This window comes from Pedobacter hiemivivus (assembly GCF_004331685.1).
Taxonomy (GTDB): Bacteria; Bacteroidota; Bacteroidia; order Sphingobacteriales; family Sphingobacteriaceae; genus Pedobacter; species Pedobacter hiemivivus.
This window is the reverse complement of the sequence record NZ_SJSM01000006.1, coordinates 1-230,686: the sequence shown is the minus strand read 5'-3', so window position 1 is coordinate 230,686 and position 230,686 is coordinate 1. Positions and strand designations below refer to the sequence as shown.

Annotated in this window: 185 protein-coding genes and 2 pseudogenes (1 of these 187 cut by a window edge); 137 read left to right on the top strand and 50 right to left on the bottom strand. The window is 39.5% G+C overall.

Going from position 1 to position 230,686, the window contains the following annotated elements:
• The 17 genes in view from EZ444_RS13010 to EZ444_RS12930 are tightly spaced (at most 45 nt apart) and all read left to right on the top strand, a layout consistent with a single transcriptional unit that may run on beyond the window.
• On the top strand, positions 1-696 hold the 3' portion of the coding sequence (locus EZ444_RS13010; RefSeq protein WP_131609515.1) for an NADH-quinone oxidoreductase subunit D. It extends 519 nt beyond the left edge of the window; the window shows 696 of its 1,215 coding nt (coding positions 520-1,215); its start codon lies beyond the left edge, outside the window; the stop codon is at positions 694-696.
• The gene (locus tag EZ444_RS13005) at positions 689-1,201 is read left to right on the top strand and encodes an NADH-quinone oxidoreductase subunit NuoE family protein (RefSeq protein WP_131609471.1); all 513 of its coding nucleotides are present in this window, start codon (positions 689-691) and stop codon (positions 1,199-1,201) included. Before EZ444_RS13010 ends, EZ444_RS13005 begins: the two co-directional genes overlap by 8 nt.
• Positions 1,201-2,565 carry an NADH-quinone oxidoreductase subunit NuoF gene (gene nuoF / locus EZ444_RS13000; protein WP_131609469.1) on the top strand — a complete coding sequence of 455 codons (1,365 nt, stop codon included), beginning with the start codon at positions 1,201-1,203 and terminating at the stop codon, positions 2,563-2,565. The genes EZ444_RS13005 and nuoF overlap by 1 nt, the downstream gene beginning before the upstream one ends.
• Before the next feature lie 26 nt (positions 2,566-2,591).
• Positions 2,592-3,596 (top strand): 2Fe-2S iron-sulfur cluster-binding protein, encoded by a 1,005-nt coding sequence (locus EZ444_RS12995; RefSeq protein WP_131609467.1) that lies wholly within the window; start codon positions 2,592-2,594, stop codon positions 3,594-3,596.
• The gene (nuoH, locus tag EZ444_RS12990; RefSeq protein ID WP_131609466.1) at positions 3,596-4,633 is read left to right on the top strand and encodes an NADH-quinone oxidoreductase subunit NuoH; all 1,038 of its coding nucleotides are present in this window, start codon (positions 3,596-3,598) and stop codon (positions 4,631-4,633) included. The genes EZ444_RS12995 and nuoH overlap by 1 nt, the downstream gene beginning before the upstream one ends.
• Before the next feature lie 32 nt (positions 4,634-4,665).
• Complete coding sequence (locus EZ444_RS12985; RefSeq protein ID WP_131609464.1) at positions 4,666-5,163, top strand: NuoI/complex I 23 kDa subunit family protein; 498 nt, start codon at positions 4,666-4,668, stop codon at positions 5,161-5,163.
• Positions 5,164-5,166: 3 nt separating this feature from the next.
• Positions 5,167-5,664: an NADH-quinone oxidoreductase subunit J family protein gene (locus EZ444_RS12980; RefSeq protein WP_131609462.1), complete on the top strand. Its 498-nt coding sequence runs from the start codon at positions 5,167-5,169 to the stop codon at positions 5,662-5,664.
• On the top strand, positions 5,664-5,993 hold the full coding sequence (nuoK, locus tag EZ444_RS12975) for an NADH-quinone oxidoreductase subunit NuoK (RefSeq protein WP_131609460.1): 330 nt from the start codon (positions 5,664-5,666) through the stop codon (positions 5,991-5,993). Before EZ444_RS12980 ends, nuoK begins: the two co-directional genes overlap by 1 nt.
• Before the next feature lie 21 nt (positions 5,994-6,014).
• Positions 6,015-7,907, top strand: a complete 1,893-nt coding sequence (nuoL, locus tag EZ444_RS12970) for an NADH-quinone oxidoreductase subunit L (protein WP_131609458.1) — start codon at positions 6,015-6,017, stop codon at positions 7,905-7,907.
• A gap of 21 nt (positions 7,908-7,928) precedes the next feature.
• Positions 7,929-9,395 (top strand): complex I subunit 4 family protein, encoded by a 1,467-nt coding sequence (locus tag EZ444_RS12965; protein ID WP_131609456.1) that lies wholly within the window; start codon positions 7,929-7,931, stop codon positions 9,393-9,395.
• Positions 9,396-9,399: 4 nt separating this feature from the next.
• Positions 9,400-10,773: an NADH-quinone oxidoreductase subunit N gene (locus EZ444_RS12960; RefSeq protein WP_131609454.1), complete on the top strand. Its 1,374-nt coding sequence runs from the start codon at positions 9,400-9,402 to the stop codon at positions 10,771-10,773.
• 45 nt (positions 10,774-10,818) lie between these two features.
• Positions 10,819-11,481: a DedA family protein gene (locus EZ444_RS12955; RefSeq protein WP_131609452.1), complete on the top strand. Its 663-nt coding sequence runs from the start codon at positions 10,819-10,821 to the stop codon at positions 11,479-11,481.
• Between the two features lie 2 nt (positions 11,482-11,483).
• Positions 11,484-12,035 carry an inorganic diphosphatase gene (locus EZ444_RS12950; RefSeq protein WP_131609450.1) on the top strand — a complete coding sequence of 184 codons (552 nt, stop codon included), beginning with the start codon at positions 11,484-11,486 and terminating at the stop codon, positions 12,033-12,035.
• Positions 12,036-13,352, top strand: coding sequence for a hemolysin family protein (locus EZ444_RS12945; RefSeq protein ID WP_131609448.1), 1,317 nt, complete (start codon positions 12,036-12,038; stop codon positions 13,350-13,352). It abuts the gene before it with no gap.
• 10 nt (positions 13,353-13,362) lie between these two features.
• Positions 13,363-14,067 carry a 16S rRNA (uracil(1498)-N(3))-methyltransferase gene (locus tag EZ444_RS12940; protein ID WP_131609446.1) on the top strand — a complete coding sequence of 235 codons (705 nt, stop codon included), beginning with the start codon at positions 13,363-13,365 and terminating at the stop codon, positions 14,065-14,067.
• The gene (locus EZ444_RS12935) at positions 14,064-14,717 is read left to right on the top strand and encodes a DUF4159 domain-containing protein (protein ID WP_131609444.1); all 654 of its coding nucleotides are present in this window, start codon (positions 14,064-14,066) and stop codon (positions 14,715-14,717) included. Before EZ444_RS12940 ends, EZ444_RS12935 begins: the two co-directional genes overlap by 4 nt.
• 2 nt (positions 14,718-14,719) lie before the next feature.
• Positions 14,720-15,217, top strand: coding sequence for a biotin/lipoyl-containing protein (locus EZ444_RS12930; protein WP_131609443.1), 498 nt, complete (start codon positions 14,720-14,722; stop codon positions 15,215-15,217).
• Between the two features lie 71 nt (positions 15,218-15,288).
• On the opposite strand, the gene EZ444_RS12925 is transcribed toward EZ444_RS12930, so the two are convergent.
• Positions 15,289-16,869 carry an SUMF1/EgtB/PvdO family nonheme iron enzyme gene (locus EZ444_RS12925; RefSeq protein ID WP_131609441.1) on the bottom strand — a complete coding sequence of 527 codons (1,581 nt, stop codon included), beginning with the start codon at positions 16,867-16,869 and terminating at the stop codon, positions 15,289-15,291.
• Between the two features lie 222 nt (positions 16,870-17,091).
• Between EZ444_RS12925 and porV the strand changes: the two genes are divergently transcribed.
• Both porV and ispF read left to right on the top strand, forming a co-directional pair.
• Complete coding sequence (porV, locus tag EZ444_RS12920) at positions 17,092-18,279, top strand: type IX secretion system outer membrane channel protein PorV (protein ID WP_131609439.1); 1,188 nt, start codon at positions 17,092-17,094, stop codon at positions 18,277-18,279.
• 76 nt (positions 18,280-18,355) lie between these two features.
• Positions 18,356-18,838 carry a 2-C-methyl-D-erythritol 2,4-cyclodiphosphate synthase gene (ispF, locus tag EZ444_RS12915; protein ID WP_131609437.1) on the top strand — a complete coding sequence of 161 codons (483 nt, stop codon included), beginning with the start codon at positions 18,356-18,358 and terminating at the stop codon, positions 18,836-18,838.
• A 323-nt stretch (positions 18,839-19,161) separates the two neighbouring features.
• Here ispF and EZ444_RS12910 read toward each other — a convergent pair whose 3' ends face one another.
• From EZ444_RS12910 to EZ444_RS12880, 6 genes are all read right to left on the bottom strand, one after another.
• Complete coding sequence (locus EZ444_RS12910; protein WP_131609435.1) at positions 19,162-20,040, bottom strand: pirin family protein; 879 nt, start codon at positions 20,038-20,040, stop codon at positions 19,162-19,164.
• 47 nt (positions 20,041-20,087) lie between these two features.
• On the bottom strand, positions 20,088-20,618 hold the full coding sequence (locus EZ444_RS12905) for a YceI family protein (protein WP_131609434.1): 531 nt from the start codon (positions 20,616-20,618) through the stop codon (positions 20,088-20,090).
• Positions 20,619-20,707: 89 nt separating this feature from the next.
• On the bottom strand, positions 20,708-21,298 hold the full coding sequence (locus tag EZ444_RS12900; RefSeq protein ID WP_131609432.1) for a Crp/Fnr family transcriptional regulator: 591 nt from the start codon (positions 21,296-21,298) through the stop codon (positions 20,708-20,710).
• Between the two features lie 226 nt (positions 21,299-21,524).
• A complete protein-coding gene (locus tag EZ444_RS12890; RefSeq protein WP_131609428.1) occupies positions 21,525-22,712 on the bottom strand; it encodes a hypothetical protein in 1,188 nt (395 codons plus the stop codon).
• A gap of 1 nt (position 22,713) precedes the next feature.
• Positions 22,714-23,538 (bottom strand): type 1 glutamine amidotransferase, encoded by an 825-nt coding sequence (locus EZ444_RS12885; RefSeq protein WP_131609426.1) that lies wholly within the window; start codon positions 23,536-23,538, stop codon positions 22,714-22,716.
• A complete protein-coding gene (locus EZ444_RS12880) occupies positions 23,539-24,645 on the bottom strand; it encodes a carboxylate-amine ligase (RefSeq protein WP_131609424.1) in 1,107 nt (368 codons plus the stop codon).
• 197 nt (positions 24,646-24,842) lie between these two features.
• Here EZ444_RS12880 and typA point away from each other — a divergent pair, with 197 nt between their 5' ends.
• Together typA and EZ444_RS12870 are read left to right on the top strand one after the other, a co-directional pair.
• On the top strand, positions 24,843-26,642 hold the full coding sequence (gene typA / locus EZ444_RS12875; protein ID WP_131609422.1) for a translational GTPase TypA: 1,800 nt from the start codon (positions 24,843-24,845) through the stop codon (positions 26,640-26,642).
• An 87-nt stretch (positions 26,643-26,729) separates the two neighbouring features.
• On the top strand, positions 26,730-27,629 hold the full coding sequence (locus tag EZ444_RS12870; RefSeq protein ID WP_131609420.1) for an FkbM family methyltransferase: 900 nt from the start codon (positions 26,730-26,732) through the stop codon (positions 27,627-27,629).
• Here EZ444_RS12870 and EZ444_RS12865 read toward each other — a convergent pair.
• A complete protein-coding gene (locus EZ444_RS12865) occupies positions 27,604-29,085 on the bottom strand; it encodes a polysaccharide biosynthesis C-terminal domain-containing protein (protein ID WP_131609419.1) in 1,482 nt (493 codons plus the stop codon). The two genes, EZ444_RS12870 and EZ444_RS12865, sit on opposite strands and share 26 nt — an antisense overlap.
• A gap of 107 nt (positions 29,086-29,192) precedes the next feature.
• Between EZ444_RS12865 and EZ444_RS12860 the strand changes: the two genes are divergently transcribed.
• The 4 genes from EZ444_RS12860 to EZ444_RS12845 are packed head-to-tail and all read left to right on the top strand — an operon-like array spanning position 29,193 to position 33,140.
• Complete coding sequence (locus EZ444_RS12860) at positions 29,193-30,206, top strand: glycosyltransferase (RefSeq protein ID WP_131609417.1); 1,014 nt, start codon at positions 29,193-29,195, stop codon at positions 30,204-30,206.
• Between the two features lie 8 nt (positions 30,207-30,214).
• Positions 30,215-31,117 (top strand): glycosyltransferase, encoded by a 903-nt coding sequence (locus tag EZ444_RS12855; protein WP_131609415.1) that lies wholly within the window; start codon positions 30,215-30,217, stop codon positions 31,115-31,117.
• Positions 31,117-32,385 carry a glycosyltransferase family 4 protein gene (locus EZ444_RS12850; protein ID WP_131609413.1) on the top strand — a complete coding sequence of 423 codons (1,269 nt, stop codon included), beginning with the start codon at positions 31,117-31,119 and terminating at the stop codon, positions 32,383-32,385. The genes EZ444_RS12855 and EZ444_RS12850 overlap by 1 nt, the downstream gene beginning before the upstream one ends.
• On the top strand, positions 32,382-33,140 hold the full coding sequence (locus EZ444_RS12845; RefSeq protein WP_131609411.1) for a glycosyltransferase family 2 protein: 759 nt from the start codon (positions 32,382-32,384) through the stop codon (positions 33,138-33,140). Before EZ444_RS12850 ends, EZ444_RS12845 begins: the two co-directional genes overlap by 4 nt.
• 18 nt (positions 33,141-33,158) lie before the next feature.
• On the opposite strand, the gene EZ444_RS12840 is transcribed toward EZ444_RS12845, so the two are convergent.
• The 3 genes from EZ444_RS12840 to EZ444_RS12830 are packed head-to-tail and all read right to left on the bottom strand — an operon-like array spanning position 33,159 to position 35,537.
• Positions 33,159-33,848, bottom strand: coding sequence for a YjjG family noncanonical pyrimidine nucleotidase (locus tag EZ444_RS12840; protein WP_131609409.1), 690 nt, complete (start codon positions 33,846-33,848; stop codon positions 33,159-33,161).
• Between the two features lie 29 nt (positions 33,849-33,877).
• Complete coding sequence (gene upp, locus EZ444_RS12835) at positions 33,878-34,522, bottom strand: uracil phosphoribosyltransferase (protein ID WP_131609407.1); 645 nt, start codon at positions 34,520-34,522, stop codon at positions 33,878-33,880.
• Complete coding sequence (locus tag EZ444_RS12830) at positions 34,503-35,537, bottom strand: DUF7033 domain-containing protein (protein WP_131609405.1); 1,035 nt, start codon at positions 35,535-35,537, stop codon at positions 34,503-34,505. The genes upp and EZ444_RS12830 overlap by 20 nt, the downstream gene beginning before the upstream one ends.
• A 59-nt stretch (positions 35,538-35,596) precedes the next feature.
• Between EZ444_RS12830 and EZ444_RS12825 the strand changes: the two genes are divergently transcribed.
• The 27 genes from EZ444_RS12825 (at position 35,597) to EZ444_RS12695 (ending at position 67,533) form a co-directional block, all read left to right on the top strand.
• Positions 35,597-36,217 carry an RNA polymerase sigma factor gene (locus EZ444_RS12825; RefSeq protein WP_131609403.1) on the top strand — a complete coding sequence of 207 codons (621 nt, stop codon included), beginning with the start codon at positions 35,597-35,599 and terminating at the stop codon, positions 36,215-36,217.
• Positions 36,218-36,310: 93 nt separating this feature from the next.
• Complete coding sequence (locus tag EZ444_RS12820; protein ID WP_131609401.1) at positions 36,311-37,531, top strand: FecR family protein; 1,221 nt, start codon at positions 36,311-36,313, stop codon at positions 37,529-37,531.
• A 279-nt stretch (positions 37,532-37,810) separates the two neighbouring features.
• Positions 37,811-41,308: a SusC/RagA family TonB-linked outer membrane protein gene (locus tag EZ444_RS12815; RefSeq protein WP_165503604.1), complete on the top strand. Its 3,498-nt coding sequence runs from the start codon at positions 37,811-37,813 to the stop codon at positions 41,306-41,308.
• An 18-nt stretch (positions 41,309-41,326) separates the two neighbouring features.
• The gene (locus EZ444_RS12810; protein WP_131609397.1) at positions 41,327-42,649 is read left to right on the top strand and encodes a RagB/SusD family nutrient uptake outer membrane protein; all 1,323 of its coding nucleotides are present in this window, start codon (positions 41,327-41,329) and stop codon (positions 42,647-42,649) included.
• Between the two features lie 155 nt (positions 42,650-42,804).
• On the top strand, positions 42,805-44,847 hold the full coding sequence (gene uvrB / locus EZ444_RS12805) for an excinuclease ABC subunit UvrB (protein ID WP_131609395.1): 2,043 nt from the start codon (positions 42,805-42,807) through the stop codon (positions 44,845-44,847).
• Between the two features lie 9 nt (positions 44,848-44,856).
• Positions 44,857-45,057: a YwbE family protein gene (locus EZ444_RS12800; protein WP_090777975.1), complete on the top strand. Its 201-nt coding sequence runs from the start codon at positions 44,857-44,859 to the stop codon at positions 45,055-45,057.
• A gap of 92 nt (positions 45,058-45,149) precedes the next feature.
• A complete protein-coding gene (locus tag EZ444_RS12795) occupies positions 45,150-45,398 on the top strand; it encodes a DUF4834 domain-containing protein (protein ID WP_131609393.1) in 249 nt (82 codons plus the stop codon).
• 107 nt (positions 45,399-45,505) lie between these two features.
• Positions 45,506-48,001 carry a YfhO family protein gene (locus tag EZ444_RS12790; protein WP_131609391.1) on the top strand — a complete coding sequence of 832 codons (2,496 nt, stop codon included), beginning with the start codon at positions 45,506-45,508 and terminating at the stop codon, positions 47,999-48,001.
• Between the two features lie 495 nt (positions 48,002-48,496).
• Complete coding sequence (locus EZ444_RS12785; RefSeq protein WP_131609390.1) at positions 48,497-49,351, top strand: UDP-2,3-diacylglucosamine diphosphatase; 855 nt, start codon at positions 48,497-48,499, stop codon at positions 49,349-49,351.
• 29 nt (positions 49,352-49,380) lie between these two features.
• The gene (locus EZ444_RS12780; protein ID WP_131609388.1) at positions 49,381-50,367 is read left to right on the top strand and encodes a glycosyltransferase family protein; all 987 of its coding nucleotides are present in this window, start codon (positions 49,381-49,383) and stop codon (positions 50,365-50,367) included.
• A gap of 29 nt (positions 50,368-50,396) precedes the next feature.
• Complete coding sequence (locus EZ444_RS12775; protein ID WP_131609386.1) at positions 50,397-51,377, top strand: DUF6427 family protein; 981 nt, start codon at positions 50,397-50,399, stop codon at positions 51,375-51,377.
• A 74-nt stretch (positions 51,378-51,451) separates the two neighbouring features.
• A complete protein-coding gene (locus EZ444_RS12770; RefSeq protein ID WP_131609384.1) occupies positions 51,452-52,204 on the top strand; it encodes a type III pantothenate kinase in 753 nt (250 codons plus the stop codon).
• Positions 52,167-53,486 carry an outer membrane protein transport protein gene (locus EZ444_RS12765; protein ID WP_225874720.1) on the top strand — a complete coding sequence of 440 codons (1,320 nt, stop codon included), beginning with the start codon at positions 52,167-52,169 and terminating at the stop codon, positions 53,484-53,486. Before EZ444_RS12770 ends, EZ444_RS12765 begins: the two co-directional genes overlap by 38 nt.
• Positions 53,487-53,504: 18 nt before the next feature.
• Positions 53,505-54,113, top strand: coding sequence for an LptA/OstA family protein (locus tag EZ444_RS12760; protein ID WP_225874719.1), 609 nt, complete (start codon positions 53,505-53,507; stop codon positions 54,111-54,113).
• A gap of 72 nt (positions 54,114-54,185) precedes the next feature.
• Positions 54,186-56,282, top strand: a complete 2,097-nt coding sequence (locus EZ444_RS12755) for a peptidylprolyl isomerase (protein WP_131609382.1) — start codon at positions 54,186-54,188, stop codon at positions 56,280-56,282.
• A 160-nt stretch (positions 56,283-56,442) separates the two neighbouring features.
• Positions 56,443-56,958 (top strand): DUF2480 family protein, encoded by a 516-nt coding sequence (locus EZ444_RS12750; protein WP_131609381.1) that lies wholly within the window; start codon positions 56,443-56,445, stop codon positions 56,956-56,958.
• Positions 56,959-56,986: 28 nt separating this feature from the next.
• Positions 56,987-57,763, top strand: a complete 777-nt coding sequence (locus EZ444_RS12745; protein ID WP_131609379.1) for a DUF3108 domain-containing protein — start codon at positions 56,987-56,989, stop codon at positions 57,761-57,763.
• 4 nt (positions 57,764-57,767) lie between these two features.
• The gene (locus EZ444_RS12740) at positions 57,768-58,331 is read left to right on the top strand and encodes a DUF3109 family protein (RefSeq protein WP_131609377.1); all 564 of its coding nucleotides are present in this window, start codon (positions 57,768-57,770) and stop codon (positions 58,329-58,331) included.
• 63 nt (positions 58,332-58,394) lie between these two features.
• The gene (gene rfbA / locus EZ444_RS12735) at positions 58,395-59,255 is read left to right on the top strand and encodes a glucose-1-phosphate thymidylyltransferase RfbA (RefSeq protein ID WP_131609375.1); all 861 of its coding nucleotides are present in this window, start codon (positions 58,395-58,397) and stop codon (positions 59,253-59,255) included.
• 429 nt (positions 59,256-59,684) lie between these two features.
• Positions 59,685-60,947, top strand: coding sequence for an L-fucose:H+ symporter permease (gene fucP, locus EZ444_RS12730; protein WP_131609373.1), 1,263 nt, complete (start codon positions 59,685-59,687; stop codon positions 60,945-60,947).
• On the top strand, positions 60,904-61,239 hold the full coding sequence (locus EZ444_RS12725; protein ID WP_131609371.1) for an L-rhamnose mutarotase: 336 nt from the start codon (positions 60,904-60,906) through the stop codon (positions 61,237-61,239). The genes fucP and EZ444_RS12725 overlap by 44 nt, the downstream gene beginning before the upstream one ends.
• Entirely contained in the window at positions 61,239-62,897 is a 1,659-nt protein-coding gene (locus EZ444_RS12720; protein WP_131609369.1) for a UxaA family hydrolase, read from the top strand. Before EZ444_RS12725 ends, EZ444_RS12720 begins: the two co-directional genes overlap by 1 nt.
• A gap of 9 nt (positions 62,898-62,906) precedes the next feature.
• Positions 62,907-63,671 carry an SDR family NAD(P)-dependent oxidoreductase gene (locus EZ444_RS12715; protein WP_131609368.1) on the top strand — a complete coding sequence of 255 codons (765 nt, stop codon included), beginning with the start codon at positions 62,907-62,909 and terminating at the stop codon, positions 63,669-63,671.
• Positions 63,672-63,717: 46 nt separating this feature from the next.
• Entirely contained in the window at positions 63,718-65,046 is a 1,329-nt protein-coding gene (locus EZ444_RS12710) for an alpha-L-fucosidase (protein WP_131609366.1), read from the top strand.
• Between the two features lie 10 nt (positions 65,047-65,056).
• Positions 65,057-65,914, top strand: coding sequence for a fumarylacetoacetate hydrolase family protein (locus tag EZ444_RS12705; protein ID WP_131609364.1), 858 nt, complete (start codon positions 65,057-65,059; stop codon positions 65,912-65,914).
• Complete coding sequence (locus EZ444_RS12700) at positions 65,901-66,731, top strand: amidohydrolase family protein (protein WP_131609362.1); 831 nt, start codon at positions 65,901-65,903, stop codon at positions 66,729-66,731. The genes EZ444_RS12705 and EZ444_RS12700 overlap by 14 nt, the downstream gene beginning before the upstream one ends.
• A gap of 13 nt (positions 66,732-66,744) precedes the next feature.
• Positions 66,745-67,533: an SDR family oxidoreductase gene (locus EZ444_RS12695; protein WP_131609360.1), complete on the top strand. Its 789-nt coding sequence runs from the start codon at positions 66,745-66,747 to the stop codon at positions 67,531-67,533.
• A gap of 290 nt (positions 67,534-67,823) precedes the next feature.
• Here EZ444_RS12695 and EZ444_RS12690 read toward each other — a convergent pair whose 3' ends face one another.
• Positions 67,824-69,599 carry an aminopeptidase family protein P gene (locus EZ444_RS12690; protein WP_131609358.1) on the bottom strand — a complete coding sequence of 592 codons (1,776 nt, stop codon included), beginning with the start codon at positions 69,597-69,599 and terminating at the stop codon, positions 67,824-67,826.
• 356 nt (positions 69,600-69,955) lie between these two features.
• On the opposite strand from EZ444_RS12690, the gene EZ444_RS12685 reads away from it, so the two are divergent.
• The 5 genes and pseudogenes from EZ444_RS12685 to istB all read left to right on the top strand — a co-directional run bounded on the left by EZ444_RS12685 (position 69,956) and on the right by istB (position 75,779).
• The gene (locus EZ444_RS12685) at positions 69,956-71,008 is read left to right on the top strand and encodes a DUF1573 domain-containing protein (RefSeq protein ID WP_131609356.1); all 1,053 of its coding nucleotides are present in this window, start codon (positions 69,956-69,958) and stop codon (positions 71,006-71,008) included.
• A gap of 11 nt (positions 71,009-71,019) precedes the next feature.
• Positions 71,020-71,490: a hypothetical protein gene (locus EZ444_RS12680; protein WP_131609355.1), complete on the top strand. Its 471-nt coding sequence runs from the start codon at positions 71,020-71,022 to the stop codon at positions 71,488-71,490.
• Positions 71,477-72,658: a 6-bladed beta-propeller gene (locus tag EZ444_RS12675; protein WP_131609353.1), complete on the top strand. Its 1,182-nt coding sequence runs from the start codon at positions 71,477-71,479 to the stop codon at positions 72,656-72,658. Before EZ444_RS12680 ends, EZ444_RS12675 begins: the two co-directional genes overlap by 14 nt.
• Positions 72,659-73,479: 821 nt before the next feature.
• Positions 73,480-74,811, top strand: a complete 1,332-nt coding sequence (gene istA / locus EZ444_RS12670) for an IS21 family transposase (protein ID WP_131609351.1) — start codon at positions 73,480-73,482, stop codon at positions 74,809-74,811.
• A gap of 219 nt (positions 74,812-75,030) precedes the next feature.
• A pseudogene (gene istB, locus EZ444_RS27870) lies at positions 75,031-75,779 on the top strand (IS21-like element helper ATPase IstB).
• Positions 75,780-76,570: 791 nt separating this feature from the next.
• Here istB and EZ444_RS12660 read toward each other — a convergent pair.
• A complete protein-coding gene (locus EZ444_RS12660; RefSeq protein WP_131609349.1) occupies positions 76,571-77,455 on the bottom strand; it encodes a hypothetical protein in 885 nt (294 codons plus the stop codon).
• A 112-nt stretch (positions 77,456-77,567) separates the two neighbouring features.
• Entirely contained in the window at positions 77,568-78,626 is a 1,059-nt protein-coding gene (locus EZ444_RS12655) for a DUF1573 domain-containing protein (RefSeq protein ID WP_131609348.1), read from the bottom strand.
• A gap of 348 nt (positions 78,627-78,974) precedes the next feature.
• On the opposite strand from EZ444_RS12655, the gene EZ444_RS27865 reads away from it, so the two are divergent.
• Positions 78,975-79,220, top strand: coding sequence for a DUF4369 domain-containing protein (locus EZ444_RS27865; RefSeq protein WP_131609510.1), 246 nt, complete (start codon positions 78,975-78,977; stop codon positions 79,218-79,220).
• Here EZ444_RS27865 and EZ444_RS12645 read toward each other — a convergent pair.
• Complete coding sequence (locus EZ444_RS12645) at positions 79,190-79,360, bottom strand: hypothetical protein (protein WP_225874718.1); 171 nt, start codon at positions 79,358-79,360, stop codon at positions 79,190-79,192. The genes EZ444_RS27865 and EZ444_RS12645 overlap by 31 nt on opposite strands.
• Before the next feature lie 129 nt (positions 79,361-79,489).
• Between EZ444_RS12645 and EZ444_RS12640 the strand changes: the two genes are divergently transcribed.
• The 11 genes from EZ444_RS12640 to EZ444_RS12590 all read left to right on the top strand — a co-directional run bounded on the left by EZ444_RS12640 (position 79,490) and on the right by EZ444_RS12590 (position 95,777).
• A complete protein-coding gene (locus tag EZ444_RS12640; protein ID WP_131609346.1) occupies positions 79,490-80,071 on the top strand; it encodes an RNA polymerase sigma factor in 582 nt (193 codons plus the stop codon).
• A 129-nt stretch (positions 80,072-80,200) separates the two neighbouring features.
• Complete coding sequence (locus tag EZ444_RS12635) at positions 80,201-81,376, top strand: FecR family protein (RefSeq protein WP_131609344.1); 1,176 nt, start codon at positions 80,201-80,203, stop codon at positions 81,374-81,376.
• A gap of 186 nt (positions 81,377-81,562) precedes the next feature.
• On the top strand, positions 81,563-85,024 hold the full coding sequence (locus tag EZ444_RS12630; RefSeq protein WP_131609342.1) for a SusC/RagA family TonB-linked outer membrane protein: 3,462 nt from the start codon (positions 81,563-81,565) through the stop codon (positions 85,022-85,024).
• Between the two features lie 11 nt (positions 85,025-85,035).
• Positions 85,036-86,544 (top strand): RagB/SusD family nutrient uptake outer membrane protein, encoded by a 1,509-nt coding sequence (locus EZ444_RS12625; protein WP_131609340.1) that lies wholly within the window; start codon positions 85,036-85,038, stop codon positions 86,542-86,544.
• Positions 86,545-86,552: 8 nt separating this feature from the next.
• On the top strand, positions 86,553-87,404 hold the full coding sequence (locus tag EZ444_RS12620) for a DUF4843 domain-containing protein (protein ID WP_131609338.1): 852 nt from the start codon (positions 86,553-86,555) through the stop codon (positions 87,402-87,404).
• Positions 87,405-87,426: 22 nt separating this feature from the next.
• A complete protein-coding gene (locus tag EZ444_RS12615; protein WP_131609336.1) occupies positions 87,427-88,848 on the top strand; it encodes a PKD-like family lipoprotein in 1,422 nt (473 codons plus the stop codon).
• Between the two features lie 36 nt (positions 88,849-88,884).
• The gene (locus EZ444_RS12610; protein ID WP_131609334.1) at positions 88,885-90,027 is read left to right on the top strand and encodes a TlpA disulfide reductase family protein; all 1,143 of its coding nucleotides are present in this window, start codon (positions 88,885-88,887) and stop codon (positions 90,025-90,027) included.
• A gap of 38 nt (positions 90,028-90,065) precedes the next feature.
• A complete protein-coding gene (locus EZ444_RS12605; protein WP_165503603.1) occupies positions 90,066-91,892 on the top strand; it encodes a protein-disulfide reductase DsbD domain-containing protein in 1,827 nt (608 codons plus the stop codon).
• A gap of 20 nt (positions 91,893-91,912) precedes the next feature.
• Positions 91,913-93,325 (top strand): alpha-L-fucosidase, encoded by a 1,413-nt coding sequence (locus EZ444_RS12600; protein WP_131609331.1) that lies wholly within the window; start codon positions 91,913-91,915, stop codon positions 93,323-93,325.
• Between the two features lie 10 nt (positions 93,326-93,335).
• Positions 93,336-95,051, top strand: coding sequence for a trypsin-like peptidase domain-containing protein (locus EZ444_RS12595; RefSeq protein WP_131609329.1), 1,716 nt, complete (start codon positions 93,336-93,338; stop codon positions 95,049-95,051).
• A gap of 144 nt (positions 95,052-95,195) precedes the next feature.
• A complete protein-coding gene (locus tag EZ444_RS12590) occupies positions 95,196-95,777 on the top strand; it encodes an RNA polymerase sigma factor (RefSeq protein ID WP_131609327.1) in 582 nt (193 codons plus the stop codon).
• Positions 95,778-95,824: 47 nt separating this feature from the next.
• Here the strand turns inward: EZ444_RS12590 and EZ444_RS12585 are convergent, their stop codons facing one another.
• The gene (locus EZ444_RS12585) at positions 95,825-96,868 is read right to left on the bottom strand and encodes a Fic family protein (protein WP_131609325.1); all 1,044 of its coding nucleotides are present in this window, start codon (positions 96,866-96,868) and stop codon (positions 95,825-95,827) included.
• A 145-nt stretch (positions 96,869-97,013) separates the two neighbouring features.
• Here EZ444_RS12585 and EZ444_RS12580 point away from each other — a divergent pair, with 145 nt between their 5' ends.
• The 10 genes from EZ444_RS12580 to EZ444_RS12535 all read left to right on the top strand — a co-directional run bounded on the left by EZ444_RS12580 (position 97,014) and on the right by EZ444_RS12535 (position 117,866).
• Positions 97,014-98,018: a FecR family protein gene (locus EZ444_RS12580; RefSeq protein WP_131609323.1), complete on the top strand. Its 1,005-nt coding sequence runs from the start codon at positions 97,014-97,016 to the stop codon at positions 98,016-98,018.
• 231 nt (positions 98,019-98,249) lie between these two features.
• Positions 98,250-101,477, top strand: a complete 3,228-nt coding sequence (locus tag EZ444_RS12575; protein WP_225874717.1) for a TonB-dependent receptor — start codon at positions 98,250-98,252, stop codon at positions 101,475-101,477.
• Positions 101,478-101,489: 12 nt separating this feature from the next.
• Entirely contained in the window at positions 101,490-102,935 is a 1,446-nt protein-coding gene (locus EZ444_RS12570; RefSeq protein WP_131609319.1) for a RagB/SusD family nutrient uptake outer membrane protein, read from the top strand.
• A 29-nt stretch (positions 102,936-102,964) separates the two neighbouring features.
• On the top strand, positions 102,965-104,863 hold the full coding sequence (locus tag EZ444_RS12565; RefSeq protein ID WP_225874716.1) for a TlpA disulfide reductase family protein: 1,899 nt from the start codon (positions 102,965-102,967) through the stop codon (positions 104,861-104,863).
• Positions 104,864-105,052: 189 nt separating this feature from the next.
• Positions 105,053-109,063: a two-component regulator propeller domain-containing protein gene (locus tag EZ444_RS12560; protein WP_262711258.1), complete on the top strand. Its 4,011-nt coding sequence runs from the start codon at positions 105,053-105,055 to the stop codon at positions 109,061-109,063.
• Positions 109,064-109,146: 83 nt separating this feature from the next.
• A complete protein-coding gene (locus EZ444_RS12555; protein ID WP_131609314.1) occupies positions 109,147-112,227 on the top strand; it encodes a SusC/RagA family TonB-linked outer membrane protein in 3,081 nt (1,026 codons plus the stop codon).
• Between the two features lie 23 nt (positions 112,228-112,250).
• Positions 112,251-113,735, top strand: a complete 1,485-nt coding sequence (locus EZ444_RS12550; RefSeq protein ID WP_131609312.1) for a RagB/SusD family nutrient uptake outer membrane protein — start codon at positions 112,251-112,253, stop codon at positions 113,733-113,735.
• Positions 113,736-113,749: 14 nt separating this feature from the next.
• Entirely contained in the window at positions 113,750-114,802 is a 1,053-nt protein-coding gene (locus EZ444_RS12545) for a glycoside hydrolase family 130 protein (protein WP_131609310.1), read from the top strand.
• Complete coding sequence (locus EZ444_RS12540) at positions 114,799-116,094, top strand: MFS transporter (protein ID WP_131609308.1); 1,296 nt, start codon at positions 114,799-114,801, stop codon at positions 116,092-116,094. The genes EZ444_RS12545 and EZ444_RS12540 overlap by 4 nt, the downstream gene beginning before the upstream one ends.
• Positions 116,095-116,141: 47 nt before the next feature.
• Positions 116,142-117,866, top strand: coding sequence for a hypothetical protein (locus tag EZ444_RS12535; RefSeq protein ID WP_225874715.1), 1,725 nt, complete (start codon positions 116,142-116,144; stop codon positions 117,864-117,866).
• Positions 117,867-118,065: 199 nt separating this feature from the next.
• On the opposite strand, the gene EZ444_RS12530 is transcribed toward EZ444_RS12535, so the two are convergent.
• Positions 118,066-118,953 (bottom strand): PorP/SprF family type IX secretion system membrane protein, encoded by an 888-nt coding sequence (locus EZ444_RS12530; RefSeq protein ID WP_131609307.1) that lies wholly within the window; start codon positions 118,951-118,953, stop codon positions 118,066-118,068.
• A gap of 465 nt (positions 118,954-119,418) precedes the next feature.
• Here EZ444_RS12530 and EZ444_RS12525 point away from each other — a divergent pair, with 465 nt between their 5' ends.
• Positions 119,419-120,375 carry a helix-turn-helix domain-containing protein gene (locus EZ444_RS12525; RefSeq protein ID WP_131609305.1) on the top strand — a complete coding sequence of 319 codons (957 nt, stop codon included), beginning with the start codon at positions 119,419-119,421 and terminating at the stop codon, positions 120,373-120,375.
• Between the two features lie 29 nt (positions 120,376-120,404).
• Here EZ444_RS12525 and EZ444_RS12520 read toward each other — a convergent pair whose 3' ends face one another.
• The 3 genes from EZ444_RS12520 to EZ444_RS27805 form a co-directional block, all read right to left on the bottom strand.
• Entirely contained in the window at positions 120,405-121,292 is an 888-nt protein-coding gene (locus EZ444_RS12520; protein WP_131609304.1) for a PorP/SprF family type IX secretion system membrane protein, read from the bottom strand.
• A 156-nt stretch (positions 121,293-121,448) separates the two neighbouring features.
• Entirely contained in the window at positions 121,449-126,308 is a 4,860-nt protein-coding gene (locus EZ444_RS12515; protein WP_131609302.1) for an Ig-like domain-containing protein, read from the bottom strand.
• Between the two features lie 31 nt (positions 126,309-126,339).
• Positions 126,340-127,551 (bottom strand): exosporium glycoprotein BclB-related protein, encoded by a 1,212-nt coding sequence (locus tag EZ444_RS27805; protein WP_131609300.1) that lies wholly within the window; start codon positions 127,549-127,551, stop codon positions 126,340-126,342.
• Between the two features lie 546 nt (positions 127,552-128,097).
• On the opposite strand from EZ444_RS27805, the gene EZ444_RS12505 reads away from it, so the two are divergent.
• The 3 genes from EZ444_RS12505 (at position 128,098) to purU (ending at position 131,451) form a co-directional block, all read left to right on the top strand.
• Entirely contained in the window at positions 128,098-129,372 is a 1,275-nt protein-coding gene (locus tag EZ444_RS12505) for a nucleotide sugar dehydrogenase (protein WP_131609298.1), read from the top strand.
• A 53-nt stretch (positions 129,373-129,425) separates the two neighbouring features.
• Positions 129,426-130,562 carry a GDP-mannose 4,6-dehydratase gene (gene gmd, locus EZ444_RS12500; RefSeq protein ID WP_131609297.1) on the top strand — a complete coding sequence of 379 codons (1,137 nt, stop codon included), beginning with the start codon at positions 129,426-129,428 and terminating at the stop codon, positions 130,560-130,562.
• A gap of 64 nt (positions 130,563-130,626) precedes the next feature.
• On the top strand, positions 130,627-131,451 hold the full coding sequence (purU, locus tag EZ444_RS12495) for a formyltetrahydrofolate deformylase (protein WP_131609295.1): 825 nt from the start codon (positions 130,627-130,629) through the stop codon (positions 131,449-131,451).
• Positions 131,452-131,475: 24 nt separating this feature from the next.
• On the opposite strand, the gene EZ444_RS12490 is transcribed toward purU, so the two are convergent.
• On the bottom strand, positions 131,476-131,814 hold the full coding sequence (locus tag EZ444_RS12490) for a helix-turn-helix domain-containing protein (RefSeq protein ID WP_131609293.1): 339 nt from the start codon (positions 131,812-131,814) through the stop codon (positions 131,476-131,478).
• 198 nt (positions 131,815-132,012) lie between these two features.
• Between EZ444_RS12490 and EZ444_RS12485 the strand changes: the two genes are divergently transcribed.
• From EZ444_RS12485 to EZ444_RS12370, 24 genes are all read left to right on the top strand, one after another.
• Positions 132,013-132,711, top strand: a complete 699-nt coding sequence (locus EZ444_RS12485) for a hypothetical protein (protein WP_131609291.1) — start codon at positions 132,013-132,015, stop codon at positions 132,709-132,711.
• 197 nt (positions 132,712-132,908) lie between these two features.
• Positions 132,909-135,383, top strand: a complete 2,475-nt coding sequence (locus EZ444_RS12480; RefSeq protein WP_131609289.1) for an SLBB domain-containing protein — start codon at positions 132,909-132,911, stop codon at positions 135,381-135,383.
• 15 nt (positions 135,384-135,398) lie between these two features.
• Positions 135,399-136,490: a GumC domain-containing protein gene (locus EZ444_RS12475; RefSeq protein WP_131609287.1), complete on the top strand. Its 1,092-nt coding sequence runs from the start codon at positions 135,399-135,401 to the stop codon at positions 136,488-136,490.
• A 2-nt stretch (positions 136,491-136,492) separates the two neighbouring features.
• A complete protein-coding gene (locus EZ444_RS12470; RefSeq protein WP_131609285.1) occupies positions 136,493-137,524 on the top strand; it encodes a ferredoxin--NADP reductase in 1,032 nt (343 codons plus the stop codon).
• A gap of 4 nt (positions 137,525-137,528) precedes the next feature.
• Positions 137,529-138,305, top strand: a complete 777-nt coding sequence (rfbF, locus tag EZ444_RS12465; RefSeq protein WP_131609283.1) for a glucose-1-phosphate cytidylyltransferase — start codon at positions 137,529-137,531, stop codon at positions 138,303-138,305.
• Position 138,306: 1 nt separating this feature from the next.
• Positions 138,307-139,386, top strand: coding sequence for a CDP-glucose 4,6-dehydratase (gene rfbG, locus EZ444_RS12460; RefSeq protein ID WP_131609506.1), 1,080 nt, complete (start codon positions 138,307-138,309; stop codon positions 139,384-139,386).
• Between the two features lie 5 nt (positions 139,387-139,391).
• Entirely contained in the window at positions 139,392-140,453 is a 1,062-nt protein-coding gene (locus tag EZ444_RS12455) for an NAD-dependent epimerase/dehydratase family protein (protein WP_131609281.1), read from the top strand.
• Positions 140,446-141,183 carry an HpcH/HpaI aldolase family protein gene (locus EZ444_RS12450; RefSeq protein ID WP_165503602.1) on the top strand — a complete coding sequence of 246 codons (738 nt, stop codon included), beginning with the start codon at positions 140,446-140,448 and terminating at the stop codon, positions 141,181-141,183. The genes EZ444_RS12455 and EZ444_RS12450 overlap by 8 nt, the downstream gene beginning before the upstream one ends.
• The gene (locus EZ444_RS12445) at positions 141,176-142,960 is read left to right on the top strand and encodes a thiamine pyrophosphate-binding protein (RefSeq protein ID WP_131609277.1); all 1,785 of its coding nucleotides are present in this window, start codon (positions 141,176-141,178) and stop codon (positions 142,958-142,960) included. Before EZ444_RS12450 ends, EZ444_RS12445 begins: the two co-directional genes overlap by 8 nt.
• Positions 142,961-142,964: 4 nt before the next feature.
• Positions 142,965-143,840: an acetaldehyde dehydrogenase (acetylating) gene (locus EZ444_RS12440; protein ID WP_131609275.1), complete on the top strand. Its 876-nt coding sequence runs from the start codon at positions 142,965-142,967 to the stop codon at positions 143,838-143,840.
• A 10-nt stretch (positions 143,841-143,850) separates the two neighbouring features.
• Positions 143,851-144,861, top strand: a complete 1,011-nt coding sequence (gene dmpG, locus EZ444_RS12435) for a 4-hydroxy-2-oxovalerate aldolase (protein ID WP_131609273.1) — start codon at positions 143,851-143,853, stop codon at positions 144,859-144,861.
• Positions 144,861-145,934, top strand: a complete 1,074-nt coding sequence (locus EZ444_RS12430) for an NAD-dependent epimerase/dehydratase family protein (RefSeq protein WP_131609271.1) — start codon at positions 144,861-144,863, stop codon at positions 145,932-145,934. The genes dmpG and EZ444_RS12430 overlap by 1 nt, the downstream gene beginning before the upstream one ends.
• Positions 145,931-147,235 carry a lipopolysaccharide biosynthesis protein RfbH gene (gene rfbH / locus EZ444_RS12425; RefSeq protein WP_131609269.1) on the top strand — a complete coding sequence of 435 codons (1,305 nt, stop codon included), beginning with the start codon at positions 145,931-145,933 and terminating at the stop codon, positions 147,233-147,235. Before EZ444_RS12430 ends, rfbH begins: the two co-directional genes overlap by 4 nt.
• A 5-nt stretch (positions 147,236-147,240) precedes the next feature.
• Positions 147,241-148,275 carry a glycosyltransferase family 10 domain-containing protein gene (locus EZ444_RS12420; protein WP_131609267.1) on the top strand — a complete coding sequence of 345 codons (1,035 nt, stop codon included), beginning with the start codon at positions 147,241-147,243 and terminating at the stop codon, positions 148,273-148,275.
• Positions 148,266-149,183 (top strand): glycosyltransferase family 2 protein, encoded by a 918-nt coding sequence (locus EZ444_RS12415; protein ID WP_131609265.1) that lies wholly within the window; start codon positions 148,266-148,268, stop codon positions 149,181-149,183. Before EZ444_RS12420 ends, EZ444_RS12415 begins: the two co-directional genes overlap by 10 nt.
• Before the next feature lie 152 nt (positions 149,184-149,335).
• Positions 149,336-150,664, top strand: a complete 1,329-nt coding sequence (locus EZ444_RS12410; RefSeq protein WP_394365951.1) for an MATE family efflux transporter — start codon at positions 149,336-149,338, stop codon at positions 150,662-150,664.
• Positions 150,657-151,643: a glycosyltransferase gene (locus tag EZ444_RS12405; protein WP_131609261.1), complete on the top strand. Its 987-nt coding sequence runs from the start codon at positions 150,657-150,659 to the stop codon at positions 151,641-151,643. The genes EZ444_RS12410 and EZ444_RS12405 overlap by 8 nt, the downstream gene beginning before the upstream one ends.
• A gap of 59 nt (positions 151,644-151,702) precedes the next feature.
• The gene (locus EZ444_RS12400; RefSeq protein WP_165503601.1) at positions 151,703-152,701 is read left to right on the top strand and encodes an EpsG family protein; all 999 of its coding nucleotides are present in this window, start codon (positions 151,703-151,705) and stop codon (positions 152,699-152,701) included.
• A gap of 192 nt (positions 152,702-152,893) precedes the next feature.
• Entirely contained in the window at positions 152,894-154,006 is a 1,113-nt protein-coding gene (locus tag EZ444_RS12395) for a glycosyltransferase family 4 protein (protein WP_131609257.1), read from the top strand.
• Entirely contained in the window at positions 153,990-154,805 is an 816-nt protein-coding gene (locus EZ444_RS12390; RefSeq protein ID WP_205945262.1) for a glycosyltransferase, read from the top strand. Before EZ444_RS12395 ends, EZ444_RS12390 begins: the two co-directional genes overlap by 17 nt.
• A 2-nt stretch (positions 154,806-154,807) precedes the next feature.
• Positions 154,808-155,698 carry an NAD-dependent epimerase/dehydratase family protein gene (locus EZ444_RS12385; protein WP_131609255.1) on the top strand — a complete coding sequence of 297 codons (891 nt, stop codon included), beginning with the start codon at positions 154,808-154,810 and terminating at the stop codon, positions 155,696-155,698.
• Between the two features lie 42 nt (positions 155,699-155,740).
• Positions 155,741-156,646 (top strand): MraY family glycosyltransferase, encoded by a 906-nt coding sequence (locus EZ444_RS12380; protein ID WP_225874714.1) that lies wholly within the window; start codon positions 155,741-155,743, stop codon positions 156,644-156,646.
• 98 nt (positions 156,647-156,744) lie between these two features.
• Positions 156,745-158,697, top strand: a complete 1,953-nt coding sequence (locus EZ444_RS12375; RefSeq protein WP_131609251.1) for a polysaccharide biosynthesis protein — start codon at positions 156,745-156,747, stop codon at positions 158,695-158,697.
• Positions 158,698-158,699: 2 nt separating this feature from the next.
• Positions 158,700-160,307, top strand: coding sequence for a gliding motility protein RemB (locus EZ444_RS12370; RefSeq protein WP_131609249.1), 1,608 nt, complete (start codon positions 158,700-158,702; stop codon positions 160,305-160,307).
• Positions 160,308-160,412: 105 nt separating this feature from the next.
• On the opposite strand, the gene EZ444_RS12365 is transcribed toward EZ444_RS12370, so the two are convergent.
• The 20 genes and pseudogenes from EZ444_RS12365 to EZ444_RS12270 form a co-directional block, all read right to left on the bottom strand.
• Positions 160,413-161,120, bottom strand: a complete 708-nt coding sequence (locus tag EZ444_RS12365; RefSeq protein ID WP_131609247.1) for an FkbM family methyltransferase — start codon at positions 161,118-161,120, stop codon at positions 160,413-160,415.
• A gap of 31 nt (positions 161,121-161,151) precedes the next feature.
• Entirely contained in the window at positions 161,152-162,120 is a 969-nt protein-coding gene (locus tag EZ444_RS12360) for an MraY family glycosyltransferase (RefSeq protein ID WP_131609245.1), read from the bottom strand.
• On the bottom strand, positions 162,117-162,659 hold the full coding sequence (locus tag EZ444_RS12355; protein ID WP_131609243.1) for a WcaF family extracellular polysaccharide biosynthesis acetyltransferase: 543 nt from the start codon (positions 162,657-162,659) through the stop codon (positions 162,117-162,119). The genes EZ444_RS12360 and EZ444_RS12355 overlap by 4 nt, the downstream gene beginning before the upstream one ends.
• Positions 162,652-163,509: pseudogene (locus tag EZ444_RS12350) on the bottom strand (glycosyltransferase family 2 protein); the annotation flags it as partial. The pseudogene EZ444_RS12350 and the gene EZ444_RS12355, both read right to left, overlap by 8 nt.
• Positions 163,502-164,650: an XrtY-associated glycosyltransferase XYAG1 gene (locus EZ444_RS12345; protein ID WP_131609239.1), complete on the bottom strand. Its 1,149-nt coding sequence runs from the start codon at positions 164,648-164,650 to the stop codon at positions 163,502-163,504. The gene EZ444_RS12345 and the pseudogene EZ444_RS12350, both read right to left, overlap by 8 nt.
• Positions 164,631-166,052 (bottom strand): exosortase Y-associated Wzy-like protein, encoded by a 1,422-nt coding sequence (locus tag EZ444_RS12340; protein WP_131609237.1) that lies wholly within the window; start codon positions 166,050-166,052, stop codon positions 164,631-164,633. Before EZ444_RS12340 ends, EZ444_RS12345 begins: the two co-directional genes overlap by 20 nt.
• Complete coding sequence (locus tag EZ444_RS12335; RefSeq protein ID WP_131609235.1) at positions 166,045-167,160, bottom strand: glycosyltransferase family 4 protein; 1,116 nt, start codon at positions 167,158-167,160, stop codon at positions 166,045-166,047. The genes EZ444_RS12340 and EZ444_RS12335 overlap by 8 nt, the downstream gene beginning before the upstream one ends.
• Positions 167,157-168,440, bottom strand: coding sequence for a glycosyltransferase (locus EZ444_RS12330; protein WP_225874713.1), 1,284 nt, complete (start codon positions 168,438-168,440; stop codon positions 167,157-167,159). Before EZ444_RS12330 ends, EZ444_RS12335 begins: the two co-directional genes overlap by 4 nt.
• Positions 168,430-169,659: a glycosyltransferase family protein gene (locus EZ444_RS12325; protein WP_131609233.1), complete on the bottom strand. Its 1,230-nt coding sequence runs from the start codon at positions 169,657-169,659 to the stop codon at positions 168,430-168,432. Before EZ444_RS12325 ends, EZ444_RS12330 begins: the two co-directional genes overlap by 11 nt.
• A complete protein-coding gene (locus EZ444_RS12320) occupies positions 169,613-170,680 on the bottom strand; it encodes a glycosyltransferase (protein WP_131609231.1) in 1,068 nt (355 codons plus the stop codon). Before EZ444_RS12320 ends, EZ444_RS12325 begins: the two co-directional genes overlap by 47 nt.
• Positions 170,647-171,660: a glycosyltransferase gene (locus tag EZ444_RS12315; RefSeq protein ID WP_131609229.1), complete on the bottom strand. Its 1,014-nt coding sequence runs from the start codon at positions 171,658-171,660 to the stop codon at positions 170,647-170,649. The genes EZ444_RS12320 and EZ444_RS12315 overlap by 34 nt, the downstream gene beginning before the upstream one ends.
• Complete coding sequence (locus tag EZ444_RS12310; RefSeq protein WP_131609227.1) at positions 171,651-172,583, bottom strand: glycosyltransferase family 2 protein; 933 nt, start codon at positions 172,581-172,583, stop codon at positions 171,651-171,653. The genes EZ444_RS12315 and EZ444_RS12310 overlap by 10 nt, the downstream gene beginning before the upstream one ends.
• Entirely contained in the window at positions 172,583-173,563 is a 981-nt protein-coding gene (locus EZ444_RS12305) for a hypothetical protein (protein ID WP_131609225.1), read from the bottom strand. The genes EZ444_RS12310 and EZ444_RS12305 overlap by 1 nt, the downstream gene beginning before the upstream one ends.
• Before the next feature lie 4 nt (positions 173,564-173,567).
• Positions 173,568-174,404: a glycosyltransferase gene (locus EZ444_RS12300; RefSeq protein ID WP_131609223.1), complete on the bottom strand. Its 837-nt coding sequence runs from the start codon at positions 174,402-174,404 to the stop codon at positions 173,568-173,570.
• Entirely contained in the window at positions 174,398-175,618 is a 1,221-nt protein-coding gene (locus tag EZ444_RS27630) for an ABC transporter ATP-binding protein (RefSeq protein ID WP_225874712.1), read from the bottom strand. Before EZ444_RS27630 ends, EZ444_RS12300 begins: the two co-directional genes overlap by 7 nt.
• Before the next feature lie 22 nt (positions 175,619-175,640).
• Positions 175,641-176,504: an ABC transporter permease gene (locus EZ444_RS12290; RefSeq protein ID WP_131609221.1), complete on the bottom strand. Its 864-nt coding sequence runs from the start codon at positions 176,502-176,504 to the stop codon at positions 175,641-175,643.
• A complete protein-coding gene (locus EZ444_RS12285; RefSeq protein WP_131609219.1) occupies positions 176,488-177,618 on the bottom strand; it encodes a glycosyltransferase family 4 protein in 1,131 nt (376 codons plus the stop codon). Before EZ444_RS12285 ends, EZ444_RS12290 begins: the two co-directional genes overlap by 17 nt.
• A gap of 120 nt (positions 177,619-177,738) precedes the next feature.
• Positions 177,739-178,251, bottom strand: coding sequence for a UpxY family transcription antiterminator (locus EZ444_RS12280; protein ID WP_131609217.1), 513 nt, complete (start codon positions 178,249-178,251; stop codon positions 177,739-177,741).
• A complete protein-coding gene (locus EZ444_RS12275; RefSeq protein WP_131609215.1) occupies positions 178,230-180,590 on the bottom strand; it encodes a GumC family protein in 2,361 nt (786 codons plus the stop codon). The genes EZ444_RS12280 and EZ444_RS12275 overlap by 22 nt, the downstream gene beginning before the upstream one ends.
• Positions 180,590-181,363 carry a polysaccharide biosynthesis/export family protein gene (locus tag EZ444_RS12270; RefSeq protein ID WP_225874711.1) on the bottom strand — a complete coding sequence of 258 codons (774 nt, stop codon included), beginning with the start codon at positions 181,361-181,363 and terminating at the stop codon, positions 180,590-180,592. Before EZ444_RS12270 ends, EZ444_RS12275 begins: the two co-directional genes overlap by 1 nt.
• 96 nt (positions 181,364-181,459) lie before the next feature.
• Here EZ444_RS12270 and EZ444_RS12265 point away from each other — a divergent pair, with 96 nt between their 5' ends.
• The 7 genes from EZ444_RS12265 to EZ444_RS12235 all read left to right on the top strand — a co-directional run bounded on the left by EZ444_RS12265 (position 181,460) and on the right by EZ444_RS12235 (position 189,987).
• A complete protein-coding gene (locus tag EZ444_RS12265; protein ID WP_131609211.1) occupies positions 181,460-182,209 on the top strand; it encodes a glycosyltransferase family 2 protein in 750 nt (249 codons plus the stop codon).
• A gap of 10 nt (positions 182,210-182,219) precedes the next feature.
• A complete protein-coding gene (locus EZ444_RS12260; RefSeq protein ID WP_131609209.1) occupies positions 182,220-182,945 on the top strand; it encodes a tyrosine-protein phosphatase in 726 nt (241 codons plus the stop codon).
• Positions 182,946-183,018: 73 nt separating this feature from the next.
• Positions 183,019-184,098: an L-rhamnose/proton symporter RhaT gene (gene rhaT / locus EZ444_RS12255; RefSeq protein WP_131609207.1), complete on the top strand. Its 1,080-nt coding sequence runs from the start codon at positions 183,019-183,021 to the stop codon at positions 184,096-184,098.
• Positions 184,099-184,122: 24 nt separating this feature from the next.
• The gene (locus EZ444_RS12250; RefSeq protein ID WP_131609205.1) at positions 184,123-186,243 is read left to right on the top strand and encodes a bifunctional aldolase/short-chain dehydrogenase; all 2,121 of its coding nucleotides are present in this window, start codon (positions 184,123-184,125) and stop codon (positions 186,241-186,243) included.
• A gap of 11 nt (positions 186,244-186,254) precedes the next feature.
• Positions 186,255-187,529, top strand: coding sequence for a TIM barrel protein (locus EZ444_RS12245; protein WP_131609203.1), 1,275 nt, complete (start codon positions 186,255-186,257; stop codon positions 187,527-187,529).
• 15 nt (positions 187,530-187,544) lie between these two features.
• Positions 187,545-188,936 carry an FGGY-family carbohydrate kinase gene (locus tag EZ444_RS12240; protein WP_131609500.1) on the top strand — a complete coding sequence of 464 codons (1,392 nt, stop codon included), beginning with the start codon at positions 187,545-187,547 and terminating at the stop codon, positions 188,934-188,936.
• A 19-nt stretch (positions 188,937-188,955) separates the two neighbouring features.
• Entirely contained in the window at positions 188,956-189,987 is a 1,032-nt protein-coding gene (locus EZ444_RS12235) for a GntR family transcriptional regulator (RefSeq protein ID WP_131609201.1), read from the top strand.
• 71 nt (positions 189,988-190,058) lie between these two features.
• Here the strand turns inward: EZ444_RS12235 and EZ444_RS12230 are convergent, their stop codons facing one another.
• On the bottom strand, positions 190,059-190,769 hold the full coding sequence (locus EZ444_RS12230; protein WP_131609199.1) for a BT1926 family outer membrane beta-barrel protein: 711 nt from the start codon (positions 190,767-190,769) through the stop codon (positions 190,059-190,061).
• Positions 190,770-190,914: 145 nt separating this feature from the next.
• Positions 190,915-192,843 (bottom strand): 1-deoxy-D-xylulose-5-phosphate synthase, encoded by a 1,929-nt coding sequence (dxs, locus tag EZ444_RS12225; RefSeq protein WP_131609197.1) that lies wholly within the window; start codon positions 192,841-192,843, stop codon positions 190,915-190,917.
• Between the two features lie 93 nt (positions 192,844-192,936).
• Between dxs and glyA the strand changes: the two genes are divergently transcribed.
• Both glyA and EZ444_RS12215 read left to right on the top strand, forming a co-directional pair.
• The gene (gene glyA / locus EZ444_RS12220) at positions 192,937-194,208 is read left to right on the top strand and encodes a serine hydroxymethyltransferase (RefSeq protein ID WP_131609195.1); all 1,272 of its coding nucleotides are present in this window, start codon (positions 192,937-192,939) and stop codon (positions 194,206-194,208) included.
• Between the two features lie 17 nt (positions 194,209-194,225).
• Complete coding sequence (locus EZ444_RS12215; protein WP_131609193.1) at positions 194,226-197,003, top strand: PAS domain-containing hybrid sensor histidine kinase/response regulator; 2,778 nt, start codon at positions 194,226-194,228, stop codon at positions 197,001-197,003.
• A gap of 225 nt (positions 197,004-197,228) precedes the next feature.
• On the opposite strand, the gene EZ444_RS12210 is transcribed toward EZ444_RS12215, so the two are convergent.
• The 5 genes from EZ444_RS12210 to EZ444_RS12190 all read right to left on the bottom strand — a co-directional run bounded on the left by EZ444_RS12210 (position 197,229) and on the right by EZ444_RS12190 (position 201,495).
• Positions 197,229-197,723 carry a ComF family protein gene (locus EZ444_RS12210; RefSeq protein WP_225874710.1) on the bottom strand — a complete coding sequence of 165 codons (495 nt, stop codon included), beginning with the start codon at positions 197,721-197,723 and terminating at the stop codon, positions 197,229-197,231.
• Between the two features lie 250 nt (positions 197,724-197,973).
• Entirely contained in the window at positions 197,974-199,023 is a 1,050-nt protein-coding gene (rlmN, locus tag EZ444_RS12205) for a 23S rRNA (adenine(2503)-C(2))-methyltransferase RlmN (protein ID WP_131609189.1), read from the bottom strand.
• A 64-nt stretch (positions 199,024-199,087) separates the two neighbouring features.
• On the bottom strand, positions 199,088-200,128 hold the full coding sequence (gene rluF / locus EZ444_RS12200; RefSeq protein ID WP_131609187.1) for a 23S rRNA pseudouridine(2604) synthase RluF: 1,041 nt from the start codon (positions 200,126-200,128) through the stop codon (positions 199,088-199,090).
• An 85-nt stretch (positions 200,129-200,213) separates the two neighbouring features.
• Positions 200,214-200,705 (bottom strand): DinB family protein, encoded by a 492-nt coding sequence (locus tag EZ444_RS12195; RefSeq protein ID WP_131609185.1) that lies wholly within the window; start codon positions 200,703-200,705, stop codon positions 200,214-200,216.
• Between the two features lie 97 nt (positions 200,706-200,802).
• Positions 200,803-201,495 carry a helix-turn-helix transcriptional regulator gene (locus tag EZ444_RS12190; RefSeq protein WP_131609183.1) on the bottom strand — a complete coding sequence of 231 codons (693 nt, stop codon included), beginning with the start codon at positions 201,493-201,495 and terminating at the stop codon, positions 200,803-200,805.
• A gap of 84 nt (positions 201,496-201,579) precedes the next feature.
• Here EZ444_RS12190 and EZ444_RS12185 point away from each other — a divergent pair, with 84 nt between their 5' ends.
• The 20 genes from EZ444_RS12185 to EZ444_RS12090 all read left to right on the top strand — a co-directional run bounded on the left by EZ444_RS12185 (position 201,580) and on the right by EZ444_RS12090 (position 226,883).
• Complete coding sequence (locus EZ444_RS12185; protein ID WP_131609181.1) at positions 201,580-202,758, top strand: amidohydrolase family protein; 1,179 nt, start codon at positions 201,580-201,582, stop codon at positions 202,756-202,758.
• An 18-nt stretch (positions 202,759-202,776) separates the two neighbouring features.
• Positions 202,777-203,724, top strand: a complete 948-nt coding sequence (locus EZ444_RS12180) for an NAD(P)H-dependent flavin oxidoreductase (RefSeq protein WP_131609179.1) — start codon at positions 202,777-202,779, stop codon at positions 203,722-203,724.
• A gap of 8 nt (positions 203,725-203,732) precedes the next feature.
• The gene (locus EZ444_RS12175) at positions 203,733-204,011 is read left to right on the top strand and encodes an acylphosphatase (RefSeq protein WP_317048227.1); all 279 of its coding nucleotides are present in this window, start codon (positions 203,733-203,735) and stop codon (positions 204,009-204,011) included.
• A complete protein-coding gene (locus EZ444_RS12170; protein ID WP_131609177.1) occupies positions 204,012-205,484 on the top strand; it encodes a lipopolysaccharide biosynthesis protein in 1,473 nt (490 codons plus the stop codon).
• On the top strand, positions 205,481-205,912 hold the full coding sequence (dut, locus tag EZ444_RS12165; RefSeq protein WP_131609175.1) for a dUTP diphosphatase: 432 nt from the start codon (positions 205,481-205,483) through the stop codon (positions 205,910-205,912). The genes EZ444_RS12170 and dut overlap by 4 nt, the downstream gene beginning before the upstream one ends.
• Positions 205,913-206,974, top strand: coding sequence for a tetratricopeptide repeat protein (locus tag EZ444_RS12160; protein ID WP_131609173.1), 1,062 nt, complete (start codon positions 205,913-205,915; stop codon positions 206,972-206,974).
• Positions 206,952-207,740, top strand: coding sequence for a DUF4292 domain-containing protein (locus EZ444_RS12155; protein ID WP_131609171.1), 789 nt, complete (start codon positions 206,952-206,954; stop codon positions 207,738-207,740). Before EZ444_RS12160 ends, EZ444_RS12155 begins: the two co-directional genes overlap by 23 nt.
• Before the next feature lie 22 nt (positions 207,741-207,762).
• Positions 207,763-209,097, top strand: coding sequence for a murein hydrolase activator EnvC family protein (locus EZ444_RS12150; protein WP_131609169.1), 1,335 nt, complete (start codon positions 207,763-207,765; stop codon positions 209,095-209,097).
• A gap of 54 nt (positions 209,098-209,151) precedes the next feature.
• Positions 209,152-209,544, top strand: a complete 393-nt coding sequence (locus EZ444_RS27625; protein WP_225874709.1) for a Sec-independent protein translocase subunit TatA/TatB — start codon at positions 209,152-209,154, stop codon at positions 209,542-209,544.
• 10 nt (positions 209,545-209,554) lie between these two features.
• A complete protein-coding gene (locus tag EZ444_RS12140) occupies positions 209,555-209,761 on the top strand; it encodes a Sec-independent protein translocase subunit TatA/TatB (protein WP_131609167.1) in 207 nt (68 codons plus the stop codon).
• 41 nt (positions 209,762-209,802) lie between these two features.
• Positions 209,803-211,257, top strand: a complete 1,455-nt coding sequence (gene gatA / locus EZ444_RS12135) for an Asp-tRNA(Asn)/Glu-tRNA(Gln) amidotransferase subunit GatA (protein WP_131609165.1) — start codon at positions 209,803-209,805, stop codon at positions 211,255-211,257.
• A 66-nt stretch (positions 211,258-211,323) separates the two neighbouring features.
• Positions 211,324-212,547, top strand: coding sequence for a lytic transglycosylase domain-containing protein (locus EZ444_RS12130; protein ID WP_131609163.1), 1,224 nt, complete (start codon positions 211,324-211,326; stop codon positions 212,545-212,547).
• Between the two features lie 74 nt (positions 212,548-212,621).
• Positions 212,622-214,937 (top strand): NADP-dependent malic enzyme, encoded by a 2,316-nt coding sequence (locus EZ444_RS12125; RefSeq protein WP_131609161.1) that lies wholly within the window; start codon positions 212,622-212,624, stop codon positions 214,935-214,937.
• A 2-nt stretch (positions 214,938-214,939) separates the two neighbouring features.
• Positions 214,940-215,524 (top strand): Holliday junction branch migration protein RuvA, encoded by a 585-nt coding sequence (gene ruvA / locus EZ444_RS12120; RefSeq protein WP_131609159.1) that lies wholly within the window; start codon positions 214,940-214,942, stop codon positions 215,522-215,524.
• A gap of 3 nt (positions 215,525-215,527) precedes the next feature.
• On the top strand, positions 215,528-222,718 hold the full coding sequence (sov, locus tag EZ444_RS12115; protein WP_131609157.1) for a T9SS outer membrane translocon Sov/SprA: 7,191 nt from the start codon (positions 215,528-215,530) through the stop codon (positions 222,716-222,718).
• Positions 222,719-222,821: 103 nt separating this feature from the next.
• Entirely contained in the window at positions 222,822-223,202 is a 381-nt protein-coding gene (gcvH, locus tag EZ444_RS12110) for a glycine cleavage system protein GcvH (protein WP_131609155.1), read from the top strand.
• Positions 223,203-223,205: 3 nt separating this feature from the next.
• Positions 223,206-223,610, top strand: coding sequence for a VanZ family protein (locus EZ444_RS12105; RefSeq protein WP_131609153.1), 405 nt, complete (start codon positions 223,206-223,208; stop codon positions 223,608-223,610).
• Between the two features lie 302 nt (positions 223,611-223,912).
• A complete protein-coding gene (locus EZ444_RS12100) occupies positions 223,913-224,128 on the top strand; it encodes a FeoA family protein (protein WP_090777697.1) in 216 nt (71 codons plus the stop codon).
• 4 nt (positions 224,129-224,132) lie between these two features.
• The gene (feoB, locus tag EZ444_RS12095; RefSeq protein WP_131609151.1) at positions 224,133-226,250 is read left to right on the top strand and encodes a ferrous iron transport protein B; all 2,118 of its coding nucleotides are present in this window, start codon (positions 224,133-224,135) and stop codon (positions 226,248-226,250) included.
• 18 nt (positions 226,251-226,268) lie between these two features.
• Positions 226,269-226,883 carry a SprT-like domain-containing protein gene (locus EZ444_RS12090; protein WP_225874708.1) on the top strand — a complete coding sequence of 205 codons (615 nt, stop codon included), beginning with the start codon at positions 226,269-226,271 and terminating at the stop codon, positions 226,881-226,883.
• Positions 226,884-226,885: 2 nt separating this feature from the next.
• On the opposite strand, the gene EZ444_RS12085 is transcribed toward EZ444_RS12090, so the two are convergent.
• Together EZ444_RS12085 and EZ444_RS12080 are read right to left on the bottom strand one after the other, a co-directional pair.
• Positions 226,886-228,862, bottom strand: a complete 1,977-nt coding sequence (locus tag EZ444_RS12085) for an alpha-ketoacid dehydrogenase subunit alpha/beta (RefSeq protein ID WP_131609149.1) — start codon at positions 228,860-228,862, stop codon at positions 226,886-226,888.
• Positions 228,863-228,864: 2 nt separating this feature from the next.
• A complete protein-coding gene (locus EZ444_RS12080) occupies positions 228,865-230,253 on the bottom strand; it encodes a LutB/LldF family L-lactate oxidation iron-sulfur protein (protein WP_131609147.1) in 1,389 nt (462 codons plus the stop codon).
• A 241-nt stretch (positions 230,254-230,494) separates the two neighbouring features.
• Between EZ444_RS12080 and EZ444_RS12075 the strand changes: the two genes are divergently transcribed.
• On the top strand, positions 230,495-230,686 hold a 192-nt coding region (locus EZ444_RS12075; RefSeq protein ID WP_131609145.1), incomplete at its 3' end, for a DUF4372 domain-containing protein.

The following is a 230,686-nucleotide window of genomic DNA, read 5'->3' as shown; positions in this document are numbered from 1 at the left end:
TTCAATGACATCGCTTTTGCAAAGATCAATAAGTTTTTGAAAGAGTTTCCCGTAGCATTGAAGGAGTTTGAAAGTTTACTAAACCGTAACAGGATCTTTATTGATCGTACTGCGGGGGTAGCTTGTGTGACTCCGGAACAGGCCTTAGATTTTAGCTGGACTGGTCCATTGTTGCGCGCTACAGGTGTAGATTATGATGTACGTATGAGCGAGCCTTATTCATCATATCAGGATTTTGATTTTGATGTTCCGGTAGGTACCAGCGGTGATATTTATGATCGCTATAGGGTTCGTAATGAAGAAATGTGGCAAAGTGTACGTATGATTGAGCAGGCAATGGAGAAATTGAAGAAAGAACCTGCGGGAATATTCCATGCAGATGTTCCTGAATTCTATTTACCGGCCAAGGAAGAGGTATATAACAATATGGAAGCATTGATTTATCACTTTAAAATTGTGATGGGAGAGATTGATGCCCCTAAAGCTGAGGTTTACCATGCTGTTGAAGGTGGTAACGGTGAGCTTGGTTTTTACCTGATCAATGATGGTGGAAGAACACCTTACCGTTTGCATTTCAGAAGACCTAGTTTTATAAATTATCAAATGTATGCGTCCATGAGTAAAGGTATGCTGTTGTCAGATGCCATTATTAACATGAGTAGCATGAATATTATTGCAGGAGAATTAGATGCTTAAAGTAGAAGAACAACAACCTGTAGAGTTTTCGTCAGCTTTAATAGAAAAGTTTGATGAGCTCGTTAAAAGATATCCTGAAGGCAAGCAAAAGTCGGCCTTACTGCCTATTCTGCATGAAGTGCAGGCTGAGCTAGGCTGGTTAAGCCCAGCTGCAATGGATAAAGTTGCCGCTTATTTGGACATTCAGGATATTGAAGTTTATGAGGTAGCCTCGTTTTACAGCATGTATTTTTTAAAGCCGCAAGGTAAATATGTACTGGAGGTTTGCAGAACAGGACCTTGCTGTCTTGTTGGTGCTGAGAAGCTGATGGGCCATATTGAAGCGAAGCTTGGAGTGAAAGAAAACCAGGTGACCGAAGATGGTTTATTTAGCTGGAGAGGTGTTGAATGTTTAGCTGCTTGCGGTTACGGCCCGGTTTTACAAATTGGCCCTGAATATACATTTTACGAAAACCTGAACGAGCAAAAGGTAGACGAATTGATAGAAGATTTACGCAAAAAATAATGGGACGTAAACTATTATTAGAACATATAAACGTACCGGGCATCAATACACTTGATGTTTATCGCCAAAAAGGCGGGTATCGTGCCGTTGAGAAGGCTTTAAAGACCCTTACTCCTGATGAAGTAGTAGAAGAGGTTAAGAAGTCCGGATTACGCGGTCGCGGTGGTGCAGGATTCCCTACGGGAATGAAATGGAGCTTTTTGGCTAAACCAGAGGGCGTTGCCCGTTACCTGGTTTGCAATGCAGATGAGTCGGAGCCGGGTACTTTTAAAGACCGGTATTTGATGACACACATCCCCCATGCATTGATTGAAGGAATGATTGTTTCCAGTTTCGCATTGGGTGCTAAGACTTCTTACATCTATGTACGTGGTGAGATGATGCCGCAGATCCGTATTCTGGAGAGAGCAATTGCCGAAGCCAAAAATGCTGGATTTTTAGGTAAAAATATTTTAGGTTCAGGTTACGATCTGGAACTATACGTTCAGCCAGGTGGTGGTGCCTATATCTGTGGTGAGGAAACAGCTTTGCTGGAATCACTGGAAGGTAAACGCGGAAACCCAAGGATTAAACCACCTTTCCCTGCTATTGCGGGATTGTATGGTTGTCCGACGGTAGTGAACAATGTGGAATCTATTGCTGCTGTTGTTCCGATCATTAATGATGGGGGTGATGAGTATGCAAAGGTTGGTATTGGTCGCAGTACTGGAACGAAATTGATTTCTGCTTCGGGTAATTTAGTGAGACCGGGAGTTTATGAAATTGAATTGGGCCTACCTGTTGAGGAATTCATCTATTCTGATGAATGGTGTGGTGGTATTGCTAATGGCAAACGTCTGAAAGCTACCGTTGCCGGCGGATCATCGGTGCCTATATTACCTGCAAATTTGACTTTAAAGCTGGCCAATGGCGAACCAAGGTTGATGAGCTATGAGTCATTGTCTGAAGGTGGTTTTGCTACTGGTTCGATGATGGGATCGGGTGGTTTTATCGCTTTTGATGAGGATCAGTGTATCGTTAGAAACACCTGGAACTTCTCTCGTTTCTATCACCATGAAAGTTGTGGACAGTGTTCGCCTTGTAGAGAAGGAACGGGCTGGATGGAAAAAGTGCTGCACAGGTTGGAGTATGGACATGGCAAAATGAGCGACATTGACTTATTGGTTGATGTGTCTAAAAAAATAGAAGGAAATACGATTTGTCCACTTGGTGACGCGGCTGCATGGCCTGTAGCAAGTGCGATCAGACATTTCAGAGACGAATTTGAATGGCATGTAAATGAGCCGGTTAAAAGCTTATCTACAAATTATGGTTTGGCTAATTATGCTGAGCCGATTGCCAAAGCTGTTACGGTAGAAAATTAACAACAGAGAAAAGAATAGCTGCAACAATGAGTGATACAGTTAAAGTAACCATAGACGGAATAACAGTAGAAGTGGCCCCCGGTACCTCTATCCTAAATGCTGCAAGGCAGATAGGCGGAGATATTGTGCCACCTGCAATGTGCTATTATTCTAAATTAGAAGGCAGCGGTGGGAAGTGCCGTACTTGTATTGTTAAGGTAAGCAAAGGTTCTGAAAAAGACCCGCGTCCAATGCCTAAACTGGTAGCATCATGCCGTACTGCTGTAATGGATGGTATGGAGGTGATGAACATTACTTCTCCAGAAGTAATTGAAGCCCGCAGTGGTGTAGTAGAGATGTTGTTGATCAACCATCCATTGGATTGTCCGGTTTGTGACCAGGCTGGTGAATGTGATCTTCAGAATCTTGGCTACGAGCATGGTTTGCAGAAAACAAGATATGAGTTTGAGCGTAGAACGTTTGAGCGTATAGATATTGGCGATAAGATCCAGTTGCACATGAACCGTTGCATTTTATGCTACCGTTGTGTGTTTACTGCGGATCAGATTACAAATAAAAGGGTACATGGTATCTTAAATAGAGGTGATCACTCGGAGATTTCAACTTATATTCAGACTGCGGTTGACAATGATTTTTCAGGAAACGTAATTGATGTTTGCCCGGTTGGTGCTTTAACTGATAAAACTTTCCGATTTAAAAACAGAGTTTGGTTTACTAAACCTATCGATGCACACAGAGATTGCCCTACTTGTAGCGGTAAAGTAACGTTGTGGTATAAAGGTGAAGATGTGATCAGGGTTACTGCACGTAAAGATATTTACGGGGAAGTAGAGGAGTTTATTTGCAATACTTGCCGTTTTGACAAGAAAAAAACTGCGGATTGGGTAATTGAACATCCTACACAAATTAGTGATACTTCAGTGATTTCTTCTAATCACTACGAAACTTTAAAACCATTGCCGGTTATTCAGCCGAATCCGAAATTGCAGGAAGCGAACCGCATTGAACTAGAAAAAACTATAAAATTCTAATGGATATAGCTTTTGTAATTGAAAAATTTGTACTTGTAGCTATCATATTTGGTATCAGTTTAGTGATTGCCATGTATTCTACTTATGCAGAAAGAAAAGTGGCTGCTTTTTTACAGGACCGTTTAGGACCGGATAGAGCAGGCCCTTTTGGCATATTGCAGCCTTTGGCTGATGGACTAAAAATGTTCATGAAGGAAGAGATTATTCCTACAAATGCCAGTAAATGGTTGTTTATGATTGGTCCTGGTTTGGCCATGTTAACCGCTTGTATTGGTACTGCAGTTATTCCTTGGGGTAGTGCAATCACTATTGGCGACCGGGTTATCCCTTTACAGGTAACGGACATCAACGTTGGTATCTTATACATTTTTGGCGTTGTGTCATTAGGTGTATATGGTGTGATGATTGGTGGTTGGGCATCCAATAACAAATATTCGTTGTTAAGTGCGATTAGAGCTGCTTCTCAGAATATCAGTTATGAGATTGCGATGGGCTTATCGATCATTGCTTTATTGCTGGTAACGGGTTCTATGAGCTTGAAAGAGATTGTAGAAGGACAGCATGGCTGGCACTGGAATGTATTGTATCAGCCAGTTGGCTTTATACTTTTTATGGTTTGTGCTTTTGCAGAGACGAATAGAGCGCCTTTCGATTTACCTGAGTGTGAAACGGAGCTAATTGGTGGATACCACACAGAGTATTCCTCTATGAAACTTGGTTTCTATTTGTTTGCTGAATACATCAATATGTTTGTTTCTGCAGCAGTAATGGCTACTTTATATTTCGGTGGTTATAACTACCCTGGTATGGATTGGGTATTGGCCAATACTGGAGCTGTAATTGGTCCGCTAATCGGAGTAGGCGTATTCTTTATTAAAATATTTGCATTTATATTTTTCTTTATGTGGGTTCGTTGGACTATTCCACGTTTCCGCTACGATCAGTTGATGCATTTGGGCTGGAAGGTATTGATCCCTTTGGCTATAGCGAATATAGTAGTTACCAGTGTGGTGATTGCGGTAATTGAAGGATTTTAACATCCACGTAAGTGGAATAATAAGGAGGTTTAATGGAACCATTAACCAGTAAGAAGAAAGTATTAGAACAAAAGCCCTTAACCTTTGCAGAGCGCATGTATTTGCCTGCTATCGCTAAGGGGATGGCTATTACCATTAGTCACTTCTTTAAGAAAGAAGCGACGATCAGATATCCTGAGGTGGAGCGGGAGTTCTCTACCAATTTTAGGGGGATGCACTCTTTAAAAAGAGATGAAGAAGGTAAAGAGCGTTGCACAGCTTGTGGTTTATGCGCTTTATCATGCCCGGCAGAAGCAATTACGATGATTGCCGCTGAGCGTAAACCTGAGGAGAAAGACCTTTACCGCGAGGAAAAATATGCTTCGGTATATGAGATCAACATGCTCCGCTGCATTTTTTGCGGTTTGTGTGAAGAGGCTTGTCCGAAAGAAGCAATTTACCTGGATGGACCAATTGTACCTGCTGATTATTTGCGTAAAGACTTTATTTACGGTAAAGATAAGTTGGTAGAACAACCATTAAATAAATAATAAATGACTACATCAATATTCTATTTTGTTGCCACACTAAGTATCATCTTTTCACTGATGGTTATTTTTGCAAAGAACCCAGTGCATAGTGTGCTTTACCTGATTGTTACGTTTTTTACGTTTACGGTTCATTACATTTTGCTGAATGCACAGTTTTTGGCCGTGGTAAATTTTATTGTGTACATGGGTGCGATCATGGTTTTATTCCTCTTCGTATTGATGCTACTGAACCTGAATAAGGACAATGAACCACTAAAATCGACCTTGATTAAGGTAGTGGGCGTTATTGCTGGATGTTGTTTACTGGTTACATTGGCTGGTGCTTTAAAAGCGACAGCGATTTCTGATCCTGTGGTATTGAGAAACCCTAATCTGGGTTTGGTAAAGAACCTGGGTAAAGAGTTGTTTGGCCCTTTTATGTTGCCATTTGAACTGTGTTCTATCTTATTGCTTTCGGCAATGGTAGGTGCTATATTATTAACTAAAAAAGAAAAAGTATAATGGGGAACATTACTCAGGAATTACAAGGAGTTCCGCTTAACCATTACATTTGGCTAAGTGCAATCATCTTCACTATTGGTGTTATTGGTGTGCTAACACGCAGAAATGCAATCGTGATCTTCATGTCTGTAGAGCTGATGCTGAATGCCGTGAATTTGTTGTTAACCGCGTTCTCGGTACATAACAATGATGCTTCAGGTCAGGTATTCGTGTTTTTTATTATGGTACTGGCTGCCGCAGAGGTGGCAATTGGCTTGAGTATTATTGTAATGATTTACAGAAATACCCAGTCTACAGATGTTAATGTGTTGAATCGCCTTAAGTGGTAATTATTAAGAAGAAATTATAAGATGATAAATTTAGTTTGGCTGGTTCCGTTGATTCCTCTGTTGGGCTTTATAATAAATGGCCTTGGCAGAAATTCATTGTCCAAAAACCTGATCGGGTTTATAGGAAGCAGTGTAATATTCATTTCGTTCGCCATCAGTTTGGGAATATTTTTTGAGCTGGGTGCTGATACGAATAAATCTCATGAGATATTTCTTTTTGATTGGATCAGCGCTGGAAGCTTACACATTCCTTTGTCTTTTTTAGTTGATCCATTAAGTTCATTAATGCTCTTAATCATTACAGGAGTAGGCTTTCTGATCCACATTTACGCTATTGGCTATATGCATAGCGATGAAGGTTTTGGTAAGTTTTTTAGCTACCTGAACCTGTTTATCTTCTTTATGTTGCTATTGGTTTTAGGATCAAACTATATTGTGATGTTTATCGGTTGGGAAGGTGTAGGATTATGTTCTTACTTACTAATTGGCTTCTGGTATACAAATAGCGCATATGCATCGGCAGCGAAAAAGGCCTTTGTGATGAACCGTATTGGTGATTTAGGTTTCTTGTTGGGTGTGTTTTTAATCTTCACAACTTTTGGTAGTGTAGAGTTTGGTAAGATCTTCCCTCAGGCGCAAAATATGTTGCCCGGTAATGGTACCATTGCTTTAATCGCTTTATTCTTATTTATAGGTGCCTGCGGTAAATCTGCGCAGTTGCCATTATTTACCTGGTTGCCAGATGCGATGGCGGGTCCAACTCCGGTTTCGGCGCTAATCCACGCAGCTACCATGGTTACAGCAGGTATTTATATGATTGCGAGATCGAACCTGTTATTTGACCTGGCACCAATGATACAGCATGTAATTGCTATTGTTGGTTTGGCTACGGCCGTTGTTGCAGCGATCATCGCCTTGACACAAAATGATATTAAAAAGGTACTGGCCTATTCAACTGTATCTCAATTGGGTTATATGTTCCTTGGTTTAGGTGTTGGTGCTTACAATGGGGCTTTCTTCCACGTAATTACCCATGCTTTCTTTAAAGCCCTATTGTTCTTATGTGCAGGTTCTGTAATTCACGCTTTACACCATGAGCAGGATATGCGTCATATGGGGGGCTTGCGTAAGAAATTACCAGTTACTTTTATCACCATGTTAATTGGTACCATTGCTATTGCAGGTTTGCCACCGTTTTCAGGGTTCTTCTCTAAGGATGAGATTTTAGCACATGTTTATTTACATGATAAAGTAATGTGGGGAGTTGCAGTATTTACAGCTTTCTTAACGGCATTTTATATGTTTAGAATGTTGTTCCTTACTTTTTATGGAAAATACCGTGGTACACACCATGCTGAAGAGAAAATTCATGAGTCACCAAACTCTATGACTGTGCCTTTGATCATTCTGGCTGTTCTATCTGCCATTGGTGGTGTGATTGGTATTCCGGAAGCATTGGGTGGAAGTCATTGGTTATCGCATTGGTTGTCTCCAGTAATTAAACATGTAGGCGAATCTCCGGATCATGCTACAGAGTATATGTTAATGGCTGTTTCGGTGGTTGGGGTGTTAATCTCTATCGCTGTTGCTTATGGTAAATATGTTAAACAAAATCATATTCCTATACCAGACGAAGGCAAACGCAGCGGATTGGCTAACCTGTCATACAACAAGTTTTATTTTGATGAAATATATAATGCTTTATTCACGAAGCCTTTAGATGCGATTTCAGGCTTCTTTTATAAAATCGTTGACAATAAAATTGTAGACGGAATTGTAAATGGCTTGGGCTGGACAACCTCTGAGGCTAGCAAGGGCTTACGTTTATTGCAAACGGGAAATGTTGGCTTTTATATTTTTATGATGGTGATAGGAATCATCTCAATGTTATTGTATACTTATTTATCACTATAAAAGATCGTTCAAGAAAAGATAATGGAACAACTTTTACTACTTCTTATATTTATACCATTGCTTGGCGCCTTGGTTACGGCGTTTACGGGAAATGGAGCAAAACATGTTGCATTGGTTAATGCAATTGTTTCTTTAGCCCTGGCCTTGGTTATGGTATGTAATTTTATCCCGGATGCAAGCACACAGTTTGTGGTAAACTGTCCATGGATAAAAGATCTTGGAATTAGTTTCCACGCCGGTGTTGATGGGATTAGCATGATCATGATACTGTTGACTAACGCATTGGTTCCGCTCATCATTCTTTCGGCTTACCAACATCAGTATAAAAATGCGAATGCTTTTTTCGCTTTGATATTGTTTATGCAAAGTGGTTTATTGGTGGTGTTTACCGCTATGGACGCTTTCCTATTCTATATTGGATGGGAAGCAGCTTTGATTCCAATTTACTTTATCTGTGCGATATGGGGTGGTAAAAACCGCATTAAAGTAAACATGAAGTTCTTTGTTTACACGATTGCAGGTTCATTGTTCATGTTGTTAGGTATCATTTACCTTTATTTACAGAACCCTTCAAATAATTTCGACATACAGGCATTTTATAGCCTTAGTTTAGATTCAACTCAACAGGCATGGATATTCTGGGCTTTCTTTATTGCTTTTGCGATTAAGATGCCAATATTTCCTTTCCATACCTGGCAGCCTGACACCTATACCGAAGCTCCGACTCAAGGAACCATGTTACTTTCGGGTATCATGCTTAAAATGGGTATTTATGGTGTGATCAGATGGTTATTGCCTATCGTACCAGCTGGCGTTCAGCAATGGGGACATGTGGCGATCATTTTATCTATCATCGGCGTGGTTTATGCTTCTTTGATTGCATTTACACAAAAGGATGCCAAAAGATTGGTTGCTTACTCTTCGATTGGTCACGTTGGTTTAATCGCTGCTGGTATCTTCGCTTTAAATGTGCAAGGTATGCAGGGTGCAATGATCCAGATGTTGAGTCATGGTATAAACGTGGTAGGTTTGTTCTTCGTGCTGGATATTATTGCCGGCCGTATGGGGACTTACAAGATTGCTGAATTGGGTGGTATTGCTAAACAAGCACCTAAGTTGGCCATCGCATTTCTGATTATTCTTCTGGGAACGGTAGCTTTACCGGGAACCAATGGATTTATAGGGGAATTCCTTTTACTGATTGGTATTTATCAATATAGCTTATGGGCGGCAATATTTGCCGGTTTAACCATCATTTTTGGTGCGGTTTATATGTTCAGAATGTATCAAAACATTATGCTGGGCAAAACCAATGAACTGACCATTGGCTTTACAGATATAAAAGGATCAGAGCAGGTTGTATTGTACGTTATCTGTGCATTGGTTATTGTATTGGGTGTTTATCCAAAACCAATTCTGCAGCTTTCTGAGGCGTCGGTACAACATTTAATAGAACAGGTAACACAAAAATTAACATCGGTAAACTAAGGAAATGAATATCATTATAACAATAACTGTTACAGCTTTAGTGGTGCTTTACGCAGGTTTGTTTAAGGCTAAAAAAGCGTTATTACCCATTACCTTACTTGGTTTACTTACCTCGTTGGCTTTTGTGGCCACAGGCTGGAATGCCGATCACAGCTACTATGGCATGATGCAAATGGATAATTTTGCATTGGCATTTACCGGAATAACGGTATTTGGTACTTTACTTATATTTTTACTTACTCAAAACTACTTTGCTGCAGACAGCGAAAATATTGCGGAGTACTTTACCTTGATTCTTTTTGCCCTTACAGGTATCGTGATCATGGTTTCCTATACAAATATGTCGATGTTGTTTATCGGCGTGGAGATCATGTCGGTGAGTTTATATATCCTTGCGGGTATACGTAAAAGTAACTTTGCCTCTAATGAGGCTTCATTAAAGTATTTCCTGATGGGTGCATTCTCTACAGGTTTTCTTTTATTTGGAATTACGCTGATTTACGGTGCAACAGGATCTTTTGATCTTGGAGTAATCAATCAGTATTTGGTGACCAACTATAAATCAATTTCTCCGATGTTTTATCCGGGGATCATATTGCTAATGGTTGGCTTATGTTTTAAGATTGGAGCTGCTCCATTCCACTTTTGGACACCGGATGTATATGAAGGTGCGCCTACATTGATTACGACCTTCATGTCTACGATCGTTAAGACTGCAGGTTTTGCTGCATTCCTTCGTTTGTTTGCGGGTACTTTTGCGCCTTTACATGATTTCTGGATGCCACCATTGATGGCTATCGTATGTTTAACCTTGTTAATCGGAAACGTAACGGCCTTGTTCCAAAAGAACTTTAAAAGAATGTTGGCCTATTCGAGTATCTCACATGCGGGTTATTTGTTATTCTCACTAATTGCTTTAACTGCAAATTCGGCTAACAATGTATTGGTCTATGCTGCTGCTTATACTTTTGCAACGATCATTGCTTTTGCGGTTTTAATTTTGGTGAAGCAGAAGACTGGAAACGACAATTTCGATAGCTTTAATGGCCTGGCTAAACGTAATCCATTTACGGCGTTAATATTGACTATTGCGATGCTTTCGCTTGCAGGAATTCCACTTACGGCTGGATTTATCGGGAAATACCTGATGTTTTTAAATGTGATGAAGGAGTACCAGGTATATCTGGTTGCTTTTGCTATTTTAAATGCACTGGTAGGCTTCTATTATTATTTTAGAGTTATTGTGGCTATGTATTTCAAAGAAGGTAGCGAGACGGAATTACAAACGCCTTTTCAATACCAGTTGGTGCTTGTTTTCTCGGCTTTGATTACCATATTTTTAGGGGTATATCCAGCGGTAATTTTAAATTTGATATAGGCTTTTCTATTGATAATTATTTGTAGTTTTACGAATAATTGAAATATGCACGATTTCTGGACCACATTACAGCACTTCATTGATCCCGAAAAATTACTTAGAGAAGGTGGTTTTTACGTTGTAATGTTCGTGATATTTGCCGAGACAGGCTTGTTCTTTGGGTTTTTTCTGCCTGGAGACTATCTTTTGTTCCTTGCCGGTATGTTTGTCGCCACAGGCAAATTAGATGTAAATATCTATGTCCTGATTTTTGGTCTGTGTGTTTCTGCAGTTTCAGGCAATTTTGTAGGGTATTGGTTTGGTCGAAAGACGGGCCCGGTATTGTATCATCGGAAGGAGTCTTTCTTCTTTAAACGCCGTTATTTAAAGGCTGCAGAGGAATATTACAATAAGCAGGGAGCTTTTGCATTGATTATGGGTAGATTTGTACCCATCGTTAGAACTTTTGCACCGATTTTTGCTGGTGTAGTAAAATTGGATTTTAAAAGATTTGCCTTGTACAATGTTGCAGGTGCATTAATATGGATAGCTTCCTTAACTTTGCTTGGTTATTTTCTGGGCAAAAGATTTGAAAAAGAGATTAACGATTATTTATTATATATAATTATAGGTTTTATTGTCATCACTACAATTCCGCTGATTTATACCTTTGTGAAAAAGAAAGTGGTTAAGGATGGCAATGATGAATTATCAAATACTGAACAATAAAAATGAGTAAAGACGACCATCACCCGTGGCACAGTGTATCTCCAGGCCACAATGTGCCAGAGATAGTGAATGCAATTATTGAAATCCCTAAGGGATCAAAAGCGAAATATGAAATTGATAAGGATTCGAATCTAATTAAATTAGACCGTGTTCTTTTTTCTTCTGTAATGTATCCTGCAAATTATGGCTTTATCCCGCAAACTTATTGCGATGATAATGATCCATTAGATATCCTGGTACTATGTTCTGTGGATGTTTATCCTATGACCATTATTGAAGCCAAAGTTATCGGTGTAATGCACATGGTAGACAATGGTGAGCAAGATGATAAGATTATTGCGGTAGCTAAAAACGACATGTCGGTAAACTACATCAATGACCTTGCGGAATTGCCTCCACATACAATGAAAGAAATCGTGAAGTTTTTCCAGGATTACAAAGCTTTGGAAGAAAAACAAGTAACAATTGAACATTTACTTGGAGTGCGTTACGCACACAAAGTAATACAAGAAAGCATGGAGCTTTACGACAAAGAGTTTAGAAATAAATCTTAAATGGAGTTATTCAAAATATTTTTTACCTTTTTTCTGGTCGCCCTAAACGGCTTTTTTGTTGCTGCTGAGTTTGCAATTGTAAAAGTTCGGGCTTCTCAGATTGAGATAAAAGCTAAATCCGGGAGCCGTGTTGCTAACATCGCAAAACACATTACCCAGCATTTGGATGGTTATCTTGCCGCAACACAGTTGGGAATTACCCTGGCCTCTCTTGGTTTAGGTTGGGTGGGTGAGTCTGTTATGCACAGTCTTGTGCATGACTTGCTGATCAATTTCCAACTTTCTGAGGTATTGATAACTTCTATTTCAACCGGATTGGCCTTCTTGTTCATTACGGTAATGCACATTGTTTTTGGAGAATTGGCACCAAAATCTATTGCCATCCAAAGACCAGTGGCTACCACATTGTTTATCGCCCTGCCACTTCAGGCATTTTATTGGTTGTTTAGACCTTTTATATGGGTGCTAAACGGTTTTGCCAATATTGTCTTGAAAGTATTTGGTATCTCTACTATTGGTGGACATGATTCTGTTCACAGTACCGAAGAGCTTTACTATTTGCTGGATCAGGGAAAGCAAAGTGGCGCATTAGACACGAATGAGCATGAGCTGATTAAAAACGTTTTTGATTTTAATGAGCGTGTAGTAAAAAATATTATGGTTCCACGTACTAAGATTTCTGGTGTAGAGCTTTCTACCCCTAAAATGGAAGTCGTTGAAATGATTATTTCGGAAGGATATTCACGCCTCCCTGTATACGATGATATTATTGATAAGATTATCGGTATTGTGCATGCTAAGGACATCCTTCCGTTGTTGGCTCAAAATAAGGACTGGACGTTAAGTGACATCATTAGAAAGCCTTATTTTGTTCCTGAAACTAAAAAGATCAATGATCTGTTGAGTGAACTTCAGCAAAAACGCATTCAAATTGCTATTGTAATTGATGAGTTTGGTGGGACTGCCGGTATGGTTACCCTTGAAGATATTGTAGAAGAAATTGTTGGCGAAATACAGGATGAGTATGATGAGGAGAAGCCTACAGTAGAAAAGATATCTGATACCGAATTTATCATTAATGCTTACGCTACAGTTTATGATGTAAATGAGCACCTCCCACACGACCTTCCTGAGGATGAAGATTTTGATACTGTAGGTGGATTGGTATCTCATGCTTTTGGTAAAATACCTGAGGTTGGAGATAGCGAAGAATGCTATGGCTACTTGTTTACGATCTTAAAGAAAACAGAACAAAATATAGAGACCATTAAGCTGGAGTTGGTGATCAATAAAAGCGATGCGATAGACTTACATTAAAATCAAACCAATGCATGTTTTTTATACCCCGGATATCAGCTCCAACGAGTATGTTTTAAATGAGGAGGAGAGCAAGCATTGTACTAAAGTTTTGCGCTTGGGTACCGGTGCAATGGTTTACTTGATTGATGGTATTGGCGGTCTTTATAAGGCTGAAATTACAGGGGAGCATAAAAAGCATGTGAGCCTTAAGGTGGTGGAAGCAAAGCATGAATACAATAAGCGCAATCATCACCTGCACATTGCAATTGCACCCACCAAAAACATAGACCGCTTAGAGTGGTTTCTGGAGAAGGCTACTGAAATTGGTATTGATGAAATTACCCCAGTTATTTGTGATCGATCGGAGCGGAAAATCGTTAAAGAGGACCGCCTGTATAAGGTCATCACCTCTGCAGTAAAGCAATCGCTGCAAGCTTATCACCCGGTATTAAATCCCCAAATTAGCTTATCCACTTTTCTAAAACAAGCTAACGATAGCGTTAAAATGATTGCGCATTGTTTGGATAATGAACCAAGGCAGTTTATTGCCGAGGTAACCAGACCAAAGGAACGTTACACGATCCTTATTGGCCCCGAAGGCGATTTTACAGGTACTGAAATTGAATTGGCTTTGCAAAGCGGCTATAAACCCTTAACTTTAGGTAATACACGATTAAGAACAGAAACCGCGGCCTTGGCTGCTTGTTTTGAAGTGAATTATTTAAATAGATGAGGGGACGGTTTTTACTTCTTTTAACAGTTGTGCTGCTGAGTAGTTTCTGGGTGCCTACCTATAAAATAGCGAAGTTGAAATACAATGGTGGTGGCGATTGGTATGCCAATCGTACGGCATTGCCAAATCTGATTGAATTTTGTAATCAAAACCTTAAAACCAATTTTGCCCCACAAGAAGCAATTGTGGAAGTAGGTAGTGCTGATATTTTTAATTACCCCTTTGTTTATCTTACCGGACATGGGAATGTGGTTTTTAGTGATGCTGAGGCTGCTAATCTCCGTAAATATTTAATTGGCGGTGGTTTCCTCCATATTGATGATAATTATGGCCTGGATAAGTTTATCCGTACAGAGATGAAAAAGGTCTTTCCTGAATTGTCATTTGTAGAATTGCCAGCCAACCACAGTCTATACAACCAAAAGTTTAAGTTCCCTAATGGGCTTCCTAAAATACACGAACATGATGGTAAGCCTGCTAAAGGATATGCCTTGACATGGCAGAACAGGATTGTTTGTTATTACACATTTGAATGCGATCTAGGCAATGGTTGGGAAGATTTTGGCACCTATCCTGAGGATACTCAGGAAAAGCGGACAAGCGCACTTAAAATGGGTGCAAATTTAATTCAGTATGCATTAACACAATAACTATGAATGTAAAAGTAAATGACCGATATAATTTTGATGTAGAACTTGAGCAAAAGCTATTGAAAGTAGATGGTGTGGAGTTACAGATTGATTCGACAACACTTGCAGATGGCCATACACATGTTATATACAATAACAAATCATACAATATAGAATTGGTTTCTGAGGATAAGGCAGAAAAGAAAAGTGTAGTTAAGGTGAATGGAACACTTTATGAAGTGGCCATTGAAGACCAATACGACCTGTTGCTTAAGCAGCTTGGCCTTGACAATACAAAGGCTAATAAGATGCTGGAAGTTAAAGCACCGATGCCTGGTTTGGTATTGAATATCATGGTTGCAGAAGGTCAGGAAGTGAATAAAGGGGATAACCTATTGGTATTGGAAGCGATGAAGATGGAGAATATCCTTAAATCACCAAGTAGTGGTACGGTTAAGAAAGTTCTGGTTAATAAGGGCGTTAAAGTCGAGAAAAACGAAGTGCTGATACAGTTCTCCTAACTAAAAAGAGGCATAAAAAAAAGCTGCGTTTCATTTGAAGCGCAGCTTTTCTTGTTTATAATTCGGTTGGATTATCTTCCTTTGAAACCTCTAGGTGGTTTGTTTTTAAACTGAGCTTTCCCTGCTGGATGAATTTCAGGTGCACCTAGCATACTCATTGCGCAACGGAAACCGATATCTGCTGAGGATTCGTCTTGTTGCAAAAATCTTCTGCTTGCAGGATTAAGCCATAGTGCCTGATCATTCCATGAGCCACCTTTATATACCTTTGATTGGTTGTTTACCAAGGTAATCTCACCATACAATTCGCTTTCTGGATCTCTGTAACCACGTTGATCGGCATTGAAGGTTTTTACAGAATCAGGTTTTGCTGCTGCTGCTTGTTTTTCTGCCCAGGTTTGTTTTTTTGCGTTTAAGGCATTGATCATGACAGGTCTGTTGTACTTGTCAACAGCAATCTTACCCGTAACTGCATCAATGATCTTTTTATCCTGGTAAAGGTTACCCCTGAATGGGTTGAAAGCCTCTGCCGCTTCGAATGTACTCACACGGTAGGTATCTCCAGTCCATTCATTTACGTTTCCAGCCATGTTGTAAAGTCCGAAATCGTTTGGTGTGTAGGATCTTACAGCAACAGTAATTGCTCCTTTATCATTTAATGAACCACCAACACCCATATAATCACCTTTAGTTCTTTTAAAGTTGGCCAGTATCAATCCTCTAGTGCTTTTCTTAGCCGAGCTTAAGCCTAAGCCGCTCCATGGATATATTTTATTGTCATTGATGTTTTCATATTGAGTATTACCAATAAGTCCCAATGCAGCATATTCCCATTCCGTTTCCGTAGGTAAACGATAAGGCTGTTTCAAAATACCGTCTTCAAGTCTTACATTTCTGGTTGCCATGTTTTTGCCGGTGGCTGCTCCTGCACTGGAAGGGTTTAAATCTCTCATTGCTCTTTTCCCCTTATCATCGATCTGGTCGTTTAAATAAGTTCCAGTACTAAAAGGTCCGGTAGATTTGGGGCCAGCTGCAGCGCCAGCACCATTAGCTCTTGCAGTACCGCCGTTTAAGTCTCTAAAGCTGGTCATATAACCACGCTCGCGAAGCAACAATTCGTTAACCCTATCTGTTCTCCATTCGCAATAGCGTGCTGCTTGTTCCCAGCTCACACCAACTACTGGATAATCCTGATAGGCAGGATGTCTTAAATAATTATCTACGTATGGCTCATTATAAGAAAGTGGTCTACGCCAAACCAATGTATCAGGTAGTTCAGTGTAGTAATATTCGTAATCTTTAGGGAAGTTGGTACGTATCCAGTTTAGATACTCTAACCAGTTGGTGTTAGAAACCTCAGTTTCGTCCATATAAAAGGAGTTAACTGTAGTTTCCTTTTTATGGTTGTAATTGCCTAACTCTTGTCCGGGTACATTAATTGCACTACCACCAACTACAAAGGCACCACCCTCAATCTCCACCAAACCGGGGCCTGGGCCACGTCTGTATCTATTATTTACCGCAAAACCGCCATATTCCTGTTTGTTGTAGGCCATTCCCGTTTTATCTGATGATCCTGATTTAGATTTACAGGAAACAAAAGAGGTAATAGCCATTACGGAAATAAGTGAAAATAAGGATGTTTTTTTCATTTAATGTAGTATAAATCTATCTATAAGCGTTATCGTATGAGGTTAAATCACCTTTAACATTACTAAGAGTTAAAATTACACAAAAAAAGGATTACGCTGCAAGAACATAATCAATAATTTAAAATAAGGAGTTAATTTAAAACTATAGAAGGACACAATACTTTGAAATTACTCCTTACTATGTTAACTTGCGTTCAATAATTGTTAAATTATTCAGAGCTGATGAATTTAGGGCGCTTCGTTAAAACTGCTTTATGTGTATTTTCTTTGCTTGCAGTTTCTAAGGATCTGTCTGCCCAGGAGGTGCAACCTGGTACCCTAACTAATGGCAGTGTGACCAACAACATTATTACAGGTGTGCCTTTTTTACTCATCACACCCGATGCCCGTTCGGGAAGTATGGGAGATGTGGGGGTAGCTGTGCAGCCCGATGGGAATGCAATGGCTATAAACCCCTCTAAATTAGCCTTTTTAGACAAGAAATATGGTTTTGCGATTTCTTACAGTCCTTGGCTAAAAAGTCTTGTGCCTGATGTAAACCTGACTTATGTTAGCGGCTTTTATAAGCCGAATGAAAAAACAACAATAGGTGGCTCTTTGCGATATTTTAACCTCGGAGAAATCCAGTTGACCGACGTAAATCAGCAGGATTTGGGTATTTACACACCTAGTGAATTGGCTGCCGATATTACTTATGCCCGACAGCTGGACGCCACTTTTTCCTTAGGGACTTCCTTAAGATATATTTATTCCAATCTTACTTCGGGCCAATTTTCGGCAGGACAGCAGGTTAGTCCAGGTAGAGCGGTCGCTGTTGATGTTTCTGCTTTTTTTAAAAAGCCTACTATATTTTTGGGCACTGATGCAATTGTTTCTGCGGGACTTAACATTTCGAATATTGGTACAAAGCTCAGTTATTCGGATAAAGGGAATAGTTATTTTCTGCCCACAAATCTCAAAATTGGTGGTGCTTCAACTTTTCTGATTGATGATTATAACCAGTTTACTTTTGCATTGGATTTTAATAAATTATTGGTACCTACCCAACCTATCTATGATGCAAATGGAAAAATTATTGCCGGCGAAGATCCCGATCGCTCGGTGCCTGCCGGTATTTTTGGGTCCTTTAATGATGCTCCGGGCGGCTTTAAAGAAGAGATAAGAGAAATCAATATTGCTGCCGGTATGGAGTATTGGTACAATCAGCAATTTGCTTTAAGGACCGGTTACTTTTACGAAAGTCCGACTAAAGGAAACAGGCGTTATTTTACCCTTGGGGCTGGTTTAAAGTATAATGTGTTTAATATTGATATTGCCTACCTGGTCGCAAATGTGCAGAAAAGCCCCCTGGCCAATACGCTAAGGTTTAGCATGCTATTTAATTTTGGAGCTGCAGGAAACCAGCCTTAATAATTGCGCTAAACCCGACGAGGGTGTAATAGAACGCATGTAATAGAAAGAGTGTAAAATAGAAAATACGTAAAGAATGAAAATTAAAGTAGGTTTTGGATTTGATGTACACCAGTTAAAAGAAAACCATCCATTTATAGTTGGGGGGGTTAATTTGGAACATCATAGTGGGGCTTTTGGGCATTCGGATGCCGATGTATTACTACATGCAATATGCGACGCATTACTTGGGGCTGCCAATTTAAGAGATATAGGCTATCATTTTAAAAATACTGACCCTCGCTGGAAGGGAATCAGCAGCCTGATCTTGCTACAAGAAACAGTTAAACTATTAACCGATAAAGGTTACGAAATAGGTAATATCGATGCCATGCTGTGCATTGAGGCACCTAAAATCAATCCTCATATTCCTGCTATGCAACAACATATTGCTGAAGCAGCGGGGATCTCAACTGAAGATATCTCCATAAAAGCGACTACCAATGAACAAATGGGCTTTATCGGTCGTGAAGAAGGTGTTGTTGCTTATGCAGTGTGCTTAATTCAACGTGAAAAATAACCGTTCTCTTCAACGGCTGCATTACTTCGCCGAAGAAGCGAAGAACGCTGAGGCCGTTTCTGAGAAGGTAATTTTTCTTTCACAATAAGGATAAACGGAACTGCTTTGAGAACTTAGTTATTCCTATAAATGAAAAAGGCAATGCCCCGGAATAGATTCCGGGGCATTGCCTTTTTTTCTTGTTACTAGAACGAGGTTTCTGTCTTTTTTACCCCTTCTAGGTCTGTAGTAAGCAAAGAAATTACCTTCTCAGAAACGGCCTCAGCGTTCTTCGCCCTTCAGCGAAGCAATGCAGCCGTTGAAGAGAACGGTCATTTCTTCTCTTATTCTTCTTCCAAATACCCAAACTTACCTTGATTATAATCACTAATAGCCTGTTGTATTTCTTCAGCCGTGTTCATCAGAAAAGGACCGTATTGCGCAATAGGTTCATTAATAGGTTCGCCACTAAGGATTAAAACCACACTATCTTCTAAAGCTTCAATTTTAATTTCCGTGCCCTCATTTTTAAAATGAACAAATTGGTCTGTTTCAGCTACTTCAGCATCATTCACTTGTATACGGCCTTCAATAATTACAAGCCCAGTATTATACGTTGCCGGGAAGCTAAACTCCGCTTTTCCACCTTTGTTTAGGCGTGCATTGTACACATTAATGGGGCTGAAAGTACTCGCAGAACCTTTGGTGTCCTGGTATGTTCCGGCAATGACTTCAATGGCATCACCATCATCAGATAAAATGTGTTTGGCAATATCTTCATGTTTAATGCCCTGATATTTTGGCGGACTCATTTTATCCTTGGCTGGTAAATTAACCCATAGTTGCACCATCTGAAAATCACCACCCTTTTTACTGTATTCTGCTTCGTGAAATTCCTTATGCAATATTCCTCTCGCTGCAGTCATCCATTGTACATCGCCAGGATAAATTACCCCGCTGTTGCCAGCACTATCGTGATGCGCTACGGCGCCGTGATAGGCAATGGTTACAGTTTCGAAGCCCCTGTGTGGGTGTACGCCAACGCCTCTAGGTTCATTTCTCGCCGAAAATCCAATTTTAGCGTTGTAATCAAGCAGAAAAAATGGGCTCATTTTAATTTTGTAACCGCTGGGGAAAAAGTTATGTACCCTAAACCCATCACCAACCATATGTGGTGCCGGCGGACTTAATACAGCCGACACCTGTTTTGTATTTGCTTCCATCTTTTCTCCTTTCTCTATTACGATTGGATGCGTTGTTTTAATTCTACTTAGGCTTGTTTTACGAATTGTAATTCACCTAAAATTCTTACATCTTCACTTACCATTACGCCACCAGTTTCTAAAGCTGCATTCCAGGTTAAGCCGAAATCTGTTCTTTTAATTTTCCCACTTAAGGTAAATCCAGCTTTAGTATTTCCCCATGGATCAGTAGCGATACCACCAAATTCTACATCTAATTTTACCGATTTGGTTACATCCCTAATGGTTAAATTACCTGCTAGTACATAGTCACTTCCGTCCTTTTCGAACGAAGTAGATTCAAAGCTAACTTTTGGAAATTCATCAGCATTAAAGAAGTCGCCGCTTTTTAAGTGCGTATCACGATCGGTATTTCCAGTATCAATTGATCCAGTCTCAGCTTCGAAATTAACATGAGCGCCTTGGAAATCGTCTGATTCAGAAGTTAATGTTGCAGTTAATACATTCATGCTACCAGTTACAGTAGTGATCATTAAATGTTTTACTTTAAATTGTAATTCACTGTGAGCAGGGTCTAAAACCCAAGTTGTAGTTGCCATAATATTGTTGTTTTATATATTTCTTTTAATTAACAACACAAAGTTATGGTGATATGTTTAGCGCTACATTGATGTATGTTAAGAAAGCATTAAATTTTAAAATGCTTATGTGCCAGGTCTTTGCGGACCCTGCTTAGCGACTCCGGCGTGATGCCCAGATAGGACGCTATCATCCATTGTGGTACCCTTAAGGTAAGATTTGGATAGAGTTTTATGAAATTCAGGTAACGCTCTTCGGCGGTTGCACTTAGGAGCATATTGATCCGTTTTTGCATAAACCTGATCGAATTGTTGAGGATGGTGTGGTTAAAATCATGCATGCAGGGAACAATTTTCGCAGCATCATTGATATAATCTTTGGGAATCACTACAGCCTCTGTCCGTTCTATGGCATCAATAAAGAAATCAGAAGCTTCGTTAAAAAGCATCCCGTTACGGTCAGATAGCCACCATTGTTCGGGTGCAAATTGTATGATATGCGTTTTCCCCTTGCTGTCTATCGAATAACTGCGCAATAGGCCGCTCATTACAAAATAACCGTGGGCCGAAACTTCACCTTTCATCAGGATCATTTCATTCTTTTCAAAGGTTTTTATTTTTAGTTTGCCGGAAATAAGTTCAAATTGCTCATCTGTGATGGCGACTTTGTTCTGTAGGTAGGCTTTAAATTGCTCCAGCATATAATTATGGATGAGATCTATTTCTTATTGGGTTCGATATTAGAAAAGTCGACACCGCATTTACAATTCGAAGCACAACCTCCGCTTTTAGGAGATACAGCGCGATATACTATACGGCCGACATAGAATATGGCGGCGGCAAATAGTAAGGTCACTAAAATCGTTTGAATATCCATATTACAAAAATATAAAGCCCTTGGGCAAAAGGGGTCTGTTAAATGTAAATTTAGCGTTCCATCAAACCGACAGTGCCGCCTACCCAGTCAAAATCTTTATTATAACTTACACCAATCATTTTACCTCTGCTTAATCTGGTCAGGTTAATACAAAGTTTGGGCTCCTGTCCATCTGGCCATAAATACATCAGCCTGATTTCTACTTTTATACCACCCTCAGGTGCTTGTACTACAGGTTCATAAATCACCTTTCTTTGCAAAATCCAGTTCTGAGGATCCTTTATGTTATGGATATCAGCCAGTGTCACATCAATAATTACACCCTTTCCTGCAAAAGAGAACAAAGGTTTCAATACGTAATTCTCCAGATCCGCAGGGATAGCAGTTAACGTATTTAGAAAATGCGTTTCTGGGACAAACTCAGTTTTGAGAAAAGGCATGGTATACTTGCTTATTCTGTAAAACCAGTTGGGATGGGTAATCCATTCTATATCTAATGCCTCTCGCGGATCAAAGTTGCCTTTAAACAACGCTGTTTGATCCGCAATCTCATCAAATACAAGCCGGTTGTATATTCTTTTTAACTGTACTTTTTTGCCGTTTTCCTGATAAAATAGATTTTGTCCTTCTTTAAATATGTCGGTTAGGCTTAGTATTTTTAGGCCAAGAAATTGTTTGGTGATCAAGAAATCGATCAACGTTTTTTGTTCCGGAGCATCTACATCCATCAGGGCCACTTCGTGTGGCTGATGCTTACCTAAAATAATCGATTTAAGTAAATCAATATATTGAGCCTCATTTAGTCCGTTAAAATAGGGGCTTAAATGATGAGGCAAATTAAATGTTGTTTTGTATGTGTTTGCTAAATGCGCCTGAAAGCCATAAAGAGAAGGGAAGCCCTGCATCTCAATTAGTTTAGGCAGCAGATTACCCTGATCGTCTTTGCAAATACCAAAATCGAAGGACAAAAAATGGGGATGGTCGTTCTCGTTAGCTACGTTCCAAGCTGCAGGAATAGCATCATTGGTCAGAGTTTTGAAGTCTGGTTGTTTAATTAAGGCAATGAGCTCTGCTCCGGCAGCAATTAATTGCTTTTCTAAAGCTTTGGGTATAAATACTGGAGTTTCAGCCACTCTAAAAGGAATTTTTACAAAGCCTTCTTCAAGATTATGGATAAACTCAAGATACTTTTCTTTAGTAAATAAAGTGTTAAAACTATTCCTGTAGCGCTCAATCATGTCATCCTTTCCGTAAAGTGTTTATGGCCTCGTTTAAAAAGTTTGGCAAAATAACCTGTTGCGTTAAAGCAATCCGGGTAGGATCATCAATACTATTGAGCATCTCATTATACTTTTCTATGCCATGGTTTTCGATGATGGTCTTCTTTTTATCCTCCTGAAGCAAATATAATTTTATGCCTATGGGATCGGCCTCCGGGTGAAACTGAGTGCCAACAATCTCTTTTGTAAAACGGATCGACATCACACATCGTTCCAGATCAACATGTGGTCTGTCTTTTTCGAGTGCGAGTACCTTGTTGTCCGTAATATAAAAGGGGGTATGCTTAGGGTTTATTACTTGCCAGTGGCGACTATCAACCGCATAAAAGGGGGTTGGTAGACCATTAAACAAGGGGTCGTTTTTACCCTCTTCTGTTAAAAACATGGGAAAGATGCCAAAAGCAGGGGACTGCCTTTGTATGACATGGCCGAGCCCGAACTTGCGGCAAGCCATTTGGAAGGAATGACAGATTAGGAAAGCATACTTCTTAGTCCGCTCATTGTTTGCATTAAAACTTTCAATTTGTCCCAGCAGATCAAAAAAGTCATTTTCCCATTGTTCACCTTCATAAGGGCTCCCGGGGCCACCACTGGAAATGTATATGTCATAATTCAGATCAGGTATTTCCCCTTTCTGTCTCAAATCAAACACATCAAATGATAAGCTTAGGCCCATTTCGGTCTGATAGCGCAACAAGATTTCGGCTATGCCACGCATTCCTTCATTGGCATTCCCCTTATTCATATCAATAACGGCTATTTCTATCTTATTCTTATCCGTCATTTACTGCTTTGCTCCAATTAATGTTTGAGTAGTTATATAGTCTACCACAGTTTCAAAGTTGCCAGATTGTTCGTAAATGGCTAACTGTCTGTCTGCTCCCGTTCCGTTTTCCAGTATTTTTAACACATAGTTGATCTCATTTCTACAGCCCAATTCGTCTACCACATCATCAATAAAGTCCAATAATTCCAATATAAGGTTTCGGCAGTTTACCTCCATTTCCTTGCCAAAATCAATCAGGTTTCCGTCAATACCATATCTGGCCGCCCTCCACTTGTTCTCATTGATCAATGCTCTGGAATAACTGATAAATTCCATGTTCTGTAGACGCAACTTGTATAGTTTGGCGCATAATGCCTGGAACAGGGCTGCAAAAGCCATCGTTTCCTCGATTAACATCGGACAGTCGCAAATTCTGAACTCTATGGTTTCGAAAAAGGGATGTACCCTAATGTCCCACCAGATTTTCTTGGCATTATCTATACTGTTGGTCTTAATCAGCAATTTCACATAGTTGTCGTAATCCTCAATGCTGTTAAAAGTATCAGGGATGCCTGTACGCGGGAATTTGTCAAATATCTTGGTTCTGTAGGATTTATATCCTGTGTTCCGACCTTCCCAAAAAGGGGAGTTGGTGGATAAAGCAAACACATGCGGTAAAAAATAGCGCACCTGGTTGGCAATGTGTATGGCTAACTCGCGCGATTGAATGCCTACATGTACATGCAGACCAAAGATCAGGTTAGAGCGTGCTGCTTCTTGCAATTCATTTACAATATTGCTGTAGCGTGGATGCTCGGTGATGAGCTGTTTCTCCCAGTGAGAGAAGGGGTGAGTTCCTGCAGCGCCAATTCGCAAGCCCAGTTCGCCAGCGAGTTGTGAAACGGTGTACCTCAATTCTGAGATCTCCGCACGTGCCTGTTCTGTATTTTTGCAAATTCCGGTGCCTACCTCCACAACAGCCTGGTGCATTTCTGCCTTTATCTGGTCCTTATGGATTTTTTGAGCCGCCTCCACTATTTTCTGATCATGTGAGCTGAGCTCCCTGGTTACAGGGTCTATCACCATATACTCTTCTTCAATTCCGAGCGTAAAATCGTTCATCATGTTTTTCTTTTTTCAGATTAATGGGCATCCACACGAAGCCTTCCCCCGGATTAAAATTTAGGGATTTTAAATTAAATAAACAATTGTTGGGATCAAAGGATTAAAGGAAAAACTGAATTCTTTACATTCTGTCTTAGCTAATTGCTTGATATATCGATAATAAACCCTATCTTTGCGCCAAAAATCATACGCATTTTATGCAAAAAATTAGAAATATAGCTATCATAGCCCACGTTGACCACGGTAAAACTACACTGGTTGATAAGATCTTACACGCTTGTTCAATCTTCCGTGATAATGAGCAGTCGGGAGATTTAATACTTGACAACAATGATCTGGAGCGTGAGCGAGGAATTACCATCGTGTCGAAAAACGTTTCCGTACAATATAAAGATGTAAAGATCAACATTATTGATACACCTGGTCACGCCGATTTCGGTGGTGAGGTTGAGCGTGTATTGAAAATGGCTGATGGTGTGTTGTTATTGTGTGATGCTTTTGAAGGTGCAATGCCTCAAACGCGTTTCGTAACTCAAAAAGCTTTAGCTTTAGGCTTAAAGCCAATTGTGGTTGTAAATAAGGTAGATAAAGAGAACTGTCGCCCTGAAGAAGTTTATGAGCAAATCTTTGAATTGTTCTTCAACTTAGAAGCAACAGAAGATCAGTTAGACTTTCCAGTAATTTACGGTTCATCTAAACAAGGATGGATGAGTACGGACTGGAAAGTGCCTACTACAGATATTTTTGCATTGTTAGATGCAGTTGTTGCTAACATTCCTCCTGCACCAACCAATGATGGTACTTTACAAATGCAAATCACTTCGTTAGATTATTCATCTTTCGTAGGTCGTATTGCAGTTGGACGTGTACACCGCGGTAGCATCAAAGAAAACCAACCGGTTACTTTGATCAAACGTGATGGAAAAATGGTGAAATCAAGAGTAAAAGAATTATATACTTTCGAAGGTTTAGGTAAAATCCGTACTACTGAAGTAAAATCAGGTGATATCTGCGCAGTTGTAGGTATTGATGGTTTTGATATCGGTGATACTATTGCTGACTTCGATGCTCCAGAGCAATTGCCAGTTATCAAAATTGATGAGCCTACGATGAACATGTTGTTCACGATCAATAACTCACCATTTTTTGGAAAAGAAGGTAAATTTGTTACTTCTCAACGTATCAGAGAGCGTTTATACAAAGAGATGGAGAAAAACTTAGCCCTTAAAGTGGTTGAGACAGAATCTCCTGATGCTTATTTGGTATACGGAAGGGGTATTCTCCATTTATCAGTACTAATCGAGACTATGCGTCGCGAAGGGTACGAAATCCAGGTTGGTCAGCCACAAGTTATCATTAAAGAAATTGATGGTAAAAAATGTGAGCCAATTGAGACTTTGATCGTTGATGTTCCGGGTGAAGTTGCTGGTAAGGTTATTGAATTGGTTACTCAACGTAAAGGTGAGTTGCTAGTTATGGAGCCTAAAGGTGATTTACAACACTTAGAATTTGAGATTCCTGCACGTGGTATCATCGGATTGAGAAATAACGTATTAACTGCAACAGGTGGTGAAGCGATTATGGCTCACCGTTTCAAAGCTTACGAGCCTTGGAAAGGTACAATTCCTGGTCGATTGAACGGTGTATTGGTTTCAATGGAAAAAGGAAGCACTACTGCTTATTCAATTGATAAATTACAAGATCGTGGTCGTTTCTTCGTTGATCCGGGAGTAGATATTTACGAAGGTCAAATCCTTGGTGAGCACATCCGTGACAATGACTTAGTAATTAACATCGTAAAAGGTAAAGCTTTGACTAACATGCGTGCTTCTGGTACAGATGATAGTCAGCGTATTGCTCCGGCAATTAAATTCTCTTTGGAAGAGGCAATGGAGTATATCCAGGCTGATGAGTACATTGAGGTTACACCTGCGAGCATGCGTTTACGTAAAATCTACTTAACTGAGGCTGAACGTAAAATAAAAGGTAAAAACTAAGCGTTTTTATATCATAAATATATTGAGGTGTCCTAAGAAATTAGGGCACCTTTTTTTTATTTAAACAAATAGCCACTATATTTACTTATGAATTTGTTTAGCAAGCTTCAATATAAAGTTAAGAGTCGTTTAAATACCTATAAAAACAAACAACGTTCGGAAAAGCGGAAAGAAACCATATTGGATTATTATGGCAAAAATGAACCGGCTACTCCTGAATTAAAAGCTGCCGTTGCCTATCTTAAAAATCACCCTTTAGGTGTTTTCCAGGATTCATTTACAGATAAATATAATTTTAAGGATGTTGAGGTTCATAAAGACGAATCCAAAGATCTTTTGTGGGTAAATCATGGCGGGCATCGTTTGTATTTTAAGCGGTCATATAATGCCATTACGGTTAAGTTGCTTTACAATGGTTTACTTGCAGAACAGGATCCAGAATCTCCGCACCGCTATACTGCTGAGGGGTTTGATCTTAAACAGGGCGATTTCTTACTGGATGTTGGGTCCGCTGAAGGGATATTCTCGCTGTCGAATATTGAGCTACTTAAAAAAGCTATACTTTTCGAAAGAGAACCAGAATGGGTTGAAGCATTGGAAGCTACATTTGAGCCCTGGAAGGATAAGGTAGAGATCATTTCTAAGTTTGTATCAGATCAAAACGATGCCGATAACATCTGCATTGATACCTTTCTTTCAGTAAAATCTTTTGTCCCGGATTTGGTAAAAATTGATGTTGAAGGGGCAGAAGATCGGGTATTAAAAGGGATGGAGCTAACCATTACTCAGCACCATCCTAAAATAGCTTTATGTACCTATCATAAGCAGGATGATTTTAATAAATTTAGTAAGTACCTGGCGGAAAGAAATTATACCATCAGCTCTACTAAAGGTGTGATGTTTTTCTTGAGCCCCGGTGAAGCTTTAACCCCACCTTTTTTTAGAAAAGGATTGGTAAGAGCTATTTTTTCAGGAGATACTGTTTAACAAGGTTGTTAATTAAGCCATTGATATCTTCAGATAACCTGAGGTAGTAAACAGTTCCGCCATACAATAAGGTGATTATTCCCGAACGCAGGATGGTATCCGCAATAAAGTTAGGGATCGGTGGTATTATGTTCACTATAAAATACACCACTATACCAGTAACGATGGTAAGGGGGGTTCTATAGGTGTAGGGTTGCATCTTAAATAGAATTAAGATGAATAAGAATCTGAACAGGTTAAAGATAAAGAAGGTAACAGCGGAGGCTACTGCAGCACCGGTTATCCCATAAATTGGGATAAATATCAGGTTTGCACCAATGGTGATACCTATTAAGGCCACATAGAAAAAAGAATCGTATTTATAAAACCTGGAGGTAGCCAGGATAACTCCATTTACGCCTGTCGAGGCGTCAATGAGATAGCCTAGGCCAATAAAAAATATCACATACTCTCCTGCGGCATACTCAGCAGGAAGGTAATAGTAAATGTTATGGATATTTGCCCAAATCAGTAAAAACAGAAAAAGTGTAGCGATGAGCTGGCTGATACAGCTTTTTTGATATACAGATTTAATTTCCGCCATATTTTCATTTTTCCAGGCTTCAGCAATTACTGTATAGGCAATACTATATAAAGAGCGTGCAGGTAAGCTAATAATCGTTGCAAAAGCAAAAGCTATTGCATAGATTCCTGTACCAGTAAGGCCATAACTTTCAATGATCATATACTTGTCTATGTTTTCGACGATAAATGGGGAAGCGCCGGTTAGTATGCCGAAAAAACAAAGATTGATGATCTGCCTTCTTATAGGCTTGTCAAGGAATTTTAAATTAAGGCTTAAGGACAATTGATTGCGCTTGTACAATCTAAATGCGATCATTCCTGTTGGAATGATGTTACACAAGAGCCATACCCACATAAAAGCCTCAAAACTTACCGATGTAAAGAGTAGCAATAATAAAGCTGCAAGGATAAATATACGTTTGGTAAATTCTCTTAATATCCTACCTGTAGTAGTATCGTAGAGCATTCTAGAGTACAACTCCAGAATATTGAAGAGCATAGTGAAAAAGGTCAAGGGAATTAAATACCAAAAGTAGGTTTCAAAAAGTTGGTTTTCGGAGCTTTTTTGCTGGATAATTTGATCTTTTAAGAAATATGCCGCAATGCAAAACAGTATAAATCCAATAGTAGAAATTAAACAGGCAAGCCCCAGGTATCCATTGTCATGATTTTTAGGGTTCCTAAAATATGGGAAAATCCTTGCTGTTGCATTAAAACCGAGTATGGAAATTTGGGCAAACAAAATTGGAAAAGAGGCAAGGATACTTATTAAACCAACCTGTTCTGGTGAGAGTACGTGTGGTTGTATTAGATAAATGGATAAGAAGCCAATTAAAACACCTAGATATGAGTAGAAGGTTCCTTTTAATGTTTGTTGCTGAATAATGCCCATCCGTAATAAAGATCGTTTTTAATTTAAATATAGCCTATCCTGTTTTGCAAATAAATTTTCCGTCGTTTGTAATATGTGTTTATATGTCGTAAACTTGCCGGGATAAGATGGCAAAGATAACATATAATATTTGTGTGTTAATTGTAACCTATAGTGATAGGTGGCAATTTTTAGAACAGATACTGAGGAGAGTTACTACCCTTGAAAATGTAACAAATGTTATTGTGGTAGACAATGCTTCCACTTATAGTGTGGAGCAGAATTGTAAGTTGCTACAAGATAATCGCATTCAAGTTGTTACCCATACTGAGAATTTAGGATCTGCTGGCGGTTACAAAGGCGGACTGGAGTTTTTTATGCAAGAGACTGATGCTGATTTTGTCTGGTTATTGGACGATGACAACCTTCCAAATCCTGATGCCCTTGAAAAGCTAACGGATACATGGAGTACGATATCTCTGGATGACGATCAGAAAGCCTTATTTTCGCTCCGCTTAGATCGGAAAAATCATGTGCGGATTGCACAGGGAGAAGACGCAAACCGCTTTTTATTGGTTGAGAATAGCTTTATGGGCTTTAATTTATTTAGGGCTCCGATTAATAAATACTATAAATTGCGGAGTAAGTTTAATAAGCCTGTAGATTTTAAAGAAAAGGCAGTGATGCCATATGCCGCTTATGGTGGTATGTTTTTTCATAGGCGGATGGTTGACTTGATTGGCTACCCGGATGAAAGTTTCTTCGTGTACGCTGATGATTCTGAATACACCTACAGAATGACACAAAAAGGGGCGACGATATGGCTGGTCCCTGCTAGTCAAATTGTCGATATCGATAAGTCTCAGGGGATTACCTATGTAAAGCATTTCTGGCGATCCGTGTATTTGGATTTATGGAGTTTTAGGACTTATTACCAGGTGCGAAACAGCATTTACTTTTATGCCAGATTTAACGTAACCAATCCTACAATGTATAGTATTAATAAGTGTCTTTTTTTAACGGGACAATGGTTGATCAGTCAAATTACCGCTAAGCAAAAAAACTATAAAAAGTTTTTAGGAGCTATTAATGATGGTTCAGCAGGTAGAATGGGGACGGTAAAAGCAGATAAATATAGTTAGATTTGCAAATGCAAAATTTTGCCCCCATAGCCCTCTTTGTCTACAACCGTCCTATACATACCCAACGGGTAATAGAAGCACTTAAAAAAAATGTACATGCGGAATTATCCGACCTATATATATTTTCTGATGGGGCAAGGAGCGGGGATGAAGATATCGTTAATGAAGTGCGGGATTTGGTGAAAAAAACTGTAGGCTTTAAGTCCGTAACCGTTGTCGAGAGACCGTCTAATTATGGATTGGCAAAATCAGTGATTAGCGGTGTAACACAGCTCAACAAAGAATATGGACATGTCATCGTTTTTGAGGATGATGTGGTTTCTTCTCCTTATAGCCTAAAGTACTTTAATGATGCTTTAGAAAAATACAAAGACACACCCAAGGTGATGCATATTGGTGCTTTTATGTATGCGATTGATACAAAAGGACTTCCTGAAACCTTCTTTGTGAGGCACATTAGCAGTCAGTGCTGGGCTACATGGGATCGTGCGTGGCAATATTTTGAACCTGATATAGATAAGATCATTCAGCAGTTTGATGAAAAGAAGAAGTTTGCATTCCAGCTAGACGGAGCAATGAATTTCTGGAAACATGTGATGGAATTTAAACATGGTAAAAATAACTCCTGGGCAATCAGGTGGTATGCCTCCGTGTTTTTAAAAGGTGGATTGGGCTTGCAGACATCTGTCTCTATGGTCGATAATATCGGTCATGACGGTTCAGGAGTGCACTCAGAAAAAAGCAATATCTATGCGGTGACTGTTAAACCTGATCCGGTTGCCTCTTTTCCTGATAAAATTGAGGAGCATCCGGAAGCTTATCAGGCCTTGAGATATTTTTTAAAACATAGAAAAGGAAATCTGGTTCAGCGCGGAATAAGGTATTTAAGAAACCATATCCTGAAAGTTTAATGAAGGTTACACTGATTAATACTTCGGATTCGGGAGGAGGGGCACCTGCGGCAAGTCTTCGACTTTTAAAAGCGCTGGCCTCAGAAAATGTAGATGCTGGATTTCTGGTTCAGACTAAAAAAACGACTGGAGCAAATGTTAAAGCGGTCCAAAAAAGTTTCTTCGATAGACTAAGGGCAAAGATTAATTTTTTGTACGAAAGATTACCATTCATTTTCTTCTATGAAAGAGATAAGTCCGTTCGTTTTGCTTTCTCTACCGCAAATGCAGGCGCAAGTATTGTTAATGACCCAATGATCTTAGATGCTGATATTTTACACTTACACTGGGTAAATTCGGGCTTTCTTTCTATTGCCAATCTAAAAGAGCTGGTTAAACTTGGAAAACCTATGGTCGTAACACTGCATGACATGTGGTATTTTACTGGTGGTTGCCATTATGCTGGGACTTGTGATCATTTTACCCGACAGTGTGGGGATTGTTACTTTTTAAAGAAACCTGCTGTAGCAGACATTTCGCATGAAGGATGGTTGCGTAAAGAAGATTTATACGCCTATGCAAACAATATAACCTTTGTAACTTGTAGCAACTGGCTTGAAGGTGTTGCACGACAAAGCGCATTGTTAAAGAAATTCCAGATACGGACTATTCCGAATCCCATTGATATCGATGTTTATTCGCCCGGAGATAAGCGTAAGGCCAGATTAAAATGGAACATTAACCCTGAGGCTAAAATTATTTTATTTGGTGCTGCTAACATTTCAGACAGGCGTAAAGGAATCGATTATCTATTTGAAGGATTACAATATTTACGTGATCAGTATCCAGAATCTGCAGCCGTGGAAGTTGTCATTTTTGGAAAGAACAAGCAGTTTGATGTTACAAAATTGCCTTTCCCGGTTTACGAACTGAATGTAATTACTGCTCAGCAAGATCTTGCCGAAATATACGGGCTGGCAGATGTGTTTGTACTTCCTTCTATCGAAGATAATTTGCCAAATACGGCTATGGAATCCCTTTCTTGTGGAACACCAGTAGTTGCTTTTAATACCGGTGGCTTGCCAGATCTGATCGATCATCAGCAAAATGGCTATTTAGCTGATTTCAAGTCAGCATCTGATCTAGCTAAAGGGATGTACGAAATGCTTTATTCGGCACGTTCAGAAGAAATTTCCTCAAATGCCAGGGCGAAAGTGTTAAACACTTTTACAAATAAAAAGGTCGCACAACAATATATTGAAGTTTATCAATCAATTTTAAAGAAATGACAGCCATGATGCCAACACTCTCCGTGATTACTATCGTTTATAATAATGTAAGGGATATTGAGCGCACGATGCTGTCTGTTCTGAACCAAACTTATCCCAATATAGAGTACATCATTATTGATGGCGCATCAACAGATGGGACAAAAGATATTATTTATAACTATAAGTCGAGGTTAGCTCAGTTTATTTCTGAACCTGATAAGGGCATTTACGATGCCATGAATAAAGGACTTTCGCTGGCTACGGGTGATTATGTGCTGTTTATGAATTCAGCGGATGAGATTTACGCTCCTGAAACGGTTGCAGATGTCTTTGAAACTGCCTCTTCGGCCGATATTTATTATGGTGAGACAGAGATGTTCGATGAACAATGGCAAAGCCTGGGGCAAAGAAGACACCATGCGCCAGAACATTTTAGCTGGAAAAGCTTTAGATACGGGATGAACATTAGCCACCAGGCGATCTATGTGAAAAGGAGTATAGCGGGGCAATTCGACTTGCAGTATAAATACAGTGCGGATATAGATTGGATTATACGTGCAGCCAAAAGTGCATCAAGTATTGTAAATACACATATTTATGTAGCCAAGTATCTGGTGGGCGGAATTTCCAAGAAAAAGCATTTGGCCAGCTTAAAAGAGCGGTTCCGCATTTTCAGTAAATATTATGGACTGATTCCAAACCTGATTAACCATCTATTTATAGCGGCTAATCTGGCACAATATTACATCAGACACAGGAAGACAAACGATTAGTGTTCCTGGTCTTGAAGCTTAAAAGTGCAACATCAACTCTTCTAAATTGGTAATTTGCCATTCTACATCACTAGGCTTTTCCTTTTTTAATGGGTTAAAATAAATGGCTTTAATTCCATAATCCTGTGCCCCACGAATGTCGGCTTCTAAACTATCCCCGATCATAATGCTTTCATGCTTTTCTGCGGCAGCTTTATTTAAAGCATATTCAAAAATAGCCTTGTGTGGTTTGTTTACACCTACATCTTCAGAGATGATGACATTCTGGAAATAGGGGTTTAAGCCAGAAACGTCCATTTTAGTAAGGGTAGTTTCTTTAAAACCATTAGAGATGATATGTAGTGTGTATTTCTCGTATAGATAACCGAGCACCTTTTCTGATCCCAGAAAAAGATTGGTTTTAGTAGGACTGATGCGCACATAGTCCTCTTCGAATTGCAAAGGAATTCTATCAGGTTTTACACCGAGCTGTCTAAATGTTTTATGAAACCTTTCCGACCTCAGCTGCTCTTTGGTAATTCTACCTACATGATAATCTGCCCACAAACGATGGTTATTCTCTGTATAGGTCGCAATAAATTCCTCACAAGAATTGAGGCCCAGTTGCTCCAGTTTATACAATTGATAAAGCTCTCTTAAAGTTTCTTCTGCATTTCGGTCAAAATCCCAGATGGTATGGTCCAGATCGAAAAATATATGTTTGATCATTTTGTAATGTTTAAAAGGCAGGGAACCTGCTAAACCTTGGCGCCATAAGCCAGATCTCCTGCGTCACCCAATCCGGGCACAATGTACGATTTACTCGTCATTTCTTCATCAATTGCCCCTATCCATAATTTTGCTTTGGGTAAATTTGCCCTTACATGTCTAATGCCTTCTGAGCTGGCAATTGCGGAAACGATATGCAACTCTTTAACTTTATATCTGCCCATCAACTCCTTGCAACAAAGCACCATGCTCATGCCAGTAGCCAACATTGGATCTACCATGATGACGATTCTATCTGTCAAATCGGGTGAGGAAATATATTCTATAGCGATTTCAAAGTGGCCGCTTTTATGCGCTTTTCGATAAGCCGCAACAAAAGCACAGTCTGCGCGATCAAAAATATCAAGCATCCCTTTGTGCATGGGTATTCCGGCACGGGTAATGGTAGCCAGAACGGGGAGTTCTGCCAAATGTACCGTTTTGGCAACACCTAAAGGCGTTTGTGTTTCTGTATTCTGGTAAATAAGTGTTTTACTGATTTCGAATGCGAAATATGCACCTATTCGCTCCATATTAGTACGGAAACGCATGGGATCCTTTTGAATTTGTTCATCCCTGATCTCAGCGATAAAAACATTTGCAATAGAATTGGTTTTACTGAGGTCGAATATCATTACATGAAGATAAAAAGTAAAAATTACCGTTAACGAGCTTAACGCTGTCTATAAGCTCATTAATTTGTAATAACAAGTCTTCCCTTGTTTTGTTGTTTAATAAAGCAATATCTGTAGCGGCAACAGGATGTAGCAGCAGCTGCGTGTTTTTGTCTAGTTGTAAATCGTACCAATAGAAGGGGCTACAGGTGCCTGCTCTGAAGCCAGGATGATTGTGATAATACATGCTGTAATCATTCTGGACTTTGTGTTTTATGAGTTTAACATAGCTTTTGGGGATATGTATGTTTGAACCAACGTGATGTTCATTTTTTTGAGGAATAAAAAAGCGAGGATTTTGCACAAAGCCATAGTGTTGCATATCCGCTACTACCCGGCTGATGTCGGCAAGTCTTTCCTTCCGCTTGGTTCGTGTCTTGTCTATAAAGGTTCTTAGGTAAGTAATGGTATTGGAAACGATATTGCTGTCTTTTGTTTTCGGGGGTGGATGATCGACGTAAATGGGATCAAAAGAAAAATGTTTGCTTCCAAATGACAGGGATGGGAAGTGTTTTGCCAGGATGTTTTTAAGGATCAAAGCCCATCCATCTATTATAGGCAGCTTTAAAATGTCGAGTTGATATTGTAAGCTGGATTCGGCCGGATAGTGCTTATGTTTTTGATCGCTGATCGCTAGGTACTCCTCGTATCGGCTTAAAAAATAAAAGGAGGCTGCAAAGACATCAAATGGCAGTGTGCTTTTTTGGACCGGAAAAGGTACTTTGATCCCCCCAAAGGTTGTTATTTTTATCTGCTGTTCAGTTAACTTATGTTCCAGCAGCAGGTTTGTGCTTTTGAAAAACAGTTCCTCGCCAATGGGCTGCGGGGCATAACTGAATTTGGGGAGGTTGGATTTTGTAAACTCTTCTTGATCTTGGGTAAAACCGATCTCGGTCTTCAGTATATCGTTAAATATAAAGCTGAAGATGTACTTTATGCGCGGGCTAAGCTGCGGAACGTAAACCAAAAGTTTCATATCATAAATTTAACATTATCTTTGATATTCAGCATTGTATTTATAGTTAGAGATTAGAATTGCCACTTACACCAATATACGGCGGGCCTGAAGGACTGCAAGGAGAAGAAATAGTTGAGGACAGAAAACTACTGAAGGCTACAGCTAAAGGGGATCACCTTGCTTTTTCCGCCTTGTTCGAAGCCAAGTATTCCAATCTTTATACGTTTGCTTTTAAACTTACGCGATCTAAGGTATTGGCGGAGGAAATTATTCAGGATGTGTTTTTAAATATCTGGCTAAACCGGGCGTCTTTAGAAACAATTGTAAATTTTGATGCCTATATCAATAGGATCGCCCGCAACCTATCTTTCAATGCTCTGCGAAATATTGCAAAGGATAAGGTGTTGGATAGTTTGGAGGCCGATGAGAATTTTCCAGATCATACCACCGAACAGTCGTTGGCCTATAAAGATACGCTGCAGCTGATGCAGGATGCTATTGCCAAGTTGCCACCTCAGCAACAATCGGTGTATACGCTTTGTCATAAAGAAGGACTTACGTATGAACAGGCTGCGATTAAGCTTAATATTGCGCCTTCCACTGTTCATTCGCACATGAAGGCAGCACTCGGCGGTTTAAGGAAACATCTAAAAAAAATGGGAATCCCCATTGTTGTGGTGACGCTGTTGGTGTCGTAAAATTTATTTTCGACTACACTCCCCCGAGCCCTATTTTTTCGTGTCAATGTATATGCAGACGGTCTATAACGGACTAAATAATGCTTATTGGCTATGATGAATCAAAGACTTCCGTACCTGTTAAATCAGTATTTAAATAAGAGTTGTTCTGAAACTGAGTTGGCAGAATTTTATACCTTGGTTAACGACCCTGCCAATGAATTGGAGTTTAGCGATCTGTTGGCAGAGGCAGTCCGCAATACAGGACCTGAATACCAATTAAATTCATCAGAAAAGGAGAATCTGTTACAGCACGTATTCAATCATGAAGTGGATGTTGAATCCGCTGTGGTTACGCGAATAATAAGGAAGCGTAACTGGAGCAGATTAACCGCTGTTGCCGCCTTGTTGCTAACGGTTAGCGCGATTGGTCTTTATTTTTTCAATAACAAAAACCTATCAGAAAATCAGCAAGCACAAAATACCAGCACAGACGAACAACCTGTAATTACTCCTGGTGGGAATAAGGCTGTTTTAACTTTAGACAATGGTACTGTTATCAACTTGGAAGACGCAAAAAATGGTCAGCTTGCCAATGAGGCTGGTACTCTGGTCACAAAAACTCAAAGCGGCCAATTGGTCTATAACAATAAAGAAGAAGGTACGACCAAGGCAGCGCCTGGGCATATGAATACCTTAACCACTCCGAGAGGAGGTCAATATCAAGTGAATTTGCCGGATGGCACCAAAGTATGGCTAAACGCCGCTTCTTCCCTTAAGTTCCCATCAACCTTCTCTGGTTTAACCAAAAGAAAAGTTGAATTAAGCGGCGAAGCTTACTTTGAAGTAGCCAAGATTAATGCACCGAAAAAACTGCCTTTTATTGTCGTTAGTGGCAAGCAGGAGGTAGAAGTATTGGGTACGCATTTTAACATTAATGCATATGCCGATGAGGCAAATACAAAGACTACTTTGCTGGAAGGGGTTGTAAAAGTTAGCCAAGCCGGTAAAAGCCATAATGTGATCTTAAAACCGGGACAGGAAGCTGTATTAACCGCTGATGATTTTGTCGTTCAGCAAGCTGATTTGGAAAGAAGCATAGACTGGAAAAGTAACAAGTTCATTTTCAAGAATGAAAGTTTGGAAGGCATCATGAGAAAAATTTCACGCTGGTACGATGTAGAAGTCGTATATGCTGGTAGCGTGCCCAAACAAGAAACCTTTAGCGGTACATTATCCCGGTTTGATCGGGTAGAGAAAGTACTACGTCGACTTGAAATGACTGGAGAAGTGAGTTTTAAAATTAAAGATCGAAGAATAACCGTATTAAAATAAATCATTAACCATATCAACAAAAACCAACAAACAAAATGAATAGACATTTACTATAATCCTGAAATCAAAAAGGGCACTATAAAAAAGCCGGAACGTGTTCTCAGCACGATCCGGTTAAAATGATGAGTTAACCCCTTTCCGGTAATGCACCGGAAGAAAAAATTGTAACCATTTCTGGCATTAACCCAACTAAACAAAACTATGAAATTAAATGCTTTTAACCTAGGCATGCCACAGTCCCGGCTGCCTCAAAAACTTCCGTTCATTATAAATCTAGCGATGAGCAGATTTAGTGAGACTGAGAAAAGAAAACTACTTATGCGCGTTAAATTAGTCGTATTGATCATGACCACCTGCCTGTTACAGGTTGCTGCTGCTGGTTTTGCCCAGAAACTTACTTATAAGCAGAAAGGTGCAACATTGGAGCAGATATTTAAAGAGATCACCAAACAAACGGGTTATGAGGTGTTTTATGCTGATAAAAGCATCAATGCAGCAAGAACCATCAATGTTGACTTTAAAAATGCTGATTTGAATGAGGTACTGGATAAATGCTTATTGAAACAGCCTTTATCTTATGCTATTGAAGACAATAGTATTGTGATCCGGATCAAACAAAAGACCTTTTTTGATAAAGTAATGGACTTCATTGCTGCTGTAGAGGTAAAAGGAAGGGTACTAGATGAAAAAGGATTGCCCTTACCTGGCGCGACAGTAAAAACTAAAGACGGCAGTAAAACCACACAAACCAATGGGAACGGAGAGTTTCAATTGGCAAGTGTTGATGAAAATGCCGTCTTGGTGATTAATTATCTGGGTTATAAAACAAGAGAAATTACCGTGAATGAGCTTAAAGCTAATCCTTCAATTAAAATGGAGGTTAAGGCTGGTGAGTTGGATGAAGTGAGCGTAACGGTAAGTACAGGTTATCAAACGCTTCCAAAAGAACGTGCAACTGGTTCATTTACGCACATCAGCAATGAAAAACTTAATGAGCAGGTTGGAAAGAGTATCATTGCCCGTTTGGATGGGATTACAAATGGTGTTTCATTCGATAAAGCGCCTAATCGTCCGGCTTATTCTATTCGTGGAATCAGCAGCATTAATGCGAATCAAGCACCATTAGTTATTTTAGATAATTTTCCATACGAAGGTGACCTAAATAATATTAACCCTAATGATGTAGAAAGTGTTGATGTTTTAAAAGATGCTCAAGCTGCGTCTATTTGGGGAGCAAGAGCTGGGAATGGCGTGATTGTGATTACTACAAAAAAAGGTAAGCTAAATCAACCTTTAACCATTGGTTTTAATTCAAATGTTGTATTGACTGCAAAGCCGGATTTGTACGACTATAAGTTAATGAGTACCAGTGATTTTATTGATGTAGAGAAAGCTTTGTTTAGCAAAGATATCTATAAAACTGCTGAAGCAAATAGAAATAAGATCGCCTTATCGCCAGTAGTAGAAATATTATATGATAAGGTCTTGACTAATGATCAGAAATTGGCTAGAATAGATGCTTTAAGAGGAATTGATTCAAGAGATCAGGCCTCAAAACTGTTATATAACAATTCGGTAAATCAGCAGTATGCTTTGAACTTTCAGGGTGGGTCTGCAAAAAGCACCTATAACATTTCTGGAGGATATGATCATGGATTAGATGTGCTTTCAGGGACCTCTGAAAGGATGAACTTACGTGCTGCCAACACCTTTAAGCCAATAGATAAATTGCAAATCACAACAGGCTTGTACTACACAAATTCAAGTTCTAAATCTGGTAAACCAGGTTATGCTCCTGATGCAATTGGGTATAAAAGCTATCCATACACCTTGTTACAAGATGATAATGGCAACAGTTTGCCAATGGATATATTGCGACGAGCCTATACTGATGTTGCTGGAGCTGGTAAATTATTAGATTGGAAATATTATCCCTTAGAAGATTATAAGAGTATTAATTCTACGGCTAATTTACAAAGTATTGTTGCTAGTGCTGGGCTGAATTATGAAATTATAAAAGGTCTAAGTGTTGATGCGAAGTACCAATATGAGAATCAACAAAATAAAGGTAGGACACTTCAGGATGTAAATAGTTTTTTTGCTAGAGATTTAATTAACAGAGGGTCAAAGATTAACACTAATACAGGAGTTGTTGAATATGCAATCCCATATGGAGGGTATTTAAGAAATAGTAATGTCGGCGTTGTTTCTCAGAATGTTCGTGGACAAGTGAATTTTAACCAAACTTATGGCGATCATCGCATTGATGCAATTGCTGGTTCTGAGCTGAGGTCCACTAAAACTAAAAGTGACGGAAATGAGCTTTACGGGTACGATGATGACCTTCTGAGTTCGGGTAAAGTTGACTACAAAACACGTTATACCGATTTTGTGTTAGGTAGTTTAGTTCCTTTGCCTGACTTTCCTAGCTCAGGTGAGAGATTGTATAATTTCGTGTCTTATTATGGGAATGCAGCATACACTTATAAGAAAAAATACACGCTTTCTGGAAGTCTTCGTAAGGATCAATCCAATCTTTTTGGCGTAAAAACAAATGATAAAGGAGTTCCACTTTGGTCCGCTGGTGCAGGATGGAACATTTCTGATGAGCCTTTCTATAAAGTTTCTTTCTTGCCTTATTTAAAGCTTAGAGCATCTTATGGGGTGAATGGAAACTTGAGCCCAGGAACAGCAGCGGTGACGACCTTCCTTAGTATGGGCTCCGCATTTTATACTGGTCTGCCTCAATCTACGATAGAAAATTATGCGAACCCTGAATTGAGATGGGAGCAAGTAAAAATCTTTAATATCGGTGTCGATTTCGAGTTGATTAATAATATTCTTTCTGGAAGTGTTGAGTATTATAGCAAAAATGGGGTGGACTTATTCGGTCCGGCTGACATGGATTATACCACTACAGGTCAGGGTACTATTACCAAAAATGTGGCCGATATGAAAGGAAAGGGCGTTGATATAGCGCTTAGTAGCAGGATATTAGATCGTGACTTTAAATGGGTGCAAAATTTTAATTTCAATTACAATACCAATAAGGTAACAAACTACTATATGCGTACATTGGGTGGCAACGCTTATGTGACAAATGGTACGAGTATTTCGCCAATGGTTGGACAACCTCTTTATTCTTTGGTGTCGCACAAATGGGCTGGTCTTGATCCTTTAACTGGGGATCCTCAGGGATATTTGAATGGGCAGGTTTCTAAGAATTATACAGAGTTGCTTGGCGTTAATAATCCGATCGAAAACATGGTGTTCAGTGGCTCTGCCACACCAACGGTATTTGGTAACTTTACGAATACGGTAAGTTGGAAAGCTTTATCACTAAGTGTCAATGTTACCTATAAAATGGGGCATTATTTTAGACGTGCTTCTATTAATTATACGGATTTATTGGATGCTACCTCGGCAAAAGTTGGTCATTCGGATTATGCGCTACGTTGGCAAAAACAGGGAGATGAGCAAAACACCAATGTTCCTTCAATGATTTACGCAGCCAATGCAAATAGGACGAGTTTCTATAATTCGTCAGAGGTGTTGGTAACCAAAGCAGATCATATTCGTTTGCAATTCATCAACCTTGCATATAGCTTAAGGAAGAGTCAAATTGCTAAACTCCCTTTCCAGAAATTACAGTTGTATGCAAATGCAAGTAATCTTGGCCTACTGTGGAAGGCGAATAAATACGATGTCGATCCAGAATACAACAATAGCTTAAATCCAAAAGCAAGCTTTGCATTTGGATTACGTGCAGATTTTTAGATTATAAAACCTTAAATCATGAAAAGAACTTATTTATATATATGCTTATTTGCAGCAGCAAGCATGTTTGCTTCTTGCAAGAAATTTCTGGATGAAAAACCAGATAAAAAATTAATGGTGCCTACAAAAATAGAAGACTTTCAGGCTTTGCTAGACAATCCTATTGAAATGAATCTGTACAGTGTATTGAGTGGAATTCTAAGTTCCGATGATTATTATCAGACGAGCTCAGATTATAATAAATTGAAGGATTATGAACAGAATCTTTATACCTGGAGCAAGAACAGTATCCCCGATATGGGGCCGAATGATTGGGCTACTACCTATGCACAGGTATATTATGCTAATATTTCTTTAGAGGGGCTTGCTAAGATTGACCGTACAGGAATGAATGCTGCTAAATGGGATAATGTAAAGGGATCAGCATTGTTATTTAGAGGACGTGCTTTTCTGGAGGCTACAACTTTATGGACAAGAGGCTATGATAATGCCTCGGCTACTACTGATTATGGCATTCCTTTAACACAGACCAGTGATTTTAATGTCAAAACAACACGCCCAAACTTAAAAGAGACCTATGAGCAGATAATTAAAGACCTTAAAGCTTCGGTGCCTTTATTGCCTGCAGTTCCAATTAACAACATGCGTCCTTCGAAACCTGCTGCTTATGGATATTTATCAAGGGCTTATTTGTCTATGCGCGATTATGTGAATGCTGGAAAATATGCTGATTCAGCATTGAGAATTAATAGTGCATTGACAGATTATGCACCACTTCAGTATATTGAGCTTTATGAAAATCCTGAAATAGTGATGATGTTTGTTGCAGATTCTATGATAGATTTTAAGATCAGTGAAGATTTTTATGATACTTATTCGGCAAATGACAATCGTAAATACCTGTATTTTGGAGAGAATAGAGATGGTACTTTCTATTATAGTAATGTAGAGCAGTATACTGGTTATTTTACGGGTATCGCCAATGACGAATTGTACCTGACTCGTGCGGAGTGTTTTGCAAGAGCTGGGAGCGCTACTGATGCGATGAAGGATTTGAATACTTTATTGAAAAAGCGAATTTCACCATTTACAGATTTGACCGCTACGGATGCAAAAGCTGCTTTAAAGGTAATTTTAACCGAACGTAGAAAGGAACTACTAATGAGAGGGACAAGATGGATGGATCTTAAACGCTTAAATAAAGAACCAGAGTTCCAAGAGACTTTAACAAGAGAGGCTAAAGGGGTAACTTATACCTTACCACCAAACGACCCGAGGTATGCGCTTCCTATCCCAAATAAGATTGTGGAGTTAGCTGGCATACCTCAAAACATCCGCTAGTTTTTAACATTAAAATATAAATATCTCCCTATGATATGCTCCCCTTTGGACGATTGTCCAGGGGAGTTTTTTTTATGCCCAAAATAAATTATCCTTATATTTGATAGTTCCAGGTTCTTCAGAACAGGAGTGCCTGTCTTAAATATACTTTACGGATGAAATTTAATATTGTTTCCGATTACAGTCCCACTGGAGACCAGCCAACTGCCATTAAACAGCTAGTTGAAGGTGTAAATAGCGATGAGCATTATCAGACATTATTAGGCGTAACAGGTTCCGGAAAAACGTTTACCATTGCCAACGTTATTCAGGAAACCCAAAAACCAACACTAATTCTGAGTCACAATAAAACCCTTGCTGCCCAACTTTATGGAGAGTTTAAACAATTCTTCCCCGAAAATGCAGTGAACTATTTTGTATCCTACTACGATTATTATCAGCCTGAGGCCTTTATTGCCAGCAGCAACACTTATATAGAGAAGGATTTAAGTATCAATGAGGAAATAGAAAAATTAAGGCTGCGGACTACATCTGCTCTGATGTCTGGTCGCAGGGATATTATTGTTGTATCTTCTATCTCCTGTATCTATGGTATGGGTAATCCCGAAGATTTTTCAAGATCAGTATTCCGCTTTTCTGTAGGGACAAGGATTTCCAGAAACTCTTTTTTACATAGCCTTGTAGAGATTTTATACGCACGTACCACCAATGATTTTAAACGAGGAACGTTTAGGGTCAAAGGAGATACAGTAGATATTTTTCCAGCATACCTGGATAGCGCTTACCGCGTTTCTTTTTTCGGTGATGATATTGAAGAGCTAACGGTGATCGATCCGGTGACGGGGAAAACACTGGAAAAGCTGGAAGATATGGCCATTTACCCAGCCAATTTGTTTGTTACCCCTAAGGATAGGTTTACTTCATCCATCTGGGGGATACAAGAAGAACTGGAAGTTCGCAAAAACCAATTGATTGGCGACAGGCATATGCTGGAAGCAAAAAGGCTGGAAGAGCGTGTGAATTTCGATATCGAGATGATGAAAGAATTGGGTTATTGCTCAGGTATTGAGAACTACTCCAGATTCTTCGATGGCAGATCGCCCGGTATGCGTCCCTTCTGTTTGCTGGATTATTTTCCAGATGATTATCTAATGGTGATTGATGAAAGCCATGTTACCGTGCCTCAAATTAGAGCTATGTACGGTGGCGATAGATCGCGGAAGTTGTCGCTGGTTGAATACGGTTTCCGTCTGCCTTCGGCATTAGACAATAGACCCCTGAATTTTGATGAATTTGAAGCCCTGGCACCACAAACAATTTATGTGAGTGCAACGCCGGCAGACTATGAATTGCAAAAATCGGAAGGTGTCGTTATCGAGCAGGTGATTAGGCCTACAGGATTGCTAGATCCTTTAATTGAGGTGCGTCCGGCCATTAACCAGGTTGATGATTTGCTGGATGAAATTGACAAGACCATTAAAATGGGCGACCGGATATTGGTCACCACCCTAACTAAGCGGATGGCCGAAGAGTTGACCAAGTACATGGATCGATTGAATATTAAAGTTCGTTACATTCACTCTGAAGTGAAAACACTAGAACGGGTAGAGATTTTGCGCGGCCTACGTTTGGGCGAGTTTGATGTGTTGATCGGGATTAACCTGTTAAGAGAAGGGTTAGACTTGCCGGAGGTGTCCCTTGTTGCTATTTTAGATGCGGATAAAGAAGGTTTCCTTCGTTCAGATCGTGCCCTGATTCAAACCATTGGTAGGGCCGCCAGAAATGATAGAGGAAGGGTAATTATGTATGCCGATAAGATGACCGATTCCATGTCCCGTACCATAGAGGAAACCAATAGACGTAGAGAGAAACAAGTTGCTTACAACCTTGAACACGGTATTACACCTAAAACTGTGGGTAAAAGTAGGGAAGCGATACTCGAACAAACTTCGGTGCTCGATTTCTCTTCGGGGGAGACGAGACGTGCCAAAGCCTATGTTGAAGTAGATGAAGTGAGCATGGCCGCTGATCCGATCGTACAATACATGACCAAAGCTGAAATGCAGAAGTCAATTGATAAAACGCGTAAGGACATGAGTAAAGCGGCAAAAGATATGGACTTTTTATTGGCTGCCCGTTTGCGGGATGAAATGTTTGCCATGGAAAAAATGTTTGAAGAAAGATTTGCTAAGTCGTAGCTTTGTATAATGGACGGAAAGAGCAGACAGGATATATATCCAGGGTTAGAAGTGGACATTATCCTTAAAAAGGACCAGAGAAGCGGAAAATTAACAAGAGGCATAGTTGCAAATTTGCTTACTTCGGCATCATTTCACTCACGTGGCATTAAGGTGAGGCTGGAAGATGGACAAATAGGCAGGGTAGCCGCTATTGTGGATGACAATTAAGCCGATGGTATTGTAATTGCTATGCAATAAACAGAACGGTGCTGTAATATTAAGATTTCAACTCCGTCTATTATAAAAGTTAAAATAAGAAAATGGGAATTATAAAATTCATATTAATCACTTTACTAATACTTTACATCATCCGCGTTATCATTCGTTTGGTATTTCCTTTGGTGTTGAGGAACTTGTTTAGCAAGGTTCAGCAGCAGGCTGAGAAGCAGGCAAGACAACAGAATGCCAAACCAGAAGGATCAATCTCCATTGATTATATGCCACCAAAAGATAAGACCGGGAAATCCGATAATCTTGGAGATTTTGTAGATTACGAAGAGGTAAAATAGCCGCGCTTTACTCCGCTAAATATTTTTTTTAAAAAAATTCTCGTACGCTGATAAAAATAAATCATTTTATCTAAGTTTGGGGTTAGTTTAATCTTAAACAAACCTTAATGAATAACTGGTTAAAAGCGAATGGCATTCATCTGGCCATATTTGGATTTTTTGTAATCATCTGTTTCGTCTATTTCAGTCCTGTCTTCCAAGGCAAGGTTCCCTTTCAAAGTGATGTAGTGGCTGCTAAGGCCATGCAAAAGGAGATCATGGAGTACAAGGATAAAGACGGTAAGGCTCCTTTATGGACCAATCAAATGTTTGGTGGAATGCCAGCTTATCAGATTTGGACTCAGTATGCTTACAATGGAGCTACCTACGGAATCAGATTTATAACAAGCACGCTGCCGAGTCCGGTCGGTACGGTTTTACTGCTGTTAACCGGAGCTTATTTCTTATTCATCGTATTAAAAGCAAATCCATGGCTTGCCGCGGCAGGTGCAATTGCATTTGCCTTTACACTATATAATTTTGTGCTCATAGGTGCCGGGCACAATAATAAGGCCCTTGCAATTGGATTTTTTGCGCCCATCATAGCAGGGTTTATCCTGACCTTACGTGGGCGGTACTTGGTTGGCGGATCGTTGACCGCATTGTTCCTCGCCTTATTGGTTAGGGCCAATCACATACAGATGGCTTATTATCTGTTCCTATCTGTCCTTATTTTTATGGGAATCGAAATTTATCAAGCCTATAAAGCAAAAACACTTCCTGCATTAGGCAAGGCTATCGGAGTGCTAGCGGGCGCATTGCTTGTCGCTGTGATGGTAAATGCAAGTGTATTGTGGACTACAGCTGAGTATGCTGCTGAAACCAATAGAGGTAAACCTAACCTAACAGCTCCGGCTGCGGGTGGTACTGATAACAATGCCAAGGCAAAAGAATATGCTTTTGGCTGGAGTCAGGGCGTTGGTGAAAGTTTTACCTTTTTAGTTCCTGACTTGTATGGTGGGGCGACCAGCATAAATGAATTGGTTAAGCCTGAAAGCCATATGTACAAGGCTATATCAGAGGTTACAGGTGGTGATCCTAACCAAACTACCCAGGCTATTCAGCAATTGGCACAAAGTTTAAATATGCAGCAGTATTGGGGCGAAAAACCTGGGACTTCTGGTGGATATTACTTCGGGGCCATTATGTGCTTCCTGTTTGTATTCGGATTATTTATCGTAAGGAGCCACTTAAAGTGGTGGATATTGGCTACAACAGTGTTGTTCATCCTATTGTCTTTCGGTAAAAACTTCCCGATGTTGTCAAACTTGTTCTTCGATTATTTCCCATTGTACAACAAGTTCAGAGCCGTTGAATCTATTTTAGCTGTAGTTGGATTGATGGTGCCATTACTAGCTATACTTGCTTTGAAAGAGGTACAGGACGGTAAGATTGATCAAAAAATATTAATTAAAAAATTACAATGGTCTGCTGGTATTACAGGTGGCTTTGCCTTAATCGTGGCGATAGCACCGACTTTGTTTTTCAGTTTTACTACAGAAAACCATCAGCAGATGGTGCAGGCATTAACGCAGAGTTTGCAAAATAATGCTGCGCTGGCACATAAAATTGCCAATGCATTGATCGAGGACAGAATCTCTATAGCTCGTGCAGATGCGATTCGTTCATTCATTTTTATCGCAGTTGGTTTTGTGTTGGTTTGGGCATTCATTACTAAAAAAATGAATATGCAACTGGCATTTGGTTTATTGACCTTAGCCGTGTTGATCGATATGTGGCAAGTGGATCGTCGTTATTTGAACAATGCCAATTTTTCAAGCAAAAGTGATTTAGCCAATCATTATCAAGCAAGAGATGTAGATACGTTTATTGCTGCTGATAAAGATCCTGATTTTAGAGTATTAGACCTTACCATTAATACTTTCTCTGATGCGAGTGCCTCAGCATTCCATAAAACAATTGGTGGATATCATGCGGCTAAATTAAAACGCTACCAGGAGTTAATTGATCACCAGTTTTCTAAAAGCATCAACCAGGACGTGTTGGATATGTTAAATACCAAGTACATCATCACCCAGGATCAGCAGAACGGTTCTTACAAAATGCAGCGTAATGCTACTGCTGCGGGACATGCCTGGATTGTACCACATGTTCAGTTTGCAAAAGATGCTGATGAGGAAATGAAAGCAATTAGCAGTTTCGACCCGAAGCAAGAAGCGATTGTTGACGTGAAGTATAAAAACATGATTGATGAGAAGCGTTTAGGCCCAGGTACTGGCGCACTGATTAAACAGGAGAGTTACAACCCAGATCACCTTGTGTATACTTATAGTGCGCCTACAGACGTTATCGCGGTGTTCTCTGAGATCTATTATGATAAAGGATGGAACATGTATGTGGATGGTGTGAAGAAGCCTTATTTTAGAGCAGATTACGTGTTACGTGCAGCACAACTTGAAGCTGGTAACCACAAAGTAGAATTTAAGTTTGAGCCAGTAGCTTACTATACAGGAGAATGGATCTCATTAATCGGATCAATTTTATTGGTTGCAGGTTTAGGTTATGCATTTTATACGGAAAACAAAAAGAAAAAAGCTGCTTAGCATATTATTTGAATAATTGGTGCGAGATTCTGAAATAAATTCAGAATGACGGACGTACAAAAAAGAGGTTGTATCATCGAAGAAAAGATGATGCAACCGCTTTTTTTATGTCGTAAGGCATAGCAGGTTTGCTGATAATTTTATTTATGCTATATTTAAGTTCCAATTGCTAAAACAGCAAAAATCAACGAATTTTTCGGATCGTTTTCGGGTTTCTACGACGCTTGTAAGATCGTGGTACCGTCGCTTTATACAAACTCGTTATTGAGTCGACTCCGCTTCGTACCTCCTTCGCACCTCGTTCGGAAAAACCCAATTGAAACAAGTGTACTAGAGCTGCAATAGTAAAGCCCTAGTAATTGTGGCTAACCGGGCTGAAAATCCTCCGATAAAAATTTGAAAAAAATCAACTTTTGAAGGATTTAACGATTACTTAACGCCTTGTTAATTTGACGCTTGCATCTTTGTAAAGTAGAAAAGTATTGCTTGAAAAGAATGACGCCAAAAAGAGAAGTTGATATCGCCGTAATCTCTGATGTACATTTAGGTACTTACGGTTGCCATGCTAAGGAATTGTTGAAATACCTTAAAAGTATTAAACCCAAAATGCTGGTTTTAAATGGCGACATCATCGATATCTGGCAGTTTAGCAAAAGATACTGGCCCGAAACCCACATGAAAGTAGTTAGGAAGCTAATGAAGTTTGTGGTGGAAGGCGTGCCTGTTTATTACCTTACGGGTAACCATGACGAGCTGCTGCGGAAATTCGCAGATATGCATATGGGAACATTTCACTTGCAAAATAAATTAGTTGTAGAGTTAGATGGCAAAAAAGCCTGGTTTTTTCATGGTGATATATTTGATGTAACCATGCAGCATTCCAAATGGCTGGCCAAGTTAGGAGCGGTGGGCTATGATACACTCATCCTAATTAATAGTATGGTAAATTGGTGTCTGGTGCTTATGGGACGAGAAAAAATGAGTTTCTCTAAACGGATTAAGGCAAAGTTTAAAGACGCGGTAAAGTTTATCAATGGTTTTGAAAATACAGCGGCCGAGCTGGCTGCGGAAAAGGGATATGAATACGTAGTTTGTGGACACATTCATCAGCCTGAAATGAGAACAATCGCTACGGAGAATGGCGCGGTAACTTATTTGAATAGTGGTGATTGGGTGGAAAACCTTACTGCACTTGAGTATTATGATAACTCCTGGAAGATCTTTAAATACGAACAGGAAAACTTTCAAAAGGATGAGGTAGAAGAAGGAGAATTGTCTGACGGGGATGACCTACATAGCAAACTCAATATCAATATCCTATTGCAAAAGATTAAATTAGAAATTGCCTAAAGCCTAAAAATTACAGATATTCGGTGCGGATGAAGATACTTTATGCCATACAAGGTACAGGCAATGGCCACGTTAGTCGCGCAAGGGAGATTGTGCCCCTATTACAACAATATGGCGATGTGGATCTATTGATTAGCGGGACACAGGCAGATGTGAAATTGACCCAGGAAGTAAAGTATCAGCTGCATGGCTTTAGTTTTATTTTTGGAAAAAAAGGCGGTGTAAATCATTACGAAACCTGGAAGTCTATGGATCTGCCGCAATTTGTAAAAGATATGCGCCAGATACCCCTTAAAGATTATAATCTGATCCTTAATGATTTTGAGCCGGTAACCGCATGGGCCTGTAAAACCAAAGGGATAGAAAGTGTTGGCCTTAGTCATCAGGCATCTTTTCAATCCCGCAGAGTTCCAAAACCTAAAAGTATTGATTGGGCACAGTTGGTGATGAAATATTATGCTCCAGCTACACATTATGTAGGTTTTCATTTTGACACGTATGATGATTTTATTCACACACCAGTCATCAGAGCAGAGATCAGAAATATGCTGACCACCAATCTGGGCCATTATACAGTATACTTACCTGCAATAGATGATCAGTCTCTGGTTCCATTGCTAAAACAAATTCCTCATGTAAACTGGGAAGTGTTTTCTAAACATTGCAAGCAGAGTTATGTAGATGGGAATGTAAATGTTAGCCCAATAAACAACGAATTGTTTAATAAAAGTCTCGCTTCTTGTGAAGGATTATTTACAGGCGGTGGATTTGAAGGGCCTGCAGAAGCACTTTTCCTGGGAAAGAAATTGTTGGTTGCACCAATGAAATTTCAGTACGAACAACAGTGCAATGCTTACGCCCTTAAACAATTTGGTCTGCCCGTAATTTGGGCCAGCAATAAGAATTGGCTGCCAATAATTAAAGATTGGGTAAACCGGCCGCAGGAACATCAGTTTGATTTTCCAGATGAAACGGCAGCCGTAATTGATAAAGTTGTCAAGCAGTTTGCCAGATAATTTGCTTTACTTTGCTTTCGTAAAGCGGCATGATCAATCAATTTAGAAATTTAAACCCCATAAACCTGCTCCTGCTATTCGCATATACTTTTTTTATGCGCATGGCTATTTTTGCAGACCTTCCACCTCAACTGAATTTCGAGTTTTTAGAATCTTATACCCGGTTCTTTATTAAAATACCGGTACAAAGTTTCTTTTCTCCGGTAAGCAACGTTTTTTTTGCGGGCATTTTGATTTATGTCCAAGCCATTCTGTTCAACCGAATGGTAAATAATCATGGCTTATTGAATCGCCCGGGGTTTTTACCCGCCCTGATGTACATTACTGGCGCAAGTTTATTTATGCCTTTTTTGGTATTGAGTCCTACATTGATCTGTAATTTTCTGGTCATCTGGATGATGGATAAGTTTTTGAAGATTGGCAAATCGCCAAATGCGATCATGATTATGTTAGATATTGGGATGATCATCGCCATTGGAACATTGATCTACTTCCCCTTTATCGTGATGCTGGTGATGATTTGGCTGGCCTTACTGCTATACAGATCCTTTAACTGGCGCGAGTGGGTATCTGGCTTGGTGGGATTCTTAACCATTTTCTTTTTTGTAGGTGTATTTTATTACTGGAACGATAGTTTGTCCATGTTTTACAAGATATGGCTGCCACTTGGTAATAAATTTCCGTCAGTTTTTAAGATCAATTATAACGACTATTTAGTGTTGGTGCCTGTTTTGGTCATGATGGTTTTGGCGGTACTTCAATTGAGAGAGAATTTTTTCAGGAGCTTTATCAGCACCCGTAAAGCATTTCAGCTGTTATTTTTTATGTTCATCGTTAGCATTGCCAGCTTTTATACCAAACCTGATTTCAGATTATATCACTTCTTATTGTGCGTGCCTTCGGGTGCCGTATTGCTTGCTTATTATTTTTCAAATGCAAAAAAGAGATGGTTTTATGAAAGTCTGTTCCTGATCCTGGTTTTCGCCATTCAATACTTTTTGTTTGTTTAACTTTTTTTAACAATTTGAAACCTTGAAACTAGCTAAAGATTGATAGCTTTGTGCAATGAACTTTGGAGCCGTTAATGCATAATCTGGTTATAGATATAGGTAATACAAATAGTAAACTGGCTGTTTTTGATGAAAAAACAATGGTTAACTACCAGGTTCTTAAAGAAATTGTACCTGCTGAACTGATCAACCTCATAAAACAATACCATATAGTTAATTCATCTATTTCCAGTGTTAGTGAAGATTTATTAGACGTAATTCATGTTTTGCAATCAAACACAAATTACATCCCATTTTCTACCAGCATCAATACGGGAATAAAGAATAATTATCAAACACTTTCTACATTGGGCTTAGACAGATGGGCTAAAGTAATAGCCGCCAATCGCTGCTACCCCGGACAAAATTGTTTGATGATCGATTCAGGAACATGTATTACTTATGATTTACTGAACAGCAATAGCGAGTATTTTGGCGGGAGCATTAGTTTAGGGATTGATATGCGTTTTAAAGCGCTTCATCATTTTACAGGCAGATTGCCATTGGTAAAATGGGAGCAGGAGGCAGAAATACCTAAAGGTACGGATACCAATTCGGCGATCAAAAATGGTGTTTTACAAGGAGTAATAAACGAAGTCGAGGGTTTCATATCGGCTTATAATAAAGAAAATAAAGGCCTGACGGTATTGTTGACAGGGGGTAATGCAGCTTTTTTGCTAGAACAATTAAAAAACAGCATCTTTGCGCCTCAAATTACACATGATCCGTATTTGGTATTAAAAGGATTAAATGAAGTTATTGCATTTGAATATGTACAAAAAAATTAATTATATAGTAGCCGTTATGATCTTGTTAACCAGTGCTACTGTAAAGGCACAGGTTACTTCACAATCACCATATTCGAGATATGGTCTTGGAAATGTTAAAGGGTTGTTGTTGCCTCAGTTTAGGGCAATGGGCGGCATCTCTACAGGCGTTTTCAAACCTAGCATGTATTTCAACAATATCAACATGCAGAATCCGGCAACTTATTCGGGCATTACATCAGCAACAGTTGATATGGGGCTGACCGGAACACTTAAGACTTTGAAGAGAGATAACGCTAGTGAAGGTAGCTTTAATGCTACTTTAAACCATGTAGCCCTTGCTTTTCCAATTAAAGCGGGCCGTACAGGACTGAGCTTTGGTTTGTTGCCATACACAGAACTTGGGTATGAGAATAGCAATACCGGAAAATTGGACAATGATACCAATTCCGTGACTAGGCTGTTTTCCGGAGAAGGTGGATTGACAAAAGCTTACATGGGAATTGGTCAGCAATTTGGTGATCACTTTAGAGTAGGTGTAAACGTAGAATACATTTTTGGAAACATGGTGGAGAACCGCGGATTAGAACTACAAAGTATCGGATCTGTGAACACCAAGCAACAGGAAAAAAATAGTATCGGTGGTATTGGTTTCTCTTATGGCGCTCAATATGAGATTCCATTAAGCCTTAAAAGCCGCATCACAATCGGTTATTCAGGCTCTTCACCATCTTCAATAAACTCTAAAAGGACGTTTTTGGTAACAAGATATCTTAGACAGAGCACTGGAGAAGAAGGAACAGCTATTGATACGCCGATTTTTGTTGAAAACGGTTCTGCAAAGTTAAAACTGCCTTTAGTTCATAATTTTGGAATTAGCATACAGAAAGATAACAAATGGTTGATCGGTGCAGATTATAGAATGGGAAACTGGTCTAAATTGAGTATTGATGGGGTGAACAACGGTCTTAATGACAGTTGGGGAGCTTCAATAGGTGGACAGCTTACGCCAGATATAACCTCAATTGGAAGTTACTTTAACAGAGTAGACTATAGATTAGGTTTTGCTTATGATAAGACCTATATCAATGTAAAAGATCAGGATATTAAACAAATGGCCGTTACTTTTGGTCTAGGCCTTCCGCTTGGATATACCAGATTTGCGGTTAGTAAACTTAATTTTACAACGGAACTGGGTAGGAGAGGAACATTGACCAATGGTCTGGTTCAGGAAAATTATATTAATTTTCATTTAGGAATTACACTTAACGATACTTGGTTTAAGCGATTCAAGTTTGACTAATGAACTCATAATAAGTTTATGAAAGCTTTATCAGCATTAAAAAATACACATACCTGGATGAAAAGTCCGGGTATGGTTTTTTGTATAGCAATGCTTTGTGTTGTTCAGCTTTCTCTGAGCTCATGTGGCGATGATGATCTGAAAAAGGTAGCAAAACTTTCAAAAAAAGTTAGTCTGGATACGAACAGGACCCTCGGTGTAGAGATTATTTATAGTGATTCTGCAAAAGTTAAGGCCAAAGGATTTGCCCCTGTACTGGATAAGATTACCCCCGCAAGTGGTGCCATGTTTCAGGAGATGCCAAAAGGCGTAAAGATTCAATTTCTGGATGACAAGCTGGCTATTACTGGGTCTATTACTTCAGATTATGCCATTATGAAGGAGGCTGAAAAGCTAACCATTTTTAAAAGAAATGTGGTTGTAGTGAACCAGTCGCTGACTTTTAATACAGAAGAGCTGACCTGGGATCAGAATAAACAAATGTTTTTTTCACCTAAAGGAATAGTGACCAGGCCTGATGGCTCTTTTGCCAATGCGGTTAACTTTAGCGCACCTCAGGACTTTAGTTATTACACGGCTGGAAGTGGTTACGGTGAGACTTATATAGACGAAAAATTGGGCGAATAATTTAATGTTTTCTTTTTTTCGCAAAAGTTGTATCTTGCGCGCTCTTAAAAAAGAATTATAAATAAGAATATTATGGGATTAATGACATTTTTGCGTAATCGTGCTGGCTATATTTTGATAGGAGCCATCGGTTTTGCAATTGTTGCATTTTTAGTTGGCGATGCAATTAACGTAGGGAAGCCTTTTTGGGCCGAATCTCAGAAAGTTGTAGGATCAATTGATGGTGAAGAAATTAGCATAGATCAATTTGGTCCGAAAGTAGACCAGAGTTTAGCTCAGTTTAAACAACAATATGGGGGTTCCGGCAATGCGCAAATGCAAGCTATGGCTGTAGATAATGTATGGCAAGGGGAAGTAGCAAGTGTCCTTTTAGGTAAGGAATATGCTCGTTTAGGTTTAATTGTATCAGGTGATGAATTGTTTGACTTGCTTCAAGGAAAAAATCCAAGCCCACTGATTGTACAGTATTTCGGCAATCCTCAAACTGGCGAAGTAAATCGTGCTGAAATTATAAACTCACTGAAAGAACAAGGTAAAAACCCTCAGTTAAAACAACAGTGGGATCTTTTGCAAGTTGAGATCGAGAAACAAGCATTACAGAAAAAATATGCCAACTTAATCAGCAATTCTATTTATGTAACCACTTTGGAAGCAAATGACGAATATCTGAACCGTAATAAACTGGCAAGTTTTAAATATGCATTGTTGGATTATGCATCAATTCCTGATGCAACTGTAAAGCCAACAGAGTCTGATTATTCAGATTATTACAACGAAAACAAAAAACGTTTTGAAAACCCTACAGAAACTCGTTCATTCGAATATGTGGCTTTCAGTGTAAACCCAACGAAATCTGATTCTGCAGCAGTAAAAACGCAGGTGGATAAATTGGCTGCTGATTTCAAAATCGCTGGAAATGACTCTTTATTTGCAGCAGTTAACTCTGATGTGAAAGTTCCTTATACTTATATGTCTAAAGGTAAATTGGATCCTGCTATTGATTCAGTAGTATTTAACCTTCCTGCAGGTAGTTTTTATGGACCTAAATTCTCAGGTAACTCTTACAAAATAGTTAAGGTTATTGATACTCGTTTCTCACCAGATTCAGTAAAAGCAAGCCATATCTTAATTGACCCATCTAAAATGGGTGGTAATGATAAAGCGATAAAATTGGCTGATTCATTGAGAACATTGGTTCAAAATGGTGGTGATTTTGCTAGCCTTGCACGTCAGTACAGCGTTGATGGTTCTAAAGATAAAGGTGGCGACTTAGGTACATTTAGCCGTGGTCAAATGGTGCCTGTATTTGAGAATGCAGCATTCAATGGCAAGCCGGGTGATCTTAAAGTGGTGACTTCTCAATTTGGTGTACACTTAATTAAAATCGAGAAACAAATTGGTTCTTCAAAAGTAGCTAAGCTTGCTTACATAGAGAAAGGACTAGTTTCTAGTAATAAAACAAGAGATGCAGCTTATAAAAAAGCAAACAGCTTCCTAAACGAAGTTAAAGGTGATAATTTTGCTGCACTAGCGCAAAAAGGTGGTTATACAGTAGGTGTAGCAGATAAAGTGACTCCAACTCAAGGTTTTGCTCCAGGTTTAGATAACCCACGTCAATTGATCCGTGATGCTTATGCAGCAGAGAAAGGTGATATCTTGAAAGAGGTTTATCAAATGGACAATGCTTATGTAGTAGCTCATGTAACCGATGTGAAGCCAAAAGGTCAACTTTCGTTAGAAGCAGTTAAAAAAGAAATTGAGCCAATGGTTCGCAATGCAGTTAAAGCTAAAATGCTTATAGAAAAAGCAAATAAAGCTTTAGAAGGTGCAGCTAAAATTGAGCAGGTAGCTCAAAAATTAGGTAAGCAACTTAATCCTGTAGAGAACATTGTATTTGCTAACCCAATTATTCCGGGTGCATCTCAAGAAAATAAATTGGTTGGATCTGTATTCGGTTCTCAGCCAGGAAAAGTTTCAAAACCAGTTGATGGTAACATGGGCGTATATGTGTTTGCAGTAGACGGATTTAGCAATCCAGCTGCATTGGCTAACACTTACAAGCAAAAAGAAACGATGATGGCTGCTAATGCTCAGCGCTCTTTAGGTGCGGCATTCCAGGCATTACAAGATAAAAGCAAGATAAAAGACAATAGGGTGAAATTCTATTAATCTTATTTTACGTAATTTTGTAGCCGGAAGCCTAATAGCTTCCGGCTTTTTTGTGCGTTATATGTCATCTTGAGTTCGTTATGCCGGTGAAGGCCGGTATCAGGAATCTCATTTAACTAGCTTTGAAGCCAGTTTTGATCTGGTTAATAATATTGAGAACATGGATATTCAGGAAAATTTCGTTAATAAAGTGGCAGCAAGTGGTTTGATTACACTTAACCTTGAAGATTATTTTAATCATGGTGAACGTGTTGTCTACGACATAAAGGAGAACCTTTTTCATGGCCTGATGTTAAGAGAAAAGGATTTTAGAGCATTTATAAAAGAGAATGACTGGTCTGCCTATACCGGTAAAAATGTAGCAATCATTTGTAGTGCAGATGCAATTGTGCCAACCTGGGCTTATATGTTGTTGGCTACTAAAATGAAACCTTATGCCAATGAAGTCTCATTCGGAAGTTTGGAGACATTGGAGGCGGTCTTATTTACCAAAGCATTGGCTAAAATAAATTTAGATGACTTTGCAGGAGAACGCGTTGTAATTAAGGGTTGTGCAGATATAGACGTTACAGTTGCTGCTTACGTAGAAATCACCAATTTGTTGACCCCGGTTGCGAAAAGTATTATGTACGGTGAGCCATGTTCTACCGTGCCGATTTACAAGCGCAAAGATTAATTGGTTTGCTTTTTGTTTTAACCCAGCTATGAGAAGATCCCTATTGTTTGTAATTGTCGTATTTCTGAGTTTTAAAGGCCTTGCCCAGGAGCTGCCTTTTGTGAAGGAACCCGTTTTTCAGGCGGGAGAAGTATTGAAGTATAAATTGAAATATGGTTTTATCACTGCTGCCGAAGGTCAAATTCGGGTGCAGGAATCAGATCTGAAATTTGATGGTAAGCCTACTTATAAATTATTAGTTGATGGGGCGACTTCAGGCACCTTCGATATTTTTTACAAAATAAGAGATCATTACGATTCGTTTATTGATAAGGACAATTTAAAGCCTTATTTCTACCAGGAGAATATACGCGAGGGTGGATACCGTAGACAGGATAAGGCAAGGTTTCAACAGGAAGAAAAGAAAGTTGTGGCTACACAGGGTACATTTAAAACGCCCAACACACAGACTTTTGATTTGGTGTCGGCCTATTATTTTGCCCGGAGCCTGGACATCTCGAAAATGAAGTCGGGCGATTTTGTGAAGTTGAATTATTTCCTGGGTGATGAAATTAGTCAGCTCGAAATTCAATTTGTAGGCAGGGAAGTGGTTAAAACTAAACTTGGTAAAATAAAGTGTTTAAAATTTAGCCCTTCTATAAAGCCTGGGCGAGTTTTTAGAAAAGATAGTAAATTATACCTTTGGATAACAGATGATGGAAACAGGGTGCCTGTGAAGGCTCAGGTGGAGATTATAGTTGGATCTGTAACCATGGAGATTAAATCGGCAGATAGATTGAAATATCCATTGGCCATAGTACAATAAGAAAATGATAGAAGTACAGAATACGCTGGTTCATGAGGACGTCATTACGGAAAGTTTTGTATGTAACCTGAACAAGTGCAAGGGCATTTGTTGTGTGGAAGGAGATGCGGGTGCGCCGCTTGATGTAGCTGAAACCGCTATTCTCAAAGATATTTATCCAAAGATCAAGCACCTGCTTGAAGCTAAAGGAATTGCCGCTATTGAGGCGCAAGGCACATCTGTGGTAGATGCTGATGGCGACCTGACTACGCCCTGTGTGGATGGGAATAAAGAATGTGCGTATGTCACATTTGAAAATGGAATCACTAAATGTGGGATAGAGAAAGGGTATGAGCAAGGCCTGGTAGACTGGCAAAAGCCAATCTCTTGCCATTTGTATCCAATCAGGATTACCCAATACCCTGAATTTGAAGTGTTGAATTATGACAGATGGCACATTTGCCATGATGCTTGTTCATTCGGAAGAGAGCTGAAAGTTCCTGTATATCAGTTTTTAAAAGGACCACTGATTAGAAAATATGGTGCTGAATGGTATGCTGAACTTGAAAATAGTGTATCTTCGAGATAAGTAATGCCTGAGCTAATCAAATTAAAAATCAATCTTAAATATTAACCTCAAATATAATATAACTTGAAAGGAATAATTCTAGCCGGAGGAAGTGGTACAAGACTACATCCTTTAACCTTGGTTATGAGCAAGCAAATGATGCCTGTTTATGATAAGCCAATGATCTATTATCCATTATCTATCCTGATGTTAGCCGGCATCAACGAAGTGCTGATCATTTCTACACCTCATGATTTGCCAAACTTCGAGAAGCTATTGGGAGATGGTTCGAAGCTGGGCTGTAAGTTTTCTTATGCTGTGCAAGAGCAGCCTAATGGTCTAGCTCAGGCATTTGTGATCGGTGCTGATTTTATTGGCACGGATAAAGTCGCATTGGTATTGGGTGATAACATTTTCTACGGTGATGGAATGTCAAAACTTTTGCAATCCAGCGCAGACCCTGAAGGTGGGGTTGTATTTGCTTACCGGGTTTCTGATCCGGAGCGTTATGGAGTCGTAGAATTTAATGAGGAGAATGTGGCGATCTCTATCGAAGAGAAACCCGCTCAGCCAAAGTCTGATTATGCCGTTCCTGGATTGTATTTTTACGACAATAGCGTTGTAGAAATTGCTAAAAATATTAAGCCTTCTCCAAGGGGCGAATATGAAATTACGGATGTAAATAAAGTTTATCTGGAGCAAGGGAAATTAAAAGTTGGGGTATTGAGCAGAGGCACAGCCTGGTTAGATACCGGAACTTTTGCTTCTTTAATGCAAGCTGGTCAGTTTGTGCAGGTCATAGAAGAACGTCAGGGATTGAAAATTGGTTGCATTGAAGAGGTTGCTTACCGTATGGGATTCATTGATAAAGAACAGTTAGGAGTGATTGCTGAGCCATTGGTGAAAAGTGGTTATGGGGAGTATTTGCTCAAAATTATTAAATAGTAAAATGACCGTTCTCTTCTACGGCTGCATTACTTCGCTGAAGGAGCGAAGAACGCTGAGGCCGTTTCAGAGAAGGTAATTTTACTTTTAAACATGATGCACAAAAGGGAGTTTACAAACGAAATGGTTGTTTACTCTTAAGCATGATGCATAGATAAATGTTTTTGTATTGCAGTATAAGATTTAAGCTTCGGGTAACCGAGGCTTTTTTGTTTTACACTTTGTGCGGTTTTTTCCTTTTTGAATCTTGTGAGGAATAAAGTTACCTTCTCCGAAAAGGCCTAGGAACTTTGCCTTTTTCAGGCAAAGATTCCAGCCTTAGAGGAGAATGGTCACTTTATATGCTAAAATCGTTTAATGATATGATAATATCATAAAATAATTACTCTCAGAATTCGCGTCCTTTGAATAACCAAATAATTAAACCCGATGACGAAAAATAAATATCTTTTCCCTTTTATCATGATTACCTCACTATTCTTTATGTGGGGCTTTGCTTATGGATTATTGGATGTGCTGAATAAGCACTTTCAGGAAGCACTTGATATTACAAAAACTAGGTCTACTTTATTACAAGCTGCCTATTTTGGCGCTTATTTTCTCGTTGCCTTACCGGCAGGAATGTTCATGAATAAGTATGGTTATAAAAAGGGGATTATTATGGGACTCCTTTTATACGCTGTTGGTGCATTTTTGTTTTATCCGGCAGCAGAGCAGGCGAGTTTCAATTCTTTTTTACTTGCCTTGTTTATACTTGCGTCAGGATTAGCTTGTTTAGAAACAGCCGCCAATCCGTACGTAACTGTACTTGGTTCACCGGAGACTTCTGCTACCAGGTTAAATCTATCTCAATGTTTTAATGGGGTAGGATCTTTCCTTGGGCCAATCATTGCTTCCTACCTATTTTTTGGTGAAAGCAACAGCTCAGGAGGTAGTAACCTGGACTCGGTTAAGCTGATTTATGTAATTATAGGCATATTGGTCTTGCTTGTTGTAGGCGTATTTTTGAAGATCAAATTGCCTGAAATTAAAGAGAGCGAGATTGTTAGTTCTTCGGAATTAAATAAAAGACCTTTATTTAGCCATAGTAATTTTGTATTGGGAATTGTTGCACAATTCTTTTATGTGGCGGCCCAGGTTGGGATAGCAACTTTATTTATCAACTACTGCACTGAAAGTGGTGTAAAGTTAGATAACGCTACCGCGGCAAAATTACTTTCCGGAGGACTGATTTTATTTACCGCGGGGCGTTTTGTTGGTACAGCCTTGATGCGTGTTTTTGAACCCAATAAATTGTTGGCGCTGTATGCTGTGATAAATGTGCTGTTGTGCGGAGTAGTGATGCTTAATGATGGTTGGATCTCTATCTATGCCCTTATGGCGCTGTTCTTTTTTATGTCTATCATGTTCCCTACAATTTTTGCGTTAAGTATCAAAGATTTGGGGCAGCATACAAAAAAGGCCTCATCTTTCATTATTATGTCTATCGTAGGGGGGGCACTGGTGCCTTATGTGATGGGAAGTGTTGCGGATCATTATTCCACACCTATATCATATGTTGTACCGCTGATTTGCTTTGTAGTTGTTTTTCTATATGGCTTACAAGGATATAAAGTTAAAAAGTCCATAAAATATAATTTAAACAATAATGAAGAGATACTACCTAACGCTGGACTTGATACCCAACGATAAATTGATTGCTGAGTATGAGGAGATGCATCGTAAAGTGTGGCCGGAGATTATAGAAAGTATAACCAGTGCCGGGATTGAAAATCTGGAGATTTATAGAACGGGCAATCGCTTGTTTATGATTATGGAGGTAAATGATGAGTTTAGCTTTGATCGTAAGTCGGCAATGGATGCAGGTAATGATAAAGTACAGGAATGGGAAACCTTAATGTGGAAATATCAGCAAGCAGTACCTGGAGCTAAGCCTGGAGAGAAATGGATAATGATGGATAAAATATTTGAGTTAAAAGCCTAATGTCAGTAAATACAGTGAAAAGTTTTCTGCAAATCCACCCCGATGACAATGTGTTGGTGGCTTTGCAAGATTTGCCGAAAGGTCAAATCGTAGCGTGGAAGGGTAAGGAGATTACCTTAAAAGATGATGTACGGGCTAAACATAAATTCTTTATTGAGGATCTTTCCGTTGGAGGAGAGGTTTTAATGTATGGCGTGCTTGTTGGAAAGGCGACGGCTTTTATCCCGCAAGGTGGATTGATGACTACCGATAATGTACATCATGCTTCGCAGGATTATGCTTATCGGAAAGTTAATTATGAATGGCAGGTGCCAGATGTAACCAAATTTAAGGACAGAACTTTTAATGGTTACCATCGTGCTGATGGTAGGGTCGGGACTGCAAATTATTGGCTGTTTGTACCCACTGTATTCTGCGAAAACAGAAACCTGGATGTCATAAAAGAAGCCTTATACAATACCTTGGGCTATACTGTAACGGATAAATACAAACAGTTTACAGAGCAATTGTTGGAGGCCTACCAAAATGGAGAGGATATTACCTCATTTAAAATTGATGAGCTTGCCCCTGCGGAGCCTCTTAAAAAGCGCGTATTTAAGCAAGTTGATGGCATTAAGTTTTTAAATCATCAGGGTGGCTGTGGTGGTACAAGACAAGATTCTGCATTGCTTAGCCAATTGTTGGCTGCTTATGCCGATCATCCAAATGTTGCCGGTATCACCATATTAAGTTTGGGTTGTCAGCATTTACAAACACAGAATTTACTGGACGACGTTAAAAAGAGAAATCCTTCATTCGATAAACCTGTCATCATATTTGAACAACAGCAAAGTCAGAGCGAAGAGCAGCTAATTAAAGATGCCATTCTAAAAACATTTGTAGGCTTAGAAGAGATCAATAAGGTAGAAAGGAAACCTGCACCCTTAAGTAAGTTATGTGTAGGAGTTAAATGTGGTGGAAGTGATGGCTTTAGTGGAATATCTGCTAATCCGGCAGTTGGATATACGTCTGATTTATTAGTAGCTTTAGGTGCAAAAGTTTTACTTGCAGAGTTCCCTGAACTTTGTGGGGCCGAGCAGAATTTAATAGACAGGTGTGTAAATGAACCAACTGCGGAGAAATTTATTAGGTTAATGCAGGAATATGATGCACAGGCTCATGCTGTGGGCTCAGGATTTCACATGAACCCTTCGCCAGGTAATATTAAGGATGGTTTAATTACTGATGCGATAAAAAGTACTGGAGCGGCTAAAAAAGCGGGTAATTCGCCAGTAGTAGATGTGTTGGATTATACAGAGCCGGTAACTAAACCTGGACTTAGTTTGGTTTGTACACCCGGAAATGATGTGGAGGCGACTACAGGAAAGGCAGCAAGCGGGGCTACTTTAATTTTATTTACAACTGGATTGGGTACCCCAACAGGAAATCCTGTTTGTCCGGTTATAAAAGTAGCGACCAATACGGCGCTGGCGACAAGGATGAGTGATATTATTGACATTGATACAGGTGCCATTATCCGTGGTGAGAAAACCATTGCAGAAATGGGGACCGAGATTTTGGAATACTGCATTAAAGCTGCAAGTGGAGAGGAAATCCCTAAAGCAGTGTTATTAAATCAAGACGATTTTATTCCTTGGAAAAGAGGAGTTTCATTATAATTATAAAAAATGTTTAGTTTAAAAGGAAAATCAGCAATTATTACAGGTGGAGGAAGTGGAATTGGCAAGGCAATATCAGTGCTTTTTGCCAAACAGGGTGCTCACGTCCATATTATAGAATTGAATGCAGATGCAGGTTTACAAACTGTAAATGAAATAAAGGCCGAAGGCGGATCAGCCGATGCATACGGTTGTGATGTCAGCAACCAGGAAGCTGTTGTTAGCATCTTTAAGCAAATCGGAAAAATTGATATCTTAGTGAATAATGCGGGCATTGCCCATATTGGAAGAGCCGATAATACCAGCGAAGCCGACTTTGTGAAAGTATTTGATGTAAATGTTAAAGGAGCTTATAACTGCTTGTATGCGGCTATTCCGGCAATGAAAGCACAAGGTTCAGGAGTAGTGCTAAACATGGCTTCTATTGGCGCGGTAGTGGGCTTGTCAGACCGTTTTGCTTACTCTATGAGTAAAGGGGCGATTTTCGCGATGACAATGTCTGTAGCCAAAGATTATATGGCTGAAGGGATCAGGTGTAACAGCATTTCTCCAGCAAGGGTACATACCCCTTTTGTAGATGGTTTTATTGCTAAAAATTATGCGGGTCAGGAAGCTGAAATATTCGAGAAATTGTCGAAAAGTCAGCCAATAGGCCGGATGGGGAAACCAGAGGAAGTGGCTTCATTGGCACTTTATCTGTGTTCGGAAGAGGCCGGTTTTGTAACCGGAAACGATTACCCTTTAGATGGAGGATTTATTAAGTTGAACAACTAAAACCCAAACGCGTAACCTACAATTCATAACCCATAACCAAAAAAATATGAAACTACGCTTGATTATCTTACTTTTTGCGATGAGCTGCTCGTTTGGCTTAAAGGCGCAACAGTATAGCCCAACGGCCGAGAACCTTGCTTCAAGAAAGGATTTTCAGGACATGAAATTTGGGATGTTTATTCATTGGGGGGCTTTTAGCGTTCTGAGTGATGGCGAGTGGGTGATGAACAATAAAAATATCAAGGTAGAGGACTACAAGCGGCTAAAAGGGATTTTTAATCCTACAGCCTTTGATGCAAAAAAATGGGTGGATGCGGCAAAAGGTGCAGGTATGAAGTATATTACACTGATTACCCGTCACCACGATGGTTTTAGCAACTGGGATACGAAGCAGTCGGACTGGAAAATAACAGAAACACCTTACGGAAAGGATATCGTAGCAGCAATGGCTGCAGCGTGCCATAAACAAGGCATAAAGTTGTTTTTATACTATTCATTGCTGGACTGGTCGCGCACAGATTATCACTACGCCACAGGGAAAACAGGAAAAGGTACCGGACGTACAGAAAAAGGTGACTGGAATAATTATATTGCCTTCATGAAAGCGCAGTTAACAGAGTTGCTTACCAATTATGGAGAAATTTCCGGAATTTGGTTTGATGGACATTGGGATCAGTTGGATAATGACAAGGATAAAACCTTAAAATCGAAGGTAGATTGGCATTACGATGAGATTTACAGTTTAATTCATAAGCTGCAGCCGCAATGTATGGTGGGTAATAATCATCATTTATCGCCTATTGCAGGTGAAGATTTTCAAATGTTCGAAAAGGATTTGCCAGGTGTGAATACAACTGGTTTTGGTGGAGCAAGCATTTCTCAGCTTCCACTGGAAACTTGCGAAACGATGAACAATTCATGGGGATTTAGCATCACCGACAGGAAGTATAAAACCGTAAAACAGTTGATCCATTACCTGGTAAATGATGCCGGACGAAATGCCAATTTTTTATTAAACGTTGGCCCGATGCCAAATGGAATCATTCAGCCAGAAAACATTGATACACTTGCTAAAATTGGCGATTGGATGAAGGTATACGGCGCAAGTATATATGGTACCAGAGGTAACCTTATCGATATGCAGGAATGGGGTGTAGTTACTGCAAAGGACAAAACTTTATATGCGCATGTAATCAATAAGCTTAAACAGCCGTCCATTACTTTGCCAAAATTAAAGCAAAAAGTGGTTTCTGCTACTTTAATGAATGGCGGTGCTAAATTAAAATTCAAACAAACTGCAGATCAGACAATAGTATATTTAGATGGGGTGGCAATGGACGACATTGACACCATCATTGAATTGAAAATTAAATAGGAACAAAAAGATGAAATTAATTAGATGGGGAGCTGCCGATCAAGAGAAAATCGGTGTAATTGTAAACGATACTTGGTATGATACTTCTGCCTTCGGTGGAGATTATAACGAACAGTTTTTTAATGACAATGGATTAGAAAGACTTGCAGAGTTTGTGAAAGCAAATGAAGGTAAGTTAACCGTTATTCCTGCCGGAACAAGATTAGGATCTCCAATAGCCCGTCCTTCAAAAATTGTTTGTATCGGATTAAACTATGCCGATCATGCCAGGGAAACTAATGCAGCTATTCCAACTGAGCCGGTTATATTTATGAAGGCCAGTACTTCAATGGTTGGGCCTTTTGATAATGTAGTGATTCCTAAAAACTCAGTAAAAACAGATTGGGAAGTAGAGCTTGCCGTAGTTATTGGTAAGAAAGCATCTTACGTTGAAGAGGCAGATGCATTGGATTATGTAGCAGGTTATGCTTTACATAATGATGTATCTGAGCGCGAGTTTCAGTTAGAAAGAAATGGCACATGGGATAAGGGAAAAGGTTGCGATACGTTCGCTCCGCTAGGCCCATTTTTGGCTACTAAGGATGAAATTGCGGATGTGAATAATATGCGTCTTTGGTTGACTGTAAACGGTCAGAAAATGCAGGATGGCAACACGTCTAACTTTATATTTAATGTTCCCTTTGTGGTGGCTTATGTAAGTCAGTTCATGACTTTATTGCCGGGGGATGTGATTTCTACAGGAACTCCCGCTGGGGTAGGCTTAGGCTTTAATCCACCAGTATACCTTAAAGATGGTGATGTGATAGAGTTGGGTATTGATGGCTTGGGTAACTCTAAGCAGCAGGTAAAGAACTATGTTAAAAATTGATTCCCACCAGCATTTCTGGATTTATGATGCGGTTAGGGACAGCTGGATAACGGATGATATGGCGGTGTTGAGGGCTGATTATACGCCATCAACATTGTTACCAATGCTTCAACAACATCATTTTGATGGGAGTGTTGTGGTTCAATCGGATCAGTCTCCTGCCGAAAATCTTTTTCAGCTAAAAAATGCGGCGGATCATTCCTTTGTTAAAGGGGTTGTTGGCTGGGTAGATCTACAAGCTGAAGATATTGACGATCAACTGGCAGATTTAAAACAGTACGATAAATTGAAAGGATTCAGGCATATCCTGCAAGGTGAAAAAGACCGTGCATTGATGTTAAAGCCTGCTTTTTTAAATGGGATAGGTAAATTACAAGCATATGGTTATACTTATGACATATTGATTTTTCCGGATCAGTTAAAGTATGCTGCAGAATTGGCTGCCAAATTCCCGGATCAGCCGTTTGTATTGGATCATATTGCCAAGCCGGATATTAAAGGTGGTACAATTGAGGGATGGAAAAAGGATATGATAGCCTTGGCCCAGCACGAGAATGTGCATTGTAAAGTGTCGGGCATGGTTACTGAAGCGGATTGGAAACATTGGACAGAAACTGATTTTAGACCTTACCTGGATGTCGTTTTTGAGGCTTTTGGCATCAATCGACTGATGTATGGATCTGATTGGCCGGTGTGCCTGGTGGCGGCTACTTATCAGCAGACACTTGGTTTAGTGGAGGGGTATACCTCAAAACTTTCTTTAGATGAGCAGGCGCTCTTCTGGGGAGGTAATGCAACAAGATTTTATAATTTATAATAATAAGCAATCTATGGATCTGCAATTAAAAGATAAAGTGGTTATTGTTACCGGTGGTGCCAAAGGTATTGGAGCAGGTATTGTTAGGGTGCTGGCAAGCGAAGGAGCTATTCCTGTAATTGTTGGTAGAAATGAACAGGATAATTTGAAACTGGCAAATGAGGTGATCGCAAATGGTGGTCAGGCTTTTCAGCTTATAGCCGAACTAGCCAACCCGAAGGATATAGAAAAAGCAATAGCGACTGTTTTGGAGAAGTTTGGTCGTATTGACGGACTGGTAAATAATGCTGGTGTAAATGATGGCGTTGGACTGGAGAGTGGTAATTATGAGAAGTTTGTAGATAGCTTGCATAAAAATGTGATTCATTACTATTTAATGGCGCATCATGCTTTGCCAGCACTTAAGGCTTCCAATGGTTCTATAGTGAATATTGGATCAAAGGTAGCGGATACTGGACAGGGTGGAACGTCTGCTTATGCCGCATCAAATGGTGCAAGGAATGCGTTGACACGTGAGTGGGCTGTAGAATTATTGCCTTATGGTATCAGAGTGAATTCAGTGATCGTAGCAGAGTGTTATACGCCATTGTATCAGACCTGGATCAGTTCAATTCCAAATTCTGAAGAAAAACTGGCCGCCATAAAGGCTAAGATTCCTTTAGGACAAAGGATGACAACAGCTGAGGAGATTGCGAATGCAGCGGTATTTTTGCTTTCTAATGTGTCTAGCCATACTACCGGGCAATTGGTGTATGTAGATGGTGGGTATGTGCATTTGGACAGGTCGATTAGTCCGGCATAAAATATTAAGGGAATACTACATAAAAAATCGGATACACTCTTCAAAGACTGCCTGATCTTAGGCTCCCCGAAAAGGGAGCAAAGCTCAGAAGGTCTTTTCACAGTATATCCGATTTTTTTGTGAATACTGCAGCATGAAAAGCCTGTCAGTTTAGCGAGTTATGCTGTGGTGCAATATTATTTAAAAAGGGAAAGTGCTAATGAAATTCCTAGCGTTGTTCGCCGCTTCTTCAGCGTGCGAATTATGCAGAATTGAATAGCAGATTCCCTTTTTTGTAGTATTTAGCGCTATTAGATAGCTTTAACCTCAGCTTTTAACCAGGCAGCTTCATCTGCATTTAACAGCGGACTTAGCTTTTCAAATACCAAAGCATTGTAGCTGTTTAACCAATCAATTTGTGATTGATCCAGCAATTCTTTCTTTACAATTTTGGTGCTAATAGGCGCGATGGTTAAAGCCTCAAAAGCATAGAATTCATTAAACTCGTTGCTTACATCAGCAATTGTATTGACCAGGTTTTCAATACGAATACCATGCTTGCCCGGACGGTAAACACCCGGTTCAACAGAAGTAATCATGCCCAACTCAACAGCTACAGGAGTAGCACTAGCGTTAAAGACCTGGGGTCCTTCATGTACATTTAAGAAATAACCTACCCCATGGCCAGTTCCATGTCCGTAATTAATGGCATAGTCCCATAAAGGCTTTCTGGTAATAGCATCAATCTGGCAGCCGCAAGTACCTTTAGGGAAACGTACTTTACAACCATCAATCATACCTTTTAAAACCAAGGTATAATCGGTGCTTTCTTCTTCCGTATTGTTTCCCATTGGGATGGTGCGGGTGATGTCAGTTGTTCCATAAAAGTACTGACCGCCCGAATCTACCAGGAACAAGCCTTCCGCTTTTACTTCAACGTTACTTTCTTCCGATGCACCATAATGAGGTAAGGCACCATGTGCTTTGTAAGCACTGATGGTGTTAAAGCTGTCACCTACAAAGCCTTCTTGTTGTTCTCTAAACTTGCGCAATTCAGCAGCAGCAGAAAGTTCTGTAATCGTAATTTTCCCGATATTTTCTGAAAGCCATTTCAAGAAACGTGTGATCGCTACCCCGTCTTTAAGCATTGCCGCCCTGGTATTGGAAAGCTCAGTTTCATTTTTAACAGCCTTTAGGTTCGTCGTAGGATTGGTGTCTTTAATGATCCTAATTGAAGCTGGAATTAATTTATAGAAGGCAAAGCAGTTGCGTTTTGGGTCGATAAAAATAGAGCTGTTGGCAGGGATATCTAATATGGCCGGCTCAATATCAGTGTAAGACAATACCTCAACACCATTGCTCCATAGGTCTTTTTTTTCTTCGATGCTAAGCTTATCTTCATCCATAAATAGCGTAGCATACTTTTGGTTGATCAAAGCGAAACTTAATACAACAGGATTATAGCTTACATCTTTTCCGCGGATGTTAAACAACCAGGCTAGATCATCCAAAGATGAAATCAGGTGATGACTTGCGCCTTGTTTTTGTAAGGCAGTTCTTACTTGAGCGAGTTTAGACCTTACCGACTGACCGATGTGTTTATCGTCGATTAGAAATGCTTTTTCTGAAGGTAATGCCGGCCGGTTTTCCCAGATCGGGCTTAAATAATCTTTGCTAGTCAGGCTAATTTCTTTAACAGCGAACTGTTGAGTAAGGAGGTCTCCCAATAAAACAGACAATAATTTATCATCAGCAGCGACTACACTGCCTTTATCTAACTTTTCAATTAACCATTGAATATATTCAGGTGCATGTTGAACTTTTTGCTTCATCAACTCAAAACCACTGTCCTTCAGTTCATCTACAGCTTGTTCAAAATAGCGGAAGTCAGTCCACAAACCTGCATGATCATGAGTGATGACTAATGTTCCTGCAGATCCTTTAAAGCCAGAGGCGAAGGGAATGCACTTATAATGTTTCGGTAAGTATTCACTAATATGAGGGTCGGCAGATGGAATAATGTAGGCATGTACATTATCGGCCTTCATTTGATTGCGTATTTGCGCTAGTTTTTCCTGATAAGTCATAGTCAGTTTTTTTATGTCTGTTTGCAAATTTATAGAAAATATGGAGAAGAGTGTTAAAGCACGCTGGCCGGATTTTTAAATTGCCGAAACCAGATGTATATACGAGATCGTGTTTAAGGACGTTACTTATATTCTCTTACATACATTAATCTAACTTTTTTGCTTTGGAATAGTCTGTAGAAATTACGGTGTTAATTTACCCTAATAATCGTATTGAAGAATGACAAGCAAATGCGCTGAAGCGAGTTCTTTCGTTATAAATATTTTATTTATAAGTAAATACATGTTTGATTGATAATAATAAAATTTGTTTTTTAAAATTAATTAAACTAGGTTAGTGTCAAATTAATACTCTCATGAGTTCACTCTTTAGATTTTGTCTCATTATTCTTTTTTTTTGTGCATCTTGTAAAAAGCCAGATAAAATAAGTTTCGTAACAGGAGGTTTTGAAGGAGCTTTTCAGAAAGCTAAACTACTTAATAAAAAAGTATTTGTCTTTGTTACAGACAGTGCATGTAACCGTTGTAATGACTTTCTTGATTTTTTGAATAAACAAAAGGTGACGGTCGATGTATTAAAGCGGGACTATGTGTGCTATAAGGCCGATCTGAAAAATATAAACGATCAAAAATTTATCCAACTCATTAAATGTCCATCCTATCCGTTTCCTTATTTCTTTGATAGTAACGGGAAATTATTGGCTTTTGGATTTCCAAATAGTAAGATTTATGATATTACAGATTTGTCTAAGATCACTTTAGATAACTTTAATTTTAGAGAATTATATAATTTGTCTATTAATCAAGAACAGTATAAAACTCTTATCACGATGAATCTAAATGCGTATCTTAAATATTATTATGCAACTGATTTAGAAGATATCAAGGAATCTTATGAAATTTTTTATCAATCCTTATCTATTGCTGCATATCCATTTAATATTTACTATTCGAAGCTCAACCTTAACATGGAGAAGCAACGTAAAAAAAAATTGGATGATAAAATCGCTAATTTAAACATTACTTCTTCGGATCAATTCATTTATCAAGAAATCTTAAAAAATCTAAATATTAAGAATGTCGGAAGGAAGCAGCTCGAGATAAATGAAGAGTTAGCAATTACTCCAAACTTTGAAAAAGTTAAGATCAATCTAAATTCCAGAGAGACTTTTACATTTTATGTAAAAAACCTCACTTCAAATCCTTTGGCTATAGAACATATTGATCAAGATTGTACTTGTTTAAGTTTCAAATGGAATAAAAAACCAATTATGCCAAATAAATATGGCCAAATCAAAGTTACTTATCATTCAAATGAATTAGGGCAATTTGAGAAAAATATTTTCGTACATACGACATCAGCAAAATCCCCAATGTATACGTTAAAAATAAAAGGAGAAACTATATAATAAATATTAATATGGAAAAAACAACTATTTTAGAATGCTCGCATACTCTGAATGCTGGTGCTTTCATGAAAAAAAAGAATCCAATTAGAACAGTGTTTTACTTTTTTATCACAATCCTGGTGCTTATGATTACCACCTCTGCAGTGCAGCCATTTCATCAATGTGGCGGTGAACAATGGACTGGACAACGTAATTGTGTTGCGGGGTACTATTGCCATAAAGTAAATTTATACTATTCTCAGTGTATTCCTTCATCTACAGTGGATGTTATAAGACACTGTCTTTTTCGGGAGGGGTTGGAAATAGGAAAGATGTCCGTTGATAATATGGCTTTTGATTGTGTTTTTTGGGATCCTTATGCGCTTTTATATACAAGTGAAGGGAAGCTTGCAGATTGCGTTCCTGACGATGGTAACTCTGAATGTCAAAAAATAGTTTGTCACACAGAATATGCAGGCTGTTCAATAGATGATGATTGGTAACCGCCTTGCCTTTTTGATCGCATTTTTATTTTTATTAACTAATTTAAATTGTCAAAGAGACGCAGATGGGAAAAAACCTCTCAAATCGATCAATTTAAATGGTAGTATTAAATATCGTAGCATTAATTTATCTCAAATAGCAGATTCTGTATCTTACATTAAACTTGGTAAATCTAGTGATGTAACATTATCAAATAGTCTAGATGTTGATTTTTCAGAGAATTACATACTAGTTAAGGACGATTTAACCCGTAATTTATACCTGTTTACTAAATCTGGGGATTTTAGAAGAAGTTTATCCTCAAAAGGGCTAAAAGATAATGAGTATTCATTTCTTTCTGACGCCGCGATAGATGAAGCAAATAATTTAATTTTTTTACTCGATAGTCGAAGGAAAAAAATCTTACTTTTCAATTTGGATGGTGCTTATCTCAAAAGCTTAGATATAGAAAATCGCCCTTTAAAAATAATGGTTTTAAATAACAAAAAGATATTACTTTTCACCCCTACTATTGGCAAAGAGCATGCAAAATATCCACATGTTTATATTTTAGATTATAGTGGAAAAGTTCATTTCAAAGTTGATTTAGTGGAGCCTTTTAAAAAACAAGATTTTTACTCTCGATTTTGTATCTATAAGTACAAGAATAAGATGAAATTTTGGCAAACTAGCATTAACAAAATTTTTTCCATACAGGATACTGGAAAGCTATATACTGATTACATCATAAGTGGAGAAAATCTAGTTCCAAATGAATACGCTGTTACCGGAAAAACGTCTGCCAGAAATCTTGATAATTTCCTTCAAATTAGATCTGTGATAGAAACCGAATCAAAATTATATTTTTATGTCGTTTTACAGCAAAGGCGTGACATAATTATATATGATAAGAATGAAAACTTTTTTTATAAGTTGAGGGGTGGTAAAAAGGCAATCCTTGGTTTCGATAATGATATTGACTATGGAATAGCATTCCTACCGCAAAATCAGGCAGATGAAAGTCATCTATACGCCGTACTTCCCTCGGAGTTTTTCCTGTCGGAATTTGAGAAGATAAAAAAACATAGCATAAGAGAGAGTAATAATAGACACCAGATATTTATTGAATTTTCCAATACTGTTCGCGAAGATGATAATCCTATTTTACAAATAGTTAAAATCAAATGAGCAATAACACTTGTATTCTAATAAAGATAACCTTAATTGGTTTTATCTTTCAAATTTTACTTTTTTCATGTCAAAGGCCTAGTAAACAAAAAATAAAACCTGACTTCAATAGGGTTTCAATTGTCCCGAAAAACTCCGGAGACATCGAGACAATACTTAGCGATTTGCCTACTTTAACTAATGGTAACGTACTTTTATTTGTTTCTTCAAATCTTGATTGCAAAACATGTATAAATGAGGAAATGGCATTTTTATTGAAGCTTCTTGGTGAAGATAATTTTCGCAAAAAGGTTGTTTTAGTCTCTGATAAAGAAAATTTGAAATATATTGGGACATTATGGGGTAAGATTGTAAAAAATGTAGTCTGTGTTAGTCGGACAATATCAAGCTTAAAAACGATTTATAAGTATAAATCTAGGCCGATTTACTATCTAATTTCTACAGATCAAAAGAAATGTATCAGATCGTTTGAAGTCAATTTAAATACTGAAATAACGAAACAAATGCTATCAGAATTAAGTAGTGCCTATCTATGATATACTTAGAATATCTACAATGGTTACTTCTTTTTTATCCCGAACAAATCAGCACACCAAAAATCCCATAGCCTATATGACATTTTCATAAATCGCTTTGAAAAAAGTAATGTTACAGCGCTATTTTAAATACTTGTTAATTGTTGTAGTCGGTAATTAAAACTGCACAGAAATCGGCAAATAAGAATACACAGAAAATGGCAACAAGAGTGCACAAAAAAACGACGGAGTTTTTATACCCCGCCGTTTAAATACGAACTTCATTGGTCTACGAAAACTGATGAGATGAACGCATTTTTAAGCAAATTTATGATGTATTATGAGATTAAACGAATGCACCTTGACGGTCGTTCGATTTCGCGGATCAGCAAAGCCCTCGGGTGCAACCGCCGGACAGTAAAAAAATATCTGGAGATGGAGGATGAGGAGTTTGAATCCTTTCTGAAGTCGCAAAGCACGCGTGGAAAACTTCTTTTACCTTATGAAACCTTTGTTCGTGAGCGGCTGGAACTCTACCGTGAGACCTCTGCCGCCCAGATGCACGATTGGCTAAAGGAACATAATGCTGAGTTTCCAGAGGTCAACCAAAAGACTATTTTTAACTTTGTAAAATGGGTTCGGCATCGGCATAACCTACCTTTTGAACATCCCTTGCGGGATTATTCTGCTGTTGAAGAGACAGCTTATGGACTGCAGGGCCAAGTTGATTTTGGAGAATATAATATGCGTTCCAGTGATGGAAAACGCGTAAAAATCTATTTTTTCACCCTGGTACTTTCCCGGTTCAAATACGTTTGTTTCAGTGGCAAACCTTTCACCAGTAGTACCGCCATCACTGCGCATGAAAGTGCTTTTAATTACATCAAAGGCATACCGGATACTTTGGTTTACGATCAGGATAAAGTATTCATTAGCAATGAGAATCACGGAGAGCTGATCCTGACTACTCAATTCAAAGCATATGTGCGCGATCGGCACTTTAAAGTCCATATGTGCAGAAAAGCTGATCCTGAAAGTAAAGGCAAAGTCGAGAATGTGGTGAAGTATATCAAACAGAACTTTCTTTATAACCGCGCCTTCCATGACCTGGAAACACTAAATAAGGATGGCCTGAAATGGCTGGAACGTACCGCCAACAAACTTGATCATGCCCTGACTAAAAAATCCCCCTTAAATGAGTGGCAGATTGAACAGGACTTTCTCAGACCTTTTGAACCTATCGGTGATACAGGGCCAGCTCCGTTATTATATTCAGTTAGAAAAGATAACATGATTTCCTGGAAAAGTAATCTTTATTCATTGCCCCTTGGAACCTACACCGGCCGGGGAAGCCAGGTATCTGTTCGTCTTGAAAATGGATATCTGGTTATTTGTGCACGGGGTCAAACAGAATTATGCAGGCATGTGGTCGCTGAAGGGATTGGCTTAAAGGTTATTAATACTGATCACAAGCGGGATAAAAGTACAGCTCTGGAAGAAATGACAGCGGAAGTTTGTAAGCTGATCATTGACGGGGAAAGTCTGCGGCGATTTATTGGTGCCATTCGAGCCGATAAACCACGATATCTGCGTGATCAGCTTATCCTTCTTCGTGAGGTAATACCGACCATCGGCTGATCGAAAAAGGATTGCTCTTCTGTCTGCAGCAGGGCGTAAATAGTGCCAACGACTTTAAGGCACTGATATCAAAGTTCAAGCAGGAGACCGTCCCGATAGGACTACCCCCAACAGGCCTAAATCCTTTAAATGGGGCTTATCCACAGCAGGCATTGCTGCAACCCCAAATGAGTAGAATTGATGACTATCAGCAAATCTTGAATAATCAACTTAATTAATATGAACCAAAAACAACAGATTGACCAATACTGCCGCCAATATAAGATCACAGGAATGGCCACAAAGATAGAACAGACGGTTAAGATAGCCGAGAACAAGCAGCTCAGTTACCTGGGCTTTCTGGTAGAGCTTTTTGAGCAGGAATCCTTGCACAGGGAGCATCAGGCTAAAGAAAGATTGCTTAAAACTGCACAATTGCCAGCAAAATCCAGCCTTGACCAATATGAACTGAGGGATCAAAACGGGCTCTCTCTCCAAAAAATAAATACGTTAAAGGAAATGGATTGGCTGGATCAAATCTATAATATCATGTTAACGGTCCCTCAGGTGTCGGCAAGACTTTTTTCGCGGCTGGACTTTGCGCCCAGGCTATAGAAAAAGGCTATAAGGCTTATTTCAGGACAATGGACGATATCCTGAATATGCTCCGCATGAAGGACTTTGCCAGAGCTGCAATGGCAGAGTACAAGAGGTTGACTAAGGCCAATCTGATTGTCATTGATGACATTATGCTCTTTCCGGTAGAAAAACCCCAGGCCGTTAATCTATTCAACTTTATTAATCAATTGTACGAGAATACTTCCTTTATTATTACCACTAATAAGATGCCTGCAGATTGGGCTAAAATGCTTGATGATGAGGTTCTGGCAACCGCATTACTTGATCGCTTACTCTTCAGATGTGAGGTCATCAATCTCGCTGGTAAAAGCTACAGAATGGAGAATAGGAAAACTATTTGTGGAACTTAACCTGAGAAATATATTTTTGTAAAACTGTGCACTCTTGTTGCCAAAAGTTGTGCACTGCTATTTACCGATTACAAATTGTCTCGGTTTTCTTCTTTCTCTGTGCTCCGCAATAGCTATTAAAGATTGTTCCGGTCGAGAAAGACCGCCCTGATCAAACACAATCTAAAGCTAATTCATATACTTGAATCACCGTTTTTACCATGTAGGGAGTATCCGTGAATACAACAATTTGTATGCTCGAGCGGAAGATTTTCAATTAGAATAGTTGTACTTTTTAGTGTCGTCTGTAGTTTGACAGGACAAAGTTAAGGTGAGATTTTTTTATCAATTGTAAAGAAAGACTGTTTGGCCAGGTACATTTTGTTAAATTTTTGGTGAGTCAAGGTCTGTTCAAATAATAGTTCACTTAACCTTGTCCAAATTTGTTCACGATAAAAGTTGAAAACTACTTCCGGCCCTCGGCCGGAAGTAGTAACTATATAAGCTTTTTGATCTCGCTTTTTTGTATGAACTTTCATCATTTTAATGCGCTAGTCCTTGCCTACGTATGGGTATGATTTATACCGAACAACCTTTAAGCCCAGATACAAATGGATACATGTAGAACGTTTTGGTAATATTCATTAATATGAGGATTTTTAAACGAAATGATACACTAACCGACTCATTTTATTGAATATTTGAGCTGTTTTTATCGATAAGTCATATTCAGCTTTATATTCTAAAGGTAAATTTTTGCAAAAAACAAGAACTAATTCGTTTATCTTAAATTGCCCCATTATTTATAACCTCTATAAACATTGAGAGTAGAATTCGTTTATATTAACACACATGGCTGGATACTCGCACTCGGTTGGTCCAGTCCAATTGTAACCACCGCACTGACCATATAATTTTTGTTGTTCTTGCATCTTGCCCATACAAGCAAGAACAGCTACTCCTAGACATACACTTGGAGCAACTGTGCAGGCAATTACACATGCCACATCTTCACCGCAATTTTTAACAATCAAACACTGTAGGCACTCTATATAGTCCAAATGTCTTGTATAACAGTTATCTCCTTCAGATCTATTGATCGATGTATCATCCGATGATAATCCTAGCGTTTTAAAATCTTGAACAACTGATGCACTTTTGGGACTGGATATATTCGAGATTTCCATAGTCGCTGGATTTAAATTTAATTGTATAATAAGATCTCCGTTTTTTGCGGTTATCGTATACTTATCCAAGTTGCCATTGGTCTTTGTAATGGATACTTTAGTCCAGAAATGGCCACTAGATGTAGAATACACATTTAAAACCCCATTGTCTGATATACTTGTATATGATATGGAATACATGATTGCTGTGGTATTCTTAATTATCGATTTTTTTACATCACTCTCATTTACGGTCAATTTTTGCTGGCGTAGATACTTAACCCATTCGGTGTCGGTTCTTAAATGAAGCAATTCGTCATTTTGATAATTAATTAAATAGGTCTTTTCCAGTTTGCTATCAAGTTTAGGGCGAGTTACCACGCTTGGATTTTTAATGTCTGATTTTTTATTTTCATAGATCAAAGTTTCTGAATTCTTGGCCTCTTCTTCAGTCGAGTCAAGTTTAGCGCACGAGTAGAGCACAAGAGCGAATAGAAACAGAAAGTAGACTGGGTTTAATTTTTTTTTCATATTTGCGATTTTGGGTTTAAGTGAAAAGTTGATATTAGATAATACTTGTCGAAAATAGGTATGTTCTCATCTTATTTATTTCTCCAAAAAATCTGATATGCAACGGCAATTGCTATTTTACCGTTCCAGTAATAAATACAGTTGTCATTGGCTGATATGAATCTGTATGTATAAAAATTTCCTTACTGAAGGCACCATCAATAAATGGGGTAAATACACCATTAACTTCTGCATATTCCTTTGGTCTTATTTTTGTTTTCGACCAAGTGAATTTTATGCAGTCACAAATATGAGTAACATTTTTTATCGTAATATTTGTTTTTGAGGTATTTGTGATAGTAAAATTAAATTTTCTTGGTTTGCTTAGTTCTATATTCCCTAAATCTTGGGTTCTTTTATCTATAGAATAAACTGTAGCCATTTCAATGGGATTTACTTCACTTGAAACAAATTCTTCATACTCGCTATTTTTATAAAGCTTTTTATCTGAGGCTGTCACTTCGTAGCTATCTATTTTTTTTCTATAATTTAAATTTTGCATATTTAGTTTTTGCAAATTATTACTTGTCTTACTAAGATTATAGGGATAGGCAGCTATATCTAGAGACTTCTGGAATAATCTAAAAGCCTTTATTTTGCTTGATTGATCTCTACTCATCAATAGTGTCGCTTTCATATTTAAAGAGACAAGTTCTTTATAGTTCTCAATCGTTATCGGCAGCCTATAAAGTTCTGAAAACTTAAATTGATCTATTTTAACATCGTCCAAATTCCTTACGTTAAAATTTTCATTGTTCGGAAATCCAAACGCTAATAAATTTCCTTCATAATCGAAAAAATAAGGAAATGGATAAGAGGGACACTTGGTGATTTCCGCAACAGTTCTACCGTCGGTATTGGATATATCCGCTTTATAAAGTATATATTCTTTATTTAAAAACGATATGGTTGAGGTCTGGGCTTTTAAGAATGTTTCAAAATGCTTGCACTTACCACAAGTGCTATCAGTTATTAGAACAAAAACGTTTTTTTTTGACTTTTTGGCGGCCTCAAATACATTACGTATGTTTCCAGTTTTGAACTCGAATTTATTGCTATCCGAGCACGATAAAAATGCGCCCCAGAATATACTCATAATAAGTGCCGTTAAAATTGGAGCTTTAATTTTCATACTTCAAAAGAAATAACTTATGCTGCCATATTCTGTCAATGAATATGATTATTTTTGATAAATCAATTTAATAAGTAACCATAATAACACTCTCGTGATTCCTGAAATACTGTATTTAGAAAGCTTAGACTATTTACTAAGTGTGTCGAAAACTGGGACTAGGCGACAATTAGCACATAAGTTCTCAGTAAGCGAAAGAACCATTAGTAGGTGGCTTGATTTCATGAAGGATCATGGTGCCGAAATTGCCTTTTGTCGAATAAGAAAGAGTTTTTATTACAAGAAAGCTGGAAACTTTAAAGTGCTTATTAAATTTTGTCCAGCCTAACATAGGCTGAAAATCCTGTCCTGGCCATAGCACAAACATCCAACTTCAGCATTACCGGTAAAATCGGGGACTTAAATAAACCGGCGAAAATCTATCTGGATTACTCTGCTGAAGGTAAGGGTAACTCTGATTCCGCAACCCTGGTAAACGGAACATTTAAATTTACTGGCAACATTTCCGGATATGCCAGCGGAAGAATGACTTTGTCCAGCGAAGGCGTCAGAGATAAAGAAACTTACAGAACTAAAGGCCACAAACCCGCATGATCATGAGTGATGACCAATGTTCCTGCAGATCCTTTAAAGCCAGAGGCAAGGGGAATGCACTTATAATGTTTCGGTAAGTATTCACTAATATGAGGGTCGGCAGATGGAATAATGTAGGCATGTACATTATCGGCCTTCATTTGATTGCGTATTTGCGCTAGTTTTTCCTGATAAGTCATAGTCAGTTTTTCTATGTCTGTTTGTAAATTTATAGAAAATATGGAGAAGAAAGCCTAATTTCGTATCGATCCAATCAGATCAGTTGAGCCATGCCAGTTTATAGTAATTTCAGTGATGAGGAACTAACCGTTTTGTTAAAACAGGAGGATCAGATCGCTTTTACTGAAATTTACAATCGTTACTGGGCGGAGATGTATTATCACACTTTTCGGATGCTTAGGGATGAGGATAGTTCAAAGGATGTTGTTCAGGACGTTTTCAGTACCCTATGGTTAAAATCAGCTTCCCTAAATGTCAGTACTAAATTATCAGGACATCTTTATATTTCTGTAAGAAACAAGGTCTTGAACCTGGTTGCCCAAAATAAGGTCCGAAATGATTATTTAAGCTCGGTAGCGGCTTTTATTACTGAATCAACCAATGATGCATCAGTATTTGATGAACAACAAATATTGGATCTTGTAGAGGCCGAGATTCAAAAGTTACCGCCGAGGATGAAAGAAATCTTCGAATTAAGTCGAAAGGATAACCTCTCCCATAAGGAAATTGCAAAAAAATTAAATATTTCCGATCAGACCGTTAAAAAGCAAGTTCAAAATGCATTGAAAATCATAAAAAATAGACTTCCAATGGTAGAATCTGGGATTTTTGTGCTAATTTTTCTGCGTTAGACCCTAATTGGGTCGAATTTGACGCCTTTCAAAAAATATTTTCATATTGTCTACCCCCAAAGGAACTTTCAGTTGTTCTTTCATTTAAATAGGCCATGTGTAATAAGTCTGCCTTTGTAATAAGAAAGAATGAATAGGGATCAAGCAAAAGAACTCATAGAAAGATATAACGAAGGATTAGCTACCGCCGAAGAACGGTTATGGGTAGAAAACTGGTATCTGGATGAGTCTCTTAAGTATCAACTGTCTGATCAGGAAAGTAATTTCCTGCATTTAAAAGATGAGATTTGGAATGGTACTCTTGAAAAATCGGGAAGGCGCATAAAGCCAAAGGTGCTGCGTTTAAATGTATGGTCCCGCATTGCTGCGGCAGTGGTTCTATTAATTGGATGTGGTCTGGGCTTATATTTTTATAATATAGGACCTAAGCTAAAAGATGGTAATGCAGTGGTAACTGATATTGCACCCGGAGGTAACAATGCTATTCTTACGCTGGCCAATGGAAAGAAAATTGTGTTGAATGATGCTGCTAAAGGAGAAATTTCTAAGCAGTCGGGAATTAGTGTCAGTAAATCTAATGATGGCGAACTGATTTACACCGTCGTTAATGGGGGCGAGGATGTACCAACTGAAAACACGCACAATACAATTTCTACGCCTAAGGGCGGGCAATATACCATCATACTTTCAGATGGGACTAAAGTGATGCTGAACTCGGCTTCCTCCGTAACCTTCCCGACCTCCTTCAAAGAAGGAGATCGGATGGTCGAGTTAAATGGTGAAGCCTATTTTGAAGTAGCTAAGCATAAAAATAAGCGATTCAGGGTAGTTTCGGGTGTACAGACTGTAGAGGTGTTGGGTACCCATTTCAATGTCAATGCTTATGCAGAGGAACGAACCATAAAAACAACATTGCTGGAAGGCGCGGTAAAAGTTTCTACACTTAAAGAATCGGCCTTAATTGAACCTGGAGAGCAGGCGGTGTTGGATAGAGCTGATGCAAATTCTATTGTTAAACGTCGTGTCAATATCAATAAGGAAACCGCATGGATCAATGGTATTTTCTCCTTTGAAGGTGATGATCTGAAATCTGTCATGCGACAGGTTGCCAGATGGTATGATGTCAATGTAATCTACGTAGGGCCAATAAGCGAGGAAAAATATTTTGGAGAAATCTCCAGAAGTAGTAAGCTTTCAGAAGTATTTAACATACTGGAACTCAATAATGTAAATTTTGATGTTGTAGGAAAAACCGTTAAAGTGTCGTATAACCAGCGTCTACAGCAACAAGCCCAAAATCAATAAAATAATCAACTTAATCTTTAATCAACTAAACCAACCACAAATGATAAGAAAGCTACAATAGATCGAGAACCACAAAAGATTTGACTAAAAAACCGGAAGCATCTCACCTCTTCCGGTCAAAAAAAAGTCAGCAGCCAGATGTTGAGACCGGGTTGCTATTTATTCACTTAATTCTATTCCAAAAGTATGAAATTAACTTTTCTTTACAACCCCGTATTTTCTATACGGCAGGTAAAGTACAAATTACTAATAGTGATGAAATTAACTGCTATTTTATTACTGATCGGCACGATGCATTTGTCTGCTGCGAGCTATTCACAAAGTGTTACTGTTTCCAGGAAAAACACTACACTTGAAACCGTTTTCGGAGATATTAAAAAGCAAACAGGATACCTGTTTTTCTATAGTGGAAAGGTAAACCTGAACAGGCAAATACTCAATGTAGAATTGAAGAATGTTCCTTTGGAAGAAGCGCTTAAAGCCTGTCTTACCGACCAGAATTTAACTTTTAATATAGTCGATAAAACCATTGTAGTCCGAAACAAGATGGTTGACAATAATATCGAAATGGCTAATGCCCGGATTGATATCACAGGAAAGGTGATCGACCCTCAAACTCAAACCGGAATTCCGGGGGTAAACATTACCATTAAAGGGAACAAAAGCATAAGGGCCCAGACCAATAGTAAAGGGGAGTTTAAAATCGATGCCCAACCCGGTGATGTACTGGTTTTTACTTATATCGGATTTAAGGAAAAAGAAGTTAAGGTAGGTGATGCCAAGTTTATAACCGTTAGCATGGAAGATCAGGTAAACCTGATGAGTGACGTAATTGTTACCGGCTACCAGACCATAAAGAAGGAAAGTTATACCGGGAATGCTATTGTTATTAAGGGCGAAGATCTGAAAAGAACCAATCCGCAAAATGTACTGAAAGCGATTCAGTCATTTGATCCTTCATTCAGACTGTTGGATAACAACCTCGCAGGATCAGATCCCAATGCAATGCCAAGAATCAATGTGCGTGGTGCTACCGCATTGCCAGGCATGCCTGCTAGTAATGCGAATAGAGATGATGTGCTGGACCGGAACAATTTATCCAGTTCCTTTAACCTTCCTGCTTTTATTTTGGATGGTTTTGAAGTTTCACTCCAAAAAGTAGTTGACTTGGATATCAACCGCATTGCCTCCATTACATTGCTTAAGGATGCTGCAGCAACGGCAGTTTATGGCTCAAGAGCCGCCAATGGTGTAATGGTAATCACCACAAAGGCTCCCGTAGCGGGTAAATTGCAACTGAGCTACAACTATGACCTTACTTTTTCAGGCCCTGATCTTTCGGATTACCAGGTGCTTAATGCGAAAGATAAAATAGCTTACGAACAGCTTGCAGGAATGTATAGTACTGGCGGATCAAGTGGCGATGTACCACAGGATGTGATGGATGCGCAGCTTTTTTCAAGATTAAGAAATGTAGCGAGTGGAATAAATACCTATTGGCTATCACAACCACTCCAAAACAGTTATGCGCAAAAGCACTCGATCAATGCACAAGGGGGCGACGAAAATTTTCGTTATGGTATTGATCTGAGGTATCAGACCCAGCCGGGTGTAATGAAAGGTTCGACAAGAGATCGGTTTAGTGGAGGTATGAATTTTACCTATAATCCTTCTCCAAAGTTGATTTTGCGAAACGACCTTTCCATCAACCAGACAAATGGTGTGAATTCTCCTTATGGCAGTTTTTCTACCTATGCATTAATGAATCCGTATTTTCCAAAGACCGACAGTGCAGGTCGCGTAATTCAGGAGCTCGCAAACTGGCGTGTAAATACCTTCAGGAACCAGGATAATCAGTATGAGAACGTGCGTGTATTTAATCCGCTGTTTGAAGCTGGTCTAAACAATTTTAATAAGGAAGCTTACCTGGAAATTATAGATGCATTTTCTGCTGATTATAAATTATCACCCAGTCTCCGCATCAAAGCATTAGTGAGCTTAAATCAGACCAACTCAAAAAGTGACGCATTTGTTTCTCCTGCCAGCTACCAGTTTTATGACGATGCGACAGATAAGCTGAATAACAGGGGCTCTTATCGCTATACAACAACAAATAGAACCGCCGTTGATGGAACTTTAACCATCAATTATAACAAGCAGATACAAGACAATTCTTTCAATCTTGTATTGGGAGCTAATGTGCTGTCTGCCAAGTCTGACTTTAAATCCGTAGAGGCACAGGGCTTCTCTAACGACCGCTTTACCAATATTGGTTTTGCCCGGATCTATAAAGAGAACTCCGGTCCAGGTGGCGATGTTCTGATCAATAGAACGGCTGGAGCTTTCTTTTCAGGTAACTATTCGTACAAGAACAAATACCTGATGGATGGATCGTTCAGAATGGACGGCTCTTCAGCATTCGGATCAAACAAACGTTTTGCGCCCTTCTGGGCTGCTGGTCTAGGCTGGAATATTCATAATGAAGATTTTCTTAAGGGATCAAACTTAATTAGTCAATTGAGACTAAAGGCCAGTACAGGAACAGTTGGTTCTGTAGGATTTGAACCCTATATGTCCAGATCTATGTATGGGTATTATTCGCAAAACTGGTATTCAACTGGCGTTGGTGCCTATCTACTAGGATATGGTAACAGTAATCTGGAATGGCAGAAAACCACCACTTCTGATGTAGGCCTGGATATCGGATTGTTTAAAGACCGTGTTGTCCTTTCCCCGCGTTATTATTATAAACTGACCAAAGGCCTGATTACCGATATCAGCCTTTCTCCATCGACAGGGTTTACTACTTATAAAGAAAACCTGGGCGATATGGCGAATAAAGGATACGAGATTTACCTTACCGCTAATGCAATTAATGCTTCGGGCTGGAATGTGAACATTACTGGTAATCTGGCTCATAATACCAATAAACTGGTCAAACTTTCGAATTCCTTAAAAGTACTGAATAGCAGGATTGACGATATTCAGAGTAATCCTAACAACAATGAAAATGCGGCAAATGGATTGTTATCTATGCCTTTATTGCGTTACAACGAAGGCCAATCTCTTAATACTATATATGCAGTGAAGTCTTTAGGGATTGATCCTGAAAATGGGAAAGAGATTTACGTGAAAAAGGACGGGACTTTAACGTACGACTATGACATTAAAGACACGCAGCCTGTGGGCGATAGCACACCTAAGTTCGCGGGTAATTTTGGCAGTAACATCAGTTATAAAAATTTTATGGTCAGTTTTAGCTTTTACTACCGCACGGGTGGACAAATCTATAACCAGACATTGGTAGACAGGATTGAAAATGCTGATCCCCGATTTAATGTAGACAGTAGAGCATTGTCGCAAAGGTGGGTTAACTCTGGAGATCCTGCTTTATACAAAAACATCAAAGACCTTTCGTTAACCAGGGCAAGCTCCAGGTTTGTTCAAAAAGAAAACTTGATAGACCTGCAGTCGGTTTACCTATCCTACGACTTTAAAAAGGACCTTGTACGCAAAATTGGGTTCCAAACTTTAAGGACGGCGGTTACGATGAATGATATTTTCAGGGTATCAAGCGTAGAAATAGAGCGGGGTATAGATTCTCCCTTCGCCAGAAGCATCACATTTTCTTTACAGGCCACCTTTTAAAAAATAGCCACATGAAATCATTAAAATTAGCTTATTTATTTACGATCTGCCTGCTGGTTTGTACTTCATGCAAGAAGTTTCTTGATGTACAGCCTGAATCGGATGTAACAAAGGAACAATTGTTTACCACCGAAGAAGGCTTCAAAGAAGCGTTGAACGGAGTTTACACCTATTGTGCCGATCGAGATCTGTATGGGGGGAACCTTACTATTTCCAACCTCGACATTATGGCGCAAAATTATACGCTTACCGACCTTAACCTGCAGAAGATCGCCTCGTTTAAGTATACCGATCAGACCTTGATCAGCAAATATGATCAGATCTGGATAGCCGGTTACAAAGCGATCAGTAATTGTAATGCCATACTCGAAGTAATTGATCAAAAGAAAGCAGTCTTTCAGGATAAAAACTATGAACTAATCAAGGGTGAAGCACTAACGCTTCGCGCTTACCTGCACTTTGACCTCTTAAGGATGTATGCCCCTTCCTACAAAAATAATCCTACGGCTCCTGCAATTCCTTATGTAACGGTAGTTTCCATAAAAAGCACTCCTTTCTCTACTGTAAGCGAGGTATTGGATAAAGCGATTGCCGATTTGGTAGCAGCTAAAACCCTGCTTCGGAATTCCGATCCTATCTTAGAGTCAGGATACATTATCGGTTATCCGGAAAAGGTTTATCCAGAGGGAACACCAGAGGCAAAAAAAGCAACGGAGACCAAAAGTGGATCCCTATTCCTTCAGAACAGAAGACACCGCATGAACTATTATACGGTTTGCGGTGAATTGGCCAGGGTTTATTTGTATAAGAATGACTTGCCAAATAGTTTGCAAAATGCGAAGGAAGTGATAGATGCTAAAAAGTTCCCCTGGACAGAGAATGCAGATTTCAACAATACGAATCCTGAGCGGAGAGATAAAATCTTTTATCCGGAGCTGATCTCGGCTTGGTTTGTTTCACAAGGCAAAGACCAGGTTGATCATTTCGCTGCACTTTTTACAAAAAATGACGCGATGTATGTGCCCTCCATTACGCAAAAAGACCTGATCTATGAGAAAGGTACTGTTGGGGCAGACGACTGGCGTAGGGCGCAATGGTTTCTCGATATCCCCTCATCCAATAACACCGGAAAGGCGCTGCTTCAAAAGTATACAACAAACTCGACTCCGTTAAAAAACCTTCATCCAACGGTAGCACCAGCTTTGCGCTTGTCGGAACTGTATTACATTGCTGCAGAGGCTAGCTTTGACAGTGATCCGATCCATGCCACAGCCTTAGTGGATACCGTACGTAAACATCGTGGTATTGGTACCCCATTGCTTAAAACAATCACCAAGGCTCAATTCATGGACAAGCTTGTTGGCGAGGCTCGCAAAGAGTTTTACGGAGAAAGTCAGATTTTCTTTATGCACAAACGATTGAACCGAGATGTAATCAATACCAATGGACTGATTTACCCTGCCTCGAACAGCATTTTCGTGTCCCCAATACCAGTTGACGAACAAGCTTACAGAAATTAAACATAGAGATGATGAACAAAAACATATTTTACGTTTTTATGCTTGGCATATTACTTTTTGCCTGTAAAAAGAACAATATCACCACTTACGAGTCTGTCGATAATATTTATTTAAATTATTATGATAATACTGGTGTTTTCGATACTTCGGCAGTCAGCTATTCCTTCTCTACAAGTCCGGGATTAGCCAAAGATACCATTTGGGTGCCTGTTGTTGTATCAGGAAAGCGAGTGAACCACGACAGACAGTTTATTTTATCCATTGTTGATACGGCTACTACCGCAGAAAAGGATAAGCATTATGAGCCACTGAAACCTTTTTACATCATGCCGGCGGATTCGGGGAAAATAAAGGTCCCAGTGATCATCAAAAACATCGATCAGGATTTAACCAGCAAATCTGTAGCCTTAACCTTTCGTTTGATCGGAAATGCTGATTTTAAGGAGGATCTCCCAGTTAAACTTCGAACAAAAAAACTGATTTACTCGAACAGACTGGAAAAACCATCTTGGTGGATGTACTGGCAGGGACAACTTGGCGAATACAGTCGGGTAACGCATCAGTTGTTTCTGATCTCGGGCGGAAAAGACCTGGTGAATCCTACATTGCCCAACGCATACCTTGAAATACCCAGAACACTGTACTATCTGGAAAATGTAAGGCTATTTGTTAAAGATCCATTCACTTGGGTGACCAGAAATCCGCAGAAAGGCTACGTACTTACAAAAAGGACAGAAGGAATCGACGATTATGATTTCTACAATACGGCATCTCCTGAAATCAAATTTTATGTAAAGTTCTTTCCCCAGGTAAATGGCTATTTCTTCATGAACGAAGCCGGGAAACAGATCATCATGTAGTTAACGCATTAAAAATAAAATCATGAAATTAAAATATATATATCTATTGGCGTTCATAGCCCTGTGCTATACTTCCTGTAAAAAGGATTTAGGGAACTATACTTATTCGCCTCCTTCAGAACCGATTGTAGAGGGGGTTAAGGATGTTAATTTCCCGGCGATTACCGGTGATACACTGATCATTAAACCTAAAGTTAGTCTCGAAGGAGCAGACCCACTAAAAGACCTTAATTTCGAATGGCGCATACTTGTACTGGAGGAACTTAAGGAGATTGTTTATACTGGATATCCGTTAAAAATGCTTTATGGACTCGGTCCAGGTGAAAGGTCTGGTACACTGATTGTCACCGATAAAAGAAATGGACTGATTTACAAGCTCAAGTTTAAGGTAACTGGAACCACACAATTCTCTAAAGGAACGGTAGTATTGAGCAGTGACGCCGGCCTCGCTAAATTGTCATTCGTGAAACCAGACAATACCGTATTGTCAAACATTTATCAGGGCCTCAACAACGAGTCTTTGTCGGCTAATCCGGTACAGTTGTATTATTCAAAGCCATTGCCATATCAGCTCTTGAGCAAAGAAGAATACTGGGTATTAGGTAATGATGCTGCGAAAGGTAGCACCATTGTTGATGCCAATACTTTGCTTTACAAAGACAATTTCAGGTCACAGTTCTTTTTACCGCCCCCAGTAATTTCTCCTGGATATATAGAGCCACTTATGGGTACCATATCAAATGGAGTAATTAACAATAAATTATACATCGGTATCCAGAGTACAGCACCATTTGCACCGGATTATGGAAAATTTGCCAATGAGCAGAGCGGCGATTACCAACTGTCCAACTACTTTACACACGGGAGCTCATTTTATTTCGGTTTTGACAATAAGGCTAAGGCATTTGTGATTTTCGGTGGAGATGGGAGCTATCTTGGTACAACCTATCTGGTTAAAGAGACAACTGTTTTCAATCCCAAAGCGATTGGTATGCAGAACCTGATCTTTATGAAAGCCGGGGAGTCGGGTACTTCTTATGCTTATTTCAGAGAGGCAGATGGTAATACTTATGAATTGATGTTTAGTTATAAGCTTACCGGAACCGATAAGGAAATCATTCCCGGACATAAGCGCCTGTTTAAAGGTTCATCATCGGTAAATGCGGATTCAAAATGGGTACGTAACAACTTGAATGTATTTTACTTCTCATCGAATGATAAAATATGGAGGTATAACCCCGTAAATGAAAGTTTAACCGAATTGGTCGCAAACTTTGGCGGTAAAAAAGTAACCATGCTAAAGATTAGCGAAGATGGCAATACACTAACCACGGGTACTAATGGTTTTGTATATATGCTCGATGTCACGGTGGGTAAAGACGGGAACATTACAAAAACAATAAGCGGCATTCCCGGCGATCCAGTTGATGTAGTAGTCAGATAACAAAATCAGATTTGAATAATTAGACAGATAACACTAATGAAAATTAAACTATTGATAATTGCTGTCATAGCACCTTTTTTGGGCATGGCACAAACACCTAATTTTACGATTACTGGTAAAATAGGAAACCTTAATGCACCTGCAAAGATGTATATTGATTATAACTCAGAAGAAGAAGGGAAATTAGATTCCGCAACGCTTGTAAATGGGGCGTTTAAATTTACCGGGAATATAGCGGGGATTGCTAATTCAAGAATGACGCTTTCCCGTGAAGGCATCCGCGACAAAGAGATCTACGGAACCAAAGGCTTAGGAGATGTGGTTTATGTCAACTTTGGCAAAGAAAAGATACAGATCAATTCGGCAGACTCGCTCTACAATGCAAAATGGACTGGTTCCAAAGTCTATAACGAAATGCTGGCTTTTGATCAACAAGTTGGCCCTACAGTAATGACTGTACATCACAATGCCAATGTTGCTATCAACAGGGCGAATCCTGAGCAGCAAAAAGATACAGCTTATTTCAAGACGCTGGATAAGCAAGTGCAGGCATTGAGAATTTCACGCGGACAAAAAATGTTGCTGTTCGCAAAAAATAATCCTAATTCTTACTTTGCGTTGCAAGCATTGTCAGAATCTGTAAGTGGATACGGTGTGAAGCCAGATATTGTATTGCCTTTGTTTAATAAACTAAGTGAGCCATTACGCTTGTCGTATACCGGCCAGGGACTATACAAACTATTAAATGGACACATTGTCACTGCCATAGGCGTTAATGCACCCAATTTTACACAGCAGGATGTCAACGGCAAATCCGTTTCATTAGCTGACTTTAAAGGCAAATATGTGCTGATAGAATTTTGGGCCAGCTGGTGTTCCCCATGTCGTGCGGAAAGTCCGAATTTGCTGAAGCAGTATGCTTCATTTAAAGACAAAGGATTCGAAATCCTGGGTGTATCCGTAGATAGCGACAAAGCTAAATGGTTGGAAGCAATCAAAAAAGACGGACTAACATGGCCACAAATCTCTGACCTCAAAGGCTGGGATAATGAAGCCCGCAAGGTCTATGGTATCTCAGGCGTTCCTGCAAATTTCCTGGTCAACCCTGAAGGCAAGATCATCGGTTCCCACCTGATGGGTGAGGCCCTGAATAAAAAATTAGCTGAATTGATGAACTAATGAAGAAACTATTCACGATCGCGTTGGTGTTGCTGACGATGCAGCAGGCGTTTGCTAAGGAGAAAATTCTGCTAAAGGTATTGTACGTAGGTTACAAGCCCGAGAAACCAATGCCAGCTGATGTGGTCTATTATAGTACCTCCGCCACTGTGGTCGCCAAAATGTACCAGACTCGAATGGCGGATTTCAAAGCTTTTTTAGAGAGCCACTTTCAGGAAGTCAAAACTGTGGATGTACGCGACTACACTGCAGAGATGTCTAATGGAGTGGATGTCACGATCATGGATGCTGGCCCGGTAAAACTGCCAGCTGATTTCAGTCGTCCGATGATCCTAATGCATGCTATGGCACCCAACGTTGGGTTGCCTATAGGCCTTAAGTTCGATTGGTACTGCCAGTGCCTGGATGATGAAGCCCTCAACATCAAAACCACACATGCCATCTTCAATGCTCCTAACAAAGTTAAATTGACGATGCAGAACAAACCCACTCCGGGTTCATTTTTCAACGGACACCAAGGTGCGAAAACGCCAAAAAGCATGCCGATGTGGCAAGTGGTAAAAGGAGATCTTCCCGCAGGTCAAAAATACCTGATCGGCATGGTCTCGCATGGTGAAGGGTTTGAAGACTCTCCGGATGCGGAGGTGATTTCAGGGGGTGTATGCCTGAAAAATGCCGAAGCAGTAGCACTGGGCAGGCAAGGAAATTACTTCATGTGGGGCTTCTCAGGATCTCCAGATTACATGACCAATGAGGCGAAAGATGTATTTGTAAACACTGTTTGTTATATAAAAAAATACGATCATAAGCCCGCCATCGTCAAAAAAGTGCAGATCGAAACCCGTACCAGCATAGATGAAAAAATCTATCGGATAAGCAGAGCGCTGTATGACAAAGCAATCGTGTCCCGGAAGGTAGGAAACGAAAGGCTGCTTAAACTACAAAAAGAACTCAGAGATAAAAAGGATGCCGGAGAAGATATTGGTAAAGGTAATGAGCAATTTCTTAAAATGCCGGTTACCAATGCAATGGAAAGCTTTGAAGACTACCTGAAGACGCAAGCGGGTGACGCGCTATTTGCGAAGTTCGGCACCAATACCGCACTATATCACCAATACTTCCGAGAAAACTATGAGTATTTCTATCCTGCCAATGCCTATGCTTTACAATTGGATGCGGATGCAGCTCAAATGAAGAAATCCAATCGCAAGCCAGCCATACTGGAACATTGCATTACAATGTTGGAAAGAAAGCAGGATGAAGCAATGGCAAGACGCGTACTCTTGCGTTATACTAACGAAAGCTTTGCCACAGCGGCAGAATGGAGAAATTGGTTTAATACCAATAAACAAAAGCTTTTCTTTACCGAGGCTGCTGGGTTTAAATTTATCGTGAACACCTTTGGTCAATCCGGGCAGCAAAACAAAAGTGCATCAGTAAGTCTCACTGAGAAAACTTCGGCCCAAATTACCGGGTCTACAATTGAAGACCCGGTAGCAGTTTCGGCGAAACTGGTTTACGGACAAAATACCAACACCGCAAGGCTTTATATCGATGCAGCCATCTTAAAAGGCTGGCATACCTATGCGCTTCTTCCTGATGATAGCCCCTTCATACCCGTAAAAGTACTTCTGGAACTGCCAGAAGGCGTAAGCATTAAAGGGGAGTGGCAATCTTCTCCATCCGTTCCGTTTCCCGGATATGAAGGCGTATTTATCTTTGACGACAAGGCTACGTTTTCCATAGAATTGAGTCTTGTAAATGTAAAGCCAGGCTCGGCAATCAGCTGCGGCATGTCTTACCAGACTTGTGACGAAAATAAGTGCTTCCCGCCCGGCAAAAAAATGGTTGACATCAAAATCTAAATTTTCAGTGAACACACAATATGAAATGTAAACTCTTAGTTGTTGTCGCATTCCTATGCGCTTTTGGCGGTGCTCCTTCTATAAATGGTGCCTTCGCGCAAAGCAGTATGGATCAGCGCCCACTTCAACAGTTGCAACAAGCTTTTGTCGACCTTGGATTCGGGATGTTTATCCATTACAACATCCCTACCTATATGAACGATGATTGGGCGGATCCAGATGCATCTCCCGAAATCTTTAACCCTAAAAAACTTAATACAGATCAATGGGCTAAAGCCGCTAAATCCGCAAATATGTCTTATGGTTGTTTAACAACCAAACACCATAGCGGATTTGCTATATGGGATACTAAAACGACAGATTATAATGTGATGAACAGTCCCTTGAAACGGGATGTGGTTAAAGAATACGTAACTTCTTTTCGTAAAGCAGGATTGAAGGTGATGTTGTATTATTCTATTTTAGATACACACCATAAACTTCGTCCAGGCCAAATTAGCCCGGCACATATCAAAATGGTCAAAGACCAACTCACCGAGTTGCTGACTAATTATGGTGAAATCTCTGCTTTGGTTATTGATGGATGGGACGCACCATGGTCCAGAATTTCCTACGATGATGTCCCTTTTGAAGAGATTTACAATTTAATAAAGTCCATACAGCCAAACTGTTTGGTGATGGATTTAAATGCGGCCAAATACCCGACTGAAGCTTTGTTTTACACCGATATTAAATCGTATGAGCAAGGTGCCGGTCAGCACATCTCTAAAGAGCACAATAAATTACCTGCCCTGGCGTGTTTACCCCTACAGGAAAACTGGTTTTGGAAAACATCTTTTCCAATCACAGCAGTCAAGTCTCCTGAGAAAATGATAAATGAAAATGCTGTTCCTTACAACCAGGTTTATTGCAATTTCATCCTCAACGTGGCCCCTAACCGTGATGGTTTAATTGACGACAATGCCCTTGTTGCATTGCGTGAAATGGGTAAACTATATAAACCAATCGGCGGATTTCCTAAATTTCCTGCGGCAGAAGCACCTGTTATTTCGTCGAATCTGGCCAAAAGAAAGCCGGCCAACGGAAGCTGGAGCTGGGACATGTCCATCATGGACTTTGCTGTTGATGATGATTTCAGCTCTAACTGGACCTCGCACCCGACAGTTAAAAACCCTTGGTTTGAGGTCGACCTTATCAAAGAAACGGCCTTTAACGCGATTGTAATTACCCAGGCAAAATCTGATCAGGTATCCTATACTATCGAGTATTTTGCTAACAGTTCATGGCATCCTTTAGCCGAAGGGAAAAGCAAATCGAGAATCTTAATACACCGTTTCGGCCGTATCTGGGGGAATAAGGTGAGGATTAAATATCTGTCGTTTGATAGCGTTCCTTCGATTGCGGAATTCGGAGTATTCAACGAGAGAAGGTAAAACCTGTAATATGACAAAATTTCTTATTTGTATTGCTACACTGTTCCTAATCACAGGAACAGGTAGCAATGCCTATGCACAAAAATTCAATCCCGACCGTTTAACGATTACCATGCAAAAAGCCATTCAAAAGGCATCTGCGGCAAGTGTCAGGATGTGGGGTTATGATATAGAAAAGCAAATCCGGACCGGTGGACAATTCAGTGGCGTTGTTGTCAGCGCAAGCGGGCATATCCTTACGGCTGCACACGTAAACAAGCCTGGTGCTACCTACAAAGTTATGTTCCCGGATGGATCGGAGCATATTGCCCGGGGCTTGGGCGAAATCGAGCTGGAAGGCAATACCTCGGTTCCCGACGTGGCGATGATGAAGATCATCGAGCAAGGGACATGGCCCTATGCAGAGATGGGCTGGTCGTCGAGCCTGAAAAAACACGAACCCTGTATCAGTATAGCCTATCCTGAGAGTCTTAACCAATCCCTGCCTATGGTACGCTTTGGCTATGTGGCTGAAGTACTAAATAAACACGGCTTCATTACCTCCACCTGTATCATGGAACCGGGAGATTCCGGAGGTCCGCTGTTCGATTACCATGGCCGATTAATCGGTCTGCATAGCGCAATTGATGTTGGCGAGCAGGATAACTTTGAGGTCCCGGTTGATCTTTACCGAAAATACTGGACCGCATTAAATAAAACAGAAACTTATAAAGCATTTCCCGCTTTGGAAGATGAGATTGGCATAGATCCAATCGCTGCGGAGCTTACAGGATTACCGGGACTGGAAACACCGGAGATCAGTTTCGGGAAAAATGCAGCTAAACTCCAGGGGACTGTCTGTCTGCTCAAAAGCCTGCTGGATGGTAAATTGCAAACAATACAGGCCACGCTGATTCAAGCTGACGGTTCTCCTTTAAACAATAAACTTAAAAACCGCAGCCTTTTAGTCAGCAAAAGTTCTTTGGTTGGACAAAATCCAGTCATTGAGCTTGATGGAAAAGAAGTTGCCGCCACAGTTATTGCCCGGGACAGAAATAATGATCTGGTTTTGCTTTCCACTGCTGTTAAACTTAAAGGAGGTATAAAATTGTCGGCACTAAATTCCGATACTTTGACACTTAACCAGTTGGGGGAATTTTTAATCTCGCCGCAATCCAATAATACTTATAAAATTAGTGTCATCGGTAGCGCTGCATTTGAATTGCCTAAAATGAGCAGTGCAGGGTACCTGGGTGCTGGAATTGGATTTAACGAAGGTAAACTAACCATAACCGGCATAAACCCTGGTTCACCTGCCAGCAAAGCTGACTTGCAGCCTGGAGATCATATTGCTGGTATTGATAAAATAAACATCATCCAGCCATTTGATTTTATCAGTGCTTACCAGAAATATTGGCCGGGGGATAAAATCGCCCTTAAAATAACTCGTAAAAATAGTGAGCCCTTAAAAGATACCATCCTGATCAGGGAAGTTACCCTGGGAACAATGCCTCAAATCAGTTTTAACCATCCTGCGGAGAATTTTGCAGGAGGGAAAAGTTTCAGGCGTGATGGGTTCAGTAAGGTATTCTCACATGATGCCATCTTGAGGCCAGAGCAGTGCGGGGGGCCTGTATTTGACGCGAAAGGACATTTCTATGGAATAAATATTGCCCGTTACAGTAGAGTAAGCGGCCTTGTGATGCCCACAGCACTTATTCTGCAGTTAGTTAAGGCATACAATTAAAAATTATTTTTTTCTTCCTATGTCCGGCAATTGCCCCCTTCAATTTAATCCCTCATTTTCTTAATCGTGTTAAAATTTTGTAACTTTCCCATTAATAATCGAAAGATTGAGATTCTGAGATAAAATCTACTAAATTTGTAGAACATGAGGTTGTCTGTCGGTAGGGAAATAGAATTATTAGAAAAACTTAAACTACAAGATCCAAAAGCATTTTCGCAGTTGTACAACTTGTATGTAAAGAAGATCTATGCCTATGCCTTGGGAATTCTTAAATCTCCTGCACTTGCTGAAGACATCACTCAAGATACTTTTGTTAAATTATGGGAACATGCCGCCAGCATTCAAACAGACCGCTCTGTTCAGGCTTTCCTTTTTACCATTGCCAGAAACCTGTCGCTAAATGTAATTAAACGAGCATCAAGGGAAACCTGGATTTCGGATGAACTATTTACACATGCCATACATCAATCTGAAGATGGTTTGCAATATACCGAGCGAAAACAAACAGGTGAGTTCATTAGTTTGGCGGTAAATCAGCTTCCACCTAAGCGGAAGGCCATTTATGAACTTTGCAGAGAGGATGGTTATTCCTATAAACAGGCTGCGGAGAAATTAGGCATTAAAGACAGTACTGTAAACAGTCAAATGGTAAAGGCACTTAAAACGATTAAAGATTTTATGGTTCGTAATGGGGCCTTGCTATTCATTTTGTTTTATCCCCATTAGCTTCCCTGATTAGTTTAGAACTATTGGGGATAGCCATCTAAAAGAATTTATCGAGTATAGAAGGTTCCTTTGCCTACTCCATGTTTTTGAAGTTGTTTTTGTAATGCCAAATTTTCCAAGTGCTTTTTGATCGTATTCCTATTAGCCCCGGTAATTGTAACAATATTACTAATAGTTACTTGTCCCCTGGATTTTACCAGTTCTAAAATATCTACAGATAATTGTGGAAGTTGCCCCAAGAGTAAGTATTCTTTCTCGAGTTTTATCTCCAATCTTTGTTTTTGCTTCAATAAGGCTTTCAAGAAAAACAATACCCAAGGTTGCCAATCAGGAGCGTCATTTTCCAATGTTCCCTGAGTTTGCCTAAGTGCCAGATAATATCCTTCTTTGCTATGTTCAATGATTGATTCAAGTGAACTATATGGCACATATGCATATCCTGTGGATAACAATAAATAAGTAGTCAGTACCCTTGAAAGTCTTCCATTGCCATCTTGAAACGGGTGTATGGCTAAAAATTCTACAACAAAAATAGCCGTAACCAATATTGGATGTAATGATTTATTAGCCAGAGTTTCATTTGTCCATTCCACCAAATGTTGCATTCTTAATGGTGTATCAAAAGGACTCGCTGTAACAAAAATAACCCCAACACTTTTACCACCGGAATTAAACGCCTCTACCTGATTACTATGTTTTTTATATTCACCACGATGACGAGAGTCTTTATCACTATATCTCAGTAAATCTCTGTGAAACTGACGTATATAATTTTCAGTAAGAGGGATTTCCTGGTAATTCTCAAAAACGGTACTCATTACTGCTGCGTAACCCGCAACTTCCTGTTCGTCACGATTTTCAAATTTTTGAATTTGTAAATTAGAGAGTAGCATTTCTACTTGCCTGTCATTTAACTTACTACCTTCTATGCGGGTTGAGGATCCTATACTTTCGATAGTAGCGACTCTTCTTAAAGAGGTTAGTTGTTCAGGTGCGAGATTACCCAATACCTTCCACGTACCTTTAAATTCATCTATGCCCGAAATAATGCTTAAAATTTCAGGTGTTATCGTAAGTGAGTTGATCTTCATTATCCAAAAATATACCCAAATATACCCATAAAAACATATATACTATCTAAAGTGACAGTCCTCTTCAAAAAAAGAATATTTATTTTCAATTGGAGTAAATGTACCCTGCCTGTTAATTGTAATATAATAAACAGGCAAAGAAAAATTGGAAAATCAGGTCAAAGAATTATTTATAAATTTCATTTTAAACCGCTGTAGTCTTGCTGAAATAAAGCAGGTCGAGGCTTTTGTTAAAGCTGGTGGTTATGAAGAAGAGTGGCGCCAGGCATTGGAAGCTACAGAACAGGAATTTGCCAATTCGGCGCATCCAAATCTGAATATAGATGAAGCTAAGCTTTTTGAGAAAATAAATCAAGCTATTGAGGATAAATTACCGGTAAAAAAACATTGGAATTGGACATGGATAGCTGCGGCAGCAGTGTTGGTATTGGTAGCAAGCATTGGTGTGTTACAATTAAGGTCAGGTGTTGAACAAAGAGATTTGGCCGGAATAAAAAAGACGAGTCAGGCACCGAAAAAAAATGAGGCCCATAAATGGGTTAAACTACCTGACGGAAGTTCTGTGCAATTAAATCAGGGTAGCTATCTGGAGTATGCCGACACTTTTGAAGGGAAGGCCCTACGGGAAGTTCGCCTAATAGGAGAAGCGTATTTCGATATTAAGCATGATGCCAGGCATCCCTTTGTAATCCATACCGGAAAAATTAAAACTACTGTATTGGGCACTGCCTTTAACATTAGCGCTTATGATGCCAATAATGCGGTAACTGTAACGGTAACACGCGGAAAAGTTAAGGTAGAGAACGGAAAGAAAATGCTGGCCGTTTTAACCCCAGACCAGCAATTGGCATGGAATACCAAATTACCCGATCCAGTAAAAATGAAAGTCAATGCTGCTGAGGTTGTGGAGTGGAAAAAACATGATCTGATCATGGACGATATAACCTTAGGCGAAGCTGCAGAAATGATAGCAGAGCGTTATGGTGTGAAAATTCAGTTTAACAATGAGAAAGTGAAATCGTGTCGCTTTACGGCAGCCTTTCTCAATAGAAATGACATTACTCAGGTGTTGAGTGTGGTAGGGGATATTACAGGGGCAACACTCAAACTACAGAATAATACGGTTACGATCGACGGGCCGGGATGTTAAATAATAAAAAAACCTAAACAACCAGAAATGAACAACAAGGCATCACCATAATATTTACACGCCAAACCAAAAGAAGCAAACCCCGGTTGCACCCGGAGTTTGCGGATGGTTTCAATTCTCGTATCAGTTCAAACTAAAACCAACGCAATGTATTACAATTCTACTCGTTTTGCAAGCCGGTGTGTCCCGGCATTTTACGCTCCGTTTAATTTTAAAAAATTAAGATTTTTTATGAAAGTAAACGCGATCCTCTTATTGGTTATTATTTTTACCGTTGGCAGTTTAACGGCCTCCCCAGGTTCTGCTCAGACACTTTCCGACGTGAAAGTCTCCATCGACATCAACAGGGGGACACTTCGTAGTGCTTTTTCTCAGATAGAAAAACAAACCGACTTTAGGTTTGCTTACCGGAATGAGCTGATTTCCTCTGTTAAGGACGTCACCCTTAACGGAGAAAGCCGATCCGTAAAAAGCACATTGGATGAGTTGTTAAAAGGGACGGGCTTAAATTATAAACAGGTCAACAATAGTGTCATTATTTTTAAAGACGCGCCTGCCAAGGCTCAGGATATAACGATCAATGGTGTTGTGAAGGATGAAAATAACCTTCCATTGCCGGGTGTGTCTGTTAAAGTAAAGGGAACAAACACCGGGGTTACTACAGACGGTGAGGGTAAATACATTATAAGAGTCGCTAATGAAAATGTGATACTTGTTTTTAGCTATATCGGGTATGTTACGGCAGAGGCCCCGGTAAAAAACGGGCGCATGACGAATGTTTCTTTAAGGCCTGATGTGGGTACGCTTGATGATGTGGTTGTCATCGGTTATGGAACTACAACAAAAAGAAACAATACCGGATCGGTAAGTTCCATTACGGCCAAAAGCATTGCAAATCAACCGGTAGCAGATCCACTTGCAGCATTACAAGGGAGAGTCGCAGGTTTAGATATTTCTGCAGTAACAGGATATCCTGGTTCTGGATATAATGTGCGTCTGCGCGGACAGAATTCCATATCCTCCGGTAATTCGCCATTATATATTGTGGATGGAATACCATTTATTTCAGAAAGTTTAAGCCAGTTTACTGGAGCAAATGGAACACAAAGTCCCTTGAGTAGTATCAATCCCTCAGATATAGAGCGAATTGATGTATTAAAAGATGCGGATGCGACCTCTATTTATGGATCAAGGGGTGCAAACGGTGTGATCTTAATTACGACAAAAAAAGGTAGATCTGGAAAGGCAGAAGTAAACATGAATGTATACCAGGGATTCGCGCAGGTGAATCATAAAGTTGACATGCTCAATACTGCGCAATATCTGGAATTAAGACGCGAAGCCTTTAAAAATGATGCAGTCACCCCAACTGAATTACAGGCTCCCGATCTGCTGACCTGGAGTCCGGATCTTGACCAGAACTGGCAGGAAAAATTATTTGGAAAATCTGCAGGTCTGACCGAAGCACAGCTAAGTTTAAGCGGAGGAACTGAACAGACTAATTTTCTGGTTAGTGGCGCATTTCGCAACGAGAAATCGGTATTGCCCGGCAATACCGGTTATACAAGAGGATCATTGAATTCTTCACTGAATTACAATTCGCAGAACAATAAATTCAGAATGACCAGCTCGATAAAATATGTGATTGACGAAAACAATTCGGCAATAACAGATCTGGCAGGCTCGTTCAATCTGGCTCCTAATATGCCGATATACGACGAAAAAGGCAATTATTACTGGTTTAACACTGTTGAGCAGAACCCAATGGCTTTGCTCGAACGCACAAATGTGACCAATACCAATAACCTGTTTGTCAACACATCATTGGCCTATACCATTATCAATGGGCTAAATGCAAAATTAAGTACTGGATATAACCGTTTGGAAACGAAACAAGTGCAGACGCTGCCTAAAATCAGTTTCAATCCCACTACCTATAGCGGAAGTGTCGGGAACTACGGAAATGGCTCATTCAACTCCTATATCCTGGAGCCTCAGCTGGATTATTCCGTTCAATTGGGTAAAGGCAATCTTTCTGCCTTGGCCGGGGGAACTTTTCAGCACAGCATTACCGAAGCACAATCATTGGTCGGCGGAGGCTATGTGAGCGATGAACAATTAGAAAATATCAAAGCAGCACCGGTAGTCACACCTCGTACCTATACCTACACCAAATACAGATATGCTTCTTTCTTCGGGCGTTTAACTTATAATTTTGATGAAAAATACATCATCAACGGTACATTCCGTCGTGATGGTTCTTCCAGGTTTGGACCTGGAAAACGATTTGGTAATTTTGGATCCGTTGGTGCAGCATGGCTCATCAGCAACGAATCTTTTGTGAAAGATCAGCTAAAATTCTTATCCTTTGCTAAATTGAGGACAAGTTATGGAACAGTAGGTAATGATCAGATCGGAAGCTATCAGTTCTTAGACAGCTGGTCCTCAACTTCACTTTCTTATGGAGGTTCTGCGGGTATTTATCCAAGTCGTTTCCCTAATCCCGATTACAGTTGGGAAGTCAATAAGAAACTTGAGTTCGGAATAGACTTAGGATTTGTTCAGGATCGGTTTATGCTGACGGCGAACTTCTACCGCGGCCGTTCAGGTAATCAGTTGGTTGGTTACCCATTGTCTCCGCAATCCGGATTTCCAGAATATACAGCGAATTTACCTGCAGTGGTGCAGAATCAGGGTTTCGAGTTCGAAATCACTTCAACCAATGTGCGTGGCGGAAACTTTACCTGGAATACTTCCGCGAATCTGACCATCGCCAGAAATAAATTGATAGCGTATCCAAATCTGGCTACAACGGTAAATTCAAACAGATATGTGATCGGACAGCCACTTACCATTGTGAAAGGTTATGATTTTACTGGCATAGATCCCGCCACAGGTGTACCATTATTCAGAGATGTGAATGGAGATGGGCTATTTACGGATAGGATAGATATGGTCGTGATGGGCAATACCATGCCGAAGTTTTACGGCGGATTATCGAATAGTCTGACATACAAAAAAATTAGTCTCGACTTCTTTTTTCAGTTTGCTAAACAAGAGGGACCGGGGCTTAACTATGGTAACCAGGCTTCCTCTAATGGACTTTTGAAAAACAAAGATCTGAGCGCATTAGACAGATGGCAGAGCGCGGGTCAGGAGGCTTCCATTCCGGGGGCCAGCGCAACTTCAGCGAAGCCTATTTTTAATGCCTCTCAAAACTTATACAGGTTTTCAAATGCCAATTGGGTAGATGCTTCGTTTATCCGATTGAAAAATGTTTCCCTGAAATACAACCTTACAGATGTGATAAAGAATTCGAAATTTAAGAACCTGAGTGTATATGTTCAGGCTCAGAATCTGTTTACCATCACCTCATACGATGGATTTGATCCAGAAACAAAGGGTTATGCGTTACCACCATTAAGCGTTTATACTGCAGGTTTACAATTGGCATTTTAAAAAAAAGAAATTATGAAAATATTATATTCTGTTCTGTGTATTGTGATTTTAAGCACACTGGTTTCCTGTAATAAATTTGTAGATATTGATGATCCAAAAGATCAACTAATTAGTAAACTAGTCTTTGTAAATGATGCATCTGCTACAGCTGCGGTAATGGGGATTTACAGTGATATGAACGGGTTCAACTATCAGTTTGCTAATGTAGTCACTACATTTATGTGTGCCATGGCTGCCGATGAATTTACCTATGCTTCTGCATCAGCACCTTTTGATGAATTTAAGAACAATTCCGTTTCTGCAGGAAATCAGTATGTCAAAGTCATGTGGGAACAACCCTATAGTTTTATTTATCGTGCAAATCTGGCTATAGAAGGTGTATCAGCATCTACCACACTAACACCCGAAGTTAAAAATCAATTGCTTGGTGAAGCCTTGTTTGTAAGGGCCTTTTGCCATTTTTACCTCCTAAACTTTTTCGGTGATGTACCATTGATCCTGGATTCCGATGTGCTTAAAAATACGAATCTGCCGAGAACACCAAAGGCTGAGGTATATGCCGCCATCATTAAGGATTTGACTGAAGCAAAAAAAGTATTGGTTCTTGCTTATCCGGGAAATAAGGAGCGTATACGCCCAAATAAAACGGCCGCAACGCTGTTGCTGGCCAGGACTTATCTGTACAGCGGGAACTATCCGCTGGCGGAGCAGGAAGCCGCTGAGGTCATCAGCACCACGGGCTATGCCATCCTTAATCATCCTGATCCCAATAGTCTGTCACACATGACCAAGGCTTTTCTGAAAAATAGCGCTGAAGCAGTATGGCAACTGCAGGCTATTAATACCAGCACTGGAAGAAATACCTGGGAAGGCAATACACTCTTATCTACCGGTGCACCTTTTTATCGACTGAATAAAGGAGCTGGTAGCTTAATAGAAGCATTCGGAACAAATGACCTGAGGAAAACGAATTGGATTGGCGAATATCCAACAACAGCCGTTCCTCCGGTGATCCATTACTACCCGGCTAAATACAAAGTGAGAGTGGGGGCTGTTAATTTACCTACTGAATATTCCATGGTACTTAGGTTTGCTGAAGCCTTTCTGATCCGTGCAGAAGCCCGTGCGCAACAGCTAAATTTCTCCGGAATGAAGGACGATTTGGATGTGATACGCCAGAGAGCGGGCTTAAATCCGCTACCAATAACAGCAGATTTGGCTGTAGCCATGGCGCAGGTGGAAAATGAAAGAAGACTTGAGCTGTTCACCGAGTGGGGGCATCGCTGGTTTGATTTAAAGCGTTGGAAAAGCATTACCGGCGACCCAACTAAAACCAGGGCAGATGACGTATTGAGTCTGACGAAAACAGCATGGAAATCAACTGCCATTCTTTTCCCGATCCCATCTTCAGCTTTAAACAGTAATAACAGTTTGGTCCCAAATCCGGGCTATAACTAATTCGCATCTTTATGTTAAAACACATGCTCATGAGCTGCCTCCTTGTACTTGCAATTTTGCAAGTACAAGCACAGGCGGTACAAATTACCCCCGAAAAGCCACAACGAGGAGAAAAGGTGACCATCACTTATCATCCTGGAATCGCGGGTGCTGCAATCGGCAAAGATGCCAGCAGCATCCTCATCAACTTTACTTATTCTACATTTTACGATCAGCCCTGGAAGTTACCAATGACCAAACAGGGCGACAAATGGATCGCGTCTTTTGTTTTACAGCGCTACGCTACCTTTGCTTCCTTTTATCTGCAGAGCGGTGAAATCATCGATAAGCCTGCGGCCGATCGGCACTATTCTATTGCCGTATATAATGGTAATAAGCGGGTAGGAGATGGGTTTTTACATGAATCCTATAGCCTTGGGGTTCAGATGTCCAAATCTCCGAAATTGTCTGCTTTGCAACTGGCACTGCTAAAAAAAGAACTGACCAACTATCCCGATAATTACGAAGCCAAAGTACGTGAGCAAAGCGTACTGATGACCCTGGCAAAAACGCCAGAGGAAAAGATGAAACATCGGCTGGAGGCCAGAAAAATCATCGCGGCAAAGTTTGAAGAAAACCCCACCTTCGGCGGTAACCTCAACAAAGTGACCATGGGTTATCTGATTATTGGAGAAAATTATAGGTTGGACTCGATCCGTAAGGTTGTTTCCAAGCGTTTTCCCGAATCAGACCTGGCAAAAGACTATCTGATCTCCGCTATTTCCAAAGAAAAGAATGAAGCTAAAAAAGTGGCCCAGCTCGAAGCATTACTAAAAAAAGATAAGGAGTCAGGTGAAAATTCGACAGAAATCCACCGGATCCTTTTTGAGCATTATGTCAGGCTCAAGGATGAGGCGAAAGCCGTTTATCATGCCCGTAAAAGCATGGGGGCGCCAGAGCCCTATACACCTCAGAAACTAAAAACAATTGCTGAAAAATTGACTGCGGAAAAACTCGCCGCTGATACTGCACTTGCTTATGCCGAAGCATCTTTAAAGATTGCTGAGCAGTGGCCGATAGGTGTCATCAGGTATTTTCCCGAGTACGGTCATATTTTGCCTTTTGTGGCCGATAGTGTGCGGACCAAGACGATTGCTGAAGCAAAATCAAGCCTTAATGCCATCATCGCCCTGAATAAGTTTTACCTGGGAAATAAAGAGGAAGCGATGAAGCTTGTGGTTAAAGCCGAAGGCAATGGTGCGAATAAAGAAAGCCTGATGAACATAGCGCTGCTTTATGAACTAGCCGGGAGCTCTGAAAAAGCTTTTGAGGCCATTTGGATGGTGTTATTAAAAGATCCCTCGGATACTGCTGCCATTAAATCCGCTAAAACTAATTTTCTAAAGTTCAATCCTTCTGAGACCGAATTCAATGCAAAACTCAAGAAGCTGGAAGAACTAAAATTAGCTCAGCTAAAAGCATCCCTGAAAAAGCAGTTGATGAACAAGCCTGGGCCGGAGCTAACTGGTTTAACCGATCTTAAAGGTAAGCCGGTTACCAAAGAAATGATGCAAGGTAAAATCGTGGTCCTTGATTTCTGGGCCACCTGGTGTGTGCCCTGTATGCAGGAAATGCCCTATCTGCAGAAAGTGTACGACAAGTATAAAAACAACTCCCAATTGATGTTTATGGTTGTAAATAGTGGGGCGAAAAATACGATAAAAGATGCTATTGGCTGGGAGGCTAAGAACCCGCAGTATACTTTTCCATTGTATTTTAACAATGACCCTGATATAGGAGAGAAAGTTGGCTTTGCGCTTATTCCCACAATTGCAGTGATAGATCATCAAGGGAAAATGCAATTCCGTACTATTGGTTTTGAAGGCGCAGAGCTGGAGCATAAGTTGGCTGTACAGATTGATATCTTGCTTGAACAGGCTAAGCAATAGTTTCGATTAATCTTTGCAATTTAATCGTATATTGGAAGAGATAACCCTCCTTCCCATATACGATTGATGAAATACTTTTGCAAGCTTTATTTCACGATTCTTTTACTTCTTACGACTCAATTCGTCCACGCCTTTGAGAGAAAGGAACCTTTACAGTTTTATTTTCAGCAGTTTGATAATCGTAATGGTTTGTCAAATAGTGCCGTAAATGTAGTCTTTCAGGATAAGGACCAGCTGTTGTGGGTAGGCACCTGGGATGGATTGAATATGTACGATGGTACGGATTTTAGCGTTTTTAATTACAACAGTGAAAATCCAGCTGGTAGTATTGGGAACAATGTGATCCAGGACATTAAGGAAGACAAAAGTGCCAATATATGGATCAGTACCATAGGTGGGATAACCCGTTTTGAGAAGATTACTGGGAAGTTTTATCAGTATTTTTATAATCAGGCGACAAAAAGAAGTATTGCCGAAAAAGAATATGAATTGGCGGTGGCTAAAGATGGAACCGTTTTTTGTTACAGTAAAATCTATGGCTTAAGCAGGTTTGATGCACAGTTAAATCAATTTAAGCGCATTCCTTCTCCGGCAGGGAATAAGCGGCTTATTAAAATGGAAAGTAGTGACGCTGGATTGATGTGGTTTCTTCAAAATGATGGAACCTTGATGGCCTGCAAAACAAATCCATCAGGATTAAGTCTGATCAAAAAGATAAAGCAGCAAAAGCCGATTAGTAATTTCTTTCTGGCAAATAACCGGGTTTTTTATACTGTTGAGGGGGGAGATTTGTGGACTGTAGATGAGCGTCTGTTTGTTTCCCAAAAATTAAGCAACAATCTGGGCGGCATTAAATCTATTCAATATTACCAATCTAATTACATTGTAGGTTGGGAGGGCCAAGGGATCGGCGTATTAGATCATGAATTTAAACCCGCTGCGCTGATGCTGGAAGAGGTAAAGCAATTGGCCAGTACCAGGGTAACAACGATTGAATCTGCAAAAGACGGTGTATTGTGGATTGGGACAGATGGGAATGGATTAATTAAGATTTACCCAAAGATCAACTATTTTGGGCTTGTCAATAAAAGCAATTTTAATGATTTGAATAAGCCTGTGCGCGCTTTTGCTGAGGTAGATGGGAATTTATGGGTAGGTACCAAAGGCAAGGGAATTGTGATCTTAAAAGATTTCCTGGCTCGGTTCTATCTACAGCCATCAAAAGAAGGCTTAAATGCAAGCAATGGATTGGAGAATAACTCCGTTTATGCCCTAAAAAAGGGCACTGATCCTTATGTCTACATTGGTACGGATGGGCGAGGGATAGGTATTTATGATTTAGCTGCCAAGCGTAGCATGACTTGGTCGGATGTCGCGGGCTCGGCCGAATTGCCAGCTTTCGGGTCGGTATATGCTATTTTGCAGGATAAGGATAGTTCATTGTGGCTTGGGACAAGTGGGAGTGGTCTGATCCACTTAAAATTGGCCAAAAACAGGCAAGGTGTTTTGAGTGTAACGTCCTTCCGACAATATCTTTCAGGGACAGAGAACGGCCCTGCCAATGATATTATTTATGCTTTGAGCAACGGCGATGATGGGAATCTTTGGATTGCTTGCCGATATGGCGGATTAAGTGTATTGAACAAGCAAACAGGCAGGTTTAAAACCTTTAAAGCAACTTCCTCGTCAAATGGCCTCTCTAATAATGATGTGCTGTCGCTATATAAGGATAGGAAGAAAAGACTGTGGATAGGTACCAGCTATGGTTTAAATATGCTAAGCTATGAGGAGTCTCTAAAGGATAAGCCTAAATTTAAGCAGTTTACGATGAACGAGGGACTGCCAAATAATACCATACATGCCATTGAAGGGGCCAATTCGGGTAGCATTTGGGTCAGTACAAATAGAGGCCTGGCCCGGTTAAACCCCGATAATGATGCCGTGGCCAATTTTAGGGAGAGTGATGGCTTACAAAGTAATGAGTTTAGTGATGGGGCAGTTTGGAAATCGTCAAAAGGATTACTCTTTTTTGGGGGGATATACGGTTTTAATTACTTCGTTCCTGAACGGATTACTGGGAATAAATTGCAACCTAATTTATTGATTTCAGGCATCCAGATGGGTGGCAAAAATCTGGATGAGAATAGATTGCAGGTGCTAAAAACTACTCGATCCATTATTCCCGAGTACACTTTAGCCCGTAAAAGCAATTTCTTCCAGTTGAGTTTAAAGCCGATGAGCTATTTGAATGAAGCCAAGAATGAGCTTGCTTATAGGCTAGTGGGGCTGGATAAAACATGGAGCTATTCAGGGGCTGTTGGTACAATCATATACAACAATGTGCCACCGGGCAATTATACGCTTCAGGTACGATGGAGTAATGGCGAAGGGGTTTGGACTGAGGGCATAAGCGTATTTAAACTGCATGTCGAGCAATACTTTTGGTTAACCTATCCGGCTTTATTGGCCTATATCCTGGTGCTCGGAGCTTCGGGTTATGCTTTTCACGTGTATCGGAAAAACAAGCTGCAGATGAAATATCAATTGCAGATGGAGCATCTGTTGAGGGAAAAGGATGAAGAGGAGCATCAGCAACGTTTAAATTTCTTCACCAATATCGCTCATGAAATCCAGACCCCATTAACGATGATCATGGGCTCTGTGGAGCACTTTTTACAGAATAAGAAGTCCGAACTCCTTAAAAATAAAGAGAACAACTATTTCATTTCTATCGTTCATCAGCACACTGCCCGGTTAACCTATCTGGTGCAGCAATTGCTGGAGTTTAGGAAGGCCGAGGCGGGCTACCTAAAAAAGAATGATGATTATGTAGACATCAGCAAGATGTTGGATAGTCTTTCAGAACTATTTGTCCCGGCAAGTGAAAAAAACAATCAAAAATACATTAGGACGATTCAGGAGGGGATTGCGGGTTTTATAGATAAGGATAAGTTTGAAAAGATTCAGTTTAACTTATTGTCTAATGCCTTTAAACACGCTGGTCCTGCTGAAACAATTAAGTTCAATGTAGTCTTCAACCCTGCTTTCAGTATTCTGGAGGTCAGTGTTTCCAATTCTGGATGTACCTTGAAACCGGAGCATCTAGAGCAGATCTTCAATAAGTTCTATGTCAGCAATGAGCAGCAAACGGAAAAGTTTAGCACCGGTATAGGTTTGGCCTTTACCAAAGAGCTGGTTACCCTAATGGGGGCGGATATTAAAGCAACGTTGCAAGATGACTGGATCGATTTTAGGGTAAAAGTACAGTTGGCAACCGCTGAAGATCAGGATGCAAAGGTGATTACTTCTGCGCCTTCGACCTTGTACGAATCATTGGTACAGGTTTACGAGCAGCCAGAAATGCGTACTGCCGAGTCAGAAAATAAAAATAGCCTGATTGATGATCTACAGCGATCGGATAAGCCCAGTATCTTATTGGTGGAAGACGAACCGGAGCTGCGGTACTTGATTAAAAATGTATTGAAAGACCAATATGTGATTTACGAGGCTGGTACAGGACTGGAAGCACAGGCATTTTTACAAAAATCATTGCCTGATTTGATCATCAGCGATGTGATGATGCCCGATATGAATGGGTTAGAGCTGTGTCGGGTAGCCAAACAAACGCCTGCATGGGCACAGATTCCTTTTGTGATTCTATCGGCAAGAGGTTCTGAGGACAATAAAGCGGAGGGTTATGAATTGGGTGCTGACGCCTATATCCCTAAGCCTTTTCAGATTAATTACCTGCTTGTCAGAATTCGTAAACTACTAGATTACCGAAACCGAATGCAAAGCCTGATCAAGGATCAGCATATTACCACTCAGTTTATGGATGCGGATATTGCAGATACAGATAAAAAATTCTTAGAAAGCCTGTTAAAGGTGATCGAGCGTAATTTGGATGAGCCAGAGCTGAATTCGGCCACGATAGAAGGTGCATTGTCGATTAGTAAGATGCAATTGTATAGGCGGTTAAAATCGCTGGCTGGAATGACACCTGCAGAGTTTATCAAAAGGATACGGTTAAAGCATGCGGCAGATATGCTGATCACTTCCCAATATACCGTTTCTGAGATTTTTTACCGTACGGGTTTTAATAACAAATCGTACTTTTTCAGGGAGTTTAAAAAGATTTACCATTGCGCACCAAATGAGTATCGGCAGCAGCAATATGAGGAAAATACCAGCTCTTTGTAATTATAGTGAACTAAAATGTAACTATAGTGCACTACTTCTGGACGGGCCCCGTCTAAATTTGTTCTAACCAAATATAATTACAGATGAAAAGAAATCTACTCTTCTCTCTGGGTGTGGTACTAGCCATAGTACTATCAGGCTTTACCGCCTTTGCCCAGCAAAAATTAAGTGGAAAGGTTACTGATGAAAATAATCAGCCTTTCCCTGGGGTTGTTGTTCAGCAACTCAATACACAGAACAAGACCGCTACTGACGCAAATGGTAATTATACTATTGTCCTTTTGGATGCAGGCGGGAAGTCATTGGTGTTTAATTATGTAGGTTATACGCCGGTAACCATAACTTATACGGGAAACGCGATTATCAATACGGGGATGAAACCCAGTAGTTCTGATTTAAATGAAGTGATTGTAGTTGGATATACCTCACAACGTAAGGCTTCCATCTCGGGAGCTGTCGCTACCGTTGATATGAATGATTTAGCAAAAACCCGTGTTGCAGATGTAGCTCAAGCCCTTCAGGGCCAGGTTGCGGGTGTATTCGTTGCTGCCAATACTGGTGCGCCAGGTGATGGGATAAAGGTCCGGATCAGGGGAGAGGGAACACTTGGGAATAATGAGGCGTTATACATTGTGGATGGTGCACCTACTCGAGACATCTCCTTTTTGAACCCAGCTGATATTAAATCCATGACCGTGCTGAAAGATGCTGCTGCCAGTGCAATTTATGGTTCGAGAGCAGCCAGTGGTGTCGTTATCATTACCACAAATAGCGGTCAAAAAGGCCAATCGAATGTCAATGCCGAATATTTCTCAGGGTTTTATCGGGCAACCAATTTGCCCAAGCTGTTAAATACCGATCAATATTTGACGGTTAAAGATAGGGCCTGGCACAATGGTTTAAATAATTCTCCTACGGCTGTTAGTCCATATGAGCTAGCAAGGAGTAGAACAGATCTGGCTAACACAGATTGGCTGGACGAACTGTTTGAGACTGGGCACTCCAAAAGTCTTCAGCTTTCTGTTGATGGCGGTTCAGAAAAAGTACAATATTTAATCTCAACTGGTTACTTTAATCAAGACGGTATTGTTGTTGAAAATCACGATAAGTACGAACGATTTAATTTCAGGACAAATATTAATGCCGATGTAACTGATCGTTTTAAAGTTGGAGCGAATGTGCAGCTGGCTTATACGAAACAGGATAAACTGTCATCTAGTGGAGATGTCCCGGGAATCATTCGTCATGCCTTAATCAGGCCGCCTGTTTTAGGTGTGTATAAAAATCCTTCCGACCCGACTTGGTCGGCTGATGATCCATTCACAGACTTACCTTTTTATAAGAATAACATTCATCCAACTGGTTGGGATCAAAATTTTGAGTTTAGTTCAAACCCGATTGCCATTGTTCACTTTACAAATGATAAGCGGAAAACCTTTCAAACCTTCGGAAATATATACGCTGAATATAATTTCTTAAGTGATAAATCGCTGAAATTCAGATCGAATGTTGGGGTTGATATCAGTTTCTCACACAATAAGAACTTTGCTAAGAATTTTGGCGACGACAATGACAACGATCCTAATGAGCTTTATCCGGGCATGGGGCGTAACAATAGGCCCAATAATCTGGATGAAAACAGAGGCGAGGTGATGGCTTTTACTTTTACCAATACCTTAAATTATTTAAAAACGTTAAATGAAAAACATACGCTTAACCTACTGTTAGGTACCGAAAATATTAGCAATAAATCTTCTGGAATAGGTGGGAGCAGGCAAAATTTCGACAATACAAGTCCGGAGTTCCAGTACCTTGATTATGGTAGTTTAACCAATGCGCGTAGTGCAGGAAGCGCAAGTAGCTTTAATCTGGTGTCTTTCTTTGGTTCAGCTACCTATGGTTATGACAACAGGTATTATGCTTCGGCAACATTTAGGGCTGACGGGTCATCGCGTTTTGGTCCGAATAATAAATGGGGATACTTTCCTTCTGTTTCTGCAGGTTGGTTAATTTCCAATGAAGCATTTATGAAGGATGTAGACTGGATGAGTAACTTAAAACTGCGAGGAAGTTGGGGTAAACTAGGTAACCAGGAAATTCCAAATAATGCCTATGAAAACATTGTTTCAGAAGCAGGAGGTGTTGTAAATGTAGTGAGATATGGTAATCCAGATATCAAATGGGAAACAACTACCCAAACTAATATTGGATTAGATATGGGGCTTTTGAAAAATAAATTGTCTTTTTCGGCGGATTACTTTATTAAAAAAACGACGGATATTCTATTAACGGTAGAACTACCTGCGGTTGCTGTAGGGATAATCGACAGGACTTATGTTAATGCTGGTGAGGTGAGCAATAGAGGCTTTGAATTTGGATTGAACTTTCAGAACAATGACCATAAATTTAAGTATAATGTAAATGCCAATTTTGCCACATTAACCAATAGAGTAGACAAGCTCTATGAGTTTGTAAAGAACATTGCAGACGGTAAGACGCATACTAAAACTGAAGTGGGACAGCCAATCAACTCCTATTATGGTAGAGTTTTCGACGGTATTTATCAAAATGCAGCAGAAGTAAGCAGTCATTTATTTACGAACGTTAATGGGAGGTTACCTGGTGATATTAGGTTTAAGGATCTCAATAATGATGGGCAGGTTAATGATGACGACAGAGCCTTTGTTGGTAGTCCTATTCCTAACCTCACTTATGGCCTGGCATTTTCCGCATCCTATCAAAGATTTGATTTCTCGTTTTTATTTCAGGGGGTTAATGATGTCGATACCTACAATGACTTAAAACAGATTTTAAATTATGATACTCGCCCTTTTAATTCAATGGTTTCCGTATTGGATAGCTGGCATGGTGAGGGTACGAGTAATACCACCCCTCGGGTAACATCAAGTGGCAATGGCGGAAGTGAGGTTTCGAGTGTTTTTGTAGAGGATGCTTCTTATTTAAGACTGAAAAATATTGAAGTTGGGTATACTTTTAATGTTGCAAAAATAAAGTTGAAAAACTTACGTGTTTTTGCTTCAGGGCAGAATCTGCTTACTGTTACGGATTATACAGGGCTTGATCCTGAATCAACATCCTTGATTGATAAAGGTACTTATCCGCAGTCTAAGGCATTCATTCTTGGGTTAAAAATTAAACTTTAAACACCATCTTAAAAATATTTGTTATGAAAAATTTATCAATAATAGGTGTGCTGTTTGCTCTCGCTACTTTAGCCGGCTGTAAAAAAACACTTACTACAGAAGCTATTGGCTTAACAACATTAGAAAAGGCAAATTCTACACCTACGTTAAATACGGTAGAGAATTCTGTCAATTCTTCTTATCTGCTGCTTTCAAACCGACTCAATTTATTAGCGGAATGGGATTGGAATGGTGGATTGGTTTTTCAGAATGATTATATCATGCAGGATATCGCTTCTGATGACATGGAAAAAAAATGGAATCCCGATGGTGATCAGCCATGGATGGACGATATCAATAACTTCACTTTTACATCTAGCAATGGCGGCCCAAATGGCTTATGGAAGTATGATTATGAAGGAATTAAAAGATTAAATATCGCTATTGGCTTGCTTACTAAAACAGATATTGAGGCAATTACGGGAATTACGACAGCCAGAAAAAATCAGTTGTTGGCCGAAGCCTATTTCTTAAGGTCTTATTATTATTTTTCGCTGGTGACTAATTTTGGTGATGTACCATTAATTACGGAGACGGTTAAAAGTTTTCAGGAGGCCTTTAAAGTGGCTGTGAGAGCAAATAAAACAGTAGTTTGGGATAGAATTAAGTCCGATTTGGTGCTTGCAAAGGCCATGTTGCCAAATACTAAGTTCAGCTCTGCTACTCAAAAGTGGAGAGTGTCTAAAGGTGCAGTGATCGCATTGCAAGCAAAATCCGCACTGTATACAGAAAAGTGGGATGATGTAATTACGCTGGTGACAGAATTGGAGGGATTGCATTTCTATAATCTAAATGCCAATTACTTTGACAGCTTTAGCACGGCTAAAGAGTTTACGGATGATGAAGTGATTTTTTCTTATGATCATATCAGTGATCAGAACCCAAGAAATGGAAATGGAATCTGTGCACCGCTAGGCTGGGGATTTTTTGCACCAAGCACCGACTTCCTGAATGCTTTTGAACCGAATGATCCCAGGAAACTCTATACCGTGGATGTTCCCAATCAAAATGTAAATAAAATGCTGGGCACGCTAAACGGGGGAAATAAGGGGAATGATGATGCGCCAACCAATAAAGTATATATCCGTTTTGCCGATGTATTGCTTTGGAAAGCTGAAGCGTATAATGAAAAAGCAAGTTATCCGGAAGCAATTGCCATTATCAATAGAATTAGGGCAAGAGCTAGAACTACGGTTACCGCTACCGGAACAATACCACCAGTGGGGACTTTGCCGGATAGACCCGCTTCTACAAATAAGGAGGTGATAAAAGGCTGGCTAATTTCGGAGAGAAGAGTAGAACTTGGATTTGAATCTCAAAGGTTGCTGGATTTGAAGAGATGGAAAATAGCAAAGGCAGTCTTAACGGCACAGGGGAAGAACTTTTTGGATAAACATTATTTGTATCCAATTCCTCAGAATGAAATTGATGCCTCTGCCGGAACTTTAACGCCAAATCCAGGTTATTAATACCCTTCTTACTTATGAAAGATCAAGCGCAAAGATTTATACAAAATCCTTTACTCTCACCAAAGGACCTGAAACCGAGCAGAGCAGGATTAGAAATTGTCTGCCTGTTAAATCCTGGGGTTTTTACCTTTCAAGGAAAAACCTGGTTGCTGGTGCGTGTGGCTGAAAGACCCGCGCAGCAAGAAGGGATCATCTCCTTTCCGGTATTGAAAGGAGATGGCATTGAAATTATAGAAATATCAGCTAGTGATCCTGAACTGAATGCCAGCGATCCGAGGGTAATTAATTATAAAGGCGTAGATTATTTAACCACGCTGTCTCATTTGCGACTGCTTTGCAGCGATGATGGGATCAGCTTTCACGAGCCGAAAGGTTATCCCTTATTACAAGGCCAAACTGGCCAGGAAGCCTTCGGAGTCGAAGATTGCCGCGTAGCCCTGCTGGATGGAACCTATTACCTTACCTATACCGCCGTTTCAGAACAAGGCGTTGGGGTGGGTTTACGTAAAACAAAAGATTGGAAGAGCTTTGAGTCAGAGGGGATGATCATTCCGCCGCACAATAAAGATTGCGCCATTTTCGAAGAAAAGGTAAACGGCAAATTTTACGCCCTGCACCGTCCAAGTAGCGTTGATATTGGGGGTAATTACATTTGGATTGCCGAATCTCCCGATGGCATCCATTGGGGTAAGCACAAATGCATCATTACCACCCGAAAGGACAGCTGGGACAGTGCAAGGGTAGGCGCGGGGGCTGCGCCCATAAAAACAGAAAAGGGTTGGCTCGAGATTTACCATGGCGCAAACAAAGCCCACAGGTACTGTCTGGGTGCTTTTTTACTAGACCTTAACGATCCTTCTATTGTACTCGCCAGATCCGGAGAACCCATTATGGTGCCCACCGCAGATTACGAGTTAACCGGTTTCTTTGGTCAGGTAGTGTTTACCAATGGTCATGTGGTTAATGATGATGAACTGACCATTTATTATGGGGCTGCGGATGAGTTTGTATGTGCTGCTAAATTTTCAATTGCTGAAATTCTGACCTCCCTAACCTATCCCTCATGATTAGTAAATTAAAAACAGAAATAGCGCATTTTAAAGCGCAGTCGCACAATTTTAAAGTGCTTACCCTAACCAATCTGATCTATAGCATTGTGTTGCCGGTGATTGATATTTTTGTGGCGGCCTATGTGATGCGTAGTTCCAACGATCCGGTGAAGGTGGTGGTTTATCAATTAACTATTTACACCGGAATCCCTTTAACGTTCTTAATCAATGGCTGGCTGCTAAACCGCTTTCCAATTAAGGTGCTGTATTCTTTGGGGATGGTGCTGAGTGGGATTTCTATGATCATCATGATGTCCCTAACCACGCTGGATATTACCGGAATTGCGATTGCTGGTATTGTGATGGGGATGTCCTTCGGGTTTTACTGGGCTAATAGGGATTTTCTGGCTCTGGCCACCACCAACGACAGCAATCGTAATTACTACTATGGACTAGAAACCTTTTTTTATACCATTATTGCCGTAGTCATTCCGGTGATGATTGGCTGGTTTATAGAGAGTTTTGCAGGAACTGGTGACGCGAAATTGGCTTATAAAATTGTGACCGGCATCGTATTGGTCGTAACCATTGGAGCCTCTATTATGTGCTTTACCGGCAAGTTCAGCAATCCGCTCAACAAGAAGTTTATCTACTTTAAGTTTGATCCTTATTGGTACAGGTTAATGTTCCTGGCCGTATTAAAGGGCTTGGTACAAGGCTTCCTGGTTACTGCACCGGCAATGCTGATCATGTTGCTGTTAGGGAAAGAAGGTGCATTGGGGACAGCTCAATCTGTAGGGGCTATATTTGCAGCCATACTGATGTATATCATTGGTCGTAATACCAGACCAGAGCATAGAATTTATGTGTTTGGAACTGGATTGGTGTTATTTACCATTGCAGCCCTTGTCAACGGGATTTTGTTCAATGAAACGGGAGTGATTTTATTTATGTTGTTCCTGTTGCTGGCCAAACCACTGTTAGACCTTGCTTATTTCCCTATCCAGTTTAGCGTGATCGATATTTTGACTAAAAAGGAGAAAAGAAGTGAGTTTGCGTATATCCTAAACCATGAAGCAGGTTTATATATCGGTCGCTTAACCGGTGCTGGAACATTTTTACTGCTTGCCTATTTTTTCTCCAATGAAATCGCCCTGCGTTATGCCATCATTATTGTAGCTGTATTGCAGTTGAGCTCTTATTGGGTAGCCAAGGGAATCCTTAAACAAGGGAAAATTATGAACGAAGAACTAGAACTTGAAGAAAAAAGTCTGGCCAGTGTGGTTAACCCTAGCCATTCGGTCGTGTAACAACCTACAATACCTGAAGTTATTTTTGATATATTTTGAACACCATAATGATGAGATTTAAACTGACCGTACGACTTACCTTCCTTTCCTTATTTATTGTTGCGCTTTGCTATGCTCAGGTTAAACAAGTTCCTATTGGCCGCGTGGCTTTGATGGCAGATTTGCCTAAGCCCTTACAAATCATCGACTGGAAAGCGATGGCGCTTGATTTTGACCGTACCATATATGATTTTAAGGCCAAAGGCGAATACTGGCCAATGGTTTGGATGGATAGCACAGGTAAGAATTTTAACGAACCGACATTGGGTATGTATACCGCGGTTGGCGATGTAAGGCAAGGACCACAAAACAACAAAGGAATGTTCCATGAGTCGCTGGCCAATATGGGCTCCGTTTTGGGCGCTACATTGGTTGGTTTGGATAAAAGTAAACAAGCATTCAACTATGTGGGGATGCTCAAAAACTACTTCAATAAGGATAACGGTTGGGATATTATGATGAACAATACCGCGCCAGAAGTGGCCCTGCTGGGTGGTGGTTATGGTAGGGACTGGTGGTATGATGTATATCCAAATGTGTTGTTTTATGCCATCTATGATAAGTACTCGGCAGAGCCCGAGTTTGAGCGGATGGCCAGAAGTATAGCCGAGAAATTTTATAAAGCGGATTCTATCTTAAATGGCAATTACAATTACTCCTATTTCGATTATGGACAAATGAAGCCGATGACTAACCAGATTTGTGCGCAACCTGATGCTGCGGCCGGACACGCCTATGTATTGTATTCGGCCTATAAAAAGTTTGGTGATCCACGCTATTTAAAGGGGGCAATCAGTGCGATGAAAGCATTAGAGAGCCAGAAAATTAACCCTACCTATGAGTTGTTGATGCCTTTTGGTGCCTATTTTGCGGCAAGGATAAACGCAGAGCAGGGGACTACTTTTGATACTGGAAAAATGCTGGACTGGACTTTTGATGGGACTGCTGTTTGTCGCGAAGGCTGGGGCTTTTTAGTGGGCAACTGGAATGGCTACGACATTTCTGGAACAGTTGGCAGTACCGTTGATCATGGCGGTTACGCTTTTTTAATGAACACATTTGATGCCGCATGGCCATTGGTGCCCATGGTTCGGTATAAAACAGAATATGCCAATGCAATAGGCAAATGGATGTTGAATGCCGTTAATGCTTCCCGGTTATTTTATCCGCAGTATATGCCAACAGCGCATCAAACCATACCCGCACTTGCAGGTGTAACAAAAGGGGTAATTGCTTACGAAGGCTTTGCCAAAGCCTCTACTTTCGATACGCTGTATCAAACTTTAAAAGCACCGGTAGCGCAGGGCGATGGACCGAAATGGGTGCCAGGTAAAAATCCTGAAGTTTCGCAGTTCAGCGTATATGGTAGTGCACATGCTGGTATTTTTGGAGGTATTGTGAAGGAGACTGAGGTTAAAGGAATACTTGGGCTAGACTTGCTGGCTACTGATTTTTATCGCCAAAAAGCTTATCCAACTTATTTGTTTTATAATCCTTATCAATCGGCTAAAGCCATTTTGTTTAAGGTGCCAAAGGGCGCTAAAGGGAAAACGGATGTTTATGATGCCGTGGCGCAGCGCTTTATCGCGCGTAATTTAGCTAAGGGCGCTAAAGTGATTATTCCTGCACAGCAATCCGTGGTATTGATTTGTGTTCCTGCAGGGAAAAAGGTACAAGTTAAAGACAAGCAAATGCTGATTGATGGTGTTGTGGTTGATTACAATTACAAATAAAGCGCATCGTCATCCTGAATCCGCTGTCCTAAATCGGTCGTCATCCAGAGTTTATCTCAGGATCTCGCTTATGCAGGTTCTGATTAGCCAGTGCGAGGTCCTGAGATAAACTCAGGATGACGATACGCATAAAAACAAATGCCCCTGTGATTATTTCACAGGGGCATTTGCAATAATGTTTTGCAATATGTAATGGCTATTACTTCGTTAAATTTACTCTAAGGTTCAATTCAAAACTACCATTGGTATAGCTACTCAATGCCGAAGTCTGGGTGGTATAAGTACCACTAACCAGGTATTTCTTCTTGTAATCCATACCTAAACCGAAAGTTGCATTTTTGGTACTGTGGTACATACCCAGCAACATTACCTGCTTGTTGGCAATGCTCAGTTGTGCACCAGCATCGAAGATATTGTCAAAGCCTTTTACACCACGGTAAGCCACTTTAGGCTCTAAATCTGCACCCTCAGCACCTGTGCTTAGGTTGATCTGGTAACTTGCTGCTGTGTAAAATGTAGCCACGTCGGCCGTTTCAATATCATCTTTTTTCAATACACGTTTAAGATTCGGTATCGCAGCCTGTACATTTAGCTTGTTTGAAGTATAGGCGACACCGAAATCACCATCCAGGTAAGTTTTGCGGTCGTTGTATTGACCTACGCTCGGATCGGCCGGATTACCATAAATATCAGCATTCTCCAATCGCTGACTCATAAAGCCTAACGACACCCCGAAGTGTAACTGGTGTCCGTTGTCATTTAATGGCAAGTGGTAAGCATAACTACCTACTACACGGGTTTCTCTTTGCAAACCTGCACTTTCATTGTTTACAGCTAAACCCAAACCTACTTTGTTAAAACCGTAATCGGCAGTTAAGTTTTGGGTTAAAGGTGAGCCTGGAACATTGCTCCATAGTTTGCGGTAGGCACCGTTTAATTTCAAACCTTGTCCCGCACCAGCAAAAGCTGGATTGATTAAGTACTGGTTGGTAAAGTACTGCGCTGATAGCGGGTTTAATTGTGCTTTTACCGAAGTCGCCATTGCAGCGAAGGCAAATAGCAGAGCTGTTTTAAATATTGTCTTCATATATTTTTTGTGGTGTTTGTGTCTAATTGGTTATAATTTTTAATGGTTATTTAAGCAATTCGTCATCCTGAATTTATTTCAGGATCTCGCAATAGAAGGGCGGATTTCCTCTTGAGAGATCCTGAAATAAATTCAGGATGACGACCGTATTATTGATGATCAACTCATTTACGTTATGTTGGATTTACGTCCGTAGTATTTTCTGACGTAATATTACTAATTTGTTTTGATGATCGTAACAAAACCTTTTCCTTTAGGTTTATCCGAACCAAAATCGATCACATAAAAGTATGTTCCTTCAGTTAAGTAACGCGAATAATAGGTGTCATTTCATTTCTAGTTTAGCATTAATATGTTAGCTTAGCGAAATGTTTTTAGTTTCGCATGAAAGTTATTCTTGTTTTAAACAGCAAGACGCTTTAATTTAACCTGTGATTTTATTCCGATACTTAATCGTATATAATTATGCCCTTAACGCTATCTAACTCTCCCGCCGTAAATGCTGTTATCGAACAATTCTCTTCTTTTCATCCTTTAAGCGATGAATTAATTCAGGACTTTTCGGATAATAGTTTCGAAATTTCTTTAAAGAAAAATGAGTACCTGATGCGGAAAGGAGAGCTGAGTACGCATGTTTATTTTGTGTTAAAAGGTGTCGTCTGCGGACAGGTGAGCAATGAAAAAGAAACGGTTACCAGTTTCATTACGGTAGATGGAGAGTTTCTTTCTGCTATAGAAGGGATGTACGGGGATAAGCCCTGCGTTGAAGATGTGAAGGCCGAGGAAGATTCTCATTTATTGGCCATGTGTTCCACTTATTTCCATGGCTTGTATGATCGATATCCGGAAATGAATGCGCTTTTTCGTAAGATCCTGGAATTGTACTACACACAGGCGCATTACCGCTCTATCTTTATTCGGATGGGGAGCTTAGCGGATAAATATGCTTATTTTCTGAAAGCATTTCCAGATCATGTCGAGCGCATTCCTTTGTCGGTTGCAGCATCTTTTTTGAATCTTAAGGATGCCACACTTCAAAAGATGATCAATAAGACGAAAGATCAAAAGGTATTAGATCAGCAATTGTCGCGGGAAAGTATGCTGATCAGCATGGAGGTGTTTGAGCCCTATCTGCAAAAGAAGCTCACGCTCCAACAACTCGCTTCCCATTTTAAGATTAAGCCGCACGAACTGTCATACCTGTTGAATGAATATTTTAGCGAAAATTTCAACAGTTTTATCAACCGTTACCGGATCAATTATGTCCTTAAACATTTCGCTGATCAGGTCAACATGGGCCAATACAGTATGGAGGGGGTGGGACGTCATGCGGGCTTTTCTTCTAAAAGCACCTTTTTTACTGAGTTTAAAAAGAGAGTAGGAGCCAGCCCGCAAATTTATTTTCAAAAGAAAAAGGTCTGATCATCCGTTAGGATAATCAGACCTTCATTTTACTTGCTTAAATTTACCCTAAGGTTCAATTCAAAGCTGCCATTAGTATAGCTACTCAATGCTGAAGTCTGAGTGGTATAAGTACCACTTACCAGGTATCTCTTTTTGTAATCCATACCTAAACCGAAAGTTGCATTTTTGGTGCTGTGGTACATACCCAACAACATCACCTGCTTGTTTGCAATGCTCAGTTGTGCACCAGCATCGAAGATATTGTCAAAGCCTTTTACGCCACGGTAAGCAACTTTAGGCTCTAAATCTACCCCTTCAGCACCTGTGCTCAGGTTGAACTGGTAACTTGCAGCGGTGTAAAATGTAGCCACATCAGCTGTTTCAATGTCATCTTTTTTCAACACTCTTTTAAGGTTCGGTATAGCAGCCTGTACATTTAGCTTGTTTGAAGTATAGGCGACACCGAAATCACCATCCAGGTAAGTTTTGCGGTCGTTATATTGAGCTACGCCCGGATCGGCAGGATTACCATAAATATCAGCATTCTCCAATCGCTGACTCATGAATCCTAAGGATACCCCGAAGTGTAACTGTTGTCCGTTGTCGTTTAATGGCAAGTGGTAAGCATAACTACCTACTACGCGGGTTTCTCTTTGCAAACCTGCGCTTTCATTGTTTACAGCTAAACCCAAACCTACTTTGTTAAAACCGTAATCGGCAGTTAGGTTTTGGGTTAGAGGAGAACCTGGAACATTGCTCCATAGTTTGCGGTAAGCACCGTTAAGTTTTAAACCTTGTCCGGCACCAGCAAAAGCTGGATTGATCAGATATTGATTGGTAAAGTACTGCGCTGATAGCGGGTTTAATTGTGCTTTTACCGAAGTGGCCATTGCAACGAAGGCCAATAGTAGAGCTGTCTTATATATTGTTTTCATGTGTTTTTTTTAAACGATTCGTCATCCTGAGTTTATCTCAGGACCTCGCAATAAAAGGGGGAACTTTCTCTTGAGAGATGCTGAGATGAACTCAGCATGACGATCGTATTATTGCTGAGCGTGTTATTTAGTTTCGTGTTATTGACATGCCTGATATTAACTTGGTCTGGTAACCGTTATAAAACCTTTTACTTTAGGTCTATCTGGCCCAAAATCGATGACGTAATAGTAAGTGCCTTCGGCCAGTGGTAAACCATTTAAGGTGGCATCCCAGCTGTTGTCATAACCTTTTTTACTGTACATCAAACGACCGCCTTTGTCAAATACTTTCACCTCATTGTTAGGGTAAGCATCAATATTGTCAATCAACCATTTGTCATTCACTCCATCACCATTTGGCGACATGATGTTCATGGCTTTAACTTTAGCCACATCATCCAATACAGTAAGGGTAAAGGTTTTTGTCTCCGAACATCCGCTGGCATTGCTTGCCGTTACGGTGTAAGTCGTGGTTTCCATTGGTCTAACCAAAATTGTAGCCGTATTGTGTCCGCTTTGGATACTGTTGTTGGCTACCCAAACATAGTTGGTGCCACCAGTAGCATTTAAATACACCTTTTCTCCTTTACTGATCTGTATGCCTTTGTCACTGTTGATAGAAATAACAGGTAAAGCATTTACTGTGATGGTAAAAGTTCTGCTGTAAGTATCTACACCACCATTGGCTGTACCACCATTGTCTTTTACGGTTACTGTTACGGTAGCTGTCCCGGCTATAGCGCCGGCTTTAATCCGGTAGTTAATCGTTGCCGTAGCTCCAGTGCCCGTAACTCCTAAGGCATCAAAGAGGTTAGGGTTGTTGCTGCTAACCGTTAAACCTGTACTCTGTGCCGTTTCAGGGCCAGCACTGATACCTGTTAAGGCAACAGTTTGTCCTGCTGTGGTAAAGCAGATTGCCTGATTGCTGATGGCAGCAAGTGTCGGGATTTCATTTACATCACTTAAAGTAATGCTCAACTCCTTATCCAGCGACTGACCGTATTGAGTAGTTGAACGCAGCCTTACTTTGTAAACAGCTTTGTTTTCGTAATCCAGTACTGCATTGGTGTTTAGCTTATTTCCGGCGATACCAAATAAGGCATTGTCGGTATCACCTGTGCCAGCCACCAATGTATAGGTAAACGCAGTAACCGAAGGATCATCAGAGGTGCTGCTTAGCGTACCTGCATTTGTTCCTGAAGCACTGTTTTCATATAAGGTTATTGCTGCAAGCGTAATGCTTGTAGGTATTCCTGATTTTATTTTCAGGTTGCCAGTGGCATAGCTGATGGCATAGTTGGCCGCCGCTGCCCCGTTGACCGTGATTGGGTAATCTCCGATTGGACTGCCTGTAAGCGCAGTAGTTGTGATCGTTGGCTGAGTAGTCAATATAGCATTGGTCTCCCCATTCGTAAGCCCAGTGTAAGTCACTGTCAACACTGGATTTACCGCACCTAGGAATTTTTCTTTAGCATCCGCAGTAATGGTTAAAGCTTTTCTGGTAACAGTCAATGCGCCGTTCAGGTAAGTGATGCTATAGTTATTTAACCCTGTACCCGTTGCTGCCGAAGCTACAATCGGATAGGTTGAACCTGCAACCGTTGCCGTTGCTGCTGCACCAGTAGAGCTAAAACTTACCGAAGTAATCGCATCGGCATTTGACAGGCCGACTGAAGTGTACTCATTTCCTGTGAAAGTAACTGCATCACCATAGATTTTAATGCGATTATTGGCTGTTATGGTCAATACCTTCTGAGTTACCGTTAGCGTCTGCTGAACATTTGCTGCAGCATTGAAGCTGGTCGTTCCAGCCTGACTTGCGGTGATGACCGTATTTCCTGATTTCAGGATTGTAGCCACATTACCAACAATAGAAACCACTGTAGGATCGGTCGCAATATAAGTTACCGGAAGACCTCCTGATGAATTTACATTTCCAAGCTGGAATGTTGGATCACCATAAGTTTTCAAAGCGATCGCATTGAAAGTGATGCTCTGATTGGCTTTTGGAATGGCAGATACATTAGCACTTGCGATACTGATGTTTCCTGCCTGGTCAAGCGCCTGAATCTGGTAATAATAGGTAGTACCGTTTGTTAATCCCGTATTTGTATAGGTTGTAGTTCCTGCTGTAACGTCTACTGTTGAAGTAAGTGAAGCAGGGTTTGTTCCATACGTAATTCTGTATTTCGAAAGGTCAGTTTCTGTGTTAGCAGTCCAGTTAGGGATGATCTGTGTATCACCAGATGTTGCTGCTAAACCTGCAGGAACTACAGGAGCAGTCTGATCAAAAGCAACTGAGCCAGAACCGTTGGAAACCGGACTACCCACATTTCCTGTCAAGTCACTGAAAGCAATGTTGTAAGCAACCTGTCCTTCTGTATCACCAGATACAAAAGTATAAGTTGCTGTCCAGTTGTTGCCCGTAGCAGTTGGTGTAACCGCATGACCAGCGATGGTTACCGTTGGTGTTTGTACCGTTTTGCTTGATGTGAAAGTAAGCGTAGCTACATCTCCGACTTTCGCAAGTGTAGGTACTGCATTGTTAGACACAATATTTACTGCAGTTAAGGTAGGCGCTGTTTTATCAAAAGTTACAGATCCTGTACCTGTTGTAACGGCTGTACCTGCATTGCTGGCAAGATCACTGAAGGCGATGTTGTAAGCCACCAGTCCTTCTGCATCACCAGATACAAAAGTGTAGGTTGCAGTCCAGTTATTTCCTGCTACTGTTGGAGCAACAGCATGACCAGCGATGGTTACTACTGGTGTCTGTACGCTTTCACTTGCTGTAAAGGTTAATGTTGCAGTGTTACCAACTTTAGCACGTGTAGAAACGACATTGTCAGAAACAATGTTCACTGCACTTAAGGTAGGCACTGTTTTATCAAAGGTTACAGATCCTGTACCGGTGGTAATGGCTGTACCCGCATTGCCGGCAAGATCGCTGAAAGCGATGTTGTAAGTAATCAGCCCTTCTGCATCACCCGATACAAAAGTATAAGTTGCGGTCCAGTTGTTGCCCGCTGCTGTCGGTGTAACCACATGTCCAGCGATAGTAACTACCGGAGTTTTTAAAGCCTCACTTGCAGTGAAAGTAATCGTAGCCGTATTGGCAACTTTAGCAAGTGTAGGTACTGTATTGTTAGAAACAATGTTTACTGCGCTTAAGGTAGGAACAGTTTTATCAAGCGTTACAGATCCTGTACCTGTAGTAACCGCTGTACCGGCATTACCAGTAAGATCACTGAAAGCAATATTGTAAGCTGCCAGTCCTTCTGTATCGCCTGATACAAAAGTATAAGTTGCCGTCCAGTTGTTGCCAACAGCTATCGGTGTAACCGCATGACCGGCGATGGTAACTGTTGGTGTTTGTACCGTTTTGCTTGAAGTGAAAGTAAGCGTAGCTACATCTCCGACTTTCGCCAGTGTAGGTGTAGCATTGTTAGACGCAATATTTACTGCACTTAATGTAGGAGCCGTTTTATCAAAAGTTACAGATCCTGTGCCTGTTGTAACGGCTGTACCTGCATTGCTGGCAAGATCACTGAAGGCGATGTTGTAAGCCACCAGTCCTTCTGTATCACCAGATACAAAAGTGTAGGTTGCAGTCCAGTTATTTCCTGTAGCAGTTGGAACAACCACATGACCAGCGATGGTAACTGTTGGTGTCTGTATGGTTTCACTTGCTGTAAAGGTTAATGTTGCAGTGTTACCAACTTTAGCGCGTGTAGAAACGACATTGTCAGAAACAATAGCTACCGAAGAAAGTGTTGGTGCTTGTGTGTCAATTGTATAATTGGCCGTAGCTGATGTTCCTGCTCCGGCATTTCCGGCAAGATCCGTTAAACCTTCTTTATCCAGTGTGATGGAATTAACCAGACTTGTAAAGTTATTGGTCGGGGTAAATGTGGCCGTCCAGGTAACTCCAGCATCACCAGTGGTGACAGCTGTTAAGGTACCATTCATAATGGTCAGATCAGCATTAGCAAAATTAGTCACCGCTTCGCTGAAGGTAATCGTCAGCAAAGGAGTTGATCCGATCTTTAAGGCAGAACTCGCGAGAGCCAGGGTTGCTGTCGGAGGGACGATGTCATATACATATCCCTTTGAGTATTCCGTTCCGGTATTACCCAAAGCGTCAACAACTCTAACCTTTAGGGTATTGCTGGCGGTTAATGTTGTGGCTATTGACCAGGCATTATCTCCTGCAGTGATTGTTGCCGGTGCATAGCTTGTACCATTGTTAAACGATACTTCTACAATTTCTCCGGCCACAAGATTGGCACTTAAAGTGCCCGAAACAGTTTGATTAGCTGTATTGGTAAGGAAATAAGTGCCAGATGCATTCGCGTCATTGGAAAATAGAGCAGTAGCGATCGTTTGCGTCGGTGCCTGAGTATCAATTATGATGTCTTTATTTGCAGCCAAAGAGCCAGCAGCACCCGGAACCGGTAAGGTCAGGGGCGCATTTGCACCAAGACTATTTTGAATGGTACTTCCACCAGCCAGGGTTAATGACCCGATAGCACTATAGTCCAGATCTGTGGAGTTTTCTCCTGCAGCTACGGTATAAGTGAAGGTAAGCACGGTGGTTCCTGATCCTGATGTATAAAGGGCTTTTCCTCCACTATTCAGCGCGAGTTCAGGTATGCCCGTTACAAGAACAGGCTGATTAAAGTTAACCGTGACAAGAACCACTCCGCCTTCTTTGTAAGCCGTGATTACATTTGGAGAGTTCACATCTGTTACTGAAAAAGACAATAAGGTTTGATGTAAGCCCTGTGTGAACTGCGGGTTTGTTCCGATGGTGCTGATAAAAGGCTCTCCAATGGTGAAACCCAGCGTGTTCCCTCCGGGCAGCGATACGCTACCGCCCCCGGCACTGGTTGTATGGCTATTCGCAGATTGAGCATTTGCTGTCAGGCAAGCCAAAATCGAAACCCACAACAATATAATTGTTTTGAGGTATCTCATAATAATATGTTTAGTGATCTGCTTAACTTGTTTACTCAATACTTAATCCGGCACTGGCATAGCCATTTACGGTAGTGATTAGTGATATTCCTGCAGCTGAAGAAGAGAACACCAATAAAAAGCGTGTTTGTGCCGTTACCGGAATGTTGAGCCCAGTTGTAATTCCATTAGATATGGAACCTATACTAATGATACCCGATAATGAAGGGGCTAAAGTAACCGATGCGCCTGGAACAGCGGTAAAGCTGTTGTCGGGGCTCGTACTGGAATAAAGCTGTGCAGTAATGGTCACCGTTGAGCCGATCAGCGCTAATGCGGCTGTAGTGCTAAAGTAGGCAGACATGCTTTTTATCGTCCCGCTTCTTGGCATAGAAAAGGCAAAGTTCAACGGTGTACCTGCTGCGCCCGTCAGATCAATTGTCGAACCAAGTACAGAAGGGCTGGGTGCACTGCTGCCAAAACCGATAAAACTCGGTGTACCGGCAAGTCCGCCTGCGATGGTGGTCAGGGTTACAGGAACACCTGATGAGAAGGGAATAATCGCACCGCCATTAGAACCACCGGAAGCATCGTTGGCATCGGTAAGTCTTACCCATGCACCTGTTTTTGAATAATAGAAACCTTTAGGTGCGTTGGTCTGATAAACCAGTAAACCATCACTTGGTGAAGTGATCGCTGTTGCTGAAGCTACTCTTGGAATCAGGATACCTTTGGTGGTAGACCAGATGTCCAATACCGCATCATTTGCAGGGAATGTGCCCGATCCGGGACCGATTCCGACACCTCCGGTATTGTTGTTCAGGATGTTTGCGCCCGCAGCTGCCCAGCGGTTATCGTTGCTGGTTATTGAAGTCGACGCGTTTAAAGCATAAGGGACACTAACCAGCTCGACAACACCCAGTAAGGTATAAGCCGTTCCGCCGGCAATATCTGCTTCGATTTTGAGATATTTATTACCTGTAGACCAGGGGATGAGTGAAAAGGTACCCGTCACTACTGTTCCGGTTCCAATTTGCAGGTTCACCAATCCAAAAGCATTTGTGGTTGGCAATTGCGTTTCCGTATAAATGGCAGCACCTGCCAGCCCGTTTTGTATCGTGAGGCGTAGTCCTACTGCCTGACTGGGTACAGGTTGTCCGGTAGCATTGCGGATCACTGCCTGGTAATTGATTTTTTGAGGAGTTTGTGCGAAAGTATTGAGCGCAATTAAAGTAAAGATTAAAAAAGTAAATATTTTTCTCATGTTTTTTAAATAAAATTTCTTTCGAAATTACTTCATCTGCTAGAATTTCTGGCAGATGAAGTAGTTCAGGATTATAATTCCGAACCACTTTTTTCGAAAAGGGAAGCTTTCCAGTATTGCTTATTCTTTTTTTGGTGTGCGTTTAGCTTTAGGTCAGATTTTATCAGGTTGTTGGGAGGCATCGTTATGAATAGCGAATGAGTAGGGCTAAAATTGGGAATGAATAAGGGGTTGCTTTACCCTTGCTTTAGGGTTGGCTTAGGGTTGCTTTACCCCTATAGTAAACCAAGGGTAAAGCAACCCACAACTTACTAGCTACTTATTCCATATTTGTCCCCTATTCATTATTATACCTGAAAGCTCCGTTTGCAGGCTTACAACGCCGTTTGTATATTGAATTGTTTACTGATTTTCGTTAGTCTTACATTTTTTATTCTCGATTTTGTTTGTTTACTGCTGAAATCGGTTGATGCTTGGGATTACTTTCCTGAAAACGATTGTTTTTAGCAACATTTGTGAATTAAATTATTTCGTAAGTTTGCGGCCATGTCAGCAGCAAAAAAGCCACACATTGCAATCATAGGTTTAGGATACGTTGGATTACCTTTAGCCATCGAGTTTGCCAAACAATATCAAGTCCTTGGTTTTGATATCAATGAGACCCGGATAACAGACCTTTCGGCAAATAGAGACATTACTAAAGAGGCCGACTTAGGTGCCTTAAAGGATGTTTTGGGCAATGGACTTGCGCTTTCTTCGGATGTAAGTCTGTTACAAGACTGCAATGTATATATCGTTACGGTACCCACGCCTATCGATCAATTTAAGTCTCCGGATTTAAAGCCGCTTCTAGCTGCGACAGAAATGTTGGGGAAATATCTGTCCAAAGGTGATATCGTGATTTACGAATCTACCGTTTATCCGGGCTGCACCGAAGAGGATTGTGTCCCTGTATTGGAAAAATATTCAGGATTAAAATATAACGTTGACTTTTACTGTGGTTATTCGCCAGAAAGGATCAATCCAGGGGATAAAGTGAATACGCTGACTAAAATTATGAAAGTGACCTCTGGTTCTACACCTGAAGTGGCGGATTGGATCGACGGACTGTATTCTAGTATCATTACTGCGGGTACACATAAAGCGCCAAGCATTAAAGTAGCGGAAGCTTCAAAGGCGATAGAAAACGCGCAGCGCGATGTGAATATTTCTTTCGTAAACGAGTTGGCTTTGATTTTCGATAAAATGGAGATTGATACGGCTGATGTGATCGCTGCTGCGGGAACGAAATGGAATTTTTTAAAATATAAACCAGGATTGGTAGGTGGACATTGCATTGGTGTCGACCCATATTATCTCGCTTATAAGTCAAATGCATTAGGCTATACGCCGCAAGTAATCCTGTCGGGAAGACGGGTGAACGAAAATATGGGTGTTTTTGTGGCAAGTAAAGTCGTAAAAATGCTGATTGCGAATGGTTCCTCTGTAAAAGGGGAGAAAGCGCTTATTCTGGGTTTTGCTTTTAAGGAAAATTGTCCCGATGTGAGAAATACTAAAGTGGTCGACATTTATACGGAGTTGCAGCAATTTGGAATGGATGTTCATGTGTATGATCCCTGGGCCATTGCCGAGGAGGTGCATGAGGAGTATGGCATTACCTTAAAGCAAAACTTAGACGAAAAAAATTATAAAGCAATCATCATCGCTGTTGCGCATAACGAGTTCCTGAATCTGGATTATGCCAGCTATAAGCAGAATGGAGCCATTATTTTTGATACAAAATCTTTTATTGACCGCAAGTTTGCTGACGCTCGCTTGTAGGGAAATTAAATTATTTCGTATGTTTACGCCTGCAAATTAAAAGACATATATTGATGAAAGTAGCTTTAATAACCGGTATTACGGGACAGGATGGTGCATATTTAGCGGAATTTTTGCTGAAAAAAGGGTATTTTGTACATGGTTTAAAGCGTAGATCTTCGTCATTTAATACGGATCGGATCGATCATTTGTATCAGGACCAGCATGAGCAAGGTGTGAAAATGAAATTGCATTATGGTGATTTGACCGATTCGACCAATTTAATTCGCATTATCCAGGAAACTCAACCGGACGAAATCTATAACCTTGCCGCGATGAGCCACGTTCATGTGAGCTTTGAAATGCCTGAATATACCGCTAATGCGGATGGTATTGGTACTTTAAGGTTATTGGAGGCGATACGGATTTTGGGAATGGAGAAAAAAACAAAGATCTACCAGGCTTCAACTTCTGAGTTGTACGGATTGGTACAGGCGGTTCCACAAAGTGAATCTACGCCTTTCTATCCGCGTTCTCCTTATGCAGTGGCCAAAATGTATGGGTACTGGATTACAGTAAACTACAGGGAAGCTTATAAAATGTATGCTTGTAACGGGATTTTGTTTAACCACGAAAGTCCGCTTAGAGGGGAGACTTTTGTAACGCGTAAAATTACCAGGGCAGCTTGTAAAATAGCTTTGGGTCTACAAAATTGCTTGTATCTGGGTAACCTTTCTGCGCAAAGAGATTGGGGCCATGCTAAAGACTATATCGAAGCGATGTGGTTGATTCTTCAACAAGAACAGCCTGAAGATTATGTGATTGCTACCGGGATCACCACTACGGTTAGAGACTTTGTGAAAATGAGTTTTGCGGAGCTGGGCATAGAAGTTGAGTTTAGTGGTAAGGATGAGCACGAACGCGGAGTGATCATTGATGTTGATCAGGAAATGGTTGCGAAGCTTGGCTTAAATGATGCAAACTTAAAACCGGGTACTGTTGTAGTACAGGTGGATGAAAAATATTTCCGTCCTACAGAAGTTGATCTTTTATTGGGTGATCCAACTAAGGCCAATACCAAATTGGGTTGGAAACCTAAGTATGACTTACCTGCATTGGTGCAAGATATGATTCAGTCGGATTTACACCTGATGAAGAAAGACGAATACCTAAAAGAAGGTGGTTTTAAAACCCTAAATTATTTCGAATAGCTATTTCTTGTTAATCATTAAAGGATATTGCTATCTTGCTTTTTTAATTTAGCGCGATATCCTAATGATTATCATTATCCAATGCAAGGACCGGGTAGGCCTGGTTGCAGACATTTCCAGAATATTATCCGAAGCAGAGCTTAACATCATTTCTATGCGCGAGCATGTAGATAAAGCGGAAGATCGCTTCTTTATGCGTTTGGAAGTGGATGGTATTGCGGATGAAATCCCATTGGAGTTGAGTCTGAAGCAGATTTTGCCTGAAGGGGCAATGATTAGCGTGAACCCTGTTCCTGATAAAAAGATCGTAGTGATGGTGACTAAGGAGTACCATTGTTTGGCTGATATTCTGATCCGGAATAATTTCGGTACGTTGGGAGCCACTGTGCTTTGTGTAATTGGTAACCATAGTGTGCTTCAAAAGATCTGCGATCGGTTTGATATTCCGTTTTTTCTGATTCCTTATCATGAGGACAAGGCGGTGTCTGAGCGGGATATTATCTTTAAAATCAAAGCGTATCAGCCTGATTATATTGTGTTGGCTAAGTTTATGCGTATCCTTTCGCCTCAGTTTGTGGCCAACTTCCCCAATAAGGTGGTCAACATCCATCACTCTTTCCTACCGGCATTTGCTGGGGCAAGACCTTATAAGCAAGCTTTTGAAAGAGGGGTGAAGCTGATTGGCGCAACAGCACATTTTGTAACGAATGATTTGGATGAGGGGCCAATTATCGCGCAGCAGATTATTCCGGTGAATCATTCTTTTACTGCTGCGGATATGGTGAAATCCGGGAAGGAGATTGAGACATCGGTATTGGCAAAAGCCTTACATCTAGTGTTGAATGATCGGGTGTTTGTGTATAAGAACAAAACTGTTGTATTTGAGTAAATACAACAGTCTGATAATTTTGCCTTAACCACCTTTTTTCCTGGTTCTAATTCTTTCGAAGAGCGCTATGATTTCATCTTGAAGTTGAATCACCTCTGCTTCTTTTTTGGCAATTTGTTTTTTTAACTGTCCTACATTTAAGGCATGTAATACTTGTGGATCTTCATCTACTGCCATGAGTTGCATTGGGCTTACCTTAAATAGTCGTGCAATTTGGTTCAGTCTGGAGATGTTTAAGTCGGTGATTCCGGTTTCTATTTTAGAGAAGGCTGGAACTGAGATGTTTAGTTGTTCTGCAGCTTGTCTTTGGCTCCATCCGTTTTTCTTGCGCAGTGTCTTAATATTTTTGCTTACGTCACTCATATCGTTTTCTCCTTAAGATATTCAAAAGCTAATTGAGAAACCACACAATCGACTAAGTTTTTATTTTTTTTATTTTAAAAAACATTGAAGTGTTTTAGAATGTTGGCATAAAAAATGACTATGAATGAATCGTTAGATTTGATTAAAATTGTATTTTATTATCATAGATTTGATTAGAAAAATAAGTTCACAAGATAAATGAAAAAACAAGTACTAATTATGCTCTCTCTTTTGCTTAGTAGTACTGCCTTCTCGCAGATAAATGGGGATTATAATTATAGCATCGCTGTCCGGGGCTATAATCTGATGCAGATGCCGCGGATTTTAAATCAAAAAGAAGTGGGGAAATTGACAGAAACGTCTTTCCATAGCGGAATGTTAAAGTTCAATGATAACCAGATTAGTTACAGGCTGAGTGGAAGTTACCTTAAAAAGAATGTTCAAATCGTAAACAACTGTCTGAATTGTGAAGAGGCTAATGGAAAAATGACGGACTATAGCTTTAAGCTAGGGTTTGAAAAGAATCTTAATTTTTCCAGGATACAACCGTATTTTGGATTTGATGTTGGATATAGATATAATAAATTTGAGGGGACATTAGTTTCTAAAAATCCAATTGCTCTTGCTGCTGAAGGCGCGGCTTTGTCTCCTACTGGTGCCGAAGCAAGTAAGTCAGGATTTATCGCTTCGCCAGTGATGGGACTTAAGATTAACCCGATTCCACAGGTTACGCTGTTTGCGGAGGCAAGTCTGGATTTTTTTGTTTTCTATGAGCGACAAGAGACGGTTACATTGGATATTAATAACACCAGAACCTTTAATAAGTACAATAAGTCGGAGTTTCTCTTGAATCCTATTTCTATCGGAATTCAGGTGAATATAGGGAGTAACAGGTAAAGATGTCTTATGTCATCCCTTTATGACAATTCAATTAAATTGATATATTTGCAAGCAATACTAAACCTACATCTACCCTATGAAAGTTAAGTTGACCAATTTTTTAAGTCATGAGCTCTCCATTCTGAACTATTATGCCGATTCAAAGCTCTTAAGAGTAAAATTTAGCACATAACCATTAACCTCTCACATCATATATGAATTTTAAAAGAACGATCGTTGCAATTTTTTTTCTATTTGCCGTCTTGATCACACAAACGGTTTTTGCACAATCTAATTACGCTAATGTAAAAGTTGATGAGCTTTCTGATGCTCAGATTTTGCAAATGATTAAAAAGGCAGAATCAATAGGATACAATGAAGCTCAGTTGGGGCAAATGGCTGCTGCACAAGGGATGAAGCAGGATGAAGTTGAAAAGCTGAAACTTCGTGTTGAAAAGGTACGTAAGCAGGGAGCTGCAAAGACTGTTGAACCGGATAGTGAAGCTGCAAGTACGGGTCGTGAAAATAGTGAGACCACAGATGGTGGATCGGTAAATAATGAAAAGAAAGTAAAGGATGAGGAGGTTGGGCCGAAAGTATTTGGATCAGAACTGTTTAAAAACGGGAGTATCACTTTTGAGCCAAATCTTCGGATAGCAACACCTAAAGGGTATATTATTGGCCCGGATGATAAGTTATTGATTGATTTAACCGGTGATAATGAAGCCAGTTACAATTTGGTTGTCAGCCCTGAAGGAGTTATTAATTTGCAGTTTGTTGGACGAATTGCTGTTGGTGGTTTGTCAATAGATCAAGCTACCTCTAAAATTCGTAATGCGATGGCAAAGACTTATCCTTCGTTACGTTCCGGCCGGACTAATTTGGCTATTAATTTAGGGAATATCAGAAGTATTAAAGTAACGATGACCGGACAAGTGACCAAACCTGGTACTTATACTTTGTCGTCGTTAGCTACGGTTTATAATGCCTTGTATGCTTCCGGTGGGCCTTCGCTAAATGGTACGTTCCGTAAAATTCAGGTGGTCCGTAATAATAAAGTGGTTTCTACAATTGATGTTTATGATTTTTTGTTGAGGGGAATTCAGCAGAATAACATTCGTTTGCAGGATCAGGATGTTATTAATGTGCCTGTTTTCGAGAAACGTGTGGAAATGCAGGGGGAGGTAAAGACTGCTGCTTTATTTGAGGTAGTTGCAGGCGAAAGCTTACAGGATCTGATTGGTTTTGCAGGTGGTTTTACTACTCAAGCTTATAGGGCTAAGATTAAGACGTTTCAAAATACAGATAAGGAACGTCGAATTATGGATGTCGTTGCTGCTGATTTTAGTACATATGCCCCTAAAAATGGGGATAAATTTGTGGTAGAGGCGATATTGGATCGGTTCCAGAATAGAGTAGAGATCTTGGGCGCTGTTTTTCGTCCGGGTGTTTATGAATTGGAAAAGGGTGCAACGCTTAAGGGCTTGATTGCTAAAGCAGATGGATTGGCTGAAGATGCGTTTTTAAACCGTGGTTATATCAATCGATTAAATTCAGACAATACACAGAGTTTGATTTCATTTGATGTCGCTAAAATTGTTGCGGGTATAGTGCAGGATATCTCCTTACAAAGGGAAGATAAGATCACTATCTCTTCCTTGTTTGATTTACGGGATGAGTATAAAGTGAGCATTCAAGGAGAAGTGAGGGCCCCGGGTACTTTTGAATATGCAGATTATATTACCTTAGGAGATATCATACAAATGGCAGGAGGTTTTAAAGAAGGAGCAACGCCAAATCGGATTGAAATTTCGAGAAGGGTGAAAAATAGTGATTCACTGTCAAAATCAGCCATTACTGCCGAGTTGTTTACGGTGAATATCAATCCGCAGTTAAAGCTGGAAGAAAATGATTTTATACTTAAACCTTATGATATTGTTACGGTTCGTAATTCAGCGGGTTATTCGACACAGAAGCAAGTTAAATTAGAAGGAGAGGTATTGTATCCTGGACTTTATACGATTACTTCTAAGGATGAACGGATCTCTGATGTGATTAAAAGAGCGGGTGGTTTAACGCCTTACGCTTATGCAGAGGGTGCATCTTTAAAGCGACCTGGGGCAGAGAAAGTAAATCCGAAGGATAAGAATGCAATTGATAACAAGGAAGAGGAAAATAAGAAGTATTTAAATTTGAAACGTGCCCGGGAAGCGGGAGTTAAAGATACGGTTAAAGCAGAGGTGGAGCTGAAGTTAATTCAGTCTGACCTGGTTGGGATTAGTTTGGATCAGATTTTACATAAACCGCGTTCCAGATATGATTTGATTGTGGAAGATGGTGATGTGATCCGTGTACCAAGACAATTGCAGACGGTTAAAGTAACGGGGGAGGTTTTAAATCCAAATAGCATTGTATTCTTGCCGGGTAAAAGCTTTAAGCAGTATGTGAATGGTGCTGGTGGTTTTACGTCGAGCGCTTTGAAGAGAGGTGCATATATCAAATATGCAAATGGATCGGTGGAAGCTGGGGGCAAGTTTTTGTTTTTTAGCAATTATCCAAAGGTGAAGCCGGGAGCGGAGATATTGGTGCCGAAAAAGGCGGAACGCGAAAGAATGACGGCGCAGAGCTGGATTGGTATAGGAACTGCGGTTGCTTCATTAGGGGCGATTATAGTTAGTTTGTTGAGGTAGTTAGAGTGTATTAAGATGAATTCAGAAAATATAAATAATAGTACTTCGGCAAATTCTGATGAGATTTCTTTGAAGGAGTTGATTTTGAAGATGCAAGAATATTGGAGGTATTTGCTTTCTAAGTGGTTTATTATTCTTGTATTTGGAATCCTTGGAGGACTTTTAGGGTTTACTTATGCACACTTTAAAAAAACTACTTATATCGCTTCGACTACTTTTGTTCTTGAAGACGGTGGTGCAAGTGGGGGAAGCTTAGGTGGTTTATCAGGATTAGCCTCTATAGCCGGTGTTGACTTGGGATCTGGTGGTGGAGGGATCTTTCAAGGTGATAACATTCTAGAACTCTATAAGTCAAGAAAGATGATTGAGAAAACTTTATTAACTGAAGTTGAATTTGATGGTAAAAAGCAATTATTAGTAGAACGATATGTAGATTTTAATCATTTGAGAGATGATTGGAACGATAAGCATGAATTGAGAAAGATTCAATTTTTAGGAGACTCCCCAGAATCAAATATTCGCTTACGTGATAGTATTCTTGGCGCCATCGTAACGGATATCAATAAAAATTACCTAAGTGTTGTAAAACCAGATAAAAAGTTAAGTATTATTAACGCTGTGGTTAATGCTGAGGATGAGTTATTTGCGAAAGTTTTTAATGAACAAATCGTAAAAAATGTCAATGATTTTTATGTACAGACTAAGACTAAAAAGTCCATTGACAATGTTGTTATTTTACAACAGAAAACAGATTCTGTTCGCGCTGTAATGAATGGAGCTATCTATAGTGCAGCAGCGATTGCGGATGCAACACCAAATTTGAATCCAACCCGACAATTACAACGAACAGCACCAATACAACGCTCACAATTTTCTGCGGAAACAAATAAAGCGATGTTAAGTGCATTAGTTCAAAATCTTGAAATGTCGAAGATAGCTTTGAGAAAGGAAACACCGTTAATTCAAGTTATTGATGAACCTGTTTTTCCTTTACAAAAGGATAAGTTTAGTAAGATTAAAGGGATTATCATTGGAGGTCTTTCTGGAGGTTTTTTAATTGTAATTATCCTTTTGTTTAGTAGAATATTTAAAAGTATGATGGCATAAATATGGTTACTTATACACTAAAAGTTATTGAAGTTAGAACGGAAACAGAGGATACAATAACCCTTTGTTTTAAGCAACCAGCTTTACGGAAAATTAAATATTTAGCAGGACAATACTTGACTTTAATTTTCCGCATTAATGGACGCAGATATATTAGACCATATTCATTTTCTTCTGCACCTTTAGTTGATACTGGTTTGGAAGTTACCATTAAAAGGGTTCCAAACGGTATTGTTTCTAATCATATCCATGATACAATTACTATTGGAGACAGCATAGAGGTAATGCAAGCCATGGGCGATTTTGTTTGCGAAACACCAAGAGCCCAGGTTTTTTTATGGGGTGTTGGTAGTGGGATAACGCCGTTGATATCAATTTCAAAGCAAATTTTAGCTACATCGCATAAGACTCAGGTTTATTTAATTTATGGAAATAGAAACCATGAAAGCACCATTTTTTTGGATCAAATTGAAAACCTTCAAAAGGTTTATCCTGAAAAATTTGTGGTTAAACATTTTCACACCAAAATGAAGATTAATCAAAATAATCTAGGCTTAATCGAGGGAAGAATCGATCAAACAAAGGCCTTGAATATTTTGCAAGAACTAGGTCATTTAGAAGATGCCTCCCATTATATTTGCGGGCCAACAGGTTTAAAGGAATCAGTGAAATTTGCGCTTAAAACACTTGATGTAATGCCAAATCAGATCTTCATTGAAGATTTTGTGTTGATTAAAGATCCTAAAGATTTTGAACATGTTAAAACTCAGAATGTTAAGCTTAAATTTGAAGATCAAGACTATAATCTGGAGGTAATAAAAGGTAAAAGTATTCTAGAAAGTGCATTGGATGCAGGGATAGAATTACCTTATTCTTGCCAAACCGGTAATTGTAGTACCTGTAAAGCGACAATAATTACAGGCGGATCCAAGATGATTGGTCTGAGTAAAGAAAGGGATGATCTTTTAGAAGCAGAATATTTACTGTGCTGCACACATCCCCTAACAGAAAATGTATATTTAGAAGTTAATTAAAAATATGAAAGTAGTAATACTAGCCGGTGGTCTAGGCACAAGATTAATGGAGGAAACCGAAGCTCGTCCAAAACCGATGGTCGAAATTGGTGGTAAACCAATACTATGGCATATCATGAAAATTTATGAAGCCTACGGCTTTAATGATTTTGTGTTATGTCTTGGCTATAAAGCGCAATCAATAAAGGAGTATTTTTTAAATTATTATTTATATAATTCTGATGTGACTATTGAATTGGAAAAGAATAAAGTAGATGTTCATTTTTCCAATGCAGAATCTTTTAAAGTGACTTTAGTAGATACTGGTTTAACAACAAATACTGCAGGGAGAATAAAGAAAATACAAAAATATATTGAAAATAAGACATTTATGCTTACGTATGGGGATGGTGTTGGTGATGTCAATATCAAGGACTTGGTAGATTATCATAAGAGTCATGGCAAATTAGCTACTCTAACTAGTATTCAGACACCAGGGCGATTTGGCAATATAGAGATGGATGAAAATGGTTCAGTTCAGCATTTTGTTGAAAAGCCCCAAGGAGATGGAATGTGGATAAATGGTGGTTTTTTTGTTTTAGAACCAGGAATATTTAAGTATCTAGATGGAGATGTTGATGATGTTCAATGGGAAAAGAAACCATTAAAAGAAATAGCAGAAGATGGGCAGCTTTCTGCTTACAAACATCCTGGATTTTGGAAGCCAATGGATGCATTAAGAGATAGGATTGAATTAGAGCAGCTCTGGAACAATGGAGAAGCTAAATGGAAAATTTGGTAGTATGTTGAGCTATTTAAAGGAAATATACCAGGGAAAAAAAATATTTCTTACTGGGCATACTGGTTTTAAGGGTTCTTGGCTTCTGAAAACACTTCATATTTTAGGTGCAGAGGTTAAAGGTTATGCTTTAAAGGCACAAACGGAAAATGATTTGTATTGCTTAATTAATGGAGATAAAATATGTAATTCTGTAATAGGAGATTTAAGAGATCGGGATGCATTAAAAAATGCTGTTCTTGATTTTCAACCTGATTTTATTTTTCATTTAGCCGCACAGCCTTTGGTGAGGTTGTCTTATGAAATCCCTTCAGAAACATTTGAGGTGAATGCGGTTGGGACCGCTAATTTGTTAGACGCTATTCGTCTATTGGAGAAGGCTTGTTCTGTAATTTTAATTACAACTGATAAAGTTTATCATAACAATGAATGGGAGTATCCATATAGAGAGAATGATCGTTTAGGAGGCTATGATCCCTATAGTGCTAGTAAAGCTTGTGCAGAATTGGTTATTGATTCATATAGAAATTCTTTTTTTAACATAGCAAAATATGATATCCATAAAAAGGGTATTGCTATAGGTAGAGCAGGAAATGTAATTGGGGGTGGGGATTGGTCAAAGGATAGATTAATTCCGGATCTTGCAAAGGCCCTCGGCGCTAATGAACAAATTCTGATCAGAAATCCAAAATCGGTAAGGCCGTGGCAACATGTGTTAGAACCAGTTATTGCGTATTTATTATTAGGGGCTCATTTGAATTCAAATCCAATTAAATTTAGCCAGGCGTATAATTTTGGACCTTATGTTACTGATGCATTACCGGTTTTAGACATGCTCAATCTATTAATCAACTCCTGGGGAAGGGGCACTTATAAAATTGAGAAATCAGAAAATCCTCCTCATGAAGCTGGTTTGTTGAAGTTAGATATTAGTAAGGCTATTGCCGATCTTAATTGGACTCCTAAAATGAATGCAAGCCTAGCTGTTGAAATGACAACTAGCTGGTACAAGGCTTTTTTTGACAATCCAAAGTTTATGTCTGAATTTACTAATGAACAAATTCTTAAGTATTTAAATCTGTAAATGATATGTTGACTTATTTGGAAGAAGATTTAGACTCAATACTTAAACACACTGCGAAGTGCTGGGAGAGTGCGAAGAATAAGACTTTTTTTATAACTGGGGGTACCGGGTTCTTTGGTATCTGGTTGCAAATGAGTTTTATCTTTATAAATAGAAAGCTAAACCTAAACTCAAAAGTAATTATATTAACTAGAAACAAAACTGAGTTTTTAAAGAAATATCCATGGTTGCATGAATATCCTGAGATGAGTTTCTTAGAAGGGGATATTACCGAATTTGAATTCATTGATGATCATATTGATTACATCATTCATGCTGCAACAGAGGCTAGTGTAAAATTAAATATTGAAGAGCCACTGACCATGTTTAAAACTGTAGTCAATGGTACTAAAAGAGCTTTGGACTTTGCGCGTTTAAAGAATGTTAAATCTTTTTTGTTAACGAGTTCAGGAGCCGTTTACGGAAAGCAAACTTCTGATATGGCGAATATCTCTGAAGATTATCTTGGGGCTCCTTCACCATCTCTAGCTTCTTCTATGTATGGGGAGGGAAAGCGTATGGCTGAAGTACTATGCTCTGTATATAGTGAAAATTATAATATTCCAGTAAAAGTAGCCCGATGCTACGCATTCATTGGTCCTTTTCTTCCTTTGGATTCTCATTTTGCCGCTGGTAATTTTATCCGGAATGTGTTACGAGGGGAAGATATTTTGATAGAAGGAGATGGCACTCCATTAAGATCTTATATGTATGCTGCAGATCTTGTGGCATGGTTATGGACCATATTATTTGAGGGAGAAATTAATCGACCTTATAATGTTGGGTCTGACGAATCTATTTCGATACATGAGCTTGCAACCTTAATAGCGAAAAATGATGACTCGGATAATGTCGGCATTTATATTAAAACGCCTAGATCAAATGAAATCTCTCTCAAATATGTTCCGAATGTTGATCGGGCCACTACCGAGTTAGACCTTAGAATCATTAACAGCATCGGCGTAGCTATTAAAAAAACAATTGATTTCAATAGAAAATGGAATCGAAATATATCAAATCATGAATAGGAGTGATAATGTTGAAGTCCACGGCATTTGGAGAATCATGCCTTCGGCAAGCATCTCGGAGATAATAGGCCAAAGTGGGTTTCAATTTCAAATTTTGGATTGTGAGCATGGTGCATATGACTTTAGATCTTTGCAGGATGATATAAGAGGATGCCATTTAGTAAATTGTAAAGCCTATGTACGAGTTAGCGGACTAAATGTTGTTGAAGTGCAGCGTTGCTTGGATCTTGGGGCCGATGGGATCGTCTTTCCTCAGCTAAAGAATTACTCAGATTTCAATACTGCTACATTGATGGTGCAATACCCGCCGTATGGAATTCGTGGGTATAATCCGTTTGTGCCAGCGGGAGGATATGGATTCGATAATATTCATGAAAAAGAGATCTCGTGTATTGGTATTCTTGAAACACTTTCAGCAGTAAACGATCTTGATCGAATATTATCATTGGATAAATTGAATACCATATATATTGGCGTTTATGACTTATCAGCTCAACTGGGCTGCATAGGTGTTATGGATTCCCCTAAATTATTAAAATTAGTTGATGAAATTATAGACAAATGTCGGAAATCATCTAAACAGGTATCACTAATGATAAATAGTGAAGCTGATTATCAAAAGTACAAATCGAAAGGAGCAACTTCTTTTGTTCATACCATCGATAGTCATCAAATAAAGACCGCGTTCAAAAGGTTGTTAAGTAATTTAAATCAAATATCTAATGGGTAGATTAGTTAAAGTCTCTGATCTTATTGTTGAGTTTTTTGAAGAAAAAAATGTAGAGCATATTTTTCTTTTGTCGGGAGGCATGATGATGCATCTCTTAGATTCTGTAAGCAAGTCAAAACAAATAAAATATATATGTAATCATCATGAGCAAGCCTGTGCGATTGCAGCAGAAGGTTATGCAAGAATAAAAAATGTACCTGCTGTTTGTTATGCAACCAGTGGACCTGGAGCAACCAATACGATTACGGGTATTGCAGGAGCTTGGTTGGATTCTAGCCCAGTAATTTTTTTAACAGGCCAGAGCCGTTCTACCCTAACAGTCATGCATTCTAAAATTGATAATCTTAGAATGCTCGGTAATTTCGAAGTTGATATTGCAGAGATTACGAAATCCATTACTAAATATTCTGTATTTATTGACCGGTCTGAAGATGTACTTTTTCACCTACAGAAAGCTTATTATTTGGCTTCGACAGGGAGGCCAGGTCCAGTTTTGTTAGATCTTCCTCTAGACGTTCAGGGAGCTACTGTTGATCTAGATACTCTTCCGCAATTCCAAGCGCCTGAAAATGAAAATGTTGAATTTGATTTCACTTCGCTGAAAGAGGATTTAAAGAATTATAAACAACCGTTAATCGTTGCAGGCCACGGCGTTAGAGTCGCCGGTGAGGTTCAGAGGTTTAGAGACTTTGTTCAGCAGGCAAATATTCCGGTGGTAACTACCCAGCTTGCTAATGATTTGCTTCCATATGATTTCCCCCAGTACATAGGTAGGTTGGGGTTACGAGGTGACAGAGCTGGAAATTTTGCAGTTCAATCTGCGGATTTAATTCTCACTATCGGAACTAGCTTACATGTTACAACTACGGGATACGAGACTGAAGATTTTGCTCCCAATGCTAAAAAAATTGTGATCGATCTTGATGAGGCAGTTCTCGCAAAAAATAAAAGCATTAGTCAGATACAAATCAAATCGGATATTTCTACATTGCTTTATAATTTAAATGATTTAGAACGTTTAGATCTCGATCCGTGGATTCGGAAATTAACCCAGTGGAAGGAAAAGTTTAAAATTATTAATGAACCTCATCATCGTGAAGGAGAAGATATCAATACATATCATTTAATGGATATGCTCAGTAAGATATTAAATGACAATGATGTACTTGTTACTGACGCTGGCTCCTTGTACTATATTACAGGTCAGGCCTTTTTGAGTAAGGCGAATCAACGGGTTATTGTTTCAGGTGGATTGGGAGCGATGGGATATGCTCTTCCAGCATCTATTGGTGCTGCGCTCGCTGCTCCTGAAAGGAATGTTATTTGTATAACCGGAGATGGGTCCATGCAGCTGAATATTCAAGAATTACAAACCCTTGCTCATTATAAGTTAAATTGTAAAGTTATCATTATCAATAACGGAGGCTATGCATCGATAAGAAATAGTCAAGCATCTTTCTTGGATGGTCATTTGGCAGGATCGAGTCGTGACACGGGGGTATCATTTCCCGATTGGGAAAAAATTGCTGCGGCCTATTCTATAGATTATTCTCGGGAAAATCAATATAGTGACTTAAAAGAGCGGTTAGCCATCATTCTTAATAAGCAAGGACCACAGATAATTGAAGTTGTTATTCCAGAGAATGTCGTGATGATCCCTGCTGTAACGTCCGTCAGGCTTGATAACGGAAGCTTTAAATCTAATAGATTGCATGAAATGACTCCGTATTTATCAGAGGAACAATTAAACGAGGCTAGTATATCTATTAATATATAATCAAATGAAAAAACTAAGGGTAGCTGTATTAGGCAGTGGCAACATTGGTACAGATTTGTTAATAAAAATTCAACGTTCTGAATATTTAGATTGCGTATTATTTGTAGGAAGAAATTTATCGTCTCCAGGTATGGCAAAGGCCATTGCTATGGGGGTTAAAGTTTCTGATGAAAGTATACATGCAATAGAAAAAGACCCTGATTCTGTTGATTTGGTTTTTGATGCGACATCTGCAAAGGATGCAGCTTATCATTGGTCTATTTTGGAAAGATTAGGAAAGATTGTCGTTGATATGACACCTGCGAAACTGGGGGGACTCTGTATTCCTGCGGTTAATCTTGATGAAGCAGTTAAGCAGAGAAATGTAAATATGATTACTTGTGGTGGTCAAGCATCCATTCCAATGGCTTATGCTATTGGAAAAACACAAAAAGATATAAAATATATAGAAGTGGTTTCAAGCATTGCTTCCAGAAGTGCTGGACCAGCCACAAGACTAAATTTAGATGAATATATTGATACTACCGAAATGGGTTTAAGTTTTTTTTCTAATGTAAAAAAAACAAAGGCCATTTTAAATTTAAACCCTGCTGATCCTTGTGTAGATATGCAAACAACGATATTTGCACAAGTAGAAAACCCAGATATGAAGGCTTTAACAAAGGAAGTCGATATTATGATTGAAGCGATTCGAAAATATGTACCCGGATACAGTTTATTAGTTTCTCCAATTTATGAAAATGGTAGAATTGTAATCATGGTTAAAGCGCAAGGACTTGGGGATTATCTGCCAAAATTTGCTGGTAATTTAGATATAATAAATTGTGCTGCAATAGCTGTTGCAGAACAATATTCAAAAGTTCAGAACAATATCAGTTAATTTTTATTTGATGGTAAAACACATATTAATAAGTGATCCAACTTTAAGAGATGGTAACCATGCGGTCGCTCATCAATTAAGTGCAGAGCAAATAGCTATTTATGCTAAAGCTGCTGATGAAGCAGGAGTACCTATAGTTGAAGTTGGTCATGGCAATGGATTAGGCGCATCCTCTATGCAGGTTGGTCTGAGTTTAGTGGATGATGTTACAATGTTGGAAACAGCTAGAAACAATCTTACTAAAAGTAAATTGGGGATTCATGTAATTCCTGGATTTGCGACTATAAAAAGAGATTTAATTAGAGCATTGGAAATAGGTGTTGATGTGGTTAGAGTTGCGTCACATTGTACAGAGGCCGACATCACTCAACGCCATCTTGGTTTTGTTCGTGAGAAGGGCAAAGAAGCTTATGGCGTTTTAATGATGAGTCATATGGCTTCAGCATCGACTTTAGTTGAAGAAGCTCAAAAAATGGAGCTTTATGGAGCTGAAGGTATCATAATAATGGATTCTGCTGGGGCTTATTTACCAGCAGATGTTGCAGAGAAGATTAGTGCATTAGTAAATGGACTAAAAGTGCCGGTTGGCTTTCATGCACATAATAATCTTGGAATGGCTATTGCGAATTCAATTGCAGCTATAGAATCAGGAGCGAAAATTTTGGATGGAACTGCAAGAGGATTTGGGGCAGGAGCCGGTAATGCTCAATTAGAGGTACTAATTGCTGTTCTAGAAAGGATGGGATACATAACGGGGATTGATCTTTACAAAATGCTTGATGCATCAGATATTGCAGAAAGAGAAGTAATGCCCTCTATCCCAACTATTAAATCTGAAAGTATAGTAAGCGGATTATCTGGGGTGTTTTCTGGGTTCGCTAAACATGTAAATCGTATATCTAAAGAATATGAAGTAGATCAAAGAGATGTTTACAAGGAGTTAGGAAAACGTCGGGTTGTTGGTGGACAAGAAGATTTAATTATAGAAGTGGTTATGGATTTAGTAAGAAGGAGGAAATAATGGATGAGGCAATGATTAAGTTAATAACTGAGGACTGCAAAAAATCTTGCAAAAATTCAGTGCTTTTTTCTATGCTAAAAGATCAGACTATTTTGATAACTGGTGGAACCGGTTTTATGGGGAAGTGGTTAGCAGAGATGATTTCTTATATTAATGATAAGGAGAATTTTAATATTCAACTTATTTTATTAGCAAGAGATATTAAGAAATTTGAGAAGGAGATGTCTCATTTAGCTGACAGGCCTTATATTCGTTTATTAAGGCAAGACGTTAGAAATGTACATGATCTCCCTGTCGAAATCAATTATATTATACATGCAGCAGGGACACCTGATAATAGAGAGCATGTTTCCCAACCTATTTTAACAATAGAAACTTTTTATAAAGGAACTCAAGCTATACTTGATGCGGCGTCAAGACTTCCTGATTTGAAGAAGATTGTGCATATCAGTTCGCATCTAGTGTATGGGGAGTGGGACTCCGAAGATAATATATCAGAAAAATTTTCCGGTAAAGTTGGAATAAGTAGTATTAATAATGTTTATGCAGAATCTAAAAGAATTGCCGAAACACTATGTTTAGCTTATAGAAATCAATTTAAATTACCTATATCAATAGTTAGACCCTTTGCTTTTGTAGGTCCTTATCATGACTTAGAAAAACCATGGGCCATTAATAATTTTATTCGAGATGGAATATTAGGGGGGGCAATAAGAATTTTAGGGAATGGTTCAACGGTAAGAAGCTATTTGTATGGTAGTGATATGGCTTATTGGATTTTAGTAACATTGTTAAAAGGGCAAATTGGAGAAATTTATAATCTAGGTAGCAGTGAAGCAGTTTCTTTAAATGATCTTGCAAAGAAAATCCAAACTATGATTAACCCAAATTTAGAAATTCTTTCCAAATCATCTAAAGAAAATTATACAAACTTATCTAGATTGGTCCCGGATACAACTAAAATCGTAAAAGCCTTAAACGTAGAAGAAACATATCAAATTAATGATTCAATTAATAGAACTATTGTTTGGAATCAATTAAAAGGAATTAATAAAAATAACATTACTAAATGAATTTAAATAACATTACGCCTGAATTAAAAGTCTTATTACAGGCAAGCATCCAAAAAAATATTAATAAGCCAATTATTGCAGGACAAAACTATATACCAGTAACTGGAAAAATTATTGATGAAGAAGATGTACTTTTGGGAGTAGATGCAACATTAGATGCTTGGCTTACCGCAGGTCGTTTTGCTAACCAGTTTGAGCACGATTTTGCACAATATTTTGGGGCTGCAAAGGCTCTGCTAGTAAATTCAGGGTCATCAGCAAATTTAGTTGCTTTTTATGCATTAACCTCCCCTAAATTAGGAGATAGGGCAATCAAACCTGGTGATGAAGTGATTACAGTAGCTGCCGGATTTCCTACAACAATAAATCCTCTTATCCAATTTGGCGCAATACCAGTTTTTGTTGATGTCGATATTGCGACACATAATGTATTATCTGAGGATATTGAAAAGGCTGTATCTCCAAAAACAAAAGCAATTATGATTGCTCATTCTTTGGGAAATCCTTTTGATTTGGATGAGGTGATGCGTGTCGCTAAAAAATATAATCTTTGGGTTGTTGAAGACGATTGCGATTCTTTAGGTGCAACCTATAGAGGGCAGAAGACAGGAACCTTTGGAGATATTTCTACTTTTTCATTTTATCCTGCTCATCATATTACTATGGGAGAAGGTGGAGCTGTACTAATTAATAATCCAGAACTATCAAAAATAGCAGAAAGTTTTAGAGATTGGGGAAGGGACTGCTATTGTGAGCCAGGAAAAGATAATACATGTGGATGTCGATTTGGTCAACAATTAGGTAGCTTACCTTATGGCTACGATCATAAGTATACTTATTCCCATATTGGCTTCAATTTGAAAGTGACTGATATGCAAGCTGCATTTGGAGTATCTCAAATTAAGAAAATTGATCACTTCGTTCAACGAAGAAGAGAAAATTACGCCATTTTGTATGAAAAAATGAAAAAATTTGAGGATATATTTATCTTACCTGAGCCGACTCCAAATTCTGATCCATCATGGTTTGGCTTTTTATTGACATTAAAAGAAGGGGATTCTAATGATCGGCATATGCTTGTACAGCATTTAGAAGAGAAAAAAATTGGAACCCGTTTACTTTTCGGAGGAAATTTACTTCGCCAACCTGCATATGCTAATATTGAACACCGAGTGGTCGGCGATTTAAAGAATACAGATATCATTATGAATCAATCGTTTTGGTTGGGGGTATGGCCTGGTTTAAATGAAAGTCACTATGACTACATTTCAGATGTAATATCTAATTACATTAAAGGCTAATATGAATGAAAATTTTATTTGAAAATGTTTATGAAAATTTAAATAAGGACAATCGTCTGTTTACAGACGATAATGTAGATATCGGCGATAATCTACTAACTCCATTCAAGGTATTGGGGGAAATATCTAAAAAAATCGGCTTGGTTTTAGGTACATCATCTCTAATAGAAAAAGAACAGGCCGATGCCATGGTTTTTTTAGATTATCCCTCTATGAACAGTGAAAATTTTCAATATGGGATTAAACACAAGATCCCATTATTTTTAATCACACTGGAAAGTCCGATAGTTAAACCGGAAATATTTAAAACGGAGTTACACGAGCCATTCATTAATGTACTTACTTGGTCTGATTATCTCGTGTCCCTCAATCCAAAAAAATATATTAAAATTAATTATAGTTACAATATATCGGCAAATTTCGAATTGGGACGAAGGGAGCGAGATCTGATTGTGATAAGTGGCAACAAATTGAGTAAGCATTCACAAGAACTTTATTCAGAAAGACTTGCGGTAATTAAATGGTATGAAGCTAATCGAAAAGGATATTTAGATTTATACGGCATTGATTGGGATATCAAGGTGATGACCAATAGCCTTGTAGGTATTGTTTTTAATAAAATAAACAGAACATTTAAAATCGTAAAAACGAATTACCCTTCCTATAAAGGAAAGTTAAGAAGAAAAGCAGAAGTACTGTCAAAATATAATTTTTCACTTTGTTTTGAAAATGCTTCAGATTTTAGTGGATACATAACTGAGAAAATTTTTGACTCATTAATGTCGGGAACAATTCCTATATACCGGGGAGCAGATAATATTTGTAAATATATCCCTAAAAGTTGTTTTATAGATTACAGGGATTTTGGCTCAATTGAGGAAATAGATAAGTACTTACAAAGTCTTACCGATAGTGATATTAAAGAATATCAATTAGCGATTAAGACTTTTTTATCCGATCCTCAGGCTGGACAATTTACTATTGATAATTTCGTGGGAACAGTAATTAATACTGTATTAAATAATACAAAATGCTCTTAACAATTGGCATACCGGTATATAATGGTGAAAAATATATAAAAGAAACAATAGAGTCTATTCTAATTTGTGATTTTGACTGGGAAGAGGTTGAGGTTATAGTTTCAGACAATGCCTCCACGGATAATACTCTTAACTATGTTCGCGAATATTCAAAAGTCAGAATTATTGAGCATGAGGAAAATGTTGGGTACGACAAAAATTTAAATCGTGTTTTCCAATATGCAAATGGAAAATACGTATGGACAATCGGTGCAGATGACCTTGTTGTCAATTATCAATTAGAGAATCTAATAAAAATGCTTAAAGATCCCAATGATTTTGGGGTTATTTTCGTTGGGGGTAAGGATACATGTGAGGAGACATATTGTACTTTTGATCAAGCAGAATTATTTCTAGAAGGCACCAACTTTCGTTCAGGATTTTTTCCTAATAATGTCATCGCCAAGAATATTTGGTTAAGTTGCGAAGCTGAACAATTTTTTACTTCTGGTTGGATTCATTATGCGATGGTCCTTCAAGCTTTACGGAAGAAGAAATCTGCTTTAACAAAAAACCAATACGTAATTGAAAGCCCGCGAGCAAATGAAATAAAAACATGGAATAAAAATGGTTCAGGTATAACAGTTGGATTAAAACTGGTAGAGGTATTTCAGGTTATGCAGCATTGGGGGTATGATGAAAAATTTATTCGAAAAATTAAAGGGATAATAAAAAATTCCTATCCCAGAGTGATTATTGTTGCAAAACTACGCGGATTTGAGGTTTCAAAATCAATACTGGATAGTTTTATTAGGCTGTATGGTGAATTTCCCTTGTTTTGGATACTGGATATATGGTTTCTTTTACTTCCGAGTTTTATATATCGAATTGCCGCTAAAGTACTTAGGTTCGCTAATCTATTAAAATAATGGGGCCTAAATTAAAAGATTATTTTTATAGCTTCTTAAGCATATTCGTAAATATATGTTCGAATTTGTTAATGGTTCCCCTGTATGTGAAATATTTCGGGTCGATTGATTATGGTGTATGGATCATCATAAATACTATACTTCAATACCTCATGCTTGGAAATTTCGGCATTCCAACGGCCTTGACTACTATTGCTACTAACGCTTTGAATAAAGAAGATGTGACGGAAGTGTTCAAGAAATCATTGAAAATAATGATTTCCGTAGTAAGTGTATTGCTTATTTTAATAGCATTTCTGTTTTTTAGTAATGTCGTACCATTTGAATTTTTCTTTGGTAAAACCGAGAAAACACAGTTTTATGCCTCTATCTTATTATTAACGATTGTATTTTATCTCATCAGGGCTCCATTTCAACTGGCCTCTTCAGTTTTTCTCATTTTTGGAAAAATTTCTTTGAATAAAACGTATGAGATTCTTAATAACCTTATTATTCCATTCTCTTTTCTTATTACATATTTATGTAGTGGTAATATCTCTTTATACGCAGGTATATGGAGTCTCCTTCTGGTTTTTTCGTCAATAATAATGTTTTTCCACTCTAGAATCTATCTCCAGAAAAATCGGGATGAAGGGACTGATCCGAAATCGTCAACTATAACATATACACAAATCATTAAAATCAGTTTTGGATATTTTATAGTAAGTATGGGAGCGTTATTAGTATGGAACACCGATAATTTTGTTATTGTTAATTTTTTGGGTGTAAATGAAGTAACTGCTTATTCCCTGACATTTAGAATTTTTACCGCATTTTTTTCATTGCTTCTAACTTTAAATGCAATATTACTCCCATTTTATGGAAGATATAATAGTGATAACAATTACAACTCTATCCAAGTTAAATTTAGAAATTCCATTTTATTAATGACTCTGCTATCTGGGCCATTATGTATATTTATATTTCTTTTCAGCAAAGAGATTTTTATTACTTGGACAAATAATCCATCTCTATATTTAGGAAGCAATATATTTTTAGCTTTCGGCCTTTATACTTTTGTATTATCATGTCTAAGTTCAATTAGCACTTTATTATCTGCATTAAAAAGGGTTAGATTGCTAATTGTTGGTACTTTTGTAGAGGGAATTACAAATCTCATCCTTAGTATTTTTTTTATAAGAAAATTGGGAATACTTGGAGTAAGTCTCGGAACATTGTTGGGGAGTGTATTAAGTTTATTAGTGGTCTGTGTTTTTTTTAAAAGGGACATACAGATTCCTGTTAAAATTCCTATTGGATTAATCATTCGCAATATGGCAGTAATAATAGCCACTTCAGGAATACTTTTGTTAGTGAATATTACAACAGTAACTCTCTTTTATAAACTTGTAGTGTTTTCTATTTTTGCCATATTGTATTTACTTGTAAATATTAAGGATATTAGCCCAATGTTACACTTAAAAAATAAAACGCATGTCTAAGGTATCAATATGTATTCCTACATATAATTCCGATGCTTATTTGGAAGAATCTTTAAATAGTATACAAAACCAGACCTATACTAATATTGAGGTCATCATTGGAGATAACTGTTCATCAGATAATACTCAGGCAATTATAAAAAGATATGCTGATGAAAATAATTGGAGCTATGTTTTTAATCAGCAAAATATTGGTGCTGGTTTAAACATGAATAAGTTAATTTCCTTAGCTACAGGAGACTTTGTAGCAGTTTATCATTCTGATGATATTTATCATCCTGAAATTGTAGCAAAATCTGTTTCATTTTTCGACCAGAATCAAGATTGTGGGTTCGTTTCCACTTTGGCCAACCTAATAGACTCAAATGGAGAATATTTGGGAGAACTTGAACTTCCATCAAGGCTCCGTAATAATATAAAATGTAAGTATACTTTTGAAGAAATTTTTCCTGCCATACTGGATTCATTTGTGCCTTTTCTCGTTACGCCTACTGTTATGGTACCCAAAAAGATTTACGACAAATTAGGAATGTTTAAAATTAATGACAAATATAAATCTGCTACAGACTATGAAATGTGGCTACGAATTTTAAAGGAATTCCCTGCCGGTATACTACCTGAGCCGCTTATTCAATACCGTAAGCATGCGAGTCAAGGCTCTCAAATGGAAATTAGAGAGAATTATGGAATACCTGATGGATTAAATGTATATGAAGAATATGCCGCCGGGAATAGATATTTTGAAAAAAAATACAAGAGAATTTTCTCGTGGTTAATTTTTCTACAGGTATTAAAACTAAATAATGCTAGGAATTTTAAGGAAAGTAGTAAAATGGTGCAGCGTATTCACAAGCATGGGAATTTTAAATATGGATTATTTGCAGGTTTTTTCAACCTCTTTAATATCTCGTCAATTCGTTTTAATATTAATTTTCTTGACAGATTTAAAGGTTTTTTTATAAAAACAAAGAAAAGATAATGTTCGTATACTGGACCGTTTTTTTATTAATTTCTATTTTGTCGTTGGTTCCTTTTAAAGTGAAAGAAAGGCAGTTATTTTGTATTCTTATAGGTTTTTTTTTGACACTGTTAGCTGGGTTAAGGGCTGGAATAACTTCAGACTATGATGCCTATTTGGATAAATATAATATTTTTAAAGCAGGATATATTGATGAGGGGATGGAGGTCTCTTATAAGATTATATGTGATTTTATAGCAAATACAATTGATCATTTCAATGGAGTCTTACTAATTTATGCCTTTTTAGCTATAGTCCCTTTAGTATATGCCGCAATTATTCAAACTAGATCATCTTTGTTAATTTTCCCATACTTTTATTCTTATTACTTTTTTTTGCATCCAATGACCCAGATCCGTGAAGCAGTTGCCGCCTCTATGCTACTGGTATCGTTGCAATTTATTAAGGAAAGGAAATTAACTTTTTTTATAATATCAATAATTATTGGTTCATTTTTCCATGTATCATTAATGCTTTTTTTGCCATTTTACATTATATTGACCCGTGTTAAACTAACTTTCAAAACATCTATCATTTGTTTTATTATTTGCTTGGGAATTGCTCAGACTCACCTTCTTAACTTTGTATTAGGATACAATTTGAATACTGATTTTTATATTATTTCTAAAATATATATGCATAAGAGTACTATTGAAGCAGGATTTGGAGAAAGAACTGCTGGTGTATATATATTAATGATCTATGCTAAAATTTTGTTCAACTTCTTCTTGCGTTATTACGAAAATATAATTAGTAAACAAAGTGACTATTTTCAAATATTTTTGAATTTACATTTTTATGGGTGTTTGAGTTATTTGATATTGTCAGATTTACACATTGTTGCAGCAAGGGTTTCCGAACTCTTATGTCTTGTAGAGATTTTTCTGGTGCCATATTTAGTCTACATATTTAAGCCTAGGCTTTTTGGTAAAGCTATGATTTTAGGAATTTCTTTTTTTCAATTAATCATTACACTATATATTGTCCAATTAAGTTCGCCATATAGATTTGGATTTTAAATAGATAAATTGAAAATGTTGAAGAACTATACAATAAAAATGAATTTGGGCTGCGCAAAGTTAAAAAAACGCATACGATATAGGAAATTTTGGAATGCACAACTAAGAGAACTAGTTTAGTTCTCTTAGACGTACTTCGTGCCAATATTTATTAAACTGTTAGCTTCGATTAGCTAACACAATTATTTTAGGATGAAAGAAATAGTGTTTTTACTTCCTCAATTGAAGAACGGGGGGGGAGTTAGGGTATTTGTTGAATTGGCTAATATATTATGCGAGTCGGCTGATGTGACTATATTGGTCCCTCAAAATTCAGAAGAGGGGATAACTTTTAATTTAAATAACAAAGTTAAACTTATTTCAATCGGCCGCTTTAAGGAAACTAAAATTCAAAAAATTCGTAATTTATTTTCTGTAATAAAAGCGGCTAATAAAAAATTTCTCAATCAGTATATTATTATAACTGATCCAATTATGAGCATACTAAGTTTTTTTATTAAAGGGAATAATGTATATCGATTTATCCAAGCAGACGATTATAGGATCTTTGATGATGGTCTTTTGCTTAAAAACAAATGGATTATACGTTTTTATAAGGTTTTAACATTGCTGTCATATCATGATTCAATTAAGTTCATGTTTAATTCTAAATTTAGCTATGACAGTTTTATTAAGCTTCGAGGTAGATATTCAAAAACTGCCGATATTCCGCCATTTCATTGTGTACATCCTTGTATTAATCAAGAGATATTTAAGCCAGTAAGCACAATTGATCAAAAAAAAACGTTACAACTTTGCTTAGTTGCTAGGAAACATCCGGCTAAGGGATTAGATACCTTTCTTGAAAGTTGGGATATTCTAAAACCTGAAATTAAGGAGCAAATTGAGAAGGTGATTTTAATAAGTCATGATGACTTGTCATCATTTAATTTAAAGGATTTTGAAATTGTTAATGTAAAAGACGATTTTGAAATCGCTTCTGTATTTCAGACGTCTGATATTTTTATTTCTACCTCTTGGATGGAGGGATTTGGTCTACCGCCTCTTGAAGCTATGGCATGTGGTTGTGCGGTGATAACTAGTGCATCTCAGGGTATAAATGAATATGCCAGGCATCAGGAAAACTGTCTGATTTATCCGCCTCGAAATGCATTCTCTTTAGCAGATCATATTGCGTCTTTAGTTAATGATCCAAATTTGAGATCTAAGTTAGTATTGAAGGGGACAGAGGACGCAACGTCATTTCAATGGCATAAATCTGCGACTCGCTTTAGGGAAATATTAGAAGATGGAAACCATGTGTAAAATATCTGCTTCAATAGTTCTTTATCACAATTTTGATAAAGCACGTTTAGCATTAGATTCGATTCTTGAATCTAAGCTGAATATAAAGATAATGTTAATTGATAACTCATCCCAAATACTTGCAGATAAACCTTTAGATTGCCGGGTTGAATATGTATTTACTGGTCAAAATTTGGGCTTCGGAGCAGGCCACAATATTGCAATAAAAGATGCAATCAAAGGTGGCTATGATTATCATTTTGTTGTCAACCCAGATGTGTACTTTAATCCAGGCGTTATTGAGGAAATGATCAAATATATGGCTGATCATTCAGACGTTGGTATGATGATGCCAAAAATTTTGAATGAAGATGGTTCTATTCAGCATCTTCCTAAATTATTACCACATCCTTTCTGGATTTTAAGGCGAAAGCTCAAAAAATTAGATAGACGTTACAAGAAATTTGTAGATATGTACGAATTTAGAAATGTTCCTGAAGACAAAATTTATAATGCTCCGGTTTTGTCGGGATGTTTTTCATTACTAAACTTAGAGGCAATCAAACAGGTTGGTGCCTATGACGATACATTTTTTATGTATTTTGAAGATTTTGACCTTTCGAGGCGAATTCATAAAGAATATAAAACTCTTTATTTTCCGGAAGTTTTCATTTTTCATGGTTACGAAAGTGGGGCAAATAAAAGCCTTAAATTGTTAAAGATCTTTTTAAAGTCTATGGTAGTTTATTTCAACAAATGGGGATGGTGTTTTGATGAGGAAAGGAAACAAGCTAATAAAAAAACACTTTCGCAATTTTAATCATGAAAATTTTACTAACTGGTGCCACAGGTTTCGTGGGGAAAAATTTTTTATCGGCATTAACTGATCATAGCATTAGTGTATTGTCTAGAAATGAATTATGTAATCCTCAGATAGGAAGCGCAGAAGTGATTATTCATCTCGCCGGTAAGGCTCATGATTTGAAACAAACATCTAACCCTGAAGATTATTATAAGGTTAACTTTGAACTTACAAAAAAGATTTACGATGCTTATTTGAGTTCTGGCGCAACCAAGTTCATATTCTTTAGTAGTGTGAAGGCTTCGGCGGATATTGTCCCTTTGATATTAAAAGAAGAAAGTCGACCAAATCCACAAACAGATTATGGGAAATCAAAACTATTGGCTGAGAAGTATATTCAGGAGCAGCCCCTACCTACCGGGAAATCGTTCTATATCCTCCGTCCATGTATGATCCACGGGCCTGGAAATAAAGGTAATTTAAATTTATTATATGGCGTTGTGCGAAAAAGGTTTCCATATCCATTGGCCGCCTTTAATAATAGAAGGTCATTCCTTTCTATAGAAAATCTAAATTTTGTTGTTGAAAATCTAATCAATTCAAATATAGATAGTGGCATTTATAACGTTGCGGATGATGATCCATTATCAACTAACCAGGTAATTGAATTAATTAGTAAAGTCTTGGGTTTTAAAGCCAAGTTATGGAAAATTAGTCCGGTGCTTATTCAATGCATTGCTAAAATTGGTAACGTGCTTTATCTTCCTCTTAATACAGAGCGACTTAAAAAGCTCACCGAAAGCTTTATTGTATCAAATGAGAAAATTAAAAGGGCTTTAAATATTAAAAAATTTCCTGTTTCTTCAACTGAAGGACTATTTAATACCATAAAAAGTTTTAATTTAAAATAACACATGTTGTATCTAAGTTGTCTTTTTTTCTTTTTTGTCATAATGTTACTGTACTTTAAAATTGCAGATTATTACGATATTATTGATCACCCAAACGAAAGAAGTTCTCATACTGAAATTACAATTCGAGGGGGAGGGGTCATCTATGTTTTTGCAGCTCTGGCTGGAGTAATACTTCATAGTGAATTCTGGTTACCGATTCTGGGCATGCTCATCATTGGAACGATTAGTTTTATAGACGATCGTATTTCTTTATCCAATAAAATAAGGCTAATTTTTCATCTGACTGCGGTTACACTGTTATTTATCTTTTTAAACGTATTTCATCTCTTCCCAATTTGGATGAGCATCATCCTTTACATCTTCGTGATAGGAATCATTAATGCCTATAATTTTATGGATGGGATCAATGGCATTACCGGTGTATATAGCCTGGTGGTCCTTGGAGGATTACAGTATGTAAACTATAACACTCGTGAATTCATTAAACCGGATATGATTTGGTTGCCGATCCTGGCCAGCGTTGTTTTTTTATTTTTTAATTTCCGCAAAAAAGCAAAATGCTTTGCCGGAGATGTCGGCAGTGTAACCATCGCATTCTGGATTATATTTCTGTTGTTAAAATTGATGATACAGACGAGTAATTATGCCTATATCTTATTCTTGGCTGTATATGGAGTAGATGCCATCTTTACTATTGTACATCGCCTGATGCTTAAAGAAAATATATTTGAAGCACATCGTCTACATTTTTACCAAATTCTAGCTAATGATCAGAATTGGGAACACATATGGGTTTCATCTATTTATGCAATTGTACAATTAGCTATTGTAGCCATAGTTATTTTATTACCACTCAATTTTTGGTTTTTATTTGTATTAACTACGGTACCATTGGCTCTTATTTATATTTATTTGAAACCAAAAATGATGTTTAAGGTCGATTAACGGAGAAAATCACTTGTATTTTTCGTATTACAAAAACACAAATTACTTTTTGGTTTAATTATTGTTAGTTTTGCTGAGGTTATTTTTATGTAACGTCTATGTTTACAAAACTACAAATCGTATCTCGCTGGATTATTTTTACAATTGATATTTGCTTAAGTATCATCGCGCTACTATTTGCAATTATTTTGCAGCATAATTTTAAAATTATCGGGATAGATTTCTTAGCCTTTTATAAAGCAGTAGTGATGGTGGTGATCATCAATTCATTGGTGTTTTATAGTGTAAAAACATTCGCGGGAATTGTGAGGTATACTTCAGCTCAGGACTCATTTCGAATTCTATTTGCGGTAATTTTGAGCTCCTTAATTCTATTTTTTGCACATGCGATTGCTATCGTAGTAACTGGCGAGCATGTGGTGAGCAATGTCGCTATCGTTATATTTACTTTGTTTAGCTTTCTTTTGTTGATTACCTATAGGGTTGTTGTAAAGTACTTTTTTATGTACATCAAGAACGCTAATCTGGACAAGCGAAGAATTATCATCTATGGGGCAGGAGAGGCCGGTGTGGCTACAAAAAGAACTTTTGACCATGATGCCAAAGTAAATAAAACAATCATCGCTTTTGTGGATGATGACATGCGTAAGGTGGGTAAAACGATTGATGGGGTGAGGATTTTGGATGCAGGAGAGTTGGAGCATTTAATTGTAAAGCATGAAGTGGATGAAATCATCTTTGCTTCGTACACGATCCCCTTGGAGCGTAAAAACCAAGTGGTTGACATTTGCCTGGAAAATGAGGTTAAGATTTTAAATATCCCATCGCCGGAGGTTTGGGCTCGGGGTGAGGTAACTACTGCGCAAATTCAAAATATCAATATCGAAGATCTGTTGAACAGAAAGACCATTGAAATAGATATCGATGGGATCCAAAACCAGTTAAAGGGTAAACGAATTTTAATAACCGGAGCCGCCGGTTCTATTGGTAGTGAGATTGTTAGGCAACTCTTGAAATTCGAAACTGGATTGATTATCCTTTGTGATCAGAGTGAAACGGCCTTGCATCATATTTATCTTGAATTGGAAGAGCACCATGTGAATACCAATTTTCATGCGTTTGTTGGTGATGTTAAGGATCAGAAACGGATGCAACATTTGTTTGAAACCTATAAACCACATTATGTTTATCATGCCGCTGCTTACAAGCATGTGCCGCTGATGGAAGGTAATCCTGCAGAAGCGATCAAAACAAATGTAATGGGCACGAAGACCATTGCAGATCTATCCGTTAAATATGGTGTGCAGAAGTTTGTGATGATTTCTACTGATAAGGCGGTGAACCCGACCAATGTAATGGGGGCATCTAAGCGAATTGCGGAGATTTATGTACAGTCACTCAATAATTCGTTGAATAACCCCGATCTGATCTTCTCCAATGGCCTAAGCTATTTAAATGATGGGAATGTAAAGCCGATAACTAAGTTTATTACTACTCGTTTTGGGAATGTATTGGGCTCTAATGGTTCCGTGATTCCTCGCTTTAAGCAGCAGATAGAAAAAGGAGGTCCAGTCACCGTTACGCATCCTGAGATTACGCGTTTTTTCATGACGATACCTGAAGCTTGTCGTTTGGTGCTTGAGGCAGGTTGCATGGGGAAAGGTGGAGAGATTTATATATTCGACATGGGTAAATCCGTAAAGATTGTAGAGCTTGCAAAGAAAATGATTCGTTTAGCAGGCTTGGTGCCTAATCAGGATATTAAAATCTCTTATTCCGGGTTAAGACCTGGGGAGAAATTGTTTGAGGAATTGCTGAATGACAGTGAGAATACCGTACCAACTCACCATGAAAAAATTATGATTGGACAGGTGAGGGAATATATATTTAATGAAATTGAAGTCCAAATTTACCAATTGTTACTTTATGCCAGCTCGAATAATACAAGACAGGTGGTTCAACAAATGAAAGTAATTGTACCTGAATTTATCAGTAAGAATTCTGTTTATGAAGAATTAGATGTCCAGGTGCAGGTAGAGGAAAATCCCTAAAAATGAAGAAATACTTATTGCTGGGTGTACTAGCTATGGCTACTTTTAGCTTAAAAGCACAAACACCTAATGTAAACATCCCTTATTCGTATCAATTCTATCAGAAGCTGAATAAATCAGTGTATGATGTAAATAGCCGATCACATTCTGCCATTAAGGGTTTTTATGCCGATGATTCCTTGTTGGTAAACCGATATCAGGGTTTAATGGAAGTGGGCGTTGATTCTTTAAACAAGCGTTCCTGGGTTCGTAGGAAATTAACGGAAGAGCACTTGTTAAATTTTAAAGGGGACGATTATACTGTTTATGCGGATTATCTCCCTGATTTACAAATTGGTCGCGATTTTAAGAACGGTACAACTACCTGGAAAAATACACGGGGCTTTCAGATCGGTGGCACAGTAGGGGATAAGTTCTCTTTTTATACCAATGGTTTTGAAAATCAAGCTGTGTTTGCGAATTATGTTACTGATTTTATCAATGCCAATGGTGTAGTGCCAAGTGAAATGAGCGGTAAGTTGGATAAGAAAACAAAAGACTGGTCGTATGTGACCGCTTTATTGTCTTATACACCCAACAAGCATTTAAACATTGCCCTAGGTTATGATAAGAACTTTATTGGTGATGGGTATCGTTCTATGCTGTTATCTGATGTAGCAGCAAATTATTCTTTTTTAAGAGTTAGGGCTACTTTGGGTAATGTGCAATACCAGACTATATTTGGTTATATGCTGGACCCAGGAGCAGAAAGATTGACTACTGACAGACGTTTAGGTGATAGGGGGAAATGGGCGGCCATGCATTACATTGATTGGAATGCTACGAATCGCTTTTCTATTGGCTTTTTTCAGGCTGTGACCTGGGCTGATGCCGAGCCCGAGGGCAAGCGAGGTTTTGATTTTAACTATGTACACCCTTTTATCTTCTTAAGGTCGGTAGAAAGCGCTAATAGTACTTCTCCAGATAAAATGCGTTTGGGTATCAATACCAAATATGAGATTCTGGACAAAACGACTGTATATGGCCAGTTTATGTTTGATGAATTTATTGCGAAAGAATTTTTTAGTAATAGAGGCTTTTGGACAAATAAGTGGGCATTGCAACTAGGTGTTAGAGGATCAGATTTGTTTAAAGTAAAAAGCCTGAACTACCTTGCCGAATTCAATACAGCAAGGCCTTATACCTACGCGCATTTTGATAGGGTATCCAATTATGCAGCAATGAACCAGCCTTTGGCGCATCCTATGGGGGCTAACTTTAGAGAGGTATTGGGGATTTTAAATTACAGCTATAAAAGGTTTGACCTACAAGGTCAGCTAATGTACGCTCGTTATGGCCTTGATCCGGAAGGAATGAATTATGGCAAGAATATATTCTTGAATAATTATGTGCATGTTTCGGATTATGGAAATAAAATCGGTCAGGGCATTGGTACCAATCTTTATTTTGCTGAAGGAAGGGCATCCTATCTGCTCAATCCAAAATATAATCTGCGCCTGGAAGTTGGGGGAGTACTAAGAAGAGAAACAAATGCCATAAAGAATACCAATACGGCATTGTTCACTTTTGGCCTGCGTAGTACTTTTAGAAACCTGTATCAAGATTTCTAATCAACTTGGATTCTCTGATAGCTCTATAAAAATTATAAGTATGATTATAATTTTAACTGTTTTTCGGAAAAGTTATAATCATACTTATAACTTTTCCTGAAATCGCTAGGCTGTTTTAACTTTTATAAAAGAAACCTCTTCAAGAGAATCTGATACAGCAAATATCTCATAACCATGATTTTTAAAAGACTGTAGTAGTCTCTGGTTTCTCGATTTTCCATCTTCAAAGAACCTTTCGTGAAGCTCTATTAGAATTTGATCTATTTGAATGGTAGAAGAAAGAATGCTTTCAATTACATGGTACTCACTACCTTCGATGTCCATTTTCAACACATCTATATGCGTATGACCCAATTCTTTTGTAATGTCGTGGAAGCTTTTCATAGGAACGGAAACCATATTTTTCTCGTCTACGTTTTTATGAGGTATGATACTCCCAGATACAAAATCCTGGTTTTTGGGTAAATTGAAGTTTACAAAACCGGTTATGGTGTCAATCCCATATTCGAAAAAAGAGAAGTTTGATGGCAACTGTTCCTTTTTAATCCAATCAATAGATTTAGGTGTTGGGTCAAATCCAAAAACCTGACAGTTGTGCATTTGTATCATTTCCCTATCGAATGAAATGTCTTCACCAATTCCGAATGAATAGACAATAGATTTACTATTTAAAACATTAGGGTGAACGTAAAATCCTCCGTAAGTATTCCCGTACCATTTATGGTTAATCTTAGTCTCTGCCTTTATGGAAGTGATTGCTCCAGTTAAAATTTTAATATTTTGCTTAAGCTTTTTTAGCAGTTTCTTGATCATGTCCTATTTTTATCTTACCAAATAACGGGTGCTAACTTACGACAAAAAAATAAGTGAAGGCGAGTAAAATAATAACTCCATTAAGTAAAGCTAAAATGAGTGTAGTTTGTAAATGTGTAAATCCTAATACCAACATACGGTGGTGAATGTGGTTTCGATCTCCCTGAAAAGGAGATTTTCCTTTTGCCAGGCGAATGATAAATACCCTCAATGTATCAGAAATTGGCCCTATCAGTATCGCCAACACAATTCCTAAAGAGGAAGATACCTGCGAAGCAGATTCAATTTCAAAAGCGTCATTTACCGAAATAAACTTTAAGGCCATTACCGCAGAAATCAATCCGATTAACAAAGAGCCAGTGTCGCCCATAAAGATCTTAGCTGGAGTTAAGTTAAATCTCAGGAATCCCAAAATTGCACCTACAAGTGCTAATGAAACTGCCGCTAGTTCGTAATGATGAAGCTTGATGAACAGTGCGGTAAATACGCTGTTTACGATAATCCCCGTAGTGGCTGCTAAGCCATCTATCCCATCAATCAGGTTAAAGGCATTGATGATAAATACAATAATCAGTACTGATAGAATCACGCTGTGGAAATAAGACAACTCGTATATACCGAAGAAATTATGCAAGTTGCTGATGCGAATATTACCGGGGATAACAAGGATTAATCCGGCAATAAATTCTATAAGGAATTTGGTGTGATGACCCACTCCAGCCAGATCATCTTTAATCCCTATGGCAAAAAGCATGGTACAGGCTGTAAGCAGGTAGTTGATAGGTAATTCGGGCGTGTTAATGTCCCAAAGCAATAAAGTAATGGTAAAGCTCAGAAATATAGCTACGCCACCTAAACGGGGGATTCCAGGATTATGAATTTTCCGAAGGTGACCTAAATCATCATATAAATGACGGTCTCGCGCAACATGGATAATTGAGGGGATAATGACTAGGGTTATAAAAAGAGAAGTGACCAGGATAAAAAAATACAATGTCATCGGTGTTTGATTTTTGTGGCAGGGTTCCCCTGATAAATGGTATAGGCTTCCAGGTTTTTTGTGGCTATGGATCCTGCACTGAGAATGGAATGGCTTCCCGCGGTGATGCCCTGAGTTACTATTGCTTTTGCGCAAATCCATGCTCCATCTTCTAAAATGATGCTTCCTGTAATTAGCCCAAAAGCTGGGTCTTTATAGTTATGGCTACCACTAAGGAGTAATGCACCCTGGGATAGGCAGACATGGTTGCCAATATTTAATTTAACAAGGTTGTCTATCCAAACGTCTTCGCCAATCCAGGAATGATCGCCGATTTGGAGTAGCCAGGGATATTTAATGCTTACACCAGGTTTGATCACTACACCTTTGCCTACTGAAGCTCCGAATAAGCGTAACAGACAGACTTTTAGGGAGCTTAGTGGAATAAGGGATGTTTTAAAGAATAATGCGTTTAGGTAGAACCATAAAGTCCGTTTGATTAGGTTTGCTCGCGGATGATAAGCAGCGTTGTTGTAAAGTGAGAGGTCAGTCTTTTTCATCGATATCTATGATTTCTTTTATTTTGACATCCACAATCAAACGAAACCAAAAGCCTTGTAAGAAATGGAAAAGAAAGCCCTGATAGCCATCAAGGATTCCCAATCTGAAAATATAACGGTAGATAAAGTAGATGGCTGGTCTAATGAACAATGGCATTCGCCACCATAGTTTTTTAAGCCATGCCGTCCTTTGGTCGGGGCTACCCCAAAATAAGGGTTTTACAGTTTGTGCCCTTAGTAGCTGCCGACGTTCTACCTCTTCCCGTGCCAATAGGTCGCTATAAGTGTTGTGTTTATCTATCCAGAAGCGGATATTGTTTTCCTTTAAGTTTTCTTCAAGCAAGTACCCATCTTTCCAAATTGTCGTTTTGCCCGGGACAATAAAGCGATGATCCATGAGCTCATTCAGATCAGAATATCCGAGGGGGTACCTAAACATTTTTAACAGATAAAAGGGGTATAACCCACCATTTTTGATCCATTTGTTTTTAAAATAGTTTTTACGATTGAAATAGATTCCATCTATATCGGGGTAATCCTGATCGTTAAAATCCAACAATCGTTGCTTTAGTTCGTCCGATACAATATGATCGGCATCAAGACCAATAACCCATGGGGTTTGGATATCGAAAGTTTTGAGCGCATAATGCCACTGGTGCGGATGATTTAGGAATGCCTGCTGTTTAACCTGGGCGCCAAACCGCTTGGCGATGCTTAGGGTTTGATCGGTACTTCCCGAATCTAATACATAAACGGTAGCTTGAAGGCCGTAAATAGAGCTCAATAATCTAGGCAGGTGCTGTTCCTCATTATAAGTTAAAATAACGAAGCTGAAATGAGGATTACCCATTTTTGTAATTTGGGTTGATGATTTGTTGATACATTTTAAGATACTGTTTGATGAGTTTGTCCTCATTAAATTCATTGACAATAACAACAGGCGCAAACTCTCTGATGATCGCTAACCTGCCTGGATTATGATACATGGTGTGGAGGCAGTCTTTAATCGAACCGATATTAGTGTCGCAAATCCAACCCAGATTGTTCTTCGCTACATATTTTGCCAATCCAACAGCCCCACTGATGAGAACTGCTGTACCCACGCATAAACTTTCAATAACCACATTGCCAAAGTTTTCATCATAGGATGGAAGGACAAGGAGGTGGTGCTGGGCAATCAGTTCGAATTTGTCAAGCCCCCTAAAACCTACCCAGTTGATATGATTGTGAATCTGGTACTGTCTGGTTAGCGCTTTTAGTTCTGCGATGTAGGTTTCCTCTCCGGTTCCGGCAATGGTGAGTTGGTATGAAAAGGTAAGATCAGCTAAGGCACCAAACAATAACTCAAGCCCTTTTTTCTGGTCGATTCGGGAAAGAAAGAGGAGTTTAACTGTCTCATTTCCATGGGCAGGAGCAGGAATGTATAGCGGCAGACTTACTGCATTGTATATGGTAGAAATACTTTTTGGTTTAATCAACTGTTCAATGGCTTCCTGCTCACTTTCCGAAGTGGTGTGTAAATGGCAACGATTAAGCAAAAATCTCCCTAAAATTATATGGAATAGCTTTTTTACAGAAACATGCTTGTTTGCAAAAGAATAGTCACTTAAGGTGCCGCGGGGTGAAAAAATAACCGGGACATTCCTTAATAGTGCAATGCAGCACGAAAGCATAGATACGAGATTCCACCAGGCATGAATGTGTACCAAATCAAAATTGCGTACTTCTTTCCATAGGGTAATGAGTAGGTGTGGAGAGAAATGGCTATGGTCTTTAGTGATTCGCTTAAAATACCTGACAGAAACACCTTCTATATTTTGTGACCGCCCTTTAACAACTTGCAATTCAGTAGATCCATTGGCTGTTGTACTGAATACTTCCAAGCCACAGCCATTTTTAACCAACTGCTCACTCAATTTTGAAACAGACATGGTTGGCCCTCCATAAATGTAAGCGGGTTTATAGGAGGCATTAATTTGTAAAATGTTCATTTTTGGTTGGTTTTAAAATTTGTATAAAGCGTAATGCGCCAAAAATCAAGAGCATGCTGATGTAACTCCAGAAGACAGAATTGATTAAAAATTCAAAGCTTTGTCCGCGCCAGAATATTTGGAATAATCCTGTAAACAAGAGGGCAGTACCTAAGATATAGCCACCAAATAAGGTCTCTGCTTTGTTGGCGATTAGCTGACATACGGTGCCATAGAGAAATAGGCAGAGGAAAATTCCTACAGCCCCTCCAGAAAGGTAGGCATCTACGATGAATGCAGGTTTGGCAGAAGCTTTTGAACCACGATGTATGACGCCTGCCTTATAAACACGTTCCATAACGAGCTGCTCGGTATTGGGTTTGGATGGCCAGAGCGCTCGAGGTATCACAGATAGCAATGATTGCTGAGCGAGGTCGAATCCATAGTAATCAATATGAGTTGGTGTTGCTTTCACATACTTGGTAAACATGTCGATTTCACTTAAGCGATAGGTGAGAAAGGACCAATTGTTATCCGGATCGTCCTGGTCAAGCGTAGCTTCAAGAGCAAGTATGCCAGCTTGATCTGCAGCAACATCAGCCGACCAGGCTTGCTCCCGAAAAATGCGGTTATAGGTAGGTAGCAAGATGAAAAGCAGTAGTAGTAAGGGCACAAACGTGATGAATACTATTTTTTTATAATTGGGATATAAAAATACGCCCAGTATGAGAACGCTCAAGATGATTGGCTCTTTAAAGCCAGATATCAATGCCTGGTACGTATTAAATCCATAAATAAATAAGCAAAAAGTGGTGCTCCAGATCTTTCTTTCAGGTATGGCAAAAGCGAGTGCCAGAGTGGCTGCAATAAAGCTTAAGGTATTGAGTTGGTGAGAAAATTGGGATAAGCCGTTGAAAAAGGTAAGTGAAATGGATAGTCCGAGGGTAATTAAGGCCATGGTAAAAATCAGCTTGCTGAGTTGAGACCGATCATATGTATACTTTGGGGCCAGAGCAGTGTTTATGAAAACCAGTATTCCGGTAACAAAGGAAGCGTGTGCAAGACAATAATACCGTTGACATTGCGCAGTAAGGCTTAACTTTTCTTGGTCTACTAAATAAGCGTTGCTTACCGAATTAAAATCAACATAACCCAACACATCAAGGAGGTAAAAAATAGAAGTACAGCACATATAGCCGGCAAAGATGAACTGTACCAGAAAAATGGGCCGCATCAGCTGTTCGGCTATGGAGAGGTCCTTAGGCAAAGGTTTTATCCGCCCTGTTAAAGTCAGGTAAAAGATGAAAAAGGAGCCCGACCAAGCCAGTAAATAGGATAATATAGGGTAGTCTATACATAGCAATGCCAATATCCAGGGAATAAATAGGATGAGGTATCGTTCAATAGATAGGTGATTATCCATGCTTTATTACTGCAGTTTCAATAGCTGCGACTTGTTTTTGAAAGGTCCAATGGTTGATGATTTCTTTTGAATTTGTCCCCATCTGTGTTAGGCCATCTTTGCCTTGGTTAACTAATAATGTTAAATGCTGGGTTAAGCTGGTTAAAGACTGGGCTTTAAAAATCCATCCATTGTATCCGTCCTTTACCAAATCAACAGCACAGCCCACTTTGTCAGCTACCAAAACTGCTTTTGAGCAAGCCATAGCTTCGTTTACTGCTAGTCCCCAGGTTTCGCTAGTGGAGGGCAGGCAAAATAAATCAGACGCCTGATAAAATGCAGGTATCTGGGATTGGTTCTGGAAGGGTACAAAGTGAATATTTGCCGATAATGTGCTTTGTTGTGCCTTCTGTTTAAGATTAAGCTCTTCTATGCCATTTCCGACTAGGAGTAAGTGAGCCCTTGGGTTATTCATGTTAATGAACGCTGATAGTAATAGATCTACATTTTTTACCAGGTCGAATTTTCCTGCATATAGTATTAAAATCTCATCGGGACGGATGTTAAAGGATAATCTTAATTCTTTTACACTTTCCTGCTCATCTTCAAAGCGTGCGTTATCAATGGCGTGGGGGGCAAAGTTGAGCTGATGGTTCTTTAAACCATGTTTTTTAAAATATGCTTTATTGTTGGTTCCAACATAAAATGCATGATCTATATGTTTGTAGACCCATCTTAAAAACAGCGTCCTCAATAATTTTTTTAACCATTTTGGCTCGTTTAATAGTGTAGAGTCACCCCTGAAATATACAGGGATCTTGTTTTTGAAAAAACGTAAGCATTTCAAGTGACCTTTAAAGGCCCAGCCATATACCAGTACGGCATCTGGTTGCCAGGTCGCCACCTGTACTGTTAGATCCTTTGCTTGTACCCATTGGTATGAATAATCTTCCAATAAAGGAATATCCCAGCTGATCACCTTCCCAAAGCCTGGTTCAAACTGTTGCAGCGTTTCTTCGCCTCTGGTATAATAAACCTTAATGCTCAATTGCTCAGTGCCCGCCAATAGTTTAAATACTGGTGCATAGTATTGAATAGGGTGTGTAGTAATGATGGCTAGTTTCTTCACCGTTGATGAATGGCTCTGTTAAACAATTCGGTTTGCCGTAATGTGAGATGGGCTGCGCTGTACTTCTTTATCTGTGGGGTAAGTTGCAGTGGGACTAAGGACATATTTGCCCAATCGGTTAAAACACGGGACAGTTTACTATTGCTGTCCTCATCAGAGAACTTAATTAAAGTGGTATTGGTGCTGCATTCATTGATCACATCAATGGCATTGGAGTCTTGATGAAATATGGCCAGTAAAGGTTTTTTACTGAGTAGATAAGGATATATTTTCGAAGCGGTATATTGTGGATCGTCCGAGCCGGGAATAAATAAGGCATCTGCTTGTTGAAGGCTAAGCAAGGTATGGTAGAAGCTGATTCTGTCAGTAATCTCTGTTACATGGTCTTGAACCTGGTATTTGGTGGCGATGGGTAGTATGGTTGGCAAGCCCCGACCGGAAGGTGCATAGCTAGTTCCAATAAAGTAAAAATGTAATTGATTAAACAAGCCGGGCTCTTCCTGCAATCCTTTTTGTAAAGTCTCAAATACCAGGCTTACCGGCTTCTGCATATCCGCTCCTCCGCGACCTACGCATACAATGTTAACTTTCCCAGGATTCAGCAGTTCTTTAAATTGATGCTTGTTGGATTTTGCGATCACAAAGTCCGCTTCAAGCACTCCGAATGTAATCACTGCAGAAGGAATGCGCGCAATGCGGGGATAACGCTTTTGTAAAACGGAGAGATAAGCGGCTGATACACTAATCAGCCCATCGACATGTTTCATAGCGAGTGGTTCCAGGTATTTATTTAAGCGATAGGAAAACCAATACTTGGCTGGCCGCTGATTTTTAGGCTTATCCTGATAATAGTCAGAATGCCAGGGATCCTGCATATCTATCACATAGGGAATTCCAAAGCGTTTTTTCCAATAAGCGCCTAAAATGCAAAGCGGAAATTGGGTAGTTGAAAAATAGATCAACTCATATTTCTGTGTTTTAAGTAATTGATCAACCTTTTGTTTATAGAACCACATGGATCTTAAGGCCAGGCTTCCCAAGCCAAATTTGGCGGTCCACTTTTTATTAAATGCTGAGACCTCATGAATTTTGATACCAGCAGGGATGCTCTGTTTTAACAATTCATCTTTCATCAGATCAGAATGCTGTTGGTTCACGATAACGACTTCCGCATCCCAGCCATTTTGTGCAAAATAGGGCAGGCTCATCCGTATGCGATGCGTGTCTGCAGCATTAGAAGGGGCAAAGTAGGGCGAAATTAGGAGGACTTTAGGATTCAAGATTTAAGGTTTGCTGAATAACTTTTAAGAATTTGACCTGTTCAATTTCCCAGTTGAATTTGTTGCGTGCTAGCATTAAAGATGCCTGTCTGGCTTGATCAAGCTGATCCCTGTTTTCGGTATATTGCAAAAGTGCATTGGAAAGAGATCTTGTATCGCCCGTTTCATATAAGCGGCCAAATTCCGGATGGGTGGTTAAAAGATGACGTTGTGCAGTGGTATTACTGGCAATTACGGCTAATCCGGCTTGTAGGTATGTAAAAATTTTATTGCTTAGTGCGAGGTCGTTGTTTTTGGAGAAAGAAGGCTCCAGGGCTAGTCCTATATCAAATTGCGCGGCAAAATTAATCAATTCATCGGGCGCGATAGGTGGATGAAAATGTAAGTCATATAAGTTTGGTGCCCTTAGTTTTTCAAAGTAGGCTTTGCTACCTTGATGTTGGAAGCCGCCCAGTAAATGCAATTCAAAACTTCCGGCAGGTAAAATATTTAGTGTTTGAATTAATGTTTCAATCCCTCGTTGGCTGCCAATTGTTTGAGAGAACCAGAAGAGTTTTATAGGCGAAATAGGGTCTGTTTTAGGGATACTGACAGCAGAAACAGAACTAAAAACATTAAGTATGGTAACGATAGCTTTGGACGGAAATAGGACTTGATAAGCAGCTGTGATTTGAGGACTACTTGCGGTTAAATAGCTGGTTTTGGGCAGGTACTTCTGCTCTATATAGGTTTTTAACTTTACATCAAAGTTATGAGGATCATCACTAACTTCATTTCTGTGGAAATCTTCGGCATCAAATCCACAAGGCTTTCGGTTGTGTTGGGCGGCCTTTACAGCAGCTGGTAGCGCACCCAGATTATGAGCAATATAAAGGTCGGCCTGATACTTCTTTGCAGCCATAGAAAGCATAAAACTGCTTCTTGCAATGGCTGTTTCTGCAAAAAAAGGAATACTTACTTTTTTAGCGCCTATTGTTGCTAATTTATGAATCAGTCGGGTAAGGAAATAGGAAGCTTTATTTCGTTTAGGTGCCCCGCCAATGCGTATTGCTTTCCATTTTTTAGATTTTAACAAAGCATGATCAAACTTAGTTCCCCATTCATTCCAGTAGGCGTAGAGTACCGTTACGTTGTGCCCTGCGGAACTCAACGCATCGGCTTCCTTTACCAATCTAGGATTTAAGGAGGGTTGACCGCTTGTAATTAATAAGATCTGCATAAATTTTTAGGTATTGGCTAACCATAACTTCGGATGAAAAACGAAGTACAGCATCCATTCTAACTTCTTTTCTGTCTATTTCGGATATACGGTGGATAAAGTGCGTCATCTCAGCTATTGTGGAGCAGATGAATCCATTGAGCCCATGTTTTACGATCTCTGGAACGGCCCCTCTTTTAAAGCCAATTACAGGTGTTCCACAAGCCAAGGCTTCTGCCATAACGATTCCGAAAGGTTCATCCCATTCAATAGGCATCAATAGCGCTGTTGAATTTCTAAGGAGTTCGTTTTTTTGATGATCATTTACAGGTCCGACATAGGTGATCGCAGCGTTTAAAAATGGCTTTATCTGTTGATCAAAGTAATCCTGATGACCGGGAGAGATATTGCCTGCAATCACCAGCGTTTTGCCGGTTTTTAAGGCTGCTTGAATGGCGATATGTGTGCCTTTGATGGGTTCAATTCGGCCTAGAAATACCAAAGGCGCATTTGCAGATAATTCAACCTGTGGAATGTATTTGTTCATTTCTACTGCATTGTAAATGGCATATGCAGGTGCATGAGGTTTAATTTGATCAGCTATATAATTGCTGCAACCTGTAAACCATAAGCTGTCTTTTCGGGAAATACGAACTGCTTTTTTGATTTGAGCAAGGGTTGGTTCGCGCTGGTAACTCATGAGCTTGGGGATACCTAGTGGCAGCATCGGTAATAGGTGACTTAGTTTTCCAAAGCTGTGTACCAGGTCGAACTTTTTACTGAGTATCGTTTTGTTAATGGTCCAGGTATTTTGAAGTTGATCGATTGTGCTGTTGCCAGTTGCATTTGAGTATCCAATTAATTTGGAGCATACTTTTGAATCTGGATGTGCAAATAAAGTAACCTCATGACCTTGTTTGCTGAGTGCCGTTACGAGCAGATGTACAATACGTTCGATACCACCATAAAAAACTGGTGGAACAGGGATTTGAGGATCAGCGGTTATGGCTATACGGAGAGGGGGATTGGACTTTGTTGGCATTCTTTACGCACTTGTTCAACAATGTTGCAATACATTTGGGCACTCTTTTCCAGGGTAAGCTGTTCAAGAATATACTGCCTGGGTTTATATTCAGGTATATTTTTAAGAAACTGTGTCAGTTTAAGGGGAAACTCTTCAATCTCAGAAAATTTGAGTCCGCAGCGTTCATCCCAATAAGGGACAGCACTTACAGGCTCATATTTAACCTTATACGGGAAATAGGCAGGGTCTTGCCAATATCCGCCTTTATCCCATGCAAGTATGGGGGTGTTGGTGGATAAGACTTGTTGGTAAGCCTGGCCTTGTGTTTCATGCCTGGATAAAAATAGCACAGCTTTTGAATTGGCCAGCTTGGTCTTTAATTCTGCCGGACTATAGTTTCCATAGTTGATGAGTTGATGTTTTAACTGTTTTTTAGCAAATTCGCTAAGGATAGTATGCATAAAGTTTTGAGCTGGCAGATCAGTCTTCCCTCTTTTATCATAAATCAGAAAGTCAAATTCTTTATCGGCATTCCATGATGGCGACCAATGGTCTGTATCAATTCCTGCTGGCCATGCTAGTACTTTATCCCCATAGTAAGGTTCGCACATCTTTTTCATCCAATCTCCCGGCACCAAAAATCGTTTCACATTTGGGTATTTACTGAACAAATCAGGGTGGTCGATTGGGTGAGCAAAGACCCCGGCTCCAAATATCACTGGATTGATCCAGCTCCTTTCAAACAATAGATGAGGCTTGCCTATAATACAAGCTATTTCGTCAGGATGTTTGCGGATATGAGCGAAATCATTAAACCGATAGGGAATGCCCAATTTATCCAGACCCTTCATTAAACTAAGGGCGATTAACATGACTCCACCAGGACGTTGTTTGCCTCTTATCAGGTAGCGAATAACCGATCTGAGATAACGGTCGTATTTAAACCACCTGTCGGGATCCGGTTCTTTATAAAATATATTAAGCGGTTTTATAGCCATTTCGGTTTTAATAACCTTCTCAACCTCAGCAATTGTTGCGTTTTTTTGAAACCGAGAATTCTGTAGGCCAGTAGTAGGCCTCCTTTTTCAGGGAATTTAAATTCGGGGTCAAGCTCTTTTATCCAATTAAATAGTCTTATGGCGTCATTTAAATGATGCTTTGCCATCCAATGTGATAATGGCCAAAGTATGTTTATTGCTGCTGAAATCCTGCGATACGTTAATGCATCATAGGATTTTAGCCTATCAATGATGTATCTATAGATAGCCAGGTGTTGGTGGTTTTGCACCGAATGCTGCAATCCGGAAGTGAATTGCAGCCTGTCGCTTTCATGTGCCCTGTGTAATAAGGCATATCCGCTGTGAACAGCCAATTTGGGATTCTTAATCGCTACCTCCAAAATTAACATTCTATCGTCTCTAAAAGCATAGTCTGGTCGGTGCGGAATGTCAATGAGTAATTCCCGTGTAAATAGGAAGGCAGAGTAATGTGACCCATCACACTCTCCAAGTTGTTGCGCAACAAAATCATTGCAGGATAGCCACAATTGTTTATGCACCAGATTTTCTTGCTGATCTATAATTTGATAACCACTTACTACCACATCGCTATGCTGGTCTTCTGCCAGTTGAAATTGTTCGTCGATCACACCTTTGGTCAATAGGTCGTCGGAATCTAAAAACCGGATATATTTTCCAGTGGCAATTTCGAATCCCCGGTTTGCAGCCCAGCATTTACCCAAGTGGTTTTGTTTGATAATGGTTAAGTCTTTTTGCTGGGATAACCACTCCCAGGTATCATCTGTACTTCCATCATCTACCACTATAATTTCTGTTTTGCATTTTGTATTTCTGCAACTGTCTATAGCATGAGGTAAGCACCACAGACGATTATAGGTTGGAATAATGATACTTACATTCATTAAATGCGGTTTGAAGGTTTTATTTTTCGTACTCCAAAAAGGAAACGGTATAATGGCCTAAGCCTATCTTTTAATTTACTTTTAAAATATTCGGGGACAGTAAATTTTATGACTGCATACCCCTCTGTAAAATGGTTTAATCGGTTTTTGGCTCTCATTTTTAACCTATATGTTTCTCGTTTGTAAGGGTGATGTTGCGTATAATAACCCAAAAAATGAAATATTACGGGGGAGACCTTTAGAAATGGGTACCAATCCTGGTGTTTAAGACTAGGTGCTGGTGGATTTAATAACCACCTGTTTCCCCTAATCACATCGATAGCGTATCCTCCGGGGCAGGCTTGTGGGTCGCTCATCATCATGCCATCATCTGGTATAGGTGTATGGCCATGTAGCTGCATCGCTAAGGCCATCAACATTTCATCATTGGGGTTGTTTCTGAGCCTTATGAAGCCGATTTCGTCATATCTTTTTTCGAGTGTACGGGCTGTTAAAAATACATCAGCAGCTGCTTTACCTTTTTCGAGATAATAGATACCCCCGTTAAATTTCGGTAAGTGCGGGACGTTAAATAGATCGCACACTTCTTTTATGGAACCAAACCATTCCCCCTCTGTGATATAGCTGCCGATAACAGATACCTTATGGTTTTTAAAGCGCTCAAAAATAAAGTCCAGATTACCAAAAATTAAGCAGTCGCTATCAATGAATAAGGTTTGCCCATCATCAGCAAGTCTGTCTAAGTGGAGTTTAGCGGAAAAGCCAATGCCCAGTTCGCCTGGTCGCACACGTTGTAATTGTATGAGATTTTCCAGATCGGAGGGTAAATTTTCGGAAAGGTCTGTGACTATTTTAAATTTGATATTGCTGTCAGGATGCCACCAGATAAATGATCTTGCCAAATTTATCGCCATATCAAAATATGCTTTCTTCGTATTGGCTATAGTTAAGATTTGTCTGTTTACAGTTTCAATCATCATATCATTAATACTTGAAGTTCCTTAAATAGGAGAAGTAAATTCTCAAAGCAAAATCGTATGACTGTCTATTTCGAAAAAGCTTTAAGGCTAGGATAGTTGTAGCGAGCCACAGTCTGGGAACTAATAATAGTTTATTTTTTACGGTGATGATTTTATCATTACCATACCCTGATATATATTTTTTTCCAATAAGGCTTAACTCCGCATCTATTGAGCTAATCATATGATATTCTCTGGCGGTACTTTCTAAATAACCTGAATGATGAACAAATGGGCCATTGTTTTGGTAAATGTAGTAAGCGGAGAGCTGTTCTATTTCCATAAAATGCTTCATGAAATCTTCAAATCCCATATCATATATCTTTTTAGATTTCTGGAGCAGCTGAAATCCATTTTTTATGTACATAGCATTACATAAACCCGGATTAGCACTGAAAGACGAGGATGGGTTAGTTAATTCAATTTGCATGGTTTCTTTTTTCGCTTTAGCCAATACAATTTGGATAAGTTGTGGATCCGCATCTAGTTGTAAAGCTAATTCGCAAATTGGAATGTCGTATGGGAATTCCCAGTCGTCTTCCAGCCAAAAAAAATAAGCGGTATCCACTTGTTTAATCGCGTGAAGAATGCTGTTTACATAACCTTTTCTTACAGGACTTTGTATGACTAAATCTGGATTAATCCAATCTATAGTATTGTTGTTGATTTGTCCATCAACAGCTAAAATGGTTTTTGCAAAAGGATACCTGCACTTTTTTTTGAAGGACGCAATGGTTTCTTTTAATAAATGCTCACGTCCTTCACAAGTAAAGATTAGTAGCGTAATTTGATCAGTTAACATGTTATGCCGTATGATGAGGAGAGTGTTACATAACCTCTTAGGTTTGGTTCGTATTGTATTGTCGAAGTTTGTTTTATGGGAATTTCACATAAAAGGATTTCCTTTAGATCGTACCATTTTAGAGAGGTTTCGATGCTGATTCCGATGTAATAAGTGTTTTCAACCAGAGGCGTGTGATCAATAAGGACCTCAGTTAGGTTATGATGCGCTGTTGTCCCTAATTTTTCCCGTAAATCAATTAACGATATTCGATTACCTAAAACGTCGGTAATTATAATAACCAGTGATTTGAAAACTTCATGGTCTGAAAGTTTTGTTTTAAATGTTAATACAATATCATTGCTTGTAACATCATATTCAAGTATTTCCAAAACAGAATGCTGTCCAAAATAATGCTTTCGCTTTGGTGTATTACTTGTGATATTTAGTGAGTTGTAGTGGTCGATGATTGTACTTTGCTCACCAAAAGATTTAAGAATTCCCTGGTCTAATAATATGCCTTTTTGGCATAAACTTCCTATGGCACTCATATTATGACTTACAAATAACACTGTCCTTCCTTCTCCCTTGCTTACTTCGCCCATTTTTCCTAAACACTTCTTCTGAAACTCCGCATCTCCAACCGCTAAGACTTCATCGACGATTAGGATCTCAGATTCCAGATGTGCTGCCACCGCAAAAGCGAGACGAACATACATACCCGAGGAGTATCGTTTTACCGGTGTATCGATATACCTTTCTACGCCTGCAAAATCAACAATCTCATCAAACTTCCGTTTAATCTCCGCTTTGCGCATCCCCAGGATAGCGCCATTTAAAAAGATATTCTCTCGCCCTGTAAGCTCAGGATGGAAGCCTGTACCAACTTCCAGTAAACTGGCAATACGCCCCTTGATTTTCACGGAGCCTGTGGTAGGAGCCGTTACCCTACTCAATATTTTTAGTAATGTACTTTTTCCAGCACCATTACGGCCAATAATGCCAACAGCATCACCTTGTTTGATCTCCAAATTTAGGTCCTTTAAGCTCCATACAACGTTGCTCGTTCCTTTAGCGCTTCTGTCATTGGTTTCGCCAATACGTAAAAATGGATCTTCCTTGCCTCGTATGCTTGCCCACCAACGTTCCAGATCACGCGACAGGGTTCCGGTACCTATTTCGCCTAATTGATAGGCTTTTGAAAGATTCTCTACTTTGATTGCTAGGTTACTCATAAATCTATAGGATAAACCAATGTTAAACGGTATCTACAAATGTTTTCTCTACTTTATTAAAGACAATCAGCCCTATAACCATAATAGAAAGTGTGATGGTGGTACAATAGCCAAGACTTTGCCAGCTGAAGCTGCCCTTACCCAGAAAACCATACCTGAATGCCTCGATAATAGGCGTCATCGGGTTGTATTCAATAATCCAGGCGTAGGTTGGATATTTAGCTAAAGCAGTAGATAAAGGATAAATTACCGTTGTGGCATACATTAGCAATTGTACGCCAAACGTAACCAGGAATGCGAGGTCACGATATTTAGTTGTCATTGCAGAGATGATCATGCCTAAGCCCAGGCCTAAACATGCCATCAAAACCACAAGTAAAGGAAATAACAGGATATACCGGTTTGGACTAAATTGCACATCTGTGCCCAGATAGAACAGCATCATCAATAGGAATAAGAGCATTTGTACACCAAAGCGAACTAAGTTGGATGCGACAATGCTTAAAGGCATAATTAATCTTGGGAAATAAACCTTTCCGAACAGGTTTGCATTGTCTTTAAATACGGTACTGGTTTTATTTAAGCATTCTGCAAAGTAATTCCATGTGGTAATCCCGGCCATGTAAAATAAAGGCTGGGGAAGGCCATCCGTAGAGATGCCAGCCATATTGCCGAAAACAAATGTAAATATGATGGTGGTAAAGAGCGGCTGGATAAAAAACCACAATGGTCCCAATATCGTCTGTTTGTAAAACGAAACGAAATCTCGTTTGACCAATAGCAATAACAAATCCCTATAATGCCAAACATCCCTTAGTTTTAAGTCCAGTAGATTGTTTAGTGGTTTAATCTCAATATCCCAATCTTCTTCAGTCAACGGTTTCATTTATAATCAATTTCTCTAAAATATCCCTGTAATTGGTTTCGTTAAAATGCTTTAGGCATTGGCCCTGAATGTTTTTCCGATCATCTATCGTTAAGTTCATGCTTAATTTCTGAATGATGGCCATTTCCAGTGCGTCAATATCGTCGGGGTCAATTGCCATTCCCATCTCGCTATTGCGAACCGCATCAATGCTCCCGTCCACATCGCCACAGATAACCGGTAAGCCATAAGCCATAGCTTCTATAAATACAATTCCGAAACCTTCCTTTTTGCTGGGTAGTACAAACAAATCTGCTAGCAGATAATGATCTGCCAGTTCTTTTTCTTCGATATATCCGCTGAGGATAAAATTGTTGCTGAGCCCCTGATCTGCTACCAGCTGTTCAATTCTACTTTTTTCGGTAGGCTCACAGGGACCAGCAAGGATGTATTTAATCGAAGGTAGGTATTGTTTGATTCGGGCAACAGCAGTGATGACCTGGTCATAGCCTTTAAATTTTTCTGCAAGATTGATCCGTGTTAACGTGAAAGCCACCGGGTCACCAGGCTTTAATCCATATCGTCTTAAAAGATATTCAGGCTTGTCAAAATTTTCTGGCAGTTTTATAAAAGGATCTAAGACGTTGTTTAAAACGACGCAGTGTGATGGGCTTGCACCGTGTAGCTTCATCACTTTTGATTTTGTAAATTGGCTAACACATATCACGCGATTTGCAGTATTCCAGATGCGTTTTTTCCAGCCCTTTAATGGTTGCCAAACCTCGATCCCATGTGCTATCAGCCATATTTTACAGTTGGGATTTAGAAGTCGAATGGCAAGGCCGATTATAGAAAGATTAACGTGACTCAGCAGTACCAGGTCCGTGTTCATTCCATTCATTATGCTTTTTAAAGTAAACATGGCCTTGTTTTTGCCGAACCCTTTGAAACAAAAAAATGGCAGGTATTTTGGCTTTACATCGGCAGACAGGTCATTTAAACAATATAGTTTAATGTCCCAGTTATTTTTTTTACATAGCTCGTATAGCGAATATGCCAAAGTTCGGTTCATGCTTTGGATGCCACCAGCTGCGCTGAATGTTTCCAGTGTAAGGAATAATATTCTTTTCGACATTACATCACCCTCTCGATGCTGCGGTTAATCCATAGCTTCGCTCCCTAAGTCACATTTTTATTGACTTATTGCTTTTTATGCTTTTCAGGTGCTAAACGCTATTGTAATTGCGTTTAACTTTTAAGGTATTCTTTCAATTAAGGATGCTGCAACATTCACAACGATGGAATGTTGTAGGTCTCCTAATCTCAACAGCAATTGCTTTTGAGATTTATATTCAATGATCTCGCCGATGATTCCTTTTAAAGGGCCTGCTTTGATCTCTATTTTCTCGCCTGGTTGTAGCCGCTCTTCTGTAATTTCCAATTCATAGGGGCTAGCCAATAATAATTTAAGGTCTTGAATCTGTTTGTCTGGCATCGCTGCAATCTCTCCCGAAAAATAAATGAAACGGGAAATGCCATTGGTCATCAATACCTCAGTTTGCTGGCCTGGCTCAATATGAACAAATAGATATGATTTGATCAATGGTTCATCAACCCATTTTTTTCTATCGCTCCATTGTTTCAGCTGACGCTGAAGCGGCAGGTAGGCTTCAATATTTTTGCCCAACAAAGCTTGCTGCGCCTTCTTTTCAGCGCGGGACTTGGTGTAAACCGGTAGCCACTTCTTTATCTTCTGATGCTCCACCATTTTGATTTTTTTTCATCCTCATAATAACCCGAATGCTGATGGCTATTGTAATCAGCATAATAGTGAAGCCTACCTTGGCTTGTGCTGCTCTTGTAATAGCCCGATTGCAAAACGTTCTCCTCAAAGGCGTTCAATACAATCGCCATATTGTTTAAATTGTATTCCTTTGCCAGGGCTTGAGGGATCAAGGCTGCATTGTGCTTTGATTTCCCATATCGGATCACAAAAATATTGATGTCGCTCCTACAAATTAAAGGGATGGAATCGGATACCAGGCCAACAGGCGCAGTATCGATCATGATGATTTCATACCGCTTTTTAAGTTCATTTAATAAACCTGTAAGTCGCTCATGGTGGAGTAATTCAGATGGATTAGGCGGAATTGGTCCTGAGCTGATAAAATCAAGATTATTGTGATCTGTATGTTGGATAATCTCATCAACCGTAGCTTGGTTGACCAGGTAATTGCTCAAACCTTTGCTATTGGCACTTCCAAAAGTGTGGTGAAGTTTAGGGCGTCGCAGGTCTGCGCCAATCAATACTACTTTTTTGTCAATTAGGGCAAGTGTGTTTGAAAGGTTAAGGGCAACGAAAGATTTCCCTTCTCCGGCGACTTCCGAAGTAATGCAGATCACTTTGCTCTTTTGATCTGAAGCTAGAAAATTAAGGTTGGTACGTACGGCCCGCACAGATTCGGCAAAGATAGACCTTGGGCTGGGACCTGAATATTTTCTGATGATACCTACAATGGGTATTGTCGTCATGTTTTCGACAGATTCCTTATCATAGATGAACGGATTTAATATCCGGATAAACGCTATAATTGCCAATCCTGCTAACAGGCCAAAGATAATCGCGCTGCGGTAAATCTTGGGGACATTAGGTGATATTGGCGTGTCATTAACTTGCGCAGGCTCAATGATTGTTGCGCCAGGAAGAATTGCGGACCTGTTTATCTGTGCTTCAAGCTTCTTTTCTGATAAAAATGAATATACTTTTTCATTGATTTCGAAATCCCGAAGTAAACTAATCATATCTTTTTCGGCAGCGGGAAATGACGATACTTGCTGATCAACTTGCGATAATTGGGTATTGATGTAAGCTATATTCTTTTGAATTCGTTGGTTGGAGGCATTAATATTCTGTAATGCCGCATTTTTGACCTTAGCAATTTGGCTGTTTACCTCTTCTACCGTTTCAGAGGTGCTGTTGTATGTTTTTAACAGTGCATTTTTATCCGTAAGTAAGTCATTCAGCTTGCTAATCAGGGTCCCCAGTAAGGGATCAATGTTGCCTTCCAGATTAAAATTGAGGCTTGCATGGTGTTTCTCGTTGCTGATTTGTTTTTTTAACTGATCAATGGCCATCAGTTGTATTTTTAATAAAGAACGCTGCGACTCGAGCTCAGTCACTTTAGATAAGGCAACGCTAGCCGATGAATTGACGTCCATGATGCCGGAATGCTGTTTGTATTTTTCCAAAGACCTCTCAGATCCTTTTACTTTCGAAGAGAGATATTCTTGCTGCTCATTGATAAAACGAATCATCTGAGTAGCCGATTGGGCTTTTTGGTTTCTGTCGTAATCCAGATAGCCGGACATGATTGCATTTAATATATCGGCCGCAAAGCGAGGATTGGAATCCGTTTGTTGAAGGCTGACGATATTGGAATTTTTAGCCGCTTCACTTGTTCGCAATCCTTCATTTACCCTACCTAGAAGGCTTTCAGGAGTGTTGAACTTAAACATATAAACAATATTTGGTTGGATTGGGCCAGGATATTTAATGGTAAATCCTACATTCCCAATGCTTAGGGGGGTATTGTAAGTGCAGACTTTTTGTACTTCCTTGCCAGAAGCGCTCCAACTGAGGTTAAATGTCTTTTCGTTTATAGGTTTAAATGCAATAGCGCCCTGATAAAAATTTAAACTGTCAAGTTTCAAAAGATTGATGTGAAGCGGCTGTTTAGGGTACAGGTCGTAGTCACGTAGCCTGCCGGAGATGTAAAAACTAATGCGATAGTCCAGTTGTTTAATGGCACTTAATAGTAAGTTTCTACTCTGTAATATGAATTTTTCGCTTTGTAAACTAGCAGGGCTGCGGCCCGAGTTGCTCATTGCATTAACAAGGTCAGATAGTTCCGATTTCTTTTCCTCAAACTTTAGAATGCCCGATGTGGCATATGTTTTTGGTGTAAACCATAGATAAGCATAGGCAATTAATAGTGCAGTTAAAATTGATCCAGCCAATATATACCAACGACTAAGTAATATTCGCGCTATTTTTAAATAGTCAATTTCCTTGGCGTCGCTCCTTTTTTGAACCTTTTCTTCCTGCATCAACGTGTAATTGTATAGATGAGTAATGCTGTATTTAATAAAGCAATAACCGGTTGCAAAATGGCCGACATGCTTTGTAGTTTCTCGGATCGGATCGCTCGTTTATTTTGGGCGATGTAAATGATATCGTTATTCTCTAGTAAAGTTCTGGAGTCAGAAAGTGTGCTGATGTCGGTCAGGTCAAGGTTGATAATTTGCGGATTTTGCATCCCACCCCGAATTATTTTCAGATTGTTGCTGCTTGCTTTATCGGTAAGGCCACCTGCTTCTCCAATGATTTCAATCAAGGAAGTATGGTCTTTTAAGAGGTTGTATATGCCTTGATTCTTGACTTCTCCGAGTAAGGTTACTTTTAAGTTAATGATTTTCAATTCAATGATTGGATCTTTGAGTTCTTTCCTATAAAGTGATTGTACTTGATTTGCGGCGTCTCTGCGTGTGAGCCCTCCAACTTTTACACGTCCAAGTATAGGTAGCCCAATAGTACTATCTTGTTCAACCAGGTAAGTCTGCTCGTGGTTGTTGTTTGATGCTTCTTTTTCTTTTGTAAAGGATTCATTAACAATGAGGTTTCTGTTTTGCAGGTTTTTTACCTGTAACAAATCCCCTGGTTTTATCTGATAATTGGGCGGGGTTAATTCCTTTTTTGGGGAATTGTTTGCGGTGGATTTTTTTTCAAAAAGCGCCTGTTTTTGTCTGTTAGCGCAAGAAAAACTAGCAAATAGAATTGTAGAAACGATCAATAAATTGATGATTTTCTTAATGAAACACATATTAAAAAACTGCCTTAATTCCCATAGCAATACGCCAATTCGCCAAAAGTACATATTAAATATAAATAATTGTAATTAATCATTAAATTCGTTGTCATGATTAATGTAAAAATTTCGCTAGTTACAGTAACATACAATGCAGCAAAAACAATACAACAGTGCATTGATTCGGTAGCTCGACAAACCTATAAAAACGTTGAGTACATCATTATTGACGGAAATTCTAGCGATGGAACGGCGGATATAATTCGGCAAAATAAAGTGCATATTCATTACTTTAAATCAGAAGCAGATGATGGAATTTATGATGCCATGAATAAAGGAATTATGAAATCTACAGGAGATGTTGTAGGACTGTTAAATGCAGATGACTATTTTGCTAATGATAATGTAATCAGTGAAATAGTAGCGTCTTTTGTGCAAAATAATGCCGATATTTTATATGCCGATTTAGATTATGTAAACCCGAATGGCAAGGTGCTGCGCAGATGGCGATCTGGTAATTATTCCCCAGGTAAATTTAATTGGGGTTGGATGCCTCCTCACCCAACTTTTTATGCAAAAAGAGAAATGTTTGAGCAGCTGGGTTTATATAATTCCAGGTATGGTACGGCTGCGGATTATGAATTGATGCTCCGTTTTATGCACACAAATAAGGCTAAGGTTTGTTATTTAAATAAAGTAATAGTTAATATGACGCAGGGTGGTGTGAGTAATCAAAATTTATTGAATCGTATCAAAGCCTGGAGATGTGATTTTAGAGCAATGACTAATAATAATATAGGCATGCCCTTCCTGGGTCTTGTCCTAAAGCCGTTAAGGAAGGTAGGACAGTTTATAGGTTAAAGAATAGCTCATGATTTCGTTTTTTAGGAGAAAAAATTATGTACGTGATGTGGAATGGCTAGGTGTTGATATGCATAGCCATTTATTGCCAGGTATTGATGACGGGGCCATAGACCTCGTACAATCTGTAGATTTTATCAAAGAATTGACTGAGCTGGGATTCCATAAATTTTTTTGTACACCACATATTTTTACGGAGTTGTATCCCAATACCGCTGAAACCATTACTCATGCCCTAAAGGATGTTAAAGCAGCCTTGGTTAAAACGAATTTGAAGGTCGAAATCGATGCTGCTGCGGAATACATGGTGGATGAAACTTTTAAGGTTGCTAAAAACTTATTGTGCTTACCCGATCAACACATACTGATAGAAATGTCTTATTTGTCAGAAATGCCTCAGATTGAAAAGGTTGTCTTTGATCTTCAGTTGGCAGGATGTAAGGTGATTCTTGCCCATCCTGAGCGATATGGCTTTTACCATAAAAAGTTAGAACGGTACGACAGGTTAAAAGATATGGGCGTTTTATTTCAATTAAATCTATTGGCCCTGGCAGGATATTATGGACCTGAGGTAAAATCAGTAGCACAACGCCTTTTAAAAAAGAATTACTATGATTTTGCTGGAACGGATTTACATCATAGCACGCATCTAAAAGAACTTCAGGATTTAATTTGCACAGGAAAGCTATATAAAATGATAGGCAATTACCCTTTCAAAAATAAAATGCTTTTTTAGGGCATGACAGTACATGACAGAAGTATAGTGTGATTCTTCTATTTTAGGCGTACCAAATTTAAAAACCTAAACTATGCAGATACTTCTCGGAGTTATTTTCCATTTCATCGGCGGCTTTGCTTCCGGTAGTTTCTATATCCCTTTCAAGAAAGTCAAAAGCTGGGCTTGGGAAACGTATTGGATCGTTGGTGGATTGTTTTCCTGGTTAATCGTTCCGCCATTGGCTGCCTGGTTAACTATTCCGGGCTTTATGGACATCATTGTTCAGACGGACGGTAAAATATTACTATTGACTTATTTCTTTGGTTTGCTATGGGGAATTGGCGGATTAACCTATGGTTTGGGTGTACGCTACCTCGGTATATCACTAGGTAGTACCATAATTCTTGGTCTTTGCTCTGTATTTGGCGCTTTGATCCCTTCTCTTTATTATGATTTCAATCCAACCGCAGGAAAAGATAGTTTGTCTGATATGGCTAACAGTCATTGGGGACAAATGGTGTTGCTTGGATTATTGGTTTGCGTAATCGGTATCGTAGTATGTGGATTGGCGGGTAGTATGAAAGAGAAAGATCTGGTAGCCTCAGGGAAAGCGGATCCATCTAATAAGGAGTATAAACTGGGCATTGGACTAATTGTATCTATTGTATCAGGTGTACTAAGTGCTTGCTTTGCCTTTGGTATTGATGCCGGTAAAGATATGGCGCACCATGCCAACGAAGCATGGAAAGCAATTAATCCCGAACAGGGAGAATTTCTTTTTCAAAACAATGTGACCTATGTTGTTATTTTATGGGGAGGCTTAACCACCAACTTATTCTGGTGTATGCTGTTGAACCGTCGTAATAAAACTTTTGGAGATTATACAGATAAAAAAGCGCCATTACTTAAAAACTATATTTTCTCTGCACTTGCCGGTACAACCTGGTTTTTGCAGTTCTTTTTTTATGGAATGGGCGAAAGTAAGTTGGGTAACGGAGCTAGTGGATGGATTTTACATATGGCTTGTATTATTCTGGTCGCTAACGGATGGGGGTTATTCTTTAAAGAATGGAGTGGTGTAAAGAAGCGGACTTTTGGTACTGTAATCTCTGGAATAGTAATCCTTATTTTATCTATACTCATTGTGGGTTATGGAAATTCAATCAAATAAAAAACAATTAATTTAAATATTTTTATGAGTACTCGAACTACCGATTTTAAACATGTAAGCTATTTGTGGGATGATGCAAAGGCTGCTGAAATGGCCGGGGATGAAGTTGCACTGTTGATCTACCGTTCAAATTTATTAGGTGCAGATTTGCGCTTAACCAATTATGGAGGTGGAAATACCTCATGTAAGGCCATCGCTAAAGATCCATTAACCGGAAAGGAAGCCGAGGTGATGTGGGTGAAAGGATCTGGAGGAGATTTGGGTACTTTAAAAAGTAGTGGCCTTGCAGCTTTGTATGTAGATCGCCTGCGTGACCTTAAAAATGTTTACAGGGGATTGGCACACGAAGATGAAATGGTTGAGCTTTTTAACCATTGCATTTATGATCTGAAATCTAAAGCGCCATCTATTGATACGCCTTTACATGGTTTCTTGCCATTTGCGCATATCGATCACTTGCATCCAGATGCGGCAATTGCGATTGCGGCTGCTAAAGATGGAGAACGCATCACCAAAGAATTATTTAACGGAACGATTGGCTGGGTGCCATGGCAGAAACCAGGCTTTGAACTGGGACTGATGTTGCGCAAATGCCTGGATGAAAATCCTGGAATCAGAGGGATTATGTTAGGTTCGCACGGATTGTTTACCTGGGGTGATACAGCTTATGAAAGCTATATGAACACGCTCGAGGTGATTGAAAGATGTGCAGAATACCTGGAAGAGAATTATGGTAAAAAAGGTCCGGTATTTGGCGGACAGCAAATAGAAAGTGCCGAAAAAGAACAACGTACAAAACAGGCGGCAACTATTGCTCCTATATTGAGAGGTTTCTGCTCGATCGAAAAACATATGGTGGGTCATTTTACGGATGATGCAAGGGTATTAGAGTTTATCAACTCGAATGATCTGGATCGTCTAGCCCCATTGGGAACCAGTTGTCCCGATCACTTTTTACGCACCAAAATTAGTCCACTGGTACTGAAATTGGAGCCTAATGAAGATCTTAGTGATGTTAAAGCATTAAAAGAAAGATTAGCGCCGGAATTTGAAGCTTACAGAAAGATGTATGCTGAATACTATAATTCATGCAAACACAGCAATAGCCCCGCAATACGTGATGCCAATCCGGTAATTATCCTTTATCCTGGTATCGGAATGTTCTCTTTTTCAAAAGACAAACAAACAGCAAGGGTAGCCGCAGAGTTTTATACCAATGCCATTAATGTTATGAAAGGCGCAGAAGCCATTTCTGAATACACTTCTTTACCGAGACAGGAAGCGTTTAACATTGAATACTGGTTGTTGGAAGAAGCAAAACTGCAAAGAATGCCTAAAGCTAAGCCGCTTTCAGGAAAAATTGCCCTGATTACTGGTAGTGCAGGTGGTATTGGAAAGGCTATTGCTCGTAAGTTTGTGGAAGAAGGAGCGGTAGTGGTGCTAAATGATATGAATGCAGAGCGTTTGCAAAGTGCTGCTGATGAGTTTGAAGGTAAATTTGGTAAGGACAGCTATGCTACTGCGGTATTGAACGTAACCAGTGCTGAAGACATCGCAAGCGCTTTTGATATTGCGGCACTCGCTTTTGGTGGTGTGGATATCGTGATCAACAATGCAGGTCTTTCTATTTCAAAAACAATAGCTGATCATACTGAAAAGGATTGGGATCTGTTGTATGACGTATTGGTGAAAGGGCAGTTTTTTGTGACTCAGGCTGCAGCAGCGGTGATGCAGAAACAAGAAATTGGGGGTGATATCCTGAATATTGTGAGCAAAAATGCATTGGTTAGCGGACCAAATAATGCAGGTTATGGTAGTGCTAAAGCGGCTCAGTTACATTTGAGCAGATTAAATGCTGCGGAACTGGGTGCTGATGGTATTCGTGTGAATGTAGTAAACCCGGATGCAGTGATCAGTGATAGTAATATCTGGGCTGGTGGATGGGCAGAGGGTCGTGCAAAAGCCTACGGAATTACCGTGGCGGAGTTGCCTGCTTATTATGCAAAACGTACCTTGCTAAATGAAATAATTTTACCGGATGATATTGCTAATGCTTGTTTTGCATTTGTGGGCGGGCTATTGAACAAATCAACTGGAAATGTACTAAATGTGGATGGTGGTGTAGCAAATGCCTTTGTCCGTTAAAACCTTGAACTATGAACTTAGAAAATTATCAAATAGAATCACATAACAGCGAGCTTTTGCCTAAGCATCAGCGGAAGCTAGCTTTTATTAAAGATGAAGTTGCAAACGCAGAAGGTATCGTACAAAAGCTGATTGATTTCCAAATTGGTATTCCAAGCTGGGCTTTAGGTACAGGTGGAACACGTTTCGGACGTTTTTCTTCAGGAGGAGAACCTCGTAACATCGAAGAAAAGATTGAAGATATCGGCTTATTGCATAAGTTAAATGCAGCAAGTGGCGCAATCTCGCTTCATATTCCATGGGATACTGCTGAAAATGTACCTGCTATAAAAGCATTGGTTGCACAGCATGGTTTAGTATTTGACGCCATGAACTCCAATACTTTTCAGGATCAGGCAGGTTCGGCCCACAGCTATAAGTTCGGATCTTTGCAGCATGTAGATAAAGCGGTAAGGAAACAAGCAATTGAGCACAATATTGAGGTGATCCGTCAGGGTGTAGAGTTGGGTTCTAAAGCGCTTACCGTTTGGTTGGCGGATGGATCATGCTTCCCCGGACAATTGAACTTTAGAAAAGCTTTCCAAAATACACTAGAAAGCTTGCAAGAAATATATGCTGCTTTGCCAGCTGATTGGAAAGTATTTGTAGAATACAAAGCTTTCGAGCCAAACTTCTATTCTACAACAGTAGGAGATTGGGGTCAGTCTTTATTGTACGCAAATAAACTAGGTCCTAAAGCCTTTACGCTGGTTGATCTTGGTCATCACCTGCCAAATGCAAATATCGAGCAAATCGTCTCTTTATTGTTGATGGAAGGAAAGCTGGGCGGCTTCCACTTTAATGATTCAAAATACGGAGATGACGATTTAACTGCGGGCAGTATGAAGCCTTACCAGTTGTTCCTGATCTTTAATGAATTGGTTGAAGGAATGGATGCACGTGGAATGAACCACAGAGAAGATTTGGCTTGGATGATTGATGCCTCACATAATGTTAAAGATCCTCTTGAAGATCTTTTGCAATCGGTAGAAGCAATTATGTTAGCCTATGCACAGGCTTTATCTGTAGACCGTGTGGCTTTACAAAAAGCACAAGATGAAAATGATGTAGCTCGCGCGCAGGAAATCTTACAACAGGCATTCCGTACAGATTTACGTCCACTAGTAGCCGAAGCTCGTTTACGTGCTGGTGCAGCTTTGGCTCCACTGGAGTTGTTTAGAGCGAGTAATGTTAGACAAGAATTGATTAAAAGCCGTGGTTTAAAAACTGTAGCAACTGGATTATAATTAATGGGATTAAAGATGAAGGCCACTCCTGTAATAGCTGTGTTTGATGTAGGTAAGACAAATAAAAAGTTGTTCCTTTTTGATGAACAGTATAAAATTGTTTTCGAAAGATCGGCCAGGTTTCTGGAGACTGTAGATGAGGATGGTGATCCTTGCGAAAATCTGGAAAGCTTAAGGTTGTCGATTTTTGATTCGCTAAGGGAGGTATTTAAAAACCCTGCTTTTGAGATCAAATCAATCAACTTTGCGACTTATGGAGCAAGCTTTGTATATATTGATGAGCATGGAAATCCATTGGCCCCGTTATATAATTATCTTAAGGAATACCCTGAAGCTTTAAAAAATCAGTTTTACAATACTTATGGGGGCGAAGAAGTGTTTTCAAACCTTACTGCATCTCCGGTTTTAGGGAGCCTAAATTCGGGGATGCAACTTTACCGCATCAAGTATGAAAAGCCTGAGCTGTTTGCGCAGATTAAATATGCACTTCACCTGCCACAATATTTAAGTTACCTGATTTCTGGTGAAGCGTACTCTGACATTACCAGTATTGGCTGTCACACTAATTTGTGGGATTTTACTAAAAACGATTACCATGAATGGGTAGGGAAAGAAGGCTTGAGCGATAAGTTAGCGCCTATCGTTCCTTCGGATAGTGTGCTTCCAGCGGCTTTTCCCGGAAATAACTATGCTGTTGGTCCTGGCTTTCATGATAGCTCAGCAGCATTGGTGCCTTATTTGGTTAATTTCCATGAACCCTTTATCTTGTTGTCTACCGGCACCTGGTGCATCAGTTTAAATCCTTTCAATTCAACACCGCTTACTACGGAAGAATTGGAAAATGATTGCCTGTGTTATTTACAGTATGAAGGAAAGCCGGTAAAAGCTTCGCGTCTTTTTGCTGGGTATGAGCATGAGCAACAAGTAAAGCGTATTGCAGCCCATTACAATACAGATGTGATTGCTTATCGCTCCGTTCCTTTTGATGCTAAAATTATAGAGGAATTACAACGAATGGATAAAGTAGTCGATCTTGAAGCGCATACGATTACAGGCCTTAAAGAATCTCCATTTGGTAGTCGCCATCTTGATGATTACCCGACAGATGTGATGGCTTATCATCAGTTGATTCTTGATTTGGTGAATCAACAATACATCTCTACTAATAGAGTTTTACAGGGAACAACTGTAAAACGCATATTTGTAGATGGCGGGTTTAGTAAGAATTCCATATTTATGAATTTATTGGCTGCTGCCTTTCCAGAATTGGAAGTGTTTGCAGCCTATATGGCGCAAGCAACTGCTGTTGGAGCAGCCCTCGCCATCCATAAATCATGGAACACAAAACCTTTACCAAATGATATCATTGAATTAAAATATTATGCCGGAGGAACTGTTTTGCATTAAATAGTCCTATCTTAACCTGATGAAGCCGGTGAAATTTTCTGACTATATCCATGTTGATGAATATTCTTCAACGCCAAAGTACTTACAGCTAACTAACTCTATTCTTAGTGCGATAGAATCCGGCACGATTCAGAAGGATTACCTGCTGCCTTCCATCAACGAATTGAGTTACGAGCTGGAAATTTCCAGAGATACAGCAGAAAAAGGATATAAATACCTTAAAAAGATTGGTGTAGTAGGCTCTGTCCCGGGCAAAGGCTACTACATCATCAGTACTGATTTTAGAAGGACACTTAAAATATTTCTGCTTTTCAACAAACTCAGCTCCCATAAAAAGATCATTTACGATGCCTTTATTAAGGCTTTGGGGGATCATGTAGCGGTAGATTTTTACATCTATAACAACGATTTTAACCTCTTTAAAAAGCTGCTTTCCAATAAAAAGGAAGATTACTCGCATTATGTGATCATTCCTCATTTTATGGAGGGACACGACCACGTGCATGAGGTGATTAACCTGATCCCTAAGGAAAAACTGGTGATCTTGGATAAACTGGTTCCGGGGGTAAGTGGCGAATATGCTGCGGTCTATGAAAACTTTGAGGATGACATTTATAATGCGCTGGATCAAGCAAGAGAACATTTAGGGAAATATCATACCATTAAGATTATTATGCCTAAACGAAGCTATTATCCTGTCGAAATTTTGAAAGGATTTTATCGCTTTTGTCAGCAATATGCCTTTACGCCAAAGGTGGTCAATCAAATCCTTACAGAAGAGATTGCAGAAGGAGAGGTGTATATTAATTTGATGGAAGATGATCTGGTGATCTTGATCGAGAGGCTCATCAATATGAAATTGAAGTTAGGTAAAGATGTAGGGGTGATCTCTTACAATGAAACGCCGCTAAAGAAGATCATTTTAAACGGAATAACAACGATCTCTACAGATTTCAGGCAAATGGGAGAGATGACGGCTAAGCTTATTCTCGATAACTCTAAGGAGCATCTGGAAGTTCCATTCCATCTAACGCTGCGGGCTTCGTTGTAGCGCATAAAAAAAGCTGAGCAGATATCTGCTCAGCTTTTTTTATATAATAACTGATTAAATCAGTGTTTTATTTAGAATGCAAAACCAATACGAACACCAGTGATTACATTTGCCTCTAAATCAAAACCGTTTCCAGTTGATTTAGATTTAACTGTAGTTGTTGTTCCTGCAACTGTAGTAGTTTCAGTTCTTTTTCCAGCAGTAGCATAATCAAAACCTAAACCTGCTTCAACACCTAAGAATAAACGTTTAGCGATATAGTAATCAGCACCAATTACACCACGTAAACCGAAAGAAGTGTAACCTGGACCTTTAGTTTCTCCGCTTTGGTTATCAACGTAAACTGATGAACCATAACCTGCTGTGTTGTCGTAAGTATTCTTTTGAGATCCTGTTCCGAAAAGAATGTCAGCACCTACATATGGAGACAAACGGTCAGTACCAGTAAAGTGTTTCTCAACGCCTAAGTTAATTAAAAAGTTAGTGCCTCTGTTAGTAGAAGATCCATCTTTACCTTCGTTTGGAGAACCTACAATACCATAAGCATTCTTAGTATCGCTAGTGCTTTCAACGTTAAAACCTAAACGGAAAGCTAAATCAGCTTTTTGGAAGTAACGGAAACGCAATAAACCAGCGCCATTGTTTAAATTGAAGTTAGTATTGTTGATACCACCTGTTAAACCAAATTCAGTAGTTACATCACCTTTAGCTGGTTTAAAGTCTTGTGCTTGAGCTGCTAAACCTAAAATAGCAACACCAAACGAAAGTAATAATTTTTTCATAAATGTGTTAATTGTTAAATAATTGTAAATTCTAATATTTAAGGCTGCAAAAATAGCCTTAATAGAATTAATAATGTCAAAGGAATGTCATGTAATAACATTCATTTTCTAACACATTGATTTGCTGAAGAATGAATTTTTGGAGTTAAGACGCTATGGTGGCGGTGGTTCTGCCTACTGCAATTTTCTTTACGGTTGTAATGATCGCATTGGTGTCATAGCCACAAAGTGCCCATAGTTCAGGCTGCTCGCCATGTTCTATAAACTCATCAGGGATGCCCAATCTAATTACCTGGCTATTGTATTTGTGATCAGCCATAAATTCCAGTATAGCACTACCCATGCCGCCTTGTAAGCAACCATCTTCAACCGTTACTACATGTTTATAGCGTTTAAACACATCATGGAGTATGGCTTCGTCTAGAGGTTTTACAAAGCGCATATCATAATGCGCAGGGTGTATGCCTTCACTGTTTAGTTCCTTACAGGCTTCAACAGCAAAATTGCCAACATGGCCAATTGTTAATATGGCTACATCTTCACCATCACAGATCTTCCTGCCTTTGCCTACCTCAATTGCTTTAAATGGACGTTTCCAATCAGGCATAACACCATTTCCTCTTGGGTAACGGATAGAGAAAGGGCCTGCATTTTCTAGCTGACCAGTATACATAAGGTTGCGTAGCTCTTCTTCATTCATTGGAGCTGCAATAGTCATGTTTGGGATGCAACGCATATAAGCAAGATCATAAGCCCCGTGGTGTGTAGCTCCGTCAGATCCGGCAACACCGGCACGGTCTAGACAAAATACCACATTGAGGTTCTGAATGGCTACGTCATGAATTACTTGATCGTAAGCCCTTTGCATAAAGCTGGAGTATATATTACAAAATGGAACAAGGCCTTGTGTAGCTAAACCTGCAGAGAAGGTTACTGCATGCTGTTCTGCAATCCCCACATCAAATGCACGGTTTGGCATCGCTTTCATCATAATGTTCATCGATGAACCTGAAGGCATAGCAGGCGTAATACCCACAATCCTTTTATTCGCCTCAGCAAGTTCTACCAGGGTATGTCCAAAAACATCCTGATATTTTGGAGGTTGTGGTTTATCAGATACTGATTTCTTGATTTCACCAGTGATTTTATCGAACAAACCTGGCGCGTGCCATTTGGTTTGGTCTTTCTCGGCTAAAGCGAAGCCCTTGCCTTTTAAAGTCACAATATGTAAAAGCTTAGGGCCAGGAATATCTTTTAAATCCCTGATCACTTGCGCTAAACGTTGTACATCATGGCCGTCAACCGGACCAAAATACCTGAAGTTTAGTGCCTCAAAGAAATTACTTTGTTTGAGTAAAGTGCCTTTAATGCTTTTTTCCATTTTCTTTACAAACTTGTGCGCATTTGGCCCAAGCTCAGAAAGTTTAATTAATACTTGCGAAATATCATCCCTAAAGCGGTTGTAGGATTTCGAAGTCGTAATGCTCGTTAAATATTCTTTTAAAGCGCCAACATTCTGGTCGATCGACATACAATTGTCGTTCAAAATTACCAGTAGGTTAGAGTTTTCAATACCCGCATGATTTAATCCTTCGAAGGCAAGACCTGCGGTCATTGCACCATCGCCAATTACGGCTACATGTTGACGGTCAGTTTCGCCTTTGTAGTGCGAAGCAACAGCCATACCTAGTGCTGCAGAAATAGAGGTAGAAGAGTGCCCAACACCAAAGGTATCGTATTCACTTTCACTGATTTTCGGAAAACCACTGATTCCGTTAAGGATTCGGTTGGTATGAAATACAGATTTCCTTCCGGTTAATATTTTATGACCATAAGCTTGGTGACCAACATCCCATACCAGTTTATCATAAGGGGTGTTTAATACGTAATGTAAAGCAACTGTTAATTCTACCACACCAAGACTTGATGAAAAATGTCCGCCATTTACACTCACTACATCAATAATATATTGGCGAAGTTCCTGTGCTATTTGCTCTAAATCTTGTTCTTTATACCGCTTTAAATCAGCGGGATAATTTATATTGGGTAAAAACGGACCGTTATTGTCTTCCATGCAGGCTTTATAGAATAGAAAGTACAAAGTAAGGTATTTTGTTATTAAACTAAGAAGGAAAATCGCTAATTTTACAAAAAAATACATTGATAAATGACTAGAGATACATTAATTTTTGATTTGATTGACAAAGAATTGGCCCGTCAGGAACATGGTTTGGAACTGATCGCGTCTGAAAACTTTGTGAGCAAACAAGTGATGGAGGCTGCAGGTTCTTGCTTAACTAATAAATATGCTGAAGGACTACCAGGTAAAAGGTATTATGGTGGATGCCAAGTGGTTGACACTATAGAGACCTTAGCTATTGAACGTGCTAAAAAACTTTTTGGTGCAGAATGGGTAAACGTACAACCGCATTCGGGTGCACAAGCAAATGCTGCAGTAATGCTTGCAGTGATTAAGCCAGGTGATAAAATCCTTGGTTTTGATCTTTCACATGGTGGACATTTAACACACGGATCTCCGGTTAACTTTTCAGGAAAATTGTATCAGCCGTTATTTTATGGTGTGACAAAAGAAGATGGTAGGATCGATTATGCAAAGCTGGAAGAACTAGCCCTTGCAGAACGTCCTAAATTAATTATCGTTGGTGCTTCTGCTTATTCCAGAGAATGGGATTATGCATTTGTACGCAAGGTGGCTGATAAGATTGGTGCATTAGTAATGGCCGATATTTCTCATCCAGCAGGCTTAATTGCCCGTGGATTATTACAAAACCCACTTCCTCATTGCCATATCGTTACTACAACTACGCATAAAACATTACGTGGACCTCGTGGTGGTATGATCATGATGGGTAAAGATTTTGAAAATCCATTCGGATTAAAAACGCCTAAAGGAGAAACCAGAATGATGTCATCTGTATTAGATATGGCAGTTTTCCCAGGTACTCAAGGTGGTCCGTTAGAACATATTATTGCGGCTAAAGCAATCGCATTTGGCGAAGCTTTAAGTGATGAATATTTAACTTACATTAAACAAGTACAAGCAAACGCACAGGCAATGGCCAAAGCTTTTGTAGCTAAAGGATACGGTATCATTTCTGGTGGTACAGATAATCATTTAATGTTGATCGATTTACGTAATAAAAATATCACTGGTAAGCTTGCTGAAAATGCATTGGAAAAAGCAGAGATCACAGTAAATAAAAACATGGTTCCTTTTGATGACAAATCTCCATTTGTAACCTCAGGAATTAGAGTTGGTACTGCAGCTATTACAACAAGAGGTTTTAAAGAAACCGAAATGGCAGAAATTGTTGACTTGATTGATCAGGTATTGACAAATGCAGAAGATGAAAGTAATTTAGCGCAAGTAAAAGAAAAAGTGATAAATTTAGTAAGTCGTTTTCCGTTGTATAAATAACGGCTTTACAAAGCTAAATGTTATCAAAAGACCAGCGTTCATCAACTAGTGAAAATAATCGCGTTAGCGCGCTGCATGGTTATCATATCCTGGATACCCCTTCGGAGTATCAGTTCGATAATATAGCCAAGCTTGCATCACTTGTATGCAGCGCACCTATTGCATTGATTGCATTGGTTGATGAAAATAGGGTCTGGTTCAAATCCTCAATAGGCATTACATTTAATGAGATTCCGCGAGGAATCTCATTTTGTGAACATACCATCATCAGCGAGAATGATGATGTTTTTGAAGTTTATGATGCCCTGAAGGATGATCGGTTTAAAAATCATCCATCCGTAATAGAAATCCCCTATGTAAGATCCTATGCCGGTGCCCCCTTAATAGACGAGAATGGCTTTAAGTTGGGTACAGTCTGTGTTTTTGATACGGTGCCACGGGAATTTACCAGCGCTCAGAAAGAAGGACTGCAAACGCTGGCTAAGGAAGTCATGACCCATATATCCTTACAAAGGAAAAGTGAGGAACTCGCTGCTCATGCACAGCGCTTTGAAGAATTGCTTAATATTTCCGCAGTATCTCCCGAAATACATTGTATTCTGGATAAAATGGGCATAGTCTTGTTTATTAATAATGCTGTTACTAATCTGCTGGAATATAGTGTTGAGGAAGCTGAAGGTTTAAATATCTGGAGTTTTTGTCATCGTGAAGATCTCAATAGAGTGATCAATACGATTGAAGATGGGCTCAGGAAAGGGATTAAGCAATTCGAGAATGACTTTAGGATTGTCAGTAAATCCGGCGTTATTCGCTGGATCAGTTGGACAATGGTTACCAAGAATGAAAAGTGGTATGCTTATGGTAGAGACATTACTGAAAATAAAAAGGTGGAGCATGAGCTGATGAAGCTCTCCTTTGTCGCCAGTAAGGTGAACAATGCGGTTGTTATAAACGATGCCAATAACCATGTAACCTGGGTAAATGAGGCTTTTGAGAAAATTACCGGCTTTAATCTGAATGATCTGAAAGGAAAGCGTTTAGGGGATTTGATTTCGGGGCCAAGAACAGATATGGAACTTTTGGAACACGCAAGGGAGTTGACTAAAAGAAACCAATCTTTTACAGTCGACCTCTTGGCTTACCGTAAAGATAAGCAGCCAATATGGATCTCTATTTATAATACTGTAGTATTTAATGAGGCGGGAAAAGTCGAGATAGAAGTAGAAATCATTATTGATATAACTGACAAGAAAAATGCCGAAGAGGAGTTGCAGGTCTTATCATTAGTTGCTAGTGAGACGAATACTGGTGTCAACATCTCTGATGCTAACTGTTATACCACCTGGGTCAATCAATCTCTGGAACGATTAACGGGGTATACCGCTACCGAACTTAATGGATTTAGATTGGGGGACATACTTTGTGCCGAAAGTGATGATGCTCAACAGCAATTAATTAATGAAGCAAGAGAAAAAGCACAAAATAAGCAGGCCTATTCTATAGAAGTTGAGGCAAAGAAAAAAGATGGGACAATGGTTTGGCTTTCTGTAGCCACCACACCGGTTTTGGGGCTGACAGGGAAACTCGAAAGGCAGATTGACCTAATCACAGATATTACTCAGCGTAAGCAAGTAGAGCGGGAAATGGTTGAGGCCAAAGAGCAGGCCTTGCAATTGAGTGAGGCTAAAGAAATGTTTCTTTCTGTAATGAGTCATGAGATCAGGACCCCATTGAATGCGGTCATAGGGATGACGCATCTGTTGATGGATAATGATCCGAAGCCTTCGCAAATCGAAGATTTGAATATCCTGAAGTTTTCAGGCGAAAATTTGCTCAATATTATTAATGATATCCTGGACTTCACAAAAATAGAGACGGGTAATCTGCATTTGGAGCTAATGCCGTTCTCCATGAAAGCGTTAACTACGGATATTGTGACTTCTTTAGGTGTCAATGCGAGTAAGAGAGAGAATGAGCTGGTGTTGCTATATGACGAGGAAATCCCTAAGCTTGTTTCGGGCGATAAGACCAGGCTTTACCAAATTCTGATGAACTTGTTAGGCAACGCCATTAAGTTTACATATCAGGGTAAAATCATCCTTCAGCTTAAACTTATAGCGAGTGATGAGCAGTATATAGCCATTCATTTTGAGGTAAGTGATAACGGGATAGGTATACCTGAAGATAAGCTCAGCTACATTTTTGAAGCTTTTACACAAGCTAAAACGGATATTTCAAGAAAGTATGGCGGTACAGGCTTGGGGCTGGCCATCACCAAAAGGTTATTGGAGTTGTACAATTCCGAGATTGAGGTTAAAAGTATAGAAGACGAAGGGACTTGCTTTTCTTTTACTTTGAACTTTTTAAAATCATCTCTGCTCGCTACTGGGGGAGAGCTGATTGCGCAAGCCGAAGCATTTACAGGTAAAAGGATACTTATCGTAGACGATAATGAAATCAATCTGTTAATTGCCAAAAGAATCCTGGGGAAGTTTGGGCTGAATATTGATTTTGCCCTTAATGGCGAAGAGGCCATACATAAGGTTAAGGATGAGCGCTATGATTTGGTGTTTATGGATATTAAAATGCCTGGAATGGACGGTTTTGAAGCCACCCGAATTATTCGAAGTCAGCCTGATAATTATTTTAAAATGGTTCCCATTATTGCTTTAACAGCCTCAACCCTTCAGAACGAATACAGGAAGTTTAAAGAATCGGGAATGAATGGACATATTTTAAAACCATTCAAACCTGAAGAAATCAGAGAACTGCTCTCCATTCATTTATACCAATAAAATCTTATAAAAATAGCGGAATGGATACTCTTTTTGGGGTAAAAGATAAAGGGCCGATAACTCAAAGAATGAGTTTATCGACCCTTAAATTAACGCTCTCGCAACAAAGGTGGGAATTATTTTTGAATTGCCAAATATATTGGAAGTTTTTTTTGTCATAAAATTGTTTTTTCGGGGAAAACAGGCTCTAATGAGAAGAGAGCCTGTTTTCCTTAGGAAAGATTTTTACTTGGCAAATGCAACAGTGGCAATGCTGAGCTTGCTAATTCCAGCTTCAAACAAAACGATCCCGCAAGCTTCTAATGTAGCGCCGGTTGTTATGACATCATCAACCAGTAAAATGTGCTTGTCTTTAAGGCTGGCTAACTCCACAATTGAAAATACTTGCTTCATATTTTCAAATCGTTTGTATCGTCCTTTTTTAGTTTGAGTTGTGGTTGCTTGTGTACGCAACAAACAACGGGTGTTTACCGGGATTTTTAATGTCGATGAAATTCCTTGCGCTACACATAAACTTTGGTTGTAGCCTCTTTGGTGTTCCCTGCGGCGATGCAACGGCACTGGGATAATCAAATCGACATCATCATACGCAGGATTCATCAATAGCTTTTGAGCAATCATGCCCCCAAGCTTTATTCCTAGATCTTTGCGGTCCCGGTACTTTAGATGATGGATGATGTTTTGTGTGCGAGCTCCCTTTTTAAAATAGAGTAATGACATGACTGCATGGCAGGGTAGACGGCCCCACAACTGTCTGGCGGCTCCATTCTCTTTATGGAGATGATGATCGGTATAAGGAAGATGATAAATACATCTAGTGCATAACTGGTCCTCACCATGATATAGAGAGGTGTAACAGCCACAACATAGGTTGGGGAATAAGAGGGCAACGAGGTCGCCTAAAAAACGGTTAAACAGCATCATGCTGTCAATCTAATGTGTTTTAGGGTTACACTGGTTAAAAGGGCGCTTAATTTTGTTCCTTAACGGCTAGTTGTCCACAGGCAGCATCAATATCTTTACCACGACTGCGTCTGATGTTTGTTGTGATGCCTTGATTTTTTAGGTAGTTAGAAAACGCGTCTATCTTGTCTCCTTCAGCATTAAGGAAATCAGCAAACTGGATAGGGTTGTACTCAATCAGGTTTACTTTACAAGGTACATGTTTACAGAACTTTGCCAGTTCCATTGCATCCTCAATTTCATCATTAAAATTATTGAAAACGATGTATTCGTAGGTTACAGGGTTCTTAGTTTTGGCAAAATAATATTTTAACGACTCCGCAAGTGCTTTTAATGAATTGGCCTCATTAATTGGCATAATCTCATTTCGCTTTTTGTCATTCGCCGCATGAAGTGACAGGGCCAGATTAAATTTAGCACCATCATCGGCAAGTTTTTTTATCATTTTAGCAATACCCGCTGTAGAAACCGTGATGCGTTTGTACGACATATTTAATCCATCAGGAGCAGTAATGCGCTCAATAGATTTCATCACATTGGCATAATTTAGCAGTGGCTCTCCCATACCCATGTAAACAATATTGGTAAGGGGAACATTATAGTTTTTCTTTGCCTGTTGATCGATCAGTACGACCTGGTCATAAATTTCGTCAGCATTTAGATTTCGTTTGCGATCCATATAACCTGTGGCGCAGAACTTACAGGTTAAACTACAACCTACTTGTGAGCTTACACAAGCAGTCATGCGGTCTTCCATTGGAATCAAAACACCCTCTACGATATTTCCATCGTACAGTCTAAATGCATTTTTGATAGTATGGTCGTTGCTGAACTGTGAGTTGTTTACCTCTACAACATTAATCGCATAATGCTCATCCAACTTATTTCTAAGGTCTTTGGAAAGATTGCTCATTTCTGTAAATGAACGGGCTGATTTTTCCCAAAGCCACTGGTAGACCTGTTTTGCCCTATAGGCAGGTTCCTTCATAGCCGTAAAGTGCTGTTGAAGCTGTGGCAGGTCTAATGAACGAATATCTATTTTATTTGTAGTAGGCATTTAAATGCAAAGTTACCAAAAAAATGCAATACAGATTGTAATTGTGGGGTAAAGGTATAAAAGCCTATCGTTTAGGGCTTCTGGTTTTTGCAGCCGGAGCTCCAGATCTACCATTACCAGGTTTAACTGGTCTTTTGCTAGGACCACCTGCTTTAAACCAATCGCTACTCGCTGCGCCTCCTCCTCTTGATTTGCTTGCCGGCACTTTACCAAAAGATTTACCCTTTCCACCAGGTGCACGCTCTTCTCTGGTCACAGAACCAGGAGCTTTTTTACCAGGTCTTTTTCCTTTAGTTCTTCCAGGCGTAACATTCTCCGATAAATCTTCTTCAGCTTGTGCCTTAGGTTTTTTATTTACACGTTTAGGAGCCGATGCAGCCTCTAATGCGCTTGATTTTGCAACAAGGTTAAATATCTCAGTTTGCTCTTCTGGTGTAAGTTCTCTCCATTCGCCTACAGGAATACCCTTTAAGCTAACGTTCATGATCCTTACTCTTTCCAGTTTGGTTACCTCAAATCCAAAATGCTCACACATTCTCCTGATCTGACGGTTTAGGCCTTGAACCAATATAATTCTAAATACAAAAGTACTCTCTTGTTTTACCTTACATTTTTTTGTCATCACGCCCAATACCGGAACGCCTTTAGCCATACCGGAAATAAAAGATTCGGTAATTGGTTTATTTACAGTAACCAGGTATTCTTTTTCGTGATTATTGCCAGCCCTTAAAATTTTATTTACCAGGTCGCCATTATTTGTTAAGAAGATCAGTCCTTGTGAGTCTTTATCCAGACGTCCGATAGGGAATACTCTATCGCTATGGTTCACATGGTCAACCATATTGCTTTTAACTCCAGCTTCAGTTGTGCTGGTTATTCCTACAGGTTTGTTATAAGCGATTAAAATAGTGCTGTCAACCTCTTTTGGCTCTATCGTCTGTCCGTTGACAGTGATGACGTCACCAAAATATACCTTGTCACCTACTTTGGCTTTTCTGCCGTTGATATATACATTTCCTTGCTCAATATATCTGTCGGCCGCTCTTCTCGAGCATAAACCGCTTTCACTAATGTATTTATTTAACCGTGTGGTAGAGTCAGACATGGGTATGGGTATAAATTTATTTACAAAGGAATCAATTTATACCCATATAAACTATAAAAATATTTTTATGCTTTGAACTTTAAGCCTACATTTCATCGGCACTTGGTCCGTAACTACCCGGAATAGGGATATCCATTAATCTTAGATACACACCTAGCTGGGCCCGGTGATGCACAATTTGATTTAAGCTCATACGGATTACATCGGCCTTAGGCTCTACACTATAAACCTGTTTTCCATTTCGTAGCGTCCAGTCTTTGTCCAGAACTTCTTCATACTTTTCGATAAGGTGGCTGCGTCCATCCTGCAATGATCTTTCGAAGTAAGCTAGCAACTCTTCTGTGGTATTTACGTTTTCCTGCTGATAAGGATTGTCTGCAAAATCAAGCTCATCAGTCGTCAGGGCCATGGGAACCCAGGACGGAAGTTCAGCAATGTGGGTGGCCAGTCTTTTTACCGTCATGCTTTTAGGATGTGGCTGCCAGTCAAATTTATCGTTTGGTATCCTTTCCAGCATTTTACGGGTGGTTACTGCTGTCTCTTCCATTTCTTTAAGGAACATTTTAATTCTGCTCATAATATTGTGTTTTTAATGTTTGGATTAATAACACAAATTAAAGAAGGGGCGCTGACAACCCTATGGCAGTCTGTTTTTTGAATTACAATTAAATTATTTAATAATTTACCGGCAGCGACTTCATGTATTCATTTAATGCCATATGGACCGTTTTACGGTAAGGGATTTCAAGGTTGCGGACCTTTACAATACGGGAAACTCTAAAGTCACGGTACTCATTACGCAAATGGCACCAGGCAATCAAGTGCCAGTTGTATGCGTAAAATACGAGTCCAATCGCCTCAACTTCGCGCTTGCTGCTTTCTTTATTTTGGTTCTGATAGTCGATCTCGATGATATACTTGCCCGAAATGGCATTCTGCAGATCAGCCAGATGATCAAATTCCTCATTCATCCATTCGTGGTTCAGTTGAAATTTGATGCTTTCATTAAGGAGTTCCAGTTTTTCCTTTTGAGCATGTTTCAATACCGCCTTGACCTTGTTTAGCGCCGAAGTGTAATTGGTGAAGATGGATTTGTCTGCAAAACGCGATACCATTCGCTCCATGATCAGTAAGGCATTCGCTTCATCTGAAGAAAAAGAAACTGGCGGTAAGAAATATCCTTGAACAATATAATATCCCCTGGGTTGTTCGAAACTGATGGGAACACCTTGTTCTAGCAAAGCCTTAATGTCACGATAGACCGTTCGGGTACTAATTTGAAATTGATCCGCGATTTTATCCGCAGAAATATATTTCTTCGTTTGTAGTAATAAAAGTATTCCAAAAAGTCGGTCTATTCGGTTCATAAGTTGTTCTCCCTACAAATATAATTGATCTCTATATAAAATAGCCTATAGTAGTTTTTAGATGGAAAAATCTTTTATTTGCGTATGATTTCTCATATTTCAGCAAGCTATGTTTATCCTGTAGTTGGTCCGCCAATAAAAAATGGAGTGCTTTCGATTGATTCGATCGGTGCTATTAAAGGTGTTTATACCCCTCAGGAAGCGAAGGAAAAGCAAATAAATGACATTCAATTTCATGAAGGCTTGTTGGTTCCTGGTTTTGTAAATACACATTGCCATATCGAGTTGTCGAATCTTAAAGGTCAAATTCCGAAGCATACAGGCTTGCCTGACTTTGTGAAGTCGGTGATTAAACTGAGAACTTCTGACGAATATGAGTTAAATCTAGCCATATTAAAGGCCGATATTGAGATGTATGAAAATGGGATAGTTGCCGTTGGAGATATTTGTAATCAACTCATTTCAAAAGCGTTGAAAGTGAATACCCCTGTTTATTATCACTCGTTTTTGGAGATTATGGGTTTTAATCCAGATCTGGCTAAAGAAGCAATGAAAAGGGCTAAGCAGTTTAAAGATGATCTGAGTCCTTTGCCAGTTTCTATTGTGCCTCATGCTCCTTATTCCGTATCTCCCGAATTGTTTCAGGAACTGAATGTCTATGCGCAATATCAGGATGGGCCATTGACGATTCATAATCAGGAGACAGCGGATGAAAACGCTTTTTTTGAACAAAAGACAGGTGGTTTTTTAGCACTTTTTAAGTTTTTAGGACAGGATATTAGCTTTTTTAAGCCCTCAGGAAAAACATCGCTGCAGACTTATCTGCCGCTGCTATCATCGGATTTGAAAACCTTACTGGTACATAATACCTATACCACAGCTGCTGATGTAGCTTTTGCCACAAGTATTCATCCCAATTTGTATTGGTGCTTATGTCCACATGCAAATTTATATATAGAAAATATGTTGCCTGATGTAAACATGATGAGGGCTGCGGGTATAAGGATTACTTTAGGGACAGATAGCCTGGCTAGTAATGATAGTTTAAGTATTCTTTCGGAGATGAACTTACTGCAGGAACGCTTTGATGTGCCAACTGAACAATTACTGAAATGGGCTACCTTTAACGGGGCGGAATTTTTGGGAATCGACAGGCGTTTTGGCAGTTTTGAATTGGGGAAACAGCCAGGTATTAACCTGGTTGAATTTACGGAAAAGGATGGGGCAGTGATTTTAGGAGATATGGTAAAGCGATTGTTTTAATGAAAGGTGATCAACAATATGGCGAATAGAATTACTGAACTATTTGGGATAAAATACCCGATAATCCAAGCCGGAATGGTGTGGTGTAGTGGTTGGCGACTGGCTTCGGCGGTTGCTAATGCTGGTGGTTTGGGTATTATTGGAGCCGGATCAATGTATCCCGATGTTTTGCTGGATCATATTAGGAAGTGTAAAGCGGCTACCACAAAACCTTTCGCGGTAAACGTACCTTTGCTTTACCCGAATGTGGAGAACGTGATGAAGATCATTGTTGATGAAGGTGTGCGTATTGTGTTTACATCTGCGGGTAATCCAGCTCTTTGGACAGACTTTTTAAAAGGGCGAGGAATCACCGTTGTACACGTAATTGCCAATACCAAATTTGCGTTAAAAGCAGAAGCTTGCGGTGTGGACGCTATTGTTGCCGAAGGTTTTGAAGCTGGGGGACACAACGGGAGAGAAGAAACTACGACAATGTGCTTGATTCCTATGGTGTGCGATATAGTTAAAATACCCGTTATTGCTGCCGGTGGGATTGGAAGCGGCAGGGCAATGCTCGCGGCAATGGCCTTAGGTGCTGATGGGGTTCAGATCGGCTCGGCATTTGCTGTTGCTGAAGAATCGTCAGGGCATCCTCAGTTTAAAGAGAAGATTATAGATGCTGCGGAGGGGGATACGAAATTGACGATGAAGAAAGTCGTTCCTGTTCGGCTGCTTAAAAATGAGTTTGCAGATGTGATTGTGCAGGCGGAAGCTGATGGTGCAGATAAGGATACACTGGTGAGAATTTTAGGCAGGGCACGCGCTAAATTAGGTATGTTTGAGGGCGATATTGAGCAAGGAGAATTGGAAATAGGTCAAGTGTCGGCAATGTTGAAAGAGATAAAGCCGGCAGCAGAGATATTAGCATCAATTTGGGCGGAGTTTTTGAGGGAGAAAGAGCGGATAGCATTGATTAAATTATAAAAGTATACATGGAAATAAAACATATACAAATTAAGATTACTGGAAAGGTACAAGGTGTTTCTTTTAGGGCTGTAACCAAGGTTGTAGCTGACCAGATGGGGATTAGGGGGATGATTAAAAATGAAGTAGACGGTAGTGTCTACATAGAGGCCGAAGGGGATGATACTTTGCTGGAAGTTTTTACGGATTGGTGTAACGAGGGGACAGATCGTGCTAAGATTGAGAACGTAGAGATTACACCGGGATCTGTCAAAAACTATCAGAATTTTGAAATCATTAAGAAATAGATGTCATCGATAAAGAGATTTCTTGGACAGACAGCTATTTATGGTGTGACAACCGTAGTTTCCAGGCTATTTAATTTTATACTTACGCCACTTTTTACGGGCGTATTTCAACCTGGAATATATGGGATCTTTACGAAGATGTATGCCTCGGCGTCCATGATCAATGCGATTCTTGCTTTTGGTATGGAAAGCACGTTTTTCAGATACCTGAATAAGCATGAGGATAAAAAACAAGAGGTTTACAACAACACATTTTTCTGTGTTGCCCTTATCGCCACACTCTTTTTAATCTCAGGTATTGTATTCTCGTCACCTATAGCCGCATATTTTGCCAGTGGACCGGATGAAATGACTGATTATGTAAAGTATGTGCACTATTTTGTATGGTTACTTTTCATAGATGCCATTTGCGTAATTCCATTTGCAAAAGTTAGAGCTGATGAGCGTCCTATGCGGTATAGTTTGATCAAATTCCTGAATATTGGCAGCTTTATTGGCTTCAATCTATTCTTTTTATTTGCTGTTCCAGCTATCATTAAATTTGGCGGCCCGATAGGGGAATGGTTTGGTTCATGGTACAGAGCAGAATGGATAGGATATGTGTTTATTTCAAATCTGATTGCAAGTGTGCTGACTTTGATCTTGCTTTTGCCCGAATTGATGAAGCTGCAGCTTAAGTTTGATAAGGAGCTTTTTGGTAAAATGGTTTCCTATTCATGGCCGGTTTTAGTGGCTAATCTCTCTTTTGTGGTGAATGAAAATCTGGATAAAATGATCATCACCCAGCTCGGGGTTTCTGAATATAATCTGGGGATTTACGGTGCTGTTTGTAAAATTGCCGTATTTTTAAGTTTGTTTATTACCGCATTTAGATTGGGTGCAGAACCTTTCTTTTTTAGTCATGCTAAAAGTGCAAATGCCAAACAAACCTATGCGATGATTTTGAATTATTTCGTCATTGCTCTGGCAGTTATTTTTGTCGGCCTGATTGCAAATATCGATATCCTTAAGTATTTTATTGATAGGGAATATTGGGTGGGATTAAACGCTGTGCCCTTTTTGCTGCTTGGTTATGTGTTTCTGGGAATTTATGTGAACCTATCTATCTGGTATAAATTATCAGATCAAACAAAATTTGGCTTGTATATCTCTGTCGTCGGCGCAATAACCACCATTGTATTGAACATTGTTCTTGTACCAAAGTATGGCTATATGGGCTCTGCGTGGGTATCTATGCTGGCTTATTTTGTGATGATGTTCATTTCATATATACTTGGACAGAAGCATTATCCTATACCTTATGATTTGAAAAGGATGCTTGCTTACCTGTTGGTTTCGGTTGTACTGGTGGTGCTTTCTTTTTGGGTATTTAATAGGAATCTTTATATTGGTAATGCCTTGCTATTGGTCTTTTTGGTGGGTGTGGTCTATTTTGAAAAAGATCAGTTGAAATTAATATTAAAAAAACGATGAACATAAATATCATTAACAATTCAGGTCATCCATTGCCTCAATACGAAACTGCTCATGCGGCAGGGATGGATATGCGCGCTTTTATAGAAACTGAAATTACGATTAAACCTTTGCAACGTGTTTTGGTTCCAACTGGTTTATATATTGAACTTCCGGTTGGTTTCGAAGCACAGATCCGTCCGCGTAGTGGTTTGGCTTATAAACATGGCATCAGTATTGTGAATTCACCAGGTACCATCGATGCGGATTACCGTGGAGAGATTAAGGTGCTATTGGTTAATTTGTCGGATACTGATTTTGTAGTTAACAATGGCGATAGAATTGCGCAAATGGTGATTGCAAAACATGAGACCATTGCCTGGAATACAGTTGAAGAATTAAGTGATACGGCTCGTGGTGCGGGTGGTTATGGACATACAGGTAAATAAATGAAAAGATTAAAAGTGCTTTTATTGATGTTGTTGGGTAGTGCTTCTGCATTGTTTGCTCAAAAGCCTGCCGTGCCATTGGCAGATACGGCAATGATAAAAGTGCTTTTTTTTGCTGGTTTGCGTGATAAACTGAATGAAGATTACAGTAGGGCGAACGAGAGTTTCAACAAAATACTACAATTGGATCCTAAGAATGCTGCTGTTTATTATGAGATAGCGATTGTAAACTATAGGCAGAATAATCTTTATGAAGCAGAAATGGCCATAAAGAAGGCTACGGCTTTGGAGACCAATAATACCTGGTATTGGATGCTGATGGCTGAATTGTATAAGCGTAAGGGCGATATGAATGCCATGGCTGGGGTTTTGAACCAGCTGATCCGACTTTCGCCAGATAAACCTGATTATTATTTCGATAGGTCCAATGCTTATCTGATGGCAGGTAAAACTGCGGAGGCGATGAAGGGCTATGATGAGCTGGAGAAAAAGTTTGGGGCCTCTGATGAGCTTGCCCGTGCAAGAAGGCGTGTAACTTCAGGGGGAAAGATAAATGCATCTGCTGAAGAGGAACGTAATGAAGAGCGTGGGAAGTCGGAGCTGACGGCTGTTGAACAAACCATGTTACTTGGTGAAAGCTTATATAAAAAAGGCGATTTACCTGGAGCATTGGCCCAGTTTAAAACGGTGTTGGAAGGGGAAGAACATCCTTATAGAGCCTGGGAGCAAGCTTTGAACATACAATTGCTTTTAAAGCATTATAAAGAGGCTATAAAAACCGCCGAGGCGGCACTGGATATTTATCCTAACCAGGCTATTTTATATTACTTTATGGCTTTAGCATTGCATCAGGATAATCAAAATAGCCTGGCTTTACCCCATGTGAAGTCGGCCTTGCAGCTGGATGCCGATAATGGGATTTATCTGGAATTATATGGCGATGTTTTGTTTGTAAACGGTGATAAAGAACGGGCTGTGGTAGAATGGAAAAAAGCAAAAGCAGCTGGTAACGGCTCAGAAAAACTAAATAAAAAGATCTATGAGCGGAAATATTTGGAATAATTTATTGTGGGTAGCTTTGCTTTCAACGAGCTTGTTGGCTTGTAAAACTAGGAAAGTAACAGTGCCCGCTAAGCAGCCCGGAACTGAATTAAGTAGTAAGGTCGCCGAGAATATTCAATTGTTGAAGTCTAAGGATTTAGTTTTTAGCACCTTGTCAGTTAAGGCAAAGGCGAAGTTGGATCTGGGTGGTAGCAAAAACAATGCAACGATGAACATCCGAATGGAAAAGGGGCGCCGTATTTGGGTGAGCGTTACTGCATTGGCCGGTATTGAGGTGGCTAGGGCCTTAATTACACCAGATAGCATTAAGGTACGCAACAATTTTCAGGGTGTATATTTAAAACAACCTTTCAGTTATATCCATAAGTATACCAATAAGCAGGTAAGTTTTGACTGGTTGGAATCTATTTTATTAGGTAATACGATCCCTTATTTTTTGAACGATCAGGCGAAAATTGAGAAAACGGATGGTCAGTGGATATTGCAGGGTGAAAAAGAAGCGCTTATTTATAAGGTGCTTTTTGATGGTGTAATGAAGGTTAGTGAAAGCAATGTTAATGATGTTGCTGCTGGTCAGGCTTTAAAAATTCTGTATAATGGAGTTTACCAGGATTTGGGGGGCTCATTGTTTCCCAAGGGATTGACGATAAATTCGATGACAGGAAACAAGATTGTAAACATTGAGCTTGAATATTATAATGTAGAGCGCAATGTTCCACTTGATTTCCCGTTTAGTGTTCCTGGGAAGTATGAAGTAATAAACTGATTTTTTTTATACTTTTGACCCAATGAAGCTAAGCAGATTTCTTTTCCTCCTCCTATTTATATTATCCACATCGGTTGCATTTGCCCAAAGCAGCTCGGAACTTAAAAGAAAAAAAGAGGCGATACAAAGAGAGATTGATCTGTTGCAGCGAAACCTGAAAAAAACGGCCAATAATAAAAAGTTAACCTTAGGCCAAATTAATGCATTAAATACTAAAATCAAGTTAATGCAAGATAAGATTTCGGTGATTAACTCTGAAATGAAGAATCTGGACAACCAGATTCATGAAAATACCAATACTGTAATTAATCTGAAAGGGCAGCTTGGGCAACTGAAAAAGGAATATGGTGCAATGATCAGGTTTGCCCAGCGGAATAAGAATGCCTATGATAAGATGATGTTTATTTTTGCAGCAAAGGATTTTAATCAGGCTTATAAGCGGATCAAATATTTGCAGCAATTTGGGCAGTACCGTAAAAAACAGGCGGGATACATACAGGGGACACAGAAAGATCTAAACTATAAAATTGTTATTTTAGATAAGAACCTGAAAGAAAAAAGTAATCTTTTGCATGAGCAGGAGAATGAAAAGGATAAGTTGGGTAAGAATAAGTCTGAACAATCGGCTGTGCTGAATAAGTACAGTAAGCAGGAAAAGCAATTCCGTCAGGATATTGCTACCCGTAAAAAACAACAGGCACAGATTGACCGGAATATCCGGGCGGCAATTGTTCGTGAGATTGAACTGGAGCGAAAACGTGCACTGGAAGCCGCAAGGATAGCTGCGGAAAAGGCCGAAAGGGCTGCAAAAGCGAAGGCTGCTGCCGCTACTGCCGCCGCTGCGGCAAAAGCGAAGGCTGAAAATAAACCTGCACCAGCTGCAGTCGCACCAGTAGCAGTTGCAAAACCAAAACCAAGTAGCAGTGGTTATTTAGCTGCAACGCCTGAGGCTGCAAAGTTGTCGGCCGCATTTGAAAGTAATAGAGGTGCTTTACCTTGGCCAGTAACATCTGGATCAATTACGGAGAGTTTCGGAAAGCATAAGGAAGGTCAGGCGAGTTATGACAACGCAGGGATAACCATTCAAACTTCGGAAGGCGCGGGCGTAAGAGCAGTGTTTAATGGAAAGGTGAGTAAAGTGGGAAGTGCATTGGGTAGACATTATGTGCTGATTAAGCATGGGCAGTTCTTTACTGTGTATCAGAACTTAAGATCAGTAAGCGTAAGTGCAGGTGATGAAGTAAGTACAAAACAGAATATTGGAACGGTAGCTACTTCGGGTGATATGCCAGAATTGATGTTTCAGATTTATAGAGGAGCTGTGGCGCAGAATCCTGCATCATGGATCGCTAAATAAACTATTGCAATTAATTGTTTATATTTGTTTTAAAGAAGTAAAATAGAGATCAAGATGTATTCAGGGACGTTAATAGAGTTTTTAAACATGGGGGGTGGCGAGATTATGCTAATCCTTGGTGTAGTACTTTTGTTATTTGGAGGTAAAAAATTGCCCGAATTGGCTCGAGGACTTGGAAAAGGTTTGAGAGATTTTAAGGATGCATCGGAAGGGGTTAAGCGCGAAATCCACAGGAATATTAATTCCGTAGGTATTACCGATGAAATCAATGATTTTAAATCTACCTTTAATGATGCTGATAACAGCAGACATCATCCTTATGAATATAAGCCTGAGGATAATGCCCATCATGACGATACAGATAAACCAGCAATAGACTTTAATAAAGCTGAACCAGCTGTAGATAACGAGAACACAAAAATAGAAACAGATAAAACTAAAATTTAATTAAAATATCATGTTTGATACAACAATATTGGCTTTTGGATTAGGCGGCGGAGAGATTGCTGTCATTGTAGTAATTGTATTGCTACTTTTTGGTGGTAAAAAAATTCCTGAATTGATGCGTGGCCTTGGAAAAGGAATTAAAGAATTTAAAGATGGAAAAGATGGTGCTGACGATGCTGTTGATCAGAACCGTAGCAACACTAATAAACCATTGTAGGTTTACAAACCCTATTTTTTAATTTAATCTATTCTTGAAGTTTGAAGAAGTATAACTCCTTAAAAGAGGTACAAGCTCTTATTGAGCAGAAAATGCTCAGTTTGCCAGAGTTATTAGACTATTATTTTAAGCAAATAGAAAAAAATGAACACCTCAACGCGTTTAATGAGGTGTTTTTTTATTCTGCAGCTCAACAGGCTAAGCTTGTACAGGAAAAGATAACCGCCGGGACGGCAGGTAGATTGGCAGGGATGGTGATTGGTATAAAAGATAATATCTGCTATAAAGATCATCAGGTAACTGCTTCATCTAAAATGTTGGAGGGCTTTGTTTCTCCCTATTCTGCTACCGTTGTAGAAAGACTAATTAGTGAAGATGCCGTAATTATTGGCAGGCTGAACTGTGATGAATTTGCGATGGGCGGTTCTAATGAAACTTCTTATTATGGTGCGGTAAAAAACGCTGCTGATCACACGAAGGTGGCCGGTGGTTCTTCTGGCGGTTCAGCTGTTGCTGTTCAAGCCGACTTATGCCTGTCTGCTCTGGGTACTGATACCGGTGGCTCAGTAAGGCAGCCTGCTGCTTTTTGCGGTTGCATAGGTTTAAAACCTACCTATGGCAGGATCTCCAGATATGGGGTGATTGCTTATGCATCGTCCTTTGATCAGGTGGGCACCATTACTTCTTCTGTTAGTGATGCTGCAATTTTACTAGAGGTTTTGGCTGGCGCAGATGATCACGATAGTACGGTTTCTAAGCATGTAGTTCCAGCGTACTTAGATGGATTAAAAAACACTGCACCTAAAAGGATTGCTGTTTTGAAAGAAACTTTGGAAAGTGACGCGCTAGACACAGATATAAAGGAAACGATATTAAAGGCTATTGAGGCCCTTAAAAGTCAAGGACACACAGTCGAATATGTCTCTTTTGATTTATTAGATTACTTAGTGCCTGCTTATTATGTGCTAACTACCGCTGAGGCCTCTTCTAACCTTTCCCGATACGATGGGGTGCATTATGGTCACCGTAACCTGGAAGCTGTCAGTTTAAACGAGCTTTATAAACAATCCAGAGCCGAAGGTTTTGGTGAGGAGGTGAAGCGTCGTATTTTATTGGGAACATTTGTTTTGAGTGCTGGTTATTATGATGCTTATTATCAGAAAGCACAGCAGGTAAGAAGACTGATCAGGGAAAAGATGGAAGAGATGCTAAGCAGCTTTGACCTAGTAATTAGTCCTGTTACACCTACACCAGCGTTTAATATCGGCGAAAATATCGACGATCCTTTGGTCATGTATATGGCTGATATATTTACTGTATTGGCATCTTTGACAGGAATTCCAGCGATTGCTATTCCTTTGGGCAATAATAATAACGGTTTACCGTTAAGTATGCAGTTGATGGCCAGGCATTTCGGGGAACAAGACCTATTGTCTTTATCCCATGCTTTTTTAAGCAGCAAGAATGTTGAGCAATTGACGAACCAGGCGAACTAAACCATCACCGCTTTTATAAAGCCTGAAATAGATTTTATTAACCGATAAAAAGGAAATAATATGCCTATGAAGATATTAATATGCTTTGTATCCGCTTGCGCTGTGGCTTTTACCAGCTTTTCTGCAACTGCGCAACAACAGCAAAAGTTGGCTATAACCGACACCACCTATGTACCAGTTGTAGACGAAACCCCAACTTTCCATAACCATAACTATGTTTATAAGGCCAGACTCGATTCTATCCAGAAAACTGTGCCGCTTACTTATAATGAGTTTGTTCAAAACTATATAGATATTTACGCTGGTCGTAAAGACATGATGGGTAAGATGATTGGTCTTTCTAGTTATTACTTCCCGATTTTTGAAAAAGCACTTAAAAGTTATAATATTCCTGAGGAGATTAAATATCTTCCTATTATAGAGTCTTCTATGAACGCTCACGCCGTATCTCGGGTTGGCGCTACGGGTTTATGGCAGTTTATGTTTGCAACAGCAAAGGGTTACGGCCTAAACATGGATAATTTTGTGGATGAGCGTAAGGATCCTATACAGGCGAGCTATGCAGCTGCGGCTTATTTTAGAGATGCTTATGAAGAGCTGGGTGATTGGTTGTTAGCCATTGCTGCTTATAACTGCGGAATGGGAAATGTAAACCGGGCTATTGCTAAAGCTGATTCCAGAGATTTTTGGGAAATAAGAAGGTTCCTTCCTATGGAAACACGGAATTATGTCCCTGCCTTTATTGCAGCGGTATATGTTATGAATTATTCGGGCAGTCATCAAATCAAAGCCCAGAAATCGCCTTTTCTTAAAAACACGGATACCATCCAGGTAAATCGGTTCGTTTCCCTTCCTTCATTGGCAGAAGCCATGAATATTGATGTGGATGAGTTGTGGAGCTTGAATCCTTCCTATAAAAAGAAGATTGTAAATGGTTCTGTGCAAGCACCCAAGCGTGTGATCCTGCCTAAGGTAGATCTTGCCAGCTTTACAAGAGTATATCAGCTGTTGAATGAAGAGGAGCTGGAAGTAGATAAGCACATTGTACTGGCTTCGAATGATGGTAAGACAACGAAGAAAGCTAAAATAACAGTTCATAAACCATCAATTTCATATCATAAGGTTGCCTCAGGACAGAACCTGAGTACCATTGCAAACAAGTATAATGTTGAAGTGCAGGACCTGAAAGTTTGGAATAATTTAAAAGGATCTTCAATTGTCCCTGGACAGCGGCTAAAGATCTATCATCAAGCAGAAAGCAAGCATGTAACGAGGCCAATGAAGGGCTAATTCTTTTCTAATCTTTTTTTATTTATGGCTTATCAAAAGAATTGTAACTTTGGCGCTTTACATAGGATCATTTTATGAGTAAGATTAATAGAAAGCAAGATGCATTAGACTACCACTCGCAAGGGCGGCCGGGAAAAATTCAGGTTATACCAACCAAGCCAACAAACTCCCAAAGAGATCTGGCTCTTGCCTATTCGCCAGGAGTTGCAGAGCCTTGTTTAAGCATAGCAGAGAATAAAGAAGATGTTTATAAATATACAGCCAAAGGTAACCTTGTAGCTGTAATTAGTAATGGTACCGCTGTTTTAGGACTAGGTAATATTGGCCCTGAGGCTGGTAAGCCGGTAATGGAAGGCAAGGGATTGTTATTTAAAATATTTGCAGATATTGACGTTTTTGACCTTGAACTGGATACCACAAACGTTGATGATTTTGTTAAAATCGTAAAAGCATTGGAGCCTACTTTTGGTGGGATCAACTTAGAAGATATTAAAGCACCTGAGTGTTTTGAAATTGAACGTCGTTTGAAACAGGAAATGAATATTCCTGTAATGCACGATGATCAGCATGGTACCGCCATTATTTCTGCTGCAGCATTGTTAAATGCCTGCGAGTTGCAGAAAAAGAAAATGGATAAAGTTAAAATCGTGGTGAATGGTGCAGGTGCTGCGGCAATTTCCTGCTCCCGTTTATACGTTTCTTTAGGTGCAAAAAAAGAAAATATTGTGATGTGCGACCGTACGGGCGTGATCAGAGCTGACAGGGCTAACCTGGATGCTATAAAAGCAGAGTTTGCAACTTCAAGAAATCTGAATACGCTTCAAGAAGCAATGAAGGATTCTGATGTGTTTATTGGTTTGTCATCCGCAGATTGCGTAACTGAGGATATGCTGAAATCAATGGCGAAAAATCCGATTGTATTTGCAATGGCTAATCCTAACCCAGAAATTGCTTACGAGTTGGCGATTAAATCCCGTAAGGATATCATCATGGCTACTGGCCGTTCTGATTATCCTAATCAGGTGAACAACGTATTGGGTTTCCCTTATATTTTTAGAGGAGCACTTGATGTAAGGGCCACTGCGATCAATGAGGAGATGAAGATTGCTGCGGTTAGAGCGATTGCTGAACTAGCTAAGAAATCTGTTCCTGAGGCTGTAAACATGGCCTATAACGAGAAAAATATTAAGTTTGGTAAGGAGTACATCATTCCGAAGCCAATGGATATGAGGTTGATGACGAATGTTTCGACCGCCGTAGCTAAGGCTGCAATTGAATCAGGTGTCGCACGTAAAGTGATTACCGACTGGGATGCTTATATAGAAGAGCTGAAAAACAGGTTAGGGATGGATGATGCGATTATGCGTGCAATTACGAATAAAGCTAAATCTGATCCTAAGCGTGTTGTTTTTGCTGAAGCAGATCATTATAAAATATTAAAGGCTGCCCAGATCGTGAAAGACGAGAACATCGCGATTCCAATTTTACTGGGAAATAAAGAGGTGATTGAACGGATCATTGAAGAAAGTGCACTGGATTTGGAAGGTGTAACGATCATTGATCCATTTAAGGAGCCTGAATTGATGCAGAAATACGGTAAGTTCTTGTATGAAAAAAGACAACGTAGAGGCTTAACTTTATTTGAAGCTACTAAATTAATGCGCGATAGGAACTACTTCGGTGCATCCATGGTAGAGTTTGGTGAGGCTGATGCGATGATTTCTGGTTTGACAAGGAACTATGTTTCGACCATTAAGCCTGCTTTACAGGTAATCGGTACGGCGCCTGGTGTAAACCGTGTTGCGGGTATGTACATGATGATGACCAAAAAAGGGCCTGTGTTTTTTGGAGATACAACAGTAAATGTTGATCCTACTGCAGAGGAACTGGTTGATTTAACTTTACTTATTGAGCAATCGGTTAGTAAATTTAACATTCATCCACGCGTTGCCTTGTTATCTTATTCTAACTTTGGTTCTAACGAAGGTGTGGTTCCTGAAAAAGTAAGAAAGGCAGTGAAGATATTGCATGAACAGCATCCGCACATTGTGGTTGATGGCGAAATGCAGGGTAATTTTGCGATGAACCATGAGCTATTGAAAGACAATTTCCCTTTTAGCAGATTGGTAGATGGACCGGCAAATACATTAATCTTCCCTAACCTGGAATCTGGTAATATTGCTTATAAGTTGTTGCAGGAATTGGGTGAAGCTGAAGCTATTGGACCAATTTTGTTGGGCTTGAATAAGCCCGTTCATATTGTTCAACTTGGAAGTTCGGTAAGAGAAATTGTAAATATGGTTACCTTAGCTGTTTTAGATGTTCAGGGTAAAGAACAAGAAGCAAATGCGAAGAAAGGCGGTTTATTAAAAAGAATAGCTAAGAAATAATTATGTTCGAATATATTGATGGTAAGTTAGCATTTAAATGTCCTACCTATATTGTTGTGGAGGCTGGTGGTGTTGGCTATCATCTCAATATATCTTTAAATACTTATAGTAGCCTTGCTAATACCGAAAGGTGTAAGATTTATACCTGGCTGCACATAAAAGAAGATGCGCATACCCTTTATGGCTTTGCCGATGAAGGGGAGCGTAGGCTTTTTTTACATTTAATTTCGGTTTCCGGGATCGGACCGAATACAGGGCGGATGATGTTGTCGTCCATAACACCTATTGAAATTCAGACAGCAATTGTAAATGCTGATTTGGCACTCATTCAAAGAATTAAAGGGATAGGGGTTAAATCTGCACAGCGACTGGTGCTTGAGTTGCAAGACAAACTAAAGAAGGAGGGCTCGGGCTCTTTAATGGCCGCTCCGCTGAACAATACAACAAGAGAGGAAGCGATATCGGCATTAACGATGCTGGGTTTTGCCAAGCCTGCTTCTGAAAAGGCAATAGACAATGCGGTGAAGGTTGGTGGACAGGATTTGTCTGTTGAACAAATGATAAAAATAGCATTGAAGAATTTATAAAAACTGCCATTGAAAACCTTATTGACGCTATTTCTCTTCCTGACTGTTTGTCTGGGTGGACAGCAGGCTTTTTCGCAAGTTGGACCTAAGAAGGCGAAACAGGATACCGTAAAAAATTCTTTCGGCTTGAAAGAGAAACAAAGACTTGGAATCAGGTCTTTGTCTAATTCCTTTTCTCCATTGCCAGACAATGTGCATAGAAACGTAGAATATGATGCCGTAAATAAAAGATATATCATTCAGGAACTGGTTGGTGATAAGCCATTCGGTACAGTGCAATACCTAACCGTAGAGGAGTACTTGCGTTTGGTAAACAGCGAAATTAAGCGAGATAATTGGCGTGTGCTTTCTGATCAGGAGGTAAATGATGTAAGAAAGACCGGGATTATTCCAAGTTTGAAGATTAACAGTAAGGCTTTTGAAAGGATATTTGGAGGTACAACGATCGATATTCAACCACGTGGTGAAGCAGAACTTACCTTTTTAGGAAGAATCAATAAAAACGAAAACCCTTTATTTAACGAGCGTCAGCGGGTACAAGGGAATTTTGATTTTAACCAACGCATACAGATGGATGTGATTGGTAATATCGGTACCAAGTTAAAGATCAACATGAACTACAATACGGAAGCTCAATTTGATTTTGAAAACCAGGTTAAGCTGGATTATACTGGTGGTGAAGATGATATTATACAAAAAATAGAAGCGGGTAATGTGAGTTTACCGCTAAATACAACACTGATCAGTGGTACGCAGGCGCTGTTTGGGGTAAAAACACAGTTGAAGTTTGGTAAACTAAACGTAAGTACCGTTTTTACGCAACAGAAATCTCAATCCAGACAAATACAGATCAATAATGGCGCGCAACAAAATGAGTATAGATTGAGCGCAGACAATTACGAAGCAAATAAACACTTTTTCCTGGCTCAATATTTCAGGGATAATTATAATAAATCACAATCTAATGCCCCAACCATCACTTCGGGGGTGTCAATTACTAAAATAGAGGTTTGGATTACCAATAGGGCAGGAAGTACACAAGATTCACGGGACGTATTGGGTTTTCTGGATCTTGGTGAAAATAGGCCTTATAATTCGGCAATAGCAGGTGGGAGATCGGTACTGCCTTCGGGTTTTACAAATCCGGTATTTCCTAGGAACTCCAATGACCTTTTTGATAAGATTCCGGCTGATTCTCGTAACACCAATTCAAATGCGATCATTGGCTATTTCGAGGATAAAGGCAAAACAGATAACTACGCGAAGTTAACTTATGCAAGGAAGCTGGCTGATAGAGAATATACTTTTCATCCCCAGCTGGGTTATATATCCTTAAATAATGGATTGAATAGTGATGAGGTACTTACGGTAGCTTACCGATATACTTTTAATGGTGTGGAGTATCAGGTTGGTGAGTTTTCTACGGATGTTCCTTTTGATCCGGCAACACCTAAGGTTTTGTATACCAAATTACTGAAAAACGAAACGATAAAAACCAATTTACCAACCTGGGGATTGATGATGAAAAACATCTATTCTATTGGCGGTTATCAAATCAGTCAGCAGAATTTTAAATTGGATATTTTTAGAATTGACGAGAAAACAGGTGTTGAAAAACCACTGATACAGGAGGGAGAAAAACTGGATGCTGACCGTAAGCCACTTAATGGCAAGCAGTGGATACAGATCACAGGCTTGGATAGGCTGAACCAGCAAAATGAGCGTAAACCAGATGCGGTATTTGATTTCCAGACAGAAAACAAGCCATTTGGCTCTAATGGAAGTAACGGACAGAACACTTCATTTGGTAATGCGGGTAATACTAGCGGTACGACGAATAGCCTGGTAAATTTTTCCACCAATACCGTTAATGGTTACATTACGATAGATCCATTAAATGGCCGGATTATATTCCCTATTATCGAACCTTTTGGTAGGGACCTTGCCAGTCAGTTTTTGCCATCAGAACAAGCGCTTAGCGACAGGTATACTTTTACAGCACTTTATGATTCAACGAAGGTGGTTGCTCAGCAATTGTTTAGTAACCAAAATAGGTACATCATTAAAGGGGCTTATCAATCAGAAATTGCTTCTGAGTTTAGTTTAAATGCGATCAACGTTCCAGAAGGATCCGTGAAAGTATTTGCCGGCACGATTCCTTTGCAGGAAGGTATTGACTTTACAGTAGATTACCAGGGTGGTAGGGTAAGGATTATCAATCCGGCTTTATTAAGTTCGGGACAACCGATCAGGATCACTACAGAAAATAATGAGTTGTTTGGATTACAGCAGCGGTCGTTATTTGGTACGCGATTAGATTATAAGGTAAACAGCAAATTAAATCTGGGGGGTACTTTAATGAACCTTACCGAGAAGCCGCTTACCCCTAAAGTGAATATTGGTGAAGAACCGATTTCGAACACTATGTGGGGATTGGATATGAGCTACAGTTCACCTTCAAGATTTTTGACTAAGTTGGTGGATAAATTACCATTCCTTTCTACCAAGGCGCCATCGAATATTACTTTTGCCGGTGAGTTTGCGCAGTTAATTCCAGGACATCCGAGTGCATTAAATTTTGGTGGACAAAAGGGTGGAGTAAGTTACCTTGATGACTTTGAAGCTTCACGTTCGGTGATAGATTTGAAAAGTGCTATCGCTTGGCAGTTGTCGGGAACACCTCAACTTTTTCCAGAAGCAAGCAGAATGGACGATTTAAGCTACGGTTTTAACCGGGCCAGAATTGCATTTTATAACATAGACCCAATTTTCTATAACCGGAGTTCGGGAGATTTACCTGCAAGCCTTAGGAATAATGTAAATGAACGCTCCAATCATTATGTGCGTGAGATTATTGAGCAAGAGGTTTTTCCTTTTAAAGAAACGAGCACCGGACAGGCTTATACCTTACCAACGCTTGATGTTGCTTTTTATCCTACTGTTCGCGGTCCTTATAATTATACGACTACAGGATTTAATGCCAATGGAACATTGACTAACCCTAGATCAAGATGGGGTGGCTTGTTCAGGAAAATTGAAACAACCGATTTCCAAGCCTTGAATATTGAATACATTGAACTTTGGGTGATGGACCCAAATATTTATAAGCCAAATTCGACGGGAGGTGATTTATATTTCAACCTTGGAAATATCTCTGAGGATATTTTAAAGGATGGTCGTAAATCATTAGAAAATGGTTTACCTGCAAATGGTGATCCAAATGCTTATGATGAAACCACCTGGGGTAGAGTACCAAAGTTACAACCAGTGGTACAAGCGTTTGATAATGATCCTGCTGCCAGAAAAGTACAGGATGTAGGATTGGATGGATTATCTAATGCAAATGAGAAAGCGAAGTTTTCTACGCTGATCAATCAGATAAAGGGTCAATTAAATCCTGATGCTGCGGCTGAGTTTGATAATGACCCTTCATCGGATGATTATGCATATTTTAGGGGTAGACAACAGGATCAGGCTAATGCCGGAATATTGAGACGCTACCAACGTTATAATGGTCCGGAAGGAAATTCGAAGACTTCACAGCAATCGATGGAAGACTTCGGCGTAGACAATTCTGCTTCTACGTCTTTGCCTGATGGCGAGGATATCAATAGGGACAACAACATGACCCAGAGCGACGAGTATTTTCAGTATAAAGTTTCTATGCGTCCTGGCGATTTAATGGTTGGACAGAACTTTGTTACGGATAAGGTTACTTCGCAGGTGAAGTTGGCCAACGGACAAACTCAAGCGGTAACCTGGTATCAGGTTCGCATTCCATTGGCACAATACCAGCAAAAGGTAGGAAACATTCAGGATTTTAAATCGATTAGATTCATCAGAATGTTCATGACAAACTTCGCCGATACAACGGTGTTGAGGTTTGGAAAGATTCAGTTAGTGAGAGGAGAGTGGAGACAGTACAATGCGGCTAATGAGGCCTCGCAGGTGATCCTTGATCCACCTTTGCAAAATTTGGGTCCTGATAATTCAACCATTGAAATATCAACAGTAAATATTGAGGAGAACGGTAAGAGAACACCTATTCCTTACGTAGTGCCACCGGGTATTGAGCGCGAACGTGATTTTAGCAATTACCGTGGGGATACGAGACAGAATGAGCAATCGCTTGCCGCAACAATAAAGAGCCTACGTGATGGTTATGGAAGGGCAACATTTAAAACTGCACTGAACGACTTCAGGTCATACAAGCACCTGGAGATGTATATTCACCTCGAGGCATTGGGTACCGCGATATTAAATGATAACGACCTGCATGCTTTTTTAAGAATAGGAACGGATAACCAGGATAACTACTACGAATATTCATTGCCTTTGAAAGTGACCAGACCAGGCACGAGTGATCCATATGCAATTTGGCCAGATCAGAATAAGATGGACATTGAGTTGGAGCTGTTCCAGAAAGCAAAGTTGGAGCGGAATAAGGCATTGGATGTGGATGGATTTCCATGGAACATTAGCAAGCCTTTTAAGTATGTAGTTGATGGAAGAACAATTATTGTAAAGGGGCAGCCTGATATGAGCAAGGTTCGGGTGTATATGCTCGGCGTACTGAATCCATCCCGGAACAATGCAAATGGCAATGGTGATGATGGTTTGGATAAGAATGCGCAGGTCTGGTTCAATGAAATGAGACTGACTGAGTTTGACGAACGTGGGGGTTGGGCTGCTACCGCAAGGATGAATGCCAAGCTTGCTGATTTTGCAGATGTGAATGTATCAGGTAGTAAATCAACAATAGGATTTGGATCATTAGAAAAACGAGTAAGCGAAAGAAATCGCGCAGATAATGTGTTTTTTGATATTTCTTCAAGCATGGAGCTTGGAAAATTCTTCCCTCAAAAAACTGGGATCAAGATTCCTATGTTTGTGAGTTATTCAAGCCAGGTGAGTACGCCTCAGTACGACCCTAAAACACCTGATATTGAGTTGAGCAATGCTTTGTCAAAAGCATCAAGTTCTGAGAAGAAAGCGATTTTAGAGTATGCTCAGGATTATACAACAAGAAATTCTATCAACTTTACCAATGTACGCAAGGAGCGCACAAATCCTGATAAGAAGCCTCAGGTATGGGATATTGAGAACTTTAATGTAAGTTATGCTTATACGAAGTTTGCACACCGTGATTTTATCAACGAAAAGAATATCCAGCAAACTTACAGAGGGTCGCTGGCTTATAATTACGCTGGACAGTCGAAAACGGTTGAGCCTTTTGCAAAGATCATCAAGTCGAATACATTAGCTTTATTAAGAGATTTTAATTTCAATATACTGCCAAATGCCTTGAACTTCAGAATTGATGTAGACCGTTATTATTCGGAAAATACATTGAGAAATAACGATCCGAATAATTATATCCCTATCAATACGACCTTTAATAAGAACTTTTTGGTTACGCGGGTTTATGGTATTTCATGGAACTTAACGAAGTCGTTAACGCTGGATTTTGATGCGACAAACTACTCCATCATTGATGAACCAGAAGGTAAGATTGAGGGAATGAAGCGTGATACGGTATGGAATAATTTAAAACGCCTGGGTAGAACAACCGACTATAACCACAACATGAACATTACCTATTCCCTGCCATTAAATAAGATTCCTGGCATGGATTGGGTAACTGTGGCAACTAGATATGGAACTAACTTTAACTGGCAAACGGAAGCGCTATCGACCTTAAGAGATCCATTGATTGATCTGGGGAATACGATACAAAACTCTAGAACGATACAGTTAAATCCAACACTTAATCTTGCTGGTTTATATAATAAATTCGGTTTTGTAAGGCGTGCAAATGCTGGTGGCGATAATCCACCGAGTGGTTCATTCCTTGTTGGTTTATTAACCAGCATCAAGAATGTAAATGCGGCTTATACTAAAACTCAGGGGACATTTTTACCGGGCTACCTACCGAGAGTAAGTTATTTTGGTTTGGACGAAGCTACTGGGGCACCAGGGTTAGGCTTTGTGTTTGGTAGTCAGCGGGACATCAGGGAAATGGCTTTAAGCCACAATTGGATTACCAGAGACACTTTACAAACACAACTTTACATCAATACTTTAAGAGAGGATTTAAGTTTAACAGGATTAATTGAGCCGATTAAAGATTTGAGTATTACACTTACGGCGAATAAAAACAGGACCTTAAATTACTCTACTAATTTTAGATATGACCAAACCATATCGGATTTCCAGAGTATGAGTCCTTTTACAACTGGAGATTATAGTATTTCCTACATCTCTATTGGAACAGCGTTTTCTGAAAAACAAGGCAGTTTGGTTTCTAAATTGTTTAGTCAGTTTATGGACAATAGGCAAGTGATTTCTCAACGTTTGGGTAGGCAAAATGCCAACTCTGTTGGCAGCGCTGGTGGTTATGCCGATGGTTATGACAAGAATTCTCAGGATGTGATTGTCTCGGCATTTTTGGCTGCTTATAGCGGGAAGAGCGCATCATCAATCAATTTGAATTCTCAGCCAAAGATTCCATTGCCAAACTGGCGATTGAATTATAGGGGGCTTACCAGGATTGGTTTCCTTGCGGAAACATTCAGTTCGATAGATCTTCGACATTCGTATCGCTCCGTATATAGTATCAATGGTTTTAATTCCTTGATTCGTTATAAGGAAGATAATGGTGCTGTAGTGACCAGAGATGAAAACAGAAACTTTTTACCATACTATCAATATACTCAGGTGACTATTGCCGAGCAGTTCTCGCCACTAATTGGGGTAGATACACGGTTAAAAAACAACATGACGGCTAATTTTGAAATAGGACGCACACGGATGCTGGGGCTAAGTTTGGCCAATAGTCAGCTGGCGCAGCTATCGGAAAACAACATGGTCTTTGGTTTAGGTTACCGTACGACTAAATTCAGGTTCCCTTTCGGTTTGTTTAAGGAATTGAAAATGGATAACAACATGGACTTTAAGTTGGATGTCGCCGTGAGAGATAACAAGACCGTTATTTACAGATCCGATGTTGCAGAGGCAGAGGTTTCTTCGGGGGCTAAAAACATTACCTTACGACCAAGTGTTGATTACATACTAAATCAGCGATTTAATGTGAGGGTGTTTTATGATTCCAATGTTACCAAGCCGTATACCTCACAATCGTTTAATACTTCGTTTAGTAATTTCGGCTTTAGCCTAAGGATTACGCTGAATTAGAGTTGTTTTAAATGATGAGATTTAATTACCTTTGACGCGGATTGGGTATAAGCTTACCTGATTTTGAATTAAAATATAGCAACTAACATATAATATTAAAAAAATGAATTTTCCATCAGAATTAAAGTACACAAAAGATCACGAATGGGTTAAAGTTGAAGGTAATGAAGCTTTTATCGGTATTACTGATTTTGCACAACGTGAGTTAGGTGATATTGTATATATTGATATCAATACTGTAGGTGACGAAGTAGGTAAAGACGAGGTTTTCGGTACTGTTGAAGCGGTTAAGACTGTTTCAGATTTGTTTATGCCGGTAACAGGTACAGTATTAGAAATCAATGCTGCTTTAAATGATAATCCTGAGTTGGTAAACTCTGATCCTTATGGCCAGGGATGGATGGTAAAAGTGGCTATTTCAGATGCATCTCAAGTAGATGGACTGTTGACCGCTGATGCTTACAAAGCACTGGTAGGCGCTTAATAAATGAGCATCTTTGGACAATTAAAGTATCAAATTTGGGCCGTGCTATGGACCATTGTCATTGTTGTGCTTTGCTGCATGAGAATGCCTTCGGGCGGTAGCGGTGGCTTCTTTTTTCAAGGCTTTGATAAATTTGTCCATATGGGCTTCTTTTTTGTGCTAACTATACTCTTGTTTTACGGCAAGATTAACTATCAACACAATTATAGTTTTAGCTCCTTAACTATCTTTAAAATCATTGTAATTACTGCCGCTTTGGGTGGAGGAATAGAATTGTTACAATGGAAGTTTTTCAGCTACAGATCTGCCGAATGGTGGGATTTTGGTTGTGATATGATCGGTGTGTTTATGGGAGTTTTTAGCTATGTATTATTACATAAATCAAATTATGCAAAGACTGATCATTAAGCTAGGTTTATTGTTGTTGGTTTGCCTGGTAAGCAGTTGCAGCGTTTTTAAAGGAGGCTGCAAATGTCCAAAGGTGAGTTATAACAATTATCCCAGGCGATAGTTTATCCTTTGAGGTTAGGACCTCAATAGTGCATAAAATGACCAAATAAAGACCGTATAGGATGGCTTTCCTATACGGTCTTTATTTGGAATTATTATAAATTAAGTCTAAATTGCGCCCCTATCATACCACGCAGTAAATCATGGGTCTACCCTTTAAAAATGAAGCTCTTGGTTGATTTATAAAAACCTTAATATAGATGAAACTTTCACAGCTTAATCCAGGAGAACAAGGAACTATTGTAGCATTTACAGATTTAGAGATGTCTCTAAAATTAATGGAAATGGGTTGTTTGCCTGGCGAGATTGTAGAAGTTGAACGGTTTGCGCCACTTGGTTGCCCGATCGCGATTCGGGTGGCGGGTTATCAACTTTGTTTACGTAAAAGTGAAGCATCTGTTATTATAATACAATAGTGATTTGGGAAGAGATATAAAAATTGCCTTAGTTGGTAATCCCAATACTGGAAAATCTACACTTTTCAATCTCCTTACCGGATTAAATCAAAAGATTGGAAACTTTCCAGGGATTACAGTAGATAAAAAAGTAGGTTACTGCAAGTTGAACAATGGTAAACAGGCTGAGGTCATAGATTTACCTGGTACTTATAGCTTATATCCGAAAAGTAAAGACGAGAGTATCGTTTTTCAGGTATTGGCGGATAAAAATAATGCTAGTCATCCTGACGTAGTGGTATTGGTAGCTGATGCTACAAACCTTAGAAGAAATTTACTCCTTTACTCGCAGGTTGCTGATTTGAAGCTACCTGTTGTTTTGGCTTTGAACATGACAGACATGGCCAAAAAGGAGGGGATAGAAATCGATATAGATCAGCTTTCGCAAAGATTGGGGATCCAGATTGTTTCTATATCCGCCAGAAGTAATTCAGGTTTGGATCAGCTAAAGGAAGCCATCAGTAATACCACCAAAATACCTACCCAGGTTGATGGTGCTGATGTGCACGTACTGGCTCCCGAGGCCATAGATTTGGCCAAAAAACATTTAAAAACAGACAACGATTATTTTGCATTGCAGGTGCTTCATCAGTATGAAACGCTCGATGTTTTTTCTGCCATAGACAGAAATGTATTTGATCAGATTAAAAAGGAGTATCATTTCGACTCGTCGAAATTACAGGCTGCCGAAACGATAGCCCGTTACCGTTACTTGGGAACTATACTCACTGGGATAGTAAAAGATACAGGTGCAGCGAAGAAGTTTGTCTTTAGTGATAAGATTGATGCTGTCCTGACCAACCGCTTTTGGGGGTTCATTATTTTCATTGGCATATTATTTTTTATTTTCAATTCGATTTTCTCCTGGTCTTCGTACCCGATGGAGTTGATTGAATATACTTTTGTATGGCTTACGGAATACGGTCATCAACATCTTCCTGAGGGGATTCTTACCAATTTATTTTTGGATGGTATACTTGCAGGTTTAGGTGGTGTAGTGATTTTTATTCCGCAGATTGCAATACTTTTTGCCTTTATTTCTATTCTGGAAGATACTGGCTATATGGCTCGCGTGACTTTTATGATGGATAAGATCATGCGTAAGTTTGGATTGAGTGGTAAATCTGTTGTACCAATGATTGGTAGTTTGGCTTGTGCCGTTCCTTCTATCATGAGTGCAAGGAACATTGAAAGCTGGAAAGACCGGATCATTACGATTATGGTCGCTCCGTTGGTGAGTTGTTCGGCCAGATTACCAGTTTATACCTTATTGATTGGATTGGTAGTGCCCGAGAAAATGATTTGGGGCTTTATCAATTTGCAGGGATTAACCTTGATGGGGATGTATCTGATCAGTATTGTTACGGCCATCCTCGTAGCGTTTGTGATGAACTTTTTGATCAAGGCTAAGGAGAAATCATACTTTATTATGGAGTTGCCGGTATACCGGAAGCCGCGTTGGAGCAATGTGCTTTACACCATGTATGAAAAATCTAAAACCTTTGTTGTAGAAGCCGGTAAGGTGATTATCGCCATTTCAATTATTCTTTGGGTATTGGCTACTTACGGACCTTCTGAACGGTTTGCGGAGATAGACAAAAAATATGCGGCCATAGAGGCGCAAAAAGATAGTGTGCAGATTAGTACGCTGGAGAGAGATAGGGCTGCTGAAAGATTGGAAAATTCTTATGCCGGAATATTGGGTCATGCTATTGAGCCCGCGATTAAGCCATTAGGATTTGATTGGAAGATCGGGATTGCCCTGATCACTTCATTTGCAGCCAGAGAAGCTTTTGTGGGTACCATGGCGACTATTTATAGCGTTGATGGGGGAGATGAAGAAGTGGCTACAATAAGGAACAAGATGAGGAGTGCCAAGAATGCCGAAACGGGATTGCCTGTGTTTACATTTGCTACGGCATTTTCTTTAATGTTGTTTTATGCTTTTGCGATGCAGTGCATGAGTACAGTGGCTGTAGTTTATCGGGAAACAAAATCGTGGCGATGGCCGGTTACTCAGTTGGTCTATATGACTTCGCTGGCTTATGTGGCCAGTTTAATCGCTTATCAGCTTTTAAAGTAATTTAGCTATATTGTGATCGTGGAAAAGGAGAAAGTCTTATCACAATATATGCCCATAGATGCTGCACCGATCATAGCTAAATGGATTGATTATTTTCAATGTGAATTTAAGATCTCCAAAGGGAGGGCTACGAAGCTTGGCGATTACAGGCATCCTTATAAAGGTAATGGGCATAAAATTTCTGTAAATAATAACCTTAATGCTTATGCGTTTCTGGTAACTACAGTTCATGAATTTGCTCACCTGTTAACCTGGAACGATCATAAAAACAGGGTGAAGCCTCATGGAACTGAGTGGAAGTATAATTTTAAGAGAATGATGGTTCCTTTTTTGGAACAAAACATTTTTCCTGATGATGTTAAACAAGCGATCATTAGTTATTTAAGTAATCCTTCTGCTGCGAGCTGTACAGATTTAAAACTTTCCCGAGCCTTAAAAAAATACGATGAGCTGCTAGACGCTTCAAGGCTGGAAGAACTCCCATTACATGCTGTGTTTACGATTAAAGATGGAAGGCAGTTTAAAAAGGGCGAAAAGCTGAGAAAAAGGTATCGTTGTGTTTGTCTGGATAACGGGAATATTTACCTATTTAACCCACTTGCAGAGGTTACGTTAGCGGCTACAGGAACATAATCTTAATAAGCCAATAACCGTTTAACAGTGTCTTGCAGACGACTTTTTGCAAGAAAATCATCTTCTAAAACTTTACTCATTGGAATTGCAGTATCACTGCTCGCGCAACGCATTACCGGGGCATCCAGGTATTCAAAGCAATGTTCAGAGATCCAGGCAGCCAGTTCGGCTCCAAAACCAGAACTCAGTGTGTCTTCATGTAAAATAAGTACTCTTCCTGTTGTTTTAACTGCATTGGCGACCGCTTCTCTGTCCCAAGGCTGCAAACTTCGTAAATCTACTAAAGTCGCTGAGTGGTCAGGATTCTCACTCAAATAGGATAGTGCCCAATGTACACCCAAGCCATAAGTGATGATACAAAATTGCTCACCTTGTTTTAAAACATTTGCTTTGCCGATTTCAAAGGTATAAAAGCCCTGCGGAACCGGGCCACTTAAGCTTCTGTATAAGTATTTATGCTCGAAATAGATGACCGGATTCGGGTCTTCGATTGAGGCCAGCAAAAGACCTTTGGCATCCTGAGGGAAAGCTGGATAAACTACTTTTAGTCCGGGGGTTTTAGTAAACCAGGCTTCATTGCTTTGCGAATGGAAGGGGCCAGCACCGGTACCTGCGCCAGTAGGCATCCGTACCACAACATCGGCCTTTTCTCCCCATCGGTAATGGGTTTTGGCAAGGTTGTTTACAATTTGATTAAAACCGCAGGTGGCAAAATCAGCAAATTGCATTTCCATCATCGCTTTACAGCCATTGATAGAGAGCCCCAATGCTGCACCAACAATAGCTGATTCGCAGATCGGCGTATTGCGTACCCTGGCTTTTCCAAATTCCTGTACAAAACCATCCGTAATTTTAAAAGCACCGCCATATTCTGCAATATCCTGCCCCATTAATACCAGGTTTTTGTGTTTTTGCATGGCAACTTTAAGCCCGTCTGATATGGCATCAAGGTACCGCATTTCTGTTGCTGCTTTGGTAGCTGGTATGGTTGTCGAAACGTAAGGGAAATACATATCCTCAAGTTCTACTTCGGTATTTACTTCAGGCTCATCTTCATTAAAGGCATTTTCAACATCTTGTTCAATCTGGCTTTTAAACCTTGTTTTTATTTCAGCTATGGATTCGATTGTGAGGACTTGCTGTTCCTGCAGGTATTGTTCAAAATTTCTAACCGGATCTTTGGCGGCCCATTCTTCGAATAATTCCTGCGGGACGTATTTTGTTCCCGAGGCTTCTTCATGACCGCGCATTCTGAATGTTAAACATTCGATCAGTACTGGTTTTGGATTTTCTCTCATACTTGTAGCAACCTGATTAATCAGGTCGTACACTTCGAGAATGTTATTGCCATCCACCTGAAAGCCTTCAATTCCATATCCAATAGCTTTGTCGACCAGATTTTTGCATTTAAACTGCTCGTTAATTGGGGTGGAAAGTCCGTAGCCATTGTTCTCTATTAAAAAGATGACCGGAAGGTTCCATACTGCGGCAACATTAATGGCTTCATGAAAATCACCTTCGCTGGTGGCACCTTCACCCGTAAAAACTAAGGTTGCTTGCTTTTTTTTTTCAATCAAATCAGCTAATGCAATGCCATCAGCAAGAGCCATTTGAGGACCGAGGTGAGAGATCATCCCGATGATGCGGTGTTCTTGTGTGCCAAAATGAAAAGAGCGGTCTCTGCCCTTGGTAAAGCCGGTGACTTTACCCTGCCACTGGGCCATTAATTTTGTGAGTGGAATATTCCTGGAGGTAAAAACCCCCAGATTTCTGTGCATGGGAAGGATGTACTCTTCATTGTGCATGGCAAGTGTACTGCCTACAGCAATTGCTTCTTGTCCAATACCAGAAAACCATTTTCCTATGCGACCCTGACGAAGTAGGATAAGCATCTTTTCCTCTACCATTCGAGGGTAAAGTAAGCGTAAATATAAATTTAGCAGTGTTGCGTTATCTTTATCTTTTCTGTCGAAGGTCATGGTCAGAGGTCTTTATTTCCCTTATTTTTTTCTTCGTATAATTTAGCAAAAGATTTGGGAGCAACGGTAGGCATTTCGCGATATTTCCCTGCTGACTTTTTAAAGAGGAATTTAAGCAGGAAATTCTTGAATTTTCCGCCAAACCAGTCCATTCTTGACCTTTTTAGCATTCCGGTTTTCCAAAGCTTCCAACCAATTTCTTCTTTTTTTGTATTCTCATGCGTTGCAGCTGCATCCCTTCGGTTTAGCAGTAGCATTTTATGTATGTCGATTTTAACGGGACAAACTTCAGAACATTTTCCGCATAAGCTGGAAGCATAACTCAAATGTTTAAAGTCCTTCATTCCTTTTAAATGAGGGGTTATGATGGAGCCAATTGGGCCGCTATAGGTCGTATTGTAAGTATGGCCACCAATGTTTTTGTAAACAGGACATGCGTTTAAACAAGCCCCACATCTGATGCAATACAAACCTTGACGTTGGTCTTTTTGAGCCAATAGGTTGGTTCGGCCATTGTCGAGCAATATCACATACATTTCTTCCGGGCCATCGGTTTCTTCACCACGTTTAGGACCGCTTAATATGGTATTGTACACCGTTAAGTTTTGCCCAGTGCCATGACTGGCAAGCAGTGGCCAGAACAAGTCGAGGTCGGCCATCGAAGGAATAATCTTTTCAATGCCCACAATAGCAATGTGGATTTTAGGGAAGGTGGTGCAAAGTCTCGCATTCCCTTCATTTTCTGTTAATGCAATACTTCCGGTATCGGCAATCAGAAAGTTTCCACCACTAATTCCAATATCTGCATTGAGGTATTTTTCTCTCAAAAGCTCACGTGCCTTTTGAGTTAGTTGTTGTGGCGTAAAGTCAAGTGGAGTACCAAATTTCTCATGAAACAGCTTCGCAATATCCTCTTTATTGAGGTGCATTGCAGGAGTTACAATGTGGTAGGGAGGTTGTCCAAGTAGCTGAACTATGTATTCTCCCAAATCACTTTCCAATGATTCAATCCCGTTTTCTCCTAGAAATTCATTGAGGTGAATCTCTTCGGTAGTCATGGATTTTGATTTAATTACGGTTTTACCACCGTTTTTTTTGATGATATTGAGGATTTCTTTTTGAGCTTCTTCAGCGGTATTGGCCCATATTACTTTGCCGCCTCTGCGTTGGAAGTTGGACTCGAACTCAGGTAAAAATTTATCCAGGTGTTCCATCACCCGCCATTTAATCACATGAGCCTTCTTTTTGGAGTTCTCTAGATTTTCGAATTTAGACAAACCTCGCTCAACGGCAGCGTTATACTTGCCGATATTATAATTAATAGTTGTGCGATGCCCTAAATCAAAGGCCTTCTCATCTGCCTTTGCCAAAAAATCCTCAGATACCTTCATATGCTTCCAAATATAAAAATAATTAAGTTTATGACTTGCATGTTGGGTTTATATTACCTTTTGTTTACTGGGAAACGCTATGTTTTGGATAAAAAAGGGTTGTATCATTAGGGTTGTACCATTAATGTAATGCAGTCGTCATCCTGAATTTATTTCACTGTTGTCCGGATAAAATTTTGGGCTAGCTGTTAAGCTAGCCCATTGTTGATATATTTGAGTTACCACACTTAAAAACATCAACATGAGCAAAAGTATATTTTTTACCGGACAGCCCATACTAAATCAACTGTTAAATTTGCTGGATCGGGGCAAGATTAAATCCATTGCCCGTGCCGGTAAACACGATCACTACTATAAGCATTTTGACACTTATACCCATTTAATAACGATGCTATACTGCGCATTGAACAAATGCACAAGTAGCCGTGAAGTT

Excerpts from the sequence above, each read along its gene's own strand:
- EZ444_RS13005 (WP_131609471.1), top strand. The coding sequence starts at position 689 with ATGCTTAAAGTAGAAGAACAACAACCTGTAGAGTTTTCGTCAGCTTTA.
- nuoF (WP_131609469.1), top strand. The coding sequence starts at position 1,201 with ATGGGACGTAAACTATTATTAGAACATATAAACGTACCGGGCATCAAT.
- EZ444_RS12995 (WP_131609467.1), top strand. The coding sequence starts at position 2,592 with ATGAGTGATACAGTTAAAGTAACCATAGACGGAATAACAGTAGAAGTG.
- nuoH (WP_131609466.1), top strand. The coding sequence starts at position 3,596 with ATGGATATAGCTTTTGTAATTGAAAAATTTGTACTTGTAGCTATCATA.
- EZ444_RS12985 (WP_131609464.1), top strand. The coding sequence starts at position 4,666 with ATGGAACCATTAACCAGTAAGAAGAAAGTATTAGAACAAAAGCCCTTA.
- EZ444_RS12980 (WP_131609462.1), top strand. The coding sequence starts at position 5,167 with ATGACTACATCAATATTCTATTTTGTTGCCACACTAAGTATCATCTTT.
- nuoK (WP_131609460.1), top strand. The coding sequence starts at position 5,664 with ATGGGGAACATTACTCAGGAATTACAAGGAGTTCCGCTTAACCATTAC.
- nuoL (WP_131609458.1), top strand. The coding sequence starts at position 6,015 with ATGATAAATTTAGTTTGGCTGGTTCCGTTGATTCCTCTGTTGGGCTTT.
- EZ444_RS12965 (WP_131609456.1), top strand. The coding sequence starts at position 7,929 with ATGGAACAACTTTTACTACTTCTTATATTTATACCATTGCTTGGCGCC.
- EZ444_RS12960 (WP_131609454.1), top strand. The coding sequence starts at position 9,400 with ATGAATATCATTATAACAATAACTGTTACAGCTTTAGTGGTGCTTTAC.
- EZ444_RS12955 (WP_131609452.1), top strand. The coding sequence starts at position 10,819 with ATGCACGATTTCTGGACCACATTACAGCACTTCATTGATCCCGAAAAA.
- EZ444_RS12950 (WP_131609450.1), top strand. The coding sequence starts at position 11,484 with ATGAGTAAAGACGACCATCACCCGTGGCACAGTGTATCTCCAGGCCAC.
- EZ444_RS12945 (WP_131609448.1), top strand. The coding sequence starts at position 12,036 with ATGGAGTTATTCAAAATATTTTTTACCTTTTTTCTGGTCGCCCTAAAC.
- EZ444_RS12940 (WP_131609446.1), top strand. The coding sequence starts at position 13,363 with ATGCATGTTTTTTATACCCCGGATATCAGCTCCAACGAGTATGTTTTA.
- EZ444_RS12935 (WP_131609444.1), top strand. The coding sequence starts at position 14,064 with ATGAGGGGACGGTTTTTACTTCTTTTAACAGTTGTGCTGCTGAGTAGT.
- EZ444_RS12930 (WP_131609443.1), top strand. The coding sequence starts at position 14,720 with ATGAATGTAAAAGTAAATGACCGATATAATTTTGATGTAGAACTTGAG.
- EZ444_RS12925 (WP_131609441.1), bottom strand. The coding sequence starts at position 16,869 with ATGAAAAAAACATCCTTATTTTCACTTATTTCCGTAATGGCTATTACC.
- porV (WP_131609439.1), top strand. The coding sequence starts at position 17,092 with ATGAATTTAGGGCGCTTCGTTAAAACTGCTTTATGTGTATTTTCTTTG.
- ispF (WP_131609437.1), top strand. The coding sequence starts at position 18,356 with ATGAAAATTAAAGTAGGTTTTGGATTTGATGTACACCAGTTAAAAGAA.
- EZ444_RS12910 (WP_131609435.1), bottom strand. The coding sequence starts at position 20,040 with ATGGAAGCAAATACAAAACAGGTGTCGGCTGTATTAAGTCCGCCGGCA.
- EZ444_RS12905 (WP_131609434.1), bottom strand. The coding sequence starts at position 20,618 with ATGGCAACTACAACTTGGGTTTTAGACCCTGCTCACAGTGAATTACAA.
- EZ444_RS12900 (WP_131609432.1), bottom strand. The coding sequence starts at position 21,298 with ATGCTGGAGCAATTTAAAGCCTACCTACAGAACAAAGTCGCCATCACA.
- EZ444_RS12890 (WP_131609428.1), bottom strand. The coding sequence starts at position 22,712 with ATGATTGAGCGCTACAGGAATAGTTTTAACACTTTATTTACTAAAGAA.
- EZ444_RS12885 (WP_131609426.1), bottom strand. The coding sequence starts at position 23,538 with ATGACGGATAAGAATAAGATAGAAATAGCCGTTATTGATATGAATAAG.
- EZ444_RS12880 (WP_131609424.1), bottom strand. The coding sequence starts at position 24,645 with ATGATGAACGATTTTACGCTCGGAATTGAAGAAGAGTATATGGTGATA.
- typA (WP_131609422.1), top strand. The coding sequence starts at position 24,843 with ATGCAAAAAATTAGAAATATAGCTATCATAGCCCACGTTGACCACGGT.
- EZ444_RS12870 (WP_131609420.1), top strand. The coding sequence starts at position 26,730 with ATGAATTTGTTTAGCAAGCTTCAATATAAAGTTAAGAGTCGTTTAAAT.
- EZ444_RS12865 (WP_131609419.1), bottom strand. The coding sequence starts at position 29,085 with ATGGGCATTATTCAGCAACAAACATTAAAAGGAACCTTCTACTCATAT.
- EZ444_RS12860 (WP_131609417.1), top strand. The coding sequence starts at position 29,193 with ATGGCAAAGATAACATATAATATTTGTGTGTTAATTGTAACCTATAGT.
- EZ444_RS12855 (WP_131609415.1), top strand. The coding sequence starts at position 30,215 with ATGCAAAATTTTGCCCCCATAGCCCTCTTTGTCTACAACCGTCCTATA.
- EZ444_RS12850 (WP_131609413.1), top strand. The coding sequence starts at position 31,117 with ATGAAGGTTACACTGATTAATACTTCGGATTCGGGAGGAGGGGCACCT.
- EZ444_RS12845 (WP_131609411.1), top strand. The coding sequence starts at position 32,382 with ATGACAGCCATGATGCCAACACTCTCCGTGATTACTATCGTTTATAAT.
- EZ444_RS12840 (WP_131609409.1), bottom strand. The coding sequence starts at position 33,848 with ATGATCAAACATATATTTTTCGATCTGGACCATACCATCTGGGATTTT.
- upp (WP_131609407.1), bottom strand. The coding sequence starts at position 34,522 with ATGATATTCGACCTCAGTAAAACCAATTCTATTGCAAATGTTTTTATC.
- EZ444_RS12830 (WP_131609405.1), bottom strand. The coding sequence starts at position 35,537 with ATGAAACTTTTGGTTTACGTTCCGCAGCTTAGCCCGCGCATAAAGTAC.
- EZ444_RS12820 (WP_131609401.1), top strand. The coding sequence starts at position 36,311 with ATGATGAATCAAAGACTTCCGTACCTGTTAAATCAGTATTTAAATAAG.
- EZ444_RS12815 (WP_165503604.1), top strand. The coding sequence starts at position 37,811 with ATGAGCAGATTTAGTGAGACTGAGAAAAGAAAACTACTTATGCGCGTT.
- EZ444_RS12810 (WP_131609397.1), top strand. The coding sequence starts at position 41,327 with ATGAAAAGAACTTATTTATATATATGCTTATTTGCAGCAGCAAGCATG.
- uvrB (WP_131609395.1), top strand. The coding sequence starts at position 42,805 with ATGAAATTTAATATTGTTTCCGATTACAGTCCCACTGGAGACCAGCCA.
- EZ444_RS12800 (WP_090777975.1), top strand. The coding sequence starts at position 44,857 with ATGGACGGAAAGAGCAGACAGGATATATATCCAGGGTTAGAAGTGGAC.
- EZ444_RS12795 (WP_131609393.1), top strand. The coding sequence starts at position 45,150 with ATGGGAATTATAAAATTCATATTAATCACTTTACTAATACTTTACATC.
- EZ444_RS12790 (WP_131609391.1), top strand. The coding sequence starts at position 45,506 with ATGAATAACTGGTTAAAAGCGAATGGCATTCATCTGGCCATATTTGGA.
- EZ444_RS12785 (WP_131609390.1), top strand. The coding sequence starts at position 48,497 with ATGACGCCAAAAAGAGAAGTTGATATCGCCGTAATCTCTGATGTACAT.
- EZ444_RS12780 (WP_131609388.1), top strand. The coding sequence starts at position 49,381 with ATGAAGATACTTTATGCCATACAAGGTACAGGCAATGGCCACGTTAGT.
- EZ444_RS12775 (WP_131609386.1), top strand. The coding sequence starts at position 50,397 with ATGATCAATCAATTTAGAAATTTAAACCCCATAAACCTGCTCCTGCTA.
- EZ444_RS12770 (WP_131609384.1), top strand. The coding sequence starts at position 51,452 with ATGCATAATCTGGTTATAGATATAGGTAATACAAATAGTAAACTGGCT.
- EZ444_RS12765 (WP_225874720.1), top strand. The coding sequence starts at position 52,167 with ATGAAGTTATTGCATTTGAATATGTACAAAAAAATTAATTATATAGTA.
- EZ444_RS12760 (WP_225874719.1), top strand. The coding sequence starts at position 53,505 with ATGAAAGCTTTATCAGCATTAAAAAATACACATACCTGGATGAAAAGT.
- EZ444_RS12755 (WP_131609382.1), top strand. The coding sequence starts at position 54,186 with ATGGGATTAATGACATTTTTGCGTAATCGTGCTGGCTATATTTTGATA.
- EZ444_RS12750 (WP_131609381.1), top strand. The coding sequence starts at position 56,443 with ATGGATATTCAGGAAAATTTCGTTAATAAAGTGGCAGCAAGTGGTTTG.
- EZ444_RS12745 (WP_131609379.1), top strand. The coding sequence starts at position 56,987 with ATGAGAAGATCCCTATTGTTTGTAATTGTCGTATTTCTGAGTTTTAAA.
- EZ444_RS12740 (WP_131609377.1), top strand. The coding sequence starts at position 57,768 with ATGATAGAAGTACAGAATACGCTGGTTCATGAGGACGTCATTACGGAA.
- fucP (WP_131609373.1), top strand. The coding sequence starts at position 59,685 with ATGACGAAAAATAAATATCTTTTCCCTTTTATCATGATTACCTCACTA.
- EZ444_RS12725 (WP_131609371.1), top strand. The coding sequence starts at position 60,904 with ATGAAGAGATACTACCTAACGCTGGACTTGATACCCAACGATAAATTG.
- EZ444_RS12720 (WP_131609369.1), top strand. The coding sequence starts at position 61,239 with ATGTCAGTAAATACAGTGAAAAGTTTTCTGCAAATCCACCCCGATGAC.
- EZ444_RS12715 (WP_131609368.1), top strand. The coding sequence starts at position 62,907 with ATGTTTAGTTTAAAAGGAAAATCAGCAATTATTACAGGTGGAGGAAGT.
- EZ444_RS12710 (WP_131609366.1), top strand. The coding sequence starts at position 63,718 with ATGAAACTACGCTTGATTATCTTACTTTTTGCGATGAGCTGCTCGTTT.
- EZ444_RS12705 (WP_131609364.1), top strand. The coding sequence starts at position 65,057 with ATGAAATTAATTAGATGGGGAGCTGCCGATCAAGAGAAAATCGGTGTA.
- EZ444_RS12700 (WP_131609362.1), top strand. The coding sequence starts at position 65,901 with ATGTTAAAAATTGATTCCCACCAGCATTTCTGGATTTATGATGCGGTT.
- EZ444_RS12695 (WP_131609360.1), top strand. The coding sequence starts at position 66,745 with ATGGATCTGCAATTAAAAGATAAAGTGGTTATTGTTACCGGTGGTGCC.
- EZ444_RS12690 (WP_131609358.1), bottom strand. The coding sequence starts at position 69,599 with ATGACTTATCAGGAAAAACTAGCGCAAATACGCAATCAAATGAAGGCC.
- EZ444_RS12685 (WP_131609356.1), top strand. The coding sequence starts at position 69,956 with ATGAGTTCACTCTTTAGATTTTGTCTCATTATTCTTTTTTTTTGTGCA.
- EZ444_RS12680 (WP_131609355.1), top strand. The coding sequence starts at position 71,020 with ATGGAAAAAACAACTATTTTAGAATGCTCGCATACTCTGAATGCTGGT.
- EZ444_RS12675 (WP_131609353.1), top strand. The coding sequence starts at position 71,477 with ATGATGATTGGTAACCGCCTTGCCTTTTTGATCGCATTTTTATTTTTA.
- istA (WP_131609351.1), top strand. The coding sequence starts at position 73,480 with ATGAACGCATTTTTAAGCAAATTTATGATGTATTATGAGATTAAACGA.
- EZ444_RS12660 (WP_131609349.1), bottom strand. The coding sequence starts at position 77,455 with ATGAAAAAAAAATTAAACCCAGTCTACTTTCTGTTTCTATTCGCTCTT.
- EZ444_RS12655 (WP_131609348.1), bottom strand. The coding sequence starts at position 78,626 with ATGAAAATTAAAGCTCCAATTTTAACGGCACTTATTATGAGTATATTC.
- EZ444_RS12645 (WP_225874718.1), bottom strand. The coding sequence starts at position 79,360 with ATGAAGGCCGATAATGTACATGCCTACATTATTCCATCTGCCGACCCT.
- EZ444_RS12640 (WP_131609346.1), top strand. The coding sequence starts at position 79,490 with ATGCCAGTTTATAGTAATTTCAGTGATGAGGAACTAACCGTTTTGTTA.
- EZ444_RS12635 (WP_131609344.1), top strand. The coding sequence starts at position 80,201 with ATGAATAGGGATCAAGCAAAAGAACTCATAGAAAGATATAACGAAGGA.
- EZ444_RS12630 (WP_131609342.1), top strand. The coding sequence starts at position 81,563 with ATGAAATTAACTTTTCTTTACAACCCCGTATTTTCTATACGGCAGGTA.
- EZ444_RS12625 (WP_131609340.1), top strand. The coding sequence starts at position 85,036 with ATGAAATCATTAAAATTAGCTTATTTATTTACGATCTGCCTGCTGGTT.
- EZ444_RS12620 (WP_131609338.1), top strand. The coding sequence starts at position 86,553 with ATGATGAACAAAAACATATTTTACGTTTTTATGCTTGGCATATTACTT.
- EZ444_RS12615 (WP_131609336.1), top strand. The coding sequence starts at position 87,427 with ATGAAATTAAAATATATATATCTATTGGCGTTCATAGCCCTGTGCTAT.
- EZ444_RS12610 (WP_131609334.1), top strand. The coding sequence starts at position 88,885 with ATGAAAATTAAACTATTGATAATTGCTGTCATAGCACCTTTTTTGGGC.
- EZ444_RS12605 (WP_165503603.1), top strand. The coding sequence starts at position 90,066 with ATGCAGCAGGCGTTTGCTAAGGAGAAAATTCTGCTAAAGGTATTGTAC.
- EZ444_RS12600 (WP_131609331.1), top strand. The coding sequence starts at position 91,913 with ATGAAATGTAAACTCTTAGTTGTTGTCGCATTCCTATGCGCTTTTGGC.
- EZ444_RS12595 (WP_131609329.1), top strand. The coding sequence starts at position 93,336 with ATGACAAAATTTCTTATTTGTATTGCTACACTGTTCCTAATCACAGGA.
- EZ444_RS12590 (WP_131609327.1), top strand. The coding sequence starts at position 95,196 with ATGAGGTTGTCTGTCGGTAGGGAAATAGAATTATTAGAAAAACTTAAA.
- EZ444_RS12585 (WP_131609325.1), bottom strand. The coding sequence starts at position 96,868 with ATGAAGATCAACTCACTTACGATAACACCTGAAATTTTAAGCATTATT.
- EZ444_RS12575 (WP_225874717.1), top strand. The coding sequence starts at position 98,250 with ATGAAAGTAAACGCGATCCTCTTATTGGTTATTATTTTTACCGTTGGC.
- EZ444_RS12570 (WP_131609319.1), top strand. The coding sequence starts at position 101,490 with ATGAAAATATTATATTCTGTTCTGTGTATTGTGATTTTAAGCACACTG.
- EZ444_RS12565 (WP_225874716.1), top strand. The coding sequence starts at position 102,965 with ATGAGCTGCCTCCTTGTACTTGCAATTTTGCAAGTACAAGCACAGGCG.
- EZ444_RS12555 (WP_131609314.1), top strand. The coding sequence starts at position 109,147 with ATGAAAAGAAATCTACTCTTCTCTCTGGGTGTGGTACTAGCCATAGTA.
- EZ444_RS12550 (WP_131609312.1), top strand. The coding sequence starts at position 112,251 with ATGAAAAATTTATCAATAATAGGTGTGCTGTTTGCTCTCGCTACTTTA.
- EZ444_RS12545 (WP_131609310.1), top strand. The coding sequence starts at position 113,750 with ATGAAAGATCAAGCGCAAAGATTTATACAAAATCCTTTACTCTCACCA.
- EZ444_RS12540 (WP_131609308.1), top strand. The coding sequence starts at position 114,799 with ATGATTAGTAAATTAAAAACAGAAATAGCGCATTTTAAAGCGCAGTCG.
- EZ444_RS12535 (WP_225874715.1), top strand. The coding sequence starts at position 116,142 with ATGATGAGATTTAAACTGACCGTACGACTTACCTTCCTTTCCTTATTT.
- EZ444_RS12530 (WP_131609307.1), bottom strand. The coding sequence starts at position 118,953 with ATGAAGACAATATTTAAAACAGCTCTGCTATTTGCCTTCGCTGCAATG.
- EZ444_RS12525 (WP_131609305.1), top strand. The coding sequence starts at position 119,419 with ATGCCCTTAACGCTATCTAACTCTCCCGCCGTAAATGCTGTTATCGAA.
- EZ444_RS12520 (WP_131609304.1), bottom strand. The coding sequence starts at position 121,292 with ATGAAAACAATATATAAGACAGCTCTACTATTGGCCTTCGTTGCAATG.
- EZ444_RS12515 (WP_131609302.1), bottom strand. The coding sequence starts at position 126,308 with ATGAGATACCTCAAAACAATTATATTGTTGTGGGTTTCGATTTTGGCT.
- EZ444_RS27805 (WP_131609300.1), bottom strand. The coding sequence starts at position 127,551 with ATGAGAAAAATATTTACTTTTTTAATCTTTACTTTAATTGCGCTCAAT.
- EZ444_RS12505 (WP_131609298.1), top strand. The coding sequence starts at position 128,098 with ATGTCAGCAGCAAAAAAGCCACACATTGCAATCATAGGTTTAGGATAC.
- gmd (WP_131609297.1), top strand. The coding sequence starts at position 129,426 with ATGAAAGTAGCTTTAATAACCGGTATTACGGGACAGGATGGTGCATAT.
- purU (WP_131609295.1), top strand. The coding sequence starts at position 130,627 with ATGATTATCATTATCCAATGCAAGGACCGGGTAGGCCTGGTTGCAGAC.
- EZ444_RS12490 (WP_131609293.1), bottom strand. The coding sequence starts at position 131,814 with ATGAGTGACGTAAGCAAAAATATTAAGACACTGCGCAAGAAAAACGGA.
- EZ444_RS12485 (WP_131609291.1), top strand. The coding sequence starts at position 132,013 with ATGAAAAAACAAGTACTAATTATGCTCTCTCTTTTGCTTAGTAGTACT.
- EZ444_RS12480 (WP_131609289.1), top strand. The coding sequence starts at position 132,909 with ATGAATTTTAAAAGAACGATCGTTGCAATTTTTTTTCTATTTGCCGTC.
- EZ444_RS12475 (WP_131609287.1), top strand. The coding sequence starts at position 135,399 with ATGAATTCAGAAAATATAAATAATAGTACTTCGGCAAATTCTGATGAG.
- EZ444_RS12470 (WP_131609285.1), top strand. The coding sequence starts at position 136,493 with ATGGTTACTTATACACTAAAAGTTATTGAAGTTAGAACGGAAACAGAG.
- rfbF (WP_131609283.1), top strand. The coding sequence starts at position 137,529 with ATGAAAGTAGTAATACTAGCCGGTGGTCTAGGCACAAGATTAATGGAG.
- rfbG (WP_131609506.1), top strand. The coding sequence starts at position 138,307 with ATGTTGAGCTATTTAAAGGAAATATACCAGGGAAAAAAAATATTTCTT.
- EZ444_RS12455 (WP_131609281.1), top strand. The coding sequence starts at position 139,392 with ATGTTGACTTATTTGGAAGAAGATTTAGACTCAATACTTAAACACACT.
- EZ444_RS12450 (WP_165503602.1), top strand. The coding sequence starts at position 140,446 with ATGAATAGGAGTGATAATGTTGAAGTCCACGGCATTTGGAGAATCATG.
- EZ444_RS12445 (WP_131609277.1), top strand. The coding sequence starts at position 141,176 with ATGGGTAGATTAGTTAAAGTCTCTGATCTTATTGTTGAGTTTTTTGAA.
- EZ444_RS12440 (WP_131609275.1), top strand. The coding sequence starts at position 142,965 with ATGAAAAAACTAAGGGTAGCTGTATTAGGCAGTGGCAACATTGGTACA.
- dmpG (WP_131609273.1), top strand. The coding sequence starts at position 143,851 with ATGGTAAAACACATATTAATAAGTGATCCAACTTTAAGAGATGGTAAC.
- EZ444_RS12430 (WP_131609271.1), top strand. The coding sequence starts at position 144,861 with ATGGATGAGGCAATGATTAAGTTAATAACTGAGGACTGCAAAAAATCT.
- rfbH (WP_131609269.1), top strand. The coding sequence starts at position 145,931 with ATGAATTTAAATAACATTACGCCTGAATTAAAAGTCTTATTACAGGCA.
- EZ444_RS12420 (WP_131609267.1), top strand. The coding sequence starts at position 147,241 with ATGAAAATTTTATTTGAAAATGTTTATGAAAATTTAAATAAGGACAAT.
- EZ444_RS12415 (WP_131609265.1), top strand. The coding sequence starts at position 148,266 with ATGCTCTTAACAATTGGCATACCGGTATATAATGGTGAAAAATATATA.
- EZ444_RS12410 (WP_394365951.1), top strand. The coding sequence starts at position 149,336 with ATGCTTGGAAATTTCGGCATTCCAACGGCCTTGACTACTATTGCTACT.
- EZ444_RS12405 (WP_131609261.1), top strand. The coding sequence starts at position 150,657 with ATGTCTAAGGTATCAATATGTATTCCTACATATAATTCCGATGCTTAT.
- EZ444_RS12395 (WP_131609257.1), top strand. The coding sequence starts at position 152,894 with ATGAAAGAAATAGTGTTTTTACTTCCTCAATTGAAGAACGGGGGGGGA.
- EZ444_RS12390 (WP_205945262.1), top strand. The coding sequence starts at position 153,990 with ATGGAAACCATGTGTAAAATATCTGCTTCAATAGTTCTTTATCACAAT.
- EZ444_RS12385 (WP_131609255.1), top strand. The coding sequence starts at position 154,808 with ATGAAAATTTTACTAACTGGTGCCACAGGTTTCGTGGGGAAAAATTTT.
- EZ444_RS12380 (WP_225874714.1), top strand. The coding sequence starts at position 155,741 with ATGTTACTGTACTTTAAAATTGCAGATTATTACGATATTATTGATCAC.
- EZ444_RS12375 (WP_131609251.1), top strand. The coding sequence starts at position 156,745 with ATGTTTACAAAACTACAAATCGTATCTCGCTGGATTATTTTTACAATT.
- EZ444_RS12370 (WP_131609249.1), top strand. The coding sequence starts at position 158,700 with ATGAAGAAATACTTATTGCTGGGTGTACTAGCTATGGCTACTTTTAGC.
- EZ444_RS12365 (WP_131609247.1), bottom strand. The coding sequence starts at position 161,120 with ATGATCAAGAAACTGCTAAAAAAGCTTAAGCAAAATATTAAAATTTTA.
- EZ444_RS12360 (WP_131609245.1), bottom strand. The coding sequence starts at position 162,120 with ATGACATTGTATTTTTTTATCCTGGTCACTTCTCTTTTTATAACCCTA.
- EZ444_RS12355 (WP_131609243.1), bottom strand. The coding sequence starts at position 162,659 with ATGAAAAAGACTGACCTCTCACTTTACAACAACGCTGCTTATCATCCG.
- EZ444_RS12345 (WP_131609239.1), bottom strand. The coding sequence starts at position 164,650 with ATGAACATTTTACAAATTAATGCCTCCTATAAACCCGCTTACATTTAT.
- EZ444_RS12340 (WP_131609237.1), bottom strand. The coding sequence starts at position 166,052 with ATGGATAATCACCTATCTATTGAACGATACCTCATCCTATTTATTCCC.
- EZ444_RS12325 (WP_131609233.1), bottom strand. The coding sequence starts at position 169,659 with ATGCAGATCTTATTAATTACAAGCGGTCAACCCTCCTTAAATCCTAGA.
- EZ444_RS12320 (WP_131609231.1), bottom strand. The coding sequence starts at position 170,680 with ATGCCAACAAAGTCCAATCCCCCTCTCCGTATAGCCATAACCGCTGAT.
- EZ444_RS12315 (WP_131609229.1), bottom strand. The coding sequence starts at position 171,660 with ATGGCTATAAAACCGCTTAATATATTTTATAAAGAACCGGATCCCGAC.
- EZ444_RS12310 (WP_131609227.1), bottom strand. The coding sequence starts at position 172,583 with ATGAATGTAAGTATCATTATTCCAACCTATAATCGTCTGTGGTGCTTA.
- EZ444_RS12305 (WP_131609225.1), bottom strand. The coding sequence starts at position 173,563 with ATGATGATTGAAACTGTAAACAGACAAATCTTAACTATAGCCAATACG.
- EZ444_RS12300 (WP_131609223.1), bottom strand. The coding sequence starts at position 174,404 with ATGTTAACTGATCAAATTACGCTACTAATCTTTACTTGTGAAGGACGT.
- EZ444_RS27630 (WP_225874712.1), bottom strand. The coding sequence starts at position 175,618 with ATGAGTAACCTAGCAATCAAAGTAGAGAATCTTTCAAAAGCCTATCAA.
- EZ444_RS12290 (WP_131609221.1), bottom strand. The coding sequence starts at position 176,504 with ATGAAACCGTTGACTGAAGAAGATTGGGATATTGAGATTAAACCACTA.
- EZ444_RS12285 (WP_131609219.1), bottom strand. The coding sequence starts at position 177,618 with ATGTCGAAAAGAATATTATTCCTTACACTGGAAACATTCAGCGCAGCT.
- EZ444_RS12280 (WP_131609217.1), bottom strand. The coding sequence starts at position 178,251 with ATGGTGGAGCATCAGAAGATAAAGAAGTGGCTACCGGTTTACACCAAG.
- EZ444_RS12275 (WP_131609215.1), bottom strand. The coding sequence starts at position 180,590 with ATGCAGGAAGAAAAGGTTCAAAAAAGGAGCGACGCCAAGGAAATTGAC.
- EZ444_RS12270 (WP_225874711.1), bottom strand. The coding sequence starts at position 181,363 with ATGTGTTTCATTAAGAAAATCATCAATTTATTGATCGTTTCTACAATT.
- EZ444_RS12265 (WP_131609211.1), top strand. The coding sequence starts at position 181,460 with ATGATTAATGTAAAAATTTCGCTAGTTACAGTAACATACAATGCAGCA.
- EZ444_RS12260 (WP_131609209.1), top strand. The coding sequence starts at position 182,220 with ATGATTTCGTTTTTTAGGAGAAAAAATTATGTACGTGATGTGGAATGG.
- rhaT (WP_131609207.1), top strand. The coding sequence starts at position 183,019 with ATGCAGATACTTCTCGGAGTTATTTTCCATTTCATCGGCGGCTTTGCT.
- EZ444_RS12250 (WP_131609205.1), top strand. The coding sequence starts at position 184,123 with ATGAGTACTCGAACTACCGATTTTAAACATGTAAGCTATTTGTGGGAT.
- EZ444_RS12245 (WP_131609203.1), top strand. The coding sequence starts at position 186,255 with ATGAACTTAGAAAATTATCAAATAGAATCACATAACAGCGAGCTTTTG.
- EZ444_RS12240 (WP_131609500.1), top strand. The coding sequence starts at position 187,545 with ATGAAGGCCACTCCTGTAATAGCTGTGTTTGATGTAGGTAAGACAAAT.
- EZ444_RS12235 (WP_131609201.1), top strand. The coding sequence starts at position 188,956 with ATGAAGCCGGTGAAATTTTCTGACTATATCCATGTTGATGAATATTCT.
- EZ444_RS12230 (WP_131609199.1), bottom strand. The coding sequence starts at position 190,769 with ATGAAAAAATTATTACTTTCGTTTGGTGTTGCTATTTTAGGTTTAGCA.
- dxs (WP_131609197.1), bottom strand. The coding sequence starts at position 192,843 with ATGGAAGACAATAACGGTCCGTTTTTACCCAATATAAATTATCCCGCT.
- glyA (WP_131609195.1), top strand. The coding sequence starts at position 192,937 with ATGACTAGAGATACATTAATTTTTGATTTGATTGACAAAGAATTGGCC.
- EZ444_RS12215 (WP_131609193.1), top strand. The coding sequence starts at position 194,226 with ATGTTATCAAAAGACCAGCGTTCATCAACTAGTGAAAATAATCGCGTT.
- EZ444_RS12210 (WP_225874710.1), bottom strand. The coding sequence starts at position 197,723 with ATGTCATTACTCTATTTTAAAAAGGGAGCTCGCACACAAAACATCATC.
- rlmN (WP_131609189.1), bottom strand. The coding sequence starts at position 199,023 with ATGCCTACTACAAATAAAATAGATATTCGTTCATTAGACCTGCCACAG.
- rluF (WP_131609187.1), bottom strand. The coding sequence starts at position 200,128 with ATGTCTGACTCTACCACACGGTTAAATAAATACATTAGTGAAAGCGGT.
- EZ444_RS12195 (WP_131609185.1), bottom strand. The coding sequence starts at position 200,705 with ATGAGCAGAATTAAAATGTTCCTTAAAGAAATGGAAGAGACAGCAGTA.
- EZ444_RS12190 (WP_131609183.1), bottom strand. The coding sequence starts at position 201,495 with ATGAACCGAATAGACCGACTTTTTGGAATACTTTTATTACTACAAACG.
- EZ444_RS12185 (WP_131609181.1), top strand. The coding sequence starts at position 201,580 with ATGATTTCTCATATTTCAGCAAGCTATGTTTATCCTGTAGTTGGTCCG.
- EZ444_RS12180 (WP_131609179.1), top strand. The coding sequence starts at position 202,777 with ATGGCGAATAGAATTACTGAACTATTTGGGATAAAATACCCGATAATC.
- EZ444_RS12175 (WP_317048227.1), top strand. The coding sequence starts at position 203,733 with ATGGAAATAAAACATATACAAATTAAGATTACTGGAAAGGTACAAGGT.
- EZ444_RS12170 (WP_131609177.1), top strand. The coding sequence starts at position 204,012 with ATGTCATCGATAAAGAGATTTCTTGGACAGACAGCTATTTATGGTGTG.
- dut (WP_131609175.1), top strand. The coding sequence starts at position 205,481 with ATGAACATAAATATCATTAACAATTCAGGTCATCCATTGCCTCAATAC.
- EZ444_RS12160 (WP_131609173.1), top strand. The coding sequence starts at position 205,913 with ATGAAAAGATTAAAAGTGCTTTTATTGATGTTGTTGGGTAGTGCTTCT.
- EZ444_RS12155 (WP_131609171.1), top strand. The coding sequence starts at position 206,952 with ATGAGCGGAAATATTTGGAATAATTTATTGTGGGTAGCTTTGCTTTCA.
- EZ444_RS12150 (WP_131609169.1), top strand. The coding sequence starts at position 207,763 with ATGAAGCTAAGCAGATTTCTTTTCCTCCTCCTATTTATATTATCCACA.
- EZ444_RS27625 (WP_225874709.1), top strand. The coding sequence starts at position 209,152 with ATGTATTCAGGGACGTTAATAGAGTTTTTAAACATGGGGGGTGGCGAG.
- EZ444_RS12140 (WP_131609167.1), top strand. The coding sequence starts at position 209,555 with ATGTTTGATACAACAATATTGGCTTTTGGATTAGGCGGCGGAGAGATT.
- EZ444_RS12130 (WP_131609163.1), top strand. The coding sequence starts at position 211,324 with ATGAAGATATTAATATGCTTTGTATCCGCTTGCGCTGTGGCTTTTACC.
- EZ444_RS12125 (WP_131609161.1), top strand. The coding sequence starts at position 212,622 with ATGAGTAAGATTAATAGAAAGCAAGATGCATTAGACTACCACTCGCAA.
- ruvA (WP_131609159.1), top strand. The coding sequence starts at position 214,940 with ATGTTCGAATATATTGATGGTAAGTTAGCATTTAAATGTCCTACCTAT.
- gcvH (WP_131609155.1), top strand. The coding sequence starts at position 222,822 with ATGAATTTTCCATCAGAATTAAAGTACACAAAAGATCACGAATGGGTT.
- EZ444_RS12105 (WP_131609153.1), top strand. The coding sequence starts at position 223,206 with ATGAGCATCTTTGGACAATTAAAGTATCAAATTTGGGCCGTGCTATGG.
- EZ444_RS12100 (WP_090777697.1), top strand. The coding sequence starts at position 223,913 with ATGAAACTTTCACAGCTTAATCCAGGAGAACAAGGAACTATTGTAGCA.
- EZ444_RS12085 (WP_131609149.1), bottom strand. The coding sequence starts at position 228,862 with ATGACCTTCGACAGAAAAGATAAAGATAACGCAACACTGCTAAATTTA.
- EZ444_RS12080 (WP_131609147.1), bottom strand. The coding sequence starts at position 230,253 with ATGAAGGTATCTGAGGATTTTTTGGCAAAGGCAGATGAGAAGGCCTTT.